The following is a 229,930-nucleotide window of genomic DNA, read 5'->3' on the forward strand; positions in this document are numbered from 1 at the left end:
GGAGCGCTACGGCGTCACCGGCATCGCCTTCGCGCGCTACGCCGTCGGCACCCTCGTCATGGCGATGGTGCTCGCCGCCTTGCGACCCGGATGGCCCTCCGCGGAGACCTGGCGCACCAATGGTCTCAGGGCGGTGCTGGTGGTCGTCACCGCCCTCTGCTTCTTCCACGGCCTGTCGGTGCTGCCGCTGGCCGAGGCGCTGGCGCTCTCGTTCCTGAGTCCGATCTTCATCGCGCTGTTCGCCGCCCTGCTGCTGCGCGAGCGGGTGCGGCCGCCGGTCTGGGCCGGGCTGATCGTCGGCTTCGTCGGGGTCGGGATCGTGGTCGCGGGCCAGATCGGGTCCGGCGACGTCGGGGCGGCGGGCCCGGGGCGCGGCGGGGCTTCCGCCTGGGGCATCGCCGCGATCCTCGCCTCGGCCCTCACCTACGCGCTGTCGATGGTGCTGCTGCGGGCGCGAGCCCGTCACGACCCGGTGGTCACCATCGTGGCGATCCAGAACGCGGGTCCCGCCGCGATGCTGGCCGCCCCCGCGGCCTGGACCTGGGCCCCGGTGGCGGCGCCGGACTGGGCGCTCCTCGTCCTCGTCGGCGTGCTCGGGGTCGCCGGGCACCTGGTGCTCAGCCGGGCCTACGCCAAGGCCGAGGCCGCGCGCCTCGCCGCGATGGAATACACCGCGCTCCTGTGGGCGATCGGCCTCGGGTACGTCGCCTTCGGCGAGGTACCGGGGATGGCGACGCTGGCGGGGGCGGGGCTGATCCTCGCCGGATCGGCGCTGGCGGCGCGGCGGTGAGCCGGCGTCAGAACCAGCCCCTCAGCTTGAAGTACACGGCCGGGACCAGCGCGCTCGCGGCGATCACCGCGAGCCCGTAGGGATACCCCCAGGCCCAGTCCAGCTCCGGCATGTGCTTGAAGTTCATGCCGTAGACCGAGGCCATCAGGGTCGGCGGGATCCCGATCACCGAGACCACGGTCAGCACCCGGAAGGTGTTGTTCTGCTCCATGTTGATGAGGCCGAGGGTGGCGTCGAGCAGGAACTGCACGGTCTCGGAGAGCCGGGTCTCGAACTCGTCGAGGGAGGTGACGTCGAGGCGCAGGCTCTCGAAGCGGGCCTTCTCCTCGGGCTTCAACCAGCTCTCGGCCTCGCCGGCGACGTAGGGCAGGATGCGGCCGAAGCCGAGCAGCGAGGCGCGCAGCTTCGCCAGCGCCTTGCCGCGCCGGCCGATGGCGCGCAGGAGCCGGCGCAGGGCGAGGTCGCGGCGCTTCGGCGCGGACGCCTCGCGCCGGGCGTTGCCGTTGGCGCTGACGTCGAAGGTGAAGACCCGGGTCGAGAGCGAATCGAGCTCGTCGCTCGTCGTCTCGAGGGTGTCCGCCATGCGGTCGACCAGTTCCTCGACGAGGGCCAGGAACGTCTCGACGCTGGAGGCTGGCCCGTCGCGCTCGGCCTGGCGCGCCTTGACGGTGTCGAAGGCGGCGAGCGGCTGGAACCGGATGGTCAAGAGGCGCTCCGGCGTCAGCACGAAGCCCAGCGGGCGCAAGGTCAGGTCGTCGTCGCGGAACGAGACCATCGGCGTGCTGAGATAGAAGGCGTCCCGGCGCCGGTTGAGCCGGCGGGAATTCTGCACCTCGCTCAGGGCCGCCCGGGAGGGGACGGCCAGGCCGGTGACCGACTCGGCCAAGGCCGTCTCGGCCTCGCTCGGGTCGTCGAGGTCGAGCCAGGTGCCGTGGGCGGGCAGAGGCCGCGCCGCGCAGGCCTGCCCCTCGGCGACGACGCCATCGGAGCCGTGCAGCGTGATCATGATCGGGCCCCCTCGACCCTGGCTGGTTCGCGCTGGATTGTTTCCCGCGGGCCACAGGCCAGCGCCTTGACTCGTCCGCGGAGCCCGATTATCTCCTCGCCAGCCTTAGCACTCACCTCAAGAGAGTGCTAATGCCCGGGTTGGAAGGCGGCTTCGGCGCCAGCACCAACCGCAATGCGTTCTGCGAAGCAAGAGGGCAGCACATGCAATTCCGTCCGCTGCACGACCGTGTCGTCGTCCGTCGCATCGAGAGCGAGGAGAAGACCAAGGGCGGCATCATCATCCCGGACACCGCCAAGGAGAAGCCGCAAGAGGGCGAGATCGTCGCCGTCGGCCCCGGCGCCCGCGACGAGTCCGGCAAGCTGAACCCGCTCGACGTGAAGGCCGGCGACCGCGTCCTGTTCGGCAAGTGGTCGGGCACTGAGGTCAAGATCGACGGCAAGGACCTCCTCATCATGAAGGAGTCCGACATCATGGGCGTGCTGGCGTAGACCGCCACACCCTGATCGCCCTGCAAGCCTGACGGCGGCGCCCCTTCCCGGGAGCTGACGCCTGACGGCTTTTCCCTGCAACACCGATCTTAAAGTGAGGAATCACCATGGCAGCGAAAGACGTTCGTTTCGCCTCCGACGCCCGCGAGAAGATGCTGCGCGGCGTCGACATCCTGGCGGATGCGGTGAAGGTCACGCTCGGCCCCAAGGGCCGCAACGTCGTGATCGAGAAGAGCTTCGGCGCTCCCCGGATCACCAAGGACGGCGTGACCGTCGCCAAGGAGATCGAGCTCGCCGACAAGTTCGAGAACATGGGCGCCCAGATGGTGCGCGAAGTGGCCTCGAAGACCAACGACATCGCGGGTGACGGCACCACCACCGCGACCGTGCTGGCCCAGGCGATCGTCCGCGAGGGCGCCAAGTACGTCGCCGCCGGCATGAACCCGATGGACCTGAAGCGCGGCATCGACCTCGCCACCCAGGCCGCCGTGAAGGACATCCAGAGCCGCGCCAAGAAGGTGTCGGCCTCGGAGGAGATCGCCCAGGTCGGCACGATCTCGGCCAACGGCGACAAGGACATCGGCGAGATGATCGCCCATGCCATGCAGAAGGTCGGCAACGAGGGCGTGATCACGGTCGAGGAGGCGAAGACCGCCGAGACCGAGCTCGACGTCGTCGAGGGCATGCAGTTCGACCGCGGCTACCTCTCCCCGTACTTCATCACGAATGCGGAGAAGATGATCGCCGAGCTCGAGGACCCCTACATCCTCATCCACGAGAAGAAGCTGTCGTCGCTCCAGGCGATGCTGCCGGTTCTCGAGGCCGTCGTTCAGACCGGCAAGCCGCTGCTGATCGTCGCCGAGGACATCGAGGGCGAGGCGCTGGCCACCCTGGTGGTCAACAAGCTGCGCGGCGGCCTGAAGGTCGCGGCCGTGAAGGCGCCGGGCTTCGGTGACCGTCGCAAGGCCATGCTCGAGGACATCGCGATCCTGACCCAGGGTCAGATGATCGCCGAGGACCTCGGCATCAAGCTCGAGAACGTGACCCTCCCGATGCTCGGCCGCGCCAAGCGCGTCCGCATCGAGAAGGAGAACACCACGATCATCGACGGCGCCGGCGAGAAGGCCGACATCGAGGCCCGCGTCCAGCAGATCAAGGCGCAGATCGAGGAGACCACCTCGGACTACGACCGCGAGAAGCTCCAGGAGCGTCTGGCCAAGCTCGCGGGCGGCGTCGCGGTGATCCGCGTCGGCGGCGCGACCGAGGTCGAGGTCAAGGAGAAGAAGGACCGCGTCGACGACGCCCTCCACGCCACCCGCGCGGCGGTCGAGGAAGGCATCGTTCCCGGCGGCGGCACCGCGCTCCTGCGCGCCAAGAAGGCCGTGGCCGCTCTCTCGAGCGACAACGCCGACGTCCAGGCCGGCATCAAGATCGTCCTGAAGGCGCTTGAGGCCCCGATCCGCCAGATCGCCAGCAACGCCGGCGTCGAGGGCTCGATCGTGGTCGGCAAGATCGGCGACAAGGGCGACTCGGAGACCTACGGCTTCAACGCCCAGACCGAAGAGTACGTCGACATGATCCAGGCCGGCATCGTCGACCCGGCCAAGGTCGTGCGCACCGCCCTGCAGGACGCCGCCTCGGTGGCCGGCCTGCTCGTGACGACCGAGGCGATGGTCGCCGACGCCCCGAAGAAGGACTCCCCGGCTCCGGCGATGCCGGGCGGCGGCATGGGCGGCATGGACTTCTAAGTCCAGCCACCCGGTCCTGAGAGACGGGAAGGGGTCGCCGCGAGGCGGCCCCTTTTCCGTTGGGGCCCTTGCTCATCCTTGTTTTGTACGTCCGGCCGACGTACATTTTCGAAAGAGGAGGCAGCCATGACGAATGCTGCGCGCAAGGCGGCCCAGGTATCGCGCGACGAGCGACTGGGCTTCCGGATCGACGAGGAGACCAAGGCGCTCATCGAGCGCGCGGCTCAACTCGAGCGTCGGAAAGTGACGGATTTCTGCCTGACCGCCCTCGCGGAGGCGGCCCGCCGCACCATCGCAGAGCACGAGATCCTCGTTCTGTCGGATTGTGATCGCACCGTCTTCTTCGACACGCTGATCAATCCGCCTCGTGCGAACGAGAAGCTGCGGGCAGCCTTAGCCGAGCACGCGCGCCGCGTGGCACGGTGACGGTGAGACATGTCGCTGCCGGATCTGCTCGTCGTTCCGCTCGATGACGGGCACGACCGCGCCGCCTTCTCGTCAGGCGTCGAGAGTCTCGACCGCTATCTCCACACGCAGGCCCGACAGGATCTCCGCCGCAAGGCGAACGCGGTTTTCATTCTCAGCGCCTGCGACACGCCGAGCCGCATCCTGGGCTACTACACGCTTTGCGCCCTGGCGGTGTCGCAGGGCGACGTTCCTGCCGCTGCTCGCAGACACGTCCCGCGCTATCCGCAGGTCAGCGCGACGCTGATCGGTCGTCTGGCCGTCGCTCGCGAGATGCAGGGACGAAAGCTCGGCTCCATTCTGCTCGCGGACGCGCTCCGCCGGGCCTTCGAGAGCGCCGGGACAGTGGGCTCGTCGATGGTCGTGGTCGACGCGCTGAACGAAGCCGTGGCGGTCTTCTACGAAACCTTCGGCTTCGTACGACTTCCTGACTCGCTCAAGTTGATCCTGCCGATGGTTCAAGCTGGCGAGGCCGCGCCCTGACAACCGACGCCTTGCAGGGGTCGGCGGTCAAGCCGATGGCTGGCAGGCATAAGGCCTTCTCGCGGTTACGGGATTGAAAGCTATCCCGGACTCGCCGCCGACCCGGCCAGCAACCCGCCATCCAGGTTGAGCTCCGCCCCCGTCATGTAGGCAGCCTCGTCCGAGGCGAGCATCGCCGCCACCGCCGCGACCTCCTCCGGCGTCCCGAACCGCTTGAGCGGCGTGTCCGCCACCAGGGCCGTCATCCGCGCCTCGCGCTCGGTCCCCTCTCCCAGCATCGGCTCCCAGATCGGCGTCAGGATCGCCGCCGGGTGGATCGAGTTGCAGCGGATCGCCCAGCCCCGCTGTGCGCAGTAGAGGGCCACACTCTTGGTGTGGTTGCGGATCGCGGCCTTGGACGAGGCGTAGGCCGCCGCGGCCGGGATCCCGACGAGGCCGGAGCGCGACGAGACGTTGATGATCGAACCTGTACCGCGCGCCTTCATCGCGCGGATCGCGTAGCGGCAGCCGAGGAAGGTGCCGTCGAGGTTGACGCGGTGGACCGCCCGCCAATCCTCCAGGCTCGCATGCTCGGGATCGTGGGCCACCGGTCCGGTCTCGAAGCCGGTGATGCCGGCATTGTTGACGACCACGTCCGGGGCCGGAACGATGTCCTCCAGGTGCAGCCAGTCCTCCTCCCGGGCGACGTCGAGCTGGATGAACCGGCCGCCGATCTCCGCGGCCGTCGCCGCACTCCCGGCTTCATCGCGATCCGTGACGATCACGTCGCCGCCCTCCTGCCGAAAGCGAGCCGCGATGGCTCGCCCGATGCCGCGGGCGGCGCCGGTGACGAGGCAGGTCTTAGCCGTCAGGCGCTGCATGGTCGCCTCGCAGATGGGATTCGGAACGGCATGACCCCGAGGCATGGATGGTCCGACGGCCAACGCGCCTCACCCGAGGTCCAGCATCCCCTGTCGCCCGCCGAGCGTCACGCCCTCGTGCGCCAGGAGCCACTGCTTGCGGTGGAGCCCGCCGCCATACCCGGTGAGGCTGTCGTTCGCCCCGATCACCCGGTGGCACGGCACCACGAGGCCGACCGGGTTGGCGCCGTTGGCGAGCCCCACCGCCCGCACGGCCTTAGTCCGGCCGAGGCGCTGCGCGAGGGCGCCGTAGCTCAGGGTGGTGCCGGCCGGGATGGCCCGGAGCGCCGCCCAGACCGCGCGCTGGAACACGGTGCCGCTGGTGCGGACCGTGAGCCCGTCGATCGCCCGCAGGTCGCCGGCGAAATAGGCCGCGATCGGCTCGGCGAGCGCGGGCGGCAAGGCGGCGTCGCGCATGGAGAAGGCGATGCCGTAATGCAGCCGCAGCAGGCGCCGCATCCGCGCCTCGTGGTCCGACCAGTCGAGGGCGCGCAGGGCGGCGTCCTCGTCGAAGACCAGGAGCATCGTGCCGATCGGGGTCGGCAGGGTGCCGAGGAGGAAGGATTCGGGCATGATGCCCGATCCTATCCCGGACGCCGGCCCGCCGCGACGGGCGCGGCGACCGGTCCACCGCTCAGTCGACCCAGCCCTTCAGCTCGCGGGCGACGACGTGCTCGATCACCCGCATGCCCTCCGGGCCGTCGTTGAGGCAGGGCAGGTAGGCGAAGTGCGTGCCGCCGCCATCCTCGAAGTAGTGCCGGTTCTCGCCGTCGAGCTCCTCGAGGGTCTCGAGGCAGTCGGCGGTGAAGCCCGGCGCCACGATGGCGAGGCGCTTCACGCCCTGCGCCGCCAGCTCCTTGACGGTCTCGTCGGTATAGGGCTTCAGCCATTCCTCGTTGCCGAAGCGCGACTGGAAGGTCGTGCGCATCCGCTCGGGCGAGTAGCCGAGCGCCTCGCGGATCAGCCGGCCGGTCTTCACGCACTGGCAGTGGTAGGGATCGCCCTTCATCAGGTACGATTTCGGCACGCCGTGGAACGAGGTCAGGATGACCTCGGGCTCGAAGTCGAGGGCGGCGAGGTCGCGGCGGATCGCGCTCGCCACCGCCTCGATGTAGACCGGGTCGTCGTGGTAGGGCGGCGAGACCCGCACGGTCGGCTGCCAGCGCATCTTCATCAAGGCGCGGAAGGCCTGGTCGCAGGCGGTGGCCGAGGTCGCGGCGGCGTATTGCGGATAGAGCGGCACCAGGAGGATGCGGTCGCAGCCCTGGTCGAGGAGCGCCTGGATGCGCTGGTCGACCTCGGGCTTGCCGTAGCGCATCGCCCAGTCGACCACGACGCGGTCCCCCATCGCCGCCTGCAGCTTCTCGGCCTGGCCGCGGGTGATGGTCTTGAGCGGGCCCTCGTCGCGCTCGTTGTTCCAGACCGACGCGTAGTCGCGCCCCTTCGGGCCGGGGCGCTTGGTCAGGATGACGAGGTTGAGGAGCGGCCACCAGATCGCGCGCGGCACCTCGATCACCCGCCGGTCGGACAGGAACTCCTTGAGGTAGCGCCGCATCGGCCAGTAGCTGGTGCCCTCCGGCGTGCCGAGATTCATCAGGAGCACGCCGACCCGGCCCCAGCGCACCGCCGGGTGGCCGGCCGGGAGGGCGCCCGCCTGGCCCGCGGGCGTTGGGGCGACGGGGGTGGCGCCGCGGGCGAGCGCGGCGTTCGGGGTCACCTCGTTCATGGTCGTCCGGTCTGCTCTTCTGGTGGCCCGGAGGATGGCGCGCCCGGGCCCGTCTGTCTTCGCGTCGGGTGGCCGCTTATAGAGCGCAACGTGCGCCCGAACCAACGCGTCGTGACGCTGCACCGCGGTGCGCCACCGACATCCAACGGTCAAGATGACCGTGAGACATATCCGTCCCGGGCGCCCTCGGCCCGCTTGGAGCCCCGCATGACCTCGCCCAGCCGCCGCCAGACCCTCGCCCTCGGCCTCGGTGCCGGTCTCGCGGGATTCGCCGGCGGTCCGGCCGCCGCGCGGGCGCCGGACGTCGGCTTCACCCTGGTCCTCGTCAACGACATCTACCGCATGGGCGCACTCGACGGCCGCGGCGGATTCCCGAAGCTCGCGGCCGTGGTCAAGGCCGAGCGGGCGACAGGCCGGCCGGTCCTGGTCTGCCACGCCGGCGACACGCTCTCGCCCTCGCTGATGTCGGGCATCGACAAGGGCCGCCACATCATCGAGCTCACCAACCTCATCAGGCCCGACGTGTTCGTGCCGGGCAACCACGAATTCGATTTCGGGCAGGACGTCTATCTGGAGCGGATGCGCGCCGCGAACTTTCCGGTGTTTGCCGCCAACCTGCGCCGGCCCGACGGCACGCCGGTGCCGGGTACCAGCGACTCGACGATCCTGACGATCGGCGGGGTCAAGCTGGGCATCGTCGGCATCGCGCTCCCCGAGACGCCGGCCAAGTCGCAATCCGGCGACTGGACCTTCGGACCCGCCGTCGCGACCCTCGCCCGGGAGGCGGCGTCCCTACGGGCGGTGGGCGCCGAGATGGTGCTGGCGGTCTGCCACACCGACCGGGCGACCGACGAGGCCCTGGTGGCGAGCCGCCACGCCGACATCGTGCTCTCGGGCCACGACCACGACCTGGCCTTGCGCTACGACGGCCGCACGGTCTTCGCGGAATCGGGCCACGACGCCGAGTCCGTCACCGCCATCGACGTGAAGGCGGAAGGGGCGGGCACGGCGCTGACCTGGAGCGCCGCCTTCCGCATCCACGACAGCGCCGGGATCGAGCCCGACCCCGAGGTGCTGGCGGTGGTCGAGCGCCAGGAGGCGGAGCTTGCCCGCGAGCTCGACGTGCCGCTCGGCCGGGTGACCAATCCCCTCGACACCCGCATCGACGTCGTGCGCCGGGGCGAGGCGGCCTTCGGCGATCTCGTGGCGGATGCGCTCCGCCACGCCGCCGAGGCCGAGATCGGCCTGATGAATGGCGGCGGCATCCGCGGCAACCGGACCTATCCGGCCGACAGCGAGCTGACCCGCCGCGACGTGCTGACCGAACTGCCGTTCGGCAACACCTCGGTGCTGGTCAAGATCACCGGCGCCCAGGTGCGCGCCGCCCTCGAGAACGGTTTGTCGGAGATCGGCCGCTCCGCTGGCCGCTTCCCGCAGATCTCAGGCATCACCGTCACGGTCGATGCCGCCGCCCCGGTCGGCAAGCGGGTCACCGAGGTCCGCGTCGGCGCCGCACTCCTCGATCCGGCCCGGACCTACACGGTCGCGGCCAACAACTTCATGCTCGCCGGCGGCAACGATTACGGAATGCTCGCCGAGGGACGAACCCTGGTCGGCGCCACCGACGGCACGCTCGTCGCCAACGTGGTGATGTCCTACATCCGGGCCCACGCGCCCCTGACCGTCGCGACGGGGCGCCTCACCCTCCGCCCCTGAGGTTCGATGCCGACCGACGAGTCCGTGGCGGGCGCCCTCGCCCGCTTCCGCGCCAGCCGCTCTCCCTGGCTCGCCCTGCCGTTCTTCCAGGACGGCAGCGCCGAGCGGGTCGCGGAGGCGGTCGATGCCCGCCGGGAGGCCGGCGCCCGGGTGCTGCCGGCGCCCGAGGACATCTTCAACGCCCTGACCCTGACACCCCTGGATCGGGTCCGTGCGGTAATCCTCGGCCAGGACCCCTACCCCACCCCGGGCGACGCCCACGGCCTCGCCTTCTCGTATGTCGGCGGGCGCCGGCTGCCGGCCTCGCTGAAGGTGATCCTCGCCGAGATGGCGGAGGAGACCGGGACGAACGTGCCGCGCACCGGCGATCTCAGTTCGTGGGCACGGCAGGGCGTGCTGCTGCTCAACTCGGCGCTGACCGTCGAGGCGGGGAAGTCCGGCGCCCACATGAAGCTCGGCTGGTCGACGCTCGCCGACCAGGCGGTATCGGCGGTCTCGTCGATGCGCCCGGCGGTCGCCTTCCTGCTCTGGGGCGCGCCGGCCCGCCAGCGCGCCGCGCTGATCGACGGCGACAGGCATCTGGTGCTGGAGGCGGGCCATCCCTCGCCCCTCAACCGGAAAGCGGATTTTCGCGGGAGCCGGCCTTTCGGGCAGGCCAATGCGTGGCTGGAGGAGAAGGGACTGGACCCGATCGACTGGCGGTTGACGTAACAAACTTCCCGCGCTCCCCCGGCAATGCTGACACCTTCCGCGTCATCCCGGGCCTGTCCACGGACGAGTTCCGGGACGATGCGGAAGGGACTGGTACCGCCGCGCCTTGGAACGGACCCGTTCCAAGGCGCTGGCTAAGCCCGAATGGGCGTCGGCGCTGATGCGCCGGACGCCTTGGCATCGACGTGTCGATGCCAAGGCGCGAGGGTATGAGACCCGTCGGAGACGGCGGCGCGATCCGTCGCGCCGCCACGCCCCGCCTTGCCGAACCCCTCCCCGCGCGACACCTACCGCCCACGCCGCCTCACGAGGGAGCAGGCCCCCGCATGCGCAGCCTGTTCGTCCTGATGAGCATCGCGGTAGCCCTCGGCTTCGTGGTCAGCGGGCTCATCAACGGCCTCGACGACCGGGCGCTCGCCCGGAGCGAACGCGAGGCGCAGAGGCGGGTCGGGGTCGCGGTGAGCGACTTCGCCCACCGGCTCGGCCTGTCGCAGGATTGGGTCGCCTATTGCCGGGCCGAGACCCGGCGCAAGCTCGCCACCTACCCGAAGGACGGCTCGATCCCGTTCGGCCTGCGCTACTCGAGCGCCGGCACAGAGGAGGTCGAGCGGGCGATCCGCGAGCGCGAGACCTACGAGCGCCAGGACCAGATCCTGTGCCTGACGCAGCTGCCGGCGAGCCTGCGGGACGGGGCGGCGCCGTAGCCCGCCCTACAGGCCGTAGCGGGCGAAGGCGGCGCGCTCGTCGAGGACCGCGAGCGCGCCCTCGACCGCCGCGAGGCCGACCGCCCCCGGCTCGCGCCGGCGCAGCAGGCGGGCGAGGAGGCCGCCGCGGACGGGCTCGACCAGCGGCAGCTTGACCGTCTCGCCGAAGCGGGCGCGCAGGACCGAGCGGACGTCGCCGTGGCCGTCGACGAGGCCGAGCGCGAGGCCCTGGCGGCCGGTCCAGACCGCGCCGGAGAAGAGGTCGTCGGGGTCGCCCTTGAGGCCGGGCCGGCGGCTCGTGACCAGTTCGGTGAACATCGCCTGCACGTCGGCCTGGATGGTCTTCAGCCGGGCGACGTCGTCGGGATTCTCGGGCCGGAACGGGTCGAGCATCGCCTTGGCCTTGCCGGCGGTGTGCACCCGGCGCTCGACGCCGAGGCGCTCGATCAGGCCGGTGAAGCCGAACCCCGCCGAGACGACGCCGATCGACCCGACGAGCGAGGAGGGATCGCAGAAGATCTCGTCGGCCGCGCAGGCAATCATGTAGCCGCCCGACGCCGCGACGTCCTCGACGAAGGCGAGGACCGGCACCCCGGCCTCCGCGGCGAGCGCCCGGATGCGGCGGTGGATCAGGTGCGACTGCGCCGCCGAGCCGCCGGGCGAGTTGATGACGAGCGCCACCGCCCGGATCCCCTTCATGCCGAAGGCCCGCTCCAGGGCCGGCGCGCAGGCTCCGAGCGACAGCCCGGCCCGCAGGGGCGAGACCGCCCCGATGGCGCCGCTCAGGCGCACGACCGGGACCACCGGGTAACGACGGGCCCAGCGCTCGGGCAGGAGGGCGCGCAGGGCGGCGAGGGGCCGGAACGGCATGGCGGGGCGGGATCTCCGATGGCGCCCGACAGGTACGCGGACCGCCCCGCCCCGGCAAGCGAGCCCGGTCCCGGCGGGACCTCGAGGACCGGCAGGCCATGTATGTCGGTGGGAAGACCTGGCATTGGCGAGATCCGCCAGCGCGGGCCTCGGTTTCGGCTCCTTGCATCGAGAAGTCCGGCGCGAGCGCGCCGATGCCGACAAGTTGACCTGAAGTTTTTCGCGTCCATCGATTGAAGCGGAGCCGCGTGCGTCTAGTTCAGCAGCCAGCGCCCCTGGGTCGTCCGGCGGGCGTCCCGCCGACCCATGGCCGGCGGGAACGAACCTCGTTGTCCACGTCGCAGCCGGGGCGCCGGTGGTGAGTGCCGCGCCGCCCGCAGGAGATCGACCGCATGCGCGCCCTTCGATGGATCAGCCTGGTCCTGACCCTCCTCGTCGCCGGGATCGGGCTCGGCACCAGCCGCAGCTCCGCCGCGGCCCTGCCCACCGCCGGCGCCCTCGCGACCGGGGCCAGCGCCGCCGCTCCCCTGGTCGACAAGGCCTATTACTACCGCCGCTACTACCGCTACCGGCCCTATCGGCGCTACTACGGTTACCGGCCCTACCGCCGCTACGGCTACCGGCCGTACTACCGGCGCGCCTATCGGCCGTATTACCGCCGTTACTATCGACCCTACTACCGCCCGTATTATCGCCGCATCTACGGCCCGCGCTTCTTCTTCTAGCGCCGCTTCGCCGCGACGCCGGTCGCGTGCGGACGGCTCCGAGCGAACCGGCATCCGATCGCATCGCGACCGGGCGCCGGTTCAGCATTCCCCTCCCCGGACCCGGGCGGTGCCGATCCCGAGAGACCGTATCCACGCCGCGCGATCTCGCGCGAGATCTCGGCTGGCACGCCGGGCCGCCGGGTGCGGAGGGTCGACACTCTCCTGGGATCGGCCTCGTTTCACGGGGCACGGTCGCAGGATCGTCCGGTTCCGACGCAGCAACGGGAATCGCGAAGAACGGTTTCGGCGCGGCGCGTGCTTCGGGTCGTGACGCGACGAACCGGCACAATGGTGTCGCACGGGGATCGAGCAGTTTCCCGACACGGTTCGGATGGCGGAAGCGATCTCGCTCGCCCATCGGTCCAAATGAACAACTTTTGCTCAATCTGCGTCTTTGCTGCCCATCACGACATCGGTCCGGACGGCCCCAGTTCGCCACGCAGCCGGATTTCTGATCCTGGCAGCCACGATCCTGTACGGCTGTTTACTCACGGTTAATCGGGCAATCTCAGGATCACCGCACGAACAGGTCGGATCCTGACCTGGAACTCGTGGGAGCCCTCGGCTCCCCATGCCGCGGGAATCGGCACAGGGCCGAACGTCGGGCGCCGCGGGAGATGGGCAGATGGACGTACTCGTCGTCGATGACAGCCGGACGATGCTCACCCGCCTGAAACGGCTCCTGGATCGCGACCGGCAAGCGGTGGCGTCGATCTTCCAGGATCCGCTCGCCGCGCTCGACGAGGCGCGGATGCGCGCCTTCGACCTCGTCCTCGTCGACTACAACATGCCCGGGATGGACGGGCTCGCGGTGATCCGTCACCTGCGGATGATCGAGCACTACGCCCAGGTACCGATCGTGATGATCACCAGCGAGGTGAGCGACGCGGTCCGCCTCGCCGCCCTCGATGCGGGCGCGACGGACTTCCTGGACAAGCGGTGCGGGCGCGTCGAGCTCTCGGTGCGGCTGCGCAACATGGTGCGGCTCGCCGCCGCCGTACGGCGGCTCGACGATCAGGCGTCCTGGCTCGCCGGCGAGGTCGAGAAGGCGGTGCGCACGCTGCGCGAGCGCGAGGCCGAGATCATCTTCCGGCTCTCGCTGGCGGTCGAGTACCGCGACAACGACACCGGCGACCACACCTGGCGCGTGGCCCGCTACAGCCAGATCATGGCCGAGGCCCTCGGCCTCGACGCCGACCTGTGCCGCCGCGTCTACCTGGCGGCCCCGCTCCACGACGTCGGCAAGGTGGCGATCCCGGACGGCGTGCTGCTGAAGCCCGGCCGCCTCGACGAGGAGGAGTTCGCGCTGATCCGCACCCACGCGGCGATCGGCAAGCGCATCCTGGGCGGCAGCACCTGCGAGCTGATCGGGCTCGCCGCCGAGATCGCCGAGGCCCATCACGAGCGCTGGGACGGCGGCGGCTACCCGCACGGCCTGTCGGGCGAGGCGATCCCGCTCGCCGCGCGCATCGTCGCCGTCGCCGACGTGTTCGACGCGCTGACCACGCAGCGGCCCTACAAGGCGGCGATGCCGCTCGACCTCGCGCGGTCCTGCATCGAGCAGGAGAGCGGCCGCCACTTCGATCCGGCCTGCGTGGCCGCCTTCCTGTCGCGCTGGGACGACATCGTGGCGGTCGGCGCCGGCACCTCGGCGCGCCTGCGCGACATCCCGTTCCGGATCGAGCCCTGGGCCCGGGTGCCGGCGCTGCCCCGGGAGGTGCCGGTCCGGGAGGCGGGGCCGGCTCAGGACGAGGCGGCCTGAGAGGCCGCGCCCGGCAGGGCCGGCAGCCAGCCGGCGCCCTCCCCCACGAGGAAGTCCCAGAAGGCCAGCCCGGCGGGGCTCAGAACCTTGTCGGCCCGGCGGACCGCGAACCAGTCGCGGCGGATCGGCAGGCCCTCGACGTCGAGGAGGACGAGGCGGCCGGCCGCGACCTCCGCCGCGACGGTGTGGCCGGAGATCAGCGCGATGCCGAGGCCGGCCATCACCGTCTGCTTGATGGTCTCGTTCGAGCCGTTGTCGATGCCGATGCGGGCGCGCCGGATCAATAGGCCGGTCATGAACTCCTCGAACACCGTCCGCGTGCCCGAGCCGTACTCGCGCACCAGGAACGGCTCCTCGGCGAGCTCCTCGCGGGTCAGCCCGCGCCGCCCGGCGAAGCGGTGGCCGGGGGCGGCGATCACCACCAGGGGATGGGGGCCGAAGGGCTCGGCGGTGATGGCGAAGTCCCGCGGCGGGCGTCCCATCAGGGCGAGATCGACCCGGTAGTCGCGCAAGGCCTCGACGGTGGCGCCGCGGTTGCCGACCACGAGGTCGATCTCGACCCCCGGATGACCCGCCGCGAAGCCGCCGACGATCCGGGGCGCGAAGTACTTCGCGGTCGAGACCACGCCGAGGGCGACCCGGCCGCCATGGCCGCCCCGCAGCGTCCGCAGCCGCTCGGTGCAGGTCTCGAGCACCGTGCCGATGCTGTCGATGGCCCAGAGCAGCTCGCGGCCGGCATCGGTCGGCTTCAGGCCCGCATGGGTCCGGTCGAACAGCAGCAGGCCGATCTCGTCCTCGAGGCCCTTGATCCGCGCCGTCAGGGCCGCCGGGGTCACGTTCAGCTCCTGGGCCGCCCGGGTCATGGTGCCGAGCCGCGCGATCGCCGCGACGGCGTGGAGCTGCTTGAGCGAGAGGTTGCGAATCCGGTCCTGCGCCACGCGCCCCCTCCTCTCGCGCCATGCGCCGTCCCGCCGCCGATCATTCGCGCGGACCCGATCCGACATCGCGGCCGGCGCGGACGCATCCCGTACTTCGGAACAGGATGACGGATCCCGCCTCCGCCGCCTAAGCTGCCGGAGAACGGGCCAGACGAACGAGCCGGGAGGAGAACGGGCCGGCATCCGGCAAGTCCCCGAACCGGCACTTCCGGCAAGGCGGGACATTCCCGGGGATCGCATCATGCTCCTGAGCGCCCTCATCGACGCGAGACCGCCGCGGCGGCATCCGGATCTCGCCCCGGTCCTCGCCGCGCTCGCCGGCGCCGCCTCGTCGGCGGCCGAGACGATCGCGGCGGCACCCGGAAACCCGGAGGCGGCCGTCCGCCGGATCTTCGCGGAGGGCCTGCGGGGGACCGAGGTCGCGGCGATCGCCTGGGACGACAGGGCGGACCCGGAACCGTGGATGCCCGGCGCCGCGCTCGTCCTCGCCCTCTGCCCGCTCGAGGGCGCCGCCGACCTCGACGGCGGGATGCCGGCCGGCACGCTCTTCTCCCTGCGGCCCGCCGGCTCGGATCCCCGGGCCGCCTTCCTGGCGCCCGGCCGGACCCAGGCGGCGGCGGGTTTCGTCACCTACGGCCCGCGCACCCTCCTGACGCTGAGCGACGGGACGGCGACCACGACGCGGGTCCTCGATTCCCGCGGCCGCACCGTCCGGCCGCCGGTCCTCCTCCGCGTGCCGGAGGCCGGCTCCCGCGGCGGGGCCGGCGCGCAGGCTTTCCCCCTCTCGCTCGCGGCCGCGGCCCAGGGCGTGCTCGCCCGCGGCGGGCTGCATCGGCGGGGAGACGCGGGCGAGGTCCGGCTCGTCCACGCCGCGGCCCCGGTCGCCCTCGCGATCGAGGGCGCGGGCGGCGCCGCCACGGACGCGCGCGGGCGGGCGATCCTCGACATCCCGGCCGCCGGGCTGCACCAGGGGACACCCCTCGCCTTCGGCTGCGTCTCGGAGGTCGCGGGCCTCGCCCGCTCGCTCGACGCCGACCGCTCGCCGCTCTTCACGCCCCGCGGGCTGCTGCGGGCCTGACGGTGTCGGACCGCCATCCCATCGTGTCGGTGACCGGCTCGTCGGGCTCGGGCACCACCTCGGTGCGCAACACCTTCGAGCAGATCTTCCGCCGCGAGGGCGTGACCGCGGTGTTCATCGAGGGCGACGCCTTCCACGCCCTCGACCGGGCGGCGATGCGCGAGGCGGAGGCGCGGGAGCCGACCCTGAACCATTTCGCCGAGCGGGCGAACCTGCTGCCCGAGCTCGAGGCCGTGTTCCGGGACTACGCCGCCTCGGGACGCGGCCGCACCCGGCACTACGTGCACGACGCCGAGGATGCGGCGCGCTTCGGGGCCGAGCCCGGCACCTTCACGCCCTGGGAGGCGTTTCTGGAGGGCTCGGACCTCCTGTTCTACGAGGGCCTGCACGGGGCGCTCGCCAACGAGCGCATCGACATCGCGCGCCACGCCGACCTCAAGATCGGCGTCGTGCCGGTGATCAACCTCGAGTGGATCCAGAAGCTCCACCGCGACAAGGCCGCCCGCGGCTACTCGACCGAGGCGGTGACCGACGTGATCCTGCGCCGGATGCCCGACTACGTCACCACGATCTGCCCGCAATTCACCAACACCGACATCAACTTCCAGCGCATCCCGACGGTCGACACCTCGAACCCGTTCGTCGCCCGCTGGATCCCGACCGCCGACGAATCCATGGTGGTGATCCGCTTCCGCGACCCGCGCGGGATCGACTTCCCCTACCTGATCTCGATGATCGCCGGCAGCTTCATGTCGCGGGCGAACTCGGTGGTGATCCCCGGCGGCAAGCTCGACCTCGCGATGCAGCTGATCCTGACCCCGATGATCCTCCGCCTGGTCGAGCGCCGGCGGCGCCTGCCGTAAGCGCGGGAGCGCCGGTCGCCCGAGTTCTGCGCGCGGGCGTTCCCGGCTTGTGCTCGCGACAGGATGGCGTAAGAGTCCGGCCATCCGACGTGCCTCAGGGAAAAGGCACCCAGGGAGAAGGCATTCCGGGGAAGGCTCCCCGTCTGTCGAAGGTCCCGGTGCGTGGCGAGTGACCATGGCGAGTGACGGGTCGATCCGTGAGGCGCACGAGGCCGGGGGGCGGGCGGAACTGCCGTACCGGCTGCGCCAGCAGGCGCTGCTGGGCGCCTTCGCCCGGATGGCGCTGCAGACCCGCGACCTCGACGCGCTGCTCCAGCGCGCCAGCGAGCTCTGCGCCGAGGGCCTCGGCGCCGCGTGCTGCCAGGTGCTGGAGTACCGCGCGCCCGACCACGTCTTCGTGATCCGGGCCTGCACCGGCCTGAAGGCCGGCCTCGTCGGCACCGACGTGAGCGCGGCGGACGAGGCGACCCCCGCCTCCTACGCCTTCCGCACCGGCGCCGGCGTGCTGGCCAACGGCATCCCGATCGGGTCCGGGCATGGCGCGACCGAGCATGACGGCGCCCGCCTCCACCTGCCGGAGGCGCTGGCGAGCACCGACATCCGGCACGCGGTCAACGTCCCGATCGCGCTCGGCGACGAGAGCCGGCGCGCCTACGGCGTGCTCGAGGCCTGGGGAGCGGAAGGCCACGGCTTCGACCGCGCCGACCAGGAATTCCTCGCCGGCTTCTCCGGGCTGATCGGCATCGCGGTCGAGCGTCACCAGGGCGATGCCCGCCTGCGCGACGCCCTCGACCATCAGGTCCAGCTGACCCGGGAGATGAGCCACCGGGTCAAGAACAGCCTCGGCGTGGTGGCGGGCCTGCTGCGGCTCCAGGCCCGGGACGCCCAGTCCGACGAGGTGCGCCACGCCCTCGAGGATGCCGGCGCGCGCATCGCCACGGTGGCGGAGGTGCACGACCACCTCTGGCGCGGCATCCACCAGCTCGGCATGGTCGACCTGGCGGATTTCCTGCGCGAGCTGGTGGCAAAGCTCCAGGAGGAGGCGCCGGGCCACGGGCTCGCCTGCGAGGCCGACCCGAAGGTGATCAGCGCCGACCAGGCGATCCCGATCGGGCTCGTGGTCAACGAGCTCGTGACCAACGCGGTCAAGCACGCCTATCCGCAGGGCTGCGGGCCGGTGCGGGTGACCCTCTCGGTGATGGCCGAGGGCCTGCGCCTCGCCGTCCGCGACGACGGCGTCGGCCTGCCGCCGGGCTTCGACGTCTCGATGCGCCAGCGCTCCCTCGGCCTCAAGATCATCGCCAGCCTGATCCGCCAGCTCGACGGGCGGCTGAGCACCTCGGCGGGCGGGCCGGGCGCGCATTTCGTGCTGGATATTCCGCTGGCCTGACGGCTCACCGGCGGCGACGGTCCGCTCGGGGATGCGCGGCAGGAGAAGCCGCCGGGAGAGGGGGAAGCCAGCGCTTCATGCGCCTCGCCTCGCGGCGTTCACGAGCGGCAGATCTCCGGCTCGAACCGGGCTTACGCGTCACGCCGCCCTGATCGAGCGCGCCGGGACGGCCTCGCCCTCCGACACCGCCGGCAGGGCGTCCATCACCCGGGTCGCCGGGAAGGTCACGATGACCTCGGTGCCCTCCCGCGGGCGCGACTTCAGCTGGAAGCCGCCGCCATGCAGGTCGACGAGGCCCTTGACGATCGGAAGGCCGAGTCCCGACCCCTGCTCTGCGGTCTTGATCGCCAGCGAGCCGCGCCCGAAAGACGACATCACGGTGGGGATCTCGTCCTCGGGGATCCCCGGGCCGGTATCCTTCACGCTGAGATACTGGCCGCCCGACGAGGTCCAGCCGACCTTGATGACGATCTCGCCCCCCGGCGGGGTGAACTTCACGGCGTTCGACAGCACGTTGAGCACGATCTGGCGCAGCGCCCGCTCGTCGGCCCAGAGCCGCGGCAGGGTCGGGTCGATCAGCTCGCGGAAGGTCTGGTTCTTCGCGCGCGCGCGCAAGCCCATCATGTGCCGGCCCTCCTCGACCACGTAGGCGAGTTGCAGGGCCTCCTCGTTGAGCTCGTAGCGACCGGCCTCGATGCGCGACAGGTCGAGGATCTCGTTGATGAGGTTCAACAGATGCATGCCGCTGTCGTGGATATCGGTCGAATATTCCTGGTAGGAGGCCGAGGAATGGGGGCCGAACACCTCGTTCTTCATCACCTCCGAGAAGCCCAGGATGGCGTTGAGCGGCGTGCGCAACTCGTGGCTCATCGTGGCGAGGAAGCGCGACTTGGCGAGGTTGGCCTCCTCGGCCCGCCGGCGCGCCTCGTCGGAATTGGCCTTGGCCTGCTCCAGCTCGCCGAAGATCGCGTCCTTCTCGGCGCGCGACTGCAACGCCGAGACCGTCGAGGTGTGCAGGTGGTTCGACAGGAACAGGAAGAAGAGCTGCGCGCAGACCGCCATGGCGACGAGCAGGACCGCCTCCGCCTCGCGCGACAGGAGCAGAAGGGCGGCGGTGGCGGCACTGAGCGGCAGGAGTCCCGCATAGGCGGCGAGCGGCACCGTGGCGGCCAGCATCGTGGTGACGGCGGCCACGATGACGAGCACGAACATCACGAAAGTGCGGGCGTTCGCGGCGTCGACCTGAACCAGCATCAGGGCGAGCAGCGCCCAGGCGACGCTCTGCACCAGCTCGCCGACGATCACCCGCCGGCGCGAGGCCCGGAGCGAGATCGCGTCCGGGTCCTGCCGCAGCAGGGACCGGGACAGGGCGGTGTTGCCGGCGATCACCGCCAGCACGCCGGCGCACCAGGCGCCGCTGAGGATCGCGGGCGCCCAGAACACCGAGGCCGCACCGATGCAGCAGGCCAGCAGCACCAGGGGAAGGAAGGCGCCGAGCCGGTACTGGGCGTAGACGCGCAGGAGCTCGTAGTCGAAGGCGCGCTCGAGCCCGATCGAGGAGGTCAGCCGCTCGCGGGCGGAGCGGACGTCCCGCGCCACCTTGCGCCGCCGGGCCGCCTCCTCCGCCGTCGGGCCGCGCCCGCGCTGGACCATTTGCGCCGTGACTTCGGACATCGCGATCGGGTCGTGCCGCTCCCTCGCCGCCGCAGACCGCCGGCCGGTCCGGGAGAGGCTGGTCGAAATTCGTTAAGGTCCCCCTGCCGCAACCCCACGAATGCGACGCAAATCCCCGTCCCGTCCTGCCGCTGCGGCACGCCGCGTCGGGTGCGCTGGCGCACATCGGCCATGCTTGCCGAGGGTACAGGAGCAGCCGCACACAAGCAGGACTGGAACAATTCCAGCCTCTCGTCGGAAGCGCACGATGACGAAGCTCACCCTCAACGGCCGGACCTACGAGGTCGAGGCCGATCCCGAGATGCCGCTCCTCTGGGCGATCCGCGACCACCTCAACCTCACCGGCACGAAGTACGGCTGCGGCATCGCCCAGTGCGGCGCCTGCACGGTCCACGTCGACGGGCAGCCGGTGCGCTCGTGCCAGACCCGCCTCGGCGACGTCGGCGAGGGCAAGATCACCACGATCGAGGGGATTTCGGGTCCGGTGGCGGAGGCGGTGCGGACCGCCTGGCGCCAGCTCGACGTGGTCCAGTGCGGCTACTGCCAGTCGGGCCAGATGATGTCGGCGATCGGCCTCCTCTCGGAGAACAGGACGCCGAGCGACGCCGACATCGACGCCGCCATGGACGGCAACGTCTGCCGCTGCGGCACCTACCAGCGCATCCGCGCGGCGATCCACGACGCCGCCCGCTCCCTCGCCTGACCGGGACGCCGCCATGCTGAACCACAGGATCAAGACGCGCGACAGCGCCGTGACCTCCCGCCGCGCCTTCCTGCGCGGCACGGCCGCCGCCGGCGGCGCCCTGGTGATCGGGCTCACCCTCGACCCGAAGGGCGCGCGGGCCGCGGGCGGTCCCGACCTGTCGAAGGCACCGGCGAAGCCGAACGCCTTCGTGCGCATCGCCGCCGACGACACCGTGACGGTGGTGATCAAGCACCTCGACATGGGCCAGGGCAACACGACCGGGCTCGCCACCATCGTGGCGGAAGAGCTCGACGCCGACTGGGCGCAGATGCGCGCGGTCTTCGCGCCCGCCGATGCCAGCCTCTACAACAACCTCGCCTTCGGGCCGATCCAGGGCACCGGCGGCTCGACCGCGGTGGCGAATTCCTGGATCCAGCTGCGCAAGGCGGGAGCCGCCGCCCGGGCGATGCTGGTCGCCGCCGCGGCCCAGGACTGGAAGGTGCCGGCGGGCGAGATCACGGTCGAGAAGGGCGTTCTGCGCCACGCCAGCGGCAAGGAGGCTCGCTTCGGCGCGCTGGCGGCCAAGGCGGCGACGCAGGCCGTTCCGGAGAACCCGACCCTCAAGGACCCGTCGGCCTTCCGGCTGATCGGCACCAGGGTGCCGCGGCTCGACTCGACGTCGAAGACCGACGGCAGCGCGCAATACGCCCTCGACGTGCGCCGGCCGGGCCAGCTCACGGCGCTCGTCGCCCGCGCGCCCCGCTTCGGCGCGACGCTGAAGAGCGTCGACGACAAGGCCGCCAAGGCGGTGCCGGGCGTGGTCCAGGTCGTGCGCGTCCCGAGCGGCGTCGCGGTGGTGGCGCGTGACACCTGGTCGGCGATGAAGGGCCGCGAGGCCCTGGCGCTGACCTGGGACGATGCCGGGGCCGAGCGCCAGTCGACCGAGTCGCAAGCTGCCGCCTACAAGGCGATGGCCGACAAGCCCGGCCTCGTCGCCTCGAAGAGCGGCGATGCGGCGAGCGCCATCAAGGGCGCCGCCAAGGTGCTGGAGGCGGAGTTCAACTTCCCCTACCTGGCGCATGCGCCGATGGAGCCGCTCAACGCCACGATCGAGCGGGCGGCCGACGGCTCGTACGACATCTATGCCGGCTCGCAGTTCCAGACCATCGAGCAGGCGGTCGCCGCCGGGATCCTCGGCACCACCGCCGACAAGGTCCGCATCACCACCCTGTGGGCCGGCGGCTCGTTCGGCCGGCGCGCGACGGCCTCGGCCGACTACATCGCGGAGGCCGCCGCGATCCTGAAGGCCACCGGCGAGAAGGCCCCGATCCACCTCGTCTGGACCCGGGAGGACGACATCACCGGCGGCTATTACCGCCCGGCCGCCTATCACCGCATCCGCGCCGGCCTCGACGCCAAGGGGGCGATCACGGGGTGGGAGCACCGCGTCGTCGGCAAGTCGATCATCATCGGCACGCCCCTCGAGGCGATGATGGTGAAGGACGGCGTCGACGCCACGACCGTCGAGGGCGCGTCCGACACGCCCTACGCCCTGCCGGCCTACCGGTTCGAGGTCCACAACGCCCGCGAGGGCGTGCCGGTGCTGTGGTGGCGCTCGGTCGGGCACTCGCACACCGCGCAGGCGATGGAGGTGTTCATCGATGAACTGGCGCACGCGGCCGGCCAGGACCCGGTGGCCTACCGCCTCGGCCTGCTGAAGCAGGCGCCGCGCCTCTCCGCCGCGCTGACGCTCGCCGCCGAGAAGGCGGGCTGGAGCGCCCGCGAGACGAAGCCCGGTCGCGGCTACGGGGTCGCCGCGCACGAGTCTTTCGGCTCCTACGTGGCGATGGTGGCCGACGTGACGACCGAGGCCGGCAAGGTGAAGGTCAACCGCATCGTCGCGGCGGTCGATGTCGGCGTGGCGGTCAACCCGGACATCATCCGGGCCCAGGTCGAGGGTGCGGTCGGCTTCGCCCTCTCGGCGGTCCTGCGCAACCGCATCACCTTCAAGGACGGCGAGGTGCAGGAGAAGAACTTCGACACCTACGAGCCGACCCGGATGAGCGAGATGCCGAAGGTCGAGGTCCACATCGTGCCGTCGGCCGCCGCGCCCACCGGCATCGGCGAGCCCGGCGTGCCGGTGCTGGGCCCCGCGATCTCGAACGCGGTCTTCGCCGCCACCGGCCAGCGCCTGCGCTCGCTGCCCCTCGACCTGAGCTCGCTCCGCGGCGTGTGATCGCGCACCACACGCTTAACCTCCGCCCTATATGAGGGGCATGACTTCCAGTTTTGGACCCGAGACGACTTCAGGGTGTGGCGAGAGCCGCACCCTTTTTTCATCCGCGAAGCCGGATTTCACCGAGACCGCCGAGCGCGTGCGCGCCTGCCGGCTCTGCCGCGAGGCGCCCCGCCACGGACCTCCCCTGCCCGTCGAGCCGCGGCCGATCGTCCAGGGCACGTCGCGCGCCCGGATCTGCATCGCCAGCCAGGCCCCGGGCAATCGGGCGTTCCAGAGCGGGGTGCCGTTCCAGGATCCCTCCGGCAAGCGCCTGCGCGAGTGGCTCGGTCTCGACGAGCCGGCCTTCTACGATCCCGACCTGGTGGCGATCGTGCCGATGGGCGCCTGCTTCCCCGGCCACGACACGAAGGGCGGCGACCTGCCGCCGCGGCGCGAATGCGCCGAGACCTGGCGCGCCCCGCTGCTGGCCGGGCTGCCGGACCTCGAACTGATCCTGCTGATCGGTCAGTACGCGCAGGCCTGGCAGCTCGGCCGCCAGCCCGGCGGCCTCACCGGGACGGTGGCGCGCTGGCGCGAGATCTTTTCTCAAGGTCAGCGCCCCCGCCTGCTGCCGCTGCCGCACCCGTCCTGGCGCAACACGCCGTGGCTGCGGAAGCATCCGTGGTTCGAAGCCGAGCTCTTGCCGGTCCTGCGGGGGGAGGTGGCGCGGCTGGCCGGACGGACTTGATTCCGGGGCGCAGTCCCGTGAAGGGGGTGCGGACGACATTTCTTTCGTGACGGAGGTCCCGTGCCCGAGCCCATCAGCCCCCGCGACCGCCTGATCGTCGCCCTCGACATGGCGACCACCGACGAGGCCGAGCGTCTGATCGAGCGGATCGGCGACGCCGCGAGCTTCTACAAGATCGGTTATCGCCTCGGTTACGCGGGCGGCCTCGGCCTCGCCGAGCGGCTGGTCCGGGGCGGCCGCAAGGTCTTCCTCGACCTCAAGCTCCACGACATCGGCAACACCGTCGAGGAGGGCGTGCAGTCGCTCGCCGGCATCGGCGCCACCTTCCTCACGGTGCACGCCTATCCCCAGACCATGCGGGCGGCGGCGAGCGGGCGCGACAAGGCGGGAAGCGGCCTGAAGATCCTCGGCGTCACGGTACTGACCTCCTACGACGATGCGGACGCCCGCGAGGCCGGCTACGCGCTGTCGGTCGCCGATCTCGTCGCGGTGCGGGCCGCCGCCGCCAAGGCGATCGGCATCGACGGGATCGTCTGCTCGGCGGCCGAGGCCGCGCAGGTGCGGGCGGTGATCGGGCCCGACCGGCTGATCGTCACCCCGGGCATCCGCCCGGCGGGCGCCGAGATCGGCGACCAGAAGCGGGTCGTGACCCCGGCCGAGGCGATGCGCGCCGGCGTCGACCACGTCGTGGTCGGCCGGCCCATCACCGGCGCCGGCGACCCGCGCGACGTCGCCCGCCGCATCGTCGACGAGATGGCGGCGGCGCTCTAGAACTCACGCGACACCAAGGGAGGAGCCACATGGCGAAGGGTTACTGGGTCGGCCGCGTCGACGTCTCGAACGCGGAGGCCTACAAGAACTACGTCGCGGCGAACGGCGCCGCCTTCGCCAAGTTCGGCGGGCGCTTCCTGGTGCGCGGGGGAAGCTTCGAGGCGGTCAGCGGATCGAGCCGCGCCCGCAACGTGGTGATCGAGTTCCCGAGCTACGACCAGGCGCTTGCCTGCTGGAACTCGCCCGAGTACCAGGCCGCCCGCGCCAAGCAGGAGGGCGGCGCCGAGATCGACCTCATCGTGATCGAGGGCTACGACGGGCCGCAGCCCGGCGCGGCGTGAACGGCGGCTCCCGGAGCGGCGGATGATCGATCCCGAAAGCCGGACCACCCCGAACGGCGACGCGGGAGCGATCGCGTTCGGCGTGGCGACCGCCGAGACCGGGCGCTGAGGGGGCGATGGCGATGGACGGATCATCCGCACGCGGCTGGCGCAGGGCCGTGCGCCTCGCCCTCACCGTCGTGCCGCCGCTGATCGGGGTGGTGCTGATCGCCCAGGCGGTGGTGGCGTCGATCGGCGGCGACATCCGCCGCTGGCAGTTCGCCCTCGGGGCGGTCTGCCTGTGCCTGACCGTCGCCGGGAAGCTGGTGCCGGAGGAATGAGGATCGGCGCGAGCAGAGACGCCGCGCCGATCCTCGTCCTCGATCATCATGGCGGCTCGGACCGGGCCGAGCCCCGGGATGAGTGTGGGGCAACCCCGGGAACGGCGGAGCCGGGCGCGCTCACACCTCCCTCAGCACTGGCACCATCCGGCGCATCGCCTCGGTGAGATCGGCGGTCGAGCGCGCGAAGCACAGCCTCAGGAATCCCTCGCCGCCGGCCCCGAAGGCCGAGCCGGGAGCGAGCCCGACATTCGCCTCGTCGACGATGCGCTTGGCGAGCCGCCGGTCGTCCGGCTCGGCCGGCACCCGCGGGAAGGCGTAGAAGGCGCCGGGCGGGGCCGGAAGCTCGACGCCGGGCAGGGCGCCGAGGGCCTCGGAGACGATGGCGCGGCCGGCCCGGGCCTGCGCGACCTGCTCGGCGATGAGCGCCTCGCCCTCGCGGATCGCCGTGACCGCGGCGTGCTGCAGGAAGGTGGCGACGCCCGACGTGCCGTAGAGCACGAGCCCGTCGACCAGCCGGCCGATCGCCGCCGGTCCTTCGAGCCACCCGACCCGCCAGCCGGTCATCGCCCAGTTCTTGGAGAAGGTCTGGACGAACAGCACCCGGTCGCGGTCCTCGGGCTGCCAGACGTCGCGGATCGAGGGCGCGCGGCCCATGGCCTCGTGGGCGGGGTCGAAGCAGAACCGGCCGTAGATCTCGTCGGCGACGATCCACAGGTCGTGGCGTCGCGCGATTTCCAGCACGGCCGCGAGGTCGGCCCGGGTCGCGACCCAGCCGGTCGGGTTGGCCGGGGTGTTGAGCACGATCGCCCGGGTGCGGGGGGTGATCGCAGCGGCGATCCGGGCGATGTCGAGGCTCCAGCCGCCGCCTGCGTCGAACTGCATCGGCACCGGAACGGGCCGGGCGCCCTGCATCGCCACCGCGCCGAAGAAGTTCGACCAGGTCGGGGTCGGCAGCACCACCTCGTTGCCGGGCTCGGCGGCGATGCGGATCGCGGTGTGGAAGGCGTGCATGCCGCCCACCGTCACGAAGAACCGCTCGGGGCCGACGGGATCGCCGTAGAGGCGCGAGACGTACTCGGCCAGGGCCTCGCGCAAGGCGGGGATGCCGAGCATCCGGGTGTAGAAGGTGGCGCCGTCGCGAAGCGCGCGCTGCGCCGCCTCGCAGATGAAGCCCGGCGTCGGCCGGTCGCCCTCGCCGACCCAGAGCGGGATCAGGCCGGGCCGGTCGACGCCGTAGGCCACGAGTTCGCCGATGCCGCTCGGCAGCACCCCGGCCGCCTCGCGGCTCACCGGCGGCATCGTGTCGGGCAGGGGCGTGACGGACATGCGGGTCTCACCGATCGTGACGGGGAGACCCAGGGATGACAAGCGGAACGCCCCGGCGCAAGCCGGAGCGCCAGCACATCAGATCCGCGTCGCGATGAAGAACCAGCGGGTGCCTTCGAGCGAACCGGTCTCGCTCAAGGGGATGAACGGCCCCTCGTCCGAGCGGCAGAAGTGGCGCTTGAACCGGTCGGCCGGGAAGTAGCCGAGAAGCCGGTCGACCGAGCCGCCGAATTTTTCCAGGCCCGCCCCGCCATGGACCTCGACGAACCAGTTCGGGATCCGCCCGAACGACGCGCCCGCACCGTCCAGCACCGCACATTCAAAGCCCTCGACGTCGACGTAGACGATGTCGGGCGTGCCGAACTCGCGGGCGAGGCTGTCGATCGAGCGGGACTTCACCTGCACCTTGCCGTGGGTGCCGGCGCCGCCGTCGACCTGGCCGTTCAGGCTCTCGTTGAATTCGAGCATCCCGTCCTCGCTCGCCGCCGCGGCGTGCAGGATCGTCAGGTTGCGCTTATCGTTGAGGGCGACGTTCTCGGCGGCGACCCGGGCGTTGTGCGGGTTGGCCTCCAGGGCGACGACCCGGCCCGTGGGACCGACATGGGTGGCGAGCTGAAGCGCCACGACCGCCTGATGCGCGCCGAGATCGAACACGGTCGCGCCGTCATTGAGCGCGCCGCTCTCCCTGAAGAACGTGATCTCGGCGAGGGTGCCGGAATCGTGGTCGTACCACTCCTCGCCGACCGGATCGCACAGGCTGACCTTCAGCTCGATCCCGCCGAAGCGGTGCGTCGCCACCCGCCGCTCGAAGATCTTCAGCGAGCGCTCCAACTTGGCCCGCCGTGCCATGGACTGCATCCATGGCGGCATCAACTGCTTGGATAACGCCGTCAACATGGAATGAACGCCCTTCGTCTCGATCACCCCAAGTCCATAGCAGGCCGAGGGTGGGGGCCGAAGCGGCTTCACGTTTCTCGGTTAAGCGGTTCTATGCCGGAGGGCGAAGACCGCACCTCTTCCGTCAGGACTTCGGTGATTGAACGACATGATCTGACCCGCAAATACAATGAAGCGCGGGATCCCCCTCCCGCTCGGATGAGGGGCTCCCGCGCTTCGTCGTCATGATTCGATGTCCTTCGCTACCCCTGTCGCACCAGGATCAGGGTCGCCAGCGGCGGCAGCGACAGGGTCAGCGAGTGGCCCTGGCCGTGCGAGGCCTCCGCCACCGCGTCGACCCCGCCGTAATTACCGACATTGCTGCCGCCATATCCTTCGGCATCCGAGTTGAACGCCTCACGATAGTGGCCGGCCATCGGCACGCCGATGCGGTAGCCGTGGCGTACCACGGGCGTGAAGTTCGACACCACGATCGCGATCTCGCCCGGCTCGCGGCCCTTGCGGGCCCAGGCGATGACGTTGTTCTCGGCATCGTCCGAGACCAGCCACTGGAAGCCGGCGGCCTCGGTGTCGCGCGCGTAGAGCGCCGGGGTCGCGGCGTAGAGGTGGTTGAGGTCGCGCACCAGCGCCTTGAGGCCGGCGTGGAACGGATCGTCCAGCAGGTGCCAGTCGAGGCTCTGGTTGTGGTTCCACTCCTTTTCCTGGCCGAACTCGCCGCCCATGAACAGGAGCTTCTTGCCGGGATGCCCCCACATGAAGCCGAAATAGGCGCGCAGGTTGGCGAATTTCTGCCAGCGGTCGCCCGGCATCTTGCCGAGCAGCGAGCCCTTCCCGTGCACCACCTCATCGTGGGACAGGGGCAGGATGAAATTCTCCGAGAAGGCGTAGAGCAGCCCGAAGGTCAGGTCGTGGTGGTGGTAGCGGCGATGCACCGGCTCTTTCGAGATGAACCGCAGGGTGTCGTGCATCCACCCCATGTTCCACTTGAAGCCGAAGCCGAGGCCCCCGGTATAGGTCGGGTGCGAGACGCCCGGCCAGGAGGTCGATTCCTCCGCCACCGTCATCGTGCCGGGGGCGTGGCTGTAGGTCGCCTCGTTGGTCTTGCGCAGGAAGTCGATGGCTTCCAGGTTCTCGTTGCCGCCGTACTGGTTGGGGATCCACTCGCCCGCCCGGCGCGAGTAGTCGAGGTAGAGCATCGAGGCCACCGCATCGACCCGCAGGCCGTCGAGGTGGTAGTGCTCGAGCCAGAACCGGGCGTTCGAGGCCAGGAAGGCCGAGACCTCCGTGCGCCCGAAATTGTAGATGTAGGTGCCCCAGTCCTGGTGGAAGCCCTGGCGCGGGTCGGCGTGCTCGTAGAGATGGGTGCCGTCGAACTGGCCGAGGCCGTGGGCGTCGAGGGGGAAGTGGCCCGGCACCCAGTCGAGCAGGATGCCGATGCCGGCCTCGTGCGCCGCGTTGACGAACTCCGAGAAATCCTCCGGCGAGCCGAAGCGGCTGGTCGGGGCGTAGAGCGAGACCGGCTGGTAGCCCCAGGACCCGTCGAACGGGTGCTCGGTGATCGGCAGGAGCTCGATATGGGTGAAGCCCATCTCCTTGGCGTAGGGGATCAGGCGCTCGGCGAGCTCGCGGTAGGTGAGGTAGCGGTTGCCCTCCCCCGGCACCCGGGCCCACGAGCCGAGATGGACCTCGTAGATCGAGATCGGGCCGTGACGGTGGTCGAGGGCGTTGCGGCTCTGCATCCAGGCCTGGTCGCGCCAGACCGGCGACGGCAGCCCTTCGAGGCGCGAGGCGGTCTCGGGCGGCTGCTGCGCCGCGAAGGCGACCGGATCGGCCTTGAGCGGCAGGAGCGCGCCGTCGGGCCCGCGGATCTCGAACTTGTAGTGGCCGCCCTTCTTCAGCTCGGGGATGAACAGCTCCCAGACGCCGCCATCCTGCCACAGCCGCATCGGGTGGCGCCGGCCGTCCCAGTCGTTGAAGTCGCCCACCACCGAGACCCGGCGGGCATTGGGCGCCCAGACCGCGAAGCGGAAGCCCGGCGTGCCGCCGATCTCGACGGCCTGGGCGCCGAGCACCCGGTGCACGGCGTCGTTGCCGACGTCGCGCAGGAGGCCGATCTCCTGCTGGTTCAGCGTCGCGCCGTACTCGTAGGGGTCGCGCCGGGTGCGCTCGGTGTTGTCCCAGCCCTCGACCGCGATGCGGTAATCGGGCCGCTGCGGGTGAGCGAAGCTCGCGACGAAGAAGCCGGCCGGGTGCCGGCGCTCCATCGGCACCCGGGTCTCGCCGACCACCACCGTGGCGGCACGGGCCTCGGGCAGGACCGCGCGGACCTCCCACTGGCCCTCGCCGACCTCGTGCGGGCCGAGCACCCCGAAGGGGTCGCCGTGCTCGGCCCGCATCATCGCCTCGACGGCGTCGGGATGGACCGCGTAGTCGCGTCCCGCTACCGGCGGCCGGGCGGGCCGGCTCGGCGCCGGCCCGGAGACGCGGGGCGAGGCCGCCGCCTGCATGGCGGCGACGCGCAGCGAGACCGGCTTGGCGGCGGACGTCTTCGTCGGCTTGCCGGCGATGGCCTTGCTCGTGCCCGCGCTCGTTCCTTTGCCGGCCTTGGCCTTCGCGGTCACCGGCGCGATCAGGGCGCCCTTCACGGCTTTCGGCTTCTTCACGGTGTCGGTCACGCTCGTCTCAAGGCTGCGGGGGGTCTGGCGCCGGCGAGCGGCCGGCTTCCGGGCGCTGGTCTCGTCGTCCATGGGTCACGCACCTCTCTGGTCTTCCAGGATGGCCAGCACGCCGCGGGCCGGAATCTCGATCCAGTCCGGACGGTTGTTGGCCTCGTAATCGATCTCGTAGAGCGCCTTCTGCAGCAGGCAGAGGCGCAGCAGGCGCTCGTGCGTGCCCTCGTGGGTGACGGCCGCGCGGCTGCCCTGCACGGCGGCGGCGTAGGCCTCCAGGAAGGCCCCGCTCACCATCCGGCGCCAGGCGGCGACCGCGGTCTTCGCCCGGTCGCCGGCCTCGGCGAAGCGCGACGACACCTCCCGGGTCACCGTCTCGCCGCCATAGGCGAACGAGCGCAGGATGCCGGCGACGTCGCGCAGCGGCGTCGACTTCGCCCGGCGCTCGTCCACCGGCCGGGACGGCTCGCCCTCGAAGTCGACGATGATGAGGTCGTCCTGCGAGGCCAGCACCTGGCCGAGATGGTAGTCCCCGTGGATGCGGGTGCGGTGAGCGCCCTGCGGCACGTCCCGGCTCAGGGACGCGATCAAGGCCTCGATCTCCGCCTTGGCGGAGACGATCGCGGAGGCCGCCTCCTGGGCGCTCTCGGGCGCCGTGAAGCCGAGTGCGCCGCAGGCCCGCAAGGCCTTCTCGGCCTGGCGCCGCGTGTCGGCGGCGAGCGCAGCGAGATCCTCCTCGGTGAAGGGCTCGGCGGCGAAGGCCCGGTCGGCGGTCTCGGTCGCGAGCGCGCGGTGCATCTCGGCGGTGCGCTGACCCAGGAGCCCCGCCCAGCGCAGGTGGGTGGCGAAGGTCTCCTCGGGCGCCGGCGCCTCGCTCTCGGGCACCAGCACGATCGTGTCGAGGTCGCGGCGCAGGTACTCGAGCATCAGGGTCCAGGCATCGCCCTGGTTGCGCACGAAGGCCTGGAGCAGGCCGAGCGCCGTCGCCGTGCCGTCGGGCCCGACATGCTCGATCACGCCCAGCAGCGCCGGGGTGTTCTTGAACCCGGCCTCCTCGGTGAGGAAGCGCCCGACCTCGATCTCCGGATGCGTGCCGGGCTGGAGCCGGCGCAGGAGCTTGAGCATCGCCCGCGAGCCGAAGGCGATCGAGGTGTTGCTCTGCTCCGCCGAGAGCCGCCGGATGTCGGCCGGGTCGAGCTCGAGTTCGGGATCGAAGGCCGAGGTCGCGGTGAAGCGGATGCGGCCCTTCTCGGAGGCGATCTCGCGGCCGTGGCGGATCGCGTCAACCATCGCCAGGGCGAAGTCGGGCGAGGAGGCAGCACCGTAGAGGAGGCCCATCCTCGGGCCGCGGCGCACCCGGGCGACCGCGTGGTCCATGAGCGACTCGTCCTCGCGGCCCTCGTCGACGGCGAGCGGCACGAAGTAGTCCTGGGTCTCGCCGTTGCCGAGCGAGACCGCGATGCGCGGCAGCAGGAAGCCGCCGGCGCCGCTCGAGGACGGCAGGATCGCGCTGTCGACCACCTCGACGCCGCGGATGCGCGTGCCCTTGGCGCCGAACCAGCGCCGCGAGCCGATGAAGCGGGGCGCCACCGTGCGCTCGAAGGCCTGGCGCTCGCGGCCCTTCATCAGGGTCTCGACGCCGCCGGTGAGAACGAGCGTGAACAGCTCCGGCGCCTCGGGGCTCGGGCCCATCGTTCCGGCATTCGCGGTCGAGAGCGAGAACCAGTAGAAGCCGTAGGCCGGCATGGTCAGCAGGTACGGCAGGTCGCCGATCGGCGGGAACGAGGTGCCGCCGGTCAGCTCCACCGGCACCGCGGTGCGCAGGTCGGACAGGTCGAGCTGCACCGCCTGCGGCGCCCGCGACAGGTTGGCGACGCAGAGCACCCGCTCGTTGTCGTGCTCGCGGATCCAGGCCAGGACCTTGCGGTTGTCCGGATACAGGAAGCGCAAGGCCCCGCGACCGAGCGAGACGTGGTTGTTGCGGATCGCGATCATCCGCCGGGTCCAGTTGAGCAGGCTGGTCTGGGCGCGCGCCTGCGCCTCGACGTTGACCGCGTCGAAGCCGTAGATCGGGTCCTGGATGGTCGGCAGGAACAGGCGGGCCGGGTCGGAGCGGGAGAAGCCGCCGTTTCGGTCCGGCGACCACTGCATCGGCGTGCGCACGCCGTCGCGGTCGCCGAGATAGATGTTGTCGCCCATGCCGATCTCGTCGCCGTAATACAGCACCGGGGTGCCGGGCATCGAGAGGACCAGGAACTTCATCAGCTCGATCTTGCGCCGGTCGTTCTCGAGCAGCGGCGCGAGGCGGCGGCGGATGCCGAGATTGATGCGGGCGCGCCGGTCAGCGGCGTAGAAGGTCCAGAGGTAGTCGCGCTCCTTGTCGGTCACCATCTCGAGCGTCAGCTCGTCATGGTTGCGCAGGAAGATCGCCCATTGGCAGCCCTCCGGGATCTCCGGCGTCTGCCGCATGATGTCGGTGATCGGGTGCCGGTCCTCCTGCGCGATCGCCATGTACATCCGCGGCATCAGCGGGAAGTGGAACGCCATGTGGCATTCGTCGCCGTCGCCGAAATACTGCGCGGTCTCCTCCGGCCACTGGTTGGCCTCGGCGAGCAGCATCCGGTCGGGGTAGGATTCGTCGAGGGCGGCGCGGATCTTCTTGATGACCGTGTGGGTCTCGGGCAAATTCTCGCAGTTCGTGCCGTCGCGCTCGATCAGGTAGGGGATCGCGTCGAGGCGCAAGCCGTCCACCCCCATGTCGAGCCAGTAGCGCATCACCTCGATCACCGCGTCCAGAACCTTCGGGTTGTCGAAGTTCAGGTCGGGCTGGTGCGAGTAGAAGCGGTGCCAGTAATACGCCTTGGCGACCGGGTCCCAGGTCCAGTTCGAGGCCTCGGTGTCGAGGAAGATGATGCGGGTGTCGGTGTACTTCTCGTCGGTGTCCGACCACACGTAGAAGTCGCGCCACTCCGAGTCCTTCGGGGCGTTGCGGGCCTGCTGGAACCAGGGATGCTGGTCCGAGGTGTGGTTGATGACGAGCTCGGTGATGACCCTGAGGCCGCGGGCATGGGCCTCGTCCACGAAGGTCCGGAACTGGTCCATCGTGCCGTAGGACTGGTTGATGTCGCGGTAATCCGCGATGTCGTAGCCGTCGTCGCGCAGCGGCGAAGGGTAGAACGGCATCACCCAGATCGCCGTGACGCCGAGGTCGCGGATGTAGTCGAGCTTCGCGGTCAGGCCGTCGAAGTCGCCGATGCCGTCGTTGTTCGCATCGAAGAAGGACTTGACGTGCACCTGGTAGATGATGGCGTCACGGTACCATTGCGGATCGCTGCGATCGATCATCGCGTCAAAGCCTCATTCGATCGGGTCGTGGCGCCGGGCTGATGGCCTTCGTGGCTGTCGCCATATTCGGGCTCAACGCGGGGCGCCGGGGAGAGTTCGGATTGCCTGCCGGCGCGGACGGTCGCCCGCCCGTGCCGATACGCAACCGGCTAGGCGGAGCCCTGCTGCCATGCGCCGCCGGGCGCGGCAAGGCGGTCGGGGCAGCGAAGCCGCCAGATCACGACGGAGCGCTCGGCCGGGTCGAGGGCGATGCGGTGGGTCTTGCCGCGCAGCTCGAACTTGTAGCCCTGGATCAGGTCCTCGACCTCGACCGCGCCGTCGTCGGGCAGCCCGAGTTGCCAGAGCGGCACCTCGTAGGTGCATTCCTGGCGGTTCCTCGGGTCGAGATTGACCATGCAGAACACCGCGTTGTCGCCGGACGGCGTCATCCGCAGGTAGGCGAGGATCTGCTCGTTCCAGGCCGGCGTGAAGACGACGTTGCGGAAATCCCAGAGGGCCGGGTTCTCGCGCCGGATGCGGTTCAGCGCGATGATGTGGTCGCGGATGTTGCCGGGCCGGTAATAATCCCAGGCCTTCAGCTCGTACTTCTCGGAATCGAGGTACTCCTCCTTGCCCGGCACCGGCGCGGCGTCGCACAGCTCGAAGCCGTTATAGATGCCGTAGACGCTCGACAGCGTCGCGGCGAGCGTCCCGCGGATGACGAAGCCCGGCCGGCCACTGGTCTGGAGGAAGACCGGGTTGATGTCCGGCGTGTTGGCGAAGAAGTTCGGGCGGTAATACTCACCCATCTCGCCAGCGAGTTCCGTCGAGTAGGAGGCCAGCTCCTCCTTGGTGTTGCGCCAGGTGAAGTAGGTGTAGCTCTGCTGGAAGCCGGCCTTGGCGAGCTTCTTCATCATCTTCGGCCGGGTGAAGGCCTCGGCGAGGAACAGCACGTCCGGGTAGCGGTCGTTGACGTCGCGGATCATCCATTCCCAGAACGGGATCGGCTTGGTGTGAGGGTTGTCGACCCGGAAGATCTTCACCCCGAGCTCGACCCAGCCGACGATGATGTCGCGCAGCTCGACCCAGAGCGACGGCACCGCGCCCTCGCGGTAGAAATCGACGTTGACGATGTCCTCGTACTTCTTCGGCGGGTTCTCGGCGAACTTGATCGTGCCGTCGGGCCGCCAGTCGAACCATTCCGGGTGCTGCTTGATCCACGGGTGGTCCGGCGAGCACTGGATCGCGAAGTCGAGCGCCACCTCCATGCCGTGGGCGTGGCTCGCCGCGACGAGGCGCCGGAAGTCGTCGAGGGATCCGAGGTCGGGATGCACCGCCTCGTGGCCGCCCTCCTCCGCGCCGACGGCGTAGACCGAGCCGACATCGCCCTCCTTCGCCTTCAGCGAGTTGTTCTTGCCCTTCCGGTTGGTGCGGCCGATCGGGTGGATCGGCGTGAAGTAGAGCACGTCGAAGCCGAGTTCGCGGATCTCGGGCAGACGGGCGATGACGTCGTCGAAGGTGCCGTGACGGTTCGGATCGCCCGACTGCGAGCGCGGGAAGATCTCGTACCAGGCCGAGAACCGGGCGGCGAGCCGGTCGGCGAAGACCTCCAGCACGACGGGATAGCGCGAGAGGTTCGCCCGCTCCGAGTTGCGGTGGATCAGCGCCGTCTGCTCCAGAAGGCGGTGGAGCTGCGCGGCCGATCCGGCCTCGTCGGCTTCCAGGGCCGCCACCAGGGCGTTCAGCGCGGCGGCGTCGCTGCCCTCGGCGAGGGACGCCGCGCGCCGGACGAGGCCGACGCCCTCCTGCGTCTCGAGATGCACGGCGATCCCGGCCTTGCGCTTCTTCTCGAGGCCCCGCAACCAGGACGAGAAGTCGTCGCGCCACGCCTCGACCGTGTACTCGTAGCGGGCGTTGCGGGTGAGCGGGAAGTGGCCGTGCCAGCGGTCGTTGTCGACGAACAGCATCGGGTCGCGGCGCCACTCGGTCTCGCCGGCCAGCCGCGAGAGGACCGCGGCGTTGATGACGTCGTGACCGTCGGTGAAGATGTCGGCCTCGACGTGGACCTGGTCGCCGACGACCCGCTTGATCGCCGAGCGGCCGCCGTCGATCTCGGGGCTCACCGCCTCGATGATCACCCGCCCCTCGCCGTTCGGGGTGGCGCGGCGCGGGCGCCGCACGGCGGCGATGCGGCGGGCGGCGAGGATGCGCACTGCGCGGGGCTCCAGGCCGATCGATTGGTCGGCCCGGAACACCAGGGGCGCGGCCTCCGGCGTCAGATCCTGGAACGGCCCGAACTCGCCGCCGGAGCCGGCGATCAGCGGCGCGGGATCGACGGCGACCGGCTTGTCCGTCGGGTTGTGCAGCACGATCACGGCGTTCTCGGCCGAGCCGGGATGGCCGGTGTCGATCCGGATCAGCGCGACGTAAGCGGCGTCCGGGGCCGAGAGGCGCCACTGCGCGCCCTCGACATTGGCCGCCGGCAGGTCGGCCCGCAGGCGGTTCACCGCCGCGACGAAGCCCGAGATGTCGATGCCGGTGTGGTGCTCGCGGCTCTCCGGCGTGGTCTCCACCACGTGGAGCGCCTTCGCGTAGCCCCACTCGTAGCCGATCGGCATCAGCACCCCGGCGGAGAAGAAGGCGGCGAGCGCGTAGCGGCTCTTGAGTTCCGCCGCCACCGCCCCGGGCCCGCCCTCCAGCGAGGCGGCGAGGCGCTGCATGTCGTGGTTCTCGGGGAAGGCGATTGAGGGCGCCAGGATGCGCAGGCGCTCGTACTGCTCGAGCGCCCAGGGCGCCTTCAGGTCCCACCAGGCGAAGGAGTTGAACAGGTAGTCGAACCCGGCCTCGGCCGTGGCGCGGGCCTCCTCGAAGGTGCAGCCCAGGGTCTCGGCGGCGAAGAGCGCGGCGTGGTCGCGCTCCTTGGCGGCCCCGATCAGGCTGCGCCACACGTCCGGCGGCACCTTGTAGGCGGCGTCGCACCGGAAGCCGGCAACGCCGAGCCCCTGGAGCCGGGCGATGTAGCCGTTCCACAATTCGGTGAGGGCCGTGCGCGGGCCGGCCTCGACGTAGTCGAACTCGGCGAGGTCGCCCCAGACGGTGATCTTCGACGGATCGTCCGGATCGACGGCGTGCGGGCTCACCGGCGCGCCGGATTCGTCGCGCACGAAGAGGTCCGGGCGCTCGTGGGCCAACGTCCCGTCGTTGGCGGCGTGGTTCACCACGAGGTCGGTCATGATCTTCAGGCCGTGCCCGGCCGCCGCCTGGCAGAAGCGGCGGATCTGCTCGTCGTCCGGGGTGCCGTCGAGGTCGCGCAGGCGCTCGTCGAGGCGGTCCACGTCGGCCACCGCGTAGAGCGAGCGCGAGCCGCCGGCCTGGTGGAACGGGTTCAGGTAGACCCAGTCGAAGCCGAGCTCGGCGATGCGGGGGAGTTCCGCGGTCCAGGCCGAGACCCGGCCGACCAGGAGGGGAAACAGGTTGTAGATCCGCGGTCCGGCCGCCAGCGGCGCCAGGGTGGCCGGGAGCGGCGTCACCTCGCGGGTGCGCTTCGCCGGCTTGGTGCTGGTGCGGGGTACGTTCATCGGCCCGATCCTGCCTGCTCTCTCTCGATCATCTCAGGCGGGCCGGCCGCGGCACCCCGAGGGGTTGCCGGCCGGCCCGACGTCTCAACTGGCGGAGTGACGCAGAACCGCCAGGGGCAAACGTGCGAAGAGTCGCTCGACGTGCAGCCGACCGCCCTCCGCCCGCACCTCGTCGCCGGTCACCAGGTCGCGCCAGACGCCGCCCTCCGGCACCGGCAGCACGGTCCCGGCGAACGACCCTGCGAGGCGCGGGCCGTCCCCGGCCGCGACGCGGCGGGGCACCGCCACCAGGAGGTCGCCGGCCTCGGAGCCCACGGTCGCGTCCTGGCGCAGGAAGGCGACGACGCGCTCCGCCCCCTGCCCCTCGGCCGCGACCGGGGTGTAGTCGGCCTCGGCGTAGAAGCCGGGATGGGCGCCGCGGTCGGCGAGCAGCCGGGCCAGCACCGCCTGCTTGATCCGCCCGTCCGGCCAGGCGGCGAGCAGGTCCTCCAGCGCCACGTCCTGCCCGAGCGCCGCCTCGCGCTCGGCGTAGTCGACCGGGCGGCGGTTGTCGGGATCGACGAAGGAGAAGTCCCAGAACTCCGTGCCCTGGTAGATGTCGGGCAGGCCAGGCAGTGTGCATTTCAGTGCCGAGCGGGCGAGCCCCGTCACCATGCCGACCCGCGCCAGCCGTTCGGCGAAGGGCCAGAACTCGCGCAGGAAGTCCGAGCCCGGCGCCACCAGGGCGTCGAAGAGCCTGGAGACCGCGCCCTCGTAGGCCTCGTCGACGTTGACCCAGCTAGACCGGCGCTTGCCCTCGCGCATCGCCTTCTCGGCATAGGCGCCGAGCCGCTCGCGGAACTCCTCGACGGACGACGGGTCCGGCGTCTCCGTCAGCAGTTCCAGCGGCCAGGCGCCGAGGATCGCCTGCAGAAACATCCACTGGTCGTTGGCGTCGGGCGCCGCCTCGCCCTCGACCTCCGAGAGGTGCGGCTGCACCAGCCGACCCCACAGGGCCCAGGCCTCGCCCCATTCCTGCGGGATCTCCGAGAGGGCGAGGAGCCGGGTGCGGGCATCCTCGCCGCGCTTGGTGTCGTGGGTGGCGGTCGTGATCATCGCGTTCGGCCAGTCGCGGGCACGGGCCGCCTGGAGCGCGTGGAAATGCTCCGCCGACAGGCCGTACTCGCCCGGATCGCCCCCGACCTCGTTGAGCCCGAGCAGCTCGACGTAGCGGTAGAACAGGGTGTCCTCCAGGCTCTTTGCCATCACCGGGCCGGTGAGCTGCTGGAAGCGGCGGCGGAAGCGGCGCACCACCTCGGGATCGGGGCGGCCCGGCCCCTCGGTGTCGAGACGCCCGAGGAGCACGGCCTGCGCGAAGTCGTGCACCGAGCGGTCGGGCAGGCGCGAGCGGCGCTTGGCCTTGCGCACGGTGTCGCCGATGAGCTTCAGGTCCTCGGCCTCGATCTCGCCCTCGTCGAGCTCCTGCGGCAGGTAGCTGCGATAGACCGGGAAGCGGGCGATGATCTCGGACAGGGCCTGGCGCAGGGCATTGACCGAGAAGTCGCGGGTGCGCCGGTCGGCATCCGCGACCTGCTTCAGGTCCGAGGTCAGGACTTCCAGCTCGCTGGCGAAGCTGGTCTCCAGGATCTCGCCCTTCACGTTGCGCAGGAGCCAAGCATAGGGCTCGTCCATGCCGGTCGCCCCGGCATAGAGCCCGGCCACCGCCTCGCGCCTGCCCTGGTCGACGAACAGCCCGTCGATCTGGTTGAGCACGTCGTAGCCGGTGGTGCCGGCGATCGGCCACGGACGCAGCTTCTCGCCCGGCTCGAGGATCTTCTCGACCACGATGTAGAAGCCGGGCCCGAGCGCCGCCTGGAGCGCGCGGGCGTAGCCCGCCGGGTCGGCGAGTCCGTCGATGTGGTCGATGCGCAGCCCGTCGATCCGCCCCTCGCGGATCTGGCGGAAGAGCATCGCGTGGGCGCCCTCGAACACCCGCCTGTCCTCGACCTTGAGCCCGGCGAGCGAGTTCACGTCGAAGAAGCGGCGGTAGTTGATGTCGCTCGCCGCGACCCGCCAATGGGCCAGCCGGTAAGCCTGGGCTTCCAGGATCCGGTGCAGCGCCCCGAAGCTGTCGGGATGGCCCTTGAACCCGTTGACCAGGGTCACCGCCCGGTCGATCGCGGTCTTGAGGTGGCTCGAGGCCGCGACCGCGTGGGCGAGGCGCCGCTTCAAGCCTTCCGCCTCCTCCGGGAAGGCGGCGAGACGGTCGTGGTGGGTCTCGTCGCCCATCCGGCGCAGGCGCTCGGAGATCGACAGCACTTCCGCCGAGGCCTCGTCGCCGACCTCCGGCAGGGCCGCCAGCGCCCGGTCGAGGATGATCGGGTAGCTCAGCGGGTTGACCGGGAAGCGGTGCTCGAAGTGCCAGACGCTGAAGCCGCCCTCCTCCGGGTCGAAGGCGAGCTTGAGGTCGCCCTTCTCCAGGGCCTCGCCGTAGCGGTCGCCGAGGAACGGCACGACGAGCTTGTTGCGGGCACCGAGCCGGCCCCAGTCGATGTCGAAGGCGTCGGCCGCCGGCGACAGGGCGCCCCATTCGAGCACCGAGAGCCACCACGGGTTGTCGGCGCCGCCGACGCCCATGTGGTTGGGCACGATGTCGAGCAGGAACTTGAGGCCGTGGGCCTTCAGCGTGTCGCTGAAGCGGATGAACGCCTCCTCGCCGCCGAGCTCCGGGTTGATCTCGCGGTGGTCGACGATGTCGTAGCCGTGCATCGAGCCCGGCCGCGCCTTGTGGATCGGCGAGGCGTAGACGTGGCTGATGCCGAGCTTCGCGAGATACGGGACGATCCTCGCGGCGTGGTCGAAGGTGAAGTCCTTGTGGAATTGCAGCCGGTAGGTCGCCCGCGGCGGCGGCGAGGCGAGGCGCGCGGCCCCCGAGCGCGGTCCGCGCTCCTCGGCCGAGAGCGACGAGGCGAGCTTGGCCAGCGGCCCGCCGGGGGCGGCGATTGCCGCGAGGTCGCGGTCGAGCTTGCGGCGCCAGTTCGGGTAGCCCTCGGTGACGCCCGGCATGTTGGCCTGGCTCACCTCGCCGAGGATGTCCTCGTACTGCACCGCCGTGAGCACCGACGGGGCGCGGGCGAGGAACCGCACCGCGGCCTCGAAGGGCGGCTCGGCCGGCACCTCGTTCGTCGGAATCAGGCCCTCCTGGTGGAGGGCTTCCGCGAGGCGCCGGCGCTCGTGCACCCGCTCCTCGCGTTCGGCCCCGGCCCGGTCGGCGTCGTAGAGGCCGAGCGACTGGCGGAGTTCCGTGTCAACCCCGCGCCACCAGCCGACGAAGGTCGGCAGGTCGTGGGTGGTGATGGCGCAGAGCGCGTCGCGCGGGTACTCGGCCGGGCGCTTGAACGCGCCGCCGTCGCCCCGCTCGAAGGACAGGATGCGGTAGCTCAGGATGCCGGCCTGCATCAGGGCGTCGGAGAACCCGGCCGGCGCGGTGCCGAGGTCTTCCGCGATGACGAGGCACTTCGCCCGGTGGCTCTCCAGGCGCAGCACCGCCAGCATCGCGTCGAACGGCATCGCCACGTAGGCGCCGCCCTTCGCGCCCTGCCCCACCGGGATCAGGAACAGCCGGGCGAGCTGGAAGGCGTGGTCGATGCGGATCGCGCCGGCGTGCCGCATGTTGGCCTGGACGAGGGCCCGGAAGGCCGCGAGACCGTCGCGCTCCAGCTCCAGCGGGTCGAAGGGCGGAAGCCCCCAATCCTGGCCGTTCGGGGCCAGGATGTCCGGCGGCGCGCCGATCGACAGGCCCGCGGCGAAGCGCTCAGGGTGCGACCAGACCTCCGAGCCGCCGCGATCGGCGCCGACCGCGAGGTCGCGGTAGAGCCCGAGGCGCATCCCCGAGGCCAGGCCCGCTTGCGCCGCGCGGGCGAGCTGCCGGTCGGCGAGGAACTGCAGCCAGGCGTGGTAGGAGACCCGCTCCTGATGCTCGGCCGCGAACGCTGAGACCTCCGGCGTGCCGTTGCGGCGGTAGGCCTCCGGCCAGTCGCCGAGCCAGTGGGCGCCTGCCTGCGAGAAATGCTCCGCCAGGGCCTCGAAGGTGGCATGGGCCTCCAGGTTCTCGCCGAAGGCGGCCCGGAAGGTCAGGAACTCAGTGTCCCGTCCGGCCCGGGCCGGCGAATCCTGCCACAGGGCCTCGAGCACCGGGCTCAGCACCTGCCAGACGCCGGCATGGTCGACCAGGGAGGCGTCGCGCAGGCGCGCGATCTCGGGCGCCGAGTCCCTCAGCAGGTGCTCGGCGGGGCTGCCGGCCAGGCCCGGGAGCGTCGTCGGGTCAACGAACAGCGTCTCGAGGAACAGGCGCGAGGACGGCGAGTAGGGCGAGACCTTCTGGCGATCGGTCGAGAACAGGGCGTGGACCGGGCTCAGGCCGAGGAACGCCGCGCCCCTCGCGCCGGCATCCGCCGCGGCCCGGCCGGCATCGGCGTAGGTGCCGATGCCGAGATTGGTCTCCGAGCGCAGGCCGTAGAGCTGCGCGGCAAGGCCCCAGTCCCGGGCGCCCTCGTCGCCGAGCGCGCGCGGGCGCCAGCAGCGCTGGGGAGCGGCGATCACCGTCGCCTCGGCGCGGCTCTCGCCGAGCGTCACGGTGAGGCGGTGGTAGCCGGGGGTGAGCGGCGGCAGCTCGATCGCGTCGGTCTCGGGGCCGAGCGCGACGCGGCCGTCACGGGCGGTGCCCCGCTCGTCGACGATGCGCCAGCTCACCGTGCCTGCGGCCTCGCCCGGCCTCACCGGCACCCGGGCGGCGCGCCTGGCCTCGACCGGGACCAGCGGCGGCACGAGGCCGTGGCGCAGGGAATGGATGCGGTCCAGGCTCGCCCGCGCCTCTTCCTCGGTGCCGGCCGGCAGGCCGAGGGCAGCGAGGAGGCCCCGGCGCACGTCGAGCGGGGTCTCGACGCGCTGGCCGAAGGCGTCGGTGTAGTCCGCGGCGATGCCCGCCTCATCGGCGAGCCGCGCGACGACATCCTCGGTCACGGCCATCTCAACGTACCTCTTTCACGAACACGCCCGACCAGGCGGGCAGGACCAGGGAACCGTTCTCGCCCTCGGACACGGCCGGCGAGCGCCAGACGACGCGGCCGGGCAGCGTGGCGAGTTCGTAGGGCTCGCCCCCGAATGCGCCGACGAATCGCAGGGAGCCGCCGGCGTAGGACCAGGTCACGTCGATCACGTCGGGCCGCGGCAGCGCGTAGCGCCCGCCCCGCCAGGCGGTCTTCGTCAGCGGCACCACCTCGCGCTGGCGTAAGCGCAGGAGCGCGGTCGTGTCGGCCAGGACCTCGCGATGGCCCGGGCGGTCGCGCTCCGCCCAATCGAGGGCCGAGCGCCGGAACGTCTCCTCGGCAGTGGGATCGGGAATGGTCTTGGCCTTCTCCTCGTCGGCGAAGGCCGCGAAGCTCTTGAACTCGCGCCGCCTCCCGTCGCGGACCGCCTTGTTCAGCTCCTCGTCGGGGGCGAAATCGACGAAGAACAGGAACGGCGTCGAGGCCGACCATTCCTCGCCCATCCACAGCATCGGGATCTGCGGGCTGAGGAGCAGCCCGGCCCGGGCGAGCGCCAGCCTCGACGGATCGGCAAGGTGGCTCAGCCGCTCGCCGAGCGCCCGGTTGCCGACCTGGTCGTGGTTCTGCAGGAAGGTGACGAAGGCCGAGGGCGGCAGGTGGCCGGAGGGCTCGCCGCGGGGATGGTCGTCGAGGGTCTTGAACGGCTCGCCCTGGTAGGCGAAGCCCTCCGCAAGGCTGCGGGCGAGGTGGGCGGCCGGCTTGTCGGCGAAGCTCTCGTAGTAGCCGGAATCCTCGCCGGTGAGCAGGATGTGCCAGCCGTGATGGGTGTCGTCCGCCCATTGCGCGCTGTGGAAGCGCGGCTTCCCCGCCCCGTCGCGCTCCAGCCACGAGGCCTGGTTGGCCTCGTTCTCGAGCATCAGGTGGATCGGCCGGTGGGGGTGAGCCGCGCGGATGCGCTCGGCCAGCTCGCCGAGGAAGTGCTTCTCCGAATCGTCCAGGATCGCGTGGACGGCGTCGAAGCGCAGGCCGTCGACGTGGAACTCCTCCAGCCAGTACAGGGAGTTGTGGACGAAGTAGTCCCGCACCACCTCGCCGCTGGTCTTGCCGTCGAAGTTGATGCCCGCGCCCCACGGCGTCTGGTGGCGCTCGGTGAAGAACGACTTGGCGTAGGCGTTGAGATAGTTCCCGGCCGGCCCGAAGTGATTGTAGACGACGTCGAGGAAGACCATCAGGCCGAGGGAATGGGCCCTGTCGACGAGACGGCGCAGGTCGTCGGGCGTGCCGTAGGCGGAATCCGGCGCGTAGGGCAGCACGCCGTCATAGCCCCAGTTGCGGCTGCCCTTGAAGTCGGCGAGCGGCAGGAGCTCGATCGCGGTGACGCCCAGGTCGCGCAGGGCCTCGAGCTTGCCGGCGAGCGCCGCGTAGGTCCCCTCCGGCGTCGCGGTGCCGACGTGGCACTCGTAGATCACCGTCTCCTCGAAGGGGCGCCCGGCCCAGTCCCGGTCGGTCCAGGCGAAGGCCGCCGGGTCGATCACCTCGGAGAGCCCCGAAACGTCCTCCGGCTGGAAGCGCGAGGCGGGATCGGGCACGACGAGGTCGCCGTCGATCCGGTAGCCGTAGCGGGTGCCCGCCCGCACGCCCGGCACGGTCAGGCGGCGCCAGCCCTCGCCCCCATCGGGGAGGTCGTGTTCGGTCCCGTCGAGAACCAGGGCGACGCTCGTCGCGGTCGGAGCCCAGAGAGCGAAACGCACGCCCTCCGGTCCGATCTCCGCACCGAATGGCATGCTGTGGGCGCGCCGCATCGGGCCACCATCCTTCGAAAGCGAGACTGCAAAAGAGCGAGACTGAGCGGCGTGGGGGGCCGTTCAGGAAATTCGGCCGGGGTGGCCGGGTTCCGCACTGCGAAAAGAGCGTGGACCGCCGCGGGAGCTAAGGCGGCCGGCGCCCCCGGCAATGGCCGGACCGGAGGGTCGATGGGGATGGCGGGCCGCGATCACCCCGACACGGTGGGACGCGCGAGCGACGGCGCTCACGGCATCGCCGACGATTGACTGATGAGAGCCGTGAAAAGGGCTCAGAGCGCCCAGGCGAGCGTCGCCGCGAAAGCCACCACGACGGCGGCCCCGGTCGCGGTCGCGGCCACCCGTCCGAAGCCCGTCGCCACGGCCGCGACGCCGTCCTCGGCGAAGCCGAAGGCCTGGCCGGCGGCCTGCTCGGCGCGGGCAAGGGAGAGATGGCGGGCGTGGCGGTTGGCGGCTCTCATCGTCGGGACGCTCCTGCGGCGCGGGCCTCCCCCGTCGGGCGTCGGGAGCAGCCGTTCGGACAACGGGCGGTCACGGCCGAGGTTCCGGGAGGGGCTCCTGGGGATGCCTCGGGCCTCATCAAGCTTTAAGGGAGTTTGTTTACGTCTCGGTGACTCTGGTACGGGTTCTGCTGCGCGTCGGATTCGCAACCCCCGACGCGACCATGCCCGTTCGTCACACCCCGGCTCCGCCCGAAACCCCTTTTTGTTCCGCGTTTGTTCCGGTATAGGGAGAGGATGACCTCGAATGCTGCCAGAGCCCTTCCCCCACCGCGAGGCCGTCGCGTGAGCGAGGCCGCACGAGACCTGTTCGGACCGGGCGCCAAGCCGGTGGACCCGCTGAAGGCGGAGGCCGCCAAGGCCGAGGCCTCCAGGCGCCCGAAGCCCGTCGCCGTGCCCCCGCCCGCGGAGGCCGCCGAGGCCGGCTACGACGCCTCGGCGATCGAGGTGCTGGAGGGGCTGGAACCGGTGCGGCGCCGGCCCGGCATGTATATCGGCGGCACCGACGAGAAGGCGCTGCACCACCTCTTCGCCGAGGTGATCGACAACTCCATGGACGAGGCGGTGGCGGGACACGCCAGCTTCATCGAGGTGGAGCTGGAGGAGAGCGGCTGCCTCGTCGTGACCGATAACGGCCGCGGCATCCCGGTCGACCCGCACCCGAAGTTTCCCGGCAAGTCGGCGCTCGAGGTCATCATGACCACGCTGCATGCCGGCGGAAAGTTCGATTCGAAGGTCTACGAGACCTCGGGCGGCCTGCACGGCGTCGGCATCTCGGTGGTGAACGCCCTTTCGGACGTGCTCGAGGTCGAGGTCGCCCGCAACCAGACCCTCTACCGGCAGACCTTCTCCCGCGGCCACGCGCAAGGGCCGATCGAGACGGTCGGCCGGGTGCAGAACCGGCGCGGCACCAGGGTGCGCTTCCATCCGGACGCCGAGATCTTCGGCGAGCACAGGTTCGATCCGCGCCGCCTGTTCAAGATGGCCCGCTCGAAGGCGTACCTGTTCGGCGGGGTCGAGATCCGCTGGCGCTGTGCCCCTGCCCTGCTGGAGGGCGTCGAGAACGTGCCTGCGGAGGCCGTGCACCGCTTCCCGGCCGGCCTCAAGGACTACCTCGCCCGCGAGATCGACGGCAAGGACCTCGTCGCCGACAACGTCTTCGCCGGCAAGGTGACGAAGCCCGGCAGTCACGGCTCGCTCGAATGGGCGGTGGCGTGGCTGTCAAACGACGACGGCTTCTCCTCGTCCTACTGCAACACCATCCCGACGCCGGAGGGCGGCACCCACGAGAGCGGGATGCGGGTGGCGCTGCTGCGGGGCCTGCGCGACCACGCCGAGCGCGTCGGCCAGGTCAAGCGCGTGCAGTCGGTCACCGCCGACGACGTGATGGCGACCTGCGCGGCGATGCTCTCGGTGTTCATCCGCGAGCCCGAGTTCCAGGGCCAGACCAAGGACAAGCTCGCGACGCTGGAGGCCTCCCGCATCGTCGAGGCGGCGATCCGCGACGCCTTCGACCACTGGCTCGCCGCCTCCCCGGCCCAGGCCAACAAGCTCCTCGACTGGGTGATCGACCGGGCCGAGGAGCGCCTGCGCCGGCGCCAGGAGAAGGAGGTCGCCCGCAAGACCGCGACGCGCAAACTGCGCCTGCCGGGCAAGCTCGCCGATTGCTCGAAGGCGGGCGCCGCGGGCTCCGAGATCTTCATCGTCGAGGGCGATTCGGCCGGCGGCTCGGCCAAGCAGGCGAGGGACCGCGCCACACAGGCGATCCTCCCCTTGCGCGGCAAGATCCTCAACGTCGCCTCGGCGAGCCGGGACAAGCTCGGGGCGAACCAGCTCCTCTCCGACCTGATCCTGGCGCTCGGCTGCGGCATCGGCAAGCAGTACCGACACGACGACCTTCGCTACGAGAAGGTCATCATCATGACCGACGCCGACGTCGACGGCGCCCACATCGCCTCGCTGCTGATCACCTTCTTCTATCGGCAGATGCCGGAGCTGATCGAGGGCGGCCACCTCTACCTGGCGGTCCCTCCCCTCTACCGGCTGACCCAAGGCGCGAAGAGCGCCTACGCCCGGGACGACCGCCACAAGGAGCAGCTGCTCAAGACCACCTTCAAGTCGGGCAAGGTCGAGATCGGGCGCTTCAAGGGCCTCGGCGAGATGATGCCGGGGCAGCTCAAGGAGACCACGATGGACCCGAAGAAGCGCACGCTCCTGCGGGTCGAGGTGGTGGAGGAGGCGCGCGACGCCACCGGCGACACGGTCGAGCGGCTGATGGGCAACAAGCCCGAGGCCCGCTTCGCCTTCATCTCCGAGCGGGCGGTCTTCGCCGACGAGATCGAGCTCGACATCTGACGCCCGCCGGCGAGGAGCGATCCGCTCTTTCGTACGAAGAAGGCCCGGCCGCTCGCGCGGCTGGGCCTTCTTCGTACGAAAGAGCGTCCGTCGAGCGGACCTCGCCCGTGCCTACGCCCGACGATCGTCCGCGATAGCGAGCCGCGGCGACCCCGACGGGTCCCTTCCACGCGAAAAGCCCGGCCGTGAGGCCGGGCTCCGCTCCGTCGGTGAGACGGACAGTTCGGCTTAGAAGCCGCCGAACTTGTAGTTCAGGCCGGCGCGGACGACCGCGAACTCGGTCTCGCGACGGTACAGGTTGGCCGGGCCGACCGACACCACGCCCGGCGAGAACACCGAGTACTGCGTGCCGTTGGCGGTCTGGGCGAACACGCCGTTGTTGCGGTTGCCCTGATCCAGGTTCACGTACAGGCCTTCGACCTTGAGGGTCACGGCCGACGAACGGAAGAAGTTCAGGAACGAGTCGGTGGGCAGAGCGTACTCGACGCCGCCGCCGACGACCCAGCCGGTCTGGAAGTTGTCGCGCGAGCTGTTCGGCAGGCCGAAGTCGCGACCGCCGCCCGAGCCGTAGGCGAAACCGCCGGTGGCGTACACGAGGGTGCGGTCCCAGGCGTAGCCGAGACGGCCGCGGACGGTGCCGAAGAAGTCCAGGCCCGAGATGCCGTTCGGGTTGAACACCAGGGCGCCCGGAGCGACGTTGCCGCCCGGCACGGTGGCGAAGGCGTAGCGGTTACGATCGCGGCCGAAATCGGCGTACTGAGCGTCGGCCTCGATGCCGACGACCACGCCCGAGCCCGGGGTGAACTGGTAGTTGTAGCCGATCTGGCCGCCGCCGACGAAGCCGTCGTTGCTGTTGCGGTTGCCGAAGGCGAGCACGCCGGCGGCCGGGGCGCCGGCGCCGGTGACGAACACGCTGCTGGCGGCGGTGGCGCCGGCCGGCACGCCGACGACGGTCGGGGCGCGGGTGTCAGCGGTGTTGAAGCCGTAGCCGGCGTTGAAACCGGCGTAGAAGCCCGTCCAGGTGAAGACCGGCACCGGCGTGAAGACCGGCGGCGGGGCGACGCGGCGCGGCAGGTCGGCGGCCGAGGCAGCGGCGGACAGGCCGACGAGGGCCACGGAGGCGAGGAGGATCTTCTTCATTCTCTGACTGGTCCTGATTGGCGAGAGCCGGCGCGCTTCTATCCCCGGTCGGTCACCCGGTCTGTCGCATTCCTGCAACGAGGCCAGGATTTACCCCGCCACCCGTCAACGAAACGTGAATCGGGAGCGAGCGCCGTCGCGAAAAATCGAGGCGTTGCGGTCACTTGGCATTAACCATGGTGCCGCAGCCTCTCACGGGAGAACTTCCCCCGAGGAACCGAGATGGCCGCTCACGGGCGCGAGACCGCGCCGACACCCCTCCTCCGGCGCACCTGGAGGATGGCCCTGATCGCCGTCGCGGCGTCGCTGGCCGCCACCCACTTCCTCGCCTCGCGCGGCACGCCCGCGAGCACGGGCGCGGTCGCGGCCCTGCGCGGCCACGCCGAGCCCGAGACCACCGGATCGATCGCCGGACGGGCGGCGGGCACCCGCCTCGATCCCTGCGCGGCGGCATCGCGTCCATAAGGAGGGCGGGCGGCGGGACGGATCGCGCCGCCGTCCACCGGAGGCACCGAACAAATCACGGCCAGGACTTGACAAAAGGGCGCGCATCGGGCGTGTCCTGCGGGCGGTCGCGTGCCCGACGCGACGGAGCAATGGCGTGAACGTCCCTCCTCGGCACATCCGGCGCGGGACAGGCTGCGAAACGACTTTGCCTCCCGGCCGTTGCCGCGACGGTTTCTCCGCGCCGGCCCGATCTGCCCGCGCGCAACGGTTCTCTTCAGGATGTCATTCGCCGAACTGGGTTTAAGCGAGAAGGTCCAGCAGGCCGTCGAGGCCGCGGGCTACACCACGCCGACCCCGATCCAAGCCCAAGCCATCCCGCACGTCCTGGCGCGGCGCGACGTCCTGGGCGTCGCCCAGACCGGCACCGGCAAGACGGCGGCCTTCACGCTGCCGATGCTCACCCTCCTGGAGCAGGGCCGGGCCCGGGCGCGGATGCCGCGCACGCTGATCCTCGAACCGACGCGCGAGCTCGCCGCGCAGGTCGAGGAGAATTTCGAGCGCTACGGCAGCAATCACAAGCTGAACGTCGCGCTCCTGATCGGCGGCGTCTCGTTCGCCGACCAGGACCTCAAGATCACCCGCGGCGTCGACGTGCTGATCGCGACTCCCGGCCGTCTCCTCGACCACTTCGAGCGCGGCAAGCTGCTGCTCACCGGCGTCGAGCTGCTCGTCATCGACGAGGCCGACCGGATGCTCGACATGGGGTTCATCCCCGACATCGAGCGGATCGTGAAGATGGTGCCGTTCACGCGCCAGACGCTGTTCTTCTCCGCGACGATGCCGCCGGAGATCCAGCGCCTCGCCGACGACTTCCTGCACAATCCCGTCCGCATCGAGGTGGCGCGCCCCGCCTCCACCGCCGCCACCATCACCCAGCGGTTGGTCGCGACGGGCGCCGAGGGGCACCAGAAGCGCAAGACCCTGCGCAAGCTGATCCGCGCGGCGGAAGAGCTGAACAACGGCATCATCTTCTGCAACCGCAAGCGCGACGTCGCGCAGCTGCAGAAGTCGCTGTCGAACCACGGCTTCAACGTCGCGGCCCTGCACGGCGACATGGACCAGCGCGCCCGCATGGCGGCGCTCGACGCGTTCCGCTCCGGCGAGGTGCCGCTGCTCGTCGCCAGCGACGTCGCCGCCCGCGGCCTCGACATCCCGGCGGTGAGCCACGTCTTCAATTTCGACGTGCCCCACCACGCGGAGGATTACGTCCACCGCATCGGCCGCACCGGCCGGGCGGGCCGCTCCGGGGCCGCCTTCACCCTGATCGGCCGCGGCGACGAAAAGTCGCTCTCGGCGATCGAGACGCTGATCGGCCAACCGATTCCCTGGGCGGAGGGCGACCTCGCCAGCCTGCCCGAGGACGAGGCGAGCGAGCCGGGCGAGCGGCGCGGCCGCAACGGCCGCGGCAGGCGGGCCGAGGGACCGCGCGACGAAGGACGTCGCGAGGAGAGCCGCCGGGACGAGGGGCGCCGGGACGAGACGCGCCGCCGGCGCGCCCGCAGCCCGCGGTCCGAGGACGGCGAGACGACGCCCGCGCGCGCCAACGGCGAGGCGCGGCGCCAGCCGGACGATCGGCGCGTACCGGAGACGCGTCGGACCCCGGACGAGCGTCGTCCCCAGGTCGAACGCCAGTCTCAGGTCGAGCGCCAACACCAGGATGACCGTCGCCCTCAGGACGAGCGTGCCTCCGGTGGCCGCCGCGGCGACCGCCACCGCCAGCGGGACGACGACGCGATGCCGGAGGCCGGGATCGGGATGGGGGCTCACATCCCTGCCTTCCTGCTACGACCGGTTGTCCTGAAGAAGCGCAAGGACGACGAATAACGGGCGGAATTCAGTGTTGTCAGCGCCTGACCAGTCCGCGCCTTAACTGCTTCTCCACGGACCCCCGTTACTGGTCCTGGAGAGGTGCCGGCACGAAGCGGGTGCCCAGCGCGGAGACGTTCGATGCCTGACCTGAGCAGCGCCGAGCTTGATCGGAGCTTCCTGTTCGGTCAGCGGGCGATGGAGCTGATGAAGGCGTACCGGTCCCCGGCGACGCCGCGCAGCTACGCCGTCTGGTACACGTATGTCGCCGGCCTGAACCCGCCGCTCAACGAGGCGGTGAAGCGGATCACCGCCGAGCACGGTGCGCTCGGAGACGGCACGATCGACCAGCTGTTCGAGACCTACCTCGACGGACGGCGGCTCTCGTCCGAGACCGAGCGGGCGAGCGCGGGCGTGCTCACCGAGATCGAGCAGATCATGGAGATGCTCGACGCGGCGCTCGGCTCCACGGCGCGCTACGGCGCTTCGCTGCAGGCGTTCAGCCAGGATCTCGCCGCGCCGGCGGTGAACCGGGCCCGGGTGCGGGAGATCATCTCCTCCCTCGTCGTCACCACCCGCGACGTGGCGGCCAACAACCGCACCCTCGAGGCACGGATGCGCGAGAGCCGCAACGAGATCGAGACCCTGCGCGAGACCCTCGAGGCGGTGCGCGTCGAATCCCTGACCGACCCCCTCACCGGCATCGGCAACCGCAAGCATTTCGAGGAGATGCTGCGCATGGCGGTCGACCAGGCGGCGGTGCAGGGACAGCCGCTCTGCCTCGTCGTCCTCGACATCGACCACTTCAAGCGCTTCAACGACCTCTACGGCCACCTCACCGGCGACCAGGTGCTGCGCCTCGTCGCGATGACGATGCGCGAGAACGTCGAGTCCCGCACCACCCTGGCGCGGTTCGGCGGCGAGGAGTTCGGGATCATCCTGCCGGATTGCGAGCGGCTCGCGGCGCGGGAGCTGGCCGAGAAGGTGCGCACCAGCGTGATGGGCCGGGAGCTGGTCAAGCGCTCCACCGGCGAGAGCCTCGGGCGGATCACCGTCTCGGTCGGGCTCGCGGCCTACCGACGCGGCGATACCGCCGTCTCGCTGCTCGAGCGGGCCGACCACTGCATGTTCACGGCCAAGCGCTCGGGCCGCAACCGCGTGGTCGACGATTCGGTCCCGGTCGACAGCATGAACGACGTCGCCTGAGCGGGCGGCCCGCCAGGGCCGCCCCGGGACCGCGCCGCGCGCTCAGGCGTGGGCGGCCGTCAGCGCGTTCGGGTCGGCGGGGGTGATCGCCACCGATTCGCCGCAGCCGCAGGCCGAGGTCTGGTTGGGATTGTTGAACACGAACTGCGACGCCAGCTTCGTGGTCTGGAAATCCATCTGCGTACCGAGCAGGAACAGCACCGCCTTCGGGTCGATGAAGACGCGGACGCCCTTGTCCTCGATCATGTCCTCGCCGGCCTTGCGCTCCTCGGCGTATTCCATCGTGTAGCTCATGCCGGCGCAGCCGCCGTTCTTGACCCCGACGCGCAGGCCCGCAATCGGGCGCTCGGCGTCGGCCATGATGCCCTTGATCCGCTCGGCGGCGGCCTCGGTCAGCGACATCACCTTGAAGCTCGGTGCCATTGTGAAAACTCTCTCCGACGGCCGGGTTCAAGGCCCGGGCGGTTGAGGCGTGACGTTACAGCCGCAAGATAAGCATCCCGGTGCCCGCGGTCCACCGCGGGCCATGCTAGGATGGGATGCGACGGAGGTGGTGATGGCGGATGCGGCGCACCGGCGTATGACGCCCGAGGAATTCTTTCGCTGGCAGGAGGGTCAGGACGAGCCGTTCGAACTCGTGGACGGCGTTCCGATCCCGAAGCACCGGATGATGACCGGCGCCAGCGTCCAGCATGATCGCGTGACGGTGAACGTCATCGTCACATTGGGCAACCAGCTTCGCGGCTCGCGTTGCCGGCCGACGACCGACGACGTCTCCTTGCGGACCAGCATCACGACGATCCGGCGGCCCGACGTCACGGTCGAGTGTGGCGAATTGGTCTACGACACCCACGAGTCCCGCGAGCCGCGCCTCGTCGTCGAGGTCGCCTCCCCGTCCACGACCGCCGTCGACCGGACCGTGAAGCTCGAGGAGTACAAACGCCACCCGACGCTTCGCTACATCCTGCTCCTCGAGACCGTGGCCCCGGTCGCCCTGCTCTACCGCCGCGAGGCGGAGGGCTGGCAACCGGAGCTGTTCGAGGGCCTCGATGCCGTGATCGCGCTGCCGGACATCGGGGCGGAACTGGTGCTCGCCGAGGTCTATGACGGCCTCGCCTTCCCGCCCCGCATCACCGATGCGATGCGCTGACCCGCCTCACCACATGTCGAGCGCGATGCGGGCCTCGTCCGACATCCGGCTCTGGTCCCACGGCGGGTCGAACACCATCGTGACGCTGCACCCGGCGATGCCCGGCACCGCCGAGACGGCGTTCTCGACCCAGCCCGGCATCTCGCCGGCGACGGGGCAGCCCGGCGCCGTCAGGGTCATGTCGATGGCGACGTTGCGGTCGTCGGCGATGTCGACCCGGTAGATCAGGCCGAGCTCGTAGATGTCGGCCGGGATCTCTGGATCGTAGACGGATTTGAGCGCCGCCACGATGCCGTCGGTCAGCCGGTCCATCTCCTCCGGCGGGATCGCGGAGGCGTTCACCTGGGCGTTCAGCGGCGCGGGATTCGCGCCGCTCGAGGCGGGGGTATCGGTCATGGGGTCCTCACGCGAACATCCGTTCGGCCCGGGTCAGGGCCGAGACGAGGGCGTCGATCTCCGCCGTCGTATTATACAGGCCGAACGAGGCGCGACAGGTCGAAGTGGTGCCGAAGCGCTTGAGCAGCGGCATGGCGCAGTGGGTGCCGGCCCGCACAGCGACCCCCTGGCGGTCGATGACGGTCGCGACGTCGTGGGCGTGAGCCCCCTTCATCTCGAACGAGATCACCGCGCCCTTGGTCTTCGCCGTGCCGATGATCCGCAGGCTGTTCATGCCCCGCAGCGCGTCCTGCGCGTAGGCGAGGAGGTGCGCCTCGTGGGCGGCGATGCGCTCGCGGCCGAGATTCATCATGAATTCGAGCGCCGCGCCGAGCCCGATCGCCTCGATGATCGCCGGGGTGCCGGCCTCGAAGCGGTGCGGGGGCGCGTTGTAGGTGATGCGCTCCTCCTCGACGATCTCGATCATCTCGCCGCCGCCCTGGTAGGGGGGCAAGCGCTCCAGCCACTCCTTCTTGCCGTAGAGCACGCCGATGCCGGTCGGCCCGTAGACCTTGTGGCCGGTGAAGACGAAGAAGTCGCAATCGAGGGCCTGGACGTCGATCGCCTGGTGCACCGCGCTCTGGGCCCCGTCGAGCAGCACCGGCACGCCGTGGGCGTGCGCGATGCGGACGATCTCGGCCGCCGGCGTCACCGTGCCGAGGACGTTCGACATGTGGCTGATCGCCACCATCTTGGTCTTCGGCGTGAAGAGCTTTTCGTACTCCTCGACCAGGAAGTTGCCCTCGTCGTCGACGGGGGCGAATTTCAGCACGGCGCCGCGGCGCTCGCGCAGGAAGTGCCAGGGCACGATGTTGGAATGGTGCTCCATGATCGACAGGATGATCTCGTCACCCTCGCCGATCAGCCCGGCCCAGCCCATGCAGGTCGCAACTAAGTTGTAGGCTTCGGTGGCGTTGCGGGTGAAGATGATCTCGTCGGTGGAGCGGGCGTTGAGGAACTGGCGCGTGGTCTCGCGCGCGCCCTCGAAGCCTTCCGTGGCGGCGTTCGCCATGAAGTGCAGGCCGCGATGCACGTTGGCGTAGGCCGTCTCCATCGCGCCCGACATCGCGTCGATCACCGCCCGCGGCTTCTGCGACGAGGCGGCGTTGTCGAGGTAGACCAGCGGCTTGCCGTAGACCTGCTGCGACAGGATCGGGAATTGCGCCCGGATCGCCTCGACGTCGTAGGGGGTCTGGAGGACGGGTGCGTTCATCTCGGGCTCTCGTGCAGGGCGTGAGAGTGGGCCGGCCCCGGCTGGGCCGGCCCGTTCGTGTGTGTCAGCCGCGGCGAGCCAGCCAGCCTTCGATCTCGGCGATCATCGCCTCGCGGGCCCCCTCGTGGGTGACCGCCTCGATCGCCTCGCCGAGGAAGGCCTGGACCAGCAGGCTCTCGGCTTCGGGACGCGGCAGGCCGCGGGCCATCAGGTAGAACAGCAGGTCCTCGTCCGGCGCGCCGCAGGTCGCGCCGTGCCCGCAGGCCACGTCGTCGGCGAAGATCTCCAGCTCCGGCTTGTTCATCATCTGCCCCTCGTCGGTGAGGAGGAGGCAGTCCGACTTCATCTTGCCGTCGGTCTTCTGGGCGATCTGCCGGACGATGATCTTGCCCTGGAACACGCCGGTGGCGTCGCCGTCGATCACCGTCTTGAACTGCTCGCGGCTGATGCCGCCGACCGCCGCGTGGTCGGCGAGCAGGGTCGAGTCGGCGAGCTGGCCGTCGCGGATCATCGCGGCGCCGTTGACGGTGGCGGTCGCGTCGTCGCCCGCGAAGTGCAGGTAGAGCTGGTGGCGCGACAGCACCGCGCCGGTCACCACGTTCACGGTCTCGATGTGCGAGCCGGCGCCGAGGCGGGCCGAGACGGTCGAGAGCGCGATGGCCGCGTCACCCTCGATGTTGAGGCGGCTGTGCAGCACGCGGGCGCGGTCGCCGATCACGACGTCGAGGACGTCGTTGGGCTGGTAGGCGATCCCGTCCGGGCCCTCGTGGCTCTCCAGCAGCGTGAACTCGGATTCGTCGCCGGCGACGACCAGCACGCGGGTCGCGGTCGAGAACGGGCTGCTCCCGGTGCCGATGAAGCGCAGGTGCAGGGCCCGCTCGATCCGGGCGCCGGCCGCGACCCGGATCACCGCCCCGTCCGCCATGAAGGCGGCGTTGAGCTGGTAGATCGGGTTCTCGCGGGTCTGCTCGACCGGGGCGAGATGGTCGAGGAGCGGGTGACCCTCCGCCATGGCTTTGGCGAAGGTCACCACCTCCAGGCCCTCGGGCAGGCCCGAGAGATCGGAGAGCGCCGCGACCAGGTGACCGTTGACGAAGGTCAGGCGCGCGGCCTCGATCCCGGCGAAACCGCGCGCCGCCTTGACGGCGTTGCGGGCGGTCTCCGCGTCGGGGGCGTCCGCCGGCGGCGCGGCCTCGCGGACGGCGGCGCGCAGGTCGGTGTACTTGAACGCCTCGACGCGGCGGTGGGGCAGGCCCGCCGCCTCGAAGTAGCGGAAGGCCTCCTCGCGGGCGATGGCCGCCCCCGGGAGCTTGAGCCGATGGACCTCGAACAGCTTCGACAGCCCGGTCTCGGCGGCGGTGCGGAGGGTCGTGACGTCGGCCATGGTCAGGCGGCCTCGCTCGACCGATACTCGGCGTAGCCCGAGGCCTCGAGCTCGAGGGCGAGCTCCTTGCCGCCGGACTTCACCACGCGGCCCTGCGCCATCACGTGCACGGTGTCGGGCACGATGTGGTTGAGCAGGCGCTGGTAGTGGGTGATGACCAGGAAGCTGCGATCCTTGCCCCGCAGCGCGTTCACGCCCTCGGAAACGATGCGCAGCGCGTCGATGTCGAGGCCGGAATCGGTCTCGTCGAGGACGCAGAAGCGCGGCGAGAGCAGCGCCATCTGGAGGATCTCCATGCGCTTCTTCTCGCCGCCGGAGAACCCGACGTTGAGGGCGCGCTTCAGCATGTCCTTGTTGATCTCGAGCTTGTCGGCCGCGGCGTAGACCTGGCGCATGAAGTCGGGCGTGGTCAGCTCGTCCTCGCCGCGGGTCTTGCGCTGGGCGTTCATCGCCGCCTTGAGGAAGGTCATGGTGCCGACGCCGGGGATCTCCAGCGGGTACTGGAAGGCCAGGAAGATGCCGGCGGCCGCGCGGGCATCCGCCTCCATCTCCAGGATGTTCTCGCCGTCGAGCAGGATCTCGCCGTCGAGGACCTCGTAGTCCTCCTTGCCGGCGATGACGTAGGACAGGGTCGACTTGCCGGAGCCGTTCGGCCCCATGATGGCGGCGACCTCGCCGTCGTTGACGGTCAGGCTGAGGCCGTTGAGGATGCGCTTGTCCTCGATGTTGACGACCAGGTTCTTGATCTCGAGCATTTTCGTCAAATTCCCTTAAAACCAGTGCCGGTGCATCGCCTGCAGGAAAACCCGATTTCCAACTGGGAAGCCCGACAAATCGCCGATGACCGCATCAATGCCGCACCGGGGACAGAGGGCCGTGCCTTCGTCGGCGATCCAATGCGTGATCTCGTTCGATGAGAAAACTTCGAGGCAGTAGAAGCATCCGCAACTGACGCTGCTCCTGACCTCGTCGGCATGCCGGGAGGAGTGCGTGTGCGCAGCCCCCAGCATGCCGTCGTCGACGGTGTCGTCCAGAGGCGTCAGCCGACCGAGCCTTCCAGGCTGATCGAGATCAGCTTCTGGGCCTCGACGGCGAACTCCATCGGAAGCTGCTGCAGCACGTCGCGGACGAAGCCGTTGACGATGAGCGCCGTCGCCTCCTCCTCGGAGAGGCCGCGCTGCAGGCAGTAGAACTTCTGGTCCTCGGAGATCTTCGAGGTGGTGGCCTCGTGCTCGAACACGGCCGAAGCGTTCTTCGACTCGATGTACGGCACGGTGTGCGCGCCGCACTGATCGCCGATCAGCAGCGAGTCGCAGTTGGTGAAGTTGCGCGCGCCCTTGGCCTTCTTATGGGCCGAGACGAGGCCCCGGTAGGTGTTCTGCGACCGGCCGGCCGAGATGCCCTTCGAGATGATCCGGCTCGTCGTGTTCTTGCCGAGATGGATCATCTTGGTGCCGGAATCGACCTGCTGCATGCCGTTCGACACCGCGATCGAGTAGAACTCACCCCGAGAGTTGTCACCGCGCAGGATGCAGGACGGGTACTTCCAGGTGATCGCCGAGCCGGTCTCGACCTGCGTCCACGAGATCTTCGAGTTCGCGCCGCGGCAATCGCCACGCTTGGTCACGAAGTTGTAGATGCCGCCGCGGCCCTCCGCGTCGCCCGGGTACCAGTTCTGCACCGTCGAGTACTTGATCTCGGCGTCGTCGAGAGCGACGAGCTCGACCACCGCGGCGTGGAGCTGGTTGTCGTCGCGCTTCGGGGCGGTGCAGCCCTCGAGGTACGAGACGTACGAGCCCTTGTCGGCGATGATCAGCGTGCGCTCGAACTGGCCGGTGTCACGCTCGTTGATGCGGAAATAGGTCGACAGCTCCATCGGGCAGCGCACGCCGGGCGGAATGTAGACGAACGATCCGTCCGAGAACACCGCCGAGTTCAGCGTCGCGAAGTAGTTGTCGGTCACGGGCACGACCGAGCCGAGGTACTTCTTCACCAGCTCAGGGTATTCGCGCACGGCCTCCGAGATCGGCATGAAGATGACGCCGGCCTTGGCGAGCTCCGCCTTGAAGGTGGTGGCGACCGAGACTGAATCGAACACCGCATCGACCGCGACGCGGCGCTCAGGCGCAATGCCCTCCAGCACCTCGACCTCGCGCAAGGGGATGCCGAGCTTCTCGTAGGTCTTCAGGATCTCGGGATCGATCTCGTCGAGCGACTGCGCCGCCTTGCGCTTCGGCGCGGCGTAGTAGTAAAGCTCGTCGTAGTTGATCTTGTCGTACTCGACCCGCGCCCAGTTCGGCTCCTTCATCGTGAGCCAGCGGCGATAGGCGTCGAGGCGCCATTCGAGCATCCACTCCGGCTCGTCCTTCTTGGCCGAGATGAAGCGGATCACGTCCTCGGAGAGGCCCTTCTCGGACTTCTCCATCTCGATCGTGGTCTCGAACCCGTACTTGTACTGATCGACGTCGATGGCGCGGACGCGATCGACCGTCTCCTGCACTGCAGGCATACCCGTCTCCTACCGCTTACGGCTTCAAGGGCCGCGAGGTGATGACACGGCCGGGGAGGGTTCGCACGCTCATGCGGCCCGTTCCCGGCGCTTATATAGGGACGAAACCAGCCGATCGAAGGCCGCGAGGAAGCTTTCCCCGTCCTCTTGCCGGCTGTTCCACCCCAAACTCACGCGCAGCGCCCCCGCCGACAGGGTGGAATCGACCCCCATCGCCGCGAGCACGCCGGAGCGCGACACCTTGCCCGAGGCGCAGGCGGCCCCGGACGACACCGCCACGCCGTCGAGGTCGAGGGCGATCAGGGCCGTCTCGGCCTTGAGCCCCGGCACCGCGAAGCACAGCGTATTGGGCAGGCGCTCGGCTCCCGCCCCGAACACCACCGCGTCCGGCGCCCGCGCCCGCACGCCGGCCTCGATCGCGTCGCGAAGGCCGGCGAGGCGCGTCGCCTCCTCGGCCAAGCTCGACGAGGCGGTCTCCGCCGCGACGCCGAACCCCACGATGCCCGGCACGTTCTCGGTCCCAGCCCGCAGGCGCCCCTCCTGCCCGCCGCCGCGGACGAGCCCGGGCGCCAGGGTCGCGCCCTCGCGGAGCAGGATCGCGCCGACCCCTTTCGGGGCTCCGAGCTTGTGGCCGGACAGCGTCAGCGCGTCGATGCCGCTTATATTGCGCGCGATCGAAACCCGTCCAGCGGCCTGGACGGCGTCGCTGTGGAGCAGGGCGCCGTGCTGGCATGTGAGCGCCGCAACCCTCGCCAGGGGCTGGATCACCCCGGTCTCGTTGTTGGCGGCCTGGACCGACACGAGAGCGGTGACGCCCTCCGCCGCCAGGGCACCGAGCCGCGCCTCCAGCACGTCGAGGCGCAAGGCCCCGTGTTCGTCGACCGGCAGGATCTCGGTCGCATCGCCCGGGAAGCCGTGGCCCTCCAGGCAGCAGGGATGCTCGGTCGCGCCGATCAGGAGCCGGGTCGGTGCCGGCAGGTCCCGTCGGCGGAGCGCGCCCGACAGCACCGCGTTCGCCGCCTCGGTGCCGCCGCTGGTGAACGCCACCCGCGCCGGCGCGGCGCCGGCGAGGGACGCGACCCGCACCCGCGCCGCCTCGATGGCCGAGCGGGCGGCCCGCCCTTCGCGGTGGATCGAGGACGGGTTGCCCGGAAGCGCGACGAGCGCGCGCGCGACCGCCTCCGCCACCTCGGGCCGCACGGGCGAGGTCGCGTTGTGATCGAGGTAGGCGCGCTCGCGCTCCATGCGCTGAATTCCTTTGCCTTTCCCCCCGGGGGCCGTGCTAAGGCCCGCCCCGGACACGCGTAATCAGATGGTGCGTGCTCACCGGCGCGAGGCGCGGGACGGCGGCACCCAGTTGTTTAGAACGATTCTAGTCCTCTAGAACCGTTCTAAGGGTGCTTTTATGGGAGACCGACCCCGAGTCAAGCATCGGGCCCGGCCTCTTCGTCCATCCCTGCGCGGCGCTCACGCACCCTTGAAGCTCGAAAGAGGTCGTTCATGCCCGAGGTCATCTTCGCCGGTCCCGCCGGTCGGCTGGAGGGGCGCTACCAGGCGCCGAAGCAGAAGGGTGCCCCGATCGCCATCGTGCTGCACCCGCACCCGCAATTCGGCGGCACGATGAACAACCAGATCGTCTACAACCTGTTCTACACGTTCGCGAATCGCGGCTTCGCGGCCCTGCGCTTCAACTTCCGCGGCGTCGGGCGCAGCCAGGGCTCGTTCGACCACGGCGTCGGCGAATTGTCGGATGCGGCCGCCGCCCTCGACTGGGTGCAGGCGGTGAACCCCGAGGCGCGGGCGTGCTGGATCGCCGGCGTGTCGTTCGGCTCGTGGATCGGCATGCAACTCTTGATGCGCCGCCCGGAGATCGAGGGCTTCATCTCGATCGCCGCGATGGCCAACCGCTACGATTTCAGCTTCCTCGCGCCCTGCCCGTCCTCGGGCCTGTTCGTGCATGGCTCCGAGGACCGGGTCGCGCCGGCCCGCGAGGTGATGCCGGTGATCGAGAAGGTGAAGACCCAGAAGGGCGTCATCATCGAGCACCAGATCGTCGAGGGCGCCAACCACTTCTTCGACGGCAAGGTCGACGAGCTGACCCAGACGGTGGACACCTACCTCGACAAGCGCCTGGGCAAGCGCGACGAGGCGGCGTAGTCGCAACCCTCGGCCTCACCGTTCACTCCCACCCATGATCTCATCCTGAGGTCATGGGTGGGAGTGACCTTCCAGAGATGGCCGGACGATTGCGTCAATCCGGCACCGTGACCCCGCTCAGATCGGCCTTCGGCTCCGGAAATCGCGGGTCCATCGCCTCCAGCGTGTCGGCGATGAGCCGCGCCACCGCGAGGTTGCGAAACCACTTACGGTTCGCCGGCACCACGTGCCAGGGTGCCAGCCGCGTGCCGCAGAGCGTCAGGGCGTCCTGGAACGCCGCCTGGTAGGAATCCCAGGCCTCCCGCTCGACGAGGTCGGCGGGGTCGAACTTCCAGTTCTTGGTCGGATCGGCGAGCCGGCTCTCCAGCCGCTCCTTCTGCTCGGCTTTCGAGATGTGCAGGAAGATCTTGAGCACGGTCGTGCCCGAGAGGGTCAGCAGGCGCTCGAAATCGTTGATGAGGTCGTAGCGCGGGCGCCAGACCGCCTCCGGCACCAGCCGCTTCACCCGGACGATCAGCACGTCCTCGTAGTGGCTGCGGTTGAACACGCCGATCAGGCCGCGGGCCGGGGCCTCCCGGTGGTAGCGCCAGAGGAAATCGTGGTCGAGTTCCTCGGCGCTCGGCGTCTTGAACGACGAGACCCGGCACCCTTGCGGGTTCACCCCCTCGAAGACGTGGCGGATGGTGCCGTCCTTGCCGCCGGTGTCGATCGCCTGCAACACCACCAGCAGGCTGCGCCTGCGCTCGGCGTAGAGCCGCACCTGCAGGGCCTGGATGCGGGTGCGCACCTGCACCAGCTCGTCCTCGGCCGCCGCCTTGCCGTCGGAGGAGCCCGGCGCGTCCGGGTCGATCTCGGCGAGTCGGCACGGCGCCTCGGGCCGGCACTGGACCACGCCAGGCGGGGGCGGCGGCATCGTCGCCCCGTGCTCGGCGAGGAAGCCCGGGCTCGCCTCGGCGAGGGATCCGGCCTCGTTCGCCCAGGCGGCGGAGGACGGGCGCGGATGGCCGGGGAGCGAAACCGGCTTGTGTTTCGGGTTCTTCTTCGACATCGGAAGGCTTCAGGGGGCTCCGGCGGGGACAGGGACGTGCGACCGAACGTGACGGGAATAACGGCAGCGAAGCGGGGCCGTTCCGAGGGACCGGGGCGATGAGCCGGGCGCCGATCTACTTCGTGCGCCACGGCGAGACCGATTGGAACGCGGAAGGCCGGCTGCAGGGCCAGCGCGACACGCCCCTCAACGCCAAGGGCCGCGGGCAGGCCGTGGAGGCCGGCGAGCGGCTGCGCGGCCTCGTCGGCACCGGGGTCGGCGACCTGCCCTACCTGGCGAGCCCGATGGAGCGCACGCGCCACACGATGGAGGGCCTGCGCGCCGCGCTCGGCCTCGATCCCGCCGGCTACGCCACCGATCCGCGCCTGCGCGAGATCGGCTTCGGCGCCTGGGAGGGGCTGACCTGGAAGGACGTGCGGCGCCACGATCCCGCCCGGTCGCAGGCCCGCGACCGCGACCGCTGGGGCTTCTGCCCGCCGGGCGAGGGAGCGGAGAGCTACGCCATGGTGGCCGAGCGGGTGCGCCCGCTCCTCGACGCCCTCGACCGGCCGACGGTCATCGTCGCCCATGGCGGCGTCGCCCGCGCGGTGATGGTGACGCTGGGGGCGGCGGGACCCGAGGAGGCGCCCCATCTGGAGATCCTCCAGGGCCGGATCCTGGTGCTCGAGGCCGGCGCCCGCCGCTGGGTCTGACACCGCGTTTTGTCGCCGGCCGTGCCTTGAACCGGCCCCGGTTCTCGTCCACCTCCCGCGTTCCCGCCCGCCGGCGGGGCCTCCTCCCGCGCCGGATTCCGGCGATGCCGGTCTCGCTCCGGCGCCCATGAGCTCAACGGCCCGCCCGGGCCAGCGGAGTCGCTTGATGAACCACACCGCCGGGACCGTCCGCCCGTCGAGCCACGCGGTGAGCCAGCCGGCTGTCCCGCCCGCGGGAGCGGCGGTGCTGCGCGGTCCCGTGCGGCCGGACCTGCTGCGCGACGAGGTGCTGGCCGAGGTTTTTCGGGAGACGGCCCGGGGGCGGCCCGATCACGTCGCGCTCATCGACGCGGCGAGCGGGGCGGATGCGGCGTCCCGCACCCGCCTGACCTACGGCGAGGTCGACCGGTTGTCCGACGCGATCGCCGCGGGGCTGGCGGCGCGGGGCATCGAGCCCGGCGACGTGGTCGGCCTGTGGATGGCGCGCTCGCCCGACCTCCTGGTGGCGCAGATCGGCATCACCAAGGCCGGCGCGGCCTGGCTGCCCTTCGACGCCGAGGCTCCCGCCGACCGGGTCGCGGTCTGCCTCAAGGATGCCGACGCCAAGGCGCTGGTCGTGTCGAGCGCCCTCAAGGACAAGGCGCCGACGGAGACCTGCCCGGCGCTCACCCCGGACGAGGTCGCGAGCGGTGCGGGCGGCCCGGCGCCGGACCTGCGCGCAGCCGGCCTCACGCCGGAGCACCCGGCCTACCTGATCTACACCTCGGGCTCGACCGGCGTGCCGAAGGGCATCGTCATCAGCCACCGCAACATCTGCCATTTCCTGCGCTCGGCCAACGACCTCTACGGCGTCGCCGGCGACGACGTGGTGTTCCAGGGTGCCTCCGTCGCCTTCGATCTCTCGATGGAGGAGATCTGGGTTCCCTACCTCGTCGGCGCGACCCTGTTCGTGGCGAGCCCGGCCCAGATGGGCGACGCCGAGGCGCTGCCGGACATCCTGATCGAGGCCGGCATCACGGTGCTCGACACCGTGCCGACGCTGCTCGGGCTGATGACCAAGGACGTGCCGCGCCTGCGGCTGATCCTGCTCGGCGGCGAGGCCCTCCCCGAGCCGCTGATCGCCCGCTGGGCGACGCCATCGCGAAGGCTGTTCAACACCTACGGGCCGACCGAGGCGACCGTGGTGGCGACCGCCGCCGAGATGCGACCGGGCGACCCCGTCACGATCGGAGGGCCGATCGCCAACTACACCGCCTACATCGCCGACGAGGCCCTGAATCTCGTCGGCCCCGGCGTGCAGGGGGAGCTGCTGATCGGCGGTCCGGGCGTCGCCAAGGGCTACCTCGCCCGGCCGGAGCTGACGGCGGAGAAATTCGTCGCCAACCCCTATGGCGGCGACGGGTCCGACCCGGTGCTCTACCGCTCCGGCGACGCGGTCTCGCTCGATCACGCCGGCCGCATCGTGTTCCACGGCCGCATCGACGACCAGGTGAAGGTGCGCGGCTTCCGGGTCGAGCTCGGCGAGATCGAGTCCCGGATCCGGGCGCAGCCCGGCATCGCCTCCGCGGCGGTGGTCCTGCGCCAGGACGACGGCGTCGACCGGCTCGTCGCCTTCGTGGTTCCAGAGCGCGGCAGCGCGTCCCAGGAAGAAGACCCGCGGGGCGCGGAGTTCGACCGCGGCCGGCTGCGCTCGGCGCTCGCCGAGACGATGCCGCCCTACATGATCCCGGCGCATTTCGAGGTGGTGGAGAGCCTCCCGGTGCTGGCCGCCTCCGGCAAGGTCGACCGCAAGGCCCTGCGCGCCGTAGCCCTCGCCGTCGTCGAGCCCTCGGGCGAGCAGGAGGAGCCGCGCGACGAGACCGAAGCGGCCCTGCTCGCCGCCGCCCACAAGGTGTTCGGCAACCAGCCGATCCCGTTCGAGGCCGATTTCTTCGGCGATCTCGGCGGCCACTCGCTGCTGGCCGCGCGCTTCGTCTCGGCGGTGCGCGAGGTGCCGGCGCTCGCCGCGATCACCCTCCAGGACGTCTATAACGGCCGCACCCTCCGGGCGATGTCCGAGACCTTGATCACCCGCACCGGCGGCGCCGGTGCGGCGGCCGCGGCCCACGACCTCTCCTTCGCGCCGCCGCCGCTCCTGCGGCGCTTCCTGTGCGGCCTCGCTCAGGCGATCGTGCTGCCCTTCGTGATCGCGCTCGCGACCGCGCAGTGGCTCGGCATCTTCGTCACCTACCTGCTGATCACCGGCGGCGAGCTCGGCTTCTTCGCCGAGATGGCGGTGCTTCTTCTCGTCTATATCGGGCTCAACGCCGTCACCGCGCTGATCGCCATCGCGGTCAAGTGGCTGGTGCTCGGGCGCACCCGGCCCGGGCGCTACCCGCTCTGGGGCACCTACTATTTCCGCTGGTGGCTGACCCAGCGCCTGACGCCGCTCGTCCACGTCAAGTGGCTCCAGGGCTCGCCGATGATCCGCATCTACCTGCGGCTGTTAGGGGCCAAGGTCGGCGAGGACGCGCTGATCTCCGACATCGAGATCGGCGCGCCGGACCTCGTCAGCATCGGGCGCGGCGCCTCGCTCGGCGGCCGGCTGACGCTCGCCAATGCGGAGGTCGTCGGCAACGAGCTCGTCATCGGCCGGGTCTCGATCGGCGACGACGTCGCCATCGGCACCTCCTGCGTCGTCGGCTACGACACGCGGATCGAGGACCACGCCGAACTCGCCGACCTGACGACGGTGCCGTCGGGCACCGTCGTGGGGCGCGCCGAGGCCTGGGACGGCTCGCCCGGCCGCAAGGTCGGCACCGTCGATGTCGCGCACCAGCATCCGGTGCCCGAGGCTTCGCCTCGGCGCCGGGCCGTGTTCTTCGTGATCTACGCCGCCCTGTTGGCGGCGATTCCCGCCGTCGGCCTGCTGCCGATCTTCCCGGCCTTCTACATCTTCGACCAGATCAGCGACACGCTGGCGACGTTGACGGACGTGGACTACCACTGGTACCTGCCGCTCCTGACTTGGCCGACCGCGATGCTGATGACCGCCGGCACGGTCGGGCTGATCGCCGGCATCCGCTGGGCGGTCCTGCCGCGCCTGCGCGAGGGCAGCTACTCGATCCACAGCGGCACCTACCTGCGCAAATGGGCGGTGGCGCTCGCCGCCGAGGTGACGCTCGAGACCCTCTCGTCGCTCTTCGCCACCGTCTACATGCGGGCCTGGTACCGGCTGATGGGCGCCGGGATGGGCCAGGGCGCCGAGATCTCGACCAACCTCGCCGGCCGCTACGACCTCGCGGAGGTGGGCCCGCGCAACTTCATCGCCGACGAGGTCGTCTACGGCGAGGAGGAGGTGCGCCGCGGCGTGATGGAGCTGGCGCCGGTGCGCACCGGCGCCCGGGTCTTCGTCGGCAACGACGCGGTGGTGCCGCCCGGCGCGATCATCCCCGACGACGTGCTGATCGGCATCAAGTCGAAGCCGCCGGCCAACGACCGCATGGCGCCGGGCGAGACCTGGTTCGGCTCGCCGCCGATCAAGCTGCCGGTCCGCCAGAAGGTCGATCTCGGCCAGGCCCAGACCTTCGAGCCGGGCCTGTGGCCCCGGCTGCGCCGCGGCATCTTCGAGGCCTTCACCTCCTCGTTCTCGCCGATGCTGTTCATCACCTTCGCCATCCTGGCGATCGATTTCGTGTTCTACCCGGCGATCTTAGGCGGCGACTGGAGCGGCCTCGCGCTGAGCTTCGTCGCCACCAGCGTGGTGATCGCGGTGCTGCAGACCCTGGTGGTGATCGCCGTCAAGTGGCTGCTGATGGGCCGCTACGAACCCGGCATGCACCCGATGTGGTCGTGGTGGGCGATGCGCACCGAGGCCGTCGCGGTGATGTACTGGGGCCTCGCCGGCAAGGTTCTGCTCGAGCACCTGATGGGCACGCCGTTCCTGCCCTGGGTGCTGCGGCTGTTCGGCACCCGCACCGGCGAGGGCGTGTGCATGCTCGCCACCGACATCACCGAGTTCGACTGCGTGACGATCGGCGACTTCGCGTCGGTCAACCGGATGTCGGCGCTCCAGACCCACCTCTACGAGGACCGGGTGATGAAGGTCGGCCGGGTCGAGGTCGGCCGCGGGGTCAGCGTCGGCGCCTTCGCGACCGTGCTCTACGACACCAAGGTCGGCGACTACGCCCAGCTGCGCCCGCTGACCATCGTGATGAAGGGCGAATCGATCCCGGCCAATTCCCGCTGGGAGGGCGCGCCCGCGGTGCCGGTGGTGCACCAGGCGGTGGCCGCGGAGTAGGTCCGGGCCGCGCCCGGCCGCAACGCGGCCGGGCGCGGATCTCTCGTCAGCGCCGGAAATTCGCCGGCGGGCTCACCTGGATGGCCGCCCCTTTCGGCAACCGGTCCTTTCCGTTGCCGGCACCCGCCGAGACGACCCCGCCGTGGCCCTGCCCGACCTTCACCGGGTTCATGACAGGCGGGGGAAGGCCGCCGCTCCGGCCGACGCCGCCGCCCACCCCGGGATTGCCCGGACGCGCAAGGCAGGTGATGCCGGAGCAGGCCTGCGCCGCGGGGGCGGCGAGGAAGCCGGCGGCGAGCAACGATGCGCCGAGGGCGGCGCGGGGCGACGTGCGTGACATGGGAACTCCCCTGGCGGAGGATCGAGGGCTGCGAAATCCGCGCCGTCCGCCGGCGGCGTCGGTCATTCCTGGAGACGGGCCGGGGCGACGAAGGCGCGGCCGCCGGCCATCGAGCGGGGGGGGTTACCGGATGCCGCCGGGCGCCACCGGGCGGGGCGGCGGGCCGCCGGCATTCACGGTCGCGCCGCTGGGTGTCCGGTACCAGCCGCCGCCGATATAGATCGGCCCGTTCCGGCTCTGCGTGGGACGCGGCATCGTCTCGAGCTTGGGCGGCGGCATCCCGGGCGGGCGGACGGGCTGGATGCGTTGATCGAGGGCCCTGGACGGCCCGGCGAGTGCGAGAAAGGCGAGGGCTGCGGCCACCGCAAGTCGTGATCTGTCGACGGACACCGGGCATCTCCTGGAAAGCCCGTAAATCCTAGGAGATATTTCGGCTCCTGCTCATCCTCACTTGTGACGACACGACGGCCGGGGCAGCTGATCGATAGAACAGGCATCTCGATTGCGGAACGAGGCAATCAATCGAGCATATCAGGAATTATCATTCGATAAATATCTACATGTGATTGATCTGCGGCATGGATCCCAGCAGACGGAGCAGATCTCGAAGATTATCCGTGCCGGTCTTGCGCAGGATCGTACTGAAGTGCGTCCGCGCCGTGCTGAGCGCGACGCCCCGCTCCGCCGCCGCGGCCTCGAACGTCAACCCGCGGGCGAGCTGAACGCAGAGATGGGCCTGAGCCGGCGTCAGGTCGAAGAGCTGACGCAGCAGCTCCAGGGACGGTCCGGCCACCGCGTCGGCCCGGCGCAGCGTCACGAGGGCCCGGCCTTGATTCAGCTCGGGCCGCGCCCCGGGCAGCGGCGTGACGAGGGCGAGGACGAGACCGTCGGTCCCGAGCGCGAGGCTCCCCGCCTCGCCCCTCGTCGCCGCCGCGGCGATCAGACGGCGCAGCCCGTTGGTCTTCTCGGCGGTCATCGCCGACAGGCCGCCCTGGCTGCCGTTGAGCCGGATCGCGCGTTCGGCTTCCAGCGTGCGCGCCGCATCGTTGGCGAACAGAACCTCGCCCTCCGGCGTGCACACGATGGCCGCGAAGGCGAGCCGCTCGAACGCGGTGGCGAGCGCGCCTTGCGCGCTCCGTTCGATCCCGAGGCGGTGGCGCAGCGTGAGCGCGCCCTTCAGATGGGCGACGAGATCGGAGAAGCGGGCCTTGTCGAGGTCGTCGAGCAGCCGGCCCGGGCTCCCCCGGTTGGTCGAGATCATGACGGTCGTGTTCGTCGCGATGTCGAACGAGACGCCCATCGGTCGCGTCATCTCGAAGTGGCGCGCGAAATCGGTGTAGAACTCTCCCTTCAGCAGCTTGTCCTCGCTGTAGATCTCGCTGCCGAGGGTGACGCGGTCGCGCATCTTCGCGACCGCCGACCAGGGATCGATCTGACAGTAATAGGCGAGATAGGGGCCGACGGAGGCGGCAATCGAGTCGCTGACGGTCAGTTCTCGGATCTCGGTGCCGCTGCGGAGCCAGATCCCGGCATTGTCGACATCCACCACCCGGCGGACGATGTCGACGAGCCGCACGAGCCCGTCCTCGACCGTCGCCGCCTCGTAGATCTCCGCGATCAGCGCCGGCGTGATCTCGTCACCCAAATCTCCCTCCCCCTCGATCCGGTCCAGGCGCGGTGCAGGCCGAGTTCAGCGCCGGTCCATACGCGCCGCGACAGTCGGGAGGCACTGGGAAACACGCATCGGTCGTCTCCGCTGACCAAAGGTTGCAGGCCCCGCTGGTCGGCACCGGGACCGAAGCCTGGGTATGTGTTGCAAATTGTATCTTCCATCCTCACTTGTGAGGAAGCAGAAACGTTATCGCCATGCGATGTTTTCGCTCACCGGCGATTCGGGCCGGCAGGATGCGGCGCTGACTGTCGCCGAGCCGGCAACGGACGACGAACGTCTTCCTGAAGCGGTCTCGATCGATGGCGACCATGTCGAATCATTCAATCGAAAGGCCGATCATGGATCATCGGACATGATCCATGATCTTGTTTTTCTGTATTGATATTAAACGAGAATAATACAACAAATTAACACTAAGTTAACCATCGAAGACTACCAAGACCGACGAAACGCGGGGCTCTCTGGCCAACGAACATGCCGGAACGGCGCGAGCGCTGCCCCAGCGATGGGCGCGGCGAGGGGATGGGGGACGGGATGACAGTGTTACGATGGGCCGCCGCATTCGGCCTGCTCTGCGGGACCGCCGAGGCGGCCGACCTTCCGGTCGCACCGGCCGCGCCGGCGGCCTTCGAGCCGGTCTGGACGACGACGTTCAACACCGAGTTCCGCTATTTCAGCTTCAGCGGCACCAAGGGCCAGCCGGTCGGCATCGCGCCGCTCGGCGTGCGCGGCAGCGGCTCGCAATTCTACCTGCCGTTCGGCCTGTCCTTCTCGGGCCAGCCGGTGCCGGACCTGAGGATCGACCTCGTGGCGCGCGGCGGCTACGCCGATTCGCGGCAATCGACGCCCGGCCTGTCGGGCGCGGTGAGCACCGCCCTCGACACCCAATTGTCCGCCACCGCGACCTATCTGGGTCTCGACGGGGTGCAGCCCTTCGCCTCGCTGAACCTCAACCTGCCGACGGGCACCTCGTACCTCGCCGGGTCGCGCTTCCTCGCGCGGTTCGATTCGGACCTCGTCGACGTGCCGACCTTCGGCGAGGGCTTCAACATCGGCCCGAGCGTCGGCGTGAACGTGCCGATCGGGCAGACCCTGATGTTCAACCTGACCTTCGGCTACACCGCCCGCGGCGCCTATTTCCGCGAGGGTCCGCCGGATCCGCTGACGGGGATCGACGCTTACATCCACACCCGCTCCGGCGACACGACCTCGGTCACCGCCTCGCTGTTCTACGAGGAGGGCCCGTGGACCGGCAACGTCGCGCTCGTCTACTCCCAGGACGGCACGACCTTCATCGAGCGGGTGCCGGTGATCCGCTCCGGCTCGCGCATCGGCGTCTCGGGCCAGCTCGGCTACGCCTGGGCGGAGAACTGGCGCACGACGCTCAACGCCTCGTTCAACCACACCGAGCGCAACTTCGTCCCGGGCGCCTTCCTGCCCGGCCTGGTCGCCGAGCCGCGCAACTCGAACAGCAACCTCTACCGCGTCGGGCTCGACACCCTGTACACCACCGGGGCCCTCGCCCTCGGACCGACGGCGAGCTACCTCTACCGCGACACGAATTCCTACGATCCCACCACCCTGCAGTTCCTGCCGGCCCGCGAGCGCTACGGGGCGGGCGGCCTCCTGCAATACACGGTCAACGAGCAGGTCTCGCTCTCCTTGCGCGGGGAGCGGCTCTGGGTGCACGAGGCCGCCAATACCGGCACCGGCGAGGGCCGCCTGTCCTACACGGGCTGGTCCATCGGCGGCGGCGCGACGATCAGGTTCTGAGGAGGCATCCATGGCCCAGACGATCTCTCCCCGGACGTTCATGCGCCGGACGATGCGCCCGGCTCAGACGCTGCTCCTCGCCGGAGCCGCATTCTGCGCCCTCGCGGGAGCGGCCGCGGCCCAGACGAGGCCGGCCCAGATCCGTCCCCCGGCGTGCCCGGAAGGCCGGCTCGCGGACGGCGCCTGCGTGAACCCGCGCCTCGCCTTCCTCGCCCGGCAGCAGGCGGTCTGCTACAGCCAGTTCAAGCTGTCCTACATCGCCTGCCCGGGCACGCTGCCCGCCGTCGACATGCGCTACAAGTTCCCGTTCAACGTCGTCACCGAGCGGCAGACCGAGCTGAACTTCATCCTGGAGCGGTAGGGACACCGGAGCGCGCGACCGTCGCGGTCGCGCGCTCCGGTGTCGGTCACACGTCGGAGCTCAGCCCCAGGGCCGCAAGCCCCTCGTCGAGCAGGTCGCCGACATTGGGGATGCCCAGGAGGTAGTCGGCGGTGCGGGTGCCGGCGGCCTCGCGCTCGCGGGCGAGGCGGACCGCATCGGGGAACTCCTCCGGCTCCATGTCGCCGCGGCCGACGAACAGGATCGCCACCAGTTCGGCGCGCTCGTCGTCGTTGAGGCCGGCGACCATCTCGCGCAGCTCCTCCTCGGTCGCGTCGTCGGGGCCGTCGACCAGGACGTCGCGGGCGCCGTCGTCGATCGGGTTCGAGCCGGAATCGGGATCGCTCAACCCCTCCTTCACGTCGAGGGCCCGGGCCCGCAAGATGAACTCACTGACCTTATCAACGGCGATGTCCATCGGTCGAACCTCCTCGTGACGCACTCGCGACGTATGGTGCAGCCTCAACCCGCGAGGCGGAGACGGGTTCGCCGATGTCACGCCGTCGAGCGCGTTTCACCCCTGGACGGCGGCGGCGTTCGCCCTCACCTGAGCCTCGGTCAAGTCCACCCCCGAGGTCCCGATGCTGATCAACGCCGCCTTCGCGGCCCTGCGGCAGGTCTTCTCCCCCGCGCTGCGCCAGATCCTGTGGAAGTCCCTCGGGCTGACGATCGGGCTCCTGTTCCTCGTGTGGTTCGGGCTCTCCAAGGGCATCGCGGCGCTCATCGCCGCGCACCCGATCTCGACCGACTACGCGATGGTCAACGCCGTCGCGTCGTTCCTGGCCGGGGCCGGACTGTTCGTCGGGCTCGCCTACATCCTGCCGCCGGTCTCGATCCTGGTGGCGGGCTACTTCCTCGACGACGCCGCCGAGATCGTCGAGCGCACGGACTTCCCCGACGAGGTGCCGGGCCGAGCGATGCCGCTGTCCCAGGCGATGCTCTACACCCTGCGCTTCGCCGCGCTGGCACTCGCCGTCAACCTCGCGGCCCTGGCGCTGCTTCTCGTCCCGGGCATCAACGTCGCGGCGTTCTTCCTCGCCAACACCTACCTGCTCGGGCGGGAGTATTTCGAGCTCGCCGCCGCCCGGTTCCGGCCGCTGCCCGAGGCCGGCGCGATGCGGCGATACCACACCGCGACCGTCATGCTCGCCGGCGCGCTCCTCGCCGGGCTGATGCTGGTGCCGATCGTCAACCTCGTCACGCCGCTCTTCGGCATCGCCCTGATGGTGCACGTCCACAAGGGCCTGAGCCGCGACCGCCTGCTGAAGGCGCCGGCGGCCCACCCGCCGGTGGCGATGGACCGGGACCGGCTCGACGTGAACCGGCGCTGAGCCGGCGGCCTCAGCCCGGAGCGGGGCGGACCTGGATCACCGGAGCCGCGGCGGCGAGGATCGCGGCGCGGTCGCGCCCGGGGGGCGGGTAGATCCGGCTGCCGTTGATCGCCCGCTTGACGGCCTTGGCCGCCGCGCCGATCGAGACCAGGTGCTCGCGCTCCCACCCCGCCGTGTAGGCGGCGCCCCAGGGGCCGAGATCGAGCACCGTCACGTAGTCCGGCGCCGCGAAGGGCAGGCGATCCTGCGGGCGCCCGGCGAGGTCGCAGACGGCGTTGTGGCCGGCGATCCGGCCCATCGGCCGGGCGTGCTGGCACGACATCACGGTCCGGTGGCCGGCGGCGTCGGCCGGCGCCACCGCGACGTCGCCGGCCGCGAGGATGTCGGGCACGCCCTCGACCCGCAGGAGCGCGTCGACCGGCAGCCGGCCGAGCGGGTCGAGCGGCACGCGAAGCGTCGCGGCGAGCGGGCTCGCCCGCAGGCCGGTGGCGAGCACCACCGTCAGGGCCGGCAGCCGGGCGCCGTCGGACAGGGTGACACCGGCCGCGTCGATCGCCGCGACGCTCGCGCCGCCGCGATACGCGACCCCGGCCGCCGCCAGGGCCTGGCGGATCGCCGGGGCCGCCGCCCCCATCGCGGTCCCGGCCTGCGCGGCGGGATCGACGAGGGTCGTGCCGACCGGCCCGGCATCGCCGGCCTGGGCGCGGGCCCGCGCGAGGCGCGCCGGCAGCTCGCAGGCGATCTCCAGTCCGACGAGGCCGCCACCGACCACGACCGCGTCCCACCGCCCGGCGTGGCGGGCGCCCGCCGCCGCGCGGGCGAGACGCTCGAGATGGGCGGCGAGGCGCTGCGCCCCCGCGAGGGTGTCGACGTCGAGCGCGCAATCGGCACCCGGCACGTCCGGGCGGTGGATCGCGCTCCCGGCCGCCAGGACGAGGCGATCGTAGCCGAGGGCCGCGGGCGTCGCGCCGACGGGGTCGGGCTGCAGGATCACCCGGCGTCCGGCCGGGTCGATCGCCGCGGCCGTCGCGTCGACCTGGTCCACCCCGATCGGGCCGAGCACGGCGTCGTAGGCGACGCGCAGGGGCGCGAGGTCGGCCTCGTAGCAGCGCACCCGCACGACGTGGGAACGGCCGGGCGCCACGAGGGTGATGGCGTCGTCGCGCCCGAGGGCGTCCCGGGTCCGCGCCGCCGCCGCGGCCGCCCACAGGCCGGCGAAGCCGCCCCCCACCACGACGATGCGTCCTGCCATCGCGGATCCCTCCCCGTCGGGACGGCCGGCCACTCGACCCGCTCGCCCAGGCCCGGCGCCGAGCCGCTCGCCCAGGCCCGGCGCCGAGCCGCCCATCATGGTAGCAGCCCGGTGCCCCCGGCCTCATCACCGCCGAAAGGCGAGGGCCGGTTGCGCGGCTCGCGGCCGCGGGGCACCATCGCCCGATGACGGCCGGCACCCACGAGGTCTTCAACCAGAGCCCGCCCTTCGGCGACGCCAACCTGTACGCCGCCGACGCCCCCTTGCGGGGAGCGCTCGCGGCGCTCGGTGCGCCGGCGGATGCGGAGGGGCTCGCGGCGTTCGGCGCGGCCTGGGGCGCGGCGGAGCGCCTCGACCTCGGCCGCCTCGCCAACGCGCATCCGCCGGCCTTGCGCACCCACGACGCGCGCGGGCACCGGGCCGACCGGGTCGAGTTCCACCCGGCCTACCACGCCCTGATGGCCGCGAGCGTCGCCGACGGCCTGCACGCCTCGATCTGGGACGGGGCGGGGGCGGGCGCGCCGCAGCCACGCGGGCACCTCGCGCGGGCGGCGCGGTTCTACCTCGCGGCGGGCGTCGAGAGCGGGCACCTCTGCCCGATGACCATGACGAGCGCGGCCGTGGCGGCCCTGCGAAGCGCGCCCGACCACCTCGCCGCCTGGCTGCCGCGGATCGCGAGCCGGACCTACGACCCGTCCTTGCGGCCCTGGTACGAGAAGGCGGGCGTCACCCTCGGCATGGGGATGACCGAGAAGCAGGGCGGCACGGATGTCCGCGCCAACACCACGACGGCCGCGCCCGCCGGCGGCGACACCTACGCGCTCACCGGGCACAAGTGGTTCTTCTCGGCCCCGATGTCGGACGGCTTCCTGGTGCTGGGCCAAGCGCCCGGCGGCCTGACCTGCCTGCTGGTGCCGCGCCACCGGCCCGACGGGTCGGTCAACGCCCTTCACCTGCAGCGGCTCAAGGACAAGCTCGGCAACCGCGCGAACGCCTCCGCCGAGGTCGAGTTCCGCCAAGCCTTCGGGTGGCGCGTCGGCGAGGAGGGGCGCGGCGTCCCGACCATCCTGGCGATGGTGCAGCTGACCCGGCTCGACTGCGCGGTCGCCTCGGCGGGCCTGTGCCGCATGGCCCTGGTGCTGGCCCTCCACCACGCCCGCCACCGCCGGGTGTTCCAGGCCCCCCTCGCCGACCAGCCGGCGATGCGCCGGGTGCTCGCCGACCTCGCCCTCGAGAGCGAGGCGCAGACCGCGCTCGCCTTCCGGCTCGCCGCCGCCTTCGACCGGGGCGAGGCGGCGCGGATGCGCGTCCTCACGCCGGCGGCGAAGTACGCGGTCTGCAAGGCCGCGCCCGGCTTCGTCTACGAGGCGATGGAGGCCCTCGGCGGCAACGGCTACGTCGAGGAGAGCCCCCTGCCCCGGCTCTACCGCGAGGCGCCGGTCAACGCGATCTGGGAGGGATCCGGCACCGTCATGGCCCTCGACGTGCTGCGCGCCGCCGCCCGCGCGCCCGAGGAGGCGGTCGGTCTCGTCGCCGAGCTCGCCGAGGAGGCCGAGGGCCTGCCCGGCGTGCGGGAGGCCGCCGCCGACATCGTCGCGGCGCTCCAGGCGCCCGACGCCGAGGCCCGCGCCCGCTTCGCCACCGGCCGCCTCGCGACCCTGGCGGCGGCCGCGGCGCTCGCGACTTGCGCGCCGCCGGCCGTGGCGGAAGCCTACGCGGCGACGCGGCTCGCGCGGGAGCGGGCGACGTACGGGGCGAACGGCGTCGGAGCCGTCACCGAGATGCTGCTGGCCCGGGCCCTGCCGTGATGCCCGTTCCGAACACCACGTGCCCCATGATCCGTCCGGGCAGCAGCGTGAACAAACCGGTGATGACCAGCGCGCCGAGATAGAGCCCGATCATCGCCCTGCGATGGGCGACGATGCGTCCCTGCCGGGCAAAGGCGACCGCCAGCACCAGGCCGCCGAGGGTGAAGACCGACAGGCCGTGGATCCAGCTGAACGGCCCGACCTGCCGCAGGCCCGAGATGCCGAAGGAGCTGAGCGCCACCAGCGCGATCAGGCCGACCCAGAACTTGCCCATCAGCCGGTGCCGGCGCCCGCCCCGCCGCAGGCCGAATTGCAGCGCCCCGAGCACCAGGGCGGCGACGGCCGCCGCGGCGTGGACCTGGATCACCGGCGAGGCCTGGAGCAGCGGGTGCAGGGTCATGAACGCCTCCAGCAACGGGGCTGCCGCAGCTTGCAGCACGCGACATCCCGCGTATGTTGACAGGCGCAACATACGGGGAGTGTGGGCATTGTCAACATCCGAGGGCGGCGCGTATCATCACGGCGACCTGCGCCGCAGCCTGATCGCGGCGGCGCATGACCTGCTGCGGTCCGGCGGCGTCGAGGCCGTGACCCTTCGAGAAGCGGCACGCCTCGCCGGCGTGTCGCACAACGCTCCCTACCGACACTTTCCCAGCCGGGAGGCGCTGCTCGCGGCGCTCGCGGTCGAGGGGTTCCGGGGCTTGCGGCGGGCGCTCGACGAGGCGGCCGGCGGGGCGGAGCCGCCTGGGAGGCTCACCGCCCTCGGGCGCGCCTACCTGCGCTTCGCCGAGGCCGACCGCGCGACCTTCCGGCTGATGTTCGGCGGCGTCCTCGAGATCGCGTCGCATCCCGACCTTGCCGCGGCCGCGGCGGACGCGTTCGGGACGCTGCGGAGCGTGGTGGCGGAGCAGGCGCCGCCACCCGCCGCCGAGCGCGAGGCCCTGCGCGCCTGGGGCCTGGTGCACGGCCTCGCCCATCTCGTCGCCGACCGGCAGATCGACGCCGCGCGGGCGGAGGCCTGCCTGCTGTGATGGCACCGTCGCCGCGAATCGTTCGCATGCAAATGAGGCAGCCTAGAATTTGAGCACCTGAACCAGCCGGGCCCGGGTCTTCGCGACGGAACCGATTGGCAGGGCTCTTGCAGCTGACTTGCCGTCATTCACCGACGGGGACGTCCAACGATGCCGCTGCTCACCCGCCCGCCCCTGCGCCCGCTGGCGCGAACCCTGTCCGGGCTCGCCCTCGCCCTCGCGCTGACCGGGCCCGCGAGCGCGCAAGGCGTGCTGCGCATCGGCATGACCGCCTCCGACATCCCGCTCACCACCGGCCAGGCCGACAATGGCGGCGAGGGCATGCGCTTCACCGGCTACACGGTGTACGACGCGCTCATCAACTGGGACCTCGGCCGGGCCGACAAGGCCTCCGACCTGACCCCCGGCCTCGCCACCGCCTGGACGATCGACCCCGCCGACAAGACCCGCTGGACCTTCAAGCTCCGGCCCGACGTCACCTTCCACGACGGTTCCAGCTTCGACGCCAACGCGGTGGTGTGGAACCTCGACAAGCTCCTGAAGTCGGACAGCCCGCAATTCGACCCGCGCCAGTCGGCGCAGGGGCGCACCCGCATCCCGGCGGTGGCCTCCTACAAGGCGCTCGACCCGATGACGGTCGAGATCGTCACCAAGAACCCGGACGCGACCTTCCCCTACCAGCTCGCCTGGATCCTGATGTCGTCTCCCGCCAACTGGGAGAAGCAGGGCAAGAGCTGGGACGCGGTCGCCAAGGCGCCCTCCGGCACCGGGCCGTGGAAGGTGACGGGCTTCGTGCCGCGCGAGCGCCTCGAGCTGGTGCCGAACAAGGCCTACTGGGACAAGGCGCGGGTGCCGAAGCTCGACCGCATGGTCCTGGTACCTCTCCCCGAGGCCAATGCCCGGGTGGCGGCTTTGCGCTCCGGCCAGGTCGACTGGATCGAGGCGCCGGCGCCGGACGCGGTGCCCTCGCTCAAGGCGGCGGGCTTCGCGCTGGTCACCAACCTCTATCCCCATAACTGGACCTGGCACCTGTCGCGGGCCGAGGGCTCGCCGTGGAACGACGTCCGCGTGCGCAAGGCCGCGAACCTCGCGGTCGACCGCGAGGGGCTGAAGGAGTTCTTAGGGGGACTCGCCACCCCGGCGGAGGGCTTCCTCACCCCCGGCCATCCGTGGTTCGGCAAGCCGGGCTTCAAGCTCTCGTACGATCCCGAGGCGGCGAAGGCGCTCCTGAAGGAGGCCGGCTACGGCCCGAGCAAGCCCCTCGTCACCAAGGTGCTGATCTCGGCCTCGGGCTCGGGCCAGATGCAGCCGCTGCCGATGAACGAGTTCATCCAGCAGAACCTGGCCGAGGTCGGCATCAAGGTCGATTACGAGGTCGTGGAGTGGAACACGCTCATCAACATCTGGCGCGCCGGCTCGAAGTCCGACAGCGCGCGGGGCGGCACCGCGATGAACTACTCCTACCTGATCCAGGACCCGTTCACCGCCTTCATCCGGCATGCCCAGTGCAACCTGGCGCCGCCGAACGGCACCAACTGGGGATATTACTGCGACCCGGCGATGGACAAGCTGTTCGATGAGGTCCGCACGACCTTCGAGCCGAAGGACCAGGTCGCGGTCCTGCAGAGGGTGCACGAGAAATTCGTCGACGACGCGCTGTTCCTGATGGTCACCCACGACGTCAACCCGCGGGCGATGAGCAAGAAGGTGCAGGGCTTCGTCCAGGCCCAGAGCTGGTTCCAGGATTTCTCGCCGATCACGATGGCGAAGTAGACGGCAGTTCGTCCGCACTGGCTTGATAGAAGCCAGTGCGGACAGGTTCCTGCTCTCAACCCTCGACCTCATCCCGAGGTGTCAGTCCATCAAAGGGGGACTGACCTCGACGGAGGGCTCCAGAAGACACGGGGCTCGCTGGAGCCCTCCTTCGAGCCTCACTTCGTTCGCACCTCAGGATGAGGTCGTGGGTTGGAACACCCTGCATGACGACAGCCCATCCCAGCCTGACACATTACGACCCCGACAACCGGCGCAGCCCCGGGATCCTCTCGCCATGATCCTCTTCATCCTCAAGCGCATCGGCTACGCCGCCCCAGTCGCCCTGGGCGTGAGCCTGGTATGCTTCCTCCTCGTCCACCTCGCCCCCGGCGATCCGCTGAGCGCGATCCTGCCGGTGGACGCCACCGCCGAGATGCAGGCGCAGATGCGCGCGGCCTACGGCTTCGACAAGCCGCTGCCGGTGCAGTACGGCCTGTGGCTCTGGAAGATCCTGCACGGCGACCTCGGCACCTCGATCGCCACCGGCCGCCCGGTCCTGTCGGAGGTCGGCCGCGCCGTCGGCAACAGCCTGATCCTGGCCTCGGTCGCGACGCTGATCGGCTTCACCTTCGGCACCTTCTTCGGCTTCGTCGCCGGCTATGCCCGCGATTCCTGGCTCGACCGGGCGGCCTCGGCCATCGCGGTCTTCGGGGTCAGCGTGCCGCATTACTGGCTCGGCATCGTGCTGGTGATCGTGTTCTCGGCCACCCTCGGCTGGCTGCCGCCGACCGGTGCGGGGCCGCAGGGGTCGGGCAACTGGGTGCCCGACCTCGAGCACCTGCGCTACATCCTGCTCCCGGCCATCACCATGTCGGTGATCCCCATGGGGGTGATCTCCCGCACAGTCCGGGCGCTCGTCGGCGACATCCTGCACCAGGACTTCGTCCAGGCGCTGCGCGCCAAGGGCCTGTCGGAGTTCGGCGTCTTCCGCCACGTGGTCAAGAACGCGGCCCCCACCGCCATCGCCATCATGGGGCTGCAACTCGGCTACCTGCTCGGCGGCTCGATCCTGATCGAGACGGTGTTCGCCTGGCCGGGCACCGGCTTCCTCCTCAACGCCGCGATCTTCCAGCGCGACCTGCCGCTGCTCCAGGGCACGATCCTGGTGCTCGCCATGTTCTTCGTCACCCTCAACCTCCTGGTCGACGTGGTGCAGACCGCGCTCGACCCCCGCATCGAGAGGGCCTGACCGCATGACCATTCAGACCTCGCTCGCCACCGGCGATCCCGTCGCGGCGGTCGCCGCGCCAGAGATCCCGGTCGTGGCCTCGCGCGGCTACTGGGGCAGCGTTCTCCGGCGGCTCGCCCGCGATCCGGTCGCGATGGCCGCCGCCTGCGTGATCCTGGCCATCGTGCTCGCGGCGATCTTCGCGCCGCTGATCGCCCCGATGGACCCGTTCAAGGGCTCGATGGCCCGGCGCCTGCGCCACGTCGGCGACGCGACCTACTGGCTCGGCTCGGACGAGCTCGGCCGCGACATGCTCACCCGCCTCCTCTATGCCGGCCGCCTGTCGCTGTTCATGGGCGTGCTGCCGGTCGTCATCGCGTTCTTCGTCGGATCTAGCCTCGGGATCCTCGCGGGCTATGCCGGCGGCTGGGTCAACACGCTGGTCATGCGCGTGGTCGACGTGTTCTTCGCCTTTCCGTCGGTGCTGCTGGCCATCGCGCTCTCGGGCGCGCTGGGGGCCGGCATCCTCAACTCGATCGTATCGCTCACCGTCGTCTTCGTGCCGCAGATCACCCGCGTCGCCGAGAGCGTCACGGTGCAGATCCGCAACCGCGACTACGTCGAGGCCGCCCGGGTCTCGGGCGCGAACCCGTTCACGGTGGTGCGGGTGCAGGTGCTCGGCAACGTGCTCGGTCCGGTCTTCGTCTACGCCACCAGCCTGATCTCGGTCTCGATGATCCTGGCCTCGGGACTCTCCTTCCTCGGCCTCGGCGTGAAGCCGCCGGAGCCGGAATGGGGCTTGATGCTCAACACCCTGCGCACCGCGATCTACGTCAACCCGGTCGTCGCGGCGCTGCCGGGCGTGATGATCTTCCTCACCTCGATCTCCTTCAACCTTCTGTCGGACGGCCTGCGCTCGGCCATGGAGGTGCGCCAGTGAACGATCTCGATCCGCGCGACCGCGGCGGGCCCGCCCAGCCGCTCCTCACCGTCGAGCGCCTGGCGAAGCACTTTCCCGGCAAGGGCGGGCTGTTCGGCAAGGGCAATCTCTTCGGCAAGGGACCTGCGGTCCGCGCCGTCGACGGCATCGACTTCACGGTGATGAAGGGCGAGACCCTCGGTGTGGTCGGAGAATCGGGCTGCGGCAAGTCGACGACGGCGCGCCTGCTGATGCAGATCGCCCGGCAGGACCGGGGCGACATCGTCTTCGACGGCGAGCTGCTGGGTTCGCGCGCCCTCGACCTGAAGGCCTATCGCCGCCAGGTGCAGATGGTGTTCCAGGATTCCTACGCCTCGCTCAACCCGCGGCTGACGGTCGAGGAATCGGTGGCCTTCGGGCCGAAGGCGCACGGGCTGTCCGCGGCGGCGGCGTTGTCGCGCGCCCACGACCTCCTGCGCCAGGTCGGCCTCGAGCCGCGGCGCTTCGGCGGGCGCTACCCGCACGAGGTCTCGGGCGGCCAGCGCCAGCGGGTCAACATCGCTCGCGCCCTCGCCCTCGAGCCGCGGCTCCTCATCCTCGACGAGGCGGTCTCGGCCCTCGACAAGTCGGTGGAGGCGCAGGTGCTGAACCTGCTGACCGATCTCAAGCAGGAATTCGGGCTGACCTACATCTTCATCTCGCACGACCTCAACGTCGTGCGCTTCATGTCCGACCGGGTGATGGTGATGTATCTCGGCCGGATCGCCGAGATCGGCCCGGCCGACGCCATCCTCGGGTCGCCGCGCCACCCCTACACGGCGGCCTTGCTGGCCTCCCAGCCCTCGACCGACCCGGAGGCGCGGCTGGAGGAAGCGCCGCTGACCGGCGACCCGCCGAACCCGATCAACCCGCCCCCGGGCTGCCGCTTCCACACCCGCTGCCGGTTCGCCGCGGAGGTCTGCCGGACGCGCGAGCCCGGCCTCGACCCGGTGGCGCCGGCCCATTTCGCGGCTTGCCACATGGCGGTCGCCGGCTCCGGCCATCCCGACGCTCCCCCGGTCCCGCTGGCGGCGTGAGGCGATCATGAACGCACCCTTGCGCGCGAACGACACCGCGGCCTCCGGCGCCCTGATCGAGGTCCGCGGCCTGACGGTCGATTTCCTCGGCGGCCGAAAACCGGTCCGGGCGGTCGGCGGGGTCGATGTCACCATCCGCGCCGGCGAGGCCCTGGCGCTGCTCGGGGAATCGGGCTCGGGCAAGTCCGTGACCCTGCGGGCCCTGATGCGATTGCTGCCGGAATCCCGCACCCGCATCGGCGGGCATCTCCGGGTCGACGGCCACGACGTGCTCGGCCTGAAGCGGCGGGCGCTCTCGGCCTATCGCGGCGGCACGGTCGCGATGATCTTCCAGGATCCGGGCCTCGCCCTCGATCCGGTCTACCGCATCGGCGACCAGATCGCGGAAGCCGTGATGCGCCACGAGGGCGCCTCCCGCGCCGCCGCGAGGGCCCGGGCGCTCGAACTGTTCGAGCGCGTCCACATCCCCTCCCCGGCGCGGCGCCTCGAGGCCTACCCGCACGAGCTGTCCGGCGGCATGCGCCAGCGGGCGATGATCGCTCTGGCGCTCGCCTGCCGGCCCAAGGTGCTGCTCGCCGACGAGCCGACGACCGCCCTCGACGCGACGGTGCAGATCCAGATTCTGCTGCTCCTGCGCGAGTTGCAGCGCGACCTCGGCCTCGCCGTGATCTTCGTCACCCACGATGTCGGCGTCGCCGTGCAGGTCGCCGACCGGGTCGCCGTGATGTATGGCGGCCACCTCGTCGAGGTCGGGGCGAGCGGCGACGTGATCGGCCGGCCGGCGCACCCCTACACGCAGGGGCTGCTCGCCTCGCGCATCACCCCGGATTCGCCGAAGGGGGTGCGGCTCGCCACCATCCCGGGCTCGCCCCCGGACCTCGCCGAGCCGCCCCCGGGCTGCCCGTTCGAGCCCCGCTGCCCCCTCGCCGTCCCGGCCTGCCGGGAGGGCCTGCCGGCGCGGGCGGACATCGCGCCGGGCCACGCCGCGCGCTGCATCCGCCTCGGCGAGACGAGGCCGGTGCTCTGAGCGAAACGCGACCTTGACGAATCTGCCGGCGTGGCGCCTCCTGCACCGATAACAAGCGTCAATCGGGAGGTCGTCTTGCTGGGTGTGAAGCGTGTGCTGGTGTCCGCCGGGTGTCTGTTGCTGTCGGTGGCGTCCTCGTCGGCCCAGACGAGCGTCAAGGTCGGCATCCTGAACGACATGTCGGGTGTCTATTCCGATATCGGCGGCAAGGGATCGGTCGCCGCGGCGCAGCTCGCGGCGGAAGACTTCGCGGCGATCGACAAGACCATCCAGGTCGAGATCGTCTCCGCCGACCACCAGAACAAGCCGGATGTCGGCGCCGGCATCGCGCGGCAATGGTACGACCGCGACGGCGTCGACGCGATCTTCGACGTGCCGACATCGTCGGTGGCGCTCGCGGTCAGCCAGGTCACCCGCGAGAAGAACAAGATCTTCATCAACTCGGGCGCCGGCACCACCGACCTGACCGGTTCGCAGTGCTCTCCCAATACCATCCACTGGACCTACGACACCTACGCGCTCGCCAACGGCACCGGCGGCGAGATGGTCAAGCGCGGCGGCAACACCTGGTTCTTCCTGACGGCGGACTACGCCTTCGGGCAATCGCTCCAGAACGAGACCGCGGCCGTCGTGACGCGCAACGGCGGCAAGGTCCTGGGCTCCGCCCGGGTGCCGTTCCCGGCCAGCGACTTCTCCTCCTTCCTGCTCCAGGCGCAGGCCTCGGGTTCCAAGGTGGTCGGGCTCGCCAATGCCGGCGGCGACACCATCAACGCCGTCAAGCAGGCCCACGAGTTCGGCCTCACCGAGGGTGGGCAGAAGCTCGCGGCCCTGCTGTTCTACGCCCAGGACGCCAAGGCGCTCGGCCTCGAGATCGCCAAGGGGCTGGTGCTGACGGAGGCGTTCTACTGGGACCTGAACGACGGGACCCGGGCCTTCTCGCAGCGCTTCGCCAAGAAGGCGAACGGCAACATGCCGAGCATGAACCAGGCCGGCGTCTACGGCGGGATGATGCACTACCTGAAGGCGGTCTCGGCGACGAAGTCGAAGGACCCCAAGGTCGTCATGGAGTGGATGAAGGCCAACCCGACCGACGACCCGCTGTTCGGCAAGGGCATGGTCCGGGCCGACGGCCGCACGATCCACGACATGTACCTGTTCGAGGTCAAGAAGCCATCCGAGTCGAAGGGACCCTGGGACGTCTACAACAAGCTCGCGACGATCCCCGGCGACCAGGCGTTCAAGCCGATGAACCAGGGCGGCTGCCCGCTCGTCGGCAAGAGCTGATCGAGGGCCGACCGCGGGCTGTCGCCGCGGGAGACCGTGACGGCGCGGCGTCCCGACGCCGCGTCATGCCGCGTTGCACCCGGTCCGGCCGGAGGGTAACCCCGGCCCGGACGCGGAACACGCAACGGGAGACCAGGACGCGGTGAGCAAGGCGCCGGTGACGAAACGCGGACCAGTCAAGGCGGCGGCCGCACCGTTCGCCGAGATCGTGATGGTGTGCGCCAAGTGCGCCAAGCGGCAGGGGGTCGGCGCCAAGGCGGTGCGGGGCGGGCTGAAGCGCGCCCTGAAGGCGGATCGCCGCGGCCGCAAGGTGCGGGTGGTCGAGACCGGATGCCTCGGCCTGTGCCCGAAGCGCAGCCTGACGCTCGCCACCACCGGCTCCCTCGGGGCCGGCCGCCTCGTGGTGATCGACCCCTCCCTGGAGCCGGCGGCGATGCTCGACGCCCTGCTGCCCGCGCGGACCGATCGGCCGTGACGGCGGTGCGAGCCGGCACGGGCCCGGGCCTCGGCCGCCGCCTGCTGCGGCGGGTGCCGCTCCTCGGCGCCGCGATCGGCGTCGTGCTGGCGCTGTGGCTCGTCGCCGCGAACGACGTCGGCGCGGTGGCGGACGCCTTCGGGCGCGTCGGCCTCCTCGGCATCGGTGCGGTGGTGCTGGTGCGGGTCGCGATCATCGGGCTGTGCGGCGTCGCCTGGGCCCGGGTCCTCACCGGCCTCGTCGGTGTCGCCACCGGCCCGTTCGTGCTGCTGCGCTTCGTGCGCGAGGGCGTCAACGTGCTCCTGCCCGTCGCCTCGGTCGGCGGCGAGGTGCTGGGCGCGCGCCTCCTCACCTTCTGGGGCGTGACCGGCGCGGCGAGCGCCGCCGGCATCCTGGTCGACATGTTCTTCCAGGTCGTCACCCAGACGTTGTTCGCGCTGACCGGCGTGGTGCTGCTGAGCCGGATCGAGGGCGAGCAGGCGGCGACCCTGGCGGCGTGGTGCGCCAAGGGACTCGTCCTGAGCGGCGTCGTGCTCGCCGCCTTCTTCGCGGTCCAGCGCTACGGCGGCGCCGGCGCGATCGAGCGGCGCGTGACGGCGCTCGCCCGCCGCTTCGCGGCGGAGGGCGGCGCAGGCCCGGCCGGCGGCGGCGTGCAGGCCGCCCTCGACGCGGTCTGGGACCGCCGGCGCTGGCTGCCCCTGGGCCAGGGCTTCCTGCTCCATCTCGCGGCCTGGTTCCTCGGCGCGCTGGAGATCTGGATCGCGCTCCGGTGCATCGGCATCGACGGGGTGACGCTCGCCGAGGCGGTGGTGCTCGAGTCGCTCAGCCAGGCGATCAAGTCCGCGGCCTTCCCGGTCCCGAGCGGGCTCGGCGTCCAGGAGGGCGGCTTCGTGCTCCTCGGCAGCCTGTTCGGCATCGATCCGCACACCGCGCTCGCCCTCTCGCTGGTCAAGCGGGTGCCGGACGTGGTGCTGGGCCTGCCGGGGCTGATGGCCTGGCAGGCGATCGAGGCCCGGCGCGGGCTGATGGCGCCGAAGGCGGCGCCACCCGCGATCTAACGATCCGCCTTCGCCGCTGCCGCCCGGGCCAGCACGTCCGGCGTGTCGGGCGCGCTCATGGCGCGGGCGGCGGTCTCGGCGGTGTGGCCGCTCGCGTCGCGGCGGGCCGGATCGGCGCCGCGGGCGAGCAGGGCCTCCACCATCTCGACCCGGTTGAACATCGCGGCCGTCATCAGGGCGGTGCGCCCGTCCGGGCCGGCGCCGTCGATCGCCGCCCCGCCGTCGAGGAGAGCGAGCACCACCGGCATCGCACCCTTGAACGCCGCCGCGGCGAGCGGGGTCTGGCCGCGGTCGTTGGCGATCTCCGGGTCGGCCTCGTGCGCCATCAGCGCGCCGACGGTCTCGACGTGGCCGTGATAGGCCGCGAGCATCAGGAGCGTGTCGCCCTTGTCGTTGCGCAGGTTGGGCGGCAGGCCCATCGACAGCAGCTCCGCCAGCTCGGCGTGGTGGCCGAGCCGGGCATACTGGAACACCCGGCCCGCGAAGGCGATCGTATCCTCGTCCATCGCCGGCCGCGCCGGGGCATCCGGCTCCTCGTTCTGCATCGCGTTCGCGTCCATTCCTCGTCGACGCGGCATATCGGGCGGGCGGGGGCGCCGCCAAGAGGGGCGCCGCCAAGAGGGGCGCCGCCAAGAGGGGCGCCGGCAAGGCGCGGCCGGGGATGCCGGGCGGCGCCCTGCCGTCAGGGCATTAGGAACAGATTCACTACACGCCGCGGAACCACGCTGCACGGCGAAGCTATAGCATGGATATTCATCGCCGCCTGGGCATCTTGAGCGCGACAAAGCTCCCGAGCGTGAGAAACACGTCGTGACCGCCCTCTATGATTGTATTACCGGAAATCACGACCTCAAGTTGGTTTTCCTCGCAGCCGTCGTGTGCAATCTCGCTGCGGCGACCAGCCTGACGCTCCTCGATCACGCCCGCGTGAGCGCCGGGAAGGGGCGCCGGCTCTGGCTCCTCACCGCCGCCCTGGCGGGCGGGACCGGGATCTGGGCGACGCACTTCATCGCCATGCTGGCCTTCTCGCCCGGCATCGCCTCGGCCTACGACCTCGGCCTGACCGGGCTGTCCCTGACGATCGGGATCGGCATGACGGCAGCCGGCTTCTGGATCGCCCTGCGGCCGGCCCTGCCTGCCGCCGCCTGGCTCGGCGGCGCGCAGATCGGCCTCGGCGTCGGCGCGATGCACTTCACCGGCATGGCGGCGTTCGAGGTCGCGGGCCGCATCGCCTGGGATCTCGGCCTGGTCCTGGCGGCGCTCGCGGCCGGGACCGGGCTCGGCAGCCTCGCGCTCGCCGCCACCCTGCGGGACGGCTCGGTCCGGACGAAGCTCGTCGGGGCCGGCCTGATGGTGCTGGGCATCTGCGGCCTGCACTTCACCGCGATGACGGCCGCCGTGATCGTCCCGGACCCGAGCGTGGCCTTGTCGGGCACCGCGGTGCCGGCGGAGATGCTCGCCGTGGCGGTGGCCATCGCCAGCATCACGATCCTGGTCCTGGCCTTCGCCGGCTTGTGGCTGCACCTGCGCGACGAGCGCCGCTCGGTACTCGAGGGCGACCGGATGCGCGGGCTCGCCAACGCCGCCGTCGAGGGGCTGGTGGTCTGCGACGGCGACCGGATCGTGACCGTCAACGACAGCTTCGCCGACCTCGTCGGCCGCCCGGCCGAGGCGCTGACCGGGGCGGTCCTGGCGGACCTCCTCGCCGAGCCGGCCGTGGCCGGCGCCGAGGCGCCCGAGGCGCAGCTGCGCCGGGCCGAGGGCGGGACGATCCCGGTCGAGGTCATCCGGCGCACGATCGACTTCGCCGGCCGGCCGCACGCCGCCCTGGCGGTGCGGGATCTCCGGGCGCGCAAGCGCGCCGAGGCGCGCATCGCCTACCTCGCCCATCACGACGCGCTGACAGGCTCGCCGAACCGCACCAGCTTCAACGACCGGCTGGCGCAGGAGCTGGCGCTGGCGAGGGCCGCCGGCCGGCCGCTGGCGGTCCTGTGCGCCGACCTCGACCGGTTCAAGGAGGTCAACGACCTGTTCGGCCACGCCGCCGGCGACGCCCTGCTGCGCGCGGTCTGCGCGGCGATCGCCGGAGCGCTCGCCCCGGGCCAGATGCTGTCCCGGCTCGGCGGCGACGAGTTCGCGGTGCTGGCGCCGAACCTCGATGCCGCCGCCGCCGAGGCGCTCGGCGAGGCGATCCTCGACGCCCTGCGGCAGGCCGAGATCGGTCCGGCCGGCGCGATCGCGGCGGCGAGCCTCGGCATCGCGCTCTTCCCGCACGACGGCGAGGAGGCCGAGACCCTGATGGTCCAGGCCGACACCGCGCTCTACCGCGCCAAGCAGGAGGGCCGCGGCCGCCTGCGCTTCTACGAGGCGCGGATGGGCGCGCAGGTCCGCGAGCGGCGCTCCCTCGAGCACGACCTGCGTCACGCCGTCGAGCGGGGCGAGCTCAGGGTCGTCTACCAGCCCCAGACCCGCATCGACACCGGAGAGACGGTGGGCTTCGAGGCGCTGCTGCGCTGGCAGCACCCGGAGCGCGGCACCGTGCCGCCGAACCTGTTCATCCCGATCTCCGAGGAGACCGGCAGCATCCTCGGGATCGGCGAGTGGGTCCTGCGCGAGACCTGCCGCGAGGCCGCCTCGTGGGAGAAGCCCCTGCGCATCGCCGTCAACGTCTCGGCGGTCCAGCTCCACGCCCCGGGCTTCGCCGAGCTGGTCCACGAGGTCCTGGTCGTCACCGGCCTCTCGCCCGCCCGGCTGGAGCTCGAGATCACCGAGACGGCGCTGATCCGCGACCTGCCGCGGGCGCTGGCGACGCTCAGGCGGGTCAAGGCGATGGGGGTGCGGATCGCGATGGACGATTTCGGCACCGGCTACTCGTCGCTGTCGAACCTGCGCGCCTTCCCGTTCGACAAGATCAAGATCGATTCCTCCTTCACCCGCTCCGTCGACACGAGCGAGCAGGCCGCCACGATCGTGCGCTCGGTGCTGGGCCTGGGTCGCGGCCTCGGCCTGCCGGTCCTGGCGGAGGGCGTCGAGACCTCGGCCGAGCTGGCCTTCCTCGGCGCCGAGGCCTGTCACGAGGCGCAAGGATACCTGTTCGGCCGCCCCGGCCCGATCGACGGCTTCCGGCACCTGACGACGGGCCGAGCCCTTCCCGCCGAGGACGCCGCGTAGGCGGCCTGCCCGCGAAACCGGCCGCGCGGGCTGGAAGCCGGCGGCGCGAGGCGGCATAAGCGCGGCTGAGGGGCCGTTCAGGCCCCGCCCCTACCGAGACGAGACCCCATGACCGTCAAGGCCGTCGCCACGCAGCCCTTCCCCGACCAGAAGCCCGGCACCTCGGGCCTGCGCAAGAAGGTGCCGGTCTTCCGCCAGCCGACTTACGTCGAGAATTTCGTCCAGGCGATCTTCGACTGCCTGCCCGACCGGGCCGGCACCACCCTGGTGGTCGGCGGCGACGGGCGCTTCCTCAACCGCGAGGTGGTGCAGACGACCCTGAAGATCGCGGCCGCCAACGGCTTCGCGCGCATCCTGGTCGGCCGCGGCGGCCTGCTCTCGACCCCGGCGGCCTCCTGCGTGATCCGCCAGTACGGCGCGATCGGCGGCGTGGTGCTCTCGGCGAGCCACAACCCGGGCGGACCTGAGGGCGATTTCGGCATCAAGTTCAACGGCCGCAACGGCGGCCCGGCGCCCGAGCCGGTGACCGAGGCGATCTTCGCCCGCACCAAGGCGATCACCGAGTACCGCATCGTCGAGGCCGACGACATCGACCTCGACGCGCTCGGCGACGTCACTCTGGCCGGGGCCACCGTCACGGTGATCGATCCGGTGGCGGATTACGCCGCGCTGATGGAGACCCTGGTCGACTTTCCCGCCATCGCGGCCCTGTTCCGCTCCGGCTTCCGGATGCGCTTCGACGCGATGAGCGCGGTGACCGGCCCCTACGCCGTGGAGATCCTGGAGCGGCGCCTCGGCGCTCCCGCCGGCACGGTGGTCAACGCCGAGCCGCTGCCCGATTTCGGCGGCCACCACCCGGACCCGAACCCGGTCCACGCCCACGACCTGATGGCCGAGATGACCGGCCCCGACGCGCCCGATTTCGGCGCGGCCTCCGACGGCGACGGCGACCGCAACATGATCGTGGCGCCCCACCTCTTCGTCACCCCGAGCGACAGCCTGGCGATCCTGGCCGCCCACGCGCATCTCGCGCCGGGCTACCGGGACGGGCTCTCGGGCATCGCCCGCTCGATGCCGACGAGCCGCGCCGCCGACCGGGTCGCGGCGTCCCTCGGCATCCCGGCCTTCGAGACCCCGACCGGCTGGAAGTTCTTCGGCAACCTGCTCGATGCCGGGCGGATCACGCTCTGCGGCGAGGAGAGCGCCGGCACCGGCTCGAACCACGTGCGCGAGAAGGACGGGCTGTGGGCGGTGCTGCTCTGGCTCAACCTGCTCGCGGCGACGGCCAAGCCCGCCGACCGGGTGGTGCGCGACCACTGGGCAACCTATGGCCGCGACTACTACGCCCGCCACGATTACGAGGAGGTGGAGAGCGCCGCCGCCGAGGGCCTGATGACGGCCCTTCGCGAAAAACTCGCCGGGCTGCCGGGTCAGAGCTTCGGCGGGCTCACCGTCGAGACCGCCGACGACTTCGCCTATACCGACCCGGTCGACGGCTCGGTGACGGCGCGCCAGGGCGTGCGGATCCTGTTCCGCGAGGATGCCCGCGTGGTCTTCCGCCTGTCGGGCACCGGCACGGTCGGGGCGACGCTCAGGGTCTATCTCGAGCGCTTCTCGAAGGACCGGCTCGACGCGCCGACCGCCGAGATGCTGGCCCCGGTCGTGGCCGCCGCGGAGGCGATCGCGGGGATCGCGCAGCATACCGGCCGGACGGAGCCGTCGGTCGTGACCTGAGCGGGGTGGAACGACCCCTCAACCGTTGCAAGAGGCTGCACGGGGACGATCAAAGCGCGGGGATCCCCTCTCCCCGCGGGCGGGGAGAGGCCTGAACTCCGAAGGGGCTCAGGGAGCTGCGAACCGCAGGTTCGCCGCGGTGGTGAGGGGGTGGTTCCAGAGGAGCCTCACTCGTCGAGACCCCCTCACCCTCGCTCCACCCGCGAGGAGAGGCGAAACTCGCGCCTCCCCCTTTGCCGGGCAGCCCTGCCCGTTGCAGGGGAGAATATCCCCGCCGGCCGGGAAACCTGACCGCCGCACAACGCCGGCTTCAGCCGCGGTTCAAGGCCGGCGCGCGATCGTGGCGACGTGCCGGGGGCCATGACCGCCCCGGGCCTCATCAGCCGAAGGCCGCCCGCCATGACTGCGCGCTTCCCGCGCTCCCTGATCCCAGGCTCCCTGATTCTCGGCGCCCTCGCGCTCGCTGCCCTCGCCGGCCCGGTCGCCGCGGCCGATCTCGACGAGGAGCCGCCGCCCCGCTTCGAGGGCCGCGGCGACTGGCGGGCGCCGCCGCCTCCCCCGCCCCGCTTCGTGCAGGCGCCCGAGGGCTGCCGGGTCTTCGTCAAGCGCCGCATCGATGCGTACGGCGACGAGGTGGTGCGCCGGGTCCGGGTCTGCGACGAGGGCCCCGGAGACCGGGCCGGCTATCGCGACGGACCCCGCTGGGGCGGCCCGCCGCCCTGGCCGCCGCGCCACCGGCACTGGGACGACGAGCCCGGGCCCGGCCGCTGGTGAGGGCTCACAGGTCGATCGGGATCTCGGTCCCGATCGTCACCTCGGTCGCGTCGACCCGGCAGGTGAAGGCGTGCGCCGCCACGCCCGCACCCCGCGCCCGCCGGAAGGCTGCGGCGAAGCCCGGGTCGAGGTCGCCGGCGACGGTGAAGCGCCCGGCCCGCATCTGCACCACCCAGATCACCATCGCCCGCCCGCCCAGGCGCACCACCTCGGCGAGTTCGTCCATGTGGCGGGCGCTGCGGGCGGCGACGCAGTCCGGGAACTCGGCGAGGCCGGGCCGGCGCATCAGGTGGCAGTTCTTCACCTCGACGTGGATCGGGCCGGCGGCGTCGCCGGCGAGGAAGTCGACCCGGCTGGCGCGGCCGTAGGCGACCTCCGCCCGCCACGACGTGGCGCCGGCGAGCGGGGGCAGGCGCCCCTCCCGAAAGGCTTCCGCCACGAGCGCGTTCGGCCGCGCGGTGTTGATGCCGACCCATTGCGGCCCGCCCGGCAGCTCGGCCTCGACGAGTTCCCACGACCAGGCGAGCTTGCGGGCCGGATTGGTCGAGGCGGAGAGCAGCACCGGCCGGCCGGGCGCGACGAGGCCCAGCATCGCCCCCGGATTGGCGCAATGCGCGGTGACGAGGCTCCCGTCGGAGAGCTCGACATCGGCGAGGAAGCGCTTGTAGCGGCGCACCAGCCGCCCCTCGGTCAGCGGGCCGGGGAAGCGCATCGGCGGGAGACGTTGTCGGTGGGCATTCCGGGCGCTTACCCCGACGATCCCGGGGTGTCACGCTTGAGCCGGGTCGGGCGCCGGGATAAGGCGGGCGTCAACCGTGTCGCTTCGTTCACGAGGATCCCCGATGCCTGATGCCAGCCCCGCCCCGGTCACGGCCGCCATCCTGGTCATCGGCGACGAGATCTTGTCCGGACGCACCAAGGACAAGAACATCGGCTACATCGCCGAGTACCTGACCAATTCGGGCATCGACCTGCGCGAGGTGCGGGTGGTGCCGGACGTGGCCGAGGAGATCGTCGGTGCGGTGAACGCCCTGCGGCAGCGCTACACCTACCTGTTCACCACCGGCGGGATCGGCCCGACCCACGACGACATCACGGCCGATTGCGTGGCGCAGGCCCTCGGCGTCGGCATCGACGTCGATCCCCGCGCCCGCGCGATGCTGCTCGAGCGCATCAAGCCGGAGGACCTCAACGAGGCGCGCCTGCGGATGGCCCGGATCCCGTTCGGCGCGGATCTCGTCGAGAACCCGATCTCGAAGGCGCCCGGCTTCATGATCGGGAACGTGATCGTGATGGCCGGCGTGCCCTCCATCATGCAGGCGATGCTCGATTCGGTCGCGCCGCGGCTGAAGACCGGCGCGCGCGTGACCGCCGAGACGATCGAGGCCGGCAACCTGCCGGAGGGCGGCTACGCGGAGGGGCTCGCCCTCATCGCCAAGGCGCATCCGGGCGTCTCGATCGGCTCCTACCCGTCGATGACGCCGGCGGGCTTTCGCAACCAGATCGTGGTGCGCGGCCGCGAGCCCCAGGCGCTGGCCGCGGCGCGCACCGAGATCGAGGCGCTCCTGGCGCGCCTCCAGGCAGAGCGGAACTGACGCACGATGGCTGCTCCGAGCGACAAGGCCTTCCCGGTTTCCTGGGACCAATTCCACCGCGACGCCCGGGCGCTCGCCTGGCGCCTCGCCGGCGCCGGCCCGTTCGAGGCCATCGTCTGCATCACCCGCGGCGGCCTGGTGCCGGCGGCGATCGTGGCGCGCGAACTCGGCATCCGGCTCGTCGAGACGGTGTGCGTGGCGAGCTACCACGACTACCAGGAGCAGGGCGCCCTCCAGGTACTCAAGGACGTGGCCCCGAGCGTCCGCGCCATCGGCGACGGCAGCGGCCGCGGCGTCCTGGTCCTCGACGACCTGACCGATACCGGCAAGACCGCCCAGGTGGTCCGCGCCATGCTGCCGAACGCCCACTTCGCGACCGTCTACGCCAAGCCCGCCGGCCGGCCGCTGATCGACACCTTCGTCACGGAGGTGAGCCAGGACACCTGGATCTACTTCCCGTGGGACATGGGCCTGTCCTACCAGGCGCCGATCCAGCCCGGAACGTCCGGTTAAGTTGAACGGCCCGCTAACGCGATCCGGGGCTTTCGCCGTACCAGTTGAGCGAGGTCTTGGGTCTGTTCGCGGGCCCGGGCCCTCGGCCCCCGAATCGATAAAATTGCGCGGATCCATTTCAGCGCCGGCCAGCAGGTCGGCGGCCATTCTCCTTCGTAACGAAGGGGATGGCGCAGATGACCACGGGTTTCGGGCGGCAGGTGAAGCGGGTTCTGGCCGGTGCGGCGATGATCGCGGCGGCCCTGGTCTCGGCCCAGACCGGCGAGGCGACGGCCCAGACGCTCGCGGCCCTGCCGATGCCGAGCGCCGGCGCCCCCGACCTCGGCCACGCCCGGCCGATCGTCGGCTGGGTCGAGTTCTGCGCCCGCTACGCCTCCGAATGCGCGGTCGATCCGAGCGAGCCGGCCCAGGTGACGCTCACCCCGCGGCTGTGGCAGACGGTCACCGGCGTCAACCGCCAGGTCAACACCAGCTTGCGCGCCGTGACCGACATGGAGCATTGGGGCGTGCCGGACCGCTGGGACCTCGCCGAGGACGGCTCGGGCGATTGCGAGGACTTCCAGCTGCTCAAGCGCAAGCTGCTGGCCCAGGCCGGCCTGCCGCGGCGCGCGATGCGGATGACGGTGGTGATCGACGAGAAGGGCGAGGGCCACGCCGTGCTGATGCTGCGCACCGACCGCGGCGATCTGGTCCTCGACAACAAGACCAGCGCCGTGCTGCCCTGGCACAGGACCGGCTACACCTTCATCAAGCGCGAATCGCAGGACGCCACCGCCTGGGTCTCGCTCGGCGGCGCCACCGCCCCGACCGTCACCGCCAACCGCTGAGACGCCGAATCAGGCGAAAATTCTGCGTCTCGAATTGGAACCAAAGTGCGGCAGGGGCGTTTATCAGGGTTTAAATTTTTCGGTTGAGCCCCGCCCTGCCCCGTGGCAGCTTGGATGCAAGAACCAAGCTCAACGAGTCGATGGGGCAATGCGGGCAGTGATGGACGGCCTTGGCCGCGCGATCCACCTCGATCGCCAGGGCCTGCTGATGCGCGGCGCCCGGGTGGCGCAGCTGGGGCTTCTCGGGACGCTGCTGCTGATCGGCGGCGCCACGACGCAGGGACAGACCCAGACCCTCGCGGCCCTGCCCGATGCCAGCGTGGCGATCGAGCGCGGCGGTGCGGCCAAGCCCGTGAGCGCCTGGACCGACTTCTGCAACCGCTACCCGGCGGAATGCGCGGTCGACACCAAGGAGCCGACGGCGCTCACCATGACGCCGGCCCTCTGGCGCACGCTGACCGCGGTGAACCGGCGCGTCAACGGCCGCATCCGCCCGATGATCGACCAGGACCATTGGGGCGTGGTCGACCGCTGGGACTTTCCGGACGACGGCCAGGGCGATTGCGAGGATTACCAGCTCCTCAAGCGCCGCATGCTGGTCGAGCGCGGCCTCGCCCGCCGGGCCCTGCGCATGACCGTGGTGATCGACGAGATCGGCGAGGGCCACGCGGTCCTGATGGTCCGCACCGACCGCGGCGACTACATCCTCGACAACAAGACCAACGCCATCCTGCCCTGGCAGCGCACCGGCTACACCTACGTGAAGCGCGAGGGCCAGGACGGCCTCGCCTGGGTGGCGCTGAACGGCGTCGCCTCGCCGGTCACCACGGCGAATCGCTGACGGCGGCGCGGCCCTCGAAGGGGGTTCGAGCGAGCCTGACGGTGAGCACTGCCCCCGCTCGCCGCCCCCCCCAGAGCTGGCCGTCATCCTTCCACGGCGTTCACACGGAACCCGCGTCATTTCCGGCTCCGCGGGGCGGCCCAGGCACGACGCTGCGTGCTTGAAACGACGGGGCGAACCAGACAGCCGTCAGGCGCCCGAGACCAGGTGGGCCAGGTCGAGCACGACGCGGCCCGAGACCAGGCTCCAGCCGCAGGCCAGCATCGTCGCCAGCATCACGAACGGGATCGGCCGCCCCTCGATGCGCCGGCCGCGCAGGGTGTTGCGCAGGATGATGAACGGCGCCCCGAAGGCGAGCAGCGGCAGCGAGGCCACGGCCACGAGGCCACCGCTCGACAGGAGCCCGAAGCTCGCCCGCCGCGCCGTCGCCCACTCGAAGGCGCTCGCCAGCAGGCCGGCGAAGGCGAGGCCGAGCACCAGGGTCTGCAGGTTCTCGATGGCGGAGGGCGAGAGGTTCATGGGAGGTAAAACTCCGGTCGGCGCGTTCGTCCCACCCTGCGCCGGACGCGATTTCGGGTTATGGTTAATTTTTCGTTATCCACAGGTCTTTGCGATCGATCCCATTGCGGGATTTGCCGCCGCATGGCGCGCCCGCGCCACAGAAATCCGCCGCGCACCCACGTTCCGGTAAGGAGCCGTTAACGGTCGAAGCCGAACGTTCGGGACAATGCTCCTCCGCGGGCATCGATCGAACGAATCGGAGGCGGGCGCCATGGGGCCTGCACTGAGCGCCGCTGCGGCGCGACTGGAACGGGATGAGTTTCGCGCGTCGCGGGTCGGCCGGCCGCCTTTTGGCGGGCAGGCCGGCCTGAGCCGGCCGGTCTCGGCCGACCGGCGCCTGATGCTCGCGGCCGCGCTCGGGCTCGCCGGCTCGCTCGGCCTCACGGGAATCGTGGCGGCCTGGCTCGCCCGCCCCCCCGCGCCCGCGAGCCCCGTGGTGGTGAGCGCCCTGACGCCCCGGCCGCTGGTCTTGCCGGCCGCCTGGCTCGTGCGGCCCGGCGCCGCCGAGGCGGCACACGAGCGGATCGACCTGGCGATTCCCTGGACCGAGTTGACCGGCACCGTCCTGCCCGGCCTGATGCGGGTGACCGCGACCCGGGCGCCCGAGACCGAGGCGCCGCTGAGCCCGGCGCGGCGCTACGCCCGCTTCCTCACCGCCGAGGCGCAGCCGACGGCCGGGGGCCTGATGCGCCGGCGCTTCCGGGCCGGCACGCCGTTCGAGGGCGAGGATCTCTACCTGGCGGAAGGCGAGGGCAGCCGGTTCGCGGCGCGCTGCACCACCGGGCGCGCGCCCGAGCCGGACGCCGCCTGCCTGAGCGAGATCCGGGTCGGCAGCCTCGCCCTGCGCCTGCGCTTCTCGGCCGAGCGGCTGCCGGCCTGGAGTGCCGGCCTCGCCGGGCTGGAGCGGGTGTTCGGCCCCGATCCATGACGGGCGGGGCCCCTCTCGTTCGGGACGACGTGTCCCGGACTACTCGTCCAGGTCGGTGTCGAGGATCGCCATCGAGAAGTTGAACGAGCGGTCGCCGTCCTCGTCGTCGACCGACAGCACGCCGACGAATTCCTCGCCGATATAGACCTCGGCCGAGTCCGTCTTCTTGGGACGGGCGACGAGGCGGATGTTGTGGTTCGCGAAAGTGCGGCGAAGGTAGCCTTCCACCTTCGTCATCTCGGTCTTGTTCACGCTGACCTCTTCACGCGCTTGCGGATCCCCCGCACCCCGAGCGGGCGCGGGATCATGCCGCCTTCAACGAGGATCCCGGCCTGCGGGCACGGGATGCGACGACGCCCCTCCCCGCCGGCCGGGCCACGGGGACGACCAACCGGAACGGCCCACGGGGTCTCTCGGGGCGATGGATCCCCGCCTTGCCACGGCGGGGCCGGGCGGGCAAGGCGGCTTTCAGATGCCGTCCATCAGGTGGATGAACTGGTCCATCGCGCGGGCCGGGTCGGAGCAGCCGGCCGAGCCGACGACCCGGGCCGGCACGCCCACCACCGTGGTGCAGGGCGGCACGGCCTGGAGCACCACCGAACCGGCGGCGACCCGGGCGCGGGCCCCGACCTCGATGTTGCCGAGGATCTTGGCGCCGGCGCCGATCATCACGCCCTGGCGGATCTTCGGATGGCGGTCGCCGCCGTGCTTGCCGGTGCCGCCGAGGGTGACGTCGTGCAGCATCGAGACCTCGTCCTCGATCACCGCCGTCGAGCCGACGACGAGGCCGGTGGCGTGGTCGAGGAAGATGCCGCGGCCGATCCGCGCCGCCGGGTGGATGTCGGTCTGGAACACCTCGGAGGACCGGCTCTGGAGGTAGAGCGCGAGGTCGCGCCGGCCGCGCGTCCACAGCCAGTGGCCGAGGCGATGCGCCTGGATGGCGTGGAAGCCCTTGAAGTAGAGCACCGGCTCGATCGCCCGGCCGGCGGCCGGATCGCGGTCGATGACCGCGCCGATATCGGCCCGGAAGGCCTGGCCGATGCCGGGATCGTCCGCCACCGCCTCGCCGAAGCTCTGGGCGATCAGGTCGGCGGTGAGTGCCGGGTGGCCGAGCCGCGAGGCGACCCGGTGCGCCACCGCCGATTCGAGGGTGGCGTGGTTGAGGACGCTCGCGAAGAGGAACGAGGCCAGGCGCGGCTCGTCGCGCATCACGGCCTCGGCCTCCTGGCGCAGCCGCCGCCAGACCGGATCGACGGTGCCGGCGACCGGGTCGGCGCCGGGATTCGTGGGCGCGGGGCTGAACGACAACGGCCTTCTCCTCGGCAGGGACGAAGCGCGGAAACTCTCCTCCCGCCGGTCCTGGATGGGAACGCCGTCACGCGTGACCGCATCGTCCCCGGTCATAGCGTGGAGCGGCGCACCCGGTTCATCAAGCCCCCGCGGCGCGGGTCAGGGCTGCCGTCAATCCCCGTCCGGGCGAAACACGTAGCCCATGCCGCGCACCGTCTTGATGAAGCGCGGGTTGCCCGGATCGGGCTCGACCTTCTTGCGGATGCGGTTGATCCGCACGTCGATCGCCCGGTCGAACGCCTCGGGGTCGCGGGCATCCGCCAGGTCGAGCAGCCGCTCGCGGGTCAGCACCCGCTTCGGGTTGTCGAGGAAGGCCTTGAGCAGGGCGTATTCCGAGCGGGTCAGGATCTGCTCGGTCCCGGCCTCGTCGCGCAGGCGCAGCGTCTCGGTGTCGACGATCATCCGGCCGAAGCGCACGCCGGTGCCGGGGGCCGTCGCGGGTTCGGGGAGCGCGGCGCGCGTCTGCGCCGCCCGGCGCAGCACCGAGCGGATCCGGGCCACGAGCTCGCGCAGCTCGCAGGGCTTGGGCAGGTAGTCGTCGGCGCCGAGTTCGAGGCCGACCACCCGGTCGATCGGGCTCGCCGTCGCGGTCAGCATGATGATCGGAATCGTCGAGCGGCCCTTGAGATCGCGCACGATCGAGAGCCCGTCCTCCTCCGGCATGTTGAGGTCGAGGACGATCAGGTCCGGGGCGACCTCGGCGAGCCTCTGGCGCAGGGCGCGGCCGCCGTCGCACAGGCTGACCTCGAAGCCGTGCATCCGGAGGTAGTCGCCCACCATGGCACGGGCATCGGCCTCGTCGTCGACCACGACGACGTGCGGCGCCGGTCCCGTCATCGTGCCGCCCGCAGGCGGGACGCCCGCCCCGATCCGCGCCTCGTCCTCATCCCGCATCCCCGTGCCGGAGCGGCCCCGAAAGCCCGGGGCGCCGGAGCCCGACAATGCCGCGCCGGACGCCGTCCGTCCACGTGCCGCAGGAGGAGTCGTGGGCGCTGCAAGACTCTTGTCCTCAAGCAAGACTCTCGTCCTCAAGAAGACCCTCCGCTGGCGAACGCACCGGAATGCAGCGTCAGGCGAGGATGCCGGCGAGGCGCGCGGCGATCCGGGCACGGGAGGCGGCCGAGAGCGCGCCCGGCGCCTCGGCCTCGATCAGGGCGGCGATCTGGGCCAGGTTCGGGCCGCGCGGACGCGAATCCTGGAGAAGGGCGTTCAGGGCATCGAGGTCGCGCCGCCAGGGTGCGTCCTCCGACAGGGGAGTGGCGCTGGCACCGACTTGTCCCGGGACCACGTGAAGCATGGCGTGCCTCCGTTCACTGCAAGCGCGGCGCTTGTAGGCGGGTTCTGTTACTCGAGCATTGCATCCCGATCCGTGGCGACGGCGATGTGCTCTCGCGCACCAGACGCGACGTCTCCTCGACCGCGCGCGCCGAAATCGTCGCGGGTGCCGTCTCAAGACGCGGCCGCTCCGTCGATCGGTCGCGACCGGGGGATTCGAAGGAAGCGGGGCCCGTCGTCCGTCGCCACCTTGTCGTCATGCCGCCGAGCCGCCAGGATGGAGGTCTCACGCCTTGCGGACAAGTCCGCGCCGCCGGCGTCACGGACGGTCGATGAACGACGACGACATCCTGCTCCTGCTGCCGGACGACGAATCCGGCGAGACCCTGCCCGCCGCCTCATGGCTGGTGATGGTGGTCGACGACGATCCCGCGGTGCACGAGGGTACCCGCTTCGCCCTGTCGGGCTACAGCCTCGACGGCGCCGGGCTCGAGCTCGTCTCGGCCTATTCGGCGGCGGAGGCCAGGTCCCTGCTGTCGGCCCGCCGCGGCGTCGCCGTGATCCTGCTCGACGTGGTGATGGAGACCGACGACGCGGGCTTGCGGCTCGTCGACTTCATCCGGCGCGAGCTGAAGGACGAGACCGTGCGCATCATCCTGCGCACCGGCCAGCCCGGCCAGGCGCCGGAGCGGCGGGTCATCGTCGACTACGACATCAACGACTACAAGGCGAAGACCGAGCTCACCGCCGACAAGCTGTTCACCAGCCTGACCGCGGCACTCCGCGCCTATCAGCAGCTCAAGCGCCTGGAGGAGACCCGGCGCGGGCTCGAGATCATCGTCGACGCCGCCCCGATGCTGCTCGACTACAAGTCGATGCAGCGGCTGGCCGAGGGCGTGCTGACCCAGGTCGGCTCGCTGCTCAACGTCGCCTGCGAGGGCATCCTGGTCCTGCGCGAGCAGACCGGGCCGCAGGACGCGGTCAGCGTGCTCGCGGGCTCGGGCTGCTACCAGCACCTCGTCGGCGGGGACGGGGCGAGGCCCCTCGACGACGACGTGCGGGAGATCGTCGCCCGCGCCTTCGCCGAGCGGCGCCACACCTTCGGCGACCGGTGGTCGACGCTCTACGTCCACACCGCCAGCGGCAGCGAGATCGTCGCCCTCCTGAAGGCGGACCGCTCGCTGTCGGAGACCGACTGCGCCCTGATCGCGCTGTTCACCTCCCGGCTGTCGGTCGCCTTCGACAACGTGATCCTCTACGAGCGCCTGCAACGGGCCAATATCGGCCTGGAGCAGCGGGTGGTGGAGCGCACCGCCGAGCTGATGCGGGCCAATCGCCGGCTCGCGATGCAGCGCTCGGACCTGCGGCGCGCCAACCAGCTCAAGACCGAGATCCTCGGCACGGTCGCCCACGACCTGAAGAACCCGCTCGCCGTCATCCTCGGCCGGGCCGAGATGCTGGGCGACATGATCGAGGCGCGGCCGCAGCCGACCGAGGCGATGCACGCCCAGATCGGCCACATCCGCGAGACGGCGCGCCGCCTCACCGGCATGATCGAGACCCTGATCGCCGATGCGATGAACGACGCCCTCGACATCGCGCTCCGGCGCGAGCCGGTCGATTTCGCCGCCCTCGCCCGGGAGGTGTCGCAGGCCAACGCGCCGCTCGCCGAGACCAAGAGCCAGACCCTGCGCTCGCAGATCCCCGACAGCCTCTATCTCTGCGGCGACGCCGAGCGCCTGCGCGAGGCGATGGACAACCTGATCTCGAACGCCATCAAGTACTCGCCTGTCGGCGCCGAGATCGTCGTCACGGTGGCGCGCGAGGCGGTCGATACGATCTACGCCGTGCGCGACCACGGGCCCGGCCTGTCGCCGGAGGACAATGCCCGCCTGTTCGGCCGCTTCCAGCGCCTCTCGGCCAAGCCCACCGCCGGCGAGGGCTCGACGGGCCTGGGGCTGTCGATCGTCAAGCGCATCGCCGAGCTGCACGGCGGGCGGGCCACCGCCGAGTCCCACGCGGGCGAGGCGGGCTCGACCTTCGCGATCCGGCTGCCGAACATCGCCACCGAGGTGCTGTGAGCGCGCCGAGTTGCCTGTCGGTCAGGGAGCCATACAAGCACAGCTCTGGAGGGGGACGGGGGCTGCTAACCCCGCCCCCTTTGACGCTCCGACTACCCGAGCTGTACGCGGAGGATCAGTGTCACGCTGGTCCTCCGCACTCGTTCATAGACCATCAAAACGCGAAAGCGTGGCCGAAACCACCCCGTCGTCGCCTCCTGGGTTCGTGACCGGCGGGGTTCTCGCCCGGAGACGCCCGGCCGCCTGCCGGGCGCGGGGCCGTGACGCCCTGGCGCTCTTTCGCTCGATCACGACGTCGGATGACCAAGGGTCAGGCGCATCGGCAAGCCGTAGCCGACGCGGCGCCGCCTCACCCCGCGTCGCTCGCCCCGAGCCCCTGCTCGTGCGGGTCCGTCACCGCGTCCCGGATCGGGCTCTTCGCCTTCGGGGTGATCTTGAGGGCGGTGAGCGCCAGCGGGTCGAGGCCGTGATCCGCCTCGCCGCAATGGGCGACGAGCTGGTCGCGCATCCGCGGGGTCCAGAACGCCACGATGTGCTTGTGGATGCCCGCCACCGCCTCGTCCTGCGGGTAGGAGCGGAAGAACGCGGCGATCTGGTTCGCCATGCGGACGAGCTTCTCGTTGGGATCGACGGCGCTCATGTGCGAAACACTCACGGAACGGTCAGGCGCTCGGGCGCGGTGAACAGGGTGACGGTGTCGTGGCGGGCGATCGCCGCGAGCGTCAGGCCGTGGAGCGCGGCGCGCTCGACGGCGAGCGAGGTCGGAGCCGAGATCGCCACCAGGATGGCGGCGCCGAAGCTCGCCGCCTTCTCGACCATCTCGAACGAGCAGCGACTGGTGATGACGAGGAAGCCGTCCTCGGGCCGGGCGCCGGCGCGCAGGAGCGCGCCGATCAGCTTGTCGAGGGCGTTGTGGCGCCCGACATCCTCGCGCACCGCGACGACGTGGCCGTCGCGGTCGGCCCAGGCGGCGGCGTGGACCGCGCGGGTCTCGCGGCCGAGCACCTGGAGGTCGTCGAGGGCCCTCACCGCCCGCTCGACCGCCGACAGGGAGACCGTGACTCCTCGCGCCGAGCGCCGCTCGGCGCGCGGGATGTCCTTCAGGTCGTCGATGCCGCAGACCCCGCAGCCGGTGCGGCCCGACAAAGCCCGCTTGCGGGCGAGGTGCTCGCGCAGGCGCCCCGGGGCGAGGTCGACGACGAGGCGCAAGCCCCCCTCCCCGGCCTCGACCACGGCACCGCGGATCTCGTCGGCGCTCGCCACGACCCCTTCGGTCAGGCTAAACCCGTAGGCGAAATCCTCGAGGTCGGCCGGCGTCGTCATCATGACGGCGTAGGGCACGTCGCCGTAGATCACGTTCACCGGGGTCTCGACGGCGAGCGGACGAGTCCCGTCCCGCCCCTCGCCGCGCCCGTAGGCGACGACGCGGGTCGCGACGGAGACGCTCGTCGCGACGCCGCTATTCTGCGGCATCGAGGGTCTGAATGATGCGGGTGAGGGAGATGTCTTCCTCATAGAACCGGGCCTGCCAATCGGAGGGCCGGTTGGTACGCCGAACCTGCACCGCCGTCACCTTGTACTCGGGGCAGTTCGTCGCCCAGTCCGAGTAGTCGGTGGTGATGACGTTGGCGCCGGTCTTGGCGTGGTGGAAGGTGGTGTAGACCACGCCCGGCTGCATCCGCTCGGTGACCCGGGCCTTGAGCGCGATGTCGCCCGACCGGCTCTCCAGGCTGATGAGGTCGCCGTCGACGATGCCGCGGCTCTCGGCGTCGAAGGGGTGGATCTCCAGCACGTCCTCGGGATGCCACAGCGAGTTGTGGGTGCGCCGCGTCTGCGCCCCGACATTGTACTGCGACAGGATCCGGCCGGTGGTGAGGACCAGCGGGAACTTGCGGGTCGTGCGCTCGTCGGACGGCACGAACTCGGTGAGCATGAACCGGCCGAGGCCCCGCACGAAGCGGTCGACATGCATCATCGGCGTGCCCTGCGGCGCCTTGTCGTTGCACGGCCACTGGATCGAGCCGAGTTCCTCGAGCTTGGCGTAGGAGACGCCGGCGAAGCTCGGAGTGAGCGCCGCGATCTCGTCCATGATCTCGGACGGATGCGTGTAGTGCATCGGGTAGCCGAGCGCGTTGGAGAGCAGCATCGTGCCCTCCCAGTCGCCGTAGCCGCCCATCGGCGCCATGACCTGGCGCACACGGCTGATCCGCCGCTCGGCGTTGGTGAAGGTGCCGTCCTTCTCCAGGAACGAGGCGCCCGGCAGGAAGACGTGGGCGTATTTCGCGGTCTCGTTCAGGAACAGGTCCTGGATGACGATGCACTCCATCGCACGCAAGCCGGCGGTGACGTGGTGCGTGTCGGGATCGGACTGGGCGATATCCTCGCCCTGGATGTAGAGTCCCTTGAAGGTGCCGGCGACGGCCTCGTCGAGCATGTTGGTGATGCGCAGGCCCGGATCGGGCGAGAGCTGCGCGCCCCACAGGGCCTCGAAGGTCTCGCGGGTCGCGTCGTCCGAGACGTGGCGGTACCCGGTCAGCTCGTGCGGGAACGAGCCCATGTCGCAGGAGCCCTGGACGTTGTTCTGGCCCCGCAGCGGGTTCACGCCGGCGCCCGGCTTGCCGATATTGCCGGTGGCCATGGCGAGGTTCGCCATGCCCATCACCATGGTCGAGCCCTGGCTGTGCTCGGTCACGCCGAGGCCGTAGTAGATCCCCGCGGCCCCGCCCTTGGCGTAGAGCCGGGCGGCCGCCCGGACCTCGGCCGGGTCGCAGCCGGTCAGCTCCTGCACCGTCTCGGGCGCGTGGCGCTCGTCGGCGATGAAGCGGGCCCAGATCTCGAAGTCCTTCAGGTCGCAGCGGGCCCGAACGTAGGCTTCGTCGATCAGGCCCTCGGTCACGACGACGTGGGCGAGCGCGTTGACGATCGCTACGTTGGCGCCGGGCTTGACCGGCAGGTGGTGGCTCGCCTTGATGTGGGGCGACTTGACGAGGTCGATCCGGCGCGGGTCGATCACGATCAGCTTGGCGCCCTGGCGCAGGCGCTTCTTCATCCGCGAGCCGAAGACCGGGTGGCCGTCGGTCGGGTTGGCGCCGATCACCAGGATCACGTCGGATTCCTCGACCGACTTGAAGTCCTGGGTGCCGGCCGAGGTGCCGAGCGTCGACATCAGGCCGTAGCCGGTCGGCGAGTGGCAGACCCGGGCGCAGGTATCGACGTTGTTGTTGCCGAAGCCGGCGCGGACCAGCTTCTGGACGAGGTAGGCCTCCTCGTTGGTGCAGCGCGACGAGGTGATGCCGCCGATCGAATCACGCCCGTACTGGGCCTGGATGCGCTTGAAGGCGGAGGCCGCGTGCTGGATCGCCTCCTCCCAGGACACCTCCCGCCAGGGATCGGTGATCTTGTCGCGCACCATCGGCTTGGTGATGCGGTCCTGGTGGGTGGCGTAGCCGTAGGCGAAGCGGCCCTTGACGCAGGAATGGCCTTCGTTGGCCTTGCCGTCCTTGTAGGGCACCATGCGGACGATCCGGTCGCCCTGCATCTCGGCCTTGAAGGCGCAGCCGACGCCGCAATAGGCGCAGGTCGTGACCTTGGAATGCTCCGGCTGGCCCATGGCGATCACGGACTTCTCCTGGAGCGTCGCCGTCGGGCAGGCCTGCACGCAGGCGCCGCAGGAAACGCACTCGGAGTTGAAGAAGTCGGTGGGACCTGCCGCCACCCGCGAATCGAAGCCGCGGCCGGCGATGGTCAGCGCGAAGGTGCCCTGCACCTCCTCGCAGGCCCGGACGCAGCGGTTGCAGACGATGCACTTCGACGGGTCGTAGGCGAAGTACGGGTTCGACTCGTCCTTCGGGAGGTAGAGCTCGGAATTCTTCGAGACGTGGTTGGCGCCGTCGTAGCCGTAGCGCACCTCGCGCAGGCCCACCGTGCCGGCCTGGGTCTGCAACTCGCAATCGCCGTTGGCCGAGCAGGTCAGGCAGTCGAGCGGGTGGTCGGAGATGTAGAGCTCCATCACGCCCTTGCGCAGGCGCGCGAGCTTGTCCGACTGGGTGTGCACCACCATGCCGTTCTCGGCGGGCGTCGTGCAGGAGGCCGGCGTGCCGCGCCGCCCGTCGATCTCGACGAGGCAGAGGCGGCAGGAGCCGAACGGCTCGAGCGAATCGGTGGCGCAGAGCTTCGGGATCTGGGGGCCGGCATGCATCGCCGCCGCCATCACCGAGGTGCCGGCGGGCACGGTCACGGATCGGCCGTCGATCGTCAGCGTCACGCTCTGGTCGGAGACGCGGATCGGGGTGCCGTAGTCGATTTCCTTGATGAGGGCCATGGCTTCAAGTCCTCACTCCGCCGCCAGCGGCAGCTTGGCGCCGCGGCCGGAGAAATCTTCCGGGAAATGGGTGAGCGCGCTCATCACCGGCACGGGCGTCAGCCCGCCCATGGCGCAGAGCGAGCCGTCGGTCATGACCTCGCAGAGGTCGGTGACGAGGGCGAGGTTCTCGCGGGGCGACTCGCCGGCGATCACCTTGTCGATCGTCTCCATCCCCCGCACCGCGCCGATGCGGCAGGGCGTGCACTTGCCGCACGACTCGGTCGCGCAGAACTCGAAGGCGAAGCGGGCCTGGCGCGCGAGGTCGACGGTGTCGTCGAATACGACGATGCCGCCGTGGCCGAGCAGGCCCTTCTTCGCCGCGAAGGCCTCGTAGTCGAGCGGCGTGTCGAGGAGCGTGTCGGGGAAGTAGGCCCCGAGCGGCCCGCCGACCTGCACCGCCCGCAACGGCCTCCCCGAGGCGGTGCCGCCGCCGAAATCCTCGATCACCTCGCGGAGCGTCAACCCGAAGGCGGTCTCGATCAGGCCGCCGCGCGCGACGTTGCCGGCGAGCTGGATCGGCAGGGTGCCGAGGGAGCGGCCCATACCGTAGGCGGCGTAGGCCTCACCCCCGTGCTCCAGGATCCACGGGATTGCAGCGAAGGACAGCACGTTGTTGACGAGCGTCGGCTGGCCGAACAGGCCCTTGAGCGCCGGGATCGGGGGCTTCGCCCGCACGATGCCGCGCTTGCCCTCCAGGCTCTCGAGCAGCGAGGTCTCCTCGCCGCAGATATAGGCGCCGGCGCCTAAACGCACCTCGAGGTGGAAGGCCTTTCCGGAGCCCAGCACGTTCGCGCCGAGGAAGCCCGCCCGCTCGGCGGCACGAATCGCGGTCTCGAGCGCCGCGAAGGCGTGCGGGTACTCGGAGCGGCAATAGATGTAGCCGCGGGTGGCCCCGACGGCGACCGCGGCGATCGTCATGCCCTCGATCAGCGTGAGGGGATCGCCCTCCATCAGCATGCGGTCGGCGAAGGTGCCGGAATCGCCCTCGTCGGCGTTGCAGACCACGTATTTCTGCGGGCTCTCGGCCAGCATCACCGTGTTCCACTTGATGCCGGTCGGGAAGCCGGCACCGCCGCGGCCGCGAAGCCCCGACGCCTTCACCGCCTCGACGGTGCCGGCGGGCCCGGCCGCCAGCGCGGCCTCGAGGCCGCGATAGCCGCCATGCGCCCGGTATTCCTCGACCGAGGCCGGATCGATGATGCCGCAACGGCCGAAGGTCAGGCGCTGCTGGCGCGCGAGGTAGGGATGCTCCTCGGGCCGGCCGATACGGAGAGCGTGCGCCCCACCCTCCGCCAACCCGGCATCGAGCAGCGATTCGACGTCGCCCGGCCGTACCGGCCCGTAGGCGATGCGGCCTTCGGGCGTCGCGACCTCGAGCAGCGGCTCCAGCCACAGCATGCCGCGCGAGCCGGTGCGCACCAGGGTCACGTCGAGGCCTCGCGCCGCGGCAGCCCGCGTCAGCGCCCTGGCGACCCGGTCGGCCCCGAGAGCGAGGCTCGCGGCATCCTTCGGCAGGTAAAAGGTGATGCTCACGCCGCGCGCTCCGTCAGGGCATCCGCCAGGGCGTCGAGGTCGAGGCGGCCGACCGGCTCGCCGTCGACGAGGGCGGCCGGGGCGCAGGCGCAGAGGCCGAGGCAGAAGACCGGCTCCACCGTCACCTGCCCGTCGCGCGTGGTGCCGTGCCAGGCGACGTCGTAGCGGCGCAGGACGTCCTCGTGCAGCGCGTCGGCGCCGACCGCCTGGCAGGCCTCGGCCCGGCACAGCTTCACCGTGTGGCGGCCGGCCGGCTCGCTTCGGAAGTCGTGGTAGAAGGTGATGCAGCCGTGAACCTCGGCCCGCGACAGGTTCAGCGCGTCGGCGATCAGCGGCACCGCCTCTCCGTCGACGTAGCCGAAGGTCTCCTGGAGCGCGTGCAGGATCGGCAGGGTCGCGCCCTCGCGCCGGGCGTGCTCGGCGATGATCCCCGCCGCGCGCCCGGAATCCCAGGGCTCCCGGCCCGCACCTCGGCCAAGTTCGTGGCTCGGCATGTTTTCCAGCCCAGATCGTTATCGTTCTAGGCTGCAGCCTCTCCGGTCCGGGCCGTCGGATCAATCGCGCGGTTCGGTGGTACGACAAGGAATTTTTGTCAAAACAAACGCGTTTGCGGGAAATAGGCCGAACAAGCTCGGGATATGCGACGAAAGTCGGGGAGCGTTCGACGCTCTCAGAGCGCCGCCACCTCCGCCGCCAGCTCCGGCGCGATCGCCCGCGCCTCGGACAGGAAGGCGGCGACCAGCGGGGTCATCGGGTCGCGCTCGGGCACGACGAGGCCGATCGTGTGGCTGACGTTCGGATCGGTGATCGGCACCGCCCGCACCCGCTCGGTGAGGCGGAAGGTCTCGGCGAGCGCCGCCGGCATGATGCTCGCCCACTTGGCGGTGCGAACGTGGGTGACGAGCACGATCATCGAGTTCGACTCGAGGAGAGGCGCCGGCTCGGCGCCGGCGGCGCGCAGGTGCCGATCGATGATGCGCCGGTTCTGCATCGCCGGGGTGAGCAGGCAGAGCGGGATCCGCCCGACCTCGGCCCAGGTCACGCTCTCGCGCCCGCCATAGATCCCGTCCGCGGCGGTGAGCAGGCGGTAATGCTCCCGGTACAGCGGCAAGGCGGTGACGCGGCCGAGCGGCTCGTCCTCGATGTAGGTCAGCCCGGCATCGAGCTCGAGGTTGGCGATCTGCCGGATGATCTCGTGCGAGGTCGCGGACTGCACCGAGAAGCGCACCGCCGGGTGGCGGGCTCGGAACGGCGTGGTGAGCGCCGCCACCATCGGGGTCGCGGTCGGCACCGCGGCCATCCGCAGCGTGCCCGAGAGGCCGCGGCGCAGGGCCGCCACCTCCTGGCGCATGGCGCGCGCGTCGCCGACGATGCGCCGCGCCCAGTCGAGGACCCGCTCGCCCTCCGGGGTGAAGCCCTGGAAGCGCGAGCCGCGTTGCACGAGAAGCACACCCAGGCGCTCCTCGAGCTGCTTGACGCCGGCCGAGAGGGTCTGCTGCGACACCCCGCAGGCCTGGGCGGCGCGGCCGAAATGCTGCTCGCGGGCCAGAGCCAGGATGAATTCGAGGCGCTCGATCATCGAAGGGTCATCGAGGGGTCACGGGCCCGTCCGGCCGTCCACAGGAGCGCCGCGGGATGGAGCGCGCTTGTACGGAATCATTCGAGCCTCACGACGAATGTCCAGTGCCCACAGGCGAATTCGGAACGCCGATGCGACGCCAACGCCGTTGCGCTTGCGGCGCCATTGTGGTGAGAGACGCCGACCGGGTCTCGGCCGGCTTTACGGCCGCAGGGCGGCGGGCCGGCAACCGACGGCCGGGACAGGACGGCGCTCCCGCCGCGCGGGCAGCCGTTGCCGGCAGACAGCCTGTTGGGGAGCATCGAGGGCACCATGGGGATGGCGAGGGCGCAAGGACGGCCGACGGGCCGGGGCTTCTGGGGACGCGCCGCGGCGCTGGCTGCGACCGGGATCCTCGGCTCCGCCATCGTCGCGACGGGCGCGAACGCGGCGGGCGTGGGCCAGCCGGTGCCGTGGCAGATGGACCTGCAGAAGCCGGTCACCGAGGTGGCGACGGAAATCTACAATTTCCACCACCTCCTGAACTGGATCATGCTGGTCGTCGTCCTGTTCGTGCTCGCCCTGCTGATCGCGGTGATCGTCAAGTTCAACGAGACGAAGAACCCGACGCCGTCGCGCACGACGCACAACACGATGCTGGAGGTCGCCTGGACGATCGTCCCGGTGCTGATCTTGGTGGCGATCGCGATCCCGTCGTTCCGCGTGCTGCGCACCCAGCTCTCCGATCCGAAGGCCGACCTGATGGTCAAGGTCATCGGCCACGCCTGGTACTGGTCCTACGAGTACCCGGAGGCCGTCGGCGGCTTCAAGTTCGACGCCAACCTGCTCGAGGGCGAGGACCAGGTGAAGTCCGGCCAGCCGAAGCTCCTCGCCACCGACAACGAGGTGGTGGTGCCGGTGAACAAAATCGTGAAGATCCAGGTCACCGCCGCCGACGTGATGCATTCCTGGGCGATGCCGTCCTTCGGCTTCAAGATCGACGCGATCCCGGGCCGCCTCAACCAGTTCTGGTTCAAGGCCGAGCGCGAGGGCGTCTATCACGGCCAGTGCTCCGAGCTGTGCGGCCAGCGCCACGCCTACATGCCGATCACCGTGAAGGTGGTGAGCGAGCAGGCCTTCCAGGCCTGGACCGCCGAGGCCAAGACCAAGTTCGCCCGCACCGACGGCGGGCCCAAGTTCGCCGACGCCCGGTAGGCGATCACCGATTTCATGATGCGGGGCGTCGCCGACGGCGCGCCCCGCCCGTTTCGACAGACCGACCGAGACATTCCTCGAAGAGGCTGACCCCATGGCTCAAGCCGTTGCGGCAGGGCACGACCACGCCCACGACCACACCCCACCGTTCTTCACGCGCTGGTTCAACTCGACCAACCACAAGGACATCGGCACGCTCTACCTGCTGTTCGCCTTCTCGGCGGGCATCGTCGGCGCGTTCCTGTCCTTCGGCATCCGGATGGAGATGGAGGCCCCCGGCCTGCAGTACTTCTCCAACCCGCAGACCTACAACGTGTTCGTCACCGGGCACGGCCTCATCATGGTGTTCTTCATGGTGATGCCGGCCCTCATCGGCGGGTTCGGCAACTGGTTCGTGCCGCTGATGATCGGCGCGCCGGACATGGCGTTCCCGCGCATGAACAACATCTCGTTCTGGCTGACGGTCGCGGGCTTCATGAGCCTCGTCTGCTCGCTGTTCGTCGAGGGCGCCCCGGGCGCGGTCGGCGCCGGCACCGGCTGGACCGTGTACCCGCCGCTCTCGACCGCCGGCCATCCCGGCCCGGCCGTCGACTTCGCGATCTTCGCCCTGCACCTGTCGGGCGCGGGCTCGATCCTCGGCGCCATCAACTTCATCACCACCATCCTGAACATGCGCGCGCCGGGCATGACCCTGCACAAGATGCCGCTGTTCGCCTGGTCGATGCTGGTGACCGCGTTCCTGCTGCTGCTGTCGCTGCCCGTTCTCGCCGGCGCGATCACCATGCTGCTGACCGACCGCAACTTCGGCACGACGTTCTTCGACCCGGCCGGCGGCGGCGACCCGATCCTGTACCAGCACCTGTTCTGGTTCTTCGGCCACCCCGAAGTCTACATCATGATCCTGCCGGCCTTCGGCATCGTCTCGCACATCATCTCGACCTTCTCGAGGAAGCCCGTCTTCGGCTACCTGGCGATGGCCTACGCGATGGTGGCGATCGGCGTCGTCGGCTTCGTGGTGTGGGCCCACCACATGTACACGGTCGGCCTCACGCTCCAGACGCAGTCCTACTTCGTGTTCGCCACCATGGTGATCGCGGTCCCCACCGGCGTGAAGATCTTCTCCTGGATCGCCACGATGTGGGGCGGCTCGATCCGCTTCACCGCCGCCATGCACTGGGCCGTCGGCTTCGTGTTCCTGTTCACCGTCGGCGGCGTCACCGGCGTGATCCTGGCCAACGCCGCCGTCGACCGCTACCTGCACGACACCTACTACGTCGTCGCGCACTTCCACTACGTGCTGTCGCTCGGCGCGGTGTTCATCATCTTCGCCGGCGTCTACTACTGGTTCCCGAAGATGACCGGCCGCATCATCCCGGAATGGGCCGGCAAGCTGCACTTCTGGCTCGCCTTCATCGGCGCCAACGTGCTGTTCTTCCCGATGCACTTCCTGGGCCTCGCCGGCATGCCGCGTCGCTATGCCGACTATCCGGAGGCCTTCGCGGGCTGGCACTGGGTGGCGACCATAGGCGGTCACATCTTCGCGCTCGGCATGGTGGTGTTCGTGATCGGCGTCGTCCTCGCCTTCCGCTCCAAGGAGCGGGCCGCGGACAACCCGTGGGGCGAGGGTGCCACCACCCTCGAGTGGACCCTGTCCTCGCCCCCGCCCTTCCACCAGTACGAGACCCTGCCGGTGATCGTGGACGAGCCGTCCCACGCCCACTGACACCGGGATACGGTCCGCCGCGAAATCCCGCGGCGGACCAACATAAGGAGCAGACGCGCCCCGGAATGCGGAGCACGTCTCCACGGAGGATCGCCCGGCGGGCGGTCCTCGCTCTTCCCCCGAGCGCCCGCGGGCGCTCCGGCGAGGAGCGCGACACCCCTCGCACGCGAAACCCTCCCACGATGGCCGCGACACCCAGCATGACCACCCTGTCGAACAGCGCGATCTCCGACCGTCCCTTCGTCGAGGCGAACACCTCCGGCGGCGAGGTCGCGGACTACTTCGCGCTCCTGAAGCCCCGGGTGATGGCGCTGGTGATCTTCACCGCGCTCGTCGGCATGACGGTCACGCCGTCGCACGTGAACCCGGTGATCGGGGCGATCTCGCTCCTGATGATCGCGGTCGGGGCCGGCGCCTCGGGCTGCCTCAACATGTGGTGGGACGCGGACGTCGACGCGGTGATGACCCGCACCCGGACGCGGCCGATCCCGGCCGGGCGGATCCGGCCGAACGAGGCCCTGTCCTTCGGGCTGACGCTCTCGGTCGGCTCGGTGCTGGTGCTGGGCCTCGCGGCGAACTGGCTGTCGGCGGGCTTGCTCGCCTTCACCATCGTGTTCTACGCCGTGATCTACTCGATGTGGCTGAAGCGCTCGACGGCGCAGAACATCGTGATCGGGGGCGCCGCCGGCGCCCTGCCGCCGATGATCGGCCAGGCGGTGGTCACCGGCTCGATCGGGATCGAGGGCACGGTCCTGTTCCTGATCATCTTCATCTGGACGCCGCCGCATTTCTGGGCGCTGGCGCTCGTCAAGGCCGGCGAGTACGCCCGCGCCGGCATCCCGATGATGCCGAACACCGCCGGGCCGGACTCCACCCGCCGCCAGATCCTCGCCTACTCGGTGCTGCTGGCCCCCCTCGGCCTCGCCCCGGTCTTCCTCGGCTTCGGCGGCCTGATCTACGGCCTCGTCGGCCTGATCGGTGGCCTCGCCATGATCGGCTTGAGCGTGCAGGTGCTGCGCCGGCGCGAGGGCGAGGCGGCCAACAAGGCGGCGATGAGCCTGTTCGGCTTCTCGATCCTCTACCTGTTCCTGCTCTTCTCCGCCCTCCTGGCGGAGCAGGGGCTCGGGCTGTTCCGGCCGGTCCTCGGCTGAGACGGCGATCCATGGTCGATCCGGTGATGAGTACGGTGCCCCAGCAACTGACCCCCGAAGAGATCCAGCGCCGGCGCAAGCGCTCATTGGCCATCGCGATGGTGCTCGCCGCCCTGGTCCTGATCTTCTACGTGCTGACGATCGCCAAGCTCGGCCCCCAGGTCCTCAACCGGCCGCTGTGACGATCCGCGAGGCGAACCTGTCATGACCATGTCCCGCGCAGAGATGCAGAAGAAGGCCCGCAATACGGCGCTCGCCTGCCTCGGCATCGTGGTCGGCATGACGGCGCTCGCCTTCGCCTTCGTGCCGCTCTACGACCTGTTCTGCAAGGCGACCGGCTACGACGGCACGCCGCTGCGCGGCGCGGCGGCCTCCGGCGCCGTCAGCCAGGACGCGATGGTGGTGCATTTCGACACCAACGTCGCGCCGGGCCTTCCCTGGCGCTTCGTGGCGGAGACCCCCCAGGTGGAGGCGCAGCTCGGCGCCACCAAGACGGTGTTCTTCCGGGTCACCAACACCGGCACGACGCCGAGCACCGGCATCGCGACGTTCAACCTGCAGCCGGGGCTGACCGGCGGCTACTTCGTCAAGGTGCAGTGCTTCTGCTTCAACGAGCAGACGCTGCAGCCCGGCGAGACCATGGACTTCCCGGTGGTGTTCTACCTCGAGCCCGGCATCAAGGCCGACCCGAACACCCGCGACCTCTCCGAGATGACCCTGTCCTACACCTACTTCGCGTCGAAGAACGGCCAGCCGCAGGCCGCCCTCGCGACGCCGGCGGGGACCAGGGCGAATTGACGAGATGGGGCGATCGACGGGATGGGCCATTTGACGAGGTGACAACCGCGCCGGGGCGGCATTAAAGCGTCACCGTGAGACGCTGACGGCGGACGACGCCGGGACGCTCACGCAGCGAGTGACCGGCGCATAACGAGATCCACGGCCGGCGCGGGGCGCGACCGGTCAGAAGACCAGGCAGGAGACCCGACACGATGGCCGAGGCGCACGGGAAGCACCACGACTACCACCTCGTCAATCCGAGCCCGTGGCCGCTCGTCGGCTCGATGAGCGGCTTCGTGATGACGTCGGGCGCCGTCCTGTGGATGAAGAGCCTGACGATCGCCAACATGGCGCTCGGGCCCTACGTCTTCTTCGCCGGCGTGATCGGCGTGCTCTACACCATGCTGAGCTGGTGGCGGGACGTCGCGCACGAGGCGAATACCGGCGACCATACCCGGGTGGTGCAGCTCTCGCACCGCTACGGCATGATCATGTTCATCGCCTCCGAGGTGATGTTCTTCGTCGCGTGGTTCTGGGCCTATTTCGAGGCGGCGCTCTACACCTCCGACCCGATCCAGGCGTCGCGGGTCGAGTTCACCGGGGGCCTGTGGCCGCCGAAGGGCGTCGAGGCGTTCGACCCCTGGCACCTGCCGCTGCTCAACACCCTGATCCTGCTCACCTCGGGCACCACGATCACCTGGGCGCACCACGCGCTCCTGAACAACGACCGCAAGGGCATGAAGTACGGCCTCTGGCTGACCATCGCCCTCGGCGTGCTGTTCTCCTTCGTCCAGGCCTACGAGTACGGCCACGCCCATTTCGGCTTCTCGGGCAGCATCTACTCGGCGACCTTCTTCATGGCGACCGGCTTCCACGGCGCCCACGTCATCATCGGCACGATCTTCCTCGCGATCTGCCTGTACCGGGCCTATCTCGGCCAGTTCACCCCGCGCCAGCACCTCGGCTTCGAGTTCGCGGCCTGGTACTGGCACTTCGTCGACGTGGTGTGGCTGTTCCTCTTCGCCGCGATCTACGTCTGGGGCTCGGGCGTCGGCCACGCCGCCGCGCACTGACCCACCGACCCGGCAGCGTCGGGAGCATGAGAGGGCGGCGAAAGCCGCCCTTTTCTTATGACGAGAAGCCCCCCAGATCGCGCTGGCACCCCCCGCGTTCAGGAGTCGAGCCCATGGACAACAACCGCACCGTCGATTCGCCGGCGACCGTCGGCCTGCGCGGCCGCTGCCCGCGCTGCGGCGAGGGGCACCTGTTCAAGGGCTATCTCAGCTTCCGCCCGTCCTGCGAGGTCTGCGGCCTCGATTTCCGCTTCATCGATTCGGCCGACGGCCCGGCCTTCTTCGTGATGTCGATCGTCGGCATCGTGGTGGTGGCGCTGGCGATGTGGGTCGAGTTCGCCTACGAGCCGCCGATGTGGGTGCACGCCGCGCTGTGGGTGCCGCTCTCGATCGTGTTGAGCCTAGTCCTGGTGCGACCGCTGAAAGGGATGATGGCGGCGCTGCAATACTCCAACAAGGCCTCGGAGGGGCGCTTCCGGTGAGCGCCGAGCCGGCCGCAGCGGAAAGCCGCGCCGCCCTTCGCGATCTCCTGGCCCCTGCCCTCGCGACCCTCGTCTGCCTCGCCATCCTGGTCGGGCTCGGGGTGTGGCAGCTCGAGCGCAAGGCCTGGAAGGAAGCGCTGATCGACCGCATCGTCGCGCGCTCGCGAATCGATCCGCCGGCGCCGCTGCCGGCCTTCGACGCCTTCGATCCGGCCCGCGACGAGTTCGAGCGGGTCCGCGCGACCGGCCGGCTCCTCAACGACAAGGAGACGCTCGTCCACGGCCTCGCGCCGGGCGACACGCCGGGCCGGGCGCTCCAGGGCTACTACGTCGTGACGCCGATGAGCCTCGACGATGGCCGCACGGTGCTGGTCAACCGCGGCTTCGTGCCGACCGAGCTGAAGGATGCGGGCCGCCGCGCCGCCGGGCAGGTCGAGGGCCGGACCACCGTGACCGGCATGCTGCGCCAGAGCGAGGCGCGGGCGATGTTCGTGCCGGCCCCGAACCCGCAGACCGGCGAGTGGTTCAACCGCGACGTTCCCGGCATCGCCGCCGCCAAGGGGCTGACGGGGGTCGCCCCCTACCTGATCGAGGCTGACGCGACGGCCAATCCCGGCGGCTGGCCGAAGGGCGGGCAGCTCCGGGTCGACCTGCCGAACAACCACCTGCAATACGCCTTCACGTGGTTCGGCCTCGCGCTCTGCCTCGTCGGCGTGTTCACCGCCTTCGCGCTGCGCCGCCTGCGGGGTGACGCCGTGGAGAACCCGTCCTCCTCGGCAGCCGCCCCGCCGCGTCCTTAAAACAGCCGCGTTGTCCAGGCTCGGTTCAGGCCGCCGGGCGCACCTTGCCGCCGGGCGTCCTGCCGCTGGCGCCCCCCGGCCCTCTGGTCATCGATGAACGCGATCCTCATCAAGCTGTTCGCCACGGCCCTGACGCTCAGTCAGGTCACCACCCGTCCCGACGCGATCCGGACGCAGTTCGATCCGGCGAAGGACGGACCGGCGGTGGTCCAGCTGCTGCGCGACGGCTGCGCCCACATGCGCAAGGCCTTCGACATCGAGGACATCAACCTCGACGACCTGATCTCGACCGCGATGGAGGACCCGAAGGCGGTCGCCGGCGAGTCGAAGCTCCTGCACGGCCTCGACATCGGCGAGCTCAACACGAGCTACAAGCAGTTCTGCAAGGGCGAGAACCCGGCCAATTCGCCCTTCGTGGCGCGGGACGTGATCGAGTTCTACAACAAGGCGGTCGCCGACCTGCCGGATGCGGGCGCCCTCAAGACCCTGCGCCTGCCCGGCGCGACCACGATCCTCGACGGGCGGGGCCAGCGCTTCTCCGAGACCTTCGAGCCGAACGGGCGGCGCATCGCGGTGCCGATCGGCGAGATTCCCCCGCTGGTCCAGAAGGCCTTCATCGCGGCCGAGGACAAGCGCTTCCTCACCCATCACGGCATCGACGAGCGCGGGGTGATCCGCGCCTTCATCGGCAACCTCGCCTCGCCGGGCCGGCCGCAGGGCGGCTCGACCATCACCCAGCAGGTGGTGAAGAACCTCTCGGTCGGCGACGACGTCACCTACGAGCGCAAGATCCGCGAGATGATCGTCGCGGCCCGGGCCGAGCGGGTGATGACGAAGCCCGAGATCCTCGGCCTCTACCTCAACGGCATCTATCTCGGCCGCGGCGCCTACGGCATCGAGATGGCGGCGCGCAGCTATTTCGGGAAGTCCGTCAAAGACCTGACCGTCGCCGAGGCCGGCCTGCTCGGCGGGATGCCGAAGGGCCCGAACTTCTACAATCCCGACCGCTACCCCGACCGGGCGCGGGAGCGCCGCGCCTACGTCCTCACCCGGATGAAGGAGGAGGGCGCGATCACGGAGGGAGAGATGACCACGGCGCTCGCCGCGCCGCTCGGGCTCGCGCCGCTGGAGCGCCTGCGCCAGGATGCGGGCTTCCACTTCGTCGATCACCTCACCCGCGAGGCGCGCACGCTCGCCGGCCTCGATTCGCTGACCGCAGGCGCCTACACGGTGCGCTCGACCCTCAATGCCGGGCTCCAGGAGGCGACCGAGGGCATCCTGCAGGAGAGCCTGTCGCGCTACGAGGCCTCGACCGGCCGCGCCCGCTACGAGGGACCCGAGGCGAACCTGTCTGACGCCGTGCGCCGCATCGAGGCCGCCGCGCCCGCGCCCGAGCCGGCTCCCGCCGCCCCTGCGCCTGAACCCGCGAAGGGAAAGAAGGGGCAGAAGCAGGCGAAACCCGTGAGGCCCGCGGGTCCCAAGCCCCCCTGGCAGCGGGCGCTCGAGACCGCGCGCCTGCCGCTCTACGACGTGCACTGGCCGGTCGCGATCGTGCTCTCGACCGGCGGCCAGGGCGGCGTGCGGGTCGGCCTCGCCGACGGGCGGGTCGCGAGCCTGAATCCGGGCGCCGCCCGCGGCCGGCTCTCCCCCTACGACGTCGTGCGGGTCAAGCTGTCGGAGGGCAAGGGCGCGCCCCGGGCCGAGCTGCGCGTGCGGCCGCAGGTCCAGGGCGCGGTCCTGGTGCTGGAGAACCGCACCGGGCGCATCCTCGCCATGGCGGGCGGCTTCTCCTATCCCTTGAGCCAGCTCAACCGGGTGACCCAGAGCGTGCGCCAGCCCGGCTCGACGCTGAAGCCCCTCACCTACCTCGCCGCGCTCAATGCGGGCTTGCAGCCCAACACCCTGGTGATGGACGCCCGCGTCACCCTGCCGCCGATCGGCGGGGTCGGCGATTCCTGGTCGCCGAAGAACTACGAGGGCGGCGGCTCCGGCCCGACCACCCTGCGCCGCGGGCTGGAGCACTCGAAGAACCTCGTTACCGCCCAGCTCCTGCGGGGCGGCATCGCCGAGAAGGCGCCCGCGAGCCTCCAGAAGGTCTGCGACGTCGCGCTCGAGGCCCAGCTCTACGCCGAGTGCGAGCGCTACTATCCCTTCGTGCTCGGCGCCCAGCCGGTCCGGATGATCGACCTCGCGAGCTTCTACGCGGCCATCGCCAACGAGGGCGAGCGCCCGTCCCCGTTCGGGCTCGAGAGCGTGGTGCAGGGGGACAAGACCCTCTACCAGCACGCCGACCGGCCGCTCGCCCGCATCGGCTCGGCCGACCGGGTGGCGTTCTACCAGCTGAAGAGCCTGCTCCAGGGCGTGACCCAGCGCGGCACCGCCGCGGCGCTCGCCCGGTTCTCGCCGTACGTCGCCGGCAAGACCGGCACCTCGGAGGACGAGAACGACGCCTGGTTCGCCGGCTTCACCAACGAGATCACCATCGTGTCTTGGGTCGGCTACGACAACGCCGACGGGCGCCGCCGCACGCTGGGACGCGGCCAGACCGGCGGCCACCTCTCGGTGCCGATCTTCGCGCAGGTGCTCCAGGCCGCCTGGGCCAACGGGGTGGCGAAGACGCCGCTGTCGGGCCCCAGCCCCGAGGCCAAGCGCCTGATCGCCGATGCGCCGATCGACCTGCGCTCCGGCACCCGGGTCGCCGGCGGCGGCTTCATGGAGCATTTCCGGCTCTCGGTGGATGGCCGCCTCGCCGATACCCGCTTCCGGCTGGTGCCGCAGGAGCAGATCTACGCGATGCGGCCCGACAGCGAGCAGGACGGCGACGCCCTGGAGGGCGGTCTGCCGGGCGAGAACCCGGGCCGCGCGCCCGACGAGGCGCCGGATTCCGACCGCTACGATCCGTTCGGCTCCCTGTTCGGCCGGCCCGAGCCGCCGCCCTACGCCCGCCGGGCGCAGCCGGTCCAGCCGCCCGAGCCGACCTGGCCGGGTGCGCGCAGCCGCTCGCCCTTCGGCGACGACGACGAATACGTCCGCCGACCGCGCCGGCGCGACCCGGACTATCCGTTCGGCGAAGACCCGACCTACTGACCTCCAGACAGGACCAATCCCCGTGCGTGACAGCCTGACGGCGCGCCCGCGCCTCACCTCGCTCGTGCTCGCCGCGACGCTCGCAGCCTCGTCCCTCGCGACCTCCCCTGCCCTCGCCGAGTACCGTACCAAGGACGTGCCGGCGGTGGCGGGCCTCGATCCCGGGGCGATCGCCCCGAACACCATCGCGTTCACCGATCACCGCGACAACCCGGCGAGCCCCGAGAGCGGGCTCGTGCCCTTCGCCGAGTGGGGCAAGCGCAGCCCGGCCCAGAAGGCGCTGCTCGCGCCCCATCCGGCCTACGTCGAGCCGGACTACGTCCAGACCGTCAACGGCGTGGCGAAGCCCCGGCACGAGGCGCTGAAGGTCTACGTCGCCGAGGCGCGGTTCATCGTTTCGCGCAGCCCCGATCGCATCGACCTCAAGCGCTTCGCCACGATCCCGTTCGTGTCGCGGATGGACCCGGCGATCAAGCACAAGCCCCTCAACCCCGCCGACGCGACCCCGACCAAGGATCCGGCCGCCGCCTTCGCCCGCCGCCCCGACCGGCCGTGGTGCGAGGCGCCCGACACCACCTGCATCGAGTCGCGCTACGACCTCGAGGGCAAGCTGCCTCTCGGGGTGAAGCTCGCCAACAAGCTCGAGGACGGGGGCAAGAAGATCGCCGAGTTCGTGTCGTTCCAGAGCGAGCTCAGGGTGCTGCCGCCCGACGAGGCGGGCAAGCTCGTCCATCTCACCAGGATCGAGGCGCCGGTCGCCGGCGCGATGGAGCAGAACATCTTCTGGGTCAACCAGATCCTGCGCTTCGGCAAGTTCCTGGCGGTGCTGCAGCCGGTGACGAACGATCCGAACAGGACGGTGGTCACCGCCTACATGACGCTCGGCATCAAGGGCGACGTGCTCGACCGCAAGAAGGAGTACGAGCGCGTGCCGGTCCTGCGCAACCTGCTGCCGGCCCAGGTGCTGATGGGCAATTCCTCCTTCAACACCGGCACCTCGATCAGCGCCGGCCTGCCGACCTACGCCCGCAACCGCATCGCGGCCTTCGCCGATGCGCTGGCGAAGGAGTGATACCGCAGCGCCTTGGAACGGACCCGTTCCAAGGCGCTGGCTGAGCCCGAACGGGCGTCGGCGCTCATACCCTCGCGCCTTGGCATCGACCCGTCGATGCCAAGGCGCGAGGGTATGAGCGGGGCGGGCCACGGCTCAGGGAAGGATCCGTCGCGCGAGGACGGAGGCCTGCCGCGTGAGACGGTGCCCCTCTCCGTCCTTGCCGTGCAACTGCACCGGCCGAGGCATTGACCGGCGGCGGCGCGCCGCCCATCATGCGAGGCAAGCCTCGCATGATGGGCGGCGTCGATCCAGGTCCACGTCCATGTCCTTCGAACCGGGAGTGACGTCACTCTCGACACGTCGCGGCGCCGTGACTCGGATTGCCCACACGACGCCTCACCGGAACTCCGACGTCATCGATCGTCGAGCGGGATGGCTGCCCTCGTCATCCGCGCCACGCCGGACGCCGGACCGCGACGATGGCCGCCTCGCCCTCGCCCGACGATACCGTGGATGTAGGCTCGCTCGGCCCCGGCCTGCAGGCGGCGTTGCAGCTTCGCTTCTCGCATCGGGCAACGGTCGTCTCGGCGACGGTCTGCCTGCCGACGGTCGTGGGATCGATGTCGTGGCGTGCGGCGACCGACATCACAAGATGCCCTGGTGATGCGGGATCGCTCGACGGGTCGCCGCACTCGTCGTGGCGCTGCCGAGGTGAATCCGGTCGCTCGCGCATCATTCCACCCGCGCGAGAATAGTGCGCCATCAAACTCTCGGATCGTCCATCACGACGGGAGGAAGCAGCGCAGATGCGCGAACCTCTCGTGACCGGGCTCGGCACCGTCGGCGACGCCATCGGCTTCCGCCACCATACTCGGCAGTGGCAGCAGCCGAACCTCGTCCAGGCGGTCGGCGACGTTGCCCGACCGCCTGGGACCGGCCAGATCCGTACCATGGTGGAGGATCACGTTTGCCTCGAACACCACCGCGGCCGGCGCAGAACGCCTCGCGCCTGCCGCCTCGTTCCTTCGCCGGATCGCCCTGTCGCCGTGGGAGATTGCGCCGAGGCGGCCTTTCAATATATGGATTTGATATCATCGCGGCCCCGCAATTGCCACCACGCAGCACCTCTTTCAGCGCCTCCGCTCGGCCCATCCGGAGCAAGTTCGTGCTGCGAACGAAACCGGCTTGCAATTCGCAGCGAGTGTTATAATTGCAACGCATCGATCAAGAGTGGCGAAAAAGATGGAATATCACGCTTCCCGGGAATGCTGAGCGCTCAAGGACATGGCTAGTCTCGCACTTCTGCTCGCCGAAGCACTCTCGACAGGAAATATCGATCGATCAAGCCCAGAATACTTGTCGATGCAGGTCTAATCCAGAACTTAAGATCATGCGCGTCATGAGTTCGCCACAGCTTGATCGAACAGGATAAGAGCGGAAGGTTCATATGATGATTCAGGTCGAAGGTCGCCATTTAAGTATTGATAGCTTCATGGCAGAGCTATCTCACTTGCTGCGTGAAGGCGACACATCTAAAGCGACCGGACTTTTAGACAAGGCCGCCGAAAATTGCATTCAGGAACCAGAGGTTGCTTTTCATATCGCCAGCACGTACTGCAACATTGGGCAAACCGCAAAGTCAAAATCTATACTTGATTTGCTGTCAAAGAATAAATCTCATGCGATCTGGATGCGCGCGACGTTAGACATGTCACATGTCTTGATCCAGGAGGGCGATCTTCTGGAGGCAGAGCGCCTTCTATGGAAGGCCCATCAGAGCGAGCGGCTGAATCCTTGGCCGATCTATAGACTTATCGAGATATACGATAAGAAAAATGAACTGCAAAATGCAGAGAAAGCCGTCAGGGATTTTGAAGAACTCAACGGCAAGGGGACGGATCTTCTATCGCAACTCTTTATGGGAAGTGCGGCTCGACACATATTTGAGCAACAAAGAGTCGATACTACATCGCTGACCCGAAAGACCACGATCCCGTCGCTGTCCCGGTGCGGCATGATCAGCATGGTCAAAAATGAGGACGATATATTTGGCGCAAGTCTTCGCCATCACTACGCGCTTGGAATAAGAAATTTTTGCGTCGTCGACAACGACAGCACGGATCAGACAGCTGCCGTTGTCGCCCAGTTCCGTGAAGAACATGATGACTGCTTCTTGTTATATATAAACGACCCAGGCAAGAAGCATTATCAGGCAAAAAAAATGGATGTCTACGGCGACGCTTTCGTGGCCGCCGCGAAGATGGACGGGAAATCCATCGATTGGATCTTCTATCTAGATGCCGACGAATTTATTGCGCCGCTTGCGTCAAAATCCAACCACGATCATCATAGAAGATCGTCTGATTTATTTGAGCAAGCTCTGAACGACCCGACGAAGCATGTTCTGGTCTTCCACTGGGTGCATGGGGTTTCCAGCGAGGTTCTGGATGTCACTCCAGCCAACACACACCCGTTCGAGGTCTACGACAATTTTCAGGAAAAGGTCGATCCGATCGTTTCGAAGGTCGCGCTCCGAACCGGCCTCAAACCAACTCAGGGCAATCATACGGTCGACGGTGACGCCCCCTCGATCGCTTCCTACGTTAATATGGCGCAAGCTGGCTGGTGCCTCCTGCACTTTCCGATGAGATCGGTGGAGCAGTACCGGCGCAAAGTTATCAATGGCGCCGCAGCCAACAACAGCGCCCCGGGCCTGGAGACAGCTGCCACGCACTGGAAAACTTATTATGAAGAATATAAGATGCACGGCGATAATGTTTTCAGGCAAATCGTTCAAAATTTCATAAGAAATATCAGGAGCTCAATCCCCGATCGATCTTAGCGTCGATGTGGAATTTTTTCATTATGATTATTTTGCGCGGACGGCGCGTCTCGTTCATGAACGCACTCTGAGGTTATTGCAGATTTTTTCTTTGATCTGCTGAGGGCTTGTTCGGCGACAGCCGCCGGACGAGCCCGCTCAGCCAGGCCTACGCCGTCTCGTATGCGGCGTGCATCTCTCCTCTTGATCCTCTTGACGTGTCGGGCGGCACCGAGTTCGTCTGAGTGTCTCACGTCGCCGACGCGCCCGGCACGGTCGAACCCGGTCGGTGAAATCATCGCGCTCGCCCGCGCCGACGGCGTGCCGGCCCCTTGTCGACGCGACGCGATGGTGCGGACGTTGCGCCTGTGCCGGTCGAGGTCGAGGCGACGGTTCTCTCCCGGGCGCATCCCGTGGAGAGCGACGCGCCCAAGCAGCCATGCGCAGGCAGCGTCGAGGCCGAGGAGGCGAGGCGTCACGAGATCCGCCGGATGACCGGCAACGAGCCGGTCGGCGGCTCCCGGCGCGACGGAAAGGCTGCGGGCGCGCGGCAGCAGCCCGCGCACGACGAGGGCGCGCAGGAGGGCGCTCGGCCGCGGCGCATCGCGGCGCGTCGCCGGGCTGTCCCGCCTCCGAGGATCCGGTCCCACACCCGCCGGCCGTGGCGCAGCAGGGGATCGCGGACGGACGGCGAGTCTCCCACGTGCTGCCGTGCCGGCGGCATGTTCGTCCTTCGAACCTGCTGAAAAAGAGAGATCGCTTTCATTGACGAAAGCTAGGATCTTGGTTGAAGATCTCGATAATCAAGAAAGCCATTCCGCGGATTTAAACCAGCAACGACCGGCCCGCGAGCGAGGGATGACCTGGCCGATCCGTGATGGACATCATCAACACGAAGGTGCGCGACGACACGCGTCGATCGACGTCGTCCGATGCCTGTGCGCCGGCACGTGACGGCGCGCCGTATCCCTCGATCCCGGAGCATGCCTTGGCCGACATCATCGTCCGATCGTCGCCCCTGGAGCCCGCCGCTCAAGCGCTCCTCGACGGGCTGGTGGCCGAGTATGACGGCCGCTACGGCGCGGCGAGCCGGCCGGGCGGCGCCAGGGCCGAGATCCTGCGCTACCCCGCCGAGGCCTACCGCCCGCCGCTCGGCGACTTCCTGCTCGTCGTGCGCGACGGGGAGACCATCGCCGGCGGCGCGTTCATGAGCCACGACGACGCGACGGTCGAACTCAAGCGCATCTGGACCCGGCCCGACCTGCGGCGCCAGGGGCTCGCCAAGCGCGTGGTCCGGGCGCTCGAGGAGAGCGCCGCCGGGCTCGGCTACAGCCGGGCCTACCTGACGACGGGCTTTCGCCAGCCGGAGGCCACGGCGCTCTACGCCTCCCTCGGCTACCGGGCGCTCTACGACGTCGGAGCCGATCCGCTCCTGTACCGCTCCCTGCCGTTCGAGAAGAGCCTGGATTCGGCCGCGGGTCCGGCCACGCCGGCTTATCCGCCCGCCGCATCCTTCGAGGCGGCGACCGTCCGGGTGAACGCCGTGAAGGCGGAGCAGGAGCGACAGCTCCTCGCCCGCATCGCGGCGCACCGCACGCGCGCCGCCTGACCCGAACCGCCCCGCCGTCGCGGAGCCCCGCCGGGGGGCTCGAGGCGGCGGCGGGAGCCACCTGGAACCCATCATGGCCTTCTCCCGTCCCCGCCGCCTCAAGACCCTGGTCGGCGCGCCCGCCCTCGTCGCGGCCGCGAACGACGCGGATCCCGGCCTCGGCCTGCGCCGCGCGGCCGACCTCGCCCGCAAGGCCGAGGCCGAGCGGATCACCGGCCTGTTCACCGCCGACCTGCTGCAGATCGACCCCGCGGGCCTCGCCGGAACGGCGGGGGTGCAGGAGCCGCTGATCGCGCTCGCGGCGCTGAGCCAGGCGACCTCGCGGATCGGGCTGGTGGCGACGGTCTCGACCACCTTCCACCATCCCTTCAACCTCGCCCGGCAGCTCGCCACCCTCGACCACGTCAGCGGCGGCCGCGCCGCCTGGAACGCCGTGACGTCCTCGGTCGGCGAGGAGAATTTCGGCGACGGGACATCCGACGGGGCCCTGCCGAGCCCCGAGGCGCGCTACGCCCGGGCCGCGGAGTTCATCACCGTCGTCAACGCCTTGTTCGACGCGAACGAGCGCGACGCCGCGACCCGCAAGGCGTCGGGGGCAGTCGGGGTCGATCCGGCGAAGTTCCATCCGATCGATCATCGCGGCCGCTACTTCAGGATCGCCGGCCCGCTCAACGTGCCGCCGCTGCCGCAGGGGCGCCCGGTCCAGTTCCAGGCCGGGCAATCGGAGGCGGGGGTCGCCGTCGGCGCGGCCCATGCCGAGGTGGTCTACACCTCGCAGCCGAGGTTCGAGGACGCGGTCGCCTTCGCGACGGACCTGCGGCGGCGCGCGGCCACGCTCGGGCGCCGGCCCGGCCTGCCCTTCGTGTTGAACTCCTTCCACTGCCTCATCGGCGCATCCGAGGCCGATGTCGGCCGGCGGCTCGCCGAGAAGCACGCCCGCATGGACTACGACCAGGGCCGGCTCAAGCTCGCCGACATGCTGGGCGGGGGAATCGACCTCTCGGGACTGCCCCTCGACGCGCCCCTGCCGGAGGCATTGCTGCCCGAGGTGACGAGCATCAACCGCCGGCGCGGGCGGGTCGAGATCTTCCGCCGCTACGCCGAGCGGGGATTGCCCCTGCGCCGGCTCATCATCGAGGCTCAGGAGACCGGGCACTGGTCGGTCGCCGGCACGCCCGAGCAGCTCGCGGACGCCCTCGAGGAGCGATATCGCGCCGGGATCCTCGACGTCGTGACCCTGCACGGCCTCGGCAACCCGGATCAGGAGGACCTTCTCCTCAACGGCCTCCTGCCGGAGCTGCGCCGCCGCGCCCTGATCGACACCGACTACGTCGGCGACGATTTCCGCTCCAACCTCGAATTGCCGCCGCTTCACGGCGCGACCGCGCGGGCGCGGATCGCCTGAGCGCCCCCCGAGGGAAAGATTCTTCCGGCTCGGCCCCGGGCAGCAAAGCACCCCCCTCATCCCGAAATATTTGGAAGTGCCTTTCGTTGACGAAAGGCACTGACAAGCGGAAAAATCAGCATCGCCGCAGGAAGACGGTCGAATGACTGGGCGATCTTCTTTTGGATTCGTCTCGCACGCGGCGGGACGACAGGCTTCGTCACGGCCCGATCGTGGCTCCGGAGATCGGTGAACCGTCCATGATCGTGATCGCGCTCCTCACCTCGATCGGCGGATTGCGGCGCAGGCGTGCGGAGGCGCCGGCGGCCGGACCGGAGCCGCGCCCGCCCCCGGCGGCGGCCGGCCCCGCCACTCCCGACCGCAGCGGCCCGTGCGGGCCCCTCCCGCGCCGCCCCGGCCGCCCGAGCTCCCGATGACCTACCGCCTGAGCCTCCTCGACAAGAGCCCGCTCCTTCCCGGCGAGCCGGCGACCGCCGCCCTGCAGCGCACGATGGTGCTGGCGCAGGCCGCCGAGCGCCTCGGCTACGCGCGCTTCTGGGTGGCGGAGCACCACGGCAATCCGGGGCTCGCCGGCACCGCGCCCGAGATCCTGATCGCGCATCTCGCCGCTCGCACCCGGCGCATCCGGCTCGGCTCCGGCGGCGTGCTGCTGCCGCATTACAGCCCGTTCAAGGTCGCCGAGATCTTCAACCTGCTCGCCGCCCTGGCGCCGGACCGGATCGATCTCGGCATCGGCAAGGCGCCGGGCGGCCTGCCCGACGCGACCCGCGCCCTGAGGCGCCGGCACGGCCCGGGCGAGCAGGCGACCTTCGACGACCTCCTCTCCGAGCTCGACCGCTATCTCGCGCCGCCGGAAGCCGCGTCCCTGCGCGCCCTGCCGATGCCGCCCTCGGCGCCCGAGCGCTTCCTGCTGGGTGCCAGTTCCGACAGCGCGCGCTCGGCCGCGGCGCTCGGCTGGCGCTTCGTCTATGCCGGCCAGCTCAACGGCGATCCGCGGGCGATCGAGGCGAGCCTCGAGGCCTACGCCCGGGCCGGCGCCGCGGCCCCGCCCCTCCTCGCCGTCACGGCCCTCGCTGCGTCGAGCCACGAGGAGGCGCGGGCACTGACCGACCCGCTCCAGGTGGTGCGGGTCACGCTCCCCGACGGCCAGAGCGTCAATCTCGGCAGCGAGGCGCAGGCGGCGGAGTTCGCCCGGCAGGCCGGCGCCGCCGCCTACCGGACCGAGATCCGCCGGCCGCACGTGCTGTCGGGCACCGCCGACGAGGTTCGGGCCGAGCTCGACCGGCTCCAGGCCCGCTTCGGCGTCGAGGAATTCGTCATCGACACGCCGCCTTCCGCGACGGGCAAGCGCCTCGCCTCCGTGACCCTGCTCGCGGGCGGCGCCCCGGCGCTGGCGGCCTGACCTACGAGAGCCCCACGATGACCCAGACCCGTCTCACCTTCGGCCTGATGCTCCAGGGCGGCGGCAGCCACATGAATGCGTGGCGCCACCCGAGCAACCCGAGCGACGCCAGCGTCAACCTCGACTTCTTCGTCCGCAACGCCCGCAAGGCGGAAGCGAACGGCATCGCCTTCGCGTTCGTGGCCGACGGGCTCTACATCAACGAGACGTCGATCCCGCACTTCCTCAACCGCTTCGAGCCGCTGACCATCCTGTCGGCGCTGGCGGCGAGCACCGAGAAGCTCGGGCTCGTCGGCACGGTCTCGACCTCCTACAGCGACCCCTTCACCATCGCCCGGCAATTCGCCTCGCTCGACCTGATCAGCGGGGGGCGGGCCGGCTGGAACGCCGTGACCTCCCCGCTCGAGGGCTCCGGGCGCAACTACAGCCGGCCGCATCCCGAGCACGGCTTGCGCTACGAGATCGCGGGCGAACACCTCGACGTCGTGAAGGGCCTGTGGGATTCCTGGGACGACGACGCCTTCCCGCGCGACCGCGAGACCGGCCGGTTCTTCGATCCCGAGAAGCTGCACCGGCTCGACCACAAGGGGCGGTTCTTCCAGGTCGAGGGGCCGCTCAACATCCAGCGCTCGGCCCAAGGCCAGCCGGTGGTGTTCCAGGCCGGCTCGTCGGAGGCCGGCATCGGGCTCGCCGGGCGCCACGCCGACGCGGTCTTCGCCAACCACGTGCCGCTCCCCGAGGCGCAGAGCCTCTACCGCAGCCTCAAGGCGAGCGCCGTCGCCCATGGCCGCCGGGCCGACGACCTGAGGGTCTTCCCCGGTGCCGGCCCGATCGTCGGACGCACGAGGGCGGAGGCCGAGGACAAGTACCGGGCGATCCGCGACCTGATCACGATCGACGACGCCCTCGCCTATCTCGGCCGCTTCTTCGACCACCACGACTTCTCCGCCTACCCGCTCGACGCCCCCTTCCCGGACCTCGGCACGATCGGAGAGAACAGCTTCCGCTCGACGACCGACCGCATCAAGCGCAACGCCGCCGAGAAGGGCCAGACCCTGCGCGAGGCGGCGCTCGAGGCCGCGACCCCGCGCACCGACCTGATCGGCTCGGCCGAGGAGGTCGCCGAGGGGTTGATCGCCCGGGTCGAGCAGGGGGCGGCGGACGGCTTCGTGCTCGGCTTCCCCGTCATCGGCCAGGGGCTCGACGACTTCGTCGACCTCGTCGTCCCGGTGCTGGAGGCGCGCGGCGTCTACGACCGCACGCTGCCGGGCACCACCCTGCGCGACCATCTCGGCCTGCCCCGCCGCGAGAGCCGCTACGCCGCGCCCGAGGAGGCTCGCGCCCTGAAGGTCGGCGCGCGATGACCCGTCCCGACCCCGCCGACCGGAGCGACCGCGTGACCGACCTGTTCGTCTCGACCACGCCCCTCGACCCCCGGGCCAAACCCCTCGTCGACCAGCTGACCCAGGAATACGTCACCCGCTACGGCAGCGATTTCGGCGATCCGCCGGGCGCCGAGATGACCCGCTACCCGCCCGAGGCCTTCGCGAGCCCGGACGGCCACTTCCTGCTGCTCCTGCGCGACGGCGCCGCGATCGCCGGCGGCGCGTTCAAGCGCTTCGACGCGCGCACCGCCGAGCTGAAGCGGGTCTGGACCGACGCCGCCTTTCGCCGCCAGGGCCTGGCGCGCCGGGTCGTCGCGGAGCTCGAGGCACAGGCTTTGCGGCAGGGCTACGCGCGGGCGTACCTCACCACGGGGTTTCGCCAGCCCGAGGCCAAGGGGCTCTATCTCGGCCTCGGCTACACGCCCCTGTTCGACCTCACCGTCGATCCCGAGACCTACGGCATCCTGCCCTTCGAGAAGGCGCTGCCGGGAGCCGCGCTCAGGCACACCGGCCCGCAAAGCAGCGCCGCCTGACCGAGACCCCTCCCCGAAAGCCAGAGCCCGACACCCGCCATGCCCCTCGCCAGCAACGTGGCGGACCTGCCCGCGCAGGTCCGCGCCGCCTCTCCCGGCCGCGACTTCAGCCGCCACCGCATCGTCCCCGCCCGCTACCCGGCCCGGACCGCCGGGACGGTCTTCGCCGGGCTCGTCATCGCGGGCGTCCTGTACTCGGTCCTCTCCAACCCGCGCTGGGGCTGGGACGTGTTCGCCGAGTGGTTCTTCGCCGAGCCGGTGCTGGTCGGGCTCGGGCGCACCCTGCTGCTGACGGCGCTCGGCACGGTGCTCGGTTTCCTGTTCGGCACGCTGCTCGCACTCGCCCGGGTTTCCGGCTCGCCGCTGCTGTCGGGCCTCGCCTGGGGCTACGTCTGGCTGTTCCGCTCGATCCCCCTGATCGTGCTGCTCCTGATCCTCAACAACCTCGGCTACCTCTACGAGACGGTCTGGCTCGGCGTGCCGTTCACCGGGATCACGCTCGCCTCCTGGCAGACGACGCAGCTCGTCACGCCGTTCCTCGCGGCCGTGCTCGGGCTGACGCTCAACGCCTCCGCCTTCTCCTGCGAGATCGTGCGCGGCGGCATCCTGGCGGTGGACCAGGGCCAGCACGAGGCCGCCGCGGCCCTCGGGCTGCCGCGTCACCGGCAGGTCTCGCGCATCGTCCTGCCGCAGGCGATGCGGACCATCCTGCCGACCGCCTTCAACGAGGTCATCAGCATCGCCAAGGGCACCTCGCAGGTCTACATCCTGGCCCTGCCCGAGCTGTTCTACACGATCCAGGTCATCTACCGGCGCAACCTCGAGGTGATCCCGCTCCTGATGGTGGCGACCGTCTGGTACCTCGTCATCCTCAGCGTCCTGTCCTTCGTCCAGCGCCACATCGAGCGCTACTATGCCCGCGGCGCGCTGCGGAACCCGCCGCCCTCGCTGATCGGCACGGCGCTCGAGCGGCTCCGCCCGGCCGGCGCGCCCGCCGCCCGGTCGGCGGTTCCGGCGGTCCCCGTCCCGGCCGGAGGGGTGGCGGCGCGCCGCGGCGGCGAGATCCGCATCACCGGCGTCTCGAAGAGCTTCGGTCCCCTCAAGGTGCTCGACGACGTCAGCCTCTCCCTTGGCCCGGGCAGCGTGACGGCGATCATCGGCCAGTCCGGCTCCGGCAAGTCGACGCTCCTGCGGGCGATCAACCACCTCGAGCGGGTCGATGCCGGCTTCATCGCCATCGACGGCGAGCTGATCGGCTACCGCCAGGACGGCGACACGCTCTACGAGCTCAAGGAGGCGGACATCCTGGCCCGCCGCGTCGACGTCGGCATGGTGTTCCAGGGGTTCAACCTGTTCCCGCACCTGACGGCGATCGAGAACGTCGTCGAGGCGCCGATCACCGTGCGCGGCCTGCCCCGCGCCCGGGCACTGGCCGAGGCGCGGGAGCTGCTGGCCCGGGTCGGCCTCGCCGACAAGGCCGAGTCCTATCCGCGCCAGCTCTCCGGCGGGCAGCAGCAGCGGGTCGCCATCGCGCGGGCGCTGGCGCTGCGGCCCAAGGTGCTGCTGTTCGACGAGCCGACCTCGGCCCTCGACCCGGAACTCGTCGGCGAGGTGCTCGACGTCATCGAGGAGCTCGCCCGGTCCGGCACCACCCTGGTGATCGTGACCCACGAGATCGGCTTTGCCCGCGAGGTCGCCGACCAGGTGATCTTCATGGAGGGCGGCCGGATCCTCGAGCAGGGCCCGCCCTCCCGCGTCCTCGCGGCGCCGGATCACCCCCGCACCCGCGAATTCCTCGCCAAGGTGCTCTGACCTCCCCCCCCGCAGCAAGGATCTCGTCCCGTGCCGACCCGTCGCGACCTGCTGGCCTTCCTGGCCGCCGCCTCGACCGCCCTCCTCTCCGACCGAGCGCTGGCGCAGGCCATCGACCTCTCGCCCGAGCAGCCCGGCCGCGTCCGCGCCGCGCGCGACGAGGAGGCGATCCGGCTGATCGCCAAGGACGCGCGCTTCGCCCGCGACGGCGTGTTCACGGTGGCCAACAACACCGGGCGCTTCCCCTTCGGCGGCTATGCCAGCGACACGAAGACGGTGATCGGGGCCGAGCCGGACATCGCGCAACTCGTCGCCGACGCGCTCGGCCGCCGCCTCGAGATCGTCCCGACCTCCTGGGCCGACTGGCCGCTCGGCGTCTCGTCCGGCAGGTTCGACGCGGTGATCTCGAACGTGACGGTCACCGAGCAGCGCAAGGAGAAGTTCGACTTCTCGACCTACCGCAAGGACCTTCTCGGCTTCTACGTCAAGAAGAGCAACCCGCTCGTCATCCGCGATCCGCGGGACGTCGCGGGGTTGAAGATCATCGTCTCCTCCGGCACCAACCAGGAACAGATCCTGCTGCGCTGGAACGACCAGAACGTGAAGGCGGGCCTGAAGCCGATCGACGTGCAGTACTACGACGACGACGTGGTGCTCTACCTCGCCCTCGATTCGGGCCGTGCCGACGCCTATCTCGGCCCGAACGCGCTCCTGAGCTTCAAGGCGGCGCAGGAAGGGCGGACGCGGCTCGCCGGCAACTTCAGCGGCGGCTGGCCGGTGCTGGCCGAGATCGCCGTGACGACCCGAAAAGGGGCGGGCCTCGCCGACGCCATCACCCGGGCGATCAACACCCAGATCCGCAACGGCAACTACGCCAAGGCGCTGGCGCGCTGGAATCTCTCGGCCGAGGCGATCGAGGAATCGCGCACCAACCCGCCCGGCCTGCCGCGGGCCTGAGATCCGGAGATCCCCCAATGAGCGTCTCCATGCGCGTGCGGCGATGGCTGCTGTCGCTCCTCGTCGGCGCGGCCTGCGCCGGCCAGACCCTGCCCGCCGCGGCGCAAGGGTCCCCCTTCGACCTCGGCCCCGAGCAGCCCGGCCGGGTCCGCGCCGAGGCCGACCCGGCGGCGATCGCCCGGATCCCGAAGGGCGCCCGGTTCGTCGAGCCGGGCGTCCTCACGGTGGCGATCACCCCGGGCGGGCCGCCGCTCGGCACCTACGCGACCGACGCGAGGACCGTGGTCGGCGCCGATCCCGACTTCGCCCAGCTCGTCGCCGACAGCCTGGGCCTCCGGCTCGCCCTCGTCCCGGTGGCCTGGGCCGACTGGCCGCTCGGCCTCGCCTCGGGCCGCTACGACGCCGTGATCTCGAATGTCGGCGTCACCGAGCAGCGCAAGGAGAAGTTCGACTTCTCGACATACCGGCAGGGGCTGCACGGCTTCTTCGTCCGCGCCGGCAGCAGGATCGACGGCATCCGCGAACCCAGGGACGCGGCGGGGCTGACGATCAGCGTCGGCGGGGGCACCAACCAGGAGCGCATCCTGGTCGAGTGGAGCCGGCGGAACGTCGCGGCGGGCCTGAAGCCCATCGACCTTCAGCTCTTCGACGACGAGGCCGCGCGCCTCGTCGCCCTGCGCTCCGGCCGGGCCGACGCGATCGTGCAGCCGCACGCGCAGCTCGTCTTCGTGGCGGCCCGCGACCGCGACATCCGGCGGGTCGGCACGCTCAGCGCCGGCTGGCCGCTCACGTCCGACGTCGCGGTCGCGACCGCCAAGGGCAGCGGCCTCGCCGACGCGCTGACGCAGGCCACCAACGACCTGATCGCGAACGGCAGGTACGGCCGGATGCTCGCGCGCTGGGGCCTGGAGGAGGAGGCGCTGCCGCGCTCCGAGACCAACCCGCCCGGCCTGCCGAAGTATTGAGGCGACGGCGCCCCTCGCGATCCTGCGCCTCGCCTTCCCGGTTCCGGGCAACGACGGCGGGGCCGACCCGCGCGCCGGGCTCGAGGAGACCCTCGCCCTCTTCGCCGAGGGCGAGGCGCCCGGCACCGACGGCGCCTGGCGGCGCCAGCGCCCCCTCGAACCCGGGATCTCCCCGGCGGCGCCCGTCCTCGCCGCCGCCACGCAGAGCACGCGGCGCATCGGGCTGAGTGTCTCTCACGAAACTCCCGATCACCGTCGCCGCTCGCTGTGGCGGGGTCAGCGCAGCGGGAGTTTCGTGAGGTGCACTTAGCGTCGCGGTGGTCCGGACGAGCGGCCCGAACCCGTTCCGGCTGGCGGCCTGACGAAACGACCGGCCCCCCGGCCCGGAGAACGCGGCCACGACCGGTGCCGTGCGGCTTTGCTCCACGGCCGGTTTCCGAGCGCGGCGGTCGACATCGTGTTCCGCGGGCACGCCCTCAAGCCGTCCGACAGCTCGCCCGTCATCAACGAGGACTTCCATTCGGGCTTCACAGACTTCACCGACGACCGGCCCGGGGACCGGCGCGCCGCCCGGGTGCCGGCGTTCCGGAGCACGAACTGCGCCGTCGTCGGTCCCGATCTCCTCGAGACGCTCCGCCAAATCCTCTACCAGCAGCGGGTCGAGAGCGGCGCGCGCCCCGGCCGCGAATGCCGGCATCGCCATCGACACGACGGACCTCTACGCCGGCGCGAGCCGGCGCCGATCCTGCGGCGCGGTCGTCCGCGACCCGACTACGAGCGCAGCGCCCGCCCGGCCCTGGAGCCGATCCTGCCCTACCCGGACGTCGCGGACCTCGATCGCACGTACCGGATCCCGCCCCGCGAGGATTTCGAGCCACACGTCTACCTGCAGGGCGCGGCGGAAGCCTCGCACGGCCTTGGCGACACCCTCCTCTCCGTCCTGGCGGTGAGGTCCGACGAGATCTCGCGCTCGCTCCGCGAGAGGATGCGGCGCACCCTCGCCTGAACCAGGAACGGCGGGCCGGAGGGGAAAGGAAAGACGAAGGCGCCGATGCTCCCCTCTTCCCTGCGGGCGGGGAGAGGAGGAAGCTCGTGCATCGGCGCGCTCGAAAGGTGCACCCGCTGACGCGATTGCTGCAGCTTTGACAAAGTGTTAGCAAACGGATGCGTGGTCAGGACGTCGGCGTCCGTGCACTAGCGCCAATCCTGTCGCCGGACGGTCCTGCACCAGCCGGGACTGCTGCAGGGCGACGGCGATCTGTCGAAGCCGGCCGTGAGCGAGATCGGGCCGGGGAGCCTCGACCTCGCCGCGGCCGTCCTGGCGCACCGGCGGTCGGCAGAGGAACTGGCCGTCGAGGATGCGACGTCGGCCCGGCGGCGGAATGCGGTGAAGACGGCGGCACTGTTAGTCTTGCCCATATTTTGGGTTGCCAGCCAAATTTTTGGAACGTCGAGGCAAATTTCGCCTCCAAAATAGTCTTTGTTTTGACATGCGAATCTTATATTGCATTTCCATAAACTATCGTTACATACAGGACGAATCCTGATGTTGGCATTGAAGAAGAGCAAGAAATTCCCATCTCGCATCAATAAGAATCTTGCGATTCAACGCGTTTCAGATGGAGCCAGGGAGTACGTAATCGTTGATGAGGTTTATTCAGAAATAGTCAGATTTGCATTGAAGCAAGTATATTTTGATGAAAAATGGTATCTTGACACATATCAAGATGTAAATGATGCGATCAAAGAGGGAATTTTTTTGAATGCAAAAGATCATTTTGTCGAACACGGATATTTCGAAGGCAGGCTGCCTTACAAAGTACCAGTAGACGAAAAATTTTACCTCTCAAAATATCCCGATGTCATGATTGCAATTAGAAGTGGCGCATGCAAAAATGCGAATGATCATTTTTATATCTATGGATCACAAGAAGGGCGACTACCTTATGAAGGTTTCACACTATTTAGAATAAATCGCCCTTGATCGAAATAAAGATTTACCTAATCTTATGCTACGTTTGAAGCACGGCAATGGCCTGAGGCGGGCAGCGGGACGGCTGGATGAGGAAGCCGGGCGTTGAGATGCGGCCGCAATCCCAACCGGTCCGATGACGAGCAGGGCCACGAGAGCCGGCCACCATCGGTCGGAGAACGCCGCGCTCAGGGCGAGATCACGCCCTGCACATCCCCGGCGTCGTCGTGCCGGGCCTATCCAGGCGCTGGCGGCCGGCGGCTCTGGACGGGCCAGCCGTCGAGGCCGAGCGGGCGCAGCTGTCGGGCGTGTTCGCGGCGCTGGGCGCCAATTTGCGGCCGGAAAGAGGCCGAGCGCCTCGCCTGGATCGCCGCGCAGGCCCGGGGACGAAAAAGCCCCGCTCGGCGGCTGCCGGCAGGGCTGAAGGCGAGGCCTCAGGGGTCCGATGAAGTCGCCGGTCAACAGGTCATGCCGCGGCGCCTTCGAACGGAGTCGTTCGGAGGCGCTGGCTAAGCCCGAACGCGCGCCGGCGCTGATGCGCCGGACGCTTTGCCGTCGACGCGTCGACGGCAAAGCGCGCTGATATCAGCGGCGCGCGGGTTCCGGAGCGCTATTCATGCCGGCCGCCGGTCCGGTAGCGAATGACCTGCTTCCGGTCGATGCTGCGCAGCAGATCGGTCCGGGCTTTCGCCTCTTCCCGCGTGACCCGCACGCATTCTGAAATCCGGGCCAGGGGCTCGACCTGCCGGCGCCCGATCTCCCGCAGATCCCGCAGGATGGTCAGCACCTCGGTCGCGGTCTGGGCGACAGCGGTGACCCACTGGCCCCGGGGGCTCGAGCTTGCCGTCGTCGGCGATGCCGAGCGCCCGCTTGCAGCCCGATCGCCGCGCGCTTCGGCCCGCCGTTCACCGCCACGTCGAACAGCGCGTGATCGCGCCCCGCCGGCAGCGCGTCGCCCTGGATCGCATCCCAGAACCTGCGCCGGTAGAGCGGCGCCACGATCGCGACGGTGAGCGCCTTGACCTCCGCCCTCGTCGCCGGCCGGCCGAGCCACAGACTCGGCGTGCCGACCGTCACGCCGAGGTTCGTGGCCCCGCCCGGATCCTGCGGGTCATCGGACCATCCACCCTCGTGCTTCGGGACGAGAGGCAAGGCCCGCTCGAAACTGCTCGCAGTCCTCAGGATCTCCAGACTGTCGGTGACCTGCTCCCCGCTTTCCCGCCACGCGTAGGTTAGGTCTGTTCCTGTTCTGCCCCTTGCGGGGCGGGTGAGCAACAGGCTGGGGGCATGGAGCCCCCACGCGGCGCAGTGCCCCCAGTCTGTTGCATCGCGAGGGCACTGGCCTTGGCGGCGAACTCCATCGGGGTCAGCCCGGCGAGGCTCGTGTGTGGTCGGGCGGTATTGTAGTCGATCCGCCAAGCATCAATGATGCGACGCGCCTCGAACAACGTGCCGAAGACATGTTCGTTCAGGCATTCGTCGCGCAATCGCCCATTGAACGACTCCACGAAGGCGTTCTGCATCGGCTTGCCCGGCGCGATGTAGTGCCATTCAACGCCTCGTTCCTGAGCCCAGCGCAGGACAGCGGTCGAGGTGAGTTCGGTGCCGTTGTCGCTCACCACCATGGCAGGCAAACGACGCTCGGCAACGAGCCGGTCCAACTCGCGCACGACGCGCAGGCCCGAGAGCGAGGTGTCCACCACCGTCGCCAGCGCCTCGCGGGTGTGGTCGTCGACGACGTTCAGGACGCGGAAGCGCCGCCCGTCGGCGAGCGCGTCGCTGACGAAGTCCAATGACCAGCGCTGGTTGGCCTCCTGTGGGATCACCATCGGTGCTCTGGTCCCAAGTGCTCGCTTGCGTCCGCCGCGACGGCGCACGGTGAGCTTCTCCTCTCGATAGAGCCGGTAGACCTTCTTCAGGTTCACGCACGCCCCCTCCCGTTTGAGCAACATCGCCAGCCGCCGGTAGCCGAACCGGCGGCGCTCGCCCGCATGGTGGCGCAGCCGAGCTCGTAGCGCGTCATCGGTGCCGGGCCTGCGCTCATATTGGAAAGCCGAGCGGTCTACCCCGAGAAGCCCGCACGCACGCCGTTCCGAGAAGCCGTGATGTTTGATCACGGCTTCGACAGCAGCAAACCGTGCGGCGGGCGTGGTCAGTTTTTTGCCAGCAAATCCTTCAGGGCCGCGTTGTCGAGCACGGCCTCGGCCAGCAGCTTCTTCAGCCGCCGGTTCTCATCCTCCAGGGTGCGCAGTCGCGCTGCCTCGGACACCTTCAGACCGCCGTACTTGGCTTTCCAGTTGTACAGTGTCGCATCGCTGATCCCGTGCTTCCGGCACAGATCGGCGGTCTTCACGCCCGCGTCATGCTCGCGGAGCACCGCGATGATTTGCTCCTCGCAAAACCGGCTCTTGCGCATGGTCCATCTCCATCCCGATGGACCCAACTTACGGATGGCAGGAAATCAGGGGAGCAGGTCATCGGCGCCAGGTCGCCAGAACCGGGCGGCGCGGCGGTCGTCGCGATTCTTCGAGCAGTATTACGGGGTTGTCACGAACGTCCTGACGATGCCGCTCGGCTCAATAACTTTCCATTTTCCATCGTTGATGTCGTTGAAGATGCGGCCGTAGCCGGGGGTCGGCGGCGGGGCGACCGTCAGCATCTTGATATTCAGGGGTCGATCCGTGTAGGTCGGCCGGAACGCGCCGCCGCCATCCGGCAGCGTGCCGAAGGCGAACATCCGACTGACATTGACGGCCCCGCCCGACGGAGCGCCGCTCATCGTCATGCGGACCTTCCGCACGCCGGTCAGGAAGCCGTCGATGGCGTAGGCGACTTGGCCGTTGGCGTTGTCGGTGAACGTCCGCTGCGTGGTCCAGGTCGACCCGTCGAAGGTCTCGAACGACACGTTGGGCGGGACTTGGCCGAAGTCGAAGTTCGCCCCCATGCCGAAGAAGTACCCCGGCCCGGTCGTACCGAAATCCACCTCGATGGCGACCGGGAAGGCGGATGTGGCGTTCCACCCGGCCCCGCTGTCGATGTCGAGGTCGAAGATGTTGGCGAGCGCTCCGCCGGTCGGCGGCGATCCCGCCGTCTGGGTGACGGTCCAGCGCTTGTCGGCGTGGACGAGGATGTCGTCCTGGCTGCCCGCCCAGGTCGGGAACCGGATCGACGGCGGCAGGAGCGGGCGCAGCGCGGGCGCGATGTTGCGCCAGTCGAGCACCGTGTTGGCGTCGCGCTTGCTCGCGGAGGCGCGATCCGTCACGAGGTCCGGGCCGACCGGCGACTGGACGATGTTGTTGCGCGAGCCCGGCATGAACTCGATGGCGGTCGCCTTGTCGGCGGCCAGGTGCCAGTCCCACACCATCAGCTCGAACTGGTTGCCCTGCCCGCCGACCACCAGCGCGCGAGCCGCAGAAGCCTCAGGCTGAATCGCCCCGGTGAAGAAATTGAAATCCGATGTATCTGTAACGATGTGATAGATGCAGTCGTAAATGACGCCGACTTTGACGTAATTCGAGTTGACAAATGCCAGGCCGGACGCCTTGAGCTGCACACCGGTCGCAAACTTGCTGATCGACGCGAGTTCCAGGCGTGTGTAGATCACGCGATTGGCGAACAGACCTGCGGCGACGAGGCCGAGCCCGGTGCCGGTGCGGGCCCCCGAGACGTTGTTGACCCGGATGGCGCCGCTGATCAGCGCATCCGTGATGCCGCCGGTCCCGTCGATCAGGATGGCCGTCTTGCTGAAGCCGGCGACGCCCGCGCCGACGTTGATATCGCCCCAGCCGTTCATGCGAGCGGACTCGGCGATGCGGACCCCGTTCGTGTCCGCGGTGAACGTCAGGGAGCCGCCCTCGATCTGCAGCGTCGCGCCGGATGGCACGGTCAGCATCGTGGAGGACTTGAGCGCCGTGCGGATGACGGCCGTCCCCCGCACGGCAGCCGCGGCGTTCAGGGCCCGCGCGATCGCGTCGACGTCGTCGCCGCCGGTACCGACGGATGCGCCCTGCCCGAAATTCTCGGGGTAGAACCGCACCGGCGTCCGGCCGATCAGGTTTCCGAGCGTGTCCTTGCCCCGGCCGTCCGAGGGCGTGACGGTCGCCCCCGTCCCCTCGCCGGTGATGGCCTCGGCGGAGACCTTGCCCGAGACCGTGACGTCGCCCGAGAAGGTCGGAGAGGCAAGCGGAGCCTTCGTCCCGAGGATAGCCGAGATCGCCTTGTCGCCGACCGTCAGGGCGTCGGCGGACGGGACCCGAAGCGACCTCGCACCGAGCTTGTCGAAGTTCGTGCCCGGATCGCGGCTGGTACTCGGCCGCTCACCCGGGTCGAGGGCGCGGGCCGCGGATCCGGCGAGGATCAGCGCCGCAGCGCAGAGGGTGCGAAAGGTGTGCATGGGGGATCCAGTCGGGCAGAGGGGCTCGGGGCGATGCTGTTGCCGTCGAGCCGGAGGTCGCCGGGCTCGCGGCCGTCGGGCGAGGTCGGCAAGGCCTCCGACATCAGCCGGAAGGCTAGGCGGCGGCCCGCGGGGCTGTCGATCGTAAAGGCCGGGTTCGCTTCGGTGGTCGAGGCGTTGATGTCGCCGTCGCGCCAGGACGCGTTCGAGCCGAGGCCGCGCGGATCGACCGGCAGGGACAGCCATCAGAGCCGCATGACGAGGTCGAACGCTGCAACAGCGAGGCCGCTGACGACGCCCGACATCCAGGCGTGGCGCGCCTCGCTCCACGGCGCCCGCAGGATCGCCGACGGCGGCATCGCCCCCGCGGGGATCCACGCGCCGCTCATGCCGAGCCAGGGCGACGGCCCGGTTCCCTCGATGGCGAGCGTCGCCGCGTCGGTTCCGACCTCGCCGCGGATCTGGCGATTCGCAAAACCACGACGAAGACGGGCGCGTTCACCGCCCACGACCTCAAGCTCCGTCCGATCGTACTCGAACTGGTGACGCACGGTCCGGCTGACCGGCGGGTCGGTCCGCTCATCATCAACGAGGCGACCGGCAAGCCCTACGCCGAATGGGTCTTCACCCCCCGGGAGTGGTGCAGGATCGCGAAGGCGGTGGGTATCCCGGCCGAGATTCGCAACGTGGATGCTCGGGCTGGCGCGATCCCCGGAGGCGACGAGGCCGGGGCAGACCTTGAGTCGCTGAAGACGGTCGCAACGCACGCGACCACGTCGACCGCGGCTCGCTACGCGCGGGACGGGCTCGGCAAGTCGCGCGCCGTGGCGAACCTGCGGCTCAAGCATCGGGCACGCCGGAACGAGGCCTGAAGAGGCGCGGGGAACGCGACGGAGAACACGAGCCCAGCGGTAGGGAAGTCTAAGGCCTTGCTCTGCAAGGTGAAATAGCTGGAGCGGGTGAAGGGAATCGAACCCTCGTATTCAGCTTGGAAGGCTGCTGCTCTACCATTGAGCTACACCCGCGGCGGCTGCCCAGATAGCATGGCCGGCCGGGGTTGAGAAGCGGGGCCGCCTCCGGAATCGGGCCGATTCCCGCCTCCCTACTCCACCACCAGCTTGTAGGGCAGGCCGGCGCGCACGGCCGCGCCCTTGTCGAGGCCGTTGATGACCTGAAAGCGCTCGAGCGGCCGGTCGACAGCCGTCATGCGCTGGGCCAGACTCTCGGCGGTGTCGCCGGGGGCGGCGGTGACGACCTGGATGCGCAGGGGCTTGAGGCTGCGGGCCTCCTCCGGCGTCACCAGGGCGATGCTGGAGAGCCAGCGGCCGAAGACAGGCTCCGGGTCGCTCGTGCCCTTGGCCGCCATGATCATCCGGAAGGTGTTGGGCCCGACCCGCACCGCGGCGAGGCGGAAGAACCACTCCTTGCCCTTCGAAACGGCGGTGACCGCCGGGAAGCCGTTCAGCATCCGGTTCTCGAAGCTGCCGGTCTCGATGGCGTCGTTCCAGGTCGCCTTCAGCACCTCCTCGAGGCCCTGGCCGGCATTGGTCTCGACGGCGTCGAACAGGAGGCGGCTCTTGCCGTCCGGGGTGGTGCCGAGCACCGCCCGGGCGGTGTTGTCGAGCCCGAAGCCCTCCGGCGCCTCGAAGGCGACGCCGAGGCGCGGGTGGATGAAGCGGCGGCCGCGGATCAGCCCGTCGGCGGGATTGTCGCCGTAGGCGATGCCGTCGATCGCCGCGAGGTAGCGGTTGCGGTCGTCGGTGCCGAGGCCGGGGGCGCCGATGCGCCGGGCGGCCTGCGTCACCTGGGTGATGCGCTCCGGGGTGCTCGGGTGCGTCGCCAGCATGTCGGGCTCGGAGTTCAGCCCGGACCCGGCGCGGAGCGCCGTGGTGCGGTTGAGCGCGGTGAGGAAGCGGGCGGCCCCGAACGGGTCGTAGCCGGCGCGGGCGAGCGTGCGCACCCCGGTCTGGTCGGCCTCGAATTCCTGGGTGCGCGAGAACCGGGCCAGCACGAAGCGGGACTGGTCCTGCAGAAGCGCGCCGGTCGCCGGGTCGTTGAGCACGTCGGCCACGACCTTGCTGACGAGTTCGGAGCGCAGCGCCATCTCGGTGCGGGCGCTGGCGTGGCGGAGCGTCACGTGGGCGATCTCGTGCGCCAGCACCGCGGCGAGCTCCGAGGTATCGTCGGCGAGCGCCAGGAGACCGCGGGTGACGTAGAGGCGACCCGTCGGCAGCGCGAAGGCGTTCACCACCGGCGAATCGAGCAGCGTCACCGCGTAGGTCTCGTCCGGCCGCTCGGTCGCCTTGACCAGGCGGTCGGTGACGTCGCTGACGAGGCGGAGCGCCGAGGGCGCCCTGTACTCGCCGCCGAACGAGGCCACGAGCTTGGCGTGGTCGGCGTCGTTGGCCGGCCGGTCGCGCCCGGTGGTGCGCGGCGCCTCCGGCGGCACGACGGCCGCCACCGGCGCCAGCGCGCCGGTCTGGTCGGCGGTGCAGGCGGCGAGGAGCAGGGCAAGAGCTGCCACTGGCCCGAGAGCTGCCACTCGCCCGAGAGCCGCCGCGGGCCCGGGAGCTGCCGCGGGCCCGGGAGCCGCTGCAGGCGTGCGGGCCGCGCGGCCGGCCGGCTTTGTTCGCGTGAAAGGCCACCCCATGGCGTTCAGCGCCGCTGCGCCTGCTCCTCGTCCAGCATCTCGATCATCTCGGCCGCGCCGACATCCAGGGTCGGCCCGCGCCACAGCTCGACGATGCCGCGAGCCCGCACGCGCCGCCCCCGAAGCGCGACAGCAGAGAAACCACGTTCGAGCATGATCCGCCAAGTGCGTTTCGACACCGTGACGGTAACACCTTCCGCGCCGAAAGGGGCGAAGTTGAGGTAGGTGCGGCGCTCGCGCTCGCCGACGGCGCGCACCCGGCCCTCCACCACCGCGAAGCGCCCCGCGAGCGACGCGAGCCGCGCGACGTCCTCGGCCGGCACCGGCGGCGCCCCGGTCCAGAGCCCGCGCCCCGTGCGGCGCGGCTCCTCCTCCAGAGCCAGCAGCCCCGGGCGGCACAGGCTGTCCCCCTCCCCGGCATCGACCGGCACCAGCCCGGCCGCGACGAGCCCGCCGGCGAGGTCGACCGGATCGCCCTCCGCCGTGACCGCGTCGAGGGTGATTCGGCCCCACCGGTCCGGCTCCGGCGCCTCGCGGGTGGCGAGCGCCCGCCCGGCGAGGCCCGCGAGCCAGACCCGCGCGGCGTCCGCCGCCGCCGGATCGTCCGGCCAGCGCAGGCCGTCGAGCCGGGCCCGCCGCCCGGAGGCGAGGACGAGCTCGCCCCGGGCGGCCACCGCCTCGATCCGGTCCCGTCCGGCTGTACGGCCCCGGCAGGCCGGCGGCTCGCGGGTGCGGGGAGCGGCGCCTTCGGCCGCACCGGCGAGGAGCACCAGGGCGAGCCCCGCCGCGATTCGTCGTCTCATGGTGGAAGCCGCCCCCGATCCGCGATCGACGAGGTTGGCGGAAGACGGGCGAGATGGTAAGAGGCTCGCCGTGGGTCTCCGTAGCTCAGCTGGACAGAGCACAGGTTTCCTAAACCGAATTGGGCGTCGCGCCGGGAAACCGCGCGGCGGATCCGCTCAAAGTCGGGGAAAGCGTCGAGCCTCTCCAGGCCTCACGCCGATCCCGAGCCAAGCCCGGCCTCCAGGCTGGGAAGGTGTAGAGACTAGACGGGCGGCACCTAAGGGCCTCTTCGAGGCTACGGTGAAGGGATAGTCCAGACCACGAACGCCTCGCGGCGGCGGCGAAAGCCGAAGTGGTACGAAACCTGGGGTCGCAGGTTCGAGCCCTGCCGGGGACGCCACGCATGCTTAGGACGCCACGCATGCTTAGAGCCCTTGTCGGGGCGGGTTTTTCCACTGAAATCGGTGCCCGGCCGTGCTGTCGGCCGGAGCGGGCGCGGGCCGTCGGCTCGTCCCGCCCAGCGGGCGGTCGCCCCCCGATCGCGGGGGAGCGACCGGCAACCCCGCTCCCGTGCGCCACCACACATCCCTGGAGGCCGACCGGAAGCTAGATCCCGGTCACGCCCGCAGGCCTTCGGCCTGCCCCGGCTCGGCGGCAGCCTGGTGCCCGCTTCACGCCCCCTTTCGGGTGTCGGGCTGCCGCCTCTTCCGGGATGCCGGGCTTCGGTACCGCTCGATGGCGGGATGCCTTCGCGACGACCAGCACGCCGTCGGCCCAGGGCACCCGACCGTCGGCGAAGCTGAGACGCGCACAGGCAGGCTGACGGGCCTTCTCCAGCGTGGCGCACCTGTCCGCCGGATCGAGCCATCCGCCTTCGTCGAGAATCCAGCCGTCGATGCGCGGCCGGAAGCGTGAAGCGGCGTCCACCGGAGATGCTCCGACCTCCGCGAGGTTGCCAGTATGCTCCGGCAGATCGGGTCGGGCCACGGGCTCGAGGACCGATCGATCGGCGAGGATGCATTCTGGGACGTTCGGCACCCAGTCCGAGACGATGCACACGCGCCAGGATCCGTCCCCGGTCCCCAGTCCTCAAGGTCGTCCGGCATGGTCCAGCGGCGCCGATCGATCGCAGGCCGATCCCGCGCCGGCGCGCCGGAACCCTGCGCCTTTCCCAGGACGGGACTCGCGCAAGCGCGAGCCCGCATCAGCCCCGATCAAGCTCGGCGGGAACCACGACCGGAGCGTGACGTTCTCCCCGTCAGCAGCGGGTTCCCCACCCCTCGATCACGCAGGATGCCCGCCAAGGTCCTATCCCTCCGGCGGGCATCTCGCCATCGGGACCTTCACCGACCTCGGTTCGCCGGTCGCCTCGAATTTCCTGAGGATTCCCGCGAGAATCGGCTTGAGCGTGATGCCGGGTCCTCACTCCCGCCTTGTTTGGGGTGCCTCTCTCGCCATCGAACCGGCCGCGCACCCGATGCGGCCGATGCCAGCCCAGCGAGGCCACAGCGTGCGTTTCATCGGCATCTTCGGAGCGCTTCTCTCGGTCCTGCTCGTCCTCACGGTCGGGGGCCTCTTCACCCTCCTGGCAGCCCCGTTCCGGGCGGCCCTGGCGTTCCGCCGCGCCTGAGATCCGTCCGGGGCCGGACGCCCTTCCGGCCGAGCGGCGTGGCGCGCGCCGCCGCGCGCTTCCGGACCGGGCCTACACGCCGGCGCGGATGAACCAGATCGCGGCGGAAAGGCCCACGCCCGCGACACCGATGAACCCGACATACAGCGCAAGGGTCGGGTCGGCGTGGTTGTGGGCATAGCCGGGCTTGCGGGGAGACAGGCGCCAGCGCTCCTTGATCTCGGCGAGGCGGGCCCGGGCGATGTCCTTCGGCGAGAGGGCGTTGCCGCCCGCCTCCTCGCAGGTCCCGAGCATCGCCATCCCGGGATCGAACACCTCGACCTTGTCGCCGCTGCGCCCGGAATCGATGTCGCCCTTCAGCATCGCCGCGTTGGGATTAGGAGCATCGAGGGGCGCCGGGGGGTCGGCGCGCTGGGCCGACAGGTGCGGCGGAACGTCGGTTTCGTAGCTCATGGGCATCGCTCTCGGATTCGGCGCGGTCGTCGCCGCGGGGTTCGTACCTGGACTACGCCCGTCGCGGGTCGAAGTTCGCGGCGTCCCGCGGCGCGACGGGCGACCGGTCCCTGCAGCGGCGCCCGATCGCGCTGCAATCGGGCGCCGCCCTCGGTCTGTGGCCGCCGCATTGTCTGCGACGAACCGGTCTCACGTCAGTCGGGACATGCTCTAGCGGGTGATCCGGCTCGGGGAGATCGGGTCGCTCGCCGGGAAGGTCTCCTCGATTGCCTCGTCCAGCAGGCGCTCCTGGCGGGCCTGGAAATCCTCCCCGGGCCTCCGGGGTCCGGGCGCGGAGGCTGCCGCGCGATCGGAAAGGGGTTGGCCGCGGCGGGGGCCGTCCCGCTCGCCCCGTTCGCGCGTCGGCGTACGCGACGGGACGGACGCGCCGCCGAGCAGGCCGGAACGCCAGGCCAGCAGCCCCGCGCCGGCGATCGCGAGGCCGGCCACGGCCGCGACGACGAGGTCGCCCGATCCGCCGGACGCGCCCGAACCCCGCCCTGCCGTGCGAAGGACGCGGCTGCGCGCCCGCACGAACGCCGTCGCCGCCTCGCGGATCTCCTGCTCGGAGAGAACCCGGCGGGCCAACGGCACGAGTTCGTGCCAGTGCCGGTGCAGGTGCCGGTCGACCCCGTAGGTCACGTCCTCGAACGTGTTCAGCCAGCCGGATGCCGGCCGGCGGGTCCGCGCGAGGCGGTCGAGGTCTCCCATGACCTCCTCGTGCTCGCGCCGCAGCCCCTCGACCAGCGCACGCGCCTCGGCGTACCGGTCGAGCAGCGTCAGCAGGCCGGCATCGACCGAGACGGCGTGGGCGTGGAGTTCGTCGAGAAGGTCGGACAGCAACCGCTCGCGGCTTCGCACCACGCCGGGACCGTTGAGCGCGTTCGGGATCTCGCGGATGAGCTGTGCGATGTTCGCGTGATCGCGTTCAATCAGTCGCCAGATATCCATGCGTAAACGCCTTTCTCGATGACTCACAACTCGGCCTCACAACTCGATCGATCTCGGGACGTTCCCGATTGTCTCCCATCCCGGTCGCGTCCTTGACCTCGGCCTCAGCCATACCCGAACAACGAGACGCGGCCGAACTCGGTCATGGACCGGAACGAGCGGAAGCGGCGGCCGGTCGCGGCTCGCCCCCACGCCCCGCGACGCCGGCCGGCGGTGTGCTGCCGGCGGGCGTCGCGTCAGGATCGGTCCGGTCCCGGCTCGGCTTCGGACGGCGCACCGGACGTCACGGCGCCGTCCGGAGCGATCTCGGCCCCGGCCGGCGGCGGCCCGATGCCGGTCGGATCGGTGGCGGGCGGCGTCGGGGCCGGGGGCCTTCCGCCGGCCGGCGGCGGTTCGTCGTCGGGCATCGTCATCTCCCTCGACGTTCGTGCGTCGTCGATCGGTGTGCCGGTCCCGTCAGCGCGGGCTGTAGAGGGCCGCGTAGGCCACGAGGGCGATCACCGCCACGACGAGCGCCAGGCCCAGCAGTGCGGGCCGCACCCGGTTCGTGGTGCGCTCGGGCTTGTGACTCGGTGGGGCCATGGCACGTCTCCGTCGGTCGTCACCGCCCAACGCAGAATACTCCCCAAGGGTTCTTACGGCGAAAGGTTCTCACGATGGATCGCGCTTCCGCGACAGGCTTGGGGCGCGGCAAGCCTGTCGCGCGGCGGGGATCGGCCGGACCGGGATCGGTCCCGGAACGGTCCTAGCGGGCGTGCATTGGCCGAGGGCGAGACGCACTCATCTCGCGATCTCCTCGATGACGAGGCGTCCGGTCCGGTCCGAACCCGTGCGGACGCCTCGTTGTTCTCGCGAAATCGCAGGATGGTACGGAACGATGCAGCGCAATATGAATTGTTGCAATGCAGCATCGCGGCCTGGCCGTGGTGCCGCAGCCCTCCTAGGGCGTTTCCTCCCTGACTGAAGCCGCTCGCGAGAGCGGCTTCTTTTTTGCTTTTTGCGACGATCCCCGTCGGCGCGCGGGCGGCTCTCGAGGACCGTGGCCCCGCGAGATCGCCGCTACCCCGCGCTCCGGTTTCGCGCTATGGCCTGCCTGGCCCGTCCGGCCGCGGTCGCGCCTCCCAGGAATTTCGATCCGGCATCATGGCGCACGATGGAAACTCGCTTCAGTTCGATCTGGAGGAAGTCGCGCCGGGCGAGTTCATCATCGCGGTCGCCTGGCGGGAGAAGAAGCTCGGCTCGCTGTATCTCCGGGGCGACCGGCCCTACGCGACCGCCTTCCTCGAAGCCGCCCGCCGGCGCATCGTGCTGGCGATCGCCGGCGACGGACCGGGCGATGTCGACGGACAGGTGCGGCGCGAGTTGATCGACCTGAGCCGCAGCCTCCCGCAGCCGCGCGGCTGACCCGGGAGGTCCTTCGTCAAGGACGCCCGCCAGGGTCACGCGTCGGGATCACCCGCCGGAACCCGTTGCAGCGACCCGTGGCTCTCGCGCGACGAAGCGGAGGATCGATCGGTCCGCGCCGCCGTCAGGAACCTTTTCGCGATGAATCGGTATGGTGTGCGGCTCGCATCGGCGGAAGGTTCACGCAATGCCTCTCTACTACATCGACACGTTCGATGGCACCGCCATCCTCGATGACGAAGGAACGGAACTGGCGGATCTGGATGCGGCGCGCGACCACGTCCGTGTTGTACTAACAAAACTGATGGGCGAGGAAGCCGGCATCGACGAGCGCTCCCGGTGCCGCGCCGACGTACGGGACGCGTCGGGCCGGCGCGTGCTCGAAGCCTCCCTGGTCCTGACCGTGAACTCCTGCCCCTGACGGCACGTCCGTGACGGCCCTCCCGTGACGCCGCTCCCGCAGCGCAGCCCTCACCCGTTGCCGCTCCCGGGCCGCTCCTCCCCCCTCCGGACGCGCCGGCGCGCCTCGATGGCCCGGTCGACGGCTCCCCCGATCAGCAGGGTCGCGAGCAGGAAGCCGGTGCCCAGCGCCAGTGGCAGGTAGGCTCCGAGGCCGCAGACGATGCCGAGGGCAGCCGTCACCCAGATCGCCGCGGCGGTGGTGAGGCCGTGAACCCGGCTGCCCTCGCCCTTCACGATCACGCCGGCGCCGAGGAAGCCGATTCCCGTGATGGTGCCCTGGATCGCCCGGCTGGCATTTGCATCCGTCCCGTCGCCGGAGAAGCCCGATCCGGCGAGGGTCACCAGGGCCGCGCCGAGGGCCACGAGGCCGAGCGTCCGCACGCCGACGGGCTTGGAATGCATCTCGCGATTGAGGCCGACCAATCCCCCGGCGAGCACGGCTGCGCCGAGGCGCAGGCAGATGTCGGCGGTCGAGAGCATCGGCACGTCCTCCTCAAGCACGGGGAGCGGGACAACCGGCAGGCCTCCCCCGACGCCGGCGCCGGCGCGAGAGGATCGGTGCCCGCGCGCCGGGATCGTCCCGCAACCCTCGTCGGGGCTGCGTTAACGCTGGGTGAGGACAGGCCCTGCCCGGCCGGGAACGTCCGGTCCGGACCGCGACATCCGCTATGCCGGATGAAGCGTTCGCCCAAACCGCGGGCATTTACGCGATCGCAACCGTTGGGAATCAACAATCGACCCGTCGTCTTCCATGCCGCGACGCGACGCGCGGGCAGCCCTGCGAGCCGAGAGATGGCCGGGAAACCTGCGGACCAACGGGACGTGCATATCGGGGGGCTCATCGAGGAGCGGCGCCTGCGCGCCGGCCTCAGCCGCGAGGCCCTGGCCGGCCCCCTCGAGGTCTCGCTGTCGCAGCTCGGAAAATACCTGAAGGGCGCCAACCGCCTGAGCGCCACCGACCTCGACACCCTCGCGCGGGTGCTCGGCGTGCCGGTCGGCTTCTTCTTCGAGGGAATGCCGGGGCGGGATCCGCACGCGCCGGGGCTCAGCGACCGGCCGCAGGCGCGGCTCGAGGTGCTGGCAGGCTGGACCGGGTTCGCCGAGGCGGTGGCGCGCGCCGCCGACACCCATCTCGACGGGGACCGCCGCCAGGCCCTGGGCGGCCTCGTGCGCGCCGTCGACCATGCGCTTTCGGCGCAACGAGCGTTCGATAAAGCGAACGACTCCGGTCCGTCGGATTGACGTTCGGGATTCCGGCTGCCAGAACCCCGCGATCGAAGTGTCGAGTAGGGTAGGCCTCTCACGCCGCGCTCGACGAGACCTGAGGGCTCGCAACCTATGCCGCGTTCCAACTACCTGTTCACCAGCGAGTCGGTCTCCGAGGGCCATCCGGACAAGGTCTGCGACCGCATCTCCGACACCGTGGTCGACGCCTACCTGGCGGTGATGCCGGAGGCCCGCCTCGGCGTCGAGACCCTGGCGACCACCAACCGCATCGTCATCGCGGGCGAGGTGCGCGGCCCCGACTCGGTCACCTTCAAGGACCTCGAGGCGCTGACCCGCGAGGCCGTCAAGGACATCGGCTACGAGCAGGACGGCTTCCACTGGAAGAACAACGACGTCGCGATCTACCTGCACGCCCAATCCGCCGACATCGCCCAGGGCGTCGATGCCGCGGGCAACAAGGACGAGGGCGCGGGCGACCAGGGCATCATGTTCGGCTACGCGTCCGACGAGACGCCCGCCCTGATGCCGGCGCCGATCTACTACGCCCACAAGATCCTCAAGGATCTGGCGGACGCCCGCAAGGCGAAGTCGGGGGATGCGGCCAAGCTCGGGCCGGACGCCAAGAGCCAGGTCACCGTGCGCTACGTCGACGGCCGTCCGGTCGAGGCGACGCAGATCGTGCTCTCGACCCAGCACCTCGACGAGTCGCTCGACTCGGCCGCCGTGCGCGCCATCGTCGAGCCCTACATCCGAGCGGCGCTCCCCGAGAACTGGGTCACCGACGGCACGGTGTGGCACGTCAACCCGACCGGCAAGTTCGTGATCGGCGGTCCGGACGGCGACGCCGGCCTGACCGGCCGCAAGATCATCGTCGACACCTACGGCGGCGCGGCGCCCCACGGCGGCGGCGCCTTCTCGGGCAAGGACCCGACCAAGGTCGACCGCTCGGCGGCCTACGCGGCGCGCTACCTCGCCAAGAACGTCGTCGCCGCCGGCCTCGCCCGCAAGGCCACGATCCAGCTCGCCTACGCCATCGGCGTCGCCAAGCCGCTGTCGATCTACGTCGACCTGCACGGCACCGGCGAGGTCGACGAGGCCAAGCTCGAGGCGGTCCTCGGCGATCTCGTCGACCTGTCGCCCCGCGGCATCCGCACCCATCTCGGCCTCAACAAGCCGATCTACGCCCGCACCTCGGCCTACGGCCATTTCGGCCGCGAGCCCGAGGCCGATGGCGGCTTCTCGTGGGAGCGCACCGACCTCGTCGGCCAGCTCAAGAGCGCCCTGGCCTGATCCCGTGCCCCGGTGCTAACGGGGCGCGGACACGCCCCATTCGGCACCGGGACATCATGGACGATCACGACACCGACGCGAGCCCCGAGCGGGCCCGCGCCTTCTACGGCCGGCGCAAGGGCAAGCGCCTGCGCCCCGGCCAGGAGGAGCGCCTCGCCGGCCTCCTGCCGCGGCTGCGCCTGCCCGAGGCCGGCCGCCTCGATCCCGCCTCCCTGTTCCCGCGCCCGGTCGCCGAGACCTGGCTCGAGATCGGCTTCGGCGGTGGAGAGCACCTCGCTGCGCAGGCCCGGCTCAATCCCGGCACCGGCATCATCGGCTGCGAGCCCTTCGTCAACGGCGTGGTGAAGCTGCTGCGCACCCTCGACGACGAGGCCATCGACACGGTCCGGCTCTGGGACCGGGACGCGATGGAGTTGCTGCCGCGGCTGCCCGATGCCAGCATCGGGCGCGTCTTCCTGCTGTATCCCGACCCCTGGCCGAAGCGCCGGCAGCGCAAGCGCCGCTTCGTCTCGGAGGAATCCCTGCGCGAGATCGCCCGGGTGCTCGTGCCCGGCGGCGAGTTCCGCTTCGCCTCCGACATCGACGACTACGCCGGCTGGACCCTCGTGCGCGCCGCCCGCTGCCCCGCCCTGCGCTGGACCGCGACCCGTTCCGCCGACTGGACCACGCCGTGGCCGGAATGGCCCGGCACCCGCTACGAGGCCAAGACCACGGCGGAGGGGCGTAAGCCGAGCTACCTGACCTTCGAGCGGGTGTGAGCGCGGCGGGCGGGTTCCTGTCGCGCCACCCCGGCCCGTGCTAGGCTGACGCCATGACCGCCGTCGCCTTCGACACCCTGAAATTCGCCCGCGCCCTTCGCGACCGGGCCCATATGTCCGCCGAGCACGCGGAGGGACCGTCGGAGGTGTTCGCCGAGGCGGTGCAGGGCGGCCTGCCGACCCGGGCCGACCTGCAAAGCCTCGAAGGCTCGGTGAAGGCGGAGCTCGTGGCCGTCCGGTCCGAGATCGCGGCGTTCCAGGCTGAGACCAGGAGCGAGTTCGCGGCGGTCCGGGCCGACCTCGCGGCTTTCAAGACCGAGACCCGGAACGAGTTCGCCGCCGTCCGGTCGGAGACGGAGGCCGAGTTCGCCGCCGTCCGGCAGGAAATGAAGACCGAGTTCGCTGCCGTCCGATCGGAGATGGCCGCCTTCAAGTCGGACACCAAGAACGAGTTCGCCTCCGTCCGGTCGGAGATGAAGCTCCTGGAGCAGCGGATGACGATCAAGCTCGGCGCCATGCTGGTGGCGCTCGGCGGCATCCTGATCGCGGCGATCCGGTACATGCCGGCCCGCTGAGCGCCCCGGGCGTGCTCCAGCGCACCGCGCCGGAGGTACGAGAGACCGGGCACGGACGGCCGACCTTGCCGCCGCCCGCGCGGGAAGGCATGGTTTCGCTCCATAACAACAGCCGAGCCGGACCGGGCGGAGCCTGCCGGCGGAGACACGGGGACCCGCGCCTTTCGCCACTCCGCCCGCCGATCACCAGGACTGAGCCGCATTGGACCCGAGGCCCGACGCCGCCCCCGACCTGCCGGACGATCCCCTTCCCCGCGTCGCCTTCGAGGGCGCGCCGGTCGCCCTCGCCTGCCTGACCGGGCCGGACCGGCGCATCGCGGCCGCCAATCCGGCTCTCGGCGCGCTGCTCGGCCTCGCCCCGGGGGCGCTCGTCGGGCGCGCCCTCGCCGATCTCGACCACCCGCACGGCCCGAGGAGCGGGCCGGATCTCGCGGGCGAGGCGTGCTGGCGCCGGGCCGACGGCTCGCCGCTCCGGGTGCGGCTGCGGGCCGGCCCCGAGCGGGAGGGAACGCGGATCGTCGCGGTCGAGGCGCTGGCCGACGGGGCCGCCACCGCCCGGGCCGAGCAGACCCGCCTGGCGCTCGCCTCGGCGGGCCTCGGCGAGTGGAGCTGGAACCCGGCCGACGGCCGCGTCGTCCTGTCGGACCGGGCCGCCGCGATCCTCGGCCATCCGGCCGGCGCGGCGCCGACCTGGGCCGAGCTGCAGCAGGCGGTCGGGCGCGACGACCTCGAGCGGATCCGGGCGACCGTGCAGGACGCCGTCGCCAAGGCGATCCCCTACGCGGTCGAGATGCGGTTCCGCCGGCCCATGGACGGCCAGGAGGCCTGGATCTCCGCCCGCGGCCAGGCGACCCGCGCCCCCGACGGCGCGCTCACCGGCATGATCGGGGTGCTGCAGGACGTCACCGCCCGGGAGGAGGCCCGGCGCGCCCTGCACGACCGCGAGCAGCGGCTCCGGGTGGCCACGACCGTGGCGGCGCTCGGCATCTTCGAATGGCACGTGCTCGACGACCAGTCGCTCTGGGAGAACGAGCGCATGTGGGAGATCTTCGGCCGCCGGCCGCAGGACGGCACCATCAGCATGCGCGAGTTCTTCCGCAGCGTGGTCCATCCGGAGGACAAGGCGGGGTTTCGCCGGGCCGTGGCCGGGGCGCTCCACAGCGACGGCGTGCTGCACGCGACGGCGCGCATCCGCGGTGCTCCCGAGGGTCCCGACGCGCCGGAGGCGTGGCGCACGATCGAGATGGCCGGCCGCTTCGAGCGCGACGGGCCGGCCGGGCTGCCGCGGCGCCTGATCGGCGTCGTCGCCGACATCACCGACCGGCGGCTCGCCGAGGAGCGCCAGTCGCTGCTGATCCGCGAGTTGCACCACCGGGTGAAGAACACGCTCGCGACGGTGCAGGCCATCGTCGGCTCGACGGCCCGGACCGCGTCGAGCATCGAGAGCTTCTACGAGGCCTTCGTCGGCCGGATCATGTCGCTCGCCCACACCCACTCCGTTCTCACCGAGGACGTGTGGCAGACGGCCTCCCTGCGCGGCCTGCTGGAGAACGAGCTGCGCCCCTACGCCGACGGCGCGATGCGGCCCGACACCGGCGGGCGGATCGAGCTCGACGGGCCGGCGGTCGACCTGCCCTCCGAGATCGCGGTGCCGATCGGCATGGCGATCCACGAGCTCACCACCAACGCCGCCAAGTACGGCGCGCTGTCGAACAGGACCGGCCGGGTGCGGATCCGCTGGAGCGTCGAGCCGGGGGCCGAGCCAGGCGCGGACCGGCCGCGCCTGCGCTTCCACTGGCAGGAATCCGGCGGTCCCCCGGTGGCGCCGCCGACCCGCCAGGGCTTCGGCTCGCGCCTGCTGCAGCGGGTGCTGACGACCCAGGTCCAGGCCGAGGTCGCGACCGACTACGCCCCCGGCGGCCTGGTGCTGACGATGCTGGCGCCGCTGCCGGCCCGCAACGCCGCCCTCAACCCCCTGGCGGCTTTGTGAGCTGACGCGTCACGCCGAGCGGGCCGCGCCCTCGCCGCCGGCGCTGCGGAACGCCTTCAGCTCGTCGATCGACGCGAAGTGGAAGAGCCCGGCCGGCGTCTCGGCGTCGATCGTGCCGTCGGCGTACATCGTGTAGGTGTTGCCGCCGGAATCGTAGGTGCCGATGACCGTCTTGCCGGGCGGCTCCTCGGGGAGGTGCGCCTCGGGCGGCGGCGCCTCGCCGGGACGGGCCTCCGGCCCGGGCGGCGGCGGGGGCTCCTCGACCGGGGGCGGCGGCACCTCGTCGTGCATCGCGCGGGCCTCGGGCGCGAGAGGCTCGGACGGGAGAGGTTCGGGCGAATAGGGTTCGGCGGGAGCCGGGGGCTCGTGACGGGCCGGTTCCCGATGGATCGTATCGGGGTGGATCGGATCCTGCGGCGCGGGATCGTGCGTCCCCATCGGCGGGTCGGCATCCTCGGCCCGGGTCAGGCGCAGCTCGCTCGCGGCGAGGCCGGCCGCCGCCCCGGCGGCGAGGGCCGCCCCGCCGTCGAGGCCGGTCGGCTCGGCCGGGCGCGGCTCGGGCACGGGCGGCGGCGCGGCCGGGAACGGGATCGGCGGCAGCACCGGCGCCATGACCGGCTCGCTGCGGACCGCCCGGACCGGCGCGAGGCCCGCTTCGGGCGCGGCGACCTCCGGAAGGGCGGGCGCCGCGACGGGGCGCTCGGTGACGGAGCGGACCGCCAGGGCGCGCTCGATCCGCCCGAGCCGCGCGACCGCGGCGGCGATCCCGAGCAGAACCGCGCCGCCGCTCGCCCCGACCGTGCCGGCGATCACCATCGTCCAGCCGACCTCGAGCCGCACGAACGGGATGCCCTGGACGATCGAGGCGAGGCCGCCGATCAGCATCAGGAGAGCGAGCACGAACAACGCAACGATCATCGGACTCTCGGGTTGGCGACGCGAAAGCGGGCGGCCCGACCGGTTCGGGCAGCCGAACGGGCGGTCCGGGACCACCGCCCCGCCCGCCCGCGACGGCCCAGACTTAACGACGCCGGCCGCTTTTGCAAAATCGCCGCGCTTGACCGGCGACCAAAGTCCGGGATGCGGGCCCCCTGAGGGATCGGCGGCGTTGCCGCCGGCCCGGGGCCGACTTAGGTAGACGCGGGTGCCGCGGCGGCGCCTCTCGGGGATCCGCCGCGTCGAACCCAAGCGATCCGGAGACACGCCATGGCCTTCACGCTGCCCGAACTCCCCTACGCCTACGACGCGCTGCAGCCCTACATGTCGAAGGAGACCCTGGAGTTCCACCACGACAAGCACCACAAGGCGTATGTCGACACCGGCAACAAGCTCCTCGAGGGCTCGGAACTCGCCGGCAAGAGCGTCGAGGAGGTGGTGAAGGCCTCTTACGGCCAGAACCAGCCGCTCTTCAACAATGCCGGCCAGCACTACAACCACATCCACTTCTGGCAGTGGATGAAGCCGAACGGCGGCGGCGCGATCCCGGGCGCGCTCGAGAAGAAGATCGCCGAGGACCTCGGCGGCACCGACAAGTTCAAGGCCGACTTCATTCAGGCCGGCGTGTCGCAGTTCGGCTCCGGCTGGGCCTGGCTCGCTGTGAAGAACGGCAAGCTCGAGATCATGAAGACCCCCAACGGCGAGAACCCGCTGGTTCACGGCGCCAAGCCGATCCTCGGCGTCGACGTGTGGGAGCACTCCTACTACATCGACTACCGCAACCGTCGCCCCGACTACCTCAAGGCGTTCATCGAGAACCTGGTGAACTGGGAGCACGTCGAGAAGATGTACGGCGAGGCGATCGCCTGATCGGCCGCGCATATAGGTTGTTGGAAAGCCCCCTCCCCGCCCGGGCGAGGGGGCTTTCCTTGTCTAACTCAGCACTCGTCGAGCAACGGCGTTTTCATTTCGCGGGGTCATCCTTGCGGTCGCGCAGCGGAACCCGGGATCCATGACCGCTGACAGCACCTGACAAGACGGCACGCGCTCCGCTTCATCCTGAAAACTCGGCACTGATGGATCCCGGTTTCCGCTACGCGGCCCCAGGATGACGGGGAGGGGGTGAGATCGGTCGAGGGGACCGAGGGCAGCCCGCGTCGAGATCCGGCGCCGGCACGAGTCGGATTTCCTCCCGCTCGAGGAACTCCGCGAAGCGATCGGAGCCGAGATAAGCGAGTTCGAGCGGCCGGCTCGCCACCACCGGGTCGAGGGCCCGCAAGCCGTCGTCGATCTCGCCCGGATGGCACATCACCACGGGCGCCGGGCCGAGGGCGCGGAAGCTCCGCTCGAAGGCGTCCGCGAACCCCTCCCCCTCCGCGAAATCCGAGAAGCCGGAGAAACCCCGGTTGGTCGAGAACCCCGCCCGCCGGGCCGCGGACCCGAAGCCCAGGCCCAACCCCGCCACCACGGCCGCCTTGCGGCCTTGCGGCCGGGCCCGGATCGCGCCCGAGCGGTCGCCCGGATCGCGCAGCCAGCCGCGCCAGCCCCGCGCCGCGAGCGCGGCGAGAAGCGCCCCCCGCACTCCCGGCAGGACGTGGACGTGCTGGTGCCCGTCGACGAAGTCCGGCAGCCGGCCCATCGCGGCCGCGAAGGCGTCGAGCTGGCGCTCGATCTCGGGGCGGATCTCCGCCGCCCGCAGGCGGCCCGACAGGCTCCAGGACAGGAGCCGCCCGAGCGGCGGCAGGCGTCCGTCCGGCGCCAGGCGCGGCAAGGGGCCGAGGGGGGCGCCCGTCGTCAGGGTCAGGTGGAGGCCCAGGCCCACCGTGCCGCCGAGCTCGCGCAGGGCCGGCGCCGCGCCGCGGAAGGCCGGGATGTTGGTCATCGCCCCGGTGGCTGTTATGCGGTGCCATCGCGCCAGGTCGAGAATGCCCCGGCTGACGCCCGGGCTCAGGCCGTAATCGTCGGCGCAGAGCACGACCGGGCGCCGTTCAGGAAGCATCGCGTATCTCGCGCTTGGAGCCCCGGTGCGCGCACCGGCCTCGATGACCGCCATCCGCCGGCCCCCCGCCGGCGCCAGACACCGAAACGAGGGACAGCGCCGTGGAGCTGTTCAGACATCCCGAACCGGTCGACCTGAGCGTCGTCATACCGGTCTTCAACGAGAGCGCCAACGTCGCGCCGCTGCTCGCCCGCCTCACGCCGGTGCTGGAGCGGCTGACGCGATCCTACGAGGTGGTGTTCGTCGACGACGGCAGTCACGACGACACCGCCGCGGTGATCGCCGCCCACCACGCCGCCGAGCCGCGGATCGGCGCGGTCTCGTTCAGCCGCAACTTCGGCAAGGAGATCGCCATCGCGGCCGGGCTCGACCACGCCGAGGGCCGCGCCGTCGTCATCATGGACGCCGACCTGCAGCACCCGCCCGAGCTGATCGCGACCTTCTGGGAGCGCTGGCGCGAGGGCAACGTGATGGTCTACGCCCAGCGCACCGACCGGGACGACGAGAGCGCGATGCGGCGCGGCTTCGCCCGGCTGTTCTACCGGCTCTTCGCCCGCTTCGGCGAGATGCCGCTGCCCGAGGGCGCCGGCGACTTCCGCCTCATCGACCGCAAGGGCGTCGAGGTGCTGCGCGCGCTGCCGGAGCGCGCCCGGTTCTCGAAGGGGCTGTATTCCTGGATCGGCTTCCGCTCGGTCGGCGTGCCCTACCAGGTCGAGGAGCGCCAGCACGGCAGCTCGAAATGGAGCTTCCGCAAGCTGTTCCGCTTCGCCTTCGACGGCATCACCTCGTTCTCGACCGTGCCGCTCAGGGTCTGGACCTATCTCGGCGGCGGGATCGCCGGCATCGCGTTCCTGACCGCGCTCTACTTCGTCGCCGACACCCTGCTGCGCGGTCCCGACGTGCCGGGCTACGCCTCGCTGATCGTCTCGGTGATGTTCCTCTCCGGCGTGCAGCTGATGTCGCTCGGCATCATCGGCGAGTATATCGGCCGCATCTTCGCCGAGGTGAAGCGCCGCCCGCTCTACGTCGTCGCCGAGCGGATCGGCCCGGCGGCCCAGGGCCACGACCGCCTGGTGCGCGACGACCGGCGCGGCGAGCGGCGAGCGCGCTATTCCGGCGCCGCATGACGGCGCTGATCCGGCGCCGCCTGACGGCGCATTCCGGCGCCGCGTGAGGCTTGACGGTCCCGCTTCGGGCCTCACGCCTGTGCTATCCACGGCGCCATGATTCGCAGCATCCTCTCGGTCGGCGGCTGGACGCTGGTCTCCCGCGCCACCGGCTTCCTGCGCGACGTGGTCATGGCCGCCGTGATGGGCGCCGGCCCGGTCGCCGACGCCTTCGTGGTGGCCTTCCGGCTGCCGAACCATTTTCGCGCGATCTTCGGCGAGGGCGCGTTCAACGTCGCCTTCGTGCCGACCTACGCCTCCCTCGACGCCGAGGCGGGCGCGGCGCGGGCCTTCGCCGACCGGGTCTTCACCCTGATGCTGCTGGTGCAGGTCGCGCTCCTGGCGCTCGCCCTGCCGCTGATGCCCGCGATCGTGCGGGCGCTCGCCCCCGGCTTCTCCGACGAGCCGGAGAAATTCGCGCTCGCCGTGGCGCTGACCCGCATCACCTTCCCGTACCTGCTGTTCATCACGCAGGTGACGCTCCTGTCGGGGATCCTCAACGCCCGCCGGCGCTTCGCCGCCGCGGCGGCCGCCCCGGTGCTGCTCAACGTCTCGCTGCTCGCCGCGCTTGGCCTCGCCTTCCTGTTCCCGAATGCCGGATACGCCGCCGCCTGGGGCGTCGCGGTGTCGGGCGTGCTGCAATTCCTCCTGGTCTGGGCCGATGCCCGCCGGGCGGGCCTCGCCCCCTCACTCGTGCGCCCGACCTTGCGCGACGCCGGCATGCGCCGGTTCTTCGCGATGCTGGGGCCGGCGGTGATCGGTTCGGCGGGCGTGCAGATCGCGATGTTCGCCGACACGATCATCGCCTCGTTCCTGCCGACCGGCGCGGTCTCGGCGCTGTACTACGCCGACCGGCTCTACCAGCTGCCCTTCGGGGTCATCGGCATCGCCGCCGGCACCGTGCTGCTGCCGGAGATGAGCCGGCGCGTCGCCGCGGGCGACGCCGACGGGGCGCACGCGGCGCAGAACCGCGCCACCGGCTTCTCGCTCGCCCTGTCGGCGCCCTTCGCGGTCGCGTTCCTGCTGGTGCCGGACCTGATCATGACCGCCCTGTTCCAGCGCGGCGCCTTCGACGCGGAAGCCGCGGCGCGCTCCGGCGCGGTGCTGGCGGCCTACGGCCTGGCGCTCCCGGCGGCGGTGGTGATCCGCTCGATCGTGGCGAGCTTCTACGCCCGCCACGACACCCGCACGCCGGTGATCGCCTCCCTCACCGCGGTCCTGGTCAATGTCGGCCTGAAGGTGGTGCTCACGGGTCCGCTCGGGGTGATGGGCCTGGCGCTCGCCACGGCCGCCGGGGTCTGGGTCAACGTGCTGATCCTGTTCTGCCTCGCCTACGGCCGCGGCTGGACTGCGCCGAGCCGCACGCTGATCGTCACCGCCGGCGGGGTGCTCGCCGCCTGCGTCGTGCTCGCCGCCTGCACGCTGGGCGGCCTGCCGCTGATCGAGCGCCTGATGCCGTCCCTGCCGCGGTTTCGCGAGCTCGCGGTGCTGGCGGCCCTGGGGGTGGCGGGGCTCGTCGCCTACGGGGCGACGCTCCTGGTGGCGCTGCGGCTGTTCGGGGTGCGGCTGCGGCGGGTGTGAGGGCTGGTCCGAGCCTCGCCAGATCCCTCGACGGTTCCGACACCCTTGGGGTCGTCCCGGAGCCGCGCAGCGGAACCCGGGATGGACCGGGAGGGTAGCGGCATTGTTGGAGCAGGGCGGACCGGCCCCGAGTTCTGAGCCGGGGCCGCTCGTCGCGCGTTGTCGGGCATCGATCCCAGCCAGACCGCACGAGGCTCACGCATGCCCCTCCCCGCCCCGCTCGACCGCGCCGATGCCGTCGTCTTCGACGCCTACGGCACCCTGCTCGACGTCCATTCCGCCGTGCAGCGCCATGCCGGAGCGATCGGGCCGGAGGCGCAGGCGCTCTCCGCCGCCTGGCGGCAGAAGCAGCTCGAATATTCCTGGGTACTGTCGCTATGCGGGCGCTACGCGCCGTTCTGGACCCTGACCGAGCGCGCCCTCGATTTCGCCCTCGCCCAGCATCCGGGGGTGGCGAGAGGCGTGCGGGCGGACCTGCTCGAGGCCTACCGGGCGCTCGACGCCTATCAGGAGGTGCCCGCCGTGCTGGAGCACCTGCGTCGCGCCGGGCTGAAGACCGCGATCCTGTCGAACGGCGACACCGCCATGCTCGACGCGGCGGTGAAGGCGGCCGACCTGGAGGACCGTCTCGACGCGGTCCTGTCGGTCGATCCCGCCGGCACCTTCAAGACCGCGCCCGCCGCCTACGCCCTGGCGCCCGAGTCCCTCGGGGTCGCGCGGGAGCGGATCGCGTTCCTGTCCTCGAACCGCTGGGACATCGCCGGGGCGGCGGCCTACGGCTTCACAACGGTCTGGGTCAATCGGACGGGGCAGCCCGACGAGTACCCGGACCTCGCACCGGTCCGGGTAATCCGCTCCCTCGACGGGCTGCTCGCCTGAGGGACCTCGCCTTTCGCTACTCGCCGGCCACCGGGCGGGCGCCGCCCGGGAGCCCGGCGGTCGCCGCCGAGCCGCGGCGGTAGATCAGCAGGGTCGCGACGAGGCCGCAGGCGCCGGCGAAGGCCATCCACAGGCCCGGCGCCGCCTTGTTGTCGAGCGCCTGGATCAGCCAGGTCGAGACGACCGGGGTGAAGCCGCCGAAGATCGCGGTGGCGAGCGAGTAGGCCAGCGAGAAGCCGGTGGTGCGGACGTTGGCCGGCACGATCTCGGTCAGCGCCACCACCATCGCGCCGTTGTAGCTGCCATACAGGAACGACAGCCACAGGAGCGTGATCAGCATGTTGGTGAACGAGATGTTGGAGGTCAGCCAGGCGAGCGCCGGATAGGCGGTGAGCAGGGTCAGCGCCGAGAAGGCCAGCAGGATCGGCTTGCGGCCGATCTTGTCGGACAAAGCCCCCATCAACGGCAGCCAGAACAGGTTCGACAGGGCGGTGAGGAAGGTGACGATCAGGCTGTCCGTCTCGGAGAGCTTCAGCACGCTCTTGCCGAAGGTCGGGGTGTAGACCGTGATGGTGTAGAACGACACCGTGGTCATCACCACCAGCAGCATGCCGAGCAGCACGATCTTCCAGTTCTCGCCCAGCGACTTGAACACCTCGGGCAGCGACGGGCGGTGCTTGCGGTGCAGGAACTCCTGGGTCTCCTCCAGCGAGCGCCGGATGTAGAACAGGAACGGCACGATCAGGCAGCCGATGAAGAACGGGATGCGCCAGCCCCACTCGGACATCTGGGCCGGCATCAGGGCGCGGCTGAGACCGAAGCCGATCAGCGCCGCCACCATCACGGCGACCTGCTGGCTGCCGGATTGCCAGGAGACGTAGAAGCCCTTGCGGCCGGGGGTCGCCATCTCGGCGAGGTAGACCGACACGCCGCCGAGCTCGACGCCGGCCGAGAAGCCCTGGAGCAGGCGCCCGATCAGCACCAGGAACGGTGCTGCGAGGCCGATCGTCTGGTAGGACGGCACGAAGGCGATCAGCACCGTCCCGGCGGCCATGATGCCCAGCGTCACGATGAGACCCTGGCGCCGCCCGATCCGGTCGACATAGGCGCCGAGGAAGATCGCCCCGAGCGGCCGCATCAGGAAGCCGGCGCCGAAGGCCATGAACGTGAACATCAGCGAGGCGAACTCGTTCTCGGCCGGGAAGAAGGCCTTCGAGATGTGGCTCGCGTAGATGCCGAACAGGAAGAAGTCGAACATCTCCAGGAAGTTGCCGCTCGTGACGCGCAACACCGTGGCGACCTTCGATCCCTGCGGACCGTGGACCGGACCTGCCATGCTCATTCCCCTGATTGGGCTCCCTCGACTGCGCTCTCTCTACAGCCATCCCAGACACGTTTGATACAGAAATTTCATCCCGCGGGAATCGATGGAGGTTGCGCGGCGGCCGGGTTACCAACGGGGAGGTGCCGTGCGGGCATCCCACGGGATTAGCTCCGGGAGGAACCATGACGAGGACAGGATTCGTGACGACGGCGAGCGCGCGTCCGTACGGCTGGGGGCGCCGTCGCCTGGCCCGGGTCGCCGCCGGCCTGCTGGCGGGGCTCGTCCTCGCCGTCCCGGCCGAGGCCGCGGAGGTGCGGGTGATGATCTCCGGCGGCTTCACCGCCGCCTACCAGGCCCTGGTGCCGGGCTTCGAGGCGAAGACCGGCGACAAGGTCGAGACCGCCTACGGTCCGTCGATGGGCACGGCGCCGGAGGCGATCCCGGTACGCCTCACCCGCGGCGAGCCGGCCGACGTGGTGATCATGGTCGGCTACGCCCTCGACGCCCTCGACAAGGAGGGCAAGATCGAGCCCGGCACCAAGGTGGCGCTGGCCGATTCCCGCATCGCGCTGGCGGTGAAGGCCGGAGCCAAGGTTCCGGACATCGCCACCCTCGACGCCTTCAAGAAGGCGCTGCTCTCCGCCACCTCGATCGCCTACTCGGACAGCGCGAGCGGCGTCTACATCGAGAAGGAGATGTACGGGAAGCTCGGGCTCGAGAAGGAACTGGCGCCGAAGAGCAAGATGATCGTCGCCGAGCGCGTCGGCAACGTCGTCGCCCGCGGCGACGCGGAGTTCGGCTTCCAGCAGATCGCCGAGCTGAAGCCCGTCAAGGGCATCACCATCGTCGGGCCGATCCCGCCGGAGGTGCAGAAGGTCACGGTGTTCTCGGCCGGCATCCCGAAGGGCGCCAGGCACCCTGAGGCGGCCCGGGCGCTCATCGCCTGGCTGTCCGCGCCCGAGCACGCCGCGACCGTCACCGAGACCGGCCTCGACCCGATCAAGGCCCGCTAACCCCCGATTCACGACGAGGAGAATCCGAGCGATCGGATTCACCACCTCTTCACGCCGGCCGGCGCCTGATGGTCCCCACACAACAGGTCTCGCGTCGCCCTCGCGGGCGGCCCAAGCGAGCGGGGACGGCATCATGCGACAGGGTCGGACGCCCGGAGCGGCGGCGCGCACGAACGCGCCGCTGCTCCGGCAGGAGAAGCACGCGCATCAGCGCTACCTCGCGGCCCCGGGCTACCATCCGGGGGCGCTGGTGATCGCGGCGGTCGGGCCGGCCCTCGGGGCGGCCATCGTGGCGGTGGTCGCGCTCGGGTTGCGGGTGGCTTTGTGACGGATGACGCAGGTCAGCGCGGCGGAAACAGCAGCAGCGTCAGGAACGCGCGCTTCGAGGGTTCCCCGGCATTCTCGAGCGATTGGATCGCGGTCCGGGCCATGCGGATCTGCGTCTCGGCGTCAGCCGCGGCGACATCGTAGCCCGGGTCATAATCCGCCAGCATCCGCTGCTCGTCGAGCATGATGAAGCGCTGGGCGTAATCGGAGATAGGCAGGTCCCACCCCTCTTTCGGAACGTACCTCTGATATTTCAAGGAGGGCGACGGTCTCATCACCTCCTGACAGAGAGACTTCCTCTTTCCATGGTCGATTGATCGATAAGCCAAGCCGTACAAGGGCGCGGTTTGATCGCCCGCTCCGGCGAACAGGTCGGCCGCCGCCCTGAGCCCGGCATGGAAGACGGCATAGTAGGTTGCGGACACGGCTCGACATCGATCGGTCAAGCTGGCGGGGCGGGAACCGTCGGTCCGTGCGAGCAGGCCTTCAGCTTGTTCGAGCAGATGAGCTGCATCAAGCAACCTTCAGCTCCGATTTGTTTTCCGTTCTGGCAAAACCGATCAAGGGAATTCTGTCCTCGCCAAGACGCGACAGTTCTCGACAAATCGATCGTGTGACTGCCAGCAGTTGTTCACCGCCAATCTCTGCCAGCTGCGAACCTGGAAGAAGGATGACGATCCTGATCGCACCCTCGCCGTCGAAGGTTTGAGTCGGCTAGATCCACGCGTCGACGGGCATGTCCGCGCCGACGACCTCCCGGGTGGCCGCCTTGACCAGCCTGGCCGCTTCGCCGAGAGGAAGACTCCATCCGTCCCTCTCCTCGATTCCAGGCACCGTCGGGCCCTCATATCACGGCAACGGCCAGCGACGCCAAGCCGGTTGCTGCCGGTTAGGGGGCGACGTCCCCGCCCGCCGTACCGTCCGGCGCCGGCCAGGGCGGTCCCACCCCGCGCCAATCGGCCGAATTGCCGAACCACACCCCATCGCCGCACGATGAGCCACTATGCGGCGCCACGTTCCCATCGTCCTCGCGGCCCTCCTCGCCCTCGTGGCGACGGCGCTCCTCGCCTATCAGTGGCTCGGGCAGCCGACGAGCTTGCGCGTCGCGGTCGGGCCGTCGGGGAGCGAGGATGCGCGCCTCGTCGTGGCGGTCGCCCAGACCCTCGCCCGCACCCACGAGGAGGTGCGCCTGCGCCCCATCGCGACGAGCGGCGTCGCCGAGAGCGCGGCGGCGGCCGAGCAGGGCAAGGCCGACCTCGCGGTGGTGCGCTCCGACGTCGGCATCCCGGCGAGCACCCAGACCGTGGCGATCCTGCACCGCGACGCGGTGCTGCTGCTGGCGGCCGATCCCGCGATCGCCGCCGTTCCGGACCTGCGCGGGCGCCGGGTCGGGATCGTGCGCAACCCGGCCGGCAACACCCGGCTGCTGACCAGCATCCTGGAGCATTACGAGGTGCCGGCGGACGCCGTCGCGACCGTGCCCCTCGGCGACGGGCGCGAGGCCGGGGAGGCCCTGCGGGAGAACCGCGTCGACGCCGTGATGGTGGTGAGCCCGCTCACCGGCCGCACCGCCGCGGACGTGGTGGCGGGCATCACCAAGGGAAACGGAATCGCTGCCGGCGGCACGCCGACCTTCATTCCGATCGGCGAGGCGGCGGTGCTGGCCCGGCGCTGGCCGGCGCTGGAGAGCGTCGAGATCGCGCGCGGCACCTTCGGCGGCACGCCGCCGCGGCCGGCCGAGACCGTAACCACCGTCGGGGTCAGCCACCGGCTGGTGGCCCAGGCGCGCCTCGCGGATTCGACCGTCTCGGAGCTGACCCGCTTGCTCTTTGTCAGCCGGCCCGGCCTCGCCGCCGAGGTGCCGCTCGCCAACCAGATCGAGGCGCCCGAAACCTCGAAGAGCGCCTCGCTGCCGGTCCATCCCGGGGCCCAGGCCTATTACGAGGGCGAGGTCGAGAGCTTCTTCGAGCGCTACGGCGACTGGTTCTACCTCGTGGTGATGTGCGTCTCGATCCTGGGGTCCGCCGCCGCCACCCTGGTGTCGCGGGCGGCCAACCGTTCGCGGGCCAGGGATATGGCGCTCCTGCGCCAGCTGCTCGCGATCGTGCGGGCGAGCCGCGACGTCGAGGACGAACCCGAGCTAGGCGACCTCGAGCGGCAGGCCGACGAGATCCTGGCCGAGGCCCTCGCCCGGGCCGGCGCGGGCGCCATCGACAATGCGGGGGTGGCGGCCTTCACCCTCGGCCTCGACCAGGCGCGGCGGGCGATCGCGGAGCGCAGGGCGCTGCTCGTCGAGCGCCAGGCACAGGCTCACGGTCTTGAACGCGGCGCGGATCCGCACTCCGCGGCCGCCGAGTGATACCGCGGCGCCTTCGAACGGGGTCGTTCGAAGGCGCCGGACGCCTTGGCGCCGACGGGTCGATGCCAAGGGCGCGAGGGTATGAGACGTCCGGCACAGGGCCGAACGCATCGCCGCTGTCGACGTCCTCCACCGATGACGCCGTCCGCGCCGGGAGAGGAGCCGACCGGCACCTCGACCGGCGCGCGCGGAATCGTCCCGGGACGATGACGGGCACCACGAGGATGCCTGACGTGGGCAGCGTCCCGTGTGATTCATCATCCGTCCGAGGCGTCCGAGAGAGGCTGGCTTGCCTCTTCGCCGCGGCCGGCCGACCCACTCACGCCCCATAGGCCTCCGCAACGGCGCGCGTGCCGGACCCGCCGGTTGCTTCACGGCTCTCGTTCGCCGGCCGCTCGCGACGACATCTGTCCGCGATGTGTTGCGACAACGTCTGTACGGTCGAGGCGAAAGTGTCCGGCGAGCAGTCTCGTGCCACCGCCCGCAGGGTGTTGTCCCGGATCGTCCGCCAGACGCGCTCCGAATGGTAGAGCGTGACGCATTTTTCAGCGAAGCTGATCGGATCGTCGGAGCACAGCAGCTCGACCTGGTCGGTCCACCCCAACTGGTCGGCCAGAAGGGCCGTGGTCACGCAGGGCAACCCGTGCGCGGCGGCTTCGTGAACCTTGTGGGGGATGCCCGCCGCGAAACGGGTCGGCGCGACGAAGATCCTGCATGCGTCGTAGATCGGCGCGATATCGTCGACCCTGCCATGCAGGACGACCTCGGGCCCCGCCATGTCGCGCACGGCTGTGCTCTTGACGTCGCCGACGAGGTGCAGCTGGCAATCGGGCAGCTCACGCCGGATCTCGGGGAAGATCTCCCGCAGGAACCACAGGATCGAATCGGTGTTCGGCGTATTGCTGTCGGCCAACGAGCCGACGAACAGGATGCCCTGGCGCTCCGCGAAGGCACGGGGTGTCGGCGCCGGGACCAGGGCGTGGCCCAGCAGCATCGTGGACTTGCCGTACTTGCGGAAGTAGCCGAGCTCGGCATCCGAGACGCTCAGGATCAGGTCGGCATCCTTGGAGATGTTGATCTCCGCCTCCACCAGCGATTCGACGGTCGACTGATCGATACGGATGCCCTCGATCTTCGATTGAAGTACGTCGCGATTCGTGAAGAGTGCTTCCGCATCGTAGATGATCAGAGTCGACTGCCGATCGACGAGGCCTTGCTCGATGGCATGACGAATCCGCACCATGTTATGGGGACGGCTTACGACGATCGCGTCATAGTAGCCCTGCCGCTCCCTGATGTGGTTGACGACGGCATCGCCGTTCAGGCCGAAGATGACTTCGATCCGGACGTCGAGCGTATTTCTGACGGCGAACCAATCCTGCGCAAGATCGTTCGTCGGGACGAATGTCAGATCGAAATCGGACTTGGCCAGCTCGCCGATGAGCGTCCGGCTCCGCGGGAAGCCGGATCCGAGATATTCATGGGGAATCTTATCGTCGACGATCAGTACCTTCGGCCGCCCCGGGGTCGCGTAGCGCGCCATCAGGACGTTGCGGAGCGCCGGCGCGAACTTGTCGGCGACGCCCGGATTCCGTTCAACGAACACCAGCTGGTTCTTCTGCTGCTGCAGGATCGAGTCGGATTTCTTGTCAGCGCTTCCGAACTCGGCGTGGATGATCTCCACGAACGGATCGTACACGATCCGATAGTCCGCGCTGCGCAATTTGGCGCAGTAGTCGGTTTCCTCGTAGTAAGCCGGCTTGTAGATCGGATCCAGCATCCCGAAACGGCGGAAAAGATCCGAACGGGTCAGGAAGAACGCTCCGGACACGTAGTCGACGTCGCGCTGGAAATTCGCTTCCGAGATCTCCGGCGAGGCATCGCGGCAATAGCCGAGGCAGGATCCATCCTTCCAGACGATGCTCCCGGCTTCCTGAAGCAGGCCGGTCGGGAAAATCAGCTTGGCGCCCACGACGCCGATGGTCGGGTCGGCATCGATCAGCGCGACCGCGCGCTCGAGCGATCCGTTGAGGACATACGTATCGTTGTTGAGCAAGAGCAGCAGATCCGCACTCGCATATTCGAAGGCATTATTGACACCCTCGATAAATCCCGAATTATTTTTATCCTCGATCCATTTGACGTTCTTGATTCTCGATTTGAGAATCTTGGTCTCGTCAAACGAGCCATTGTCATAAATTATGATTTCGTAAGGACATGCATCATAATCAATATTAAGATATATACTCTGAAGGCACTCGGAGGTAAGATAATATTTATTGTACAAGACGAGAACGATCGAAACGACCGGCGTCTTGTGATCAGGGAACGAGATGGTTGCCCCCGAGCGCAGGAATGCCCGACCCTTCACGGTCGACAGAAGCCTGGGATCGAAGCTGGAGCGCGCCGCGCGCTCCTCGGTGCCCGGCGCCGGAGAGCCGATTCGTCCCTCGGCCAGGCCGAATCGGACGAAATGGCTCAACGGGTTCAGCCCGCTCTCGGCGACATCCGGATTGTGTTCCTCGTACCACCTCGTATCGAAGGTCCGGGACGGATTGCGACCTTCCAGGGCGCCGGACTTCAGGTAGTGGGCGAGGGGATTGGCCTTCGCGGCGACGACGTCCGGATACTGGCTGATGTAGTATTTCGTATCGAAGACCCTGTTGGGATCCGCATCGTAGGCGCCGCTCACGATGTAGTGGATGAGCGGATGCGTCTCATCGAGATTGATACCCGCGTTCCGACCATACGTGGCCGCCTCGAAGCTCGCGCACGGATCCATGCTCCAGAAGCTGCGATCGCTCAGATATCGCAGGATCAAGTCTTTTTTGTCTTCGATCGGCGGGTCGGCCTGAAGCCGCAGGAAATCGAAATCGATCAGGATATGGGGCGAGCGCCCCTCGAGGATACCGGACCGAATGTAATGCTCGAGACCATCGATGTCCGCCCGCTCGACGTCTGGATTATTCTCGACATACCAGACATGATCGAAAAGAGGATGGGTTGACCGCCTCTCCTTCCATCCATGCGAGATATAATGATTGAAATAATTCGATTTTGTTGCCGCAACGTCCGGATATTGCCGCTTGTAATACTCTGCATCGAAAAATGGATTGGGATTATGGTCGAGATTGAGTCCGACTTCAGCGAAATATTCGATGACGCTCTTGCTGGAACTCAGACACTCCGGATATTTATCAATATAATATGACGAGTCGAAAAGTGGATGGGGATCGAACATCCCAGTTTTGGACAAAGCAATATAATGTGAAACAGGATCCGTGTCGGGCTCTTCCCGAAGGTACATCGCGATGTACCATCCTGGGTTGAAAAATGGGACTTGACCCCGACCTCCACCGCGATTGGACAATCTTCCATATAAATTTCCGATGGTGCTTCGGAAGTTTATTTTCGACTTTACGGCTTTGCCCATACTGAATTTCCTATGCATTATTCTGCGCAGATCACGCGTAACGCCAGGTGCCATGATCTAAGGTGCCATTCGAAACAATTTTCTAATTATTTCTCCGGCTACACTCCCGAACCGATTTGCATGGCGCGAGGGACGCCCGTTCCGCGGTGGCTTACGCCCAAACGATGCTGCAATCAAGGTGGCCCGTAATTGAAAATATAGATGTTAGTGTAGCGCGAAAAAATATATTTATAATCAGCGGGGCGATCGGAGTGAGACGATATCGAGGCAGTACGCGGATGAACACCTGACAAGAAAATCATCATCGGGATCGAGAACGCCGTCTTGGAAATATGACCACATATCCAGCAATGGCGATTTTTCGTACGATCGCTCGTTTATTTTACCTGATTGTGAATCGGTTTTCACTGGTGAAGAGTGAGACCTTGGATCCCGTGCGGATCACGCTGCGGGCGGTCTCGTCCGGCGGGCTGGTTCAAGCCATGCACCACCCGTAGTCGATCGATCGGAGATGACATCGGATGTTGCAGGCCCGTTCGAAGGTGTTGGTCGGGACATCGTTCCGGTCGACGCACTGGCTCGTGGACATGTCCGCCGAGCGAGGATCCGTCTTCTGCACCGCAAGTCTGCTCAGGGGCCGGCACCGCCCTCGTCGTGAGCTGCAGCGGTCCGCTCGACGACGCCATCGGCGCGGCATCGGTTCCGGCCTCGTCTCTCAGCGCCGGGACGTGATCGCCGACGAACCGACCACCGGGGGCGAGGAAGCTCCGCGCGAAGATCCCGGCTCGCTTCGAGAGGATCGCGGCTCACGTCGAGGTCGATGTGGCGCCTCGCGCGCTGCCAGCCGGCTTGATCCAAGCCGGGCGTCCGCGCCGATGGCCATCGCATCGTCGTTGGATCTCCCGCATGGCACCGCGCAGAACGCGCGAGCCGGCGAAGCCACGCTCTCGTCGAGCGGAGGCTCCCGCCGTCGCGGGATCGACCGTCGACACGGTCGAGAAGGACCGGGCCGGGCGGGGCGTCACCATGATCGCCGGACGGCCCGCGCTGCACGTGCACGACCCGGCCCCGCGGCGTCCGAGCCCGGATGCCCCATCGACGGCCACGGGATCGTCGCAGTCCTCCGGAGGCTCCGTGCGGCAGAGCCGACGCCGGGCGACCTGCCCCGGAGCGCTCCTCGCTCCTTCGTGCAATAGCCCCCGAACGGGCGCAGCATCTCTGCCTCGCGCTCATCCGCGATGAGCTGCGCGATGAGCTGATTCCACGGGCGCCCGGTCGTCGCATGGTCCAGCCCTGGTTTCCGAACCTGCCCGCACGCGGCGGATCGTCATGTCCGCTCCTGCTCCTTTGGCTGATTACCGAACGATCATGCCTCTTCAGCTAGAGCATTTTCCGACGAAGTGGATACCGGTTCGTCGAAGAAAATGCGGCACAATCAAAGACTTAGAGAGCTTCGCGATCGCCGCGCGATCGTGAAGTGCTCTAGTCGGACCGGCGCGATGCCGACCCGATCCCCGATCGCGAGAGCGGCAGGGCGGGCCGCTCGCCTTCGGAACGAACCCGACGGCGATCTCCCTTCTCCTCGCTGCGATCGAAGCGGCGCCGGGTCGAGCCCGAGGCGGCCGCGACTCGGCAGCCGGGATGCGGCATGGGCGAGGCCCGGGCGTCGCAAGGCGCCCCCCTCTTGCGAACCGGCCTCACACCTTATATTGCGACGCAACAGTTTTCCCCCGGCTCGATGCGTCCGGCTGCCATCCTGGCGGCCCGCGGCGTGCCGGGCTTTGTTTGCTTCGGACATCCCATGAAGCTGCGCAACATCGCCATCATCGCTCACGTCGACCACGGCAAGACGACCCTGGTCGACAAGCTGCTCCAGCAATCCGGCTCGTTCCGCGAGAACCAGCGGGTCGAGGAGCGGGCGATGGACTCGAACGACCTCGAGAAGGAGCGGGGCATCACCATCCTGGCCAAGGCCACCTCGGTGGTCTGGAAGGACACCCGCATCAACATCGTCGACACTCCCGGCCACGCCGATTTCGGCGGCGAGGTCGAGCGCATCCTCTCGATGGTCGACGGCGTGATCGTGCTCGTCGACGCGGCCGAGGGCCCGATGCCGCAGACCAAGTTCGTGGTCTCGAAGGCGCTCAAGATCGGCCTGCGCCCGATCGTGGCGGTCAACAAGGTCGACCGGCCCGACGCCCGCATCACCGAGGTGGTGAACGAGGTGTTCGACCTGTTCGCGGCGCTCGACGCCACGGACGAGCAGCTCGACTTCCCGATCCTGTACGGCTCGGGCCGCAACGGCTGGATGGCGACCTCGCCCGAGGGTTCGCAGGAGGACGGCCTGGCGCCGCTCTTCGACCTCGTGCTCGAGCACGTGCCCCAGGCCAAGACCGAGGACGGCCCGTTCCGGATGCTCGGCACGCTCCTTGAGGCCAACCCCTTCCTCGGCCGCATCATCACCGGCCGCATCGCCTCGGGCACCGTCAAGCCGAACCAGCAGATCAAGGTTCTCGACCGCGAGGGCAAGGTCGTGGAGACCGGCCGCGTCTCGAAGATCCTGGCGTTCCGCGGCCTGGAGCGCCAGCCGATCGAGGTCGGCGAGGCGGGCGACATCGTGTCGATCGCCGGTCTCGTGAAGGGCACCGTGGCCGACACCTTCTGCGACCCCCAGGTCGACACCCCGATCCAGGCCCAGCCGATCGACCCGCCGACCGTGACGATGTCGTTCATCGTGAACGATTCCCCGCTCGCCGGCACCGAGGGCGACAAGGTCACGAGCCGCATGATCCGCGACCGCCTGTTCAAGGAGGCCGAGGGCAACGTCACGCTCAAGATCGAGGAAGCCGCCGACAAGGACTCGTTCTACGTGTCGGGCCGCGGCGAGCTGCAGCTCGCCATCCTGATCGAGACCATGCGCCGCGAGGGCTTCGAGATCGCGGTGTCGCGCCCCCGCGTCGTGTTCGAGAAGGACGAGGCCGGCGAGATCATGGAGCCGGTCGAGGAGGTCGTGATCGACGTCGACGAGGAGTATTCCGGCGTCGTCGTGCAGAAGATGTCGGAGCGCAAGGCCGACATGATCGAGATGCGCCCGTCGGGCGGCAACCGCCTGCGCCTGGTGTTCCACGCTCCGACCCGCGGCCTGATCGGCTACCAGGGCGAGCTGATGACCGACACCCGCGGCACCGCGATCATGAACCGGCTGTTCAAGGCCTACGAGCCCTACAAGGGCGAGATCGCCGGCCGGCGCAACGGCGTGCTGATGTCCAACGACCAGGGCGAGGCCGTCGCCTACGCGCTCTGGAACCTCGAGGATCGCGGCCCGATGATGATCGAGCCCGGCTGGAAGGTCTACCAGGGCATGATCATCGGCGAGCACAACCGCGAGAACGACCTCGAGGTGAACGTGCTCAAGGGCAAGAAGCTCACCAACATCCGCACCACCTCGAAGGACGAGGCGGTCCGGCTGACCCCGCCGATCCGCATGACCCTCGAGCGCTCGCTCGCCTGGATCCAGGACGACGAGCTGGTCGAGGTGACCCCGAAGTCGATCCGCCTGCGCAAGGCCGTGCTCGACCCGAACGACCGCAAGCGGGCGGAGCGGGCTAAGGAAGCGCTGAGCGCCTGATCGGCGGTCTGACGGTGTGACGGTTCGTCCCTCGCCCCTCCCGGGGCGGGGGATTTTTTATGGCAGCGGTGGACGACCGGCGCGCCAGGTGGATTCCCGGTCCGTCCTCCCGTATCCCGGCCGCGAGGGCGGCGCGGGCGCGGCCGCAGGAGGCCCGTGTGGAACACGAGATCTACCGCTGGATCGGGATCCTGACCTCGATCCGGTCGGACGTGCTGGCGCCGGTCGGCCTCGTCCTCGCGGTCGTCGTCACCGTGCATGTGCTGATGCGCAAGCGCGAGGTCGGGGCGGCGATCGGCTGGATCGGGCTCGCTTGGCTGTCGCCGCTCCTCGGCAGCACGCTCTACGTGATGTTCGGCATCAACCGGGTGAGCCGGCGCGCCCGCCGCCTGCCGGTGCTGCCGGGACCGCGACCCGGCGCCCCGCCGCCGCCGGTGGCGGAGGTGCCGGACGCGTTCCAGCCCCTGAAGCGGGCGGTCGAGCGGATCAGCGGCCTGCCGCTGGTCGCCGGCAACCGCATCGAACGCTACCGCCACGGCGACGAGGCCTATCCGGCGATGCTGGCGGCGATCGGCGAGGCGCAGACCAGCGTCGCTTTGTCGAGCTACATCATGCGCGACGACGACAGCGGCCGGGCCTTCGCCGAGGCGCTGGCGGCCGCGCGGAGCCGGGGCGTCGCGGTCTGCGTGCTGATCGACGGCATCGGCAGCGGCTACTTCTTCCCGGCGATGTACCGGCGCCTGCGGGGTCTAGGCATCCCCGCCGGCCTGTTCATGCACTCGGCCCTGCCCTGGCGGATGCCGTTCCTGAACCTGCGCACCCACAAGAAGCTGCTCCTGATCGACGGGCGGGTGGGCTTCGTCGGCGGGGTCAACATCGCCGACGAGAACGTCATGGCGAAGAACCCGCCGGAGCCCGTGCGCGACAGCCATTTCCGCATCGACGGGCCGGTGGTCGGCCAGCTCGCGCAGGCCTTCTGGCGCGACTGGGCCTTCGTCAAGGGCGAGGACCTGGAGGGACCGGCCTGGTTCCCGGAGATCCCGCCGGCCGGCCCGTCGCTCGCCCGGGTCGTCACCTCGGGGCCCGACGCCGACATCGAGAAGATCGAGTTCGTGGTGCTGGAGGCGGTCGCCACCGCCCGGCGCTCGGTGCGCTTCGCCACGCCCTACTTCCTGCCGAGCGAGATGCTGCTGACGGCGCTCGGCCTCGCGGCGATGCGGGGCGTCACCGTCGACGTCATCATCCCGCAGGCGAGCAACCACCGGGTGGTCGACTGGGCGACGCGGGCCCATGTCGGGCCGCTGCTCGAAGCCGGCGTCCGGATCTGGCTCGACCGCCCGCCCTTCGACCACTCGAAGCTGATGGTCGTCGACGAGGCCTGGTGCTTCGTCGGCAGCGCCAACTGGGACAGCCGCAGCTTCCGGCTCAATTTCGAGCTCAACGTCGAGGTCTACGATCCCGACTTCGCGGCCGACCTCGATACCCTGATGCGGGCCAAGATGGAGCAGCGGCTGACGGCCGACGACCTCAACTCTCGCGGGATGGCCGTGCGCCTGCGCGACGCCGGCGTGCGATTGCTGCTGCCATATCTTTGAGCGGCGCCCGCTTGCGGAAATCCTCGGCCCGGTCGCGAAACGCCTCGATCCGGGCACGAAGCGGCTCGCGCTTCCCCTGCGGGTTGCCGGGCTCGAGGTGGACGACGATCGGCCGGTGGTCGGAGGCGCCCCGCGGCAGCACCGCCTGACCGCGGCAGGTGAGACCCCGCACGAGGCAGCGGTCGAGGCGCAAGGGGACGAGGTCGACCATGGCGTGGGTCGGGTGGCGCGGGCCCACGTCCTGGAAGCCCGGCAGCAGGGCCGGCCCGACGATGTTGTAGTCGCCGAGCACGGCGGCCCGCACCGGCAGGTGCTGGGCGATGCGGCGGAGCTGGCGCCGGTTGAGCACCTGTCCGTGCGAGAGATGGACGTTGGCGACCCCGAACGCCCCGAGATCGAGGATCTGGCAGACCCGGTCGATCAGGGCGCCCGACGGCAGGGTGATCACCCGCGGCGGGGTCGGCCACGGGGTCGGGCTCCACATCGCCAGGCCGTGGATGCGCTTAGGGAGCGGCGCCCAGGCGTAGTGGCCGCCGACCCGGGCCTGCAGCTCGGTGATGTCGACCGTCGCCTCCTGCATCAGGAGCAGGTCCGGCTTCTCCTGCGCGATCAGCGCCTCGAGGGCGTCGACGGTCGCGCCGGTCCGCCGCAGCAGGTTCCAGCTGATGATCTTGCGCGGACCCGCCCGGTGCGGGGCATGGGCGGGAGCCGGGGCGTCGGCGGGCAGGAGGCGTTGGGGAGGCAGCATGGCACCGCTGGGAGAGCGCGGAATCGGGCCGGCAGGATGGCGTGAGGCGCGCCCCGCTCGGCGCGAAGCGGCATACGCCGATTTGCCGATTCGGGGAACGGTGCGTCAGGCGCCCGGGGGACGCAGGCCCGGCAGGGCGCGCACGAGGTCGCGGAACTGGTCGCCGCGATCCTCGAAGCTGCGGAACTGGTCGTAGGAGGCGCAGGCCGGCGAGAGCAGCACCACCGGTTCGCCCGCCGGGTCCGTCTCCGCCGCGCCGGCGGCCTCCGCGACCGCGGCGGCGAGCGTGCCGCAACGGCTGAACGGCACCTGCCCGTCGAGGGTCGCGGCGAAATCCTCGGTCGCGGCGCCGATCAGGTAGGCGTGGGCGATGCGAGGAAAATACGGCGCGAGGCTCGCGATCCCGCCCTCCTTCGGCTTGCCGCCGAGGATCCAGTGGACGCGCTGGAAGGCCGAGAGCGCCTTCTCGGTGGAATCGGCGTTGGTCGCCTTCGAATCGTTGATGAACAGGACCGGACCGCGCCGCCCGACCTCCTCCATCCGGTGCGGCAGGCCGGGAAAGCTCGCGAGCGCCGCCGCGAAGGTGTCGGGCGTGACGCCGAGCGCACTCGCCACCGCGTAGGCGATCGCGGCATTCTGCCAGTTATGGGCGCCGCGCAAGGCCCCGATGCCGGAGAGATCCGCCACCGGCTCCGCCGGCTGACGCCGCCCGTCGATCACGATGCCGCCGCGGGCGAGGATGCCCGGCCCCTCCCCCGCCTCGCCGACATGCACGCGCGTGAGCGGGCCCGTGCGGCGCTCGGCGATCGCCCGGCAGAACGCGTCGTCGACGCCGACGATCGCGTGGGCGGCGCCCGTCACCAGCCGCTCCTTGATGGCGGCGTAGTGCGCCATGTCGCCGTGGCGGTCGAGGTGGTCGGGCGTGAGGTTGAGGAGCACGCCGATCGTCGGGGCCAGCGACGGCGTCAGGTCGATCTGGAACGAGGACAGCTCGATCACGTGGACCCGGTCGGGCGAGGGCGGCGCCAGCGACAGGATGGCGGTGCCGATATTGCCGCCCATCCGCACGTCGCGGCCGGCCTGCGTCAGCACGTGGGCGATCAGCGCCGTGGTTGTCGACTTGCCGTTGGTGCCGGTGATCGCCACGAAGGGCGCCTCGGGGCTGGTCGCGGCGCGCTCGCGGCAGAACAGCTCGATATCGCCGATCACCGGCACGCCGGCGTGTTTGGCGAGATCCACCGTCCAGTGCGGCGCCGGGTGGGTCAGCGGCACGCCGGGGGCGAGGACCAGGGCGGCGAAATCCGTCCACTCCGCCTGCCGCAGGTCGCCGGTCTCGATGCCCGCCTGAGCCGCCGCCGCCATCCGCGCCGGGTTGTCGTCGCAGGCGATCACCCGGGCACCGCCGGCCTTGAGGCTGAGCGCCGTGGCGAGGCCCGAGCCGCCGAGCCCGAACAGGGCGACCGTCCGGCCGGCGAAGGTGGTGGAGGGTGTCATGCGGTGTCCGCCGGATGATCGGAAGGGTGCGGGATCCCCCCTCCCGTGCGGGAGAGGGGGAGCGCCTTCCTTCCAAGCGTCGGCGGAGATTGCAAGGTGTGACCTCGCCGTCCCTACCGCAGCTTCAGCGTCGCCAGGCCCAGCAGCGCCAGCACGACCGCGATGATCCAGAACCGGATCACCACCTGCGGCTCCTTCCAGCCCTTCTGCTCGAAGTGGTGGTGGATCGGCGCCATGCGGAAGACCCGCTTGCCGGTGAGCTTGAACGAGGCGACCTGGATGATGACCGACAGGATCTCCAGCACGAACAGGCCGCCGACGATGCCGAGCACGATCTCGTGCTTGGTCGCCACCGCGACGGTGCCGAGCAGGCCGCCGAGCGCCAGGGATCCGGTATCGCCCATGAAGATCTGGGCCGGCGGCGCGTTGAACCACAGGAAGCCGAGGCCTGCCCCGATCAGGGCGCCGCAGACCACCGCCAGCTCGCCGGTGCCCGGAACGTAGTTCACCTGGAGGTAGGAGGCGTAGATCACGTTGCCGACGAGGTAGGCGATGATCCCGAAGGTCGCCGCCGCGATCATCACCGGCACGATGGCGAGCCCGTCGAGGCCGTCGGTGATGTTGACCGCGTTGCCCGCGCCCACGATCACGAAGCCCGCGAAGGCGACGTAGAACAGGCCGAGGTTGATGATCGCATCCTTGAAGACCGGGAAGGCGAGCCGGTAGGCGAGGCCCGGCGCCGAGTACTCGGCCACCGCGACGCAGGCCGCCACCGCGATCAGCGCCTCGAGCGCGAGGCGGAACTTGCCGGAGAAGCCCTTGTGGCTCTGCTTCGTGACCTTGAGGTAATCGTCGTAGAATCCGATCGCGCCGAAGCCCAGCGTCACCATCATGACGATCCAGACGTAGTGGTTGCGCGGGTTGGCCCAGAGCAGCACCGCCACCATCACGCCGGCGAGGATCATCAGCCCGCCCATGGTCGGCGTGCCGCGCTTCGTCAGGAGGTGCGATTGCGGGCCGTCCTCGCGGATCGGCTGGCCCTTGCCCTGGCGCAGGCGCAGGAGCGAGATGATCCAGGGTCCGAACCAGAACACGAAGAAGCCCGCCGTGAACAGCGCGCCGCCGGTCCGGAAGGTGATGTAGCGGAAGACGTTGAGCGGCGAGAACACGCCGCTCAGGTCGGAGAGGAGGTAGAGCATCCCGGGGGCATCCGATCGTGGGCGAGCGGCCGCGCCGGGCTCACGCCCGCGCCAGCGCGTCAGAAATCCTTCGAAGGTGGCTCAGCCGGATCGGCCGACGGCGAGATCCTGGTCCTGGGCCCCGCCGTAGCGGGCTTTGAGCGCCTCGACAATCCGGCCCATGCGGGTGCTGTTCGAGCCCTTGACCATCACCGCGTCGCCGGGCCGCACGGCCTCGAGGACGACCTCGACCAGCTCGGCCGAGCCCTGACGGGCGCCGGCGCGCCGGGCGGAGGGCAGCGCCTCGAACAGCTCCTGCATCAGGGGGCCGGCGGTGAAGACGAGGTCGATGCCGTGCTCCTCGACCGCTTGCGCCAGCTCGCGGTGCAGGGCGGGCGCGTCCGCGCCGAGCTCCATCATGTCTCCCAGCACCGCGATGCGCCGCCCGGACGTCTCGACCCCGGCAAGCGTGCTGAGCGCCGCCCGCACCGAGGCCGGGTTGGCGTTGTAGCTCTCGTCGACGAGGAGCGCCTCGCCGCCCGCGACCTGGAGGACGTGGCGCGCGCCGCGCCCGGCGGGCGGGCGCAGCTGGGCGAGCGAGAGCGCCGCCAGCGCCAGGTCGGCGCCGAGCGCCTGCACGGCGGCGATGACCGCGAGCGAGTTCAGGGCCGTGTGCCGTCCCGGGGTGCCGAGCTGGTAGGTGACGGCCTGGCCCATCGCCCGCACGTCGACGATCGAGAGGTCGGGCCGCATCACGATGCGCTCGGCCCGCACGTCGGCCTCGCGGTGCTCGCCGAAGCTCACCACCCGGCCGGCGCGGGAGGCGAGCGCGTGCGCCTTCAGCCGCTCGAAATTCGGGTTGTCGCGGTTGATGATCGCGACGCCGCCGGGCTCCAGGCCGTAGAAGATCTCGCCCTTGGCGTCGGCGATGCCGGACAGCGAGCGGAAATGCTCGATATGGACCGGCTCGACCGTGGTGACGATCGCGATCTCGGGCCGCACCAGCCGGGTCAGCGGCGCGATCTCGCCGGCATGGTTCATGCCGACCTCGAACACCCCGAACGCGCTCGAGGCCGGCATCCGGCCGAGCGTCAGGGGCACGCCCCAGTGGTTGTTGTAGGAGGCGACCGAGGCGTGGGTGGCCCCTTGCGCCGCCAGCACATGGCGCAAGGCCTCCTTGGTGCCGGTCTTGCCGACCGAGCCGGTGACGGCGAGCACCCGCGCGCCCGTGCGGGCCCGCGCCGCGACCGCGAGGCCGCGCATCGCCGCCAGCACGGAATCCTCGTCCCGCCCCGGCACCGCGATCAGCGGCCCGGCACCGGCGAGGTCGGCGGCGCGCTCCTCGGCCACCACCGCGGCGCCGGCGCCGCGGGCGAGCGCGTCGCGCACGAAGTCGTGGCCGTCGCGGGCCTCGCCCCGGATGGCGAAGAACAGGTCCCCGACCTTCAGGGTGCGGGTGTCGATCGAGATGCCGGACAGGGCCTGCGCCGCGGCATCGTCCGCGACGACGCAGCCGCCCATGGCGGCGGCGGCGTCAGTCAGGGTCCAGAGGGGCTCGGTCATGCGCGGGTCTCCTCGATCGCGCTCAGGACCGCGTCGCGGTCGGAGAAGTGCAGCGTGCGGTCGCCGATGATCTGGCCGGTTTCATGACCTTTGCCGGCAACCACCAGCACGTCGCCGGCGCGAAGGTCGCGCACCGCCGCCCGGATCGCGTCCGCACGGTCGCCGATCTCCTCCGCGCCGGGCGCCGCCGCCAGGATCGCGGCGCGAATGACCGCCGGATCCTCGCTGCGGGGATTGTCGTCGGTGACGATGACCCGGTCGGCCTTCCCGGCCGCGATGGCGCCCATCAGCGGGCGCTTCCCGCGGTCGCGGTCGCCGCCGCAGCCGACGACGCAGACGAGCCGCCCGGTCGTGAAGGCGCGCAGCGCGTCGAGGACGTTCGCCAGCGCATCGGGCTTGTGGGCGTAATCGACGATGCAGAGCGCGTCGCGCACGGTGCCGACCCGCTCCAGCCGCCCCGGCACGCCGGCGAGGTGGCCGAGAGCCGCGACGACCTCCGCCTCGCGCCCGGCTCCGGCCGGGGTCGCGAGCACGAGGCCGGCGGCGACGAGCGCGTTCTCGACCTGGAACGTCCCGACGAGGGGCAGATCGACTTCGTGGGTCGCGGCCCCGACGGCGATCTCGAGGCGCTGGGCGAAGCCCTCCTGGCGGGCGGAGACGAGGCGGACCCCCTCCCCCGCCCGGCCGGTGGTGACGAGCCTGACGCCGCGCTCGCGGACGGCTGCGATCACCGCCCCGCTCTGCGGGCCGTCGGCGTTGACGACCGCGATCCCCTCCGCGGGCAGCAGGGTCGTGAACAGCCGGAGCTTCGCCTGGAGGTAGGCCTCCGGCGTGCCGTGATAATCGAGGTGGTCGTGGCCGAGATTGGTGAAGCCGGCGGCCGTCAGGCGCACCCCGTCGAGGCGGCTCTGCTCGATGCCGTGCGAGGAGGCTTCCATCGCGAGTTCGGTGACGCCGTCGCGGGCGAGCCGGTCGAGGGTCGCGTGCAGCGTGATCGGGTCGGGGGTGGTGAGCGAACCGTAGGCGGCGCCCGAGGTGGTGATGACCCCGAGCGTGCCCAGGCTCGCCGCCTGCCGGCCGAGGCGGCCGAAGATCTGGCGCACGAAATCGGCGACGGAGCTCTTGCCGCTCGTCCCCGTGACCGCGACGACGGTGCCGGGCTGGCCCGGATGCAGCCGGGCGGCGGCCGCCGCGAGGGCGGTGCGAGCATCCGGCACGGAGAGGTAGGCGACCGGCTCCGGCAGATCGGCGGGGCGCTCGCCTTCCGCCACCATCGCGACCGCGCCGGCCGCCGCCGCCTTGGCGGCGAAGGTCCGGCCGTCGGCGGCGGTGCCGGGCACCGCCAGGAACACGTAGCCGGGCGCGACCTTGCGGCTGTCGGCGGTGAGACCGGTGACGGGAAGGCCGGAGGCTTGACCGGGCTGCGGGAACAGGTCGCCGAGGGTGAGGCTCATCGTCCGTCCAGCTGGTTGACGTGGTACGCGCCGAGCTTGACCATCAGCGGGAACGGCTTCACCGGCGGCTCGAATTGCGGCGGCAGGCCGAGGATCGGGGCGACGCGGGCGATCGTCCGGCCGGTCACGACGCCCGAGTTCCAGGCCGCCGTGGCGTAGGAGCCGGATTCCGCCGCGACCGCCTGCGGCTCGTCCATGATGGTGACGAACAGGTATTTGGGCTTGTCCATCGGCGCCGCCGCCATGAAGGTCGTGAACAGGCGGTTCTTGACGTAGCGGCCGCGGATCACCTTCTCGGCGGTGCCGGTCTTGCCGCCGACGTAGTAGTAGGGAATCGCCGCCTTCTTGGCCGATCCCTCGGTGGCGTTGAGGCGCATGATGAAGCGCATCGCCTCGCTGGTCTGGGGCGAGAGCACCTGCGTCGCCTTCTCGCGCGCCTCGGCCTCGCCGCGCTTGAGGAAGGTCGGCGTCATCAGGAAGCCGCCATTCGCGATCGCCGCCACCGCGGCCGAGGCCTGGAGCGGCGCCACCGCGAGGCCGTGGCCGAACGCGATGGTGATGGTGTTGATCTCGGTCCAGCGCGGCGGGACGATCGGCTCGGCGCTCTCCGGCAATTCGGTGCGCAGGCGATCGAGCAGGCCCATCTTCTTCAGGAAGGCCTTGTGGCCGGGCACGCCGATGCCGAGCGCCATCTTGGCCGAGCCGATGTTGGACGAGTGCGTGAACACCTCCGGCATCGTGATGACCCGGTTGGTGCCGTGATACTCGTGGATCTTCTGCCGGCCCCAATGCAGCACGCCGCCGCGGGTGTCGAAGGTCGAGTTGACGGTGAACTTGCCGGAATCGAGCGCCATGGCGAGCGTCATCGCCTTGAAGGTCGAGCCCATCTCGTAGACGCCGACGTTCATCCGGTTGATCCGGTCGGGATCGAGGGCGTCCTTCGGCTCGTTGGGGTCGAAATCGGGCAGGGAGGCGAGCGCGATCACCTCGCCGGTGGTCACGTCGAGGATCAGGCCCGCCGCCGCCTTGGCGCGGTAATGCTCCATGCCCCAGGCCAGCTCGTCGCGCACCGCGTGCTGGGCGCGCAGGTCGATCGAGAGCTGGACCGGCGCCATGTCGGCCGACTTCTCGACGAAGCCGAGGCTGGTGAGGTCGCGCAGGCCCTGGCGGTCGATGTACTTCTCCATGCCGGCGATGCCGACATTGTCGAGGTTGGTCACGCCCAGGATGTGGGCGGCGGCCGTGCCGTTCGGGTAGACGCGCTTGTGGTCGGCCAGGAAGCCGACGCCCGGGATGCCGAGGCGATGCACCTCGACCTGCTGGCGCGGGGTGATCTCGCGCTTGACCCAGACGAAGCCCTTCTTCGAGGAGAGCTTCTCGCGCAGGTCGCGGGCGTTGATCTCGGGCAGGACGGCGGTGAGGAGTTCCACCGCCTCGTCCTTGTCGTAGATGTTCTTCGGCTCGGCGAAGACCGAGACGGTGCGGATGTCGGTGGCCAGGATCTCGCCGTTGCGGTCGATGATGTCGGGCCGGACCTGGGTCGTGCCGCCGGCCTCGGCGCGGCGCGCCGAGGCGGTCACCGGATCGTCCGGGAACAGCGCGAAGCTGACGAGGCGGCCCATGAGCGCGAGGAACACCCCGCCGAAGACGAGGCTGACGAGGCCGACGCGGGCGGCGCTGCGCTCCACCGAGAGGCGGAACATCGCCTGGACGCCGGCGCGCAGGATCGCGCCGGGGCTGCGCCGCGGCGCCGGGGCGGGCTCGTCGCGGGCCGGCTCCGCGGCGCCGGTCTCGGGAGGCAGGGCGTCGTGAGCCTGGAAGTCCTGGTCCTGGGTCACGGGCGCCTACCTCTTGGCGGTCGGGGTGCGGGTGGAGGTGGAGCCGGTGATGCGCGGCTCCTCGGCTCGGCCGGCGGCGGCGCCGGTGGTGGCGGCCTGACGCTCCTTGGCCGCCGGGGTCGCGGTGGCGCCGAGGCCCAAAGCCTCGAGCTTGCGGGCGATCTCGTCGCCGCGGTCGGCCTTGGCCGGCAGGTCGGCGAGCCGCCCGAGATGACCGGTGCCGATCGGCTCGAGGGTCAGGTACTTGTCGACCGCGCCCTGGAGCCGGTCGGGCCGGGTGAGGAGCTGCCACTCGGCGCGCAGGACCGCGATCGCGTCGCGCTCCTTGCGCAGGCGGGTCTTCAGCTTGGCGACCTGCTCGGCCTGGTAGAGCGTGTCGTACTTGATCGAGTAGGCGTAGATGGCCGAGGCGATCAGCCCGGCGATCGCCGCGAGGTGCAGGAGGCGGATCACCGGCGCCCTCCCCGGGTCTGGGGCTCGGGCAGGGAGGCCAGGGCTTCCAGCGCCGTGAGCGGCGGCGGCGGGGCTGCGTCGGTGCGCTCGCCGGCGCGCAGCTTGGCCGAGCGGGCGCGGGGATTGGCGTAGGCCTCGGCCTCGCCGGCGGCGACCGGGCCCTTGGTGGACAGGGTGAAGCTGCGGGGCGCGGGCTGCGCGGCCATCGGCAGGTGGCGCGAGGCGGCCACCGCCCGGCCGCTGCGGGCCGAGAAGAACTGCTTCACGATGCGGTCCTCCAGCGAGTGGAAGGTGACGACCGCCAGGCGCCCGCCCGGCCGCAGGGTGCGCTCCGCCGCGTGCAGCGCCCGCTGCAACTCGCCGAGCTCGTCGTTGACCGCGATGCGCAGGGCCTGGAACGTCCGGGTCGCCGGGTGGATGCCGCTGCCGGGCTCCGCCCGCACGACGCCGGCGACGATCTCGGCGAGCGCCGCCGTGGTCTCGATGCGGCCGCGCCGGCGCGCCTCGATCAGGGCGCGGGCCACGGCGCGGGCCCGGCGCTCCTCGCCGTAATGGTAGATCACGTCGGCGAGCGCGGCCTCGGAGGCCTCGTTGACGAGGTCGGCGGCGCTCTCGCCGGCCCGCTCCATCCGCATGTCGAGGGGCCCGTCGAACCGGAACGAGAACCCCCGCTCCGCCTGGTCGAGCTGCATCGACGACACCCCGATATCGAGGACGACGCCATCGGCTTGCGCGAAGCCGTGGTCGTGCGCGATCGCGTCGAGATCGCCGAAGCGGCCCTGGACCAGCACGAGGCGGCCCTCGGCCTCCTCGACCAGGGCCTGGCCGGCGGCGATCGCGGTCGGGTCGCGGTCGATCGCGAGCACGCGGTTGCGGGGATCGGCCGCCAGGATCGCCCGGGTGTAGCCGCCGGCCCCGAAGGTGCCGTCGATCACGGCGGCCGGCGCGTCGCCGAGGCGCAGGGACGCCAGGACCTCGGCGAGCAGGACCGGGATGTGGGGAGCGGCGGTCACGGCCGGTCCCCCGGGACGACGGCACAGCTCGCGCGGCGAGCGCGCAGTGACGCGTGACGATCCATGGTGCTCCGCTGTCCGCACGAGCCGGGCCGAGGCCGGCCGGGTTCGGCGCCAGGGCGCCGCTTTGCCCACGCCAGGCATCGACGCGCGACCATCACGCCTGCTCTCGCGGGCGGCGGCCGCCGATGCTGGAATCGCCGTGGACGGGGTGGCTCGGGGTATCATGGGCCTCTGGGGTCGTCAACGCGAGGGCACACGCGGCGGGCAGCACCCGCCCCTGTGCCATCAGAGACCAGCAAGGTTAACGAAGGCTTGTGACCGGCGCGGGCTTTGCCGGAAAGTCGAGGCGCGCATGCCTGTTGGGCCGCGGGCGCGGGCTCTACCTCGGAGATGCCTCGCGCCCGCTTGAACTCAGCTGCGGGCGCGCCAGCGCGCCGGTTTCGGAATTGGGGATCAGCCGGCCTGTAAGCCGGGTTCTGTATGGCCCGGACGACCCGCGAGGGTCCCCCGAACGTGGCGGCCATTCCTCTGGGACGGCCGTTGCCGACCGCCTCGAGCAACCAACCCGGGCGACGGGCCTGAAGAAGGCCGTGCGCGATTCCTCGCGCGTGCCGCCCCTATTCGGTTTTGCTCCCGGTGGGGTTTGCCGTGCCGTCCGCGTTGCCGCGTCCGCGGTGCGCTCTTACCGCACCCTTTCACCCTGGCCGCGACGGGTCCGCGAGGACCCGCACGGTGGTCTGCTCTCTGTGGCACTGTCCCTGGGGTCGCCCCCGCCGGACGTTATCCGGCACCGTCTCTTCATGGAGCCCGGACTTTCCTCCCCGCCCCTCGCGCGCGGGAGACCCGCGAACGGAGGACGGAGCGGCCGCCCGGCCGGCTGACGGCGCCGATGTGCGACGCGGGCGCGCCCGCGTCAAGGCGCAGGACGGCCCGTCCGTCGCCCGCCGCACGGGTTGCCGCGCCGCCCGGACCTCCTACCTGCCGGTCTCAAGGCCGCCCCGACGCGGCCGCGACCACGGAGGCGACCCTGATGAGCGAGAACATCGAGGCGGGCTGGACCCTGGAGACCGTGCAGCAGCTCAAGGCCATGGCGCAGGAAGGCGTCCCGGCCTCGGTCATGAGCCTGAAGCTCAAGCGTCCGGTCACGGCGATCCACGCCAAGCTGGCGGAACTCGGCATCACGCCGGCCGCGGAGGCCTGACCCCGAGAGGGGGCGGGCCCGAAGTGGCCCGCCCGCCGGGCGCTACCAGCTCCCGGTATTCTGCATCGAGGCCCAGGGCTCCTGCGGCGGCTTAGGCCCGCCCTTCTGCAGGATCTCGATCGAGATGCCGTCCGGCGAGCGCACGAAGGCCATGTGGCCGTCCCGCGGCGGGCGGTTGATGGTCACGCCGGCATCCTGGAGCTTCTGGCAGGTGGCGTAGATGTCGTCGACCTGGTAGGCCAGGTGACCGAAGTTGCGTCCGCCGGTATACTCCTCCGGGTCCCAGTTGTAGGTCAGTTCCAGGAGCGGCGACTTGGTGTCCTTCGCCCGCGCGGCGTCGCCGGGGGCGGCCAGGAACACCAGGGTGAAGCGGCCCTTCTCGCTCTCGGTGCGGCGCACCTCCTGGAGGCCGAACTTGTTGCAGTAGAAGTCCAGCGCCCGGTCGAGGTCGGCGACGCGGACCATCGTGTGCAGGTACTCCATGGCACTCCATCCTTCGGTTGCGGCGCGCGGGCGCCCGGTTTCGGCGTCGTAGCTAGGGCGGCGTGAGACCGGCGGGGAGGCCCCGCCTCCCGCGTTGCGCTGCGGCCGGCGACGGTGCAAAGGCTCATTCCTTCCGCCGCCCGCCTTCCGCCGCCCGCGCGACCGCCGAGGATCCCGCCATGCAGTCGATCGTCCGCCTCGCCGATTACCGCCCGAGCGACTACCTGATCGACCGCGTCGACCTCGACGTGCGCCTGCATCCGACCGAGACCCGGGTCACCGCGACCTTGGCGCTGCGCCCGAACCCCACCGGCGAGCCCGGCGCGCCGCTGGTGCTCGACGGCGACGAGCTGACCCTGCTGGCGATCGCGCTGGACGGGCAGCCGACGGGCCCGGGCGCGATCGACGTCACGCCTCGGGCCCTGACCTTGCACCAGCCGCCGCAGCGCCCCTTCGTGCTCGAGATCGAGACGCAGGTGAACCCGAGCGCCAACACCAAGCTGATGGGGCTCTACCGCTCGAACGGCGTCTACTGCACCCAGTGCGAGGCCGACGGCTTCCGGCGCATCACCTACTTCCTCGACCGGCCGGACGTGATGGCGGTCTACACCACCCGGATCGAGGCCGAGCGCCACGAGGCGCCGGTGCTGCTCGGCAACGGCAACCCGGTCTCGGCGGGCGAGGTCGGCCTGACACGCCACTACGCGGTCTGGCACGACCCCCACCCGAAGCCCGCCTACCTGTTCGCCCTCGTCGGCGGCCGCCTCGGCCGGGTCGGCGCGCGCTTCACCACCCTGGAGGGGCGCGACGTCGAGATCGCCGTCTACGTCGAGCCCGGCAAGGAGGATCGCGCCGACTTCGCCCTCGACGCCGTCGCCCGCTCGATGGCCTGGGACGAGCGCACCTTCGGCCGCGCCTACGACCTCGACGTCTTCAACGTCGTCGCGGTCTCCGACTTCAACATGGGCGCGATGGAGAACAAGGGCCTCAACATCTTCAACGACAAGTACGTGCTGGCGAGCCCCGACACCGCGACCGACGCGGACTACGCCAACATCGAGGCGATCATCGCGCACGAGTACTTCCACAACTGGTCCGGCAACCGGGTGACCTGCCGCGACTGGTTCCAGCTCTGCCTCAAGGAAGGCCTGACGGTCTTTCGCGACCAGGAATTCTCCTCCGACGAGCGCTCGCGCCCGGTCCACCGCATCGCCGAGGTGCGGACCTTACGCGCCCGCCAGTTCCCGGAGGATGCCGGTCCCCTCGCGCACCCGGTGCGGCCGCAGGCCTACCGCGAGATCAACAACTTCTACACCGCGACGGTCTACGAGAAGGGCGCCGAGATCGTCCGGATGCTGCGCACCCTGCTCGGGCCGGAGAGCTTCCGGCGCGGCATGGACCGCTACTTCGCGACCTGCGACGGCACGGCCGCGACGGTCGAGGATTTCCTCGCCGCCTTTGCGGCCGAGAGCGGGCGCGACCTGACGGCCTTCGCCCGCTGGTACGCCCAGGCCGGCACGCCGACCGTCTCGGTGACCGGCGCCTACGATCCGGAGCGGAAGACCTACAGCCTGGCCTTCCGCCAGAGCCTGCCGGTGGTCGCCACCGAGGCGACGGCGGGTGCCGCGCCCGAGCCCCTGGTGATCCCGGTCGCGCTCGGCCTCGTCGCCCCGGAGGGCGGGGCGGTCGAAGCCGCGAGCGACCAAGCCCGCGACGGGGTGTTCGTGCTCGACGCGGCGGAGGCGTCCCTCGTCTTCACCAACGTCGCGGCGGCGCCGGTGCCGTCGCTGTTTCGCGGCTTCTCCGCCCCGGTGAAGGTCGATCACGCCCTGACCCGGGACGAGCGCCTGACGCTGCTCGCCCACGATTCCGACGCCTTCAACCGCTGGCAGGCCGCCCAGAGCCTCGCCATGGAGGTGCTGGTCGGCCGCGCCCGCGCCGGCGCGCCGCTCGGCCCCGAAGCCGGCCCCGAGGGTGCGGCGCTCGCCTCCGCGCTCGCGACCTTCCTCGACGCCGAGGCCCTGGCCGATCCCGCCTTCGCGGCCCTGGTCCTGACGCTGCCCGGCGAGCAGGAGGTGGCCCAGACCCTCGGCGCCGAGGTCGATCCGGACGCGGTCTGGCGCGCGCGCCAGACGCTCCGCGTGCAGCTCGGCCGCGACCTCGGGTCCCGGCTCCTGGCCTTGCGCGACGCGCTCGCCGAGCCGCCCGGCGCGCCCTTCAGCCCGGACGCCGCGAGCGCCGGCCGCCGCGCCTTGCGCAACGCCGCCCTCGACCTCGTCGCGGCCGCCGACCCGCAGGCCGGCACCGCGCTCGCCGTCGCGCAGCTCGACGCCGCCACGACCATGACCGACCGCCTCGCGGCGCTCGCGACCTTGAGCCTGGTGCCGGGCGAGGCCCGGGAGGCGGCCCTGGCGCGCTTCGCCGAGACCTACCGCCACGAGCCCCTGGTGCTCGACAAGTGGTTCGCCCTGCAGGCGATGATCCCGGAGGCCGGGACGCTGGACCGGGTCCGCGGGCTGATGCGCCACCCCGCCTTCTCCCTCGGCAACCCGAATCGGGTCCGCTCGCTGGTCGCCAGCTTCAGCCTCAACAATCCGACCCAGTTCCACCGCCCGGACGGGGCCGGCTACGACCTCACGGCCGAAGTGGTGCTGCTCCTCGACGGAAAAAATCCCCAAGTCGCGGCGCGCCTGCTAACTGCTTTCAATACTTGGCGTATGGTCGAAGCGGAGCGCCGCCGGCACGCCGAATCCGCGCTTCGCCGGGTGGCCGGGGCGCCGGGCCTCTCCCCCGACGTCAGCGACATCGCCGGCCGCTCGCTGGTGCCGGCGAAATAATGCACAACCCCTTGTGAGTGCTGGCAGAATCGCGCGCCGTCCGAAGCCGCCGCGCGATCGGATCACTGGTTAACACTTCATTTCCACGGCGCGAGGCGCTGGACAAAATGCTTGTGGAAATGCCAGATTGAGCCTCGATTCGGGGGCCTGCCGGGAACCTCCGCGGCATCTGTCTTTCTGTTCCGTTGGGGGTTTGGGTATGCTGGAGGCGGATCCCGCCCCCTTCTCGGCGCGTGCCGCGACGATTCTCGGGATCAGCCGGGTTTCGAAGGCCGCGCACCAGCGCCTCGCCCACGCGGAATCCTGGCTCCGGTTCGCCGTTCCGGCGATGCTCGCGGCGTTCCTGATCTGCCTCGGCACCGTCACCGCCCTGCAGCTCGCCGGCCACCGCGAGGAGGTGGTGGGGGACGCGCGGCGCGACATCGACCTGATCGCCCGCCTGATCGCCGGGACGCTCCCGGCCTCCCTCGCCCGGCCCCCCGGACTGGCGACGGCGGAGCCGGCGACGGAGGCCGCCCTGCGCGAGCGGCTGGTCCGCCTCGTGCCGCCCGGCGGCCTGCCGACCGGCCGCAGCCTCCTGCTGATCGGGGCCGACGACGCGATCCTGGCCGCCCTTCCGGAGCAGACCGGCCTCAAGCGCAACTTCAGCGAATTCCTCGGCGAGGTCCAGGTGCTCGGCATCCTGGGCGAGCGCGCCGGCGTGCTGCCGGTGGTGCTCGGCAGCGGCGAGCGGGCGCTGGCGACGGTGCGGGCGGTCCCGGGCGGGAGCGGAATCGCGCAGGTCGCGGTGGTGCAGACCCTCGACTCGGTGACGGCGCCGTGGGCCGGGCGGGCCCGGATCGCCGCGGTGCTGGTCGGGGCCGTCACGCTGGTGGTGGTCTGCACCGGCCTCGCCTACGCGCTCCAGGCCGACCGGGCGCGGGCCGTCGACCGGGTCTGCGAGCAGGTGCGCCAGCGCCTCGATACCGCGCTCGGCCGCGGCCGCTGCGGCCTGTGGGACTGGGACATCCCGCGCGGCCGGATCTACTGGTCGGATTCGATGTACCAGCTCCTCGGCTACGTCCGGGAGCAGGAATTCCTCTCCTTCGGCGACGTCAACGGCCTCGTCCACCCGGACGACACCGACCTCTACGGCCTCGCCCGCCAGCTGGCGGCCCGCGACACCACCGTCGATCACGAGTTCCGCATCCGCGCCGCCGGCGGCGAATGGGTCTGGCTCAAGGCCCGGGCCGAGATCGTGCAGGACCTGGAGGACAATGGCCGCCACCTCGTCGGCATCGTCATCGACATCTCGGAGCAGCGCCGCCTCGCCGAATCGACCGCCACCGCCGACATGCGCCTGCGCGACGCCGTCGAGGCCGTGTCCGAGGCCTTCGTGCTCTGGGACGCCCAGAATCGCCTGGTCCTGTGCAACTCGAAGTTCCGCCGCCTGCACGCGCTGACCGCCGACGAGGCCCAGCCCGGCCGCCGCTACGACGCCATCATGGGGCGCGCCGCCCTGCCGACCGTGCGGCGCGAGATCCCCGCCGGCGAGTTCCCGGAGGCGGGAGCCCGCACCTTCGAGGCCGAGCTCGCCGACGGGCGCTGGCTGCAGATCAGCGAGCGGCGCACCAAGGACGGCGGTTACGTGTCGGTCGGCACCGACATCACGGCCCTGAAACGGCATCAGGAGCGGCTCGTGGAATCGGAACGCCAGCTCATCGCCACCATCGCGGACCTCAAGCGCTCGCGCCGGACCCTCGAGATCCAGACCCAGCAGCTCGCGGACCTCGCCGAGCGCTACCTCGACCAGAAGGCCCAGGCCGAGAGCGCCAACCGCTCGAAATCCGAGTTCCTGGCCAACATGAGCCACGAGCTGCGCACCCCCCTCAACGCCATCCTGGGCTTCGCCGAGGTGATGGAGAGCGAGGTGTTCGGCGCGCTCGGCTCAGAGAAGTACCGCGAGTATTGCCGCGACATCCGCTCGAGCGGGCACTACCTCCTGTCGGTCATCGACGACATCCTCGACATGTCGCGCATCGACGCCCGCCGGGTGAAGCTCGCCAAGCAGCCGGTGGCGGTGAGCGAGGCGCTGGAGCGCGCCCTCAAGCTGATCGCCGAGCCGGCCCGGGCCAAGGGGCTCACCGTCAGCGTCGAGATGAGCGCCGACACCCTGGTGATGGCCGACGAGCGCGCCCTGCACCAGATCCTGGTCAACCTCCTGCAGAACGCCGTGAAGTTCACCCCCGAGGCCGGCCGGGTGGCGGTGCGCACGCGGCGGGCCATCGACGCGGTCCACATCTTCGTCGAGGACAGCGGCATCGGCATCCCGAAGGCGGCTCTGCCGAAGCTCGGCTACCCGTTCGAGCAGGTCGAGACCAACTTCGCCCGCAGCTACAAGGGCTCAGGCCTCGGCCTCGCCATCGCCCGCTCGCTGGCCGAGCTCCACGGCGGCGGCCTGCGCATCCGCTCCGAGGAGGGCACCGGCACGATCGTGCTGGTCCGGCTGCCGCGGCCCGGCCTCAACGACGCCGCCGCGGCGCAGGAGGCGGCCGCCCTCCACGCGTGAGGGACAAGGCTACGGGACGCGATGCCGCCGAATCACCGTCGCCGATCGCATCGAGAGCCTGTCCGACCGGTACGGCAGCGCCGACATCCCCCCGGGTCATGCCGCGGCCGCGAAAGCGGAGCCGGAATGACAGGCTGATGTGCGTATCGTCGAAGCCGGCGCGACGTCGGCAGTCGGCACATCCGCCCGGGATCGTCGACGCGGACGGTCCGCGACGGGCGGCATCGACCAGCGCACCACCACCTCATCGTCCCGACGCGCGTCAGGTTTCCTCACGCGAGCGTCAGCATTAGGCGTTTGTCGGCGCGCCGCGGGACCGCCATGCTGCCGGATCATGAGCACCGCGAGACGAGCCCCGCCGCCGACGCCGACGATGCGTCGAGGCAGCCCCGCATGACGCCGTTGGTCCTCCTCGGCGTGGTCTGCGCGGCGATCCTGCATGCCGGCTGGAACGCGGTGTTGCGCGGCGGCAGCGACCGCCTCTGGTCGATGACCCTGATGATGATCGCCGTCGCCGGTGCCTCGGCGATCGCCGTCGCGCTCCTGCCCTGGCCGAACCCGGCGAGCTGGCCCTACGTGGTCGCCTCGGCGGTCATCCATGCCGGCTACAACCTGTCCCTCGTGCGGACCTACCGCTCCGGCGACCTCGGGCAGACCTACCCGATCTCGCGCGGCTCCTCGCCCGTCCTCGTCGCGCTCGGGGCGGCTCTGTTCGCGCACGAATCCCTCGGCCTCCTCTCCGTGATCGGCATCGGGCTCGTCTCGGGCGGGATCCTCTCGCTCGCCGTCCAGGGACGACGGGTGCGCGCGGACTTCCTCCCGGCCGCCCTCGTCACCGGCCTCCTCATCGGGGCCTACACCGTCGTCGACGGGATCGGGGTGCGCCTGTCCGGCAACAGCCTGTCCTACGCGGCGAGCATGTTCCTCCTGTGGAGCCTGACCATGCCGCCGCTCTTCATTGCGATGCGCGGCAGGCCGCCGGCCTACACCGCCGCGCAGACCGCGACGGCGCTCGCCGGCGGGCTCGTCTCGATCCTGGCCTACGGCATCGTCATCTGGGCGATGCAATCCGACGCGATGGGAACGGTCTCGGCTTTGCGCGAGACCAGCGTGGTCTACGCCGCCCTCATCGGGCGGGTCTTCCTCGGGGAATCCTTGAGCCCGCGCCGGATCGCCTCCTGCCTCGCGGTCGCGGCCGGCGCGGCCTGCCTGGCCTGGTGATCCCGGCATGGTGATCCCGTCTTGGTGATCCCGGCCCGGCGATCCGCCATCCGCATGTCAGGAGAGACGATCGATGAGCACCACGACCATCCGGACAGGCCGGTGCCATTGCGGCGCGGTCCGCTTCGCGGCCTCTCTCGGCGACGGGCTCGCCTCGATCCGCCGCTGCACCTGCTCGTATTGCCGGATGCGCGGCGCCGTCGTCGCCATGGCGGAGATCGGCGGCGTTACGATCCTGCAGGGCGCGGAGGCGCTGACGCGCTACCGCTTCCACACCGGAGCGGCGGAGCACTTCTTCTGCTCCCGATGCGGCATCTACACCCATCACCAGCGCCGGTCCGACACCAGCCTCTACGCCGTCAACGTCGCCTGCCTCGACGGGGTCAGCCCGTTCGACTTCCCCGAGGTGCCGGTGACCGACGGGGTCGATCACCCCAACGATACCGGCCGCCCGGCGCGGCTCGCCGGCACCCTGCGCTTCATCCCGGCAGACCGGTGACGGCCCCCCCGGACACTGCCGTCCGGGGGATGTCGGGCGAGCCCGCTCCTCAGGCCGCCCGCACGGTCGCCAGGAACCGCGCCACCTCGGCCCCGAGATGCTCGGACTGGCGCGACAGCTCGGTCGCCGAGGCGAGAACCTGGGTCGCCGCCGCGCCGGTCTCCTCGGCGGCGCCCGCCACTCCGGCGATGTTGCCGGTGACCTCGCCGGTGCCGGTCGCGGCCTGGGAGACGTTGCGGACGATCTCCTGGGTCGCGACGCCCTGCTCCTCGACCGCGGCGGCGATCGCCACCGTCACCGAATCGATCTCGCGGATGCGCGCGGTGATCGCGCCGATCGCCGAGACCGTCTCGCCGGTGGCGCTCTGCACCGCCGCGATCTGCTGGCCGATCTCGTCGGTCGCCCGCGCGGTCTGGGCGGCGAGCTCCTTCACCTCGGCGGCGACGACCGCGAAGCCGCGGCCGGCTGCACCCGCCCGGGCCGCCTCGATGGTGGCGTTGAGCGCGAGCAGGTTCGTCTGACTGGCGATCGACGAGATCAGACCGGCGACGTCGCCGATCCGGCCGACGATCCGGCTCAGCTCGCGCACCCGGGCGCCGGTCTGGTCGGCCTCCGCCACCGCCTGCCGGGCAAGGCCGGCCGAGCCGTCGACCTGGCGGCCGATCTCGGAAACCGAGGCGCCGAGCTCCTCCGCCGCCGCCGCGACGGTGCCGACATTCGAGGCCGCCTGCTCGGCGGCCGCCGCCACGGTCGCGGACTGGCTCGCCGTCTCGGTCGCCGTCGCGGTCATCTGCCCGGCGGTCGCCTGCAGCTCGGTGGCCGAGGACGAGACCAGGCCGACGATGCCGCCGACCGCGCGCTCGAAGCCGTCGGCCAGCGTGATCATCGTGCGCCGACGCTCCTCGGCGGCCGCCGCGTCGGCGTTCCGCTTGATCTCGGCCTGCTCGGCCGCCTTCCGGGCCACCAGCGCCTTGATACCCTCGACCGCGCGGCCGATGGCACCCACCTCGTCGCCGCGACGCGCCTCCGCGATCTCGGCCTCGATCTCGCCGCGGGCCATCCGCTCGAGGACGCCCACGAGGCGGTTGATCGGCCGGGTGACGCCGGCCAGGGCGACGAGGGCGACGGCGAGAAGTCCCAGCACCATGCCGAGCGCCGTCACCGCGATCAGCTGGTAGCGGGTCGCGTTGGTCTGGTCGGTGAGGTCGTCCGAGCTCTTCGCGACGTAATCCTGGATGTCGATGCCGATCTGGTTCGATTCCCGGATCAGTTCACCGAGGACCGGGTCGACCGTGTCGTGATAGAGATCGAGGGCCTCCGCGTTCCTCTGCGCCATGCCCAGCTTGCGCACGGCACCGAGCTTGACCGTCAGCCCGTCGAGTCCGGCCGCGAGGGTGTCGATCCGCGCGGCGAAGGTCGGCGCCTGGCCGCGCATCTCGGTGAGCGCGGCCTTCACCTCGGACGAGGCCGCGTCGAACGTCTCGTTCGCGCGACGCATCAGGCCCGGCTCCGATTCCGCGACGATGCGGAACACGGCGTAGTTCATCGTGTAGACGAGGCGGTTGACCCGACGTGCCGTCACCGGTGCCCGCGCCTCGCGGACGATGAACAGGCTGTAGGCGTCGTCGATCGCCGTCATGCGCCCCTGGGCGTACCAGACGCAGCCGCCGACGATCGCGGCGATCAGCGCGATGGCAGCCGTGAGCTTGTGCAGGATCTTGAAATTGGCGAGCACGGGCCCGGTCCCCACTGAAGGATGTCGTTCGGGCTCGAGGAAGCAACGGAAGATTTAAGACACCGTAAAGCGCCGGGCATTTGAGGGGGAACCGCCGGGGTGCCGGCCGATCTCAACGTCAAGCCTACGGTTTACGCAGCGACGGAATTACGACAACGGCGACTGGAGGCGAGATCTACGCTGCGACCACTCCGCAAGACCCAACAGACCGAGGACCGATCCTGAATCACGGTGCCGGGCGCACGACGGATATCCGCGATCTCATGTTCCCGCAGGACAACGCTCGATGCCGAGGTATGTTCCCGGGCTCCGCGCCGTCGGGAGAACTCCCATGGCAGCTGCCTGTCCGCGCCCGGTAACCGATCCGCTCGTGCTCGAAGCGATGCGGAAATCGCTCTGCTCGAGCCTCGCGCGGGCCTGCGCGACAAATGCCGCGCTTTGTCTCGCGCGGCATTCGATCGACCTGCTTGAGTGAGAGGAGAGCACGTCTCCCCCCCTCATCTCGACTTTGGCCATTCACGAGCCGAGAGCATAGGCCTAGGGAGCAGGTAGCTTGGAGCGAGATTTTGTTCGATTCCGTCGATGGGGCGATGTCGCCAGAGCGCGCCCGCGCGAGACCGCCCCTCACGGAAGCCAACACATCGGCGCAGGTCTGGCACGGTTCGGGGTACCACGCGGCTGTCGCAAGGCGCCGTCTTTGGCAGGCCGGGAGCCGCGTGGAGGGTGATCGCCGTATCGGACCACTGCCGCTGGCTCTCTGGTCCTCCCCCGTTTTGCTTCATCGCGGGTCGCCCATCGTCGCTGGTGGACGAGTTCGATCTTGAGGGTGGGGAAGACGCTCGCCATAGGAGCATTATCGTGACGGCAGCCGGCGCGGCTCATGGAGGGCATCGCCGGATGACGGCAAGTGGTCTGCCGTCAGCCTCCGCCGCGTGCTCGCCCGGCGAGCCGCCGGCACCGCGTGGGCGGTGCCGAGGCGCTCTTCCTGCGGGCGGGTCTCGGCGCCCGGGACATCCCCGCCACCCGGTCGACGTCGTCGCGGCCGGGCTCGACCGCCAGGGCGAGGCGCCCCGCCACGGCGACGAGCACGAGGGAGAGCGCTGGCCGTCCGGCGATCAGGTGGAGCACCCTCGGCAGGTCGAAGCGCATCCGCGTGCCCTCGCCGGCGGCGAGCACCACGGCGACAAGGGAGCGGGCCCCGGCGGAGGTCCGCCTGAAGATCATTGAATAGCTGCCAAACACGTTGCTGGATCTACGAGCACCTCACTTCCTCAAGCACGTCGGGGTATCCTCTGGCGATAAAATCAATCCTGAAATGATTATTTTTATATTTTCAATACCGTGGAATGATGAAATAAATAAACAATGCGTAAGTTTTTTCTTCATCCCCATCTGGAGATATCAAAATCCTCAGGAAGAGGCAATAACAGTCCTTCTTGCATATTTTGCCGACCTAAGGAGCCATGTTGTTTTACCCTTATTATATGAACTGTGTTTGGAGCTATTTCGTGATTCATATCGTTCCAGGTTGTTTCGAGATTCCATGCCCAATCTTCGACACCAAACCCTTTAAGTCGATCCACTGCGCGATAAGGAAACTTTTTATATACATTTTTATTGGCAAACGAATTAGCCGACCAAACGTTATTCATCAGGAGATTTCTCGGATCGAAATTCTCGTGCGTACTTGAGATATGTCTGAACCAGAACGATTTAGCATTTAGATTTGGATAGCTGCTTGTGCTGGAAAAATCAAAATCATGCTCATCGAAATACATGAGGTATTCCGGATGGATGATAGTTCTTTCGTTATCTTTATTGAATAAATAATTATAGGAATTTACAATCCACTTCTCTCCCCAAAGATCATCGCCGTCAAAAAAGGTAACATATTCACCGCGGCTGTGGCTGAACGCAGTATTTCTACTAAGTCCGAGATCACCGCAATCTGCTTCTATGATTGTATGTATATAGTCATCATTGGATTTTACTATCTGCGCAGTAAGAGCATCGGCCTTATCGAGGACTGCAATAACCTCGACATTTATACCAGCATCTCTCGTATATCTCACCATTTCACGGAGACTCTTGAGAGCCGGTATGGCATAATATTTCTCATTATGAAATATAGCGATCGCACTTACATCGACCTTAGACATTGAACAGTTTCTCCCTCACCGTGTTGCTATGGTTAGTAGCCGAATGCCTCAACTCGACTTGAGACTTAGCATTGACGATCATGCTGTATCTCTCAGCCGGCTTTAAGTGCAGAACTTCCGCAAGCGCAGCATCGAAATTTTTTGCGCATACTTCTTTATCATCTACAATGCGTACAAATTTAACGCTTTCATCATCAAACGTGTCTCTTAACCCACCGACGTCGGATAGTATCATCGGAATCGCATGTTGGCTCATTTCCAGCACAGCATTTGGCAATCCTTCATAGAGGCTGGTGAATATGAACCCATCGTAGAGAGAGAAGTCTTCAACGTTTATATTTTTTACGACACCCTTCAGCTTGATATTAGGCAAATGCAGTCCAAGATGGTCGGCGTTCTCCGATCCTGTACCATACACGTCAAATTGATCGTGCGGTCTCATCTTCGCTAGTTTAGCTAAAATTTCCGTTCCTTTAAATATTTCAATACGAGAATACCAAACCCATCTACGATGGCGATTATTTTTGTTTAACGTCGTCACATTTTTCTTATATCTTTCTTCAAACTTCCGGTCTGAAACGAGTTGTACTCTAGGCGGTATGACGATCGTGTTTCCGATTGAGATATGCGAGTATCGTTCATCTAAAATATGCTGCATAGGAGAATTATCGGTGAGAGATGTCGCAAAGGACGATGTAAGTCTTGGAAATCTAGTACCGTAAGGAACTCCCAAGCCGTTTACGCCCATACTGAAGTAGGCACAGAAAAGATTTGCATTTTGCGACAATCCTCTTCCGTATGTAGAAATTAGATCCAATCCTAAGCGACTATTAATTACAACGATTACTTTTGGAGCCAGGCCATTCAGCAATCTGGCCAAAGTTGTAACTGGATTATACGAATTATCGACATCTTTCCAGAATATTACGTTTGCTTTATGAAAAGGCTTCAGAACTGACAAACTAGACCAATCGCTGTCTTTCTCTGACTGTTCTGTAACCACCACGCTCACATTACCGTTATATATTGTAGTGGCAACATCTACCAAATCTGCCGCATATTTTTCAGCTCCTCCCGCCAGCAAATAAGGAATAAAAAATATAACAGACGTTTGACCGTTAAAACAATTCAATAACTGATCTACATCCACCCTATCTCTTGTTAGCAAGTCAGGGCCGTCAAATACGTTCAAGGCACTCAATGCCAATGCGCCCGCGGCATATATCGCTGGCTCATACTTAGCTTGTCTATGAACCTGATTGAGAATATCATCCGATATCATATTCTCATATGCATATAAAAATTCGCCGTTCCATTTGAAATCATGCCTCGTCCACGTATCGTTCTGGAAGTTTTGCTGATTTTTAAAAATCTTGACATTCGGCGCCAAGGCGAACCCTGCCGAGAAACCGTACTTTAGCCAATGAAAAAACGGATCGATATTTGCTTCTGCCACATCACGATGCGCCTGCAGGTACATCTTCGGATCGAGCTTTTGTAAGACGAATTCCGCAAAAGCCTCGTCTTCGACCGAAATATCGGGAATGCGATAAATAAGATCGCCTAGCGCGACGCGAGACTGACGGACAGCGATCAGCTCTCCCTTCCAGCGATAATGCTGCCAGCTATCATCTTTCGTGCGCTCGGCATCTGACCCACGTCTTGTAACGATCGTAGGATGAAGAGGCCGGTTCTGATAGAGACCCCATCCTAACCAATGCCCAAATGGGTCAGCATTAACCTCTGCCACATCGCGATGCGCCTGCAGGTACATCTTCGGATCGAGATTCTGCAGAACGAATTCCGCAAAAGCCTCGTCCTCGACCGAAATGTCCGGAATGAGATAAATAAGATCGCCCAGCGCGACGCCAGACTGACGGACAGCGATCAGCTCTCCCTTCCAGCGATAATGCTGCCAGCTATCATCTTTCGTGCGCTCGGCATCTGACCCACGTCGTGTAACGATCGTAGGATGAAGAGGCCGGTTCTGATAGAGACCCCATCCTAACCAATGCCCAAATGGGTCAGCATTAATTTCTGCCACATCGCGATGCGCTTGCAGGTACATTTTCGGATCGAGATTTTGCAGAACGAATTCCGCAAAAGCCTCGTCTTCGACCGAAATATCCGGGATGCGCTGAATAAGATCGCTCAGCGCAACACTTGACTGACGGACAACAACCAGCTCTCCCTTCCACCGGTAACGCTGCCAGCTACTACCTTTCGTGCGCTCAGCATCCGGCCCATGCCGTGTCAGAACATCAGGATGCAGCAGAGTTCCTTCATACAAGCCGTGTTGCAGCCAGTGGTAAACTGGGTCAATATTTGCCTCCGCAACATCCCGACGCACCTGAAGGTAAAACTCAGGATCGAGATTTTGCAGAACGAATTCCGCAAAAGCTTCGTCTTCTACCGAAATGTCCGGAATGCGATGAATAAGATCGCCTAGCGCGACACGAGATTGGCGAACGGCGATCAGCTCTCCATTCCAGCGATAATGTTGCCAGTTATCGCCTTCCGCACGCTCGGCATCGGCCCCACGCCTTACAACGACTGTGGAGTGAAGTGGTCTTCCTTCAAACAGACCATATTGCAACCAATGTATTATCGGATGAAGCCCCGAGTTTTTAACATCGGTGTTCATATCAAGGTATGAATTAGTAAAACCTAATCCATCTACATAATTAGCAAACTCCTTATCTTCCGAAGAGAGGCCCTCGAAGTAAGCTTCGAAATTTTCCAAGTCATGATCGCTCGCGTTCTCGGCCGAGTCTTTAGCCATTTTAACCGCTCCGACTTATCGTTGTAATTGCAGGCACGTATTATATTTCGTATTTTTTACTTAGAAATATATCCTCACTCCACGGTGACGGATTTTGCGAGGTTTCTCGGCTGGTCGACGTCTTTTCCGAGCGCCACGGCGGTGTGGTAGGCGAGCAGCTGCACCGGCACCGCGTAGACGATCGGGGCGACGACCGGATCGAGGTCCGGCATCATCAGGGTGGCGAGCGTGTCGAGCCCGGCGGCGGCGGCGCCGCGCGCGTCGCCGATCAGCACGATCCGGCCGCCGCGGGCTGCCACCTCCTGCATGTTCGAGACGGTCTTCTCGAACGTCGCGTCGTGGGGGGCGATCACCACCACCGGCACCGCATCGTCGATGAGCGCGATCGGCCCGTGCTTCAGCTCGCCCGCCGCGTAGCCCTCGGCGTGGATGTAGGAGATCTCCTTGAGCTTCAGCGCGCCCTCGAGCGCCATCGGGTAGGCGGTCCCGCGGCCGAGATACAGCACGTCGCGCGCCTTGGCGATCTCGCGGGACAGGATCTCGATCTCCTCCTCGCGCTTCAACGCCTCGGCCATCAGGCCCGGCACCGTGATCAGCGCGTCGACGAGGCGCTTCTCCGCCGCCTCGTCGAGGGTGCCCCGCGCCCGGCCCGCCGCCAGCGCCAGGCAGAGCAGCACGGTCAGCTGGCACGAGAACGCCTTGGTCGAGGCGACGCCGATCTCGGGGCCGGCCAGCGTCGGCACCACCGCCGAGGCCTCGCGGGCGATGGTCGAGGTCGGCACGTTGACCACCGCCAGCGTGTGCTGCCCCTGCGCCTTGGCGTAGCGCAGCGAGGCCAGGGTGTCGGCGGTCTCGCCCGATTGCGAGATGACGAGCGTCAGCCCGCCCTTCTCCAGCGGCGGCTCGCGGTAGCGGGTCTCGGAGGCGACGTCGATCTCGACCGGCAGGCGGGCCAGCGTCTCGAACCAGTACTTGGCGACGAGACCGGCATAGTAGGCGGTGCCGCAGGCGGTGATCGAGAGGCGGTTGAGCGACGCGAAGTCGAAGGGCAAGGCCTCCGGCAGGGCGACCCGGCCGGCGGCGAGGTCGACGTAGTGGGCGAAGGTGCGGCCGACCACCTCGGGCTGCTCGTAGATCTCCTTTGCCATGAAGTGCCGGTAGTTGCCCTTGTCGACCAGGAAGGCCTGCGTGGCGATCCTCTGGCGCGGGCGGGCGACGACGTGGCCGGCGGCGTCCCGGATCTCGGCGCCGTCGCGGGTCAGGATGGTCCAGTCGCCCTCCTCGAGATAGGTGATCTCGTCGGTGAAGGGGGCGAGCGCGAGCGCGTCGGAGCCGAGATAGGTCTCGCCGTCGCCGAAGCCGACCGCGAGCGGCGCGCCGTGGCGGGCGCCGATCAGGAAGTCCTCCTCGCCGGCGAACAGGAAGGCGAGCGCGAAGGCGCCGCGCAGGCGCGGCAGGGCCGCCTCGACGGCCGAGACGGGGCCGAGGCCGCCGCGCATCAGGTGGCTGACGAGCTGGGCCACGACCTCGGTGTCGGTCTCGGTCTCGAACACGCAGCCCCGGGCCTGCAGCTCGGCCTTGAGCTCGCGGAAGTTCTCGATGATCCCGTTATGCACGACCGCCAGGCGCTCGGTGGCGTGCGGGTGGGCGTTGGTCTCGTTCGGACGGCCGTGCGTCGCCCAGCGGGTGTGGCCGATGCCGATGGCGCCGGCGAGCGGGCTCTGCAGCAGCTTGAGCTGCAGGTTCGACAGCTTGCCCTCGGCGCGTCGGCGCTCGAGACGGCCGGATTCAAGCGTGGCGATGCCCGCCGAATCGTACCCGCGGTACTCAAGCCGCCGCAACGCGTCAACAACCTGTCCCGCCACCGCATTCCGGCCGACGATCCCAACGATCCCGCACATTCTCATCTCTTTTTTCAAATGGTGATTTTATATAGTTAAAATCTACCAAATCGAGGTAGATTTTAACTGTATATTATTTCTTATATCTTTTCAAAATCTCTTCCCATTGAATAGCTTGAGATACAATCTCTCTTAAATCCTGATATTGTGGCACCCACCCAAGTTGAAACTTGATTCGATCTGCCTGAGCGATAACTTGCGAAGGATCACCGGGTCGACGCGCCAACAGCTTGACCGGAAAGTCGACGCCGGAGACCGACTTCACCATGTCGATCACCTCCAGCACCGAGTAGCCGCGGCCGTAGCCGCAATTGAGCGTCAGGCTCTCGCCCCCGCCCCGCAGGTGGTTGAGCGCCGTGAGATGGGCCGCCGCGAGGTCGGAGACCTGGATGTAGTCGCGCAGGCACGAGCCGTCCGGCGTCGGGTAGTCGGTGCCGAACACCTCCAGATGGCTCCGCTTGCCGAGGGCGGCCTGGGTCGCGACCTTGAGGAGGTGGGTGGCGTTGGGGGTCGACTGGCCCGAGCGCCCGCGCGGATCGGCGCCCGCCACGTTGAAGTAGCGCAAGGCCACGTAGCTGATGCCGTGGGCGCGGGCGGCGTCCTCCAGCATCCACTCGGTCATCAGCTTCGAGCGGCCGTAGGGGTTGATCGGGTTCGGAGCCAGATCCTCGGGCACCGGCACCACGGCCGGCTCGCCGTAGACCGCCGCGGTCGAGGAGAAGATCACGTGGCGCACGCCGGCGCCGATCGCCGCCTCGATCAGCGCCCGCGACTTCACCGTGTTGGCGAGGTAGTAGCCCAGCGGATCCGAGACCGAATCCGGCACCACCGTTTTAGCAGCGAAGTGGGCCAGTGCGTTGATCCCGTGCCGGCGGATCGTCTCGGCGACGAGGGCCTGGTCTGCGACGTCGCCGCGCACCAGCGTGACTTCCGGCGGCAGCGCCCAGTCGAACCCGGTCGAGAGATCGTCGAGGACCACCACCTCGTCGTGCCCGGCATCGATCAGGGCCAGCACCATGTGGCTGCCGATGTAGCCGGCACCACCCGTGACAAGTACCGCCATTCCACCCTCTCAGATTTACAGGCGGGCATTAATGCATGCCGCCGTGATGTCAAACGGCATCGGATCGGGGTCCAACCGGCCCATGACCGAGCGTAGGCCTTGGTGGAGATCGGGCGGGACGGCGAGTGCCCTCACCCGATCACCTGGGCTGGCCGAATCGCGGCACCGAATTCCGCGTGCGCGCCGCCGGCGGCCCGTTCGGCCGGATCTACAAGACCCACGACGATGGCCTTCGCCCGGGCGCATGGGTGTCGTGCCTGACCTACCAGGCAGCCACAAGCTCCAGGAGCAGGTCCGGGCCCGGAGCAACCAGGCCGCAGCCGACGCGGTGCTCGCAGGCCTGGACGAGGCGTTGCGCTGGCACGCCGAGGGCGGGCAACGGCTGCTGCTGACGCGGCACGGTGCCCCGAACCGCGCGACCGACTGCCAGCAACGCATGCCTCTGACCTTTGTCATCGGCCGGGACGTGCCGTGACCCCACGGGTAGGAGGGGAGCAGCAGAAAGCCCGCCTTGCTCCAGGATGGGCTGACAGATTGCCGCGCTTCAGTTGAGGAAGCGCGGCACTACGAAGCGGATGCCTACGAGACCGGTCAGCGCCAGCGCGCCGCTGACCATGAGCACGAACAGGATATCGGCCTCCGCGCCGTAACCGGGATAGAAAGCCGATCGGCACACCTTGACGATGTGCATGAGCGGGTTCCAATCGAGGTACCCGTAGATGACTGCTGGCATCGCTTCGGTCATGACGATCGTGCCGCTGGTAAAATATATGATAAGAATAGGGACGACGACAATTAATTGCCATTGCGGGTACATCTGCGAGATGAAAACATTAAAAAAACCCATTCCCATCGCGAAAAACAACGCAAGCATCATACTTTCACAGAAAATATACGGATCTCTTGGAATGATCTGTGCGCCGCAGCACGCCGCGATAAAAAACACCATAAAGATGCTCAGGCTGCTGGTGCACATTTCGACGAGGGCACGCGAAATGACAACATCGAAGAATTTAACCTGTGGAAAATATATCAAGTGCCTGTTCTGCAGTGGCCCTTCCATCATCTTGCGAGATGTATAATTAAGTATGATGTAAGGAGATAGGCCAGTCACGGCGAACAGCACGATGCTTTCACCGATAGGCGTCGGCCTGTGCATGATGGCGTAGGCGGCGGTGATGACGAGGATGTGGGCGCAGGGCCAGCCAACCGCGATGCTGTAGCCCCATATCGTGCCGCCAAAGCGGGTGCGGATGTCACGCAGCATGAGCGCCCCGAGAACGTCGAGCTGGATCTCGAGCGCCGACTTCATTCGTTGTGTCATGTGATCCCCGTTCAGCTGGTGCAATCAATCCTGTCACGGTTCTCAGGACAGCGCCGCCATCCCGCGGCCTAAGCGGCGATTGGGGCGGCTGGGTGACAGGCGTCGTGAGATGCACGGTCAAGGCAAGTGAAAAACGCCGCTCGGCGCATGCCGGCGGGGCCGAAGGTGAGGCCTCTGGGGTCCAATGACGTCGGTGGTCACGGGCTGATGTTCAGTCCCGCTGTGCGGTGGTACGCTTGATGCCGCATCGAGGGACGCGCGATGGGACGGCTCTCCACGGCAGCGCCACGACGACTGATCCCGCCGTGCCATCGAACGGACCCGCTCGAAGGCGCCGGCTAAGCCAGAACGGGCGTCGGCGCCGGTGTGCCGGACGCCTTGGCACCGACGCGTCGATCCCAAGGCGCGAGGGTATGGGACGGTCCGTTGGGCAATCCAAGGTCGTCGGGAGTGCGATTTGGCGTGGAACAGGGGTTCATCGGCGCTTTCGACGTTGATCGTTGAGAGCAGGCGTTGATCTGCGTAGTGCCCGTAGAGCAGCACGGTGCCGATCTCGATGCCGTCGATCCCGGGCGGACGTCACGTCGATGATCTGACGCTGAACACCGCCGGGTCGCCGATTACCGCCCACACCACCGCTCACCAGGCGACCCGCCCGAGTTGCAGACCAATCTCGCCGCGGGTGGACAGCGCGTATTGGCGAGCCCTCAAGAATCTCCCCCGGCAAGATCGAACCGTGATGCGGTACCTGCTGGCCGGGGCGCAGGCCGACATCGGGATGGTGCTCGGCGGCGAGCGCGGCGCTTGCTTGTCACGATGATGGGCGATGCCGGTCGGCGGCGACACGGTTTTGCGCCTGATCCGTCGACGCGGCATCGTCTCCTCGCCTGCGCCGCCCGTGGTCGGCATCGATGCTCGGGCGCGGCGGCTCGGTCGTTCCTACGGCACCCTCGATCGAGGCCTGGAACGGCGGAGCATCGTCGAGCCGCTGCTCGGCGCCGGTGCGAAACTGGCTCGTCGCCCATCCAAGCGTAGCCGTCGTGAGCCGCGACCGCGCCGGACCCTACGCCGAGGCTGCGCGTACGGGCGCTCCGGCGGCGAGGCAGGTTGCGGATCGCCGGCATCTGATCGTCAATGCCTCGGAGGCACTGCACGCCATCGTCGAACGGCACCAGTCCGACATCAGGACCGTGGCGGGGCACCCCATGCCCGAGCCTTCTCTCTCTCCTGATCGAGCGACGACCAAGCCCGTACCGGAGACGGGCCGCCCGCGACGCGACCGCTGCGAGGCAGCCCTGCGGCTCGACGGTGGAGGTCCGTCGACCAAGGAGATCGCTCGTCCTCTCGCTGCATCCCGCGATGCCGCGCGCCGCTGGATCCGGGCCGGCCAGTGCGTAGGGGGGTCAATCGAAGATCCCCCGTGGCTCGCCGGCGCCGCGGCAGCGGCCGGTCCCGCCGGAAGCGTCACCCCAGGATCGCCTCGAACGCCTCCCGCACCCCGGCCCGGGTCTCGGTCAGTTGCGCCGTCAGCGCCGCCTCGTCGGGCTGGCCGAGGGCCGCCGCGAGCCGCGCGCGGGCGGCCGGCGGCGCGGTGCGGCCGAAATCGCCCTCGACCATCAGGCGCTGCCAGTGGTGGGCGTCGTCGAGGAACCGGTAGGCGGTGACGAGGCGCCCCGCGAGGCCGGGTTCGAGGAGGCCGTGGTCGCCGGCGCGCTCCAGCACCCCCGGCGCGTCTAGCCCGACGAGGTCGGGATGTCGCGCGGCGTGGGACAGAACCAGGGCTTGTCCCAGGAAATCGAGGTCGAGGAGCCCGCCCGGGGCGAGCTTCAGGTCGAGGGGGCCGTGGTCGCCCTTCTCGCGGGCGACGAGCGCGCGCATCGCCCGCACCTCGCTGGCGACCGTGCGCGCGTCGCGGGGCTGGCGCAGGATCGCGCCCGCGGCCGCGTCGGCCTCCCGCATCAGGCTCGCGTCGCCCGCGATGGCGCGCGCGCGGGTCAGGGCCATGTGCTCCCACGGCTCCGCCTCCTCGCGCCAATAGGCCGCGAAGCGCTGCCACTGGTTGGCGATCGGCCCCTGGCCGCCGCTCGGGCGCAGGCGCAGATCCACCTCGTAGAGCCGGCCGCGCCGCGTCGGCACGGTGAGCGCCCCGACGAGGCGCTGGGTCAGGCGGTTGTAGTAGACCGCGGCGTCGAGGGCGCGCCTGCCGTCGCTCTCGCGCCGCGTCTCGTTGAAATCGTACAGGACGACGAGGTCGAGGTCGGAATCGGCGGTGAGCTGGCACGAGCCGAGGCGCCCGAGGCCCAGCACCGCGAACCGGCCCCCCGGCACCCGCCCGTGCTCCTCCGCGAAGGCCGATTCGACCGCCCGGAGCGCCGCCGCGACGGCGGCCTCGGCGATGCCCGCATAGGCCCGGCCGGCGCCCGAGGGCGGCAGGATGCCGGAGAGGAGGCGCGCTCCGGTGACGAAGCGCAGCTGCCGGGCGGCGTCGCGGCTGCGGTCGAGGAAATCCTCGAGGTCGCGGGGCTGGCCGATCCCGGCGCGGAACTGGAGCGCCAAGGCCTCGGCCTCGGTCACCGGCGCCACGAAGGCGGGGTCGATCACCGCGTCGAGGACGTGCGGGCTGAACGCCACCGTGTCGGCGAGCCGCGGCACGGTGCCGAGGAGGTCGGCGAAGAGCAGCCGCAAGCGCTCGTGCGAGCGCAGGATGGTGAGGAGCTCGACGGCCGCCGGCATCCGCCCGAAGGCGCGGTCGAGGGCGGCGAGCGCCCCGTCCGGGTCGGCGGTACCCGACAGGGCCTGGATCAGGGCCGGCACCAGCTCGGTCAGCACCTCCCGCGCCCGCGGGCTCGTCACCGCCGGGCGGCGCCCGAAATGCCAGCCGCGCACGGTCTCGGTCGCCCGCTCCGGCGCCCGGAAGCCGAGGCGGCGCAAGGTCGCGAGCGTCTCGGGATCGTCGTCCGAGCCGGTGAAGACGAGGTCGCCCACCTCCGCCGCGAGGTCCGGCTCGGCCTCGAACAGCAGGGCGTAGTGGCCCTGCACCCGGCGCGCCTCCGCGGTCAGGGCCTCGCCGAAGGCGGCCTCGTCGGGATAGCCGAGGAAGCGGGCGAAGCGTCCGAGCTTCGAGGGTTCCTCGGGCAGGCGCTGGGTCTGCTCGTCCGCCACCATCTGCAGCCGGTGCTCGACGGTGCGCAGGAAGCGGTAGGCGTCGGAGAGCTCGTCCCGCGCTTGCGGCGTGATCCAGCCTTCGTCGTGCAGGACCGCCAGCATCTCGAGCGTGCGCCGGCCGCGCAGGGACGGGCGCCGGCCGCCGAAGACGAGCTGCTGGGTCTGGACGAAGAACTCGACCTCGCGGATGCCGCCGCGCCCGAGCTTGATGTCGTGGCCGGCGACCGCGATGGCGCCGTGGCCGCGCACGGCGTGGATCTGCCGCTTCATCGCGTGCACGTCGGCGATCGAGGCGAAGTCGAAGTACTTGCGCCAGATGAACGGACGCAGCTCGGAGAGGAAACGCTCGGCCAGCGGGAGGTCGCCGGCCACCGCCCTGGCCTTGATGAAGGCGGCGCGCTCCCAGTTCTGCCCCACCGTCTCGTAGTAGGTGTAGGCGGAAGGCAGCGACAGGGCGGTCGGGGTCGAGCCGGGATCGGGCCGCAGGCGGTAATCGACCCGGTGGACGTAGCCGTCGGCGGTGCGCTCCTGCAGGAGCTTGGCGACCGTCTGCGCGATCCGGCTGAAGAACGGCGTCGCCTCGACGCCATCGCGCAGAGGGGCGACGTCGGGGTCGAACAGCACGATCAGGTCGACGTCGCTCGAATAGTTGAGCTCGCCCGCCCCGAGCTTGCCCATGCCGAGCACGATGAGCCCGGATCCCTCCTGGGGCTTGCCCGGATCGGCGGGGCGGAAGCGGCCGGTGCCGGCGGCCTGGATCAGGGCCGCGTCGACCGCGGCGCTCACCGAGGCGTCGGCGAAATCGGAGAGTGCCGCCGTCACCTGCTCCAGCGACCAGACGCCGCCGATATCGGCGAGCGCCACCAGGAGCGCGTGGGCGGCGCGGTTGCGGCGCAGGCTGCCGGCGACGTCGCCGCCGGCGAGACCGGCCCCGCGCTGGTCGGCCAGGATCGCGGCGTTCGATTGCTCCGGCGAGCGCTCCAGCAGGCCGGCGAGCCGGCCGGGGTCGCGGGCGGCCAGGCCCCACAGGAACGGCGAGTGGTCGGCGAGGCCGAGGAGGAGGTCGCGGGCGGGCTCGAACCGGGGCGCGAGGTCCGGGGCCGCCTGCACCAGGTCGTCGAGGCGGTCCTTCGCCCGTTCCGGCTCGGCGAGGCGGGGCGCCCGGGTCAGGCGCGCGGCGAGCGGGTCCGTCACGCGGCGATCTCCTTCGGCGCGGGCTCGCGCGACAGGGCCGGCAGCCGCAGGGTGGCGCGCAGGCCGAGTGTATCGGTTTCCCCGGAATTGTCCTCCAGGACGAGGCGGCCCTGGTGCAGGCGGGCGACCGCGTTGACGAGGCTCAGCCCCAGGCCGAAGCCCGGCCGGGTGCGGGCGGTCTCGAGGCGCACGAAGCGCTCCAGGACCCGGCCGCGCTCGGCCTCCGGGATGCCCTCGCCGCGATCGGCGACCGACAGGACGACCTCGCCGTCCTCGCGCCGGGCCGCGACGCGGACCACCGGCTCGGCCGCACCGGCCTCGGCCGCCTTCGCCCCGTATTTCAGGGCGTTGTCGATTAGGTTCGCCATCGCCTGTCCGATCAGCTCGCGGCTGCCATGCACCATCAGGCCGTCCTCGACCTCGGCCGTCACGACGATCCCGCGTTCCTCCGCCACCGCTTCGTACAGCTCCGCGACCTCGAGGGCGACCGCCCCGGCGTCGAATTCGTCCAGGCCCTCGCGGGCGTTCCCGGCCTCGAGGCGGGCGATCATCAGGAGGGCGTTGAACACCCGGATGAGGTTGTCGCTCTCCTCGATGTTGGCCTCCAGCGCCGCCCGCAGGGCGTCCGGGTCCCGTCCCTCGCGCAAAGCCGCATCGGCCTTGTTGCGCAGGCGGGTGAGCGGGGTCTTGAGGTCGTGGGCGATGTTGTCCGAGACCTCGCGCATGCCGCGCATCAATTCGCCGATCCGGTCGAGCATCGCGTTGAGGTTGCTCGCCAGCCGGTCGAGCTCGTCGCCGGTGCCGGCGAGCGTCAGGCGCCCGTCGAGGTCGCCCGCCATGATGCCGCGGGTGATCTCGGTCATGTGGTCGACGCGCTTGAGCACCCGCTGGGCGATGAACCAGCTGCCGAGGAAGCCGAGGCCCACCACCAGCATCAGCGACCAGGCGAAGGCGCGCCCGATCACCGCCCGCAGGCGGTCGCGCTCCTCGACGTCGCGGCCGACGAGCAGGCGGAATCCCCCCGGCAGGGTGAAGATGCGCACGATCGCCCGGTGGTCGAGGCGGTCGCCGTCGGTGCTGCGGGCGTAGGCCGTCTCGGTCTGGCCGGGCTCGGCGAGGGTGCCGGGCGGCAGCGCCTCGACGTTGCCGACGACGTGCTCCCCGGCCGGCGTGGTGACGAGGTAGAGCGAGGCGCCGGGCTCGCGCGAGCGGCGCTCGACCACGCTGACGAGGCGGCGGATGCCGCCGGTGGCGTACTGGTCGGACAGGCCGTTGATCTCGGCCTCGATGGTCGAGACGATCTGGTCGTCGAGGACCCGCCTCGCGTTCCAGGCGACGTAGCCGAGGGCGAAGAACGCGAAGGCGGCGAAGACCAGCAGGTAGGCGAGCGAGAGCTTGAAGGCGGTGGTGCGGAACAGCGCGCCGAGGCGCGCCAGCACCCCGTCCTGTCCGCCGGGCGCGACGGACGCGCTCACGCCTCGCCGCCGGCGCGGACCATGTAGCCGGCACCCCGCACGGTGTGGATCATCGGGCGCTCGAAGCCCTTGTCGACCTTGGCGCGCAGGCGCGAGACGTGGACGTCGATGACGTTGGTCTGCGGGTCGAAATGGTAGTCCCAGACGTGCTCGAGCAGCATCGTGCGGGTGACGACCTGGCCGGCATGGCGCATCAGGTACTCGAGCAGGCGGAATTCCCGCGGCTGGAGCGGGATCTCCTGGCCGCTCCGGGTGACCCGGTGGGACAACCGGTCGAGCTCGAGGTCGCCGACGCGGTAGCTCGTCGCCTCGGTGCCGCCTCCGCCGCCGCGCCGGCGGGCCAGGACCTCGATCCGGGCCATCAGCTCGGAGAAGGCGTAGGGCTTCGGCAGGTAGTCGTCGCCGCCGGCCTTGAGGCCCTTCACCCGGTCGTCGACCTGGCCCAAGGCCGAGAGGATCAGGACCGGCGTCTCGACGCCCTGCTCGCGCAGGGAGCGGATCAGCGACAGGCCGTCGAGCTTCGGCAGCATCCGGTCGACCACCAGGACGTCGTAGGCGCCCTCGCGCGCCAGCGCGTAGCCGTCGAGCCCGTCATCGGCGGTGTCGGCGACGTGGCCGGCCTCGCGAAAGGCCTTGGAGAGGTAGGCGGACGCCTCGCGGTCGTCCTCGATGATCAGGAGGCGCATGTCGCTCATGGTAGGGCAGATCCCGGGCGCGCGGGAGATGTCCCGGGCCGGGCTCATCCCGGATCCGGGTCTCGGGCCCGGGTCACGGGCGGGCCCCGCCCGGCGTGCCGCGCTTCGGGGGAGGGATCGCGGCACGCCGGGCATCGCCGCCGGGGTCGGCAGGCCGAGCGGGGGGCTCGGCCTGCCGCGGCGCGATGCACCGGGTCGTCTGGGGGGCGACGATGATGACCCGGCGCCTCGGCCCTCGGGGCCTTGAAGCGCGGCGCCGTCCCGGGGGGTGAGAGGGCGACGCCGCGTTCCGGCGACACTGCCGTTATGGGCGCTCCCGGCTTACGCGGGTGTCTCCGCTCGATGAACTCGGCGTAATCTTCGCCGGGGAGCGAGGCGGGCGGGGCCCGCCCCGCTCCCCGGGCGGCCTCAGACCACCGGCGGCGCCGTGGCGGCGGCGTCCGGGGCCGGGGACTTGGTGCCGGAGACGAGCGGCCCGTCGCCGTGGACGAGCGTCATCGCCAGGGCGACCGCCGCCAGCACCGCCGCCAGCACCGCCGGCACCAGGAAGGCGCGCTCGCCGAAGGCGCCGTGCAGCAGGCCGCCGGAGATCGCTCCGAGCGTCAGGGCGGCCCAGAGCGGCGCCTGGATCCAGAACGACGGCGAGGGATGGCCGAGCAGCAGGTTGGCGAGCCCGGTGCCGAAACGCACCACCGCGCCGGTGACGTAGGTCAGCGCCAGGCTGCGCCCCTCCTCGTCCTGCAGGACGGCGTTCTGCATGCCGAGCGCCAGCACGATCGGGTAGGCGTGGAGCGGGAACTCGAACGGACCGCGCGGCATGACGAGGCCGACGCAGAGCAGCAGCGCCTGGAGGCCGAGCAGCACCGCGAGGCGCCAGTAGCCGACAGCGGCGGCGATCAGCGTGCCGAGGAACGCCCCGAAGCAGAACAGCGCGATGGTGCTGCCGACCCGGGTGACGTTGCCCCAGTCGCCGAGGCTGACCGCCGCGCCGAGGCGGGTGGTGTTGCCGCTCATGAACGACATGAACAGCTGCGAGAATTCCAGGAACCCGATCGCGTCCGCGCAGCCGGCGAGTGCCGACAGGGCCAGCGCGAACGGAACCCGCGTGCTCGCGGCGGCCGGAAAGGCCTTGGTGTCCTTCTCTGCTGCCATTCAGCCTCTCTCCCGTGCTGCCCTCAGGGCAGATGTCGCGTGAATGCAGAACCGGGAGAGAGCGTGACGGTTCCGCTGCAGCGCATCACGGACGGCGCAGGCCCGGCAGCAGGTCGGCCAGGGCCTCGTAGTCGAAGGGTTTCGACCAGGCCGGGATCGCCGCGTGCTCGGCCGGGATCGCGGCGGCATCGTAGCCGGTGGCGAAGATCATCGGCACGCCGCGCCGGTTCAGCTCGCCGACGAGCGAGTAGACGAGCTCGCCCCGCAGGTTGATGTCCAGGACCGCGAGGTCGAGGGCGTGCGACGCGAGAAGCGCGCGCGCCTCCTCGACCGTCGGCACCGGGCCGACCACCTCGGCGCCGTGCCGGATCAGGGCACGGGAGATGTCGTCGGCGATGAAGTACTCGTCCTCGACGACGAGGACCCGGAGCCGGTGGGGCCTCTCCTGTCCTGGCATCGGTGGGTCCTCGCCTCGGCCGGCACCCCCGCGCGGGCGCCTTCGGTCACATATGATAGCACGATGGGGCGGGGGCCGTCGTCGGCGCAACTCCCGGATGGCGGATCAGCGGGGACAACCACGGCGCGAGGCGCCTCAATAGAGCCGCGTCCGGTAGGATTCCTCCATCAGCCGCTCGGCCTCCGCGGTGGTCATCGCGCTCGTCTGCTCGGCGAGCACGCGGCCGAGGCTCGGGAAACCGTCGCGCGGGATCTGCGCGGCGGGGTCCCAGAGCCGCGCGCGCATCACCGCCTTGCCGCAATGGAAGAAAGCCTCGCGCACCGCGACGACGAGCCCGGTCGTCGGCACCTTCCCTTGCGCGGCGAGCGGCGCCAGCAGGTCCGGATCGGTGGTGATGCGGGCGGTGCCGTTGACCCGCAGGGTCTCGGTGATGCCGGGCACGAGGAAGATCAGGCCGATGCCCGGCGCCGCCAGCAGGTTGCCGAAGCTGTCGGCGCGGTTGTTGCCGCGCCGGTCCGGGATCAGCAGCGTGGCGTCGTCGAGGACCCGGACGAAGCCCGGCGCGTCGCCCCGCGGGCTGGCATCGGCGCGGCCCTCGGCGTCGGCGCTGGCGACGACCAGGAACGGCGAGAGCGCGATGAAGGCGCGGGCATGGCCGTCAAGCCGCGCGAGCACCTTGCCCTCGGCCAGGCGGCTGACCGGGCCCATGTGGTCGCGCAGGTCCATCGCGTCACGGATCTCGGCGGCATCGCGCATCCCGTCCATCCGGCTCCCCCGCTGCGGCCTGTTGTCCGCTCCGCCCCCGCGGCGCGGCGCCGCCCTATCTCGGCGTCAGGGTGCGGGCTCCGCGCGATCGAAGCAAGCGATGATCTCACGAGCGATGGCCTTCGTCGGCATCAGGCGGTCCCGGTACGCCGGCCGCCTCGGCCTCGCCGCCCTCCTCATGGGCCTCCTCCCGGGCCTCCTGCCGGGCCTCGCCGGACCGGCCGCGGCGGGGCTGACGCCGAAGGATCTCTCCGGCGTCGGGCTCGCGCCGCCGCCCGGCGCCCGGGCGCCACTCGACGCCGCCTTCACGGACGCGGCCGGCCGGCGCCTGAGCCTGGGCCAGGCCCTCGACGGGCGGCCCGCCCTGCTGATGCCCCTCGACTACGCCTGCCGCAACGTCTGCGACCCGATGCTCGCGGTGGCCGGCACGGCGCTCGCCGCCACCGGCCTCGCGCCGGGGACGGATTTCCGTCTGGTGACCCTCGGCATCAACCCGCGGGCCGACCAGGACACCGCCCGCGCGATGGTGGCCGAGCAGCTCGGCGCCGGCCCCCTGCTCGCGAGCGCCGTGGTGCTCACCGGGGCTCCGGGGCCGGTCGCGGCGGTGACGCGGGCGATCGGCTATACCTACGCCTACGACCGGGACACCGATTCCTACGCCCATCCGGCCGGGGCCCTGGTGCTCACCGGCGACGGGCGGGTGGCCCGGGCCCTGTCGCCGCTCGCGATGACCGCCCGCGACCTGCGCCTCGCCCTGGTCGAGGCCGGCGAGGGCCGGGTCGGGGCGCTCTCCGACCGGCTGCTGCTGCTCTGCTACGGCTACGACCCGCAGACCGGGATCTACACCCCCCTGATCCGCCGGATCCTCACCGCCTCGGGGGTCGTCACGGTGCTGGCCATCGCCGGGCTGGTGGCGTGGCTGCACCGGCGCTCGCGCGGCGGAGCGACGCCGGCTTAACGACGACCCGAGTCTCCTGTGGGCGGCGGGGCGCCGAGGGTGCACACTGCCCCGCGGGCGAGCGCGGCGCGACAGGCGGCGACGGGGCGCGAGCCCCGCCCACCGCGAGCCCGACGGCCCCGCCGGGCCGTCCCCGAACGGAACCTGAGAGACAGATGGCCCTCCCCCTCGTCATCACGGTGGCGCCGAACGGCGCCCGCCGCACCAAGGCCGACCACCCCGCCCTGCCGATCGACCCGCGGGAGATCGGCCTCGAGGCGGCGCGCTGCCGCGAGGCCGGCGCCGCGATGATCCACCTGCACGTGCGGGATGCCGAACAGCGCCACACCCTCGACCTCGACCGCTACCGCGCGGCGCTCGCCGCCGTGCGCCGGGAGGCCGGGCCGGAGATGATCTGCCAGGTCACCACCGAGGCGGTCGGCCTCTACAGCCCGGCCGAGCAGATGGCGGCGATGCGGGCGTTGAAGCCCGAGGCGTTCTCGGTGGCGTTGCGCGAACTCTTCGCCGAACCGGAGGACGAGGCGGCGGCGGCCGCCTTCCTGGCCGAGCAGGCCCGGGCCGGTGTGCTGGTGCAGCACATCCTGTACGATGCCGGGGACGTCACCCGGTTCCAGGGCCTGGCGGCGCGGGGGCTGATCCCGCTCGAGCGGGCGAGCGTCCTGTTCGTGCTCGGCCGCTACGCCGTCGGCCAGCGCTCGGACCCGGCCGACCTGCTGCCGTTCCTGGCCGCCTGGAATTCCGAGCACCACCTCGACCTGCCCTGGGCGCTCTGCGCGTTCGGGCCGCGGGAGGCGGCCTGCCTCGTCGCCGCGGCGGCGCTCGGCGGTCACGCCCGGGTCGGGTTCGAGAACAACCTGTGGCGGCCGGACGGGAGCCTCGCGCCGGACAACGCCGCGCAGGTCGCGAACCTCGCCGCGCACGCGCGCGCGATCGGCATCGCCGTCGCATCGCCCGCGCAGGCGCGGGCCCTGTTCGTCGGGGAGGCGTGAGGATCGCCCGGACCCGGGGGGAAGTTCCAAGCTCCCCGCGTCGGTCCGGGTGCCGGCGACCGTTCGGGGCGCTCGCGAGGCCGTCGCCTTCCGAAGCCTACTGGCTGATCGCGGCCGAGGCCGGCTCGGGCGTCGCCGCCGCGGTCTGGGGCACCGGCGGCGCGGGCTTGCGGACGACGAAGTGGCGGAACTCGACCGGGCGGCGCGGAGGCAGCGGCATCTTCGGGCCGGCCTCGGGTTCGACGGCGGCGGGCGCCAGGGCGGCGACCGTGGTCGGGGCGGCGGAGGCGGGCTGCGGGACCGGCGCGGCCTGCGCGGCGGCGGGCACTGCCGCGAGGCTGACCGTCTGCCCGGAGGTCGGGAACGGCAGGCCGGCGGCGGCGGTGTTGCCCGCATAGGCGAGCGCCGGGCCGGCGGGGGAAGTCGGGGCGGCGTGGAAGGCCAGGGAGGCCGGGCGCACCGGCGGCAGCGGCACGGTGACCGTCGGCTCGGCGGCCTCCTGAGCCACCTGGGCGGACACCATCTGGACCGGAGCGGCTTGAGAGGGAGCGGTCTGGGCCGCCGCGACCGGCTGAGGAGCGGCGGGGGCGGGCAGGGTGTAGGGCTGCGCGGACGCCTGCTGGGCGTAGGCGCCCGCCAGGGCGGCGACCGACGGGTCGGCGGAGGCGGTCGCGGTGGTGGCCGCCGGGCGGCCGCCGAAGACGTTGCCGAAGAACTTGCCGAGCGGGTTGACGGGGGCTTCCCGCACCGGCGGCGCCTCGAGCTCGGCCACGTCGGTGCGCACGCCCGCCCGCTTGGCGGCGTAGTAGTAGCCCCGGGCGTAGTAGCTGTAGGCCTGGGCCTCGTTGCCGTGGGCCGTCTTGTAGGCGCCGGCGAGGTAGGCGACGCCGTAGGTCAGGTTGACCTTGGCATCGAGCAGGCCGGCGGCCGGGCCGCTGTAGCCGAGCGCCCGGGCGGTGCCGTGCTTGATCTGCATCAGGCCCATCGCGCCGCCGCGACCGACCGCGCGGGGATTGTAGCCGCTCTCCCGCTTCACCACCCGGTGGATGAAGCTCGCCGGGACGCCGTTGGCCTTGGCATGTGCCTCGATCAGCGCGTCGATGTTGTCGCGGACGGGGCTCACCTGGGCCGTGGCCGGGAGCGGCGCCGCGACGGCGACGGCGATGAGGAGGCGCTTGCGCATGCAGGACCTGCTGGAGGGAGCCGGTGCGCTGCCGCACCGACGGGAAGGCCCATCCTGCTCCGTTTCAAATGCGGCGGGAAAGAGACTTGGCCGTTCCGGACCCTGACTTGGCCGTTAACTCCACCGGAAAACGGCTGAGTTTCGCAGTGCGATGTGGCCGGAAGAACACAGGATACCGTCGGCGCCGGCCCATCCACAGCCGTCGCGGCGGCCGCCGATTCGGCCGATTCGCCTCAACGCCGCCCGCCGCCGAAGCCGCCGCCTCCCCCAAAGCCGCCCCCGCCCCCGAAACCGCCCGGCCCTTCGCCGCCCGGACGACCGAAGCCGCCGGGGCCGCCGAAACCACCCGGGCCGCCGCCCCCCGGGCCGCCGAAGCCCCCCGGAGCACCGGAGCCGCCCTGACCGCCGAAGCGGCCCGCCCCCTCCCCGCCCGGCATGCGCGGGTCGAGTTCCCCGCGCCCGCCGAATCGCCCGCCCTCGCCGCCGGGCGCGCCGTCGCCGGGTCCCGGCCGGCCGAAGCCGCCGGAGCGTCCGTCCGGGCCGCCGCCAGGGCCGCCAGGGGATCCGCCAGGGGATCCGCCGTGAGATCCGCCGCGCGATCCACCGTGAGATCCGCCGGGAGACCCTCCATGGGAGGGGCCGCCCGCGCCGCCGCGGCCGGGGCCACCGGTCCCGCCGCGCGGCCTGCTTCCGTCGCCGCGCCCGGCCGGATCCGGCCGCAGGCGCACGGCATCGAGGTCGAGCCGGCCGCCGCGGCCGGTGCGCCCGTCGAGGATCGCGAGCCCGCCGCCCGCCGGCACGAGGCCGCCCCGCCCGGCCACCGCGTAGCCGGCGCCGGTGCGCAGGGTGCCGCCCTCTCGGGTCACGTAGGCCTCGATCGACAGGCGCCGCGCCTCGGCGCCGAACGGATCCGTCGCCGGCACCGCCCGCGCGACCGCGAACCGGGCGCCGCTGAGGCTGCCCTCCGCCACCGCCCGCCCGCCGGCGAGGGCCGGGTCGATCCCCGAGAGCGGCAGGTTGCCGATGCGCAGCGCGCCCGCCGGCCCGCGCGTCACCGGGCCGGCGACGAGATCCGGGGCGGACCCGGCCGGGTCGATCCGGCTCGCCGCGATGCTGCCGTCCGGCCGGCGCAGGCCGCTGACCGCCACCCGCTCGCCGAGCTTCGGCCGGGGCATCTCGGGCGGCATTCCGGCGGTGGCGACCGCCTGGCCGAGCACCGTCAGCCGGTCGGCGGCGACGCGCTGCACCGGCCCGACCACCTCGTGGATCACCGCGATGCCGGCGGTGGCGAGCCCGCTCTCCCCGGTCTGCGCCAGGGTGCGCACCACCTGCCCGACGCGCAGGTCGCCGACCCCGGCCGGCCGGCCATCGACCGTCACCGAGACGTCCGGCGGGTAGGCGATGCGCAGGTCGTTGACGATGATGCTGCCGAAGCCCCGGATGGTGCCGACGACGCCGGTGCCGCCGATGCCGCGGTCGCCCTCCTCGTCGGGCCCCGGCCGGATGCCGGTACCGCCGATGCCCTGGTCGAGGATCTTGTCGCCCGCCGCCCCCGCGGGCCCGGCGGCCGCGAGCCAGCTCGCGCCGGAGAGGAGCCGCAGGAGGCCGCGCCGGGTGACGGGGCCCGTGACGGGGGATGCGCGCCGCACCGGTGGCGCCCTCACGCCTTCGGCTCGGGCCGGGGCGCGGCCTCGCCCCGGGCTCGCGGCGCGTCCTCTTTCTGGGCTCGCGGCGCGTCCTCGGCGTAGATGTAGATGCCGAAGTTCCAGCGCGCCTCGCCGCCCGGGTCGGTCTCGCAGGCCGCGTGCGCCTCGCGGTTGGCCTGCTGCAGCGCGTCCATGGCGATCTCCCGCGCCCGCGTCTCGAGCCGCCGGGCGAGCGCGGGCGACAGCCCGTCGTAATGTACGGCGCGCTCGAGGAAGCGCGGCTTCTCCTCCAGGATGTTGGCGACGGAGGCGGCGATGTGGTCGTGCAGGTTGCGGCCGAAATAATAGAGCTGCTGCGTCCCCCCGCCGCTCGGCACGAAGGCGGCCTCGGCCAGCACGATGCGCTCCTCGGCGTCCAGGGTGACGAGGCCGCGGTCGAGCCACTCGTCGAGCACCGCGCGGGGGCGCAGGTCGCGGGTCACCGAGGCGACCAGGCTCTCGAAGGACGGGCCGTCCTCGGCGGCGCGCGGCAGGGCCTTCGGCCGCCCGTCGGCCTCGGTGAATTCGGGCGCCGCGACCCAGCGGGCGATGATGCGGCTGGTGCGCGAGACCGCGGCCGGCACCGCGCTCACCGGCGCGCCGGCCCCGCGCAGGCGCCGCACCTCCTTGCGGTGGATGCCGGTGAGCAGGCTCACCCGGCTGTCGGTCTGGTCCTTGCCGGGCAGGGCGAAGTCGTACTCGGCGACGTTCACGTACAGCTCGCGCAGGAGGTCGGTCAGCGCCGGGAAGGTGATCCCGCTGCGCACGAACAGGCGCACCAGCGGCCGCAGCAGCCGGGCGAGCGGGGCCTGCAGCGCGCCCGCATCGGGCGCAAATCTCGGGTTCGGCTCTGACATCACACGATCGTTCTAGCCCAGGCGCCGTGGGACACAATCCCACAAAAGCGCGGCGCACCGCGTTTTCCGATTGACGTGGGAAAATTGCCCACATACATCATCGGTCGTGGTCGGATTTCCCACGCCAACGCCGCCCACCAGGACCAGCCGCAGGATCAGCCGATGGCCAGCCTCCCTCCCCTCGTGTGCCGTAGCATCGGTCCGGAGCCGCTCCGGCTCTCCGCCCCGCGGCGCCGGCCCGCGTTCCGGCTGCCCCGTTCGCGACCGACCGTGGCGATGCTGGTGCGCAGCCTCGCGCTCATCGCCGGGCTGGGCATGCCGGTGGCGGCCGCGACCCTGGCCGACCTCGCCCACCCGGCGCCGGCCTCGGTCCGCTGACGAAGGAGTGTTGTCGTGATGCTCGAAGCCCTGCGCAGCGACCGGAGCCGCCCGGCGCCCCTCGGCCGCTCCTTTCCGGCGCCCGAGATCGAGGCCTTCCGCCCGGCCCTCCGCTCCCGGCGCCCGCCGGCGGATGGCGGCGAGGCGGTGATCCTCGCCGCCCTGTGCCTCGTCATCGGCGGCGCGATCCTGCTGGTCGCCCTCCAGGCGATCTGCATCGTCCAGAACCTCTGACCGGTTCGGACGCGGCCGGCCGAATGCCGGCTCCCGACGACCGGGGCGGCTCCCTGCCCCGGCTCCTCCCCGAAGACCAACCAACGGCATCCACGATGACGAGATTCACCGAAGCGCTCCGGCTGGCCGGGGCGCTCGCCCTGACGGCTGCCTTCACGGCCGCCTCGCCGGCCGGCGCCGCCGACCTGCCGCGCCGGGTCGCCCCGCCGCCGGCCTTCACCCCCGTCCCGGTCTTCACCTGGACCGGCTTCTACGCCGGCGTGAACGCGGGCGCCGGCTTCGGCGGCGGAGGCGGCACCTTCACGGATGCCACCTACGGCACGGTGACCCCGGGCAGCCGCGACGCGGCCTTCGTCGGCGGCGGCCAGATCGGCTACAATTACCAGCTCACGCCGGGCTCCGGCTTCGTGATCGGCGCCGAGGCCGACATCCAGGGCACCACCTTCGGGCGGGCCCGCAGCGGCCTCGTCGGCACGACCACCTTCTACGACATCGGCCCCAGCCTCGACTGGTTCGGCACGGTCCGGGGCCGGATCGGCTACGCCTTCGACCGCTTCCTGGTCTACGGCACCGGCGGTTTCGCCTATGGCGGCGGCAGCACGCCGTCGACCGCCTCGTATTACACCGGCACCCTGCCGGGGACCTTCCGCACCGGCTGGACCGCCGGCGGCGGCGTCGACTACGCCATCACCGACCGCCTGAGCGCCCGGATCGAGGCGCTCTACGTCAGCCTCGACCGCAACGGCGGCAGCGGCGGCCTCGTCTACGACACAGCCACCAGCGCCTATTACGGTCTCGGCAAGTCCAAGACGGAGTTCGGCGTGGTCCGCGCCGGCCTGAACTACCGGTTCTCGACCGACTGACATCCCCCAGCATCAGGACGGTCGAGAGGGCCGGAGGCGGGCGACCGCCTCCGGCCCACCTCCCTTTACGCCTTCTCGCCGATCAGATGCGCCACCCGGCGCAGCGCCAGCCCGTACCCCTGCGTGCCGAGTCCCGCGATCACCCCGTCGGCGCGCAGCGAGACGTAGGAGTGGTGGCGGAAGGACTCGCGCTTGTGGACGTTCGAGATGTGCACCTCGATCACCGGCGCCTCGAAGGTGTTCAGCGCATCGAGGATCGCCACCGAGGTGTGGGTGAAGGCCGCCGGGTTGATGACGATGCCGCCGGCGGTCTCGCGGGCCTCGTGGATCCAGTCGATGATCTCGTACTCGCGGTTCGACTGGTGGAAGCGGATCTCGAGCCCCAGCTCGCCCGCGAGCGCCCGGCAGGACGCCTCGACGTCCGCCAGGGTCTCGCTGCCGTAGATGTGCGGCTGGCGCTTGCCGAGCAGGTTCAGGTTCGGGCCGTTCAGCACGTAGACGAGGCGGCTCATGGGGCTCTCCAGGAGGTGGGCGCGCCGGGCGCCGGATTGCGGATCGCGAGGCCCCGTTTAGGCGCCCTTCCCCCTCCCTGCGTCAACCGCCGCCGGCCCCTCACGAGAGCCGGACGGCATCGCCACGATAGGCGAACGGCATTGGCACGCGGGGGCCCGCCGCGGCGATGATCCTCCTCGACGAACGGGGCATCCCGCCCCGCCCCCCGCGAAGGGACCAACCCCGATGCGCAGCCTTCTCCTCGCCGGCGCCGTGCTCGCCGCCTTCTCCACATCCGCCGGCGCCTGGACCCAGTCGCTCCTGCATCCCGAGGGCGGTGACGCCGCCATCGCGGCCGCGATGCCCGCCCCCCCGCGCTACGCCGCCCATGGCGAGGCCGGCCCGCTGACGGCACCGCTCCCGGCCCCTCGGGCGACGATCCGCAGGACCGGGCCGTCGCGCCCCTCGGACCCGCCGGCCTGGCGCTCCTGCCCGTGGTGCTGATGCGATCCGTGCCCACCGGCCCGCGCCCCCATCCCGGCAGCCTCGTTCCCGGCCCGCCTCCGCGGTGTTAGCCTCGCGACCGTCCCCGGCGCCGGGGCCCCGCGGTTCGAGGGCGACGAATGGAGATGCATCAGGTCCGCTACTTCCTGGCGCTGTGCGAGGAGCACAACTTCACCCGCGCGGCCCAGGCCTGCAACGTGACCCAGCCCTCGCTCACCCGGGCGATCCACTTCCTGGAGCAGGAGCTGGGCGGGGCCCTGTTCCACCGCGAGCGCGCCGGGACGCAGCTCTCCGAGCTCGGGCGCACCGTGCGGCCCTATCTCGAGGAGGTCTACGCCAAGGCGCTCGCCGCCCAGGCCGAGGCCCGCGCCTTCGGGCAGCAGCGCCGCACCCGGCTGACCCTCGGGGTGATGTGCACGATCCAGCCCGACGCCCTCGTCGGGCTGATCGGGGGCTTGCGGGCGCGGCATCCCGGCCTCGAGCTCGACATCGTCGATGCCAGCGCCGGCGCCCTGGAGGAGCGCCTGCTCGCCGGCAGCCTGGAGGTGGCGCTCTACTGCCTGCCGGGCCGCGAGCCCGATCCGCGCCTCCACCACCTCGCCCTGTTCCGCGAGCCGATGGTGATCGCGGTGGCGGCCGGCCACCCGCTCGCCGCCCGCGACGCGGTCCGCCCGCAGGATCTCAGCGGCCAGCACTACGTCCACCGCCTCAACTGCGAGTTCCGCGGCGTCGCCGGCCCGATCTGGGAGGCCCAGGGCTGCGCCGATTGCGAGACGATCTACCGGAGCGAGCGCGACGACTGGATCCTGGCGATGATCGCGGCGGGGCTCGGCTTCGGCTTCATGCCGCGCTCCTGCGTCACGCATCCCGGCGTGGTCGCGCGCCCGCTGGTCGAGCCGGAATTCTGGCGCGAGGTCGCCCTCGTCACCGTCCGCGGCCGGCCGCACGCCCCGGCGGTCGGGGCGCTGCTGCGCGAGGCGATGCGCGCGAGCTGGTTCGGCGCCCCGGCCCTCGCGACGGAGCGCGAGCGGGCGCGGGGCGAGGAGACTTGAACCCGCCCTACCCTTCCGCCTTGTCGCCCTGCCCCTGCTTGGCGCCGCCCGCCGGGTCGGTCGCGTCCTCGCCGCCATCCTCCGGCGCGTCGCGCCCCTGCGGGGTCAGCCGCGGCCGGCTGATCGCGTCCTCGTCGACGCCCGGCGGCTGGGTCTTCGTCGGATCGGCCATGGTATACTCCCGGGATGTTACCTCCGGGACCAACGTCCGATGGTCGGGGCGGTTCGCGCCTCCTGTCGCATGACGGTCCTGACCGTCTCGGTGTCGTCCCGGGGGCGACGCGGCGCGACCCGGGACGACGACGAGGGATTCGGTGGCGTCGGCGAGACAGGTCCTCGAACTACCGCTTGCGGTAATACTGGTCGATGCTGACCGCCCCCAGCAGCACCAGGCCCTTGATGACCTGCTGGTAATCGATGCCGATGCCGAGGATCGACATGCCGTTGTTCATGACGCCCATGATCAGCGCACCGACCACCGCGCCCGTGACCTTGCCGACGCCGCCCGAGGCCGAGGCGCCGCCGATGAAGCAGGCGGCGATCACGTCGAGCTCGAAGCCGAGGCCCGCCTTCGGGGTCGCGGTGTTGAGGCGGGCGGCGAAGATCAGGCCGGCGAGGGCGGCGAGCACCCCCATGTTGACGAAGGTGAGGAAGGTCAGGCGCTCGGTGTTGATGCCCGACAGCTTCGCCGCCTTCTCGTTGCCGCCGAGGGCGTAGACGCGCCGGCCGATCACCGTGCGGCTGGTGACGAACCGGTAGAGCAGGATCAGCGCGAACATCACGATCAGGACGTTGGGCAGGCCGCGATAGGTGGCGAGCCAGGTGCTGAACGCGACGATGATTGCGGCGACGAGCGCGTTCTTGAGCGCGAAGGCGCCCATCGGCTCCGGGGTGAAGCCCTGGCGCTGCTGGCCCAGCCGCCGGCGCAGGTTCGAGCCGACGAGGATCAACGCCAAGCCGACGCCGACGAGGACCGAGGTGATGCGCAGCGAGCCGCCGGTGGCGATGTCCGGGATGAAGCCGGAGCTGAGCTTCTGGAAGTCGGGCGGGAACGGCCCGACCGACTGGCCGGCGAGCAGCGCGAGCGTCAGGCCCTTGAACACCAGCATCCCGGCGAGCGTCACGATGAAGGACGGGATGCGCAGGTAGGCCACCCACCACCCCTGCGCCGCGCCGATGAGCCCGCCGGCGACGAGGCAGAGCAGGGTGGCGAGGAGCGGGTGCAGGCCCATCTGCACCATCAGGACCGCGGCGAGCGCGCCGATGAAGCCGGCGGTGGAGCCGACCGACAGGTCGATGTGGCCTGCCACGATGACCAGCAGCATGCCGAGCGCCATCACCACGATGTAGCTGTTCTGCAGCACCAGGTTGGTCAGGTTGAGCGGGCGCAGGAGCGCTCCGTCGGTGAAGAACTGGAAGAAGATCACGATGCCGACGAGGCACAGGATCATGCCGTAGTCGCGCAGCGAGCCGGAGAACGCCTTGGCGTTGAAGCCCGCGAGGGCGGGAGGGCGCGGGGCCTGGAGGGGGGTGGCGGTGTCGCTCATTGTTGGTCGCTAGCCTCCCGAGGTGACGATGGCCCGCATGATCGCCTCCTGCGAAGCCTCCCCGGAGGAGAGTTCGCCGACGATGCGGCCCCGGTTCATGACGAGGATGCGGTCGCACATGCCGAGCAGTTCCGGCATCTCCGACGAGATGATCAGCACGCCCTTCCCTTGGGCGGCGAGGTCGTTGATGATGGCGTAGATCTCGTACTTGGCGCCGACGTCGATGCCGCGGGTCGGCTCGTCGAGGATCAGCACGTCCGGGTCGGCGAAGAGCCACTTGCTCAGGACGACCTTCTGCTGGTTGCCGCCCGACAGGTTGACCGTGGCCTGGTCGATGCCCGACGAGCGGATGCGCAGGCGCTCGCGGTAGCGCTCGGCCACGGCCCGCTCCCGGTCCTCGTCGATGACGCCCCTGGCGGCGACGCCGCGCAGGTTCGCCAGCGACACGTTGGTGCGGATGTCCTCGTGGAGCACCAGGCCGTAGCCCTTGCGGTCCTCGGTGGCGTAGGCGAGGCCGGCCCGAATCGCCTTCTCGACGCTGCCGAGATCGGCGGGCTCGCCCTTCAGGCGCGCCTCGCCGGCGACGCGCTGGCCGTAGGCGCCGCCGAACAGGCTCATGGCGAACTCGGTCCGCCCGGCGCCGAGCAGGCCCGCCATGCCGACGACCTCGCCGCGGCGGACCGTCAGGCTCACCGCCTCGACCGCGAGACGATCGGGATGGAGCGGGTGGCGCACGCTCCAGTTCCGCACCTCCAGGAGAGGCTCGCCGATGGAAACGCCCTCCCGCGGCGGATAGCGGTGGGCGAGGTCGCGCCCGACCATGCCCTTGATGATCCGGTCCTCGTCGAGCCGGCCGTCGGGCCCCAGCATCGCCTCGCGGGCTAACGTCTCGACGCTGGCGCCGTCGCGCAGGATCGTGACGCTGTCGGCGACGCGGGCGATCTCGTTGAGCTTGTGCGAGATCAGGATCGAGGTGATGCCCTGCTCGCGAAAGGTCTCGAGCAGGGTGAGGAGCGCGGCGCTGTCGCCCTCGTTGAGGGAGGCGGTCGGCTCGTCGAGGATGAGGAGCCGCACCCGCTTCGAGAGCGCCTTGGCGATCTCGACGAGCTGCTGCTTGCCGACGCCGAGGTCGGTGACAAGCGTCTCGGGCGCCTCGTCGAGGCCGACGCGGGCGAGCAGGTCGCGGGTGCGCGCCATGACGAGGGGCCAGTCGATGACCCCGAAGCGCGACGCCGCCTCGTTGCCGAGGAAGATGTTCTCGGCGATCGACAACAAGGGGACCAGGGCGAGCTCCTGGTGGATGATGATGATGCCGAGGGCCTCGCTGTCGGGGATGCCTGAGAAGCGCCGCTCCTCGCCGTCGAACAGGATGCTGCCGTCGTAGGAGCCGGCGGGGTAGACCCCGCTCAGCACCTTCATCAGGGTCGACTTCCCGGCCCCGTTCTCGCCGCAGACGGCGTGGATCTCGCCGGCGCGCACGGCGAGGGTGACGTTGTCGAGCGCCTTTACGCCCGGGAACGCCTTGGTGATGCCGCGCATCTCCAGGATCGGAGAGGAGCGCGGCACCGCCGCCAAGGCCGGGGACGCCGCCATCACTTGACCTGCTGGGCCTTGTAGTAGCCGCTGTCGACCAGCGTCTTCTCCCAGTTCGACTTGTCGACCGTCACCGGCTTCAGGAGGTAGGACGGCACCACCTTGACGCCGTTGTTGTAGGTCTTGGTGTCGTTGACCGGGACCTCCTTGCCGGCCGAGATCGCGTCGACCATGTCGCTCGTGACCTTGGCGAGCTCGCGGGTGTCCTTGAACACCGTCATGCTCTGGTCGCCGCGGATGATCGCCTTGACGGAGGGGATCTCGGCGTCCTGGCCGGTGATGATCGGCATCGGCTGGTCGGACGAGCCGTAGCCGACGCCCTTCAGCGACGAGATGATGCCGATCGAGATGCCGTCATAGGGCGACAACACCGCGTCGAGGCGCTTGTTGCCGTAGAAGGCGGAGAGCAGGTTGTCCATCCGGGCCTGGGCCGCCGCGCCGTCCCAGCGCAGGGTCGAGACCTTGTCCATCCCGAGCTGCTTGCTCGGCACGGTCAGCTTGCCGGAATCGATGTAGGGCTTCAGCACCGACATCGCGCCGTCGTAGAAGAAGTAGGCGTTGTTGTCGTCGGGCGAGCCGCCGAACAGCTCGACCGTGAACGGCCCCTTGCCGTCCTTGAGGCCGAGCTTGTCGACGATGTAGCTGCCCTGCAGCACGCCGACCTGGAAGTTGTCGAAGGTGGCGTAGTAATCGATGGTCTTCGAGCCGCGGATCAGGCGGTCGTAGGCGATGACCTTGATGCCGCGCTCGCTCGCCTGCTGCAGCACGTCCGACAGGGTGGTGCCGTCGATCGCGGCGATCACCAGCACCTTGGCGCCGGTGGTGATCATGTTCTCGATCTGCGAGAGCTGGTTGGGGATCTCGTCCTCGGCGTATTGCAGGTCGGGGGTGTAGCCCTTGGCCTTGAGCGCCTGGACGAGGCCCTGGCCGTCGGCGATCCAGCGCGCCGACGACTTCGTCGGCATCGACACGCCGATCTTGCCCTTCTGCTGGGCGTGAGCGGGGGTTGCGAGCATCGCGGCAGCCATCAGGGCTCCGCCGACGAGGGCGACGAACGACTTCATGGTTCCTCCCAAATCCCCGCCTCTTCGTCGCGCGGGGCTGCCGGTGAGTGGTGCCCGGCAGGATCGCGTCCTGCCATTCTGCCGGGGTCGGTGTTTCTGTCGTGTGGCTGATGGGTGGGAACACCCTGATACTTCCGCTGGGGGAGGTTCGGGGCTGTCCGGAACAAGACATGGCGCGGGTTCCCCTCTCCCCGCGGGCGGGGAGAGGGCCGCTGACCCCTTGTCGGGTCAGCGGCAAGCGCAGGCGAAGCCAGAGCGAGGGTGAGGGGGTATTTCCGGAAGAGCCTCATCCGGAGACACCCCCTCACCCTCGCCCTGCGGGCTTGCTTCACCCCCGACAAGAGGGGTGAAGCCCTCTCCCCGCCCGCGGGGAGAGGGGAAACCCGCGCTACGATCGGCTCCCGGCAGACCCGCGGGAGCCGCGTCCCCTCACACCCAGCCGCCATCCACGACGTAGTGCTGATTGGTGCAGGCGCCGGCCTCCTCCGAGGCGAGGAACACCGCGAAGCGGGCGACGTCCGCCGGCACGAGCTTGCGCTTGAGGCATTGGCGGGCGTTGATCTCCGCGTCGGATTCCGGCGTCACCCACAGGGCGAGCTGGCGCTCGGTCATGATCCAGCCCGGGGCGAGCGCGTTGACGCGGATGCCGTAGGGGCCGAAGTCGCGGGCGAGCGACCGGGTCAGCCCGATCACCCCCGACTTGCAGGCGGTGTAGGCCGCCATGCCGCCCTGGCCGATCATCCACGAGACCGAGCCGAAATTCACGATCGCGCCGCCGCCCTTCGCCTTCATGTCGGGCAGGACGGCTTGCGCGGCGAAGAACTGGTGCTTCAGGTTCACGGCGATGCGGCCGTCCCAGTAGGCCTCCGTCACCTCCTCGGTGGGGTGGCGCTCGTCGTGGGCGGCGTTGTTCATCAGCACGTCGACCGGGCCGAACCGCTCGCGGATCCGGCCGATCGCGGCCTTGAGCGCTGGAATGTCGGTGACGTCGGCGTGCTCGAAGGCGACGGCCAGCCCCTCGCCTTCCAGCTCGGAGGCCAGCGCCCGCGAGGGCTCGTCGGCGATGTCCAGGAAGCCGACCCGGGCCTTCTGCCGGGCGAAGTGCCGGACCAGCTCCGCCCCGATGCCGGAGCCGCCGCCCGTCACGACCACGACCTTGCCCGCAAGGTCCGGATAGATTGCCGCCACCGCTTCCTCCCTCGAAGCCCGTCGGTCCGCTCGACGCACTGAAAATCATTTAATATGACTATTCCAGTGGCCCGGCCCTTATCGCGGAATCCTGACGCGCGGGCAAGAGGCGAAAATCGACGGGAGGATGCAACCTTGGATGAGATCGGCGCCGGGATCGTGTCGCGCGGGGCCCCGGGTCACGCCCGGGTGGCGCGGGCGCTCGGCACCGGCATCGTCGCCGGGCGCTTTCCCGAAGGCGAGGTGCTGCCGGGCGAGGCGGCCCTGCTCACCCGCTTCGGCGTGTCGCGCACGGTCCTGCGCGAGGCGGTCAAGACGCTGTCGGGCAAGGGCATGCTGGAGGCCCGCACCCGCGTCGGCACGCGGGTGCGCGAGCGGGCGGCCTGGAACCTGTTCGACCGCGACGTGCTGGCCTGGTACCTCGACGCCGGGATCGACGGGCGCTTCCTGCGCGACCTCGCGGAGATCCGCCTGGCGATCGAGCCCGCCGCGGCGGCGCTCGCCGCGATGCGCCGGATGCCCCCCGACATCGCGCGGCTCGAGGCCTGCGTCGCCGCGATGCGCGACGCGCCCGGCCTCGACCCGGCCTTCGCGAGCGCCGACCTCGCCTTCCACCTCGCGCTGGCCGACGCCTCCGGCAACGTCTTCATGCATTCCGTCGGCGCGGTGACCGAGGCCGCCCTCGACGTGGTGTTCCGGATGAGCCGGCCGACCGACCCGCACGCGCACGACGCCTCCTGGCGCGCCCACGCGGCGATCGCGGCGGCGATCCGGGCCGGCGACCCGGCCGCCGCCGCCCGGGCGACCGAGTTCGTGGTCCGCGACGGGCTCCGCAACGGCGCCGCAGCGGTGGAGGCGGCGGGGGCTGCGCCCTACCCTTGTGCGGACCCGCCCTGCGCCAGAGAGAATCCGACATGACCGGGAGCCCGAGATGAGCGACGAGAAGCCCGTCCCGGTCGGCACGATGCCGGACGGCAGCCCGATCCTCGAGGCGCGCCTCGAGGGAGAAGGGCTCGCGGTCGCGATCCTGAGCCTCGGGGCGGTGATCCGCCGGCTCGACGTCGACGGGCGCCCGATGGTGCTCGGCCGCGACGACCCGCACGACTACGTGGCGAAGACCCCGCAATGCGGCGCGATCGTCGGCCGCTTCGCCAACCGTATCGCCGGCGGGCGCTTCACCCTCGACGGCACGCCCTACGCGCTGCCCCGCAACGAGGCCGGCCGCAACCACCTGCACGGCGGCGCGGAAGGGTTCTCGCGGCGCAACTGGACCTTCGCGGAGGTGGGCGGGCGGAGCGTCACCCTCGCCTACCACGCGGAGGACGGTGAGGAGGGCTATCCGGGCGCCCTCGACGCGACCTGCACCTACGCCATCACCGGCCCCGGCACCCTGCGCATCACCCTGACGGCGCGGACGGACGCGCCGACCCTCGTCAACCTGACGAACCACACCTACTTCAACCTGCTGCTGCCGCCCGGGGGCTTTCCGGCCCCGGCCATCGACGACCACGTGATCGCGATCCCGGCCGAGGCGTACCTGCCGGTCGACGAGGGCCAGATCCCCACCGGCGAGATCGCCCCGGTGGCCGGCACGCGCTTCGACCTGCGCCGCCCGACCCGGATCGGCACGCAAGCCTTCGACCACGCCTTCGTGCTCGGGCGCGAGACGCTGGCTGAGCCGCGGCCCGTCGGGCGGGTGACGGCGGCGGGCAGCGACGTGGCGCTCACCGTGCTGGCGACGGCCCCGGCGGTGCAGTTCTACGACGGCACCCACCTCGCCAAGGCGGGCCTCGGCTACGCCGCCCGCTCCGCGCTCTGCCTCGAGCCCGAGGCGTTCCCCGACGCGCCGAACCACCCGGGCTTCCCGAGCGCGGTCCTGCACCCGGGCGAGACCTACCGGCAGGTCATCGCGTATCGGTTCGAGAAGGAGACCGCCCGATGAGCGGCTGGGCCGGCATCTTCTGCGACCGCGCCTGCATCCTCGGCGAGGGGCCTGTGGCGCATCCCGGCCTCGGCCGGCTCTACTGGGTCGACATCCTCGGCAGGCACCTGGCCGAGCGGCCGTTCTCGGGCGGGAGCACCACCCTGCACGATCTGCCGGTGATGGCCTCGATGGTGGCGCGGGTCGACGACACCACCCTGCTCCTCGGCGCCGAGGACGGCCTGTACCTGCGCGACATCGGAACCGGGCGGCTCTCGCTCCTCACGGCGCTCGAGGCCGACCGGCCCGGGACCCGCTCCAACGACGGCCGGGTCCACCCGAGCGGCGCGCTCTGGCTCGGCACGATGGGTAAGAACGCCGAGAGCGGGGCCGGGTCGATCTACTGGTTCTTCCGCGGCGAGGTACGGACCCTGTTCACCGGCCTCACCATCCCGAACGCCATCGCGTTCGCGGCCGACGGCACCCACGCGTTCTTCGCCGATTCCGACGCCGGCACGATCTGGCGCGTCGCGACCGACCCCGTCACGGGGCTGCCCACCGGCGAGCGCCGGGTCTTCGTCACGATTCCGGCCTCCGAGGGCGCGCCGGACGGCGCGGTGGTCGATGCCGACGGCCTGGTCTGGAACGCCCGCTGGGGCGGAGCGAGCCTCGACGCCTACGCCCCCGACGGCACCCGGGTGCGCAGCATCGCGATGCCGGCGCGCCAGGTGACCTGCCCGGCCTTCATCGGGCCGGACGCCGACACCCTGGTGGTCACCTCGGCGACGGAAGGGCTCGACCCGGACCGCAGCGACGACCGCTTCGCCGGGCGGACCTTCACCGTGCCGGTGAGGGTGAAGGGGCGGTTCGAGCCGGCCGTGCGGGTGGCCTGACGTGCCGCGCCGCGTCCTCATCACCGGCGCCAGCATCGCCGGCACCACCGCCGCCTGGTGGCTCGGCCGCGCCGGGTTCGACGTCACGGTGGTCGAGCGCACGCCCGCCTTCCGCGACGGCGGCCAGAACGTCGACGTGCGCGGCGTCGGCCGCACGATCCTGCGCGAGATGGGCCTGGAGCGCGCGGCGCTCGAGGGCGGCACCGGCGAGGAGGGCACCGCCTTCGTCGACGGGGCGGGCCGGCCGGCCGCACGCTTCATGGCCGGCGACACGGCGGGCGAGGGCCCGACCGCCGAGATGGAGATCCTGCGCGGCGACCTCGCCCGCCTGCTGTTCGAGGCCGCCCGCCCCCACGCCGCCTTCCGCTTCGGCGATTCCGTCGCGCGGATCGACGAGGACGACGCGGCGGCGACCGTGACCTTCGCGGGCGGCGCGACCGAGCGCTTCGACGCGGTGATCGTCGCCGAGGGTGTCGGCTCCGCCACCCGCGAGCAGGTGTTCCCGGGCGAGAACGACCCGCGCTGGATGGACCTGACCATCGCCTACTTCACGGTTCCCCGCACGCCCGACGACGACCGGTTCTGGCGCTGGTACAACGCGCCCGGCGGCCGCAGCCTGTCGCTGCGCCCCGACCCGCACGGCACCACCCGGGCGATGCTGTCGCTCCACGGACCGCTCGCCGAGGCGCAGGCCTGGGATACCGCCCGCCGGAAAGCGTTCCTGCGCGAGCGCTTCGCCGACGCCGGCTGGCAGATTCCGCGGGTGCTCGCCGCCCTCGAGACGACCGACGACTTCTACTTCGACGTGCTGCGCCAGGTGCGGATGCGGCGCTGGTCGCGCGGCCGCGTCGTCCTCACCGGGGACGCCGCCTGGTGCGCGACGCCGCTCGCCGGCATCGGCGCCACGCTGGCGATCACCGGCGCGCGGGTGCTCGCCGGGGAGATGGCGGGGAGCGACGACGTACCGGGCGCGTTCGCGGCCTACGAGCGGGCGATGCGCCCGATGGTCGAGGAGGCGCAAGGCGTGCCGAAGTTCGTGCCGCGGCTGATGCACCCGCGCACGCGCTCCGGCATCCGCCTGCTGCACGCGGGCTTGTGGGCGGCGAGCACGCCACCCTTGCGCAGCGCGGCGGCGCGGCTCTTCGGCGGGGCGAGGGCCGAGCCGGACCTGACGCGCTACGCGGGCGAGCGGGCCGAGGCGGCGGCCTGACCGCGGCCCGGCCGCCTCATCTCCCGTCGAGCGAAGCGCGCCCGGCCTCGCCGTCCGGCCAGGCGAGGTCGGCGTAGTGGGCCCTGAGCTCGCGCTTGAGCAGCTTGCCGGCGGTGTTCCGGGGCAGGTCGTCCTGGAAGATGATGCGCTTGGGCACCTTGAACG

General features: G+C 70.3%; 198 protein-coding genes, 1 tRNA gene, 1 other RNA gene and 3 pseudogenes (2 of these 203 only partly in view). 107 read left to right on the plus strand and 96 right to left on the minus strand.

What is annotated here, in order from left to right; genetic code table 11:
* Positions 1-790, plus strand: the 3' portion of a protein-coding gene (locus DK419_RS00375; protein WP_109962030.1) for a DMT family transporter. It extends 98 nt beyond the left edge of the window; only the last 790 of its 888 coding nucleotides appear in the window; its start codon lies off the left edge, out of view; it ends in the stop codon at positions 788-790.
* Between the two features lie 7 nt (positions 791-797).
* Here DK419_RS00375 and DK419_RS00380 read toward each other — a convergent pair whose 3' ends face one another.
* The gene (locus DK419_RS00380; RefSeq protein WP_109957346.1) at positions 798-1,796 is read right to left on the minus strand and encodes a magnesium transporter CorA family protein; all 999 of its coding nucleotides are present in this window, start codon (positions 1,794-1,796) and stop codon (positions 798-800) included.
* Between the two features lie 203 nt (positions 1,797-1,999).
* Between DK419_RS00380 and groES the strand changes: the two genes are divergently transcribed.
* From groES to DK419_RS00400, 4 genes are all read left to right on the plus strand, one after another.
* Positions 2,000-2,287 (plus strand): co-chaperone GroES, encoded by a 288-nt coding sequence (gene groES / locus DK419_RS00385; protein WP_048433003.1) that lies wholly within the window; start codon positions 2,000-2,002, stop codon positions 2,285-2,287.
* A 107-nt stretch (positions 2,288-2,394) separates the two neighbouring features.
* Positions 2,395-4,035 (plus strand): chaperonin GroEL, encoded by a 1,641-nt coding sequence (gene groL / locus DK419_RS00390; protein WP_109957347.1) that lies wholly within the window; start codon positions 2,395-2,397, stop codon positions 4,033-4,035.
* Between the two features lie 126 nt (positions 4,036-4,161).
* Positions 4,162-4,461, plus strand: a complete 300-nt coding sequence (locus DK419_RS00395; protein ID WP_109957348.1) for a type II toxin-antitoxin system TacA family antitoxin — start codon at positions 4,162-4,164, stop codon at positions 4,459-4,461.
* 9 nt (positions 4,462-4,470) lie between these two features.
* Entirely contained in the window at positions 4,471-4,983 is a 513-nt protein-coding gene (locus tag DK419_RS00400; RefSeq protein ID WP_109957349.1) for a GNAT family N-acetyltransferase, read from the plus strand.
* An 80-nt stretch (positions 4,984-5,063) separates the two neighbouring features.
* Here DK419_RS00400 and DK419_RS00405 read toward each other — a convergent pair whose 3' ends face one another.
* The 3 genes from DK419_RS00405 to hemH form a co-directional block, all read right to left on the minus strand.
* Positions 5,064-5,843, minus strand: a complete 780-nt coding sequence (locus tag DK419_RS00405; protein ID WP_109957350.1) for an SDR family NAD(P)-dependent oxidoreductase — start codon at positions 5,841-5,843, stop codon at positions 5,064-5,066.
* Positions 5,844-5,912: 69 nt separating this feature from the next.
* Complete coding sequence (locus tag DK419_RS00410; protein WP_109957351.1) at positions 5,913-6,455, minus strand: methylated-DNA--[protein]-cysteine S-methyltransferase; 543 nt, start codon at positions 6,453-6,455, stop codon at positions 5,913-5,915.
* Between the two features lie 61 nt (positions 6,456-6,516).
* Entirely contained in the window at positions 6,517-7,608 is a 1,092-nt protein-coding gene (hemH, locus tag DK419_RS00415; protein WP_109957352.1) for a ferrochelatase, read from the minus strand.
* A gap of 207 nt (positions 7,609-7,815) precedes the next feature.
* On the opposite strand from hemH, the gene DK419_RS00420 reads away from it, so the two are divergent.
* The 3 genes from DK419_RS00420 to DK419_RS00430 all read left to right on the plus strand — a co-directional run bounded on the left by DK419_RS00420 (position 7,816) and on the right by DK419_RS00430 (position 10,739).
* Entirely contained in the window at positions 7,816-9,324 is a 1,509-nt protein-coding gene (locus DK419_RS00420; RefSeq protein ID WP_109957353.1) for a bifunctional metallophosphatase/5'-nucleotidase, read from the plus strand.
* A 6-nt stretch (positions 9,325-9,330) separates the two neighbouring features.
* On the plus strand, positions 9,331-10,035 hold the full coding sequence (ung, locus tag DK419_RS00425; protein WP_109957354.1) for a uracil-DNA glycosylase: 705 nt from the start codon (positions 9,331-9,333) through the stop codon (positions 10,033-10,035).
* A gap of 326 nt (positions 10,036-10,361) precedes the next feature.
* A complete protein-coding gene (locus DK419_RS00430) occupies positions 10,362-10,739 on the plus strand; it encodes a hypothetical protein (protein ID WP_109957355.1) in 378 nt (125 codons plus the stop codon).
* A 6-nt stretch (positions 10,740-10,745) separates the two neighbouring features.
* On the opposite strand, the gene DK419_RS00435 is transcribed toward DK419_RS00430, so the two are convergent.
* On the minus strand, positions 10,746-11,609 hold the full coding sequence (locus DK419_RS00435) for a S49 family peptidase (protein ID WP_109957356.1): 864 nt from the start codon (positions 11,607-11,609) through the stop codon (positions 10,746-10,748).
* 392 nt (positions 11,610-12,001) lie between these two features.
* Here DK419_RS00435 and DK419_RS00440 point away from each other — a divergent pair, with 392 nt between their 5' ends.
* Complete coding sequence (locus DK419_RS00440) at positions 12,002-12,334, plus strand: hypothetical protein (protein WP_245442771.1); 333 nt, start codon at positions 12,002-12,004, stop codon at positions 12,332-12,334.
* 667 nt (positions 12,335-13,001) lie between these two features.
* Positions 13,002-14,138 carry an HD domain-containing phosphohydrolase gene (locus DK419_RS00445; RefSeq protein ID WP_109957357.1) on the plus strand — a complete coding sequence of 379 codons (1,137 nt, stop codon included), beginning with the start codon at positions 13,002-13,004 and terminating at the stop codon, positions 14,136-14,138.
* On the opposite strand, the gene DK419_RS00450 is transcribed toward DK419_RS00445, so the two are convergent.
* Positions 14,120-15,061, minus strand: a complete 942-nt coding sequence (locus DK419_RS00450; RefSeq protein ID WP_109962032.1) for a LysR family transcriptional regulator — start codon at positions 15,059-15,061, stop codon at positions 14,120-14,122. The genes DK419_RS00445 and DK419_RS00450 overlap by 19 nt on opposite strands.
* Before the next feature lie 256 nt (positions 15,062-15,317).
* On the opposite strand from DK419_RS00450, the gene DK419_RS00455 reads away from it, so the two are divergent.
* The 3 genes from DK419_RS00455 to DK419_RS00465 all read left to right on the plus strand — a co-directional run bounded on the left by DK419_RS00455 (position 15,318) and on the right by DK419_RS00465 (position 18,407).
* Positions 15,318-16,154 (plus strand): fructose-bisphosphatase, encoded by an 837-nt coding sequence (locus DK419_RS00455; protein ID WP_162561097.1) that lies wholly within the window; start codon positions 15,318-15,320, stop codon positions 16,152-16,154.
* A 2-nt stretch (positions 16,155-16,156) separates the two neighbouring features.
* Positions 16,157-17,017, plus strand: coding sequence for a phosphoribulokinase (locus DK419_RS00460; protein WP_109957359.1), 861 nt, complete (start codon positions 16,157-16,159; stop codon positions 17,015-17,017).
* A gap of 175 nt (positions 17,018-17,192) precedes the next feature.
* Entirely contained in the window at positions 17,193-18,407 is a 1,215-nt protein-coding gene (locus tag DK419_RS00465; protein WP_109957360.1) for a histidine kinase dimerization/phosphoacceptor domain -containing protein, read from the plus strand.
* A 138-nt stretch (positions 18,408-18,545) separates the two neighbouring features.
* Here DK419_RS00465 and DK419_RS00470 read toward each other — a convergent pair whose 3' ends face one another.
* Complete coding sequence (locus DK419_RS00470; RefSeq protein WP_109957361.1) at positions 18,546-20,081, minus strand: sensor histidine kinase; 1,536 nt, start codon at positions 20,079-20,081, stop codon at positions 18,546-18,548.
* 247 nt (positions 20,082-20,328) lie between these two features.
* Here DK419_RS00470 and DK419_RS00475 point away from each other — a divergent pair, with 247 nt between their 5' ends.
* The 6 genes from DK419_RS00475 to DK419_RS00500 all read left to right on the plus strand — a co-directional run bounded on the left by DK419_RS00475 (position 20,329) and on the right by DK419_RS00500 (position 25,164).
* Positions 20,329-20,784, plus strand: a complete 456-nt coding sequence (locus DK419_RS00475) for a (2Fe-2S)-binding protein (protein ID WP_109957362.1) — start codon at positions 20,329-20,331, stop codon at positions 20,782-20,784.
* Between the two features lie 13 nt (positions 20,785-20,797).
* On the plus strand, positions 20,798-23,002 hold the full coding sequence (locus DK419_RS00480) for a xanthine dehydrogenase family protein molybdopterin-binding subunit (protein ID WP_109957363.1): 2,205 nt from the start codon (positions 20,798-20,800) through the stop codon (positions 23,000-23,002).
* A 139-nt stretch (positions 23,003-23,141) separates the two neighbouring features.
* Positions 23,142-23,732 carry a uracil-DNA glycosylase family protein gene (locus DK419_RS00485; protein ID WP_245442772.1) on the plus strand — a complete coding sequence of 197 codons (591 nt, stop codon included), beginning with the start codon at positions 23,142-23,144 and terminating at the stop codon, positions 23,730-23,732.
* A gap of 60 nt (positions 23,733-23,792) precedes the next feature.
* Positions 23,793-24,503, plus strand: coding sequence for an orotidine-5'-phosphate decarboxylase (pyrF, locus tag DK419_RS00490; protein ID WP_109957365.1), 711 nt, complete (start codon positions 23,793-23,795; stop codon positions 24,501-24,503).
* A 29-nt stretch (positions 24,504-24,532) separates the two neighbouring features.
* Positions 24,533-24,844 (plus strand): DUF1330 domain-containing protein, encoded by a 312-nt coding sequence (locus tag DK419_RS00495; protein ID WP_109957366.1) that lies wholly within the window; start codon positions 24,533-24,535, stop codon positions 24,842-24,844.
* Positions 24,845-24,966: 122 nt separating this feature from the next.
* Complete coding sequence (locus DK419_RS00500; protein WP_245442773.1) at positions 24,967-25,164, plus strand: hypothetical protein; 198 nt, start codon at positions 24,967-24,969, stop codon at positions 25,162-25,164.
* A gap of 120 nt (positions 25,165-25,284) precedes the next feature.
* On the opposite strand, the gene DK419_RS00505 is transcribed toward DK419_RS00500, so the two are convergent.
* From DK419_RS00505 to DK419_RS00540, 8 genes are all read right to left on the minus strand, one after another.
* Positions 25,285-26,493: a pyridoxal phosphate-dependent aminotransferase gene (locus tag DK419_RS00505; RefSeq protein ID WP_109957368.1), complete on the minus strand. Its 1,209-nt coding sequence runs from the start codon at positions 26,491-26,493 to the stop codon at positions 25,285-25,287.
* Positions 26,494-26,571: 78 nt separating this feature from the next.
* A complete protein-coding gene (locus tag DK419_RS00510) occupies positions 26,572-27,342 on the minus strand; it encodes an FkbM family methyltransferase (RefSeq protein ID WP_162561098.1) in 771 nt (256 codons plus the stop codon).
* 290 nt (positions 27,343-27,632) lie between these two features.
* The gene (gene glgB, locus DK419_RS00515; protein WP_109962033.1) at positions 27,633-29,897 is read right to left on the minus strand and encodes a 1,4-alpha-glucan branching protein GlgB; all 2,265 of its coding nucleotides are present in this window, start codon (positions 29,895-29,897) and stop codon (positions 27,633-27,635) included.
* A gap of 243 nt (positions 29,898-30,140) precedes the next feature.
* Positions 30,141-33,404 (minus strand): maltose alpha-D-glucosyltransferase, encoded by a 3,264-nt coding sequence (gene treS, locus DK419_RS00520; protein ID WP_109957370.1) that lies wholly within the window; start codon positions 33,402-33,404, stop codon positions 30,141-30,143.
* 149 nt (positions 33,405-33,553) lie between these two features.
* On the minus strand, positions 33,554-36,961 hold the full coding sequence (locus tag DK419_RS00525; RefSeq protein ID WP_109957371.1) for a maltotransferase domain-containing protein: 3,408 nt from the start codon (positions 36,959-36,961) through the stop codon (positions 33,554-33,556).
* 84 nt (positions 36,962-37,045) lie between these two features.
* Positions 37,046-41,968, minus strand: a complete 4,923-nt coding sequence (locus tag DK419_RS00530) for a malto-oligosyltrehalose synthase (protein WP_109957372.1) — start codon at positions 41,966-41,968, stop codon at positions 37,046-37,048.
* A gap of 1 nt (position 41,969) precedes the next feature.
* The gene (gene treZ, locus DK419_RS00535) at positions 41,970-43,790 is read right to left on the minus strand and encodes a malto-oligosyltrehalose trehalohydrolase (RefSeq protein WP_109957373.1); all 1,821 of its coding nucleotides are present in this window, start codon (positions 43,788-43,790) and stop codon (positions 41,970-41,972) included.
* 272 nt (positions 43,791-44,062) lie between these two features.
* On the minus strand, positions 44,063-44,251 hold the full coding sequence (locus tag DK419_RS00540) for a hypothetical protein (RefSeq protein ID WP_109957374.1): 189 nt from the start codon (positions 44,249-44,251) through the stop codon (positions 44,063-44,065).
* A gap of 324 nt (positions 44,252-44,575) precedes the next feature.
* On the opposite strand from DK419_RS00540, the gene parE reads away from it, so the two are divergent.
* Entirely contained in the window at positions 44,576-46,645 is a 2,070-nt protein-coding gene (parE, locus tag DK419_RS00545) for a DNA topoisomerase IV subunit B (protein ID WP_109957375.1), read from the plus strand.
* Positions 46,646-46,873: 228 nt separating this feature from the next.
* On the opposite strand, the gene DK419_RS00550 is transcribed toward parE, so the two are convergent.
* Positions 46,874-47,785 (minus strand): outer membrane protein, encoded by a 912-nt coding sequence (locus tag DK419_RS00550; RefSeq protein ID WP_109957376.1) that lies wholly within the window; start codon positions 47,783-47,785, stop codon positions 46,874-46,876.
* Between the two features lie 279 nt (positions 47,786-48,064).
* On the opposite strand from DK419_RS00550, the gene DK419_RS00555 reads away from it, so the two are divergent.
* From DK419_RS00555 to DK419_RS00565, 3 genes are all read left to right on the plus strand, one after another.
* Positions 48,065-48,250 carry a hypothetical protein gene (locus DK419_RS00555; protein WP_162561099.1) on the plus strand — a complete coding sequence of 62 codons (186 nt, stop codon included), beginning with the start codon at positions 48,065-48,067 and terminating at the stop codon, positions 48,248-48,250.
* 261 nt (positions 48,251-48,511) lie between these two features.
* On the plus strand, positions 48,512-50,116 hold the full coding sequence (locus DK419_RS00560) for a DEAD/DEAH box helicase (RefSeq protein ID WP_109957378.1): 1,605 nt from the start codon (positions 48,512-48,514) through the stop codon (positions 50,114-50,116).
* Positions 50,117-50,239: 123 nt separating this feature from the next.
* Positions 50,240-51,304 (plus strand): GGDEF domain-containing protein, encoded by a 1,065-nt coding sequence (locus DK419_RS00565; RefSeq protein ID WP_109957379.1) that lies wholly within the window; start codon positions 50,240-50,242, stop codon positions 51,302-51,304.
* Positions 51,305-51,346: 42 nt separating this feature from the next.
* On the opposite strand, the gene sufA is transcribed toward DK419_RS00565, so the two are convergent.
* The gene (gene sufA, locus DK419_RS00570; protein WP_109957380.1) at positions 51,347-51,727 is read right to left on the minus strand and encodes a Fe-S cluster assembly scaffold SufA; all 381 of its coding nucleotides are present in this window, start codon (positions 51,725-51,727) and stop codon (positions 51,347-51,349) included.
* A gap of 133 nt (positions 51,728-51,860) precedes the next feature.
* Between sufA and DK419_RS00575 the strand changes: the two genes are divergently transcribed.
* Positions 51,861-52,454, plus strand: coding sequence for a Uma2 family endonuclease (locus DK419_RS00575; RefSeq protein WP_109957381.1), 594 nt, complete (start codon positions 51,861-51,863; stop codon positions 52,452-52,454).
* A gap of 6 nt (positions 52,455-52,460) precedes the next feature.
* Here DK419_RS00575 and DK419_RS00580 read toward each other — a convergent pair whose 3' ends face one another.
* The 6 genes from DK419_RS00580 to DK419_RS00610 form a co-directional block, all read right to left on the minus strand.
* Positions 52,461-52,850, minus strand: coding sequence for an SUF system Fe-S cluster assembly protein (locus DK419_RS00580; RefSeq protein ID WP_109957382.1), 390 nt, complete (start codon positions 52,848-52,850; stop codon positions 52,461-52,463).
* A 7-nt stretch (positions 52,851-52,857) separates the two neighbouring features.
* Positions 52,858-54,102 (minus strand): cysteine desulfurase, encoded by a 1,245-nt coding sequence (locus DK419_RS00585; RefSeq protein ID WP_109957383.1) that lies wholly within the window; start codon positions 54,100-54,102, stop codon positions 52,858-52,860.
* Between the two features lie 64 nt (positions 54,103-54,166).
* Positions 54,167-55,486, minus strand: a complete 1,320-nt coding sequence (locus DK419_RS00590; RefSeq protein ID WP_109957384.1) for a SufB/SufD family protein — start codon at positions 55,484-55,486, stop codon at positions 54,167-54,169.
* Positions 55,487-55,488: 2 nt separating this feature from the next.
* Positions 55,489-56,241: a Fe-S cluster assembly ATPase SufC gene (gene sufC, locus DK419_RS00595; RefSeq protein ID WP_048436014.1), complete on the minus strand. Its 753-nt coding sequence runs from the start codon at positions 56,239-56,241 to the stop codon at positions 55,489-55,491.
* 284 nt (positions 56,242-56,525) lie between these two features.
* On the minus strand, positions 56,526-57,995 hold the full coding sequence (gene sufB / locus DK419_RS00605) for a Fe-S cluster assembly protein SufB (RefSeq protein WP_109957386.1): 1,470 nt from the start codon (positions 57,993-57,995) through the stop codon (positions 56,526-56,528).
* 69 nt (positions 57,996-58,064) lie between these two features.
* The gene (locus tag DK419_RS00610; protein WP_109957387.1) at positions 58,065-59,240 is read right to left on the minus strand and encodes a cysteine desulfurase family protein; all 1,176 of its coding nucleotides are present in this window, start codon (positions 59,238-59,240) and stop codon (positions 58,065-58,067) included.
* Between the two features lie 255 nt (positions 59,241-59,495).
* On the opposite strand from DK419_RS00610, the gene DK419_RS00615 reads away from it, so the two are divergent.
* Positions 59,496-60,152: an alpha/beta hydrolase gene (locus DK419_RS00615; RefSeq protein ID WP_048436017.1), complete on the plus strand. Its 657-nt coding sequence runs from the start codon at positions 59,496-59,498 to the stop codon at positions 60,150-60,152.
* A gap of 94 nt (positions 60,153-60,246) precedes the next feature.
* Here the strand turns inward: DK419_RS00615 and DK419_RS00620 are convergent, their stop codons facing one another.
* Positions 60,247-61,200 carry a polyphosphate kinase 2 family protein gene (locus tag DK419_RS00620; protein ID WP_109957388.1) on the minus strand — a complete coding sequence of 318 codons (954 nt, stop codon included), beginning with the start codon at positions 61,198-61,200 and terminating at the stop codon, positions 60,247-60,249.
* A 98-nt stretch (positions 61,201-61,298) separates the two neighbouring features.
* On the opposite strand from DK419_RS00620, the gene DK419_RS00625 reads away from it, so the two are divergent.
* Both DK419_RS00625 and DK419_RS00630 read left to right on the plus strand, forming a co-directional pair.
* A complete protein-coding gene (locus tag DK419_RS00625) occupies positions 61,299-61,892 on the plus strand; it encodes a histidine phosphatase family protein (protein WP_109957389.1) in 594 nt (197 codons plus the stop codon).
* Between the two features lie 166 nt (positions 61,893-62,058).
* On the plus strand, positions 62,059-66,171 hold the full coding sequence (locus tag DK419_RS00630) for a Pls/PosA family non-ribosomal peptide synthetase (protein WP_109957390.1): 4,113 nt from the start codon (positions 62,059-62,061) through the stop codon (positions 66,169-66,171).
* A gap of 46 nt (positions 66,172-66,217) precedes the next feature.
* On the opposite strand, the gene DK419_RS00635 is transcribed toward DK419_RS00630, so the two are convergent.
* The 3 genes from DK419_RS00635 to DK419_RS00645 form a co-directional block, all read right to left on the minus strand.
* Positions 66,218-66,511 (minus strand): hypothetical protein, encoded by a 294-nt coding sequence (locus tag DK419_RS00635; RefSeq protein ID WP_109957391.1) that lies wholly within the window; start codon positions 66,509-66,511, stop codon positions 66,218-66,220.
* 123 nt (positions 66,512-66,634) lie between these two features.
* Positions 66,635-66,766 carry a hypothetical protein gene (locus DK419_RS29735; RefSeq protein WP_280953918.1) on the minus strand — a complete coding sequence of 44 codons (132 nt, stop codon included), beginning with the start codon at positions 66,764-66,766 and terminating at the stop codon, positions 66,635-66,637.
* A 301-nt stretch (positions 66,767-67,067) separates the two neighbouring features.
* Positions 67,068-68,087: a helix-turn-helix transcriptional regulator gene (locus tag DK419_RS00645; protein WP_162561100.1), complete on the minus strand. Its 1,020-nt coding sequence runs from the start codon at positions 68,085-68,087 to the stop codon at positions 67,068-67,070.
* Positions 68,088-68,382: 295 nt separating this feature from the next.
* Between DK419_RS00645 and DK419_RS28420 the strand changes: the two genes are divergently transcribed.
* From DK419_RS28420 to DK419_RS00655, 3 genes are all read left to right on the plus strand, one after another.
* A complete protein-coding gene (locus DK419_RS28420) occupies positions 68,383-68,565 on the plus strand; it encodes a hypothetical protein (protein ID WP_162561101.1) in 183 nt (60 codons plus the stop codon).
* 152 nt (positions 68,566-68,717) lie between these two features.
* On the plus strand, positions 68,718-69,956 hold the full coding sequence (locus DK419_RS00650; protein WP_109957394.1) for a hypothetical protein: 1,239 nt from the start codon (positions 68,718-68,720) through the stop codon (positions 69,954-69,956).
* A 10-nt stretch (positions 69,957-69,966) separates the two neighbouring features.
* Positions 69,967-70,317, plus strand: a complete 351-nt coding sequence (locus DK419_RS00655) for a hypothetical protein (RefSeq protein WP_109957395.1) — start codon at positions 69,967-69,969, stop codon at positions 70,315-70,317.
* A gap of 46 nt (positions 70,318-70,363) precedes the next feature.
* Here the strand turns inward: DK419_RS00655 and DK419_RS00660 are convergent, their stop codons facing one another.
* On the minus strand, positions 70,364-70,753 hold the full coding sequence (locus tag DK419_RS00660) for a DUF3775 domain-containing protein (protein ID WP_109957396.1): 390 nt from the start codon (positions 70,751-70,753) through the stop codon (positions 70,364-70,366).
* Positions 70,754-70,916: 163 nt separating this feature from the next.
* Here DK419_RS00660 and DK419_RS00665 point away from each other — a divergent pair, with 163 nt between their 5' ends.
* Complete coding sequence (locus DK419_RS00665) at positions 70,917-71,666, plus strand: sulfate transporter family protein (RefSeq protein ID WP_109957397.1); 750 nt, start codon at positions 70,917-70,919, stop codon at positions 71,664-71,666.
* Between the two features lie 10 nt (positions 71,667-71,676).
* Here the strand turns inward: DK419_RS00665 and DK419_RS00670 are convergent, their stop codons facing one another.
* The gene (locus DK419_RS00670; RefSeq protein WP_109957398.1) at positions 71,677-72,918 is read right to left on the minus strand and encodes an FAD-dependent oxidoreductase; all 1,242 of its coding nucleotides are present in this window, start codon (positions 72,916-72,918) and stop codon (positions 71,677-71,679) included.
* Between the two features lie 185 nt (positions 72,919-73,103).
* Between DK419_RS00670 and DK419_RS00675 the strand changes: the two genes are divergently transcribed.
* Positions 73,104-74,726 (plus strand): isovaleryl-CoA dehydrogenase, encoded by a 1,623-nt coding sequence (locus tag DK419_RS00675; RefSeq protein WP_109957399.1) that lies wholly within the window; start codon positions 73,104-73,106, stop codon positions 74,724-74,726.
* Here DK419_RS00675 and DK419_RS00680 read toward each other — a convergent pair.
* Complete coding sequence (locus DK419_RS00680; RefSeq protein ID WP_342587208.1) at positions 74,692-75,165, minus strand: DUF2306 domain-containing protein; 474 nt, start codon at positions 75,163-75,165, stop codon at positions 74,692-74,694. The genes DK419_RS00675 and DK419_RS00680 overlap by 35 nt on opposite strands.
* Before the next feature lie 49 nt (positions 75,166-75,214).
* Here DK419_RS00680 and DK419_RS00685 point away from each other — a divergent pair, with 49 nt between their 5' ends.
* From DK419_RS00685 to DK419_RS00720, 9 genes are all read left to right on the plus strand, one after another.
* Positions 75,215-75,757, plus strand: coding sequence for a TetR/AcrR family transcriptional regulator (locus DK419_RS00685; RefSeq protein WP_245442774.1), 543 nt, complete (start codon positions 75,215-75,217; stop codon positions 75,755-75,757).
* 150 nt (positions 75,758-75,907) lie between these two features.
* Positions 75,908-77,530 (plus strand): ABC transporter substrate-binding protein, encoded by a 1,623-nt coding sequence (locus DK419_RS00690; RefSeq protein ID WP_109957402.1) that lies wholly within the window; start codon positions 75,908-75,910, stop codon positions 77,528-77,530.
* A gap of 277 nt (positions 77,531-77,807) precedes the next feature.
* A complete protein-coding gene (locus DK419_RS00695; RefSeq protein ID WP_109957403.1) occupies positions 77,808-78,761 on the plus strand; it encodes an ABC transporter permease in 954 nt (317 codons plus the stop codon).
* Positions 78,762-78,765: 4 nt separating this feature from the next.
* Positions 78,766-79,680 carry an ABC transporter permease gene (locus DK419_RS00700; protein WP_109957404.1) on the plus strand — a complete coding sequence of 305 codons (915 nt, stop codon included), beginning with the start codon at positions 78,766-78,768 and terminating at the stop codon, positions 79,678-79,680.
* Positions 79,677-80,735 carry an ABC transporter ATP-binding protein gene (locus tag DK419_RS00705; RefSeq protein ID WP_167450815.1) on the plus strand — a complete coding sequence of 353 codons (1,059 nt, stop codon included), beginning with the start codon at positions 79,677-79,679 and terminating at the stop codon, positions 80,733-80,735. Before DK419_RS00700 ends, DK419_RS00705 begins: the two co-directional genes overlap by 4 nt.
* A 7-nt stretch (positions 80,736-80,742) precedes the next feature.
* Positions 80,743-81,762, plus strand: coding sequence for an ABC transporter ATP-binding protein (locus DK419_RS00710; protein WP_109957406.1), 1,020 nt, complete (start codon positions 80,743-80,745; stop codon positions 81,760-81,762).
* Between the two features lie 93 nt (positions 81,763-81,855).
* The gene (locus DK419_RS00715) at positions 81,856-83,046 is read left to right on the plus strand and encodes an ABC transporter substrate-binding protein (protein ID WP_245442964.1); all 1,191 of its coding nucleotides are present in this window, start codon (positions 81,856-81,858) and stop codon (positions 83,044-83,046) included.
* 142 nt (positions 83,047-83,188) lie between these two features.
* Positions 83,189-83,521 carry a (2Fe-2S) ferredoxin domain-containing protein gene (locus DK419_RS29120; protein WP_208642258.1) on the plus strand — a complete coding sequence of 111 codons (333 nt, stop codon included), beginning with the start codon at positions 83,189-83,191 and terminating at the stop codon, positions 83,519-83,521.
* A complete protein-coding gene (locus DK419_RS00720; protein WP_245442775.1) occupies positions 83,518-84,579 on the plus strand; it encodes a lysylphosphatidylglycerol synthase domain-containing protein in 1,062 nt (353 codons plus the stop codon). The genes DK419_RS29120 and DK419_RS00720 overlap by 4 nt, the downstream gene beginning before the upstream one ends.
* On the opposite strand, the gene DK419_RS00725 is transcribed toward DK419_RS00720, so the two are convergent.
* Complete coding sequence (locus DK419_RS00725) at positions 84,576-85,139, minus strand: ankyrin repeat domain-containing protein (RefSeq protein ID WP_245442776.1); 564 nt, start codon at positions 85,137-85,139, stop codon at positions 84,576-84,578. The two genes, DK419_RS00720 and DK419_RS00725, sit on opposite strands and share 4 nt — an antisense overlap.
* A 250-nt stretch (positions 85,140-85,389) precedes the next feature.
* Between DK419_RS00725 and DK419_RS00730 the strand changes: the two genes are divergently transcribed.
* The 3 genes from DK419_RS00730 (at position 85,390) to DK419_RS00740 (ending at position 90,258) form a co-directional block, all read left to right on the plus strand.
* Positions 85,390-87,750: a bifunctional diguanylate cyclase/phosphodiesterase gene (locus tag DK419_RS00730; RefSeq protein WP_109957408.1), complete on the plus strand. Its 2,361-nt coding sequence runs from the start codon at positions 85,390-85,392 to the stop codon at positions 87,748-87,750.
* Between the two features lie 108 nt (positions 87,751-87,858).
* Positions 87,859-89,484: an alpha-D-glucose phosphate-specific phosphoglucomutase gene (locus DK419_RS00735; protein WP_109957409.1), complete on the plus strand. Its 1,626-nt coding sequence runs from the start codon at positions 87,859-87,861 to the stop codon at positions 89,482-89,484.
* Between the two features lie 399 nt (positions 89,485-89,883).
* Complete coding sequence (locus tag DK419_RS00740) at positions 89,884-90,258, plus strand: hypothetical protein (RefSeq protein ID WP_109957410.1); 375 nt, start codon at positions 89,884-89,886, stop codon at positions 90,256-90,258.
* Between the two features lie 4 nt (positions 90,259-90,262).
* Here DK419_RS00740 and sfsA read toward each other — a convergent pair whose 3' ends face one another.
* The gene (gene sfsA / locus DK419_RS00745) at positions 90,263-90,970 is read right to left on the minus strand and encodes a DNA/RNA nuclease SfsA (protein ID WP_109957411.1); all 708 of its coding nucleotides are present in this window, start codon (positions 90,968-90,970) and stop codon (positions 90,263-90,265) included.
* Between the two features lie 130 nt (positions 90,971-91,100).
* Between sfsA and DK419_RS00750 the strand changes: the two genes are divergently transcribed.
* The 4 genes from DK419_RS00750 (at position 91,101) to DK419_RS00765 (ending at position 94,034) form a co-directional block, all read left to right on the plus strand.
* Entirely contained in the window at positions 91,101-91,853 is a 753-nt protein-coding gene (locus DK419_RS00750; RefSeq protein ID WP_109957412.1) for a competence/damage-inducible protein A, read from the plus strand.
* A gap of 6 nt (positions 91,854-91,859) precedes the next feature.
* Positions 91,860-92,366 (plus strand): xanthine phosphoribosyltransferase, encoded by a 507-nt coding sequence (gene gpt, locus DK419_RS00755; RefSeq protein WP_109957413.1) that lies wholly within the window; start codon positions 91,860-91,862, stop codon positions 92,364-92,366.
* 176 nt (positions 92,367-92,542) lie between these two features.
* Entirely contained in the window at positions 92,543-93,193 is a 651-nt protein-coding gene (locus DK419_RS00760) for a transglutaminase-like cysteine peptidase (protein ID WP_109962036.1), read from the plus strand.
* Positions 93,194-93,341: 148 nt separating this feature from the next.
* Entirely contained in the window at positions 93,342-94,034 is a 693-nt protein-coding gene (locus tag DK419_RS00765) for a transglutaminase-like cysteine peptidase (RefSeq protein ID WP_109957414.1), read from the plus strand.
* 189 nt (positions 94,035-94,223) lie between these two features.
* Here the strand turns inward: DK419_RS00765 and DK419_RS00770 are convergent, their stop codons facing one another.
* Entirely contained in the window at positions 94,224-94,553 is a 330-nt protein-coding gene (locus tag DK419_RS00770; protein WP_109957415.1) for a DUF6949 family protein, read from the minus strand.
* Positions 94,554-94,806: 253 nt separating this feature from the next.
* Here DK419_RS00770 and DK419_RS00775 point away from each other — a divergent pair, with 253 nt between their 5' ends.
* On the plus strand, positions 94,807-95,523 hold the full coding sequence (locus DK419_RS00775; RefSeq protein ID WP_245442777.1) for a hypothetical protein: 717 nt from the start codon (positions 94,807-94,809) through the stop codon (positions 95,521-95,523).
* Between the two features lie 39 nt (positions 95,524-95,562).
* Here the strand turns inward: DK419_RS00775 and DK419_RS00780 are convergent, their stop codons facing one another.
* The 4 genes from DK419_RS00780 to DK419_RS00795 all read right to left on the minus strand — a co-directional run bounded on the left by DK419_RS00780 (position 95,563) and on the right by DK419_RS00795 (position 98,170).
* Complete coding sequence (locus DK419_RS00780; RefSeq protein WP_210344710.1) at positions 95,563-95,760, minus strand: DUF3126 family protein; 198 nt, start codon at positions 95,758-95,760, stop codon at positions 95,563-95,565.
* A gap of 231 nt (positions 95,761-95,991) precedes the next feature.
* On the minus strand, positions 95,992-96,831 hold the full coding sequence (cysE, locus tag DK419_RS00785; RefSeq protein ID WP_109957416.1) for a serine O-acetyltransferase: 840 nt from the start codon (positions 96,829-96,831) through the stop codon (positions 95,992-95,994).
* 153 nt (positions 96,832-96,984) lie between these two features.
* Entirely contained in the window at positions 96,985-97,710 is a 726-nt protein-coding gene (locus DK419_RS00790; protein WP_109957417.1) for a response regulator, read from the minus strand.
* 232 nt (positions 97,711-97,942) lie between these two features.
* Entirely contained in the window at positions 97,943-98,170 is a 228-nt protein-coding gene (locus DK419_RS00795; RefSeq protein ID WP_109957418.1) for a hypothetical protein, read from the minus strand.
* Between the two features lie 310 nt (positions 98,171-98,480).
* Between DK419_RS00795 and DK419_RS00800 the strand changes: the two genes are divergently transcribed.
* Positions 98,481-100,229 (plus strand): ATP-binding response regulator, encoded by a 1,749-nt coding sequence (locus DK419_RS00800; RefSeq protein WP_109957419.1) that lies wholly within the window; start codon positions 98,481-98,483, stop codon positions 100,227-100,229.
* A gap of 349 nt (positions 100,230-100,578) precedes the next feature.
* Here DK419_RS00800 and DK419_RS00805 read toward each other — a convergent pair whose 3' ends face one another.
* From DK419_RS00805 to DK419_RS00830, 6 genes are all read right to left on the minus strand, one after another.
* A complete protein-coding gene (locus DK419_RS00805; protein ID WP_109957420.1) occupies positions 100,579-100,869 on the minus strand; it encodes a formate dehydrogenase subunit delta in 291 nt (96 codons plus the stop codon).
* Between the two features lie 11 nt (positions 100,870-100,880).
* Positions 100,881-101,702: a formate dehydrogenase accessory sulfurtransferase FdhD gene (gene fdhD / locus DK419_RS00810; RefSeq protein ID WP_245442778.1), complete on the minus strand. Its 822-nt coding sequence runs from the start codon at positions 101,700-101,702 to the stop codon at positions 100,881-100,883.
* Positions 101,689-104,550, minus strand: a complete 2,862-nt coding sequence (fdhF, locus tag DK419_RS00815; protein WP_109957422.1) for a formate dehydrogenase subunit alpha — start codon at positions 104,548-104,550, stop codon at positions 101,689-101,691. The genes fdhD and fdhF overlap by 14 nt, the downstream gene beginning before the upstream one ends.
* Positions 104,551-104,562: 12 nt before the next feature.
* Positions 104,563-106,125: a formate dehydrogenase beta subunit gene (locus DK419_RS00820; RefSeq protein WP_109957423.1), complete on the minus strand. Its 1,563-nt coding sequence runs from the start codon at positions 106,123-106,125 to the stop codon at positions 104,563-104,565.
* A complete protein-coding gene (locus DK419_RS00825; RefSeq protein WP_109957424.1) occupies positions 106,122-106,619 on the minus strand; it encodes a formate dehydrogenase subunit gamma in 498 nt (165 codons plus the stop codon). Before DK419_RS00825 ends, DK419_RS00820 begins: the two co-directional genes overlap by 4 nt.
* Before the next feature lie 176 nt (positions 106,620-106,795).
* Positions 106,796-107,704, minus strand: a complete 909-nt coding sequence (locus tag DK419_RS00830) for a LysR family transcriptional regulator (RefSeq protein ID WP_109957425.1) — start codon at positions 107,702-107,704, stop codon at positions 106,796-106,798.
* 312 nt (positions 107,705-108,016) lie between these two features.
* On the opposite strand from DK419_RS00830, the gene coxB reads away from it, so the two are divergent.
* The 10 genes from coxB to DK419_RS00875 all read left to right on the plus strand — a co-directional run bounded on the left by coxB (position 108,017) and on the right by DK419_RS00875 (position 119,066).
* Positions 108,017-108,898 (plus strand): cytochrome c oxidase subunit II, encoded by an 882-nt coding sequence (coxB, locus tag DK419_RS00835; RefSeq protein WP_208642320.1) that lies wholly within the window; start codon positions 108,017-108,019, stop codon positions 108,896-108,898.
* Between the two features lie 94 nt (positions 108,899-108,992).
* Complete coding sequence (gene ctaD / locus DK419_RS00840) at positions 108,993-110,621, plus strand: cytochrome c oxidase subunit I (protein ID WP_109957427.1); 1,629 nt, start codon at positions 108,993-108,995, stop codon at positions 110,619-110,621.
* 200 nt (positions 110,622-110,821) lie between these two features.
* Positions 110,822-111,772: a heme o synthase gene (locus tag DK419_RS00845; protein WP_109957428.1), complete on the plus strand. Its 951-nt coding sequence runs from the start codon at positions 110,822-110,824 to the stop codon at positions 111,770-111,772.
* A gap of 26 nt (positions 111,773-111,798) precedes the next feature.
* A complete protein-coding gene (locus DK419_RS28985) occupies positions 111,799-111,954 on the plus strand; it encodes a hypothetical protein (protein ID WP_167450816.1) in 156 nt (51 codons plus the stop codon).
* A 22-nt stretch (positions 111,955-111,976) separates the two neighbouring features.
* A complete protein-coding gene (locus tag DK419_RS00850) occupies positions 111,977-112,570 on the plus strand; it encodes a cytochrome c oxidase assembly protein (RefSeq protein ID WP_109957429.1) in 594 nt (197 codons plus the stop codon).
* Positions 112,571-112,764: 194 nt separating this feature from the next.
* A complete protein-coding gene (locus DK419_RS00855; RefSeq protein WP_109957430.1) occupies positions 112,765-113,625 on the plus strand; it encodes a cytochrome c oxidase subunit 3 in 861 nt (286 codons plus the stop codon).
* 113 nt (positions 113,626-113,738) lie between these two features.
* On the plus strand, positions 113,739-114,107 hold the full coding sequence (locus tag DK419_RS00860; protein ID WP_109957431.1) for a DUF983 domain-containing protein: 369 nt from the start codon (positions 113,739-113,741) through the stop codon (positions 114,105-114,107).
* Positions 114,104-114,907: an SURF1 family protein gene (locus tag DK419_RS00865; protein ID WP_109957432.1), complete on the plus strand. Its 804-nt coding sequence runs from the start codon at positions 114,104-114,106 to the stop codon at positions 114,905-114,907. Before DK419_RS00860 ends, DK419_RS00865 begins: the two co-directional genes overlap by 4 nt.
* A 93-nt stretch (positions 114,908-115,000) precedes the next feature.
* On the plus strand, positions 115,001-117,994 hold the full coding sequence (locus tag DK419_RS00870) for a penicillin-binding protein 1A (protein WP_109957433.1): 2,994 nt from the start codon (positions 115,001-115,003) through the stop codon (positions 117,992-117,994).
* Between the two features lie 22 nt (positions 117,995-118,016).
* Positions 118,017-119,066, plus strand: coding sequence for a hypothetical protein (locus tag DK419_RS00875; protein WP_109957434.1), 1,050 nt, complete (start codon positions 118,017-118,019; stop codon positions 119,064-119,066).
* Positions 119,067-119,830: 764 nt separating this feature from the next.
* On the opposite strand, the gene DK419_RS29125 is transcribed toward DK419_RS00875, so the two are convergent.
* Positions 119,831-120,013 carry a hypothetical protein gene (locus DK419_RS29125; RefSeq protein WP_208642259.1) on the minus strand — a complete coding sequence of 61 codons (183 nt, stop codon included), beginning with the start codon at positions 120,011-120,013 and terminating at the stop codon, positions 119,831-119,833.
* A gap of 482 nt (positions 120,014-120,495) precedes the next feature.
* Here DK419_RS29125 and DK419_RS00890 point away from each other — a divergent pair, with 482 nt between their 5' ends.
* The 11 genes from DK419_RS00890 (at position 120,496) to DK419_RS28425 (ending at position 133,921) form a co-directional block, all read left to right on the plus strand.
* On the plus strand, positions 120,496-121,890 hold the full coding sequence (locus DK419_RS00890) for a glycosyltransferase family 2 protein (RefSeq protein ID WP_109957437.1): 1,395 nt from the start codon (positions 120,496-120,498) through the stop codon (positions 121,888-121,890).
* Between the two features lie 967 nt (positions 121,891-122,857).
* Positions 122,858-123,478, plus strand: coding sequence for a GNAT family N-acetyltransferase (locus DK419_RS00900; RefSeq protein WP_109962038.1), 621 nt, complete (start codon positions 122,858-122,860; stop codon positions 123,476-123,478).
* 73 nt (positions 123,479-123,551) lie between these two features.
* Complete coding sequence (locus tag DK419_RS00905; protein ID WP_109957439.1) at positions 123,552-124,883, plus strand: NtaA/DmoA family FMN-dependent monooxygenase; 1,332 nt, start codon at positions 123,552-123,554, stop codon at positions 124,881-124,883.
* A 412-nt stretch (positions 124,884-125,295) separates the two neighbouring features.
* Complete coding sequence (locus tag DK419_RS00910; RefSeq protein WP_109957440.1) at positions 125,296-126,285, plus strand: MsnO8 family LLM class oxidoreductase; 990 nt, start codon at positions 125,296-125,298, stop codon at positions 126,283-126,285.
* Positions 126,286-126,302: 17 nt separating this feature from the next.
* Complete coding sequence (locus DK419_RS00915) at positions 126,303-127,649, plus strand: LLM class flavin-dependent oxidoreductase (protein WP_109957441.1); 1,347 nt, start codon at positions 126,303-126,305, stop codon at positions 127,647-127,649.
* Positions 127,646-128,203, plus strand: a complete 558-nt coding sequence (locus DK419_RS00920; RefSeq protein WP_245442779.1) for a GNAT family N-acetyltransferase — start codon at positions 127,646-127,648, stop codon at positions 128,201-128,203. Before DK419_RS00915 ends, DK419_RS00920 begins: the two co-directional genes overlap by 4 nt.
* A 39-nt stretch (positions 128,204-128,242) precedes the next feature.
* Positions 128,243-130,015, plus strand: a complete 1,773-nt coding sequence (locus tag DK419_RS29740; protein WP_109957442.1) for an amino acid ABC transporter permease/ATP-binding protein — start codon at positions 128,243-128,245, stop codon at positions 130,013-130,015.
* Between the two features lie 30 nt (positions 130,016-130,045).
* Positions 130,046-130,972: an ABC transporter substrate-binding protein gene (locus DK419_RS00930; protein WP_109957443.1), complete on the plus strand. Its 927-nt coding sequence runs from the start codon at positions 130,046-130,048 to the stop codon at positions 130,970-130,972.
* A gap of 29 nt (positions 130,973-131,001) precedes the next feature.
* On the plus strand, positions 131,002-131,937 hold the full coding sequence (locus DK419_RS00935; protein ID WP_425352654.1) for an ABC transporter substrate-binding protein: 936 nt from the start codon (positions 131,002-131,004) through the stop codon (positions 131,935-131,937).
* Between the two features lie 418 nt (positions 131,938-132,355).
* Positions 132,356-132,943, plus strand: a complete 588-nt coding sequence (locus DK419_RS00940) for a SidA/IucD/PvdA family monooxygenase (RefSeq protein ID WP_162561102.1) — start codon at positions 132,356-132,358, stop codon at positions 132,941-132,943.
* A 540-nt stretch (positions 132,944-133,483) separates the two neighbouring features.
* Positions 133,484-133,921 carry a hypothetical protein gene (locus DK419_RS28425; RefSeq protein ID WP_162561103.1) on the plus strand — a complete coding sequence of 146 codons (438 nt, stop codon included), beginning with the start codon at positions 133,484-133,486 and terminating at the stop codon, positions 133,919-133,921.
* Positions 133,922-134,519: 598 nt separating this feature from the next.
* Here the strand turns inward: DK419_RS28425 and DK419_RS29265 are convergent.
* The 5 genes from DK419_RS29265 to DK419_RS00965 all read right to left on the minus strand — a co-directional run bounded on the left by DK419_RS29265 (position 134,520) and on the right by DK419_RS00965 (position 138,853).
* Positions 134,520-134,696 (minus strand): hypothetical protein, encoded by a 177-nt coding sequence (locus tag DK419_RS29265; protein ID WP_245443079.1) that lies wholly within the window; start codon positions 134,694-134,696, stop codon positions 134,520-134,522.
* Entirely contained in the window at positions 134,690-135,184 is a 495-nt protein-coding gene (locus DK419_RS29270) for a glycosyl hydrolase 108 family protein (RefSeq protein ID WP_425352623.1), read from the minus strand. Before DK419_RS29270 ends, DK419_RS29265 begins: the two co-directional genes overlap by 7 nt.
* Positions 135,142-136,325, minus strand: a protein-coding gene (locus tag DK419_RS00955) for an IS3 family transposase (RefSeq protein ID WP_425352611.1) whose coding sequence is annotated in 2 segments (ribosomal slippage) — positions 135,142-136,073 and positions 136,073-136,325 — 1,185 coding nt in all. Because the reading frame shifts where the segments join, the coding sequence is not laid out codon by codon here. The genes DK419_RS29270 and DK419_RS00955 overlap by 43 nt, the downstream gene beginning before the upstream one ends.
* 120 nt (positions 136,326-136,445) lie before the next feature.
* A complete protein-coding gene (locus tag DK419_RS00960) occupies positions 136,446-138,302 on the minus strand; it encodes a hypothetical protein (protein ID WP_109957447.1) in 1,857 nt (618 codons plus the stop codon).
* 245 nt (positions 138,303-138,547) lie between these two features.
* Positions 138,548-138,853: a hypothetical protein gene (locus DK419_RS00965; protein ID WP_109957448.1), complete on the minus strand. Its 306-nt coding sequence runs from the start codon at positions 138,851-138,853 to the stop codon at positions 138,548-138,550.
* On the opposite strand from DK419_RS00965, the gene DK419_RS00970 reads away from it, so the two are divergent.
* Positions 138,845-139,174: a hypothetical protein gene (locus DK419_RS00970; RefSeq protein WP_109957449.1), complete on the plus strand. Its 330-nt coding sequence runs from the start codon at positions 138,845-138,847 to the stop codon at positions 139,172-139,174. The genes DK419_RS00965 and DK419_RS00970 overlap by 9 nt on opposite strands.
* Before the next feature lie 79 nt (positions 139,175-139,253).
* Here the strand turns inward: DK419_RS00970 and DK419_RS00975 are convergent.
* The 7 genes from DK419_RS00975 to DK419_RS29745 all read right to left on the minus strand — a co-directional run bounded on the left by DK419_RS00975 (position 139,254) and on the right by DK419_RS29745 (position 145,390).
* Positions 139,254-139,327: transfer RNA gene (locus DK419_RS00975), tRNA-Gly, on the minus strand.
* A 77-nt stretch (positions 139,328-139,404) separates the two neighbouring features.
* Positions 139,405-140,952: a M48 family metalloprotease gene (locus DK419_RS00980; RefSeq protein WP_109957450.1), complete on the minus strand. Its 1,548-nt coding sequence runs from the start codon at positions 140,950-140,952 to the stop codon at positions 139,405-139,407.
* Positions 140,953-140,957: 5 nt separating this feature from the next.
* The gene (locus DK419_RS00985) at positions 140,958-141,755 is read right to left on the minus strand and encodes a DNA-binding protein (RefSeq protein ID WP_109957451.1); all 798 of its coding nucleotides are present in this window, start codon (positions 141,753-141,755) and stop codon (positions 140,958-140,960) included.
* Positions 141,756-142,341: 586 nt separating this feature from the next.
* The gene (locus DK419_RS29130; RefSeq protein WP_208642260.1) at positions 142,342-142,794 is read right to left on the minus strand and encodes a hypothetical protein; all 453 of its coding nucleotides are present in this window, start codon (positions 142,792-142,794) and stop codon (positions 142,342-142,344) included.
* Positions 142,795-143,437: 643 nt separating this feature from the next.
* Complete coding sequence (locus DK419_RS00995; RefSeq protein ID WP_109957453.1) at positions 143,438-143,818, minus strand: hypothetical protein; 381 nt, start codon at positions 143,816-143,818, stop codon at positions 143,438-143,440.
* Positions 143,819-144,028: 210 nt separating this feature from the next.
* Complete coding sequence (locus tag DK419_RS01000) at positions 144,029-144,808, minus strand: hemerythrin domain-containing protein (protein ID WP_109957454.1); 780 nt, start codon at positions 144,806-144,808, stop codon at positions 144,029-144,031.
* Between the two features lie 456 nt (positions 144,809-145,264).
* On the minus strand, positions 145,265-145,390 hold the full coding sequence (locus tag DK419_RS29745) for a hypothetical protein (protein ID WP_280953921.1): 126 nt from the start codon (positions 145,388-145,390) through the stop codon (positions 145,265-145,267).
* A gap of 561 nt (positions 145,391-145,951) precedes the next feature.
* Here DK419_RS29745 and DK419_RS01005 point away from each other — a divergent pair.
* Both DK419_RS01005 and DK419_RS01010 read left to right on the plus strand, forming a co-directional pair.
* A complete protein-coding gene (locus DK419_RS01005; RefSeq protein WP_109957455.1) occupies positions 145,952-146,212 on the plus strand; it encodes a hypothetical protein in 261 nt (86 codons plus the stop codon).
* A gap of 187 nt (positions 146,213-146,399) precedes the next feature.
* Positions 146,400-146,633: a DUF6894 family protein gene (locus DK419_RS01010; RefSeq protein ID WP_109957456.1), complete on the plus strand. Its 234-nt coding sequence runs from the start codon at positions 146,400-146,402 to the stop codon at positions 146,631-146,633.
* 50 nt (positions 146,634-146,683) lie between these two features.
* Here DK419_RS01010 and DK419_RS01015 read toward each other — a convergent pair whose 3' ends face one another.
* On the minus strand, positions 146,684-147,154 hold the full coding sequence (locus tag DK419_RS01015; protein WP_109957457.1) for an MgtC/SapB family protein: 471 nt from the start codon (positions 147,152-147,154) through the stop codon (positions 146,684-146,686).
* A 312-nt stretch (positions 147,155-147,466) separates the two neighbouring features.
* On the opposite strand from DK419_RS01015, the gene DK419_RS01020 reads away from it, so the two are divergent.
* From DK419_RS01020 to DK419_RS01040, 5 genes are all read left to right on the plus strand, one after another.
* The gene (locus DK419_RS01020; RefSeq protein WP_109957458.1) at positions 147,467-147,916 is read left to right on the plus strand and encodes a helix-turn-helix domain-containing protein; all 450 of its coding nucleotides are present in this window, start codon (positions 147,467-147,469) and stop codon (positions 147,914-147,916) included.
* 96 nt (positions 147,917-148,012) lie between these two features.
* A complete protein-coding gene (metK, locus tag DK419_RS01025) occupies positions 148,013-149,191 on the plus strand; it encodes a methionine adenosyltransferase (RefSeq protein WP_109957459.1) in 1,179 nt (392 codons plus the stop codon).
* A 56-nt stretch (positions 149,192-149,247) separates the two neighbouring features.
* Complete coding sequence (trmB, locus tag DK419_RS01030) at positions 149,248-149,949, plus strand: tRNA (guanine(46)-N(7))-methyltransferase TrmB (protein ID WP_109957460.1); 702 nt, start codon at positions 149,248-149,250, stop codon at positions 149,947-149,949.
* Positions 149,950-150,002: 53 nt separating this feature from the next.
* Positions 150,003-150,524, plus strand: a complete 522-nt coding sequence (locus DK419_RS01035) for a CCDC90 family protein (protein ID WP_109957461.1) — start codon at positions 150,003-150,005, stop codon at positions 150,522-150,524.
* Positions 150,525-150,726: 202 nt separating this feature from the next.
* Positions 150,727-152,514, plus strand: coding sequence for a sensor histidine kinase (locus DK419_RS01040; RefSeq protein ID WP_109957462.1), 1,788 nt, complete (start codon positions 150,727-150,729; stop codon positions 152,512-152,514).
* Positions 152,515-152,523: 9 nt separating this feature from the next.
* Here the strand turns inward: DK419_RS01040 and DK419_RS01045 are convergent, their stop codons facing one another.
* Positions 152,524-153,432 (minus strand): hypothetical protein, encoded by a 909-nt coding sequence (locus DK419_RS01045; protein WP_208642261.1) that lies wholly within the window; start codon positions 153,430-153,432, stop codon positions 152,524-152,526.
* 288 nt (positions 153,433-153,720) lie between these two features.
* Between DK419_RS01045 and DK419_RS01050 the strand changes: the two genes are divergently transcribed.
* On the plus strand, positions 153,721-154,320 hold the full coding sequence (locus DK419_RS01050; protein WP_048429540.1) for a superoxide dismutase: 600 nt from the start codon (positions 153,721-153,723) through the stop codon (positions 154,318-154,320).
* A 223-nt stretch (positions 154,321-154,543) separates the two neighbouring features.
* On the opposite strand, the gene DK419_RS01055 is transcribed toward DK419_RS01050, so the two are convergent.
* The gene (locus DK419_RS01055; protein ID WP_109957463.1) at positions 154,544-155,449 is read right to left on the minus strand and encodes a ChbG/HpnK family deacetylase; all 906 of its coding nucleotides are present in this window, start codon (positions 155,447-155,449) and stop codon (positions 154,544-154,546) included.
* 101 nt (positions 155,450-155,550) lie between these two features.
* Here DK419_RS01055 and DK419_RS01060 point away from each other — a divergent pair, with 101 nt between their 5' ends.
* The 3 genes from DK419_RS01060 (at position 155,551) to DK419_RS01070 (ending at position 159,075) form a co-directional block, all read left to right on the plus strand.
* Complete coding sequence (locus DK419_RS01060) at positions 155,551-156,576, plus strand: glycosyltransferase family 2 protein (protein ID WP_109957464.1); 1,026 nt, start codon at positions 155,551-155,553, stop codon at positions 156,574-156,576.
* A gap of 96 nt (positions 156,577-156,672) precedes the next feature.
* Positions 156,673-158,196: a murein biosynthesis integral membrane protein MurJ gene (gene murJ / locus DK419_RS01065; protein ID WP_109957465.1), complete on the plus strand. Its 1,524-nt coding sequence runs from the start codon at positions 156,673-156,675 to the stop codon at positions 158,194-158,196.
* A 201-nt stretch (positions 158,197-158,397) separates the two neighbouring features.
* The gene (locus DK419_RS01070; RefSeq protein ID WP_109957466.1) at positions 158,398-159,075 is read left to right on the plus strand and encodes a haloacid dehalogenase type II; all 678 of its coding nucleotides are present in this window, start codon (positions 158,398-158,400) and stop codon (positions 159,073-159,075) included.
* 16 nt (positions 159,076-159,091) lie between these two features.
* Here DK419_RS01070 and tcuC read toward each other — a convergent pair whose 3' ends face one another.
* Positions 159,092-160,411, minus strand: a complete 1,320-nt coding sequence (tcuC, locus tag DK419_RS01075) for an MFS transporter (RefSeq protein WP_109962041.1) — start codon at positions 160,409-160,411, stop codon at positions 159,092-159,094.
* A 170-nt stretch (positions 160,412-160,581) separates the two neighbouring features.
* Here tcuC and DK419_RS01080 point away from each other — a divergent pair, with 170 nt between their 5' ends.
* A complete protein-coding gene (locus tag DK419_RS01080; RefSeq protein ID WP_109957467.1) occupies positions 160,582-161,412 on the plus strand; it encodes a molybdate ABC transporter substrate-binding protein in 831 nt (276 codons plus the stop codon).
* 133 nt (positions 161,413-161,545) lie between these two features.
* Positions 161,546-161,740: a hypothetical protein gene (locus DK419_RS01085; protein WP_109957468.1), complete on the plus strand. Its 195-nt coding sequence runs from the start codon at positions 161,546-161,548 to the stop codon at positions 161,738-161,740.
* A gap of 13 nt (positions 161,741-161,753) precedes the next feature.
* Here the strand turns inward: DK419_RS01085 and DK419_RS01090 are convergent, their stop codons facing one another.
* Positions 161,754-162,164, minus strand: a complete 411-nt coding sequence (locus DK419_RS01090; protein ID WP_109957469.1) for a hypothetical protein — start codon at positions 162,162-162,164, stop codon at positions 161,754-161,756.
* Between the two features lie 578 nt (positions 162,165-162,742).
* Between DK419_RS01090 and DK419_RS01095 the strand changes: the two genes are divergently transcribed.
* Positions 162,743-164,098, plus strand: a complete 1,356-nt coding sequence (locus DK419_RS01095) for a TAXI family TRAP transporter solute-binding subunit (protein WP_109957470.1) — start codon at positions 162,743-162,745, stop codon at positions 164,096-164,098.
* Between the two features lie 319 nt (positions 164,099-164,417).
* Here DK419_RS01095 and DK419_RS01100 read toward each other — a convergent pair whose 3' ends face one another.
* Positions 164,418-167,405 (minus strand): glycosyltransferase, encoded by a 2,988-nt coding sequence (locus tag DK419_RS01100; RefSeq protein WP_162561104.1) that lies wholly within the window; start codon positions 167,403-167,405, stop codon positions 164,418-164,420.
* Positions 167,406-169,332: 1,927 nt separating this feature from the next.
* Here DK419_RS01100 and typA point away from each other — a divergent pair.
* Positions 169,333-171,159 (plus strand): translational GTPase TypA, encoded by a 1,827-nt coding sequence (gene typA / locus DK419_RS01105; protein ID WP_109957472.1) that lies wholly within the window; start codon positions 169,333-169,335, stop codon positions 171,157-171,159.
* A gap of 158 nt (positions 171,160-171,317) precedes the next feature.
* Positions 171,318-172,754, plus strand: a complete 1,437-nt coding sequence (locus DK419_RS01110) for a phospholipase D-like domain-containing protein (protein ID WP_167450817.1) — start codon at positions 171,318-171,320, stop codon at positions 172,752-172,754.
* On the opposite strand, the gene DK419_RS01115 is transcribed toward DK419_RS01110, so the two are convergent.
* From DK419_RS01115 to rnpB, 9 genes are all read right to left on the minus strand, one after another.
* Entirely contained in the window at positions 172,687-173,502 is an 816-nt protein-coding gene (locus DK419_RS01115) for an endonuclease/exonuclease/phosphatase family protein (RefSeq protein ID WP_109957474.1), read from the minus strand. The genes DK419_RS01110 and DK419_RS01115 overlap by 68 nt on opposite strands.
* A gap of 105 nt (positions 173,503-173,607) precedes the next feature.
* Positions 173,608-174,996 carry a UDP-N-acetylmuramoyl-L-alanine--D-glutamate ligase gene (gene murD / locus DK419_RS01120; RefSeq protein ID WP_109957475.1) on the minus strand — a complete coding sequence of 463 codons (1,389 nt, stop codon included), beginning with the start codon at positions 174,994-174,996 and terminating at the stop codon, positions 173,608-173,610.
* Positions 174,997-175,109: 113 nt separating this feature from the next.
* Positions 175,110-176,195: a phospho-N-acetylmuramoyl-pentapeptide-transferase gene (gene mraY / locus DK419_RS01125; RefSeq protein ID WP_099905609.1), complete on the minus strand. Its 1,086-nt coding sequence runs from the start codon at positions 176,193-176,195 to the stop codon at positions 175,110-175,112.
* Between the two features lie 81 nt (positions 176,196-176,276).
* The gene (locus DK419_RS01130; RefSeq protein WP_109957476.1) at positions 176,277-177,737 is read right to left on the minus strand and encodes a UDP-N-acetylmuramoylalanyl-D-glutamyl-2,6-diaminopimelate--D-alanyl-D-alanine ligase; all 1,461 of its coding nucleotides are present in this window, start codon (positions 177,735-177,737) and stop codon (positions 176,277-176,279) included.
* Positions 177,734-179,191, minus strand: a complete 1,458-nt coding sequence (locus tag DK419_RS01135; RefSeq protein ID WP_109957477.1) for a UDP-N-acetylmuramoyl-L-alanyl-D-glutamate--2,6-diaminopimelate ligase — start codon at positions 179,189-179,191, stop codon at positions 177,734-177,736. The genes DK419_RS01130 and DK419_RS01135 overlap by 4 nt, the downstream gene beginning before the upstream one ends.
* Entirely contained in the window at positions 179,188-181,029 is a 1,842-nt protein-coding gene (locus tag DK419_RS01140; protein WP_425352624.1) for a peptidoglycan D,D-transpeptidase FtsI family protein, read from the minus strand. The genes DK419_RS01135 and DK419_RS01140 overlap by 4 nt, the downstream gene beginning before the upstream one ends.
* Positions 181,030-181,035: 6 nt before the next feature.
* Entirely contained in the window at positions 181,036-181,482 is a 447-nt protein-coding gene (gene ftsL / locus DK419_RS01145) for a cell division protein FtsL (protein ID WP_109957478.1), read from the minus strand.
* Complete coding sequence (rsmH, locus tag DK419_RS01150) at positions 181,479-182,495, minus strand: 16S rRNA (cytosine(1402)-N(4))-methyltransferase RsmH (protein WP_109957479.1); 1,017 nt, start codon at positions 182,493-182,495, stop codon at positions 181,479-181,481. Before rsmH ends, ftsL begins: the two co-directional genes overlap by 4 nt.
* A gap of 452 nt (positions 182,496-182,947) precedes the next feature.
* An RNA gene (rnpB, locus tag DK419_RS01155) (RNase P RNA component class A) lies at positions 182,948-183,379 on the minus strand.
* Positions 183,380-183,528: 149 nt separating this feature from the next.
* Between rnpB and DK419_RS28430 the strand changes: the two genes are divergently transcribed.
* Positions 183,529-183,699 (plus strand): hypothetical protein, encoded by a 171-nt coding sequence (locus DK419_RS28430; protein ID WP_162561105.1) that lies wholly within the window; start codon positions 183,529-183,531, stop codon positions 183,697-183,699.
* A 42-nt stretch (positions 183,700-183,741) separates the two neighbouring features.
* Here DK419_RS28430 and gloA read toward each other — a convergent pair whose 3' ends face one another.
* On the minus strand, positions 183,742-184,182 hold the full coding sequence (gene gloA / locus DK419_RS01160) for a lactoylglutathione lyase (protein WP_109957480.1): 441 nt from the start codon (positions 184,180-184,182) through the stop codon (positions 183,742-183,744).
* A 179-nt stretch (positions 184,183-184,361) separates the two neighbouring features.
* Between gloA and pepN the strand changes: the two genes are divergently transcribed.
* The 4 genes from pepN to DK419_RS01180 all read left to right on the plus strand — a co-directional run bounded on the left by pepN (position 184,362) and on the right by DK419_RS01180 (position 191,287).
* Positions 184,362-187,019: an aminopeptidase N gene (gene pepN / locus DK419_RS01165; RefSeq protein ID WP_109957481.1), complete on the plus strand. Its 2,658-nt coding sequence runs from the start codon at positions 184,362-184,364 to the stop codon at positions 187,017-187,019.
* A gap of 199 nt (positions 187,020-187,218) precedes the next feature.
* Entirely contained in the window at positions 187,219-189,567 is a 2,349-nt protein-coding gene (locus DK419_RS01170; protein WP_109957482.1) for a PAS domain-containing sensor histidine kinase, read from the plus strand.
* Positions 189,568-189,960: 393 nt separating this feature from the next.
* Positions 189,961-190,788 (plus strand): EamA family transporter, encoded by an 828-nt coding sequence (locus tag DK419_RS01175; protein WP_109962043.1) that lies wholly within the window; start codon positions 189,961-189,963, stop codon positions 190,786-190,788.
* 73 nt (positions 190,789-190,861) lie between these two features.
* Positions 190,862-191,287: a GFA family protein gene (locus tag DK419_RS01180; RefSeq protein WP_109957483.1), complete on the plus strand. Its 426-nt coding sequence runs from the start codon at positions 190,862-190,864 to the stop codon at positions 191,285-191,287.
* Positions 191,288-191,336: 49 nt separating this feature from the next.
* On the opposite strand, the gene DK419_RS01185 is transcribed toward DK419_RS01180, so the two are convergent.
* Entirely contained in the window at positions 191,337-192,926 is a 1,590-nt protein-coding gene (locus DK419_RS01185) for a methyl-accepting chemotaxis protein (RefSeq protein ID WP_245442970.1), read from the minus strand.
* Positions 192,927-193,353: 427 nt separating this feature from the next.
* Between DK419_RS01185 and DK419_RS28435 the strand changes: the two genes are divergently transcribed.
* The gene (locus DK419_RS28435) at positions 193,354-193,497 is read left to right on the plus strand and encodes a hypothetical protein (RefSeq protein WP_162561106.1); all 144 of its coding nucleotides are present in this window, start codon (positions 193,354-193,356) and stop codon (positions 193,495-193,497) included.
* Positions 193,498-193,790: 293 nt separating this feature from the next.
* Here DK419_RS28435 and DK419_RS29935 read toward each other — a convergent pair.
* The 6 genes and pseudogenes from DK419_RS29935 to galE all read right to left on the minus strand — a co-directional run.
* Positions 193,791-194,026: pseudogene (locus tag DK419_RS29935) on the minus strand (IS3 family transposase); the annotation flags it as partial.
* Positions 193,966-194,246 (minus strand): annotated as a pseudogene (gene glmU, locus DK419_RS01190) (bifunctional UDP-N-acetylglucosamine diphosphorylase/glucosamine-1-phosphate N-acetyltransferase GlmU); the annotation flags it as partial. The pseudogenes glmU and DK419_RS29935, both read right to left, overlap by 61 nt.
* A gap of 158 nt (positions 194,247-194,404) precedes the next feature.
* Positions 194,405-195,181, minus strand: coding sequence for a glycosyltransferase family 2 protein (locus DK419_RS01195; protein WP_109957485.1), 777 nt, complete (start codon positions 195,179-195,181; stop codon positions 194,405-194,407).
* Positions 195,174-197,963: a glycosyltransferase gene (locus DK419_RS01200; protein ID WP_109962045.1), complete on the minus strand. Its 2,790-nt coding sequence runs from the start codon at positions 197,961-197,963 to the stop codon at positions 195,174-195,176. Before DK419_RS01200 ends, DK419_RS01195 begins: the two co-directional genes overlap by 8 nt.
* A gap of 74 nt (positions 197,964-198,037) precedes the next feature.
* Positions 198,038-199,864, minus strand: coding sequence for a glutamine--fructose-6-phosphate transaminase (isomerizing) (glmS, locus tag DK419_RS01205; protein WP_109957486.1), 1,827 nt, complete (start codon positions 199,862-199,864; stop codon positions 198,038-198,040).
* Positions 199,865-199,937: 73 nt separating this feature from the next.
* Positions 199,938-200,927, minus strand: coding sequence for a UDP-glucose 4-epimerase GalE (gene galE, locus DK419_RS01210; protein WP_109957487.1), 990 nt, complete (start codon positions 200,925-200,927; stop codon positions 199,938-199,940).
* Between the two features lie 328 nt (positions 200,928-201,255).
* Here galE and DK419_RS28440 point away from each other — a divergent pair, with 328 nt between their 5' ends.
* Positions 201,256-201,402, plus strand: a complete 147-nt coding sequence (locus DK419_RS28440; RefSeq protein WP_162561108.1) for a hypothetical protein — start codon at positions 201,256-201,258, stop codon at positions 201,400-201,402.
* A gap of 69 nt (positions 201,403-201,471) precedes the next feature.
* Here DK419_RS28440 and DK419_RS01220 read toward each other — a convergent pair whose 3' ends face one another.
* On the minus strand, positions 201,472-202,239 hold the full coding sequence (locus DK419_RS01220; protein WP_162561109.1) for an ABC transporter permease: 768 nt from the start codon (positions 202,237-202,239) through the stop codon (positions 201,472-201,474).
* Positions 202,240-202,807: 568 nt separating this feature from the next.
* Between DK419_RS01220 and DK419_RS29280 the strand changes: the two are divergent.
* A pseudogene (locus tag DK419_RS29280) lies at positions 202,808-203,648 on the plus strand (transposase); the annotation flags it as partial.
* Positions 203,649-203,715: 67 nt separating this feature from the next.
* Here the strand turns inward: DK419_RS29280 and DK419_RS01230 are convergent.
* The 6 genes from DK419_RS01230 to DK419_RS01255 form a co-directional block, all read right to left on the minus strand.
* On the minus strand, positions 203,716-206,610 hold the full coding sequence (locus tag DK419_RS01230; protein WP_109957491.1) for a bifunctional [glutamine synthetase] adenylyltransferase/[glutamine synthetase]-adenylyl-L-tyrosine phosphorylase: 2,895 nt from the start codon (positions 206,608-206,610) through the stop codon (positions 203,716-203,718).
* Positions 206,607-208,085, minus strand: coding sequence for a sensor histidine kinase (locus tag DK419_RS01235; protein WP_109957492.1), 1,479 nt, complete (start codon positions 208,083-208,085; stop codon positions 206,607-206,609). The genes DK419_RS01230 and DK419_RS01235 overlap by 4 nt, the downstream gene beginning before the upstream one ends.
* A complete protein-coding gene (locus tag DK419_RS01240; protein ID WP_109962046.1) occupies positions 208,082-208,771 on the minus strand; it encodes a response regulator transcription factor in 690 nt (229 codons plus the stop codon). The genes DK419_RS01235 and DK419_RS01240 overlap by 4 nt, the downstream gene beginning before the upstream one ends.
* A gap of 417 nt (positions 208,772-209,188) precedes the next feature.
* Complete coding sequence (locus DK419_RS01245; RefSeq protein WP_109957493.1) at positions 209,189-209,932, minus strand: YoaK family protein; 744 nt, start codon at positions 209,930-209,932, stop codon at positions 209,189-209,191.
* A gap of 85 nt (positions 209,933-210,017) precedes the next feature.
* Entirely contained in the window at positions 210,018-210,389 is a 372-nt protein-coding gene (locus DK419_RS01250; protein WP_109957494.1) for a response regulator, read from the minus strand.
* A 135-nt stretch (positions 210,390-210,524) separates the two neighbouring features.
* Complete coding sequence (locus DK419_RS01255) at positions 210,525-211,145, minus strand: pyridoxamine 5'-phosphate oxidase family protein (RefSeq protein ID WP_109962047.1); 621 nt, start codon at positions 211,143-211,145, stop codon at positions 210,525-210,527.
* Between the two features lie 109 nt (positions 211,146-211,254).
* Between DK419_RS01255 and DK419_RS01260 the strand changes: the two genes are divergently transcribed.
* The gene (locus DK419_RS01260) at positions 211,255-212,112 is read left to right on the plus strand and encodes a thioredoxin domain-containing protein (RefSeq protein WP_245442780.1); all 858 of its coding nucleotides are present in this window, start codon (positions 211,255-211,257) and stop codon (positions 212,110-212,112) included.
* A gap of 155 nt (positions 212,113-212,267) precedes the next feature.
* Positions 212,268-213,101 carry a beta-keto acid cleavage family enzyme gene (locus tag DK419_RS01265; RefSeq protein ID WP_109957495.1) on the plus strand — a complete coding sequence of 278 codons (834 nt, stop codon included), beginning with the start codon at positions 212,268-212,270 and terminating at the stop codon, positions 213,099-213,101.
* A 97-nt stretch (positions 213,102-213,198) separates the two neighbouring features.
* Here DK419_RS01265 and DK419_RS01270 read toward each other — a convergent pair whose 3' ends face one another.
* From DK419_RS01270 to DK419_RS01285, 3 genes are all read right to left on the minus strand, one after another.
* Positions 213,199-214,284 carry a transglycosylase SLT domain-containing protein gene (locus tag DK419_RS01270; RefSeq protein WP_109957496.1) on the minus strand — a complete coding sequence of 362 codons (1,086 nt, stop codon included), beginning with the start codon at positions 214,282-214,284 and terminating at the stop codon, positions 213,199-213,201.
* 233 nt (positions 214,285-214,517) lie between these two features.
* Entirely contained in the window at positions 214,518-215,933 is a 1,416-nt protein-coding gene (locus DK419_RS01280; RefSeq protein WP_208642262.1) for a DUF5666 domain-containing protein, read from the minus strand.
* An 11-nt stretch (positions 215,934-215,944) separates the two neighbouring features.
* The gene (locus DK419_RS01285) at positions 215,945-216,826 is read right to left on the minus strand and encodes a DUF6502 family protein (RefSeq protein WP_109957498.1); all 882 of its coding nucleotides are present in this window, start codon (positions 216,824-216,826) and stop codon (positions 215,945-215,947) included.
* Between the two features lie 162 nt (positions 216,827-216,988).
* Here DK419_RS01285 and DK419_RS01290 point away from each other — a divergent pair, with 162 nt between their 5' ends.
* From DK419_RS01290 to DK419_RS01300, 3 genes are all read left to right on the plus strand, one after another.
* Positions 216,989-217,204 carry a hypothetical protein gene (locus tag DK419_RS01290; RefSeq protein WP_109957499.1) on the plus strand — a complete coding sequence of 72 codons (216 nt, stop codon included), beginning with the start codon at positions 216,989-216,991 and terminating at the stop codon, positions 217,202-217,204.
* A gap of 18 nt (positions 217,205-217,222) precedes the next feature.
* Positions 217,223-217,438, plus strand: a complete 216-nt coding sequence (locus DK419_RS01295; protein ID WP_109957500.1) for a hypothetical protein — start codon at positions 217,223-217,225, stop codon at positions 217,436-217,438.
* Positions 217,439-217,533: 95 nt separating this feature from the next.
* Positions 217,534-218,301, plus strand: coding sequence for an outer membrane protein (locus DK419_RS01300; protein WP_109957501.1), 768 nt, complete (start codon positions 217,534-217,536; stop codon positions 218,299-218,301).
* A gap of 65 nt (positions 218,302-218,366) precedes the next feature.
* Here DK419_RS01300 and aroQ read toward each other — a convergent pair whose 3' ends face one another.
* Positions 218,367-218,813, minus strand: coding sequence for a type II 3-dehydroquinate dehydratase (aroQ, locus tag DK419_RS01305; RefSeq protein WP_109957502.1), 447 nt, complete (start codon positions 218,811-218,813; stop codon positions 218,367-218,369).
* Positions 218,814-219,039: 226 nt separating this feature from the next.
* Between aroQ and DK419_RS01310 the strand changes: the two genes are divergently transcribed.
* Both DK419_RS01310 and DK419_RS01315 read left to right on the plus strand, forming a co-directional pair.
* On the plus strand, positions 219,040-219,297 hold the full coding sequence (locus DK419_RS01310) for a hypothetical protein (protein ID WP_109957503.1): 258 nt from the start codon (positions 219,040-219,042) through the stop codon (positions 219,295-219,297).
* 119 nt (positions 219,298-219,416) lie between these two features.
* Positions 219,417-220,349 carry a LysR family transcriptional regulator gene (locus tag DK419_RS01315; protein WP_109957504.1) on the plus strand — a complete coding sequence of 311 codons (933 nt, stop codon included), beginning with the start codon at positions 219,417-219,419 and terminating at the stop codon, positions 220,347-220,349.
* 7 nt (positions 220,350-220,356) lie between these two features.
* Here DK419_RS01315 and DK419_RS28990 read toward each other — a convergent pair whose 3' ends face one another.
* The 5 genes from DK419_RS28990 to DK419_RS01335 form a co-directional block, all read right to left on the minus strand.
* On the minus strand, positions 220,357-220,521 hold the full coding sequence (locus tag DK419_RS28990; RefSeq protein WP_167450818.1) for a hypothetical protein: 165 nt from the start codon (positions 220,519-220,521) through the stop codon (positions 220,357-220,359).
* 169 nt (positions 220,522-220,690) lie between these two features.
* A complete protein-coding gene (gene mmsB / locus DK419_RS01320; protein WP_109957505.1) occupies positions 220,691-221,896 on the minus strand; it encodes a multiple monosaccharide ABC transporter permease in 1,206 nt (401 codons plus the stop codon).
* Positions 221,897-221,905: 9 nt separating this feature from the next.
* Positions 221,906-223,489 carry a multiple monosaccharide ABC transporter ATP-binding protein gene (gene mmsA / locus DK419_RS01325; protein WP_109957506.1) on the minus strand — a complete coding sequence of 528 codons (1,584 nt, stop codon included), beginning with the start codon at positions 223,487-223,489 and terminating at the stop codon, positions 221,906-221,908.
* Positions 223,489-224,553 (minus strand): multiple monosaccharide ABC transporter substrate-binding protein, encoded by a 1,065-nt coding sequence (gene chvE / locus DK419_RS01330; protein ID WP_109957507.1) that lies wholly within the window; start codon positions 224,551-224,553, stop codon positions 223,489-223,491. Before chvE ends, mmsA begins: the two co-directional genes overlap by 1 nt.
* Before the next feature lie 429 nt (positions 224,554-224,982).
* On the minus strand, positions 224,983-225,741 hold the full coding sequence (locus DK419_RS01335; protein WP_109957508.1) for an SDR family NAD(P)-dependent oxidoreductase: 759 nt from the start codon (positions 225,739-225,741) through the stop codon (positions 224,983-224,985).
* Positions 225,742-225,876: 135 nt separating this feature from the next.
* Between DK419_RS01335 and DK419_RS01340 the strand changes: the two genes are divergently transcribed.
* From DK419_RS01340 to DK419_RS01355, 4 genes are read left to right on the plus strand one after another with little or no spacing between them, the layout of a single operon-like run.
* Positions 225,877-226,659 (plus strand): FadR/GntR family transcriptional regulator, encoded by a 783-nt coding sequence (locus tag DK419_RS01340; RefSeq protein WP_245442781.1) that lies wholly within the window; start codon positions 225,877-225,879, stop codon positions 226,657-226,659.
* 13 nt (positions 226,660-226,672) lie between these two features.
* Positions 226,673-227,683: an aldose epimerase family protein gene (locus tag DK419_RS01345; RefSeq protein ID WP_109957510.1), complete on the plus strand. Its 1,011-nt coding sequence runs from the start codon at positions 226,673-226,675 to the stop codon at positions 227,681-227,683.
* Positions 227,680-228,555: an SMP-30/gluconolactonase/LRE family protein gene (locus DK419_RS01350; RefSeq protein WP_109957511.1), complete on the plus strand. Its 876-nt coding sequence runs from the start codon at positions 227,680-227,682 to the stop codon at positions 228,553-228,555. Before DK419_RS01345 ends, DK419_RS01350 begins: the two co-directional genes overlap by 4 nt.
* A gap of 1 nt (position 228,556) precedes the next feature.
* Positions 228,557-229,765: an FAD-dependent monooxygenase gene (locus DK419_RS01355; protein ID WP_109957512.1), complete on the plus strand. Its 1,209-nt coding sequence runs from the start codon at positions 228,557-228,559 to the stop codon at positions 229,763-229,765.
* Between the two features lie 16 nt (positions 229,766-229,781).
* Here the strand turns inward: DK419_RS01355 and DK419_RS29890 are convergent, their stop codons facing one another.
* Positions 229,782-229,930: the final stretch of an AMP-binding enzyme gene (locus tag DK419_RS29890; protein ID WP_425352655.1), read on the minus strand. 385 nt of this gene lie beyond the right edge of the window; the window shows 149 of its 534 coding nt (coding positions 386-534); its start codon lies off the right edge, out of view — the gene reads right to left on this strand; its stop codon occupies positions 229,782-229,784.

Origin of the sequence: Methylobacterium terrae, from assembly GCF_003173755.1 — a bacterium.
Classification (GTDB): Bacteria; Pseudomonadota; Alphaproteobacteria; order Rhizobiales; family Beijerinckiaceae; genus Methylobacterium; species Methylobacterium terrae.

Bases quoted from the DNA above. Each gene is read 5' to 3' on its own strand.
- fdhF (WP_109957422.1), bottom strand. From the start codon at position 104,550: ATGGCCCTCATCAAGGAAATCGACTACGGCACCCCGATCCGCGTCTCC.
- DK419_RS28990 (WP_167450818.1), bottom strand. From the start codon at position 220,521: ATGGCCGATCCGACGAAGACCCAGCCGCCGGGCGTCGACGAGGACGCG.
- DK419_RS01170 (WP_109957482.1), top strand. From the start codon at position 187,219: ATGCTGGAGGCGGATCCCGCCCCCTTCTCGGCGCGTGCCGCGACGATT.
- DK419_RS00565 (WP_109957379.1), top strand. From the start codon at position 50,240: ATGCCTGACCTGAGCAGCGCCGAGCTTGATCGGAGCTTCCTGTTCGGT.
- DK419_RS00920 (WP_245442779.1), top strand. From the start codon at position 127,646: ATGACCCGTCCCGACCCCGCCGACCGGAGCGACCGCGTGACCGACCTG.
- metK (WP_109957459.1), top strand. From the start codon at position 148,013: ATGCCGCGTTCCAACTACCTGTTCACCAGCGAGTCGGTCTCCGAGGGC.
- DK419_RS01005 (WP_109957455.1), top strand. From the start codon at position 145,952: ATGGCGCACGATGGAAACTCGCTTCAGTTCGATCTGGAGGAAGTCGCG.
- DK419_RS00635 (WP_109957391.1), bottom strand. From the start codon at position 66,511: ATGTCACGCACGTCGCCCCGCGCCGCCCTCGGCGCATCGTTGCTCGCC.
- DK419_RS00695 (WP_109957403.1), top strand. From the start codon at position 77,808: ATGATCCTCTTCATCCTCAAGCGCATCGGCTACGCCGCCCCAGTCGCC.
- DK419_RS00495 (WP_109957366.1), top strand. From the start codon at position 24,533: ATGGCGAAGGGTTACTGGGTCGGCCGCGTCGACGTCTCGAACGCGGAG.
- DK419_RS00760 (WP_109962036.1), top strand. From the start codon at position 92,543: ATGACCACGGGTTTCGGGCGGCAGGTGAAGCGGGTTCTGGCCGGTGCG.
- DK419_RS00860 (WP_109957431.1), top strand. From the start codon at position 113,739: ATGGACAACAACCGCACCGTCGATTCGCCGGCGACCGTCGGCCTGCGC.
- DK419_RS00470 (WP_109957361.1), bottom strand. From the start codon at position 20,081: ATGTCCGAAGTCACGGCGCAAATGGTCCAGCGCGGGCGCGGCCCGACG.
- DK419_RS00555 (WP_162561099.1), top strand. From the start codon at position 48,065: ATGGCCCTGATCGCCGTCGCGGCGTCGCTGGCCGCCACCCACTTCCTC.
- DK419_RS00770 (WP_109957415.1), bottom strand. From the start codon at position 94,553: ATGAACCTCTCGCCCTCCGCCATCGAGAACCTGCAGACCCTGGTGCTC.
- DK419_RS00585 (WP_109957383.1), bottom strand. From the start codon at position 54,102: ATGAACGCACCCGTCCTCCAGACCCCCTACGACGTCGAGGCGATCCGG.
- groL (WP_109957347.1), top strand. From the start codon at position 2,395: ATGGCAGCGAAAGACGTTCGTTTCGCCTCCGACGCCCGCGAGAAGATG.
- DK419_RS01245 (WP_109957493.1), bottom strand. From the start codon at position 209,932: ATGGCAGCAGAGAAGGACACCAAGGCCTTTCCGGCCGCCGCGAGCACG.
- DK419_RS00850 (WP_109957429.1), top strand. From the start codon at position 111,977: ATGACCATGTCCCGCGCAGAGATGCAGAAGAAGGCCCGCAATACGGCG.
- DK419_RS01000 (WP_109957454.1), bottom strand. From the start codon at position 144,808: ATGGATATCTGGCGACTGATTGAACGCGATCACGCGAACATCGCACAG.
- DK419_RS01130 (WP_109957476.1), bottom strand. From the start codon at position 177,737: ATGACCGAGCCCCTCTGGACCCTGACTGACGCCGCCGCCGCCATGGGC.
- DK419_RS00690 (WP_109957402.1), top strand. From the start codon at position 75,908: ATGCCGCTGCTCACCCGCCCGCCCCTGCGCCCGCTGGCGCGAACCCTG.
- DK419_RS01180 (WP_109957483.1), top strand. From the start codon at position 190,862: ATGAGCACCACGACCATCCGGACAGGCCGGTGCCATTGCGGCGCGGTC.
- DK419_RS00780 (WP_210344710.1), bottom strand. From the start codon at position 95,760: ATGACGAAGGTGGAAGGCTACCTTCGCCGCACTTTCGCGAACCACAAC.
- DK419_RS28435 (WP_162561106.1), top strand. From the start codon at position 193,354: ATGGCAGCTGCCTGTCCGCGCCCGGTAACCGATCCGCTCGTGCTCGAA.
- DK419_RS00440 (WP_245442771.1), top strand. From the start codon at position 12,002: ATGCGCGCCCTTCGATGGATCAGCCTGGTCCTGACCCTCCTCGTCGCC.
- murD (WP_109957475.1), bottom strand. From the start codon at position 174,996: ATGACACCCTCCACCACCTTCGCCGGCCGGACGGTCGCCCTGTTCGGG.
- DK419_RS00870 (WP_109957433.1), top strand. From the start codon at position 115,001: ATGAACGCGATCCTCATCAAGCTGTTCGCCACGGCCCTGACGCTCAGT.
- DK419_RS01020 (WP_109957458.1), top strand. From the start codon at position 147,467: ATGGCCGGGAAACCTGCGGACCAACGGGACGTGCATATCGGGGGGCTC.
- DK419_RS00670 (WP_109957398.1), bottom strand. From the start codon at position 72,918: ATGGCAGGACGCATCGTCGTGGTGGGGGGCGGCTTCGCCGGCCTGTGG.
- DK419_RS00710 (WP_109957406.1), top strand. From the start codon at position 80,743: ATGAACGCACCCTTGCGCGCGAACGACACCGCGGCCTCCGGCGCCCTG.
- DK419_RS01115 (WP_109957474.1), bottom strand. From the start codon at position 173,502: ATGCTGCCTCCCCAACGCCTCCTGCCCGCCGACGCCCCGGCTCCCGCC.
- murJ (WP_109957465.1), top strand. From the start codon at position 156,673: ATGATTCGCAGCATCCTCTCGGTCGGCGGCTGGACGCTGGTCTCCCGC.
- DK419_RS01055 (WP_109957463.1), bottom strand. From the start codon at position 155,449: ATGCTTCCTGAACGGCGCCCGGTCGTGCTCTGCGCCGACGATTACGGC.
- DK419_RS00960 (WP_109957447.1), bottom strand. From the start codon at position 138,302: ATGCACACCTTTCGCACCCTCTGCGCTGCGGCGCTGATCCTCGCCGGA.
- DK419_RS00725 (WP_245442776.1), bottom strand. From the start codon at position 85,139: ATGGACGCGAACGCGATGCAGAACGAGGAGCCGGATGCCCCGGCGCGG.
- DK419_RS01315 (WP_109957504.1), top strand. From the start codon at position 219,417: ATGGAGATGCATCAGGTCCGCTACTTCCTGGCGCTGTGCGAGGAGCAC.
- DK419_RS00455 (WP_162561097.1), top strand. From the start codon at position 15,318: ATGCTCCTGAGCGCCCTCATCGACGCGAGACCGCCGCGGCGGCATCCG.
- DK419_RS00410 (WP_109957351.1), bottom strand. From the start codon at position 6,455: ATGCCCGAATCCTTCCTCCTCGGCACCCTGCCGACCCCGATCGGCACG.
- DK419_RS00790 (WP_109957417.1), bottom strand. From the start codon at position 97,710: ATGACGGGACCGGCGCCGCACGTCGTCGTGGTCGACGACGAGGCCGAT.
- typA (WP_109957472.1), top strand. From the start codon at position 169,333: ATGAAGCTGCGCAACATCGCCATCATCGCTCACGTCGACCACGGCAAG.
- DK419_RS01085 (WP_109957468.1), top strand. From the start codon at position 161,546: ATGCGACAGGGTCGGACGCCCGGAGCGGCGGCGCGCACGAACGCGCCG.
- DK419_RS00435 (WP_109957356.1), bottom strand. From the start codon at position 11,609: ATGCCGTTCCGGCCCCTCGCCGCCCTGCGCGCCCTCCTGCCCGAGCGC.
- DK419_RS01240 (WP_109962046.1), bottom strand. From the start codon at position 208,771: ATGCGCCTCCTGATCATCGAGGACGACCGCGAGGCGTCCGCCTACCTC.
- DK419_RS01255 (WP_109962047.1), bottom strand. From the start codon at position 211,145: ATGCGCGATGCCGCCGAGATCCGTGACGCGATGGACCTGCGCGACCAC.
- DK419_RS00505 (WP_109957368.1), bottom strand. From the start codon at position 26,493: ATGTCCGTCACGCCCCTGCCCGACACGATGCCGCCGGTGAGCCGCGAG.
- DK419_RS00735 (WP_109957409.1), top strand. From the start codon at position 87,859: ATGACCGTCAAGGCCGTCGCCACGCAGCCCTTCCCCGACCAGAAGCCC.
- DK419_RS00675 (WP_109957399.1), top strand. From the start codon at position 73,104: ATGACGGCCGGCACCCACGAGGTCTTCAACCAGAGCCCGCCCTTCGGC.
- DK419_RS00525 (WP_109957371.1), bottom strand. From the start codon at position 36,961: ATGAACGTACCCCGCACCAGCACCAAGCCGGCGAAGCGCACCCGCGAG.
- DK419_RS00620 (WP_109957388.1), bottom strand. From the start codon at position 61,200: ATGTCGAAGAAGAACCCGAAACACAAGCCGGTTTCGCTCCCCGGCCAT.
- DK419_RS00530 (WP_109957372.1), bottom strand. From the start codon at position 41,968: ATGGCCGTGACCGAGGATGTCGTCGCGCGGCTCGCCGATGAGGCGGGC.
- sufB (WP_109957386.1), bottom strand. From the start codon at position 57,995: ATGCCTGCAGTGCAGGAGACGGTCGATCGCGTCCGCGCCATCGACGTC.
- DK419_RS00475 (WP_109957362.1), top strand. From the start codon at position 20,329: ATGACGAAGCTCACCCTCAACGGCCGGACCTACGAGGTCGAGGCCGAT.
- DK419_RS01095 (WP_109957470.1), top strand. From the start codon at position 162,743: ATGCGGCGCCACGTTCCCATCGTCCTCGCGGCCCTCCTCGCCCTCGTG.
- DK419_RS00700 (WP_109957404.1), top strand. From the start codon at position 78,766: ATGACCATTCAGACCTCGCTCGCCACCGGCGATCCCGTCGCGGCGGTC.
- DK419_RS01310 (WP_109957503.1), top strand. From the start codon at position 219,040: ATGCGCAGCCTTCTCCTCGCCGGCGCCGTGCTCGCCGCCTTCTCCACA.
- DK419_RS00665 (WP_109957397.1), top strand. From the start codon at position 70,917: ATGCTGATCAACGCCGCCTTCGCGGCCCTGCGGCAGGTCTTCTCCCCC.
- DK419_RS01200 (WP_109962045.1), bottom strand. From the start codon at position 197,963: ATGGCTAAAGACTCGGCCGAGAACGCGAGCGATCATGACTTGGAAAAT.
- DK419_RS00890 (WP_109957437.1), top strand. From the start codon at position 120,496: ATGATGATTCAGGTCGAAGGTCGCCATTTAAGTATTGATAGCTTCATG.
- pepN (WP_109957481.1), top strand. From the start codon at position 184,362: ATGCAGTCGATCGTCCGCCTCGCCGATTACCGCCCGAGCGACTACCTG.
- DK419_RS00615 (WP_048436017.1), top strand. From the start codon at position 59,496: ATGCCCGAGGTCATCTTCGCCGGTCCCGCCGGTCGGCTGGAGGGGCGC.
- DK419_RS00905 (WP_109957439.1), top strand. From the start codon at position 123,552: ATGGCCTTCTCCCGTCCCCGCCGCCTCAAGACCCTGGTCGGCGCGCCC.
- DK419_RS00845 (WP_109957428.1), top strand. From the start codon at position 110,822: ATGACCACCCTGTCGAACAGCGCGATCTCCGACCGTCCCTTCGTCGAG.
- DK419_RS00995 (WP_109957453.1), bottom strand. From the start codon at position 143,818: ATGAGCTACGAAACCGACGTTCCGCCGCACCTGTCGGCCCAGCGCGCC.
- DK419_RS00915 (WP_109957441.1), top strand. From the start codon at position 126,303: ATGACCCAGACCCGTCTCACCTTCGGCCTGATGCTCCAGGGCGGCGGC.
- trmB (WP_109957460.1), top strand. From the start codon at position 149,248: ATGGACGATCACGACACCGACGCGAGCCCCGAGCGGGCCCGCGCCTTC.
- DK419_RS00825 (WP_109957424.1), bottom strand. From the start codon at position 106,619: ATGCCGAGCCACGAACTTGGCCGAGGTGCGGGCCGGGAGCCCTGGGAT.
- gpt (WP_109957413.1), top strand. From the start codon at position 91,860: ATGGCTGCTCCGAGCGACAAGGCCTTCCCGGTTTCCTGGGACCAATTC.
- sufC (WP_048436014.1), bottom strand. From the start codon at position 56,241: ATGCTCGAGATCAAGAACCTGGTCGTCAACATCGAGGACAAGCGCATC.
- DK419_RS29740 (WP_109957442.1), top strand. From the start codon at position 128,243: ATGCCCCTCGCCAGCAACGTGGCGGACCTGCCCGCGCAGGTCCGCGCC.
- DK419_RS00655 (WP_109957395.1), top strand. From the start codon at position 69,967: ATGGCCCAGACGATCTCTCCCCGGACGTTCATGCGCCGGACGATGCGC.
- DK419_RS00625 (WP_109957389.1), top strand. From the start codon at position 61,299: ATGAGCCGGGCGCCGATCTACTTCGTGCGCCACGGCGAGACCGATTGG.
- DK419_RS00740 (WP_109957410.1), top strand. From the start codon at position 89,884: ATGACTGCGCGCTTCCCGCGCTCCCTGATCCCAGGCTCCCTGATTCTC.
- DK419_RS00610 (WP_109957387.1), bottom strand. From the start codon at position 59,240: ATGGAGCGCGAGCGCGCCTACCTCGATCACAACGCGACCTCGCCCGTG.
- DK419_RS01285 (WP_109957498.1), bottom strand. From the start codon at position 216,826: ATGTCAGAGCCGAACCCGAGATTTGCGCCCGATGCGGGCGCGCTGCAG.
- DK419_RS01070 (WP_109957466.1), top strand. From the start codon at position 158,398: ATGCCCCTCCCCGCCCCGCTCGACCGCGCCGATGCCGTCGTCTTCGAC.
- DK419_RS00800 (WP_109957419.1), top strand. From the start codon at position 98,481: ATGAACGACGACGACATCCTGCTCCTGCTGCCGGACGACGAATCCGGC.
- DK419_RS01175 (WP_109962043.1), top strand. From the start codon at position 189,961: ATGACGCCGTTGGTCCTCCTCGGCGTGGTCTGCGCGGCGATCCTGCAT.
- treZ (WP_109957373.1), bottom strand. From the start codon at position 43,790: ATGCGGCGCGCCCACAGCATGCCATTCGGTGCGGAGATCGGACCGGAG.
- DK419_RS01010 (WP_109957456.1), top strand. From the start codon at position 146,400: ATGCCTCTCTACTACATCGACACGTTCGATGGCACCGCCATCCTCGAT.
- treS (WP_109957370.1), bottom strand. From the start codon at position 33,404: ATGATCGATCGCAGCGATCCGCAATGGTACCGTGACGCCATCATCTAC.
- DK419_RS01350 (WP_109957511.1), top strand. From the start codon at position 227,680: ATGAGCGGCTGGGCCGGCATCTTCTGCGACCGCGCCTGCATCCTCGGC.
- DK419_RS00980 (WP_109957450.1), bottom strand. From the start codon at position 140,952: ATGGGGTGGCCTTTCACGCGAACAAAGCCGGCCGGCCGCGCGGCCCGC.
- DK419_RS00795 (WP_109957418.1), bottom strand. From the start codon at position 98,170: ATGCTTCACGTGGTCCCGGGACAAGTCGGTGCCAGCGCCACTCCCCTG.
- DK419_RS00590 (WP_109957384.1), bottom strand. From the start codon at position 55,486: ATGGCCGACGTCACGACCCTCCGCACCGCCGCCGAGACCGGGCTGTCG.
- DK419_RS00550 (WP_109957376.1), bottom strand. From the start codon at position 47,785: ATGAAGAAGATCCTCCTCGCCTCCGTGGCCCTCGTCGGCCTGTCCGCC.
- DK419_RS00510 (WP_162561098.1), bottom strand. From the start codon at position 27,342: ATGGCACGGCGGGCCAAGTTGGAGCGCTCGCTGAAGATCTTCGAGCGG.
- DK419_RS01260 (WP_245442780.1), top strand. From the start codon at position 211,255: ATGATCTCACGAGCGATGGCCTTCGTCGGCATCAGGCGGTCCCGGTAC.
- chvE (WP_109957507.1), bottom strand. From the start codon at position 224,553: ATGAAGTCGTTCGTCGCCCTCGTCGGCGGAGCCCTGATGGCTGCCGCG.
- DK419_RS00575 (WP_109957381.1), top strand. From the start codon at position 51,861: ATGGCGGATGCGGCGCACCGGCGTATGACGCCCGAGGAATTCTTTCGC.
- mmsB (WP_109957505.1), bottom strand. From the start codon at position 221,896: ATGAGCGACACCGCCACCCCCCTCCAGGCCCCGCGCCCTCCCGCCCTC.
- DK419_RS00630 (WP_109957390.1), top strand. From the start codon at position 62,059: ATGAACCACACCGCCGGGACCGTCCGCCCGTCGAGCCACGCGGTGAGC.
- glgB (WP_109962033.1), bottom strand. From the start codon at position 29,897: ATGCAGGCGGCGGCCTCGCCCCGCGTCTCCGGGCCGGCGCCGAGCCGG.
- galE (WP_109957487.1), bottom strand. From the start codon at position 200,927: ATGGCGGTACTTGTCACGGGTGGTGCCGGCTACATCGGCAGCCACATG.
- DK419_RS00465 (WP_109957360.1), top strand. From the start codon at position 17,193: ATGGCGAGTGACGGGTCGATCCGTGAGGCGCACGAGGCCGGGGGGCGG.
- DK419_RS00480 (WP_109957363.1), top strand. From the start codon at position 20,798: ATGCTGAACCACAGGATCAAGACGCGCGACAGCGCCGTGACCTCCCGC.
- DK419_RS01015 (WP_109957457.1), bottom strand. From the start codon at position 147,154: ATGCTCTCGACCGCCGACATCTGCCTGCGCCTCGGCGCAGCCGTGCTC.
- DK419_RS00400 (WP_109957349.1), top strand. From the start codon at position 4,471: ATGTCGCTGCCGGATCTGCTCGTCGTTCCGCTCGATGACGGGCACGAC.
- DK419_RS01290 (WP_109957499.1), top strand. From the start codon at position 216,989: ATGGCCAGCCTCCCTCCCCTCGTGTGCCGTAGCATCGGTCCGGAGCCG.
- DK419_RS00805 (WP_109957420.1), bottom strand. From the start codon at position 100,869: ATGAGCGCCGTCGATCCCAACGAGAAGCTCGTCCGCATGGCGAACCAG.
- DK419_RS00775 (WP_245442777.1), top strand. From the start codon at position 94,807: ATGGGGCCTGCACTGAGCGCCGCTGCGGCGCGACTGGAACGGGATGAG.
- DK419_RS00445 (WP_109957357.1), top strand. From the start codon at position 13,002: ATGGACGTACTCGTCGTCGATGACAGCCGGACGATGCTCACCCGCCTG.
- aroQ (WP_109957502.1), bottom strand. From the start codon at position 218,813: ATGAGCCGCCTCGTCTACGTGCTGAACGGCCCGAACCTGAACCTGCTC.
- DK419_RS01300 (WP_109957501.1), top strand. From the start codon at position 217,534: ATGACGAGATTCACCGAAGCGCTCCGGCTGGCCGGGGCGCTCGCCCTG.
- DK419_RS01035 (WP_109957461.1), top strand. From the start codon at position 150,003: ATGACCGCCGTCGCCTTCGACACCCTGAAATTCGCCCGCGCCCTTCGC.
- DK419_RS28985 (WP_167450816.1), top strand. From the start codon at position 111,799: ATGAGTACGGTGCCCCAGCAACTGACCCCCGAAGAGATCCAGCGCCGG.
- DK419_RS00580 (WP_109957382.1), bottom strand. From the start codon at position 52,850: ATGACCGATACCCCCGCCTCGAGCGGCGCGAATCCCGCGCCGCTGAAC.
- gloA (WP_109957480.1), bottom strand. From the start codon at position 184,182: ATGGAGTACCTGCACACGATGGTCCGCGTCGCCGACCTCGACCGGGCG.
- DK419_RS00540 (WP_109957374.1), bottom strand. From the start codon at position 44,251: ATGAGAGCCGCCAACCGCCACGCCCGCCATCTCTCCCTTGCCCGCGCC.
- DK419_RS28430 (WP_162561105.1), top strand. From the start codon at position 183,529: ATGAGCGAGAACATCGAGGCGGGCTGGACCCTGGAGACCGTGCAGCAG.
- DK419_RS00500 (WP_245442773.1), top strand. From the start codon at position 24,967: ATGGACGGATCATCCGCACGCGGCTGGCGCAGGGCCGTGCGCCTCGCC.
- coxB (WP_208642320.1), top strand. From the start codon at position 108,017: ATGGGGATGGCGAGGGCGCAAGGACGGCCGACGGGCCGGGGCTTCTGG.
- DK419_RS00430 (WP_109957355.1), top strand. From the start codon at position 10,362: ATGCGCAGCCTGTTCGTCCTGATGAGCATCGCGGTAGCCCTCGGCTTC.
- DK419_RS00935 (WP_425352654.1), top strand. From the start codon at position 131,002: ATGCGCGTGCGGCGATGGCTGCTGTCGCTCCTCGTCGGCGCGGCCTGC.
- DK419_RS00985 (WP_109957451.1), bottom strand. From the start codon at position 141,755: ATGAGACGACGAATCGCGGCGGGGCTCGCCCTGGTGCTCCTCGCCGGT.
- mmsA (WP_109957506.1), bottom strand. From the start codon at position 223,489: ATGGCGGCGTCCCCGGCCTTGGCGGCGGTGCCGCGCTCCTCTCCGATC.
- ung (WP_109957354.1), top strand. From the start codon at position 9,331: ATGCCGACCGACGAGTCCGTGGCGGGCGCCCTCGCCCGCTTCCGCGCC.
- DK419_RS01050 (WP_048429540.1), top strand. From the start codon at position 153,721: ATGGCCTTCACGCTGCCCGAACTCCCCTACGCCTACGACGCGCTGCAG.
- DK419_RS00750 (WP_109957412.1), top strand. From the start codon at position 91,101: ATGCCTGATGCCAGCCCCGCCCCGGTCACGGCCGCCATCCTGGTCATC.
- DK419_RS00650 (WP_109957394.1), top strand. From the start codon at position 68,718: ATGACAGTGTTACGATGGGCCGCCGCATTCGGCCTGCTCTGCGGGACC.
- DK419_RS00405 (WP_109957350.1), bottom strand. From the start codon at position 5,843: ATGCAGCGCCTGACGGCTAAGACCTGCCTCGTCACCGGCGCCGCCCGC.
- DK419_RS00380 (WP_109957346.1), bottom strand. From the start codon at position 1,796: ATGATCACGCTGCACGGCTCCGATGGCGTCGTCGCCGAGGGGCAGGCC.
- DK419_RS29735 (WP_280953918.1), bottom strand. From the start codon at position 66,766: ATGCCGCGTCCCACGCAGAGCCGGAACGGGCCGATCTATATCGGCGGC.
- DK419_RS00395 (WP_109957348.1), top strand. From the start codon at position 4,162: ATGACGAATGCTGCGCGCAAGGCGGCCCAGGTATCGCGCGACGAGCGA.
- fdhD (WP_245442778.1), bottom strand. From the start codon at position 101,702: ATGCCGCAGAATAGCGGCGTCGCGACGAGCGTCTCCGTCGCGACCCGC.
- hemH (WP_109957352.1), bottom strand. From the start codon at position 7,608: ATGAACGAGGTGACCCCGAACGCCGCGCTCGCCCGCGGCGCCACCCCC.
- DK419_RS01100 (WP_162561104.1), bottom strand. From the start codon at position 167,405: ATGTACCTTCGGGAAGAGCCCGACACGGATCCTGTTTCACATTATATT.
- DK419_RS01295 (WP_109957500.1), top strand. From the start codon at position 217,223: ATGCTCGAAGCCCTGCGCAGCGACCGGAGCCGCCCGGCGCCCCTCGGC.
- DK419_RS00830 (WP_109957425.1), bottom strand. From the start codon at position 107,704: ATGATCGAGCGCCTCGAATTCATCCTGGCTCTGGCCCGCGAGCAGCAT.
- DK419_RS01270 (WP_109957496.1), bottom strand. From the start codon at position 214,284: ATGCGCAAGCGCCTCCTCATCGCCGTCGCCGTCGCGGCGCCGCTCCCG.
- DK419_RS01220 (WP_162561109.1), bottom strand. From the start codon at position 202,239: ATGAAGTCGGCGCTCGAGATCCAGCTCGACGTTCTCGGGGCGCTCATG.
- DK419_RS28420 (WP_162561101.1), top strand. From the start codon at position 68,383: ATGTTTTCGCTCACCGGCGATTCGGGCCGGCAGGATGCGGCGCTGACT.
- DK419_RS01080 (WP_109957467.1), top strand. From the start codon at position 160,582: ATGACGAGGACAGGATTCGTGACGACGGCGAGCGCGCGTCCGTACGGC.
- DK419_RS00855 (WP_109957430.1), top strand. From the start codon at position 112,765: ATGGCCGAGGCGCACGGGAAGCACCACGACTACCACCTCGTCAATCCG.
- groES (WP_048433003.1), top strand. From the start codon at position 2,000: ATGCAATTCCGTCCGCTGCACGACCGTGTCGTCGTCCGTCGCATCGAG.
- glmS (WP_109957486.1), bottom strand. From the start codon at position 199,864: ATGTGCGGGATCGTTGGGATCGTCGGCCGGAATGCGGTGGCGGGACAG.
- DK419_RS01135 (WP_109957477.1), bottom strand. From the start codon at position 179,191: ATGAGCCTCACCCTCGGCGACCTGTTCCCGCAGCCCGGTCAAGCCTCC.
- mraY (WP_099905609.1), bottom strand. From the start codon at position 176,195: ATGCTCTACCTCCTCTCCGACCTGAGCGGCGTGTTCTCGCCGCTCAAC.
- DK419_RS01045 (WP_208642261.1), bottom strand. From the start codon at position 153,432: ATGATCGTTGCGTTGTTCGTGCTCGCTCTCCTGATGCTGATCGGCGGC.
- DK419_RS01345 (WP_109957510.1), top strand. From the start codon at position 226,673: ATGAGCGACGAGAAGCCCGTCCCGGTCGGCACGATGCCGGACGGCAGC.
- sufA (WP_109957380.1), bottom strand. From the start codon at position 51,727: ATGGCACCGAGCTTCAAGGTGATGTCGCTGACCGAGGCCGCCGCCGAG.
- ctaD (WP_109957427.1), top strand. From the start codon at position 108,993: ATGGCTCAAGCCGTTGCGGCAGGGCACGACCACGCCCACGACCACACC.
- DK419_RS01265 (WP_109957495.1), top strand. From the start codon at position 212,268: ATGGCCCTCCCCCTCGTCATCACGGTGGCGCCGAACGGCGCCCGCCGC.
- sfsA (WP_109957411.1), bottom strand. From the start codon at position 90,970: ATGCGCTTCCCCGGCCCGCTGACCGAGGGGCGGCTGGTGCGCCGCTAC.
- DK419_RS00765 (WP_109957414.1), top strand. From the start codon at position 93,342: ATGCGGGCAGTGATGGACGGCCTTGGCCGCGCGATCCACCTCGATCGC.
- DK419_RS28425 (WP_162561103.1), top strand. From the start codon at position 133,484: ATGTTGGCATTGAAGAAGAGCAAGAAATTCCCATCTCGCATCAATAAG.
- DK419_RS01250 (WP_109957494.1), bottom strand. From the start codon at position 210,389: ATGCCAGGACAGGAGAGGCCCCACCGGCTCCGGGTCCTCGTCGTCGAG.
- DK419_RS00420 (WP_109957353.1), top strand. From the start codon at position 7,816: ATGACCTCGCCCAGCCGCCGCCAGACCCTCGCCCTCGGCCTCGGTGCC.
- DK419_RS01185 (WP_245442970.1), bottom strand. From the start codon at position 192,926: ATGACGGCGATCGACGACGCCTACAGCCTGTTCATCGTCCGCGAGGCG.
- DK419_RS00560 (WP_109957378.1), top strand. From the start codon at position 48,512: ATGTCATTCGCCGAACTGGGTTTAAGCGAGAAGGTCCAGCAGGCCGTC.
- DK419_RS29745 (WP_280953921.1), bottom strand. From the start codon at position 145,390: ATGGCCCCACCGAGTCACAAGCCCGAGCGCACCACGAACCGGGTGCGG.
- DK419_RS00660 (WP_109957396.1), bottom strand. From the start codon at position 70,753: ATGGACATCGCCGTTGATAAGGTCAGTGAGTTCATCTTGCGGGCCCGG.
- tcuC (WP_109962041.1), bottom strand. From the start codon at position 160,411: ATGGCAGGTCCGGTCCACGGTCCGCAGGGATCGAAGGTCGCCACGGTG.
- DK419_RS01195 (WP_109957485.1), bottom strand. From the start codon at position 195,181: ATGTCTAAGGTCGATGTAAGTGCGATCGCTATATTTCATAATGAGAAA.
- DK419_RS00910 (WP_109957440.1), top strand. From the start codon at position 125,296: ATGACCTACCGCCTGAGCCTCCTCGACAAGAGCCCGCTCCTTCCCGGC.